Raw genomic sequence first — 230686 nt, 5'->3', positions numbered from 1 at the left:
CCGCCAGGGAGAGGCATATGCACCTTTCCAGGGCGACCCAAACCAATACAGTAAGAAATTCTATATAGAAAGCTATGGCTGTCAGATGAATTTCAGCGATAGTGAGATAGTAGCTTCTATATTAAATGAACAAGGCTTTGGCGCTACCCGCAATTTTGAGGAGGCCAATTTGGTGTTGCTCAATACCTGCTCCATCCGTGAAAAGGCTGAGCAAACAGTGCGTAACCGACTTCAAGCATTCCGCAAGGTGAAGGACCAAAACCCGGGCATGCTGATTGGCGTGCTGGGTTGTATGGCGGAGCGCCTGAAAGCAAAATTTCTTGAGGAAGAGAAACTGGTAGATATAGTAGTAGGTCCGGACGCCTACCGTAGCCTGCCCGGCCTGGTAGCTGAAGCAGAAGGCGGTCAGAAAACTGTGAATGTGCTGCTGAGCCGCGAGGAAACGTATGCGGATATATCGCCCGTTCGTCTTGACAGCAATGGCGTGACGGCTTTCGTGAGCATCATGCGTGGTTGCAACAATATGTGCTCTTTCTGCGTGGTACCATTTACCCGTGGTCGCGAGCGCAGCCGTGATGCGGTGAGCATCGTAGCTGAGTGCCGTGACTTGTTTGAACGCGGCTACCGTGAGGTGACATTGCTGGGTCAAAACGTGGACAGCTACCACTATGCTCCAGAGAACCTGGAAGATGCAGTGACCTTTGCCAAACTGATGGAAATGGTAGCACTCATCTCTCCTAAACTCAGGATCCGTTTCAGCACATCGCACCCGAAAGACATTACGGATGATGTGCTGCACACCATGGCCAAATACGATAACATCTGCAAATACATACACCTGCCTGTACAGAGTGGCAACACACGCGTACTGCAGCTGATGAACCGTACTTATACCCGCGAATGGTACCTGGCCAAGGTAAAACGCATTATGGAGATCATGCCTGATTGTGCGCTGAGCACCGATGTGATCAGCGGCTTCTGTACAGAAACAGAAGAAGAGCACCAGGATACTTTGAGCCTGATGGATCAGTGCGGTTTCGATATGGCATACATGTTCTCTTACAGCGAACGCCCCGGCACGCTGGCAGAGCGCCGCTATGAAGACGATGTGCCAGAAGAAGTGAAGAAAAGAAGATTGGAAGAGATCATTTCGCTGCAGAACAGCCATACGAAAAAGAACCATAATGCCGACATCGGCAAGTCGTTCGAAGTGTTGATAGAAGGTCAGAGCAAACGTAGCGAGCTCAACTGGAGTGGCCGCAACAGCCAAAACAAAGTGGTTGTATTCCCGAAAGGCGACTACAAACTGAATAAAGGTGACTATGTGAATGTGAAGATCACCTCGACAACGGGTGCTACCCTGCTGGGTGAAATAGTTTCTGTTAACTAATTAAAATTGTCGCCCGACAGGGGCAGGTTTTATGGATCTTCAGAGCATTAAGAATAGGTTTGGCATTATAGGTAATTCGCCTGCCCTCAACCATGCACTCAATACTGCTGCACAGGTAGCTTCTACGGACCTGTCGGTATTGATAGCCGGTGAAAGCGGTGTGGGTAAAGAGGCCTTTGCCAATATCATACACGCATTATCGTCGCGCAAGCACAATCCTTTTATAGCCGTTAACTGCGGTGCGATACCCGAAGGCACTATCGATAGTGAGCTGTTTGGTCACGAAAAAGGATCGTTTACCGGCGCGGTTGATAGTCGTAAAGGTTATTTCGAGACCGTTAATGGCGGTACCATTTTCCTGGATGAAATAGGCGAAATGCCTGTAGGCACGCAAGCCCGTTTGCTGCGCGTACTGGAAACCGGTGAGTTCATCCGCGTAGGTTCTTCGAAGGTTCAGAAAACAGACGTTCGTGTCATAGCGGCAACGAATAAAGACCTGTTGGAATACACGCAACAAGGCAAGTTCCGCGAGGATCTTTACTACCGTTTGAGCACTGTTCCTATTCGCGTACCTGCCCTTCGCGACAGGCCCGAAGATATTCCACTATTGTTCCGCAAATTCTCTACCGACTTTGCCGAACGCTACAAAACACAATCAGTACAACTCGATGCATCTGCGCAACAATTGCTTCTATCCTATCCATGGCCAGGTAATGTGCGCGAGCTGAAAAATATAGCGGAACAGATATCGGTATTGAGCACAGATAAAGTGATCTCTGTCGAAACACTGCAAAGATCGCTACCACAAAAGGATGGTGGCCGCAGCCTGGCCCTGATGGCACCTGCCGGTAGTCCTGTTGCAACAGGAAAGGATTTCGCGAGCAATACTGAACGTGATATTCTTTACAAGCTGTTCTTCGACTTGAAGAAGGACATGAACGACCTGAAGTCCATGTTCTTTGAACTGGCGCACCACCAGGGACATTTCCCTGCACAACCTGGCAATGATACCATGCTGCCTGCTTACACAGCAACCAATAGCGAACCGGTTCCCGTTGTAGCAGCCGCACCTTATAATCCCAATGCTCCTATCCTGCTTCAACCCAACGATCATGTCGATATTCATGAAGATGTAGAAGAATCACTGATGTTGGCCGACAGGGAGAAAGAATTCATCATGAAAGCCCTGAAAAAGCACCGTGGCCGCCGCCGCGATGCTGCCAACGAGCTGGGTATTTCAGAAAGGACACTGTACCGGAAGATCAAAGAATACGATATTAAAGAGTAATTGCGTTTCTATTTATTCAGCCTAATTTTACACGTTCATGAAACAGCGGTTTCTCTTAATACTTACTGTAGTTTTTGCTTTTGCGCTCTCTGGTTGCGGTGTATACAGTTTCACCGGCGCCAGCATACAGGGCAAAAGCATCAATATACATGTACTCGAGAATCGCGCCCGTAATATAGTTCCGAGTCTCAGTCCTGCACTTACGACCAAGATAAGAAGCAGGATACTTTCGCAAACCGGTCTCGCACCTGTTAAAACAGACGATGCCGACTACGATCTTTCGGGTACTATCACCGCGTATGAAGTAACTGTATCGGGCGTGCAGAACACCCAACAGGCTACACAAAACAGGCTGACGATAACAGTGAATATTGTGTTCAAGAACCGCCTTGATAAAAAGGCAGACTTTACACAATCATTCACCCGGTTCGACGACTTCTCAGCCACACAAACAGTACAACAAGCGGAAAGCAGGTTGATCGAGAACATCGGTAACCAGCTGGCCGACGATATTTTTAATAAAGCATTTGTAAACTGGTAAGGAGGCGTATGGCAACACCAAACATTTCACAAATAACCAAGATGCTGCGCGAACCGCAGTCGATAACGGATGCCGATGTGGAAGATATAGCCACACTGGTTCAAACATATCCTTATTTCACGCCGGGGCACTATTTCGAGGCCGCGCGTAAACAAAAGCACGAACCGTTCTCTCCCGGCATTATGAACAATATGCAGCTGTATATGGGCAACTGGCTGCAGTTCCATAGTTACCTGCAAAACGTGTCTGGAATAGTTGAGGAGATCGACGAGGTCGTAGTAGTTGAAAACGCAGCTCCCACCCCTAGCGCGGTTGTTCCGGAAGAGCCGGCGACATTGCAGGCAAAAGACGAACAGATAATAGCAGAAGAGAATCAAACAATGCAGGAAGAACCGCTGATACAACCGATATATACAGAAGATTATTTCCTGCACCAGGGTGTCGAAGTTTCGAACGATATACCCGATGCAGAAGAATTACATATACAATCAGAAAAAGAGGAAGACAAGTCGCTTATGGTGATGATGAGTTTTGCGGAATGGCTGACACATTTCAAGACAAAATCGCAAAAGGAAAAAGAAGAAGAGCAGGATCAAAAAGCGCTCAAAACAATGTGGCAGCAGGAGAAACTGGCAGCTGCACTAGGAGAAGAGAACGAAGAAATACCTGAGGATGTATTCGAAATGGCAGTTAATTCGATCACCCAGGAAGAGGGCCTGGTGAGCGAATCGCTGGCCGAAATACACGTCAAACAAGGCAAATATGACAAGGCGATAGATATGTATCGTAAACTAAGTTTGCGTAATCCGCAAAAAAATGCTTATTTTGCTCGCCGTATTGAAGAAATCTTAAAAGAAAAACAGTCATGATATCATTGATCACCATACTTATCCTGTTAGCTTGTGTGGTTTTAGCATTTTTTATCCTTGTTCAAAACCCTAAAGGTGGCGGTCTGTCTGGCACTTTTGGTAGCATTGGTACCCAGGTAATGGGCGTTAAGCAGTCTACCGACATTATGGAAAAAGGCACATGGACCACCATGGGTGTTATCGCAGGCCTTTGCGTTCTGCTGGTTATGTTCTTCGAAACTCCGAAGGAAATGCAACAACAGCGTCAGCAACAAAACAGCAGCGCTCCTGCACAGCAACAAGGTCAAGGCCAACAGCAAGGTGGTGCTCAGCAGCAACAGCCTGCCGGAAAATAATTTAGGCACAAACTTTTTGAATAGATACCTGCTCTACCTTTGAGCAGGTATTTTTATTTTACACTATGGCTTCGAAAAAAGGGAGATTTCGCTGGATAGGTTTGTTGATACTCGTATTGTTTGTAGTTGGTGCTATCGCACTCTGGGGTGTCTTTGGTCCTAACACCGGAGATATGAAAGGAGACTACCTCTACATCCACACAGGTTCTACTTATGCAGATGTACAGAAAGCATTGCAGGAAGGCGGCTTTGTGAGGAACATGACCAGCTTCGACCAGGTTGCAAAGCGCTCTGGCTATCCTGAAAAAGTGAAAGCAGGTAAATACAAGATCAACAAGGGCATGAGCAACTATAATATGGTTCGCCGCCTGCGTAATGGTGACCAGGAGCCCGTAAAGCTTGTTATCAATAAACTGCGCACCAAGCAAGATCTTATGCGCCTTGTTTCTAAAAACCTCGAAGCTGATTCACTGGAATTTCGTGCGTTACTTAATGACAACGGCTTTCTTTCGCAGTATGGTCTCGACAGCAACACGTCGATGGCTGCGGTGATACCAGACACCTACGAGTTCTGGTGGAACACAGACGCAAAGAAAACCTTTGCGAAGCTGGCCAAATACTACAAGCAATACTGGAACGATGAACGCAAACAAAAAGCAGCTGCGAAAAATCTTAAGCCGGAACAGGTGGTTACCCTTGCATCCATCGTTGAAGAAGAAACAAACAAGAACGATGAAAAAGGCAACATAGCCAGCGTTTACATGAACAGGATGAAGATCGGTATGCGCCTCCAGGCCGATCCAACCATAAAATTTGCGGTACAGGATTTCACTTTACGTCGCATAGGTGGTGTACACATGCAGAATCCTTCGCCGTACAATACATACAGGTATGCAGGTCTGCCTCCTGGTCCCATATGCACGCCATCTAAGAAAACACTGGAAGCAGTACTGAACGCACCTGATACCAAATACATCTACTTCTGCGCAAAAGAAGACTTCAGCGGCTACCACCGCTTTGCTGCCAGCTATGCAGAGCACCAGAAAAATGCAAGCTTGTACCAGAAGGCGCTTAATGCAAGGGGCATACACTAACTCTGGCACTATTTTAGAGGTTCTTATTTACAATGCACATCAAAGAACTAATACTGAAAACCAACTCCTTGCACCGCACGCATTTGTTCTATCACAAAACAATGGAGCTGGAGGTTGTCGATGAAACTGAAGAGTCTGTTTCCTTTAAGGCTGGCAAAACAATATTGACGTTTGAGGAGGTAGCAGATAGTAAACCATTCTATCATTTCGCCTTCAACATTGTCAACAATAAGTTCTCCGACAGCTTTGAGTGGATGAACAGCAAGCTGGATATCCTTATGGTTGATGGAATGCCCATTGCTGGCTACAACGATTGGAATGCCCAATCATTCTACTTCCTCGATAACAACGGCAACATCGTCGAGTTCATCACCCGCTTCGATCTTCCTTATCATTCAAATGCCGAGTTTTCTTCCGACTGCATAGTTGAAGTAAGTGAGATAGGCTTGGTGGTAGAAGACGTGCCGGAAATCGTAGTAAGGATAAAAGATGGTTACAATATCCCCCACTTTCGCAAAGGCCCCGTATTGCACGATTTCGTGGCCATGGGTGATGACTATGGGCTGTTGCTGGTGTGCGCCAATAAGCGCGGATGGGTGCCCACACATAAGCCTGCAAAGATGTTTCCCGTTACCGTAGTGCTGGAAGAGGGCAAACGTATTAGCATCTAAAACATACCGGCCATTCCGGTTAATACTCAGTACCTTTACGGCCAACCTTTTACATTCAAAAACATGAATTGGTTCGTACTGATATTGGCCGGTTTATTCGAAGTGGGTTTCACTACCTGCCTTAAGTTTTCCAACAACTTCAAGAACATGTACTGGGGTGTTGGCTTCTTTATCTGCATCACAGTTAGCTTTATCCTGCTCAATAAAGCCATTCAAACCATTCCTATAGGTACTGCCTATGCAGTATGGACCGGTATTGGCGCTGTAGGTACTGCCATTATCGGTATTATGTTCTTCAACGAATCAGCCGAATTCTGGAGGGTGTTATTCATCTTCACGCTGATCGCTTCCATTATTGGTCTGAAGCTGGTGAGCTAGTCTGCAGCGTATAGGCTTTTTCTACCTTTCGGTCTTTTGCGAAGAATACAGCGTAGTACACGACGATCGCGGAAAGCCCCAGTGCAAATAAAGCCGCCGCATAAGGTCGCGCTTCGTGGTCAGTAAATTCGCCTATCATCCAGGTACTGTTAGCAAGTATCCAGAAGCATACAGCGATGTTGTGAAACAGCTCGGAACGTACATCTCTGGACTTCCAGGTAATGTAAAAAGCCACTGTGACGGTAGGAATGATCATGAATACCCCACCGGGCTTAAACTCCAGCGACCAGCACAGGTCTTTGATCAGCCACAGAAATATATGCGCATTTTCTATCCAACGGTAGGCCGGGCTGATGTTGATCGGTTGCTGCTGTTCAGTATTCATGATGCAAAGATTGGGAATGAAACAGGTAAAATACAAGTGGAAACTCAATACATTAAGGCATTCTAAATGTATTTTCCCCTTTTACATTTTACATTGTCCCGGTTGCCTCGTACCTTTGCGGCACATTTTCAAAATTAACCCCATAAAATGAGTACAGTAAAAGTTGCCATTAATGGTTTTGGCCGCATCGGCCGCCTGGCTTTCCGCCAGATCTACAACATGCAAGGCATTGAAGTTGTAGCTATTAACGACCTTACAAAGCCTAACGTACTGGCGCACCTGCTGAAGTACGACAGCGCCCAGGGTCGTTTCGGTGTAGAAGTTACAAGCAGCGACGACGCTATCACAGTAAATGGCAAACAGATCAAAATATATGCACAAAAAGACCCTGCTCAAATTCCCTGGGGTCAGCACAACGTAGACGTTGTACTGGAGTGCACTGGTTTCTTCACAGATGCTGACAAAGCACAAGCACACATCACTGCAGGCGCTAAGCGTGTAGTTATCTCTGCTCCTGCTACAGGCGACCTGAAAACTGTAGTTTTCAACGTTAACCACAGCATCCTTGATGGTAGCGAAACCATCATCAGCTGCGCATCTTGCACTACAAACTGCCTGGCGCCGATGGCTAAAGCCCTGAACGACAACTTCGGTATCGTAACAGGTCTGATGACTACCATCCACGCCTACACTAACGATCAGAACACACTGGATGCTCCGCACCCGAAAGGCGACCTGCGCCGCGCCCGTGCTGCTGCTTCTAATATCGTTCCTAACTCTACGGGTGCTGCTAAGGCTATCGGCCTGGTACTGCCTGAACTGAAAGGTAAACTGGATGGCGGTGCACAACGCGTTCCAACCATCACAGGTTCTCTGACTGAACTGGTTACAGTTCTGAACAAGAAAACTTCTATCGAAGAAGTGAACGCTGCTATGAAAGCTGCTGCAAACGAAAGCTTTGGTTATACTGAAGACGAGATCGTTTCTACAGACATCATCGGTACTTCTTACGGTTCACTGTTCGACGCTACTCAGACTCGCGTTATCACACAAGGCGACCAACAACTGGTTAAAACAGTTAGCTGGTACGACAACGAAATGAGCTATGTATCTCAGCTCGTGCGCACTGTAAAATATTTTGCAGGTCTGATCTCTAAATAAGTTTTCAAATAATCTGGAAACGCTACCTTCGGGTGGCGTTTTCTGCTTTAAACACACTTCTATGAGCAAATTCAACAACTATAACTTCAGTGGCAAAAAAGCGCTGGTACGTGTCGATTTCAATGTTCCCATCAAAGATGGTAAGATAACCGACGATACACGTATTACTGCTGCACTGCCTACTATTAAGAAAATACTGGACGATGGCGGCAGCGTCATCCTGATGAGCCACTTTGGCCGTCCGCACAAGGACATGGCTAAGAAGCCAAACCTTACGCTGGCTGATTTTACCCTGAAACCAATTGTTGCGCACCTAGGCAACCTGCTGAACACGGATGTGCAATTTGCAGATGATGCTATAGGTGAAGATGCACAGCAAAAAGCTGCTGCCCTGAAGCCAGGACAAGTGCTGCTGCTCGAAAACCTGCGTTATTACAAAGAAGAAGAAAAAGGTGACAAAGACTTCGCTGAGAAGCTGTCTAAATATGGCGATGTATACGTGAACGATGCCTTCGGTACCGCTCACCGTGCACACGCTTCTACGGCTGTTATCGCACAGTTCTTCAATTCAGACAGCCGCATGTTCGGTCTGCTGATGGAAGGCGAAATAACTGCTGCGGAACAAGTATTGAACAACGCACAAAAACCATTCACTGCTATCATCGGTGGCGCCAAGGTTTCTGATAAGATCATGATCATCGAGAACCTGCTGGAAAGGGCTACTGATATCATCATCGGCGGTGGTATGGCGTACACCTTCTTCAAAGCAAAAGGCTGCAGCATCGGCACTTCTCTTTGCGAAGAAGACAGGCTAGACACTGCCAATGAGCTGCTGAAAAAGGCAGAAGCAAAAGGTGTGTGCATTCACCTGCCTTCAGACAGCATCATTGCTGATAAGTTTGCTGCTGATGCCAATACTTCTTCTGCACAAAACCACGATATTCCAGAAGGCTGGATGGGCCTGGATATAGGCCAGATGGCTTGCGATACTTTCTGTAAAGTGATCCGCGATTCTAAAACCATCCTTTGGAATGGCCCGATGGGTGTATTCGAAATGGATAAATTCCAGCACGGTACTAAATGTGTAGCAGATGCAGTTGCTGATGCTACTGAAAATGGTGCTTTCTCACTGGTAGGTGGTGGCGATAGCGTTGCAGCTGTAAACAAGTTCGGCTACAACCAGAAAGTAAGCTATGTATCTACAGGTGGTGGCGCTATGCTGGAATTCTTTGAAGGTAAAGAGCTGCCTGGTATAGCTGCGATCAAGAACTAATCATAACCTTTGAATAGATAAGAAGCCGGCTTTATGCCGGCTTTTTTGTTTGCGTCATTTTTACGTCATAACAATTGCAACTGTATACACTTACGGCATTGGTGGTGCTAAATTTATAGTAGATATAAAAACGCTCTCTATGAAGAACCTTACCTGCACTATTTTGATCGCATCCTCTCTGGTCGCAAATGCCCAAACTCCTTTTAACACCTCGCGGCAGATCGATGTCAACAATCTCAATGCACGTGTTTTAGTGCATGGCGATATGTGGTGGGATCCCGCACTGGCCGACCCCGGTGTTGAATTTCCCAAAGGCAGCGGGAAACACCTGGCGTTTGGCGGCGCTTTATGGATGAGCGGGCATGACAATGCCGCCCAACTCTATGTAAGTTCACAAACCCTTAGAACTGGATTTGATTACTGGCCTGGGCCGCTGGATGCCAACAGCACTTTATCTTATACAACCTCGGCCAACTGGGCCCGGATATGGAAGATAGACCGTGCTAAAATAGAGGATTTCTTAACCACACCTTCTCATTCTATACCAGGTACTCCTGTAGAAATTTTAGAATGGCCTGCAAAAAACAACCCGTATGCGAAGGGCGCCGACGGCGTGCCACTTACGATACCAGGCGACATGGCCCCATTCGTGGATGTTGACAAAAATGGCAGTTATGACCCGCTGATGGGCGACTACCCCGATATGAAGGGTGACGAGATGCTTTGGTGGGTCTTCAGCGACAATGGTCCTACGCATAACAACTCAGGACCTGCAAGCTTGCCGCTGAAGGTGGAGGTTCGTGCCTGCGCCTATGGATATAAGCGGAATACGCTGATGGATAATGTCATTTATTATGAATATTACGTCACGAATAAGTCGCAAACAGATTATAATGACTTCCGGGCGGGCTTATGGGCCGACCTCGATCTAGGTTATCATCTTGATGACTACATAGGTTTTGATTCTACGCGAAGACTGGGGTATGTGTACAATGCCGCCTCCACGGACGGTACCGGTGCACCCGGACACTATGGCGACACCATTCCTATGGCTGGTATCGTACTTGTTAAATCGCCTAATGATAAACCGGGCACGCTTGCACCGGCGGGTAGCTTTGCGCGACATATTACATTGGGTAGCACAAGCCCTATCGGCAACGATACTTTTCTTAGAGCATCACCAAGGTACCCATGGTGGAGCGGCGATCCTTCAGACAAAACGGCATGGTCGGAGTGTAGTATTAGTAACGCACCCGGCGACCGAAAATTTGTCTTGTCGGATAGCGACTATGTATTTACCAAAGGTTCAACAGCAGTGTATGCATTTGCACTGGTAGCCACTCCGCCTGTAATCAACAATGGCTGTCCTACTACAACCCTTACTTCCATCAAAGAAGTAGCCGACACTGCCCTTGCCAACTTTGCTTTCCCGGTAAAAGTAACAGAGGTAGTTACTCAAACAAATAGTTTGTTATACCCTAATCCGGCTACCAATACCCTATTTATCGATGCTGCCATCAACGCAGAGCATTTGATGGTCTACGACGCCACCGGCAGGAAGCATCAAGTGACTGTAAAAACAGGTGGAAAACAAACACAGATCGACGTCGCTCACTTACCGCCGGGGTTGTACAATATTGTGTACCAGGACAAGCACGTTTTGCATTTGGACAAATTCATAAAAGGATAGCTACCACAAAGCTTCGCCAAAACAAAAAGCCAGCCCGATATGTCGGGCTGGCTTTTTTAATGACTTGTTAGTACGTGCGGCTTTATGCCGGCTTTTTTATTTGTCGTGTACCTTCTTGTTGGCTTAATGTATAATCGGTCAACTCGCCATCAGGGTAGTTACCGTCGTTGGCCCATATCTCGATGCAGTCAATAAGACCTTCATTGACGTGTACTACAGCAGCACCGCCACTCGCTAATTCGCTTGACTTCAGATCCACCTCATTCAGCTCTATTGTCTCGTTGCCCAATCTATATGGCTCGATACCTTCATGGTGCGCAAATGATATGAATACGCCCATACCTGTGTAATCATGCTCGTCTTCTATCAAATACGGGATCTGCTTTCTTAGGGCCAGGCCATTGCTGTCTTCCTCAAGTACCAGGTCTAATATGTCGGTTATAAATTGGTTCGTGATCATGCCCAAAAATAGCGCTTCTTTCTGTGCTGCCAGCCATTTCCAGCCGATTTTTCTTTATCCACACTGGTGTAGTGGCCAAAAGTTATTGTTCAGCTATCACATCTATTCTACGTACGCCCTGGTTGTATATACCTTCTTTACAAAGATGTCTTTGTTTTTGCCTATAACGAACTCGCTGAGTCCCACATGAGTTTTATTCCTGGGGCTCCAGTCGTACGTATAGCCGAGGTGGGTAAAAGGATAACGTTTCATCACATCCGGGTTGCTGTACGAATTGTCGATATAAGGATTCAACCAGTCCATGTGGTCGGTGCGCTTTAGGTCCTCAGCCGACGCAGTAAAAGAACAAACACCATTGATTATTGACGGGTCAAAACAGGGACGAAACATATCCTCCGGCGACACCCATAATTCCAGGAAGTATGAATAGTTGGCCGTAGGTGGGAGGCCGAGCAACTGCTGCAGGCGCAGTTTCAGCCGCTGGTCGCTTAACCCGCCAAGTTCCATTGCCTTTAGTTGCGGCGCCAGGCTTATGAATACCGGGTAATTGCCGGTATTGTAACGGTAGTAGCCAACCTTGCTGTCAAAGTTCTTTGTATAATAGGTAGTGTCTGCTTTCCATGTAGCAGCCAGCACATATCGCTTGCCATCTATGGTATCCCAGGCCAGGTTGGTATTATTCGGCGTTACTGTAACCAGTCCGTTATATACACTGGACTGTACCGGATGCTGTGCCTTACTGAGTCCCTTGGTATAATAATACTTTTGTGAGCAACTGGAAATAACAAGTGCTATGGCGATCAGGACGTAAAAGTTCTTTTTCATAGAAATGGTTGTTGTTGTGAAAATAGAAAGATGAGCCGGTTACTGAAAGTTTTGAACTCCAATTGTTTGGTAACTCAAAAGTTGCCTATGTCGCGAACGTTATTGTACTTTGAACCCACGAAGGCTTTGCAGAAGTGCGCGACTGGCTGGAATTTTATGAGCAGTTTTGGAACCAGAAGCTCAAAAAACTTGGTGCGCTGCTAGACAAGAAATACAACAATAAAACAAGAATAAACTATGAAATCAGACTATTGGAACGTAGACGATCAGCAGGTGATCGAAAAAACAGGGAAGCCCCTCGCCCATTGGATGCAGGTGCTGGACAAGTTCAAAGCCGCTGACAAGAAATCGAACGACGTGGTAGCCCACCTGCAAAACGAACACGGCGTGCCGCGCTATTGGGCACGGACGCTTACAACGCGATATCTAAAAGAGAAACAGGGGTAATAAAGAAAGCCGGCTCATCGCCGGCTTTTTATATCTGTCAAGAAGTTAGACCTTTTTGAATATCACAATTGCATTGTGCCCACCAAAGCCAAAGGTGTTACTCATAGCAGCACGTATCTCTTTCTTCACGGCCTTGCCGGTAACAATATTCAGTGAAGCTGGCACCTGTTCGTCAATGTTGGTTGTATTGATGGTTGGCGGCACCAATCCTTCTGTAATCGCCTTCACAGAAATAATTCCTTCCACTGCGCCTGCGGCACCCAATAAGTGGCCGGTCATTGATTTAGTGGCGCTGATGAGCAGGTCCTTATTCTCACCAAATACTTGTTGTATCGCCTTCACCTCGCTGATATCGCCTACCGGTGTTGACGTAGCATGCGGGTTCAGGTAATCGATATCAGCTGGCTCCATGTCAGCATCCTGCAGTGCAAACCTCATAGCCTGCGATGCACCTAAACCTTCAGGGTGAGTTGCGGTCATGTGGTAAGCATCGGCCGTCATTGCTGCCCCGGCTACTTCTGCATATATCTTAGCTCCGCGAGCGATGGCATGTTCGTATTCTTCCAGAATCAGCGCGCCGGCACCTTCGCCCATCACAAAACCATCACGTTCCTTATCGAACGGGCGCGATGCAGCGGCAGGATCGTCGTTACGGGTCGACATGGCCTTCATAGACGAGAAACCACCTACTGATGCAGGTGTGATTGGCGCTTCGGAACCACCGGTTACTATGATCTTTGCCTTACCCATGCGTATGTAGTTCAGCGCATCCATGATAGCTGTATTTGAAGTGGCGCAGGCCGACACAGTAGTATAGTTGAGACCCATAAAACCATATTTCAGCGATATCATGCCCGATGCCATATTCACGATAAGCTTGGGAACAAAGAAGGGACTGAACCTGGGCTCGTGTCCCGAGGTTACATATTCTTCCACCTGCTCTTCGAAAGTGGTCATACCACCCTGCCCCGAACCCCAGATGACACCTACATCAAATGGCGACATCTTACTAAGATCAAAACCGGAATCTTCGATAGCTTGCTTGGCAGCAGCCAATGCGTATTGCGTAAACGGATCTGTACGCTTTATTTCGTTGCGATCCATATACAGCTCTGGCTGAAAACCTTCCACCTGGCAGGCAAATCTTGATTTGAATTTGCTTGGGTCAAACTTATGTATGGTTTTAGCGCCACTCTCGCCGGCAGCTATATTGTTCCAAAAGGTGTTAATGTCGTTACCCAAAGGCGCTATCACGCCCATACCGGTTACTACTACTCTTTTCATGTTCTATTTTTCAAATTGTATGATCACTTAAACAGATGCCAACACCTGCTTGTATATGGTTTCAAAGTGTTTTTTTCCAAGCACGCGCGAAAACAATAAGGATGCCAGCATATTCGACACCAGCATCGTTGCTTTTGTCGCCGGTTTTTCCTTAAACTCAAAGATCCCTTTTCGTTTTCCGTCTGCAAGACATTTGCTTACCCATGCCAGTATCAAATCCCCCATTTCTTTAAGTTTTAGTCGCATTTCCTCTGGCAGCTCGGTGGATGCCGCACTCAAAGCTCCCATTAGGCACACCGTGCCTCTTGCATTGCTTTCAAAATAGGTATTCAGAAATCGTTTTAATTGCTGATCCTCCGGCAGCTGCTCCCATTGCCGCGACGAAAACCCAATACGTTCTATGGCACGCTCCAGCACTGCCATCCCCAGGTCGGTTTTTGAAGGAAAATGATAATGTACCGCCGCATTCTTTATTTGCAACTCGTCGGCTATATCCTTATAACTGAATGCATGATACCCCTTAGTACGAATAAGGTATTCACCAAGATCCAATATTGCAAGGCGGGTATCCACGGCGCAAATATACTTACCTATTAGTAAGTAAGCAAATTTATCCGGATGTAGGTTCTTGATTGGTTTTGTGCTATTTTGGTTCTATGAAAACTATATGCCAGGTTATCACAACTATACTCCTTGCACTAAACGCTCCATATATCTGTGCACAGACTGCATTTGATCGACAATTAGAAGTTAGCCAGCACAGCAATTATTCTTACAAACAAATGTCCAATTTTTTCATCTTACTTGATTCTCTTGAAGTTGATCGATCTATTCGTTCAGACGGCACCGATATGCAACAACGATATCAAAAAGGTCACAACCAGCAGTCTGTTATTATTAAAAAACTAATCGGGTCAGCAAATGTCTATCAGCGCACTATTGGTTATCGCCTGGCTGGATTTTATTTTGACACCACTTTTGCAGATATACTTAGGAGCAAAATGTTCTCTGAAGACACGTTGCCGGCAGTCTGGGCATATTCTTCGCTAACACAACTTGACAAAAAAGCTACCGACGCCGCATTTTCCTGGCTTGTTAAATATGAAGATTTTGGTGATGCTGTTTCCATGGGTTGGTACTTGCTAATGGACACAAACAGCATTATTAGTACTGGATATAAACATTTAGAAGACGAGAATAACCGAGCTCAAATACTCTCGCTGCAAACGATAGCACTTTTTGACAAAACGATTAAGGCCGATTCTGTACTACGGGCGGCTGTACTCAACTGGGATGAAAGAATAAAGGGGTATGCGATAGCCGCGTTGGAATTCAACAATAAAGGCAACTATAAGTCGTTGCTACAGCCATATACAAATAATCAAGACTATTGTCCTACAATCAGAAGAGTACTTGAACGAAGTCCAACAAAACAAGACAACGAGTTTGCTAAACACGTTTGCAACTAGTCAGATCTTTTTCCCCGGCCTCTAATTTTGATTTTCGAAATCCACAACATAAGCCGAGTTCTCTTTTCTAAAGACCAAACCAACCTCTTTATTAATTGGGCCAACGTTGGCTACATTACCGTAGTCTGCCAGGTTTTTTGATAAGAAATAATATTCGACCAACGCCCCATTGTCAAACAGGCATAGTATATACACGTCATCCCTATACTCTATTTTTGAGTTCCTCAGTACGGTAAGGTCGGTCTGAGTTTGTGCTTCCAGTTCGTCAATACTGGTATGTGGAGCTATTATTGCGTATTGATAGAAGTTTTCGCCTACCAGTTCATCAATTCTTGTACTAAATGAATCAACATCCCTGCCTTTAACTACATCAATTGGACGATGCAAGCCGTCGACATTCGAACAGCTGATCAAAAAGAGGATCAATAAAGGATATATGGTTCGCATGTTTTTCATGTATTAGTTCTTACCAACCGACGCTGCGGTCTCATCCTCAGGAGCCTGCCAGAATTTATCAGGGTTATTCGTTTTATACCGTACAAAAGTTGTGTTGTTCTTTTCGTTAAAGGCGGTTGTTTTATCTGGTGATTGATCAAAATAGTCGAGTGGCAATAGTTCTACATAGGTCAATTGCTGCCCTCGTTTCTCTAAATTATTGCGGCTATCTACCGGGCATTCCAATCTGTATAGATTTTTGGTCATGTAGTAATCCAGGTAATGCGCCCGCGTTGCAGTGCTTTTATGATTCCAATTAGCATCGGGATTTACGATCAGCGTTTCACCATGTATCAACCGTTGTCTTACTTCCTGTATTCCCAGCAATTCTCCTTTCTCGTTCATTACATAGGCTTCGTTTGTAGGATCCATCCATATCCATTTCTTCAACTGTTTTGAATATACAGCGTTGATCACGTGGCAATCCTGGTCTATACCAAGACTGTCTTTGGGAAGACATGTTACCAGTCGCGATGGAAATCCCATGGCCAGGTAAAACTCGTTCAGGACCGTTGCCAGTCCCCGGCAGTTAAGTCCGCGCTCTTCTTTTTTACACACGGCCATCATATTCATCGCGTCGTACACAGAGGGGTTGCCATGTGTGCCATCGTGTGGAATATAGTTGTGCACCCAACGCATCAGGTTAATGATCTTAGATACTTCATTGGCTTTGCCTGCAATAGAATCTAAATTGAAAGTTTTCCTTAATGCTACCAGGTTGCTGTCATCTTTCGACTGGTAAGTGAACCTGGGAAACACCCGCTGGTCTGCCTGGTTGAACGCAGCTGCGTGGTTAAGGATGTATGAATAGTCGCCTATCGGCCGCACTTGCTGCATCAGGGCTGCATATCTTTGTTCACTCCTGATATTATCCAGGTCACTGTCTTTTTGCATGTGCTGATAATCGTATAACCCTGCATGTATAGACTTTTGCAGATTTGCAAGTGCTGCATCTTTATTATTGAGTAAGGAGTACGCACAACTGAGGTTGTAGTATACATTGGCATTATAACTCTCAAATTCCTTTTTAGTTTTTGCATCCAGTTTACGGTACCGCTTTTCATACCCTTGCAACAACCTTTCATAGGTGCTGACATCGCGGTTATTGTATGCAATTGTAAACAGGCTGTCTTGTACTTGCGAGTACTTCTCAAATGCCGCATCCTGTGCAAAGGCCCCGGCCATTAACAGTAGCCCGAAGGCAGTCATTATTATTGCCTTTTTCATGGGTATTTTTTAGCTCGATAACAATTTATAAAAATTTAGACTATTTATTTCAAAAAAATCGCTGATTAAACTTGCCGCTCTGACCTAAAACAAATTCACATCGCTGAAATACCATATCCTCATTTAAGTATTTTATTGTATATTTGTAATAGAAGTTCTTTGAGTCCGTTGGTGCATTGACGTAGGTTTCGCCTGTGTATGTTTTTGAAAAAAGCCTTAGAAAATACACAATTGTACACAAAGCGCGAATACGTCATGAAACGCAACACGATTTGGTCATGATCCCGGCACGGAAACATGGATGGTTACAATTGACTGAAAAACAATTAATTGAACTAAGCGAGACAAAAAACATTCCCCAAAACGACAACAAACGGCAACAAATTTTACCGTCTGGGGTTCTGGTCGTCGCAGTCTGTTGTAGAAACATTGTTTAGATATATTTCATATATTTATAGCTTAACGACCTATACAATGCGACTACCCTACGTCTTATTATTGCTCGTTGTGGCAATAACTGCCAAAGCGCAAAATCATGTTTCTAACTGCAGCTTCGAGCAGTACACAACCTGTCCCACTGCTATCTCCCAGCTAAACAACTGTGTATCGTGGCGACAATATACTACCGGCACATCCGACTATTTTCATGATTGCAACGCTTCTATGATACCTGTCGTGCTCCAGGGCTGGCAGAACCCGGCACATGGCGACGCTTTTATAGGGTTTTACCTGTTTAGCACGTTTGGCACGAGCATATATAAGGAGTATGCAGCCACCACAATAACCCCACTTACCATAGGTGGCGTTTATGAAGTATCCATGTCAGTATCGCTGGCCAATAACTCCGGATATGCCTGCAATGACCTTGGCGTGTGGTTTTACGATTCCGGCCCCACAACGGTTTCTACCGCTACCGCGCTGTCAGTTACTCCACAAGTATCCTACGCCAGCTACGGCGCCATAACCGATACGCAAAATTGGGTACGGGTAACAAAGACATTTGTTGCCGATTCTGCCTACGACAACATTGTGATCGGCGGCTTTAAAAGCTGGGCGCAACTGGGGGGGAATGATACAGTCAAAGTTGGTGCTTCGCAGCTCAGTTATTACTATATCGATTCAATTGTGATCAGGCTTACAGACACACTGAGCTTTATCTACAATGACACAACATTATGCGTGGGCGATAGCGTAAAAGTTCCATTCAGTGCAGCGTCGTCTTATTTTTCACCTACCAATGTTTTTAGCCTGCAACTGTCTGACGCAACAGGCGGCTTTGGCAGCCCAATAACAATCGCAACACTTGCTGGTAATAATCCAGGTACTTTAAAAGGCGTGGTACCAACAGGCCTTACGCCAGGCACAGGTTACAGGCTGAGGATCGTTTCTTCCTCGCCCGTAATGACAGTCGTCTCTACCAAGAACATTGCGATCGGTTTATCGCAGCCGGCCAAACCGGTTGCCGGGGGCAATAGTCCGGTGTGTGGTGGTAGCGCATTGTACCTGACGGCTACCACAACAACTTCGGCCGTCACCTGGCAATGGCAAGGCCCGGCAGGTTTCAGTTCTACCATGCAGAATCCCATTGTTGGCGCTTTTGCACCAGCCAATGCCGGTAGTTATGTTGTTACGGCACTCAACTACGGCTGCGAGGCTAAGGATACCGTAACGATCGCCTATCAGCCCGGCATAACGCCTATAACTGCCACTAACAATGGCCCTGTGTGCGTAGGTACTGGATTTAGTCTCAGTACTACTGCATCAACAACAGGTGCTACCTATTCGTGGTCAGGCCCGAACAGCTATACATCTACGCAGCAAAATCCATCCATATCCAGCTCAACGTTGGTCATGAGCGGCGATTATATAGTTACAGCCAGTTTAAATGGTTGTACAGTAAAGGATACAACGACGGTGCTTGTAAAACCCGTTCCAGTTGCTACAGCCAGCAACAACGGTCCTGTTTGCCAGGGCACAACACTAGACCTTGTTGGCAACTCAAACTTGACCGGATCGACGTTCTCCTGGATAGGACCATCATATTCAGCGAACACGCAATCACCTTCAATATTCAACGCAACACCAGCCAACCAGGGCACGTACACATTAACGGTGACAAAAGATGGATGTAACTCTCTGCCAGTAACTACACAGGCAGTCGTTAACCCGATAGCGCCGATCACTGCAACCAACAACGGTCCGGTTTGCGAAGGAGGTGGCTTTACCTTAAGCACAACTGCATCGACAGTCGGCGCCACTTATTCATGGAGTGGACCGAATGGCTATAACTCACCCATCCAGAACCCCTCGATCCCCAGCAGCACCTTGATAATGAGCGGCGACTATATTGTTACAGCAAGCCTGAATGGATGTACCACCGCCGACACGACAACAGTGTTGGTAAAACCTGTTCCTGTAGCGAGTGCATCCAACAGCACGCCCGTATGCGAAAATGGCACGCTCAACCTTACTGGCGGATCTTCCATTAGCGGGTCCGCATTCGCCTGGTCGGGGCCGCTGGGATATTCGTCCACCCTGCAATCGCCGACTATTTTCACCGCTACACCGGGCAACACTGGCAACTATACCTTGATAGCTACCAAAGACGGCTGCAATTCTTTACCAGCGGTTACAACGGTTATAGTGTACCCTATTCCAGCTACGCCAGTAGCCAATGCGAACAGTATCATGTGTGATGGCTCGCCGCTCAACCTGTCTACAGCCACAGTATCCAATGCCAGTTATTCATGGACCGGGCCGAATGGCTTTACATCGACCCTGCAAAACCCAAGCATCAACCCGGCCACTTTTGTACATGCAGGCTATTACGCAGTGCGCATATCTGTAAACGGCTGCCAGTCTGCTAAAGACTCGGTGTTGGTTACCGTGAACATCATACCTAAGATCGGTGCCTGGGCCAGTCCTAATGACACTATTTGCGAAGGAACGCTGACTACCTATGTGGCTATACACAGCAATGGCGGCGTAAACCCAACATTCCAATGGTATAAGAACTTCGCACCTATAGCCGGTGCCAATGGGTTAGTGTACAGCACCGCTACCCTGAAGACAGGTGACAAATTTTATTGTACCATGTACAGCGTTGGTGTGTGTACCGATCCGGTTACCGTAAGTACTGATACCATTTCGATGGTGGTGTTGCCTATAGTTACTCAACCTTCGGCAACCATTTCTTCAGTACCTGCTATACCCCAGCCTGATAGACTGGTTACCTTTACCGCGCATGTACAGAACGGCGGGCCTAATCCTAAATACCAATGGCAACTGAACGGTACAAACCAGCTAGGCGCTATCAACGCAACCTGGAGTGCCTATACGCTCAAGCCTTTCGATAAGGTGAATGTGCTCATTACTTCTGACGATCCTTGTGCGCTTACCAAGACAGCTTCTAGCGACACCATTACTCTTGGCTTTGCAACATCTGTAGGTAACATTGGTAATGCGGCAGCGTTTAACGTTTACCCGAACCCTAACGATGGCAATTTCAGGATAACTGCATATAACGTATCGGGACAGTCCGTAAAACTGGAACTACTCAATGCCGTAGGTCAGCTTGTTTATCAGGAAACGATAAGCGCGGTGAACAGGCAGATAGACCAGGCGGTTAGGCTTCAAAATATTGCCAGTGGTGTGTACCTGCTGAAGTTATATGATAATGGTTCCGTAAATACGATCAAATTGAATATCAGGTAATTCTTGATAAGGATAAAAACAAAACATTAAGTTTACCGGAATTCCCTTAATTGCACCTTAAATCTAAAACACCACGTACTATGGCTAAAATGAATCCTTACCTCAATTTTGACGGAACAGCAGAAGCAGCATTTACTTTCTACAAATCTGTGTTTGGCGGCGAATTTGTTGGTGTACACAAAATGAGCGAAGCTCCGGGCACTGAACAACTGCCTGAGAATGAGAGGAACCGCGTGATGCACATTGCGCTGCCTATTGATGCCAACACTACCCTGATGGCGTCTGATATCATCCCTTCAATGGGGCATAAGCTTGATGTAGGGAACAACGTGCATATCTCCCTGCACCCGTCAAGCCGCGAAGAAGCTGAGAGGCTGTTCAACGGCCTGTCTGCAGGTGGCAAAGTGGAAATGCCTCTGCAGGATACCTTTTGGGGCGCATACTATGGCAACTTCCAGGACAAGTTTGGCGTGAACTGGATGATTAACTATGACAGCAACGCAGCTAATAACTAATATTAAGAAAGCCGGCTATTGCCGGCTTTCTTATAAACTATATTTGTTGTTTTGTTGTATATTTGTATTTGTAAGTTCTTTGAAAGAAACGAACCAATCAGCCGGTCATACTTCCATGATCTTGTAATGCAGGTCAAGCATCTTGATACCAACAAACCAAAATTCGTGGTCAGTTCGCAGTACTCCGTATTTGTCCTCATACACATGTATGCTTTCCTTTAGAGGAATATATTTGACCTTTACGGCATCATTGCCATGCTTGCGTACCCGGTAGTAGCCTGCATCGCCTATCTTTTTGCCATGCGACAGTAGCTTGACAGATCCGTCTTCCTGGACAATTGTCTTAAGCAATACCGTTACATTGCCTTTAGGAAGCGGAAACACCACCCGAACATAGCGGTTGCCTTCGATGATACAGGTGGAATAGAAACCGGCATATACTACCCTGCCGGACAGTATCGACTTGCGTAACCAGCAGGCATAGTGCAGTTCGCCGGTCTTGGGATCTACAAGACGTAGCACCTCATTGCTCATACCTCTGCTGGTTTCCAACGGGTATAGTGGTATGTTCAGCTGATCCATTTTAGTGCTCAGGCTCCCGATCAGTATCCGGGCAAAGAAACTCATTGGAGCATACCACTGCGACCATACTTCGAGCTTATAGCGGGCTGTATGTTCGTAAAACTCAGCTATACGCGGATTGAGTAGGGACTTCAGGGGATCATCGTCGGAAATAGCAACCCTGAAATCGTTAAGCAGTCCTCCTTCTGGGGCGTTCTCTACGATCAATCCCATTGAAGAAGCAAAGCGTTCGTAATAGCCGCTACCAATGTGCAGCACTTCAGACATAGGCCCTTTGAGCCAGGGATATTTTTTGAAACTGCACACCTTTCCGGTGGTAACCAGCCATGCATTGATAAGCCATTGAAGCGAACTGCCTAACATAACATCAAGTTAGTCATTAAATACTATAAACTAATAATTATTGGCATGTTCGAAAGAAGGAATTGATAAAACTCATCTAAATTTAGAGGACGAAACCACTCATTATGAACGAATCAAAGGCACCGGTCGAAACAATGAACGACTATAAGGTACCGACACAAACCACTATAGGTCACGTACATCTGAAGGTTAGCAACCTTGATAAAGCCCTGGAATTTTACTGTGGGCTTCTTGGCTTTGAGCTGACCACTACTTATGGAGAGGACGCCGCTTTCATATCTGCTGGGGGCTATCATCATCACATAGGCCTTAACACCTGGTACAGTAAAGGAAAACCCGCTGCCAATCCACGATCGGTAGGATTATTCCATACAGCGATACTCTACCCTAGCCGTAAGGATCTGGCAGTTATTGTAAAGAGACTGATCGACCGTAACTATCCATTTACAGGAGCCAGCGATCATGGTGTATCTGAGGCTGTATACCTGGATGACCCGGATGGGAATGGCGTAGAACTGTACCGCGATCGGCCAAAAGAAGAATGGCCCATCAAAGAAGACGGATCATTAGATATGTATACTCAGCGCCTCGACCTGGCAGACCTGCTTTCAGAATTGGATAAGTAAGCTTCGGGTCAATAATCTAACTCAATCACAATAACCAATCATTAACAATAGCACCGTTTTTTAACGGTACTGCGGCATTGTGCGGCAACGTAGGTTTGTAAGACAATCGTTGGCAACCAGATGCAGGCTTACAAATACGATAAGGTACTGATAGTGGATGATACAGAACTAGACTGCTTTATAGCAGAAAAGGTGATGCGCATAACACAATTTGCCAAAAACACCATCTGCATCAATTCTGCCTGTGATGCGCTTAAATATCTTGACACCTTGTCAGAAAATCCTGATGCGATCCCCGAATTGATCTTCCTGGATGTGAACATGCCCGGCATGAACGGCTTTCAGTTTTTGAGTGAATACAAGAAATTGCCGGTGGGCATTAGGAAACGGTCCATTGTTATGCTCACATCATCCATTCTGGAAGATGATAAACAACATGCCCTGAGTAACGAATATGTCAAGTCGTTTATCAATAAGCCTCTGAGCATGGACGCGTTGAGGAACCTCTAGCCTCATTCCTTTGTGCCCCAAACTCTGAAAAACCGCGGCAGGCTGATAATTGTTGTGTCATCTTTGGTGAAGGTTTCTATCTCGTTTAGTATCCGCTGAATGGTCACTTCATTTGCCAGTCCTTGCGCCTTCACCGCATCTCTTATCTTGTCCATAGTTATGTACGCCATCCATTTGCCATTGCCTTTGCTAAAGACCGGCTGTATCACATCGAAGCCAATATTATCCAATCCAGCTTCTGCGAATAAAGATGGAAGCGCAGGACCTATGTTCGCATTCTGTCTACGCTGCAACGCTGCAGTAGTAAACAACGACACATAATCGTCAAACGCCTTGCATTCAGGAAAAGAGAAATGTCCGATGAAATGTATGTCTTCCACAATTATACGGCCACCGGACTTAACACTGGCAACCATATTCTTTAAAACTCCTAAAGGGTCAGTAAGATGAGATAAAAGGAAACGCGCATATGCCATGTTAAACTCGCTCGCGTACTTCATATCATACGCACTTAGCTCTTCATAGGATACGTTTGTTATACCTTGTTCGATAGCTTCCTTTCGATTGAGTTCTATGATGTCTTTATCAAAATCAATTCCTGTTACATGGCCGGTATCGCCAACAATGCCAGCAACCATAAGCGAGATATGACCGCCGCCACAGCCCACATCCAGAAAAGACATGCCATTTGAAAGACCTTGTTGCTGTAGTAAAGCTGTCTCGTAAGGGTACAGTACTTCAGAAAGTACTTCCAGGCGTTTTTTACCTTCTTCGCCCCCGGCAATTATATAATTTCCCGTTGTTTTCATAGAAAAGGAATTACAGAAAAGATACAACATCGAGACAAAACGGCCAATGCTATCGCCAATGGTGTCGATTAAAACTGCGAAAGTCGCTACCATAGCGACTTTCATACAAGTCCGACAAGAGAGGTTGTCGAACCAATTTGTGACTTATTTATTTGAGATACTTATCCTTTCTCTAGCACTAGCACCACCTTATTGAAATCTGCGGCGGCATTAATGACCTTCTTGAATATCTCTATATCGCTGACTGGGTAGTTTACCTGGCTGTAAAATTCTTTTACTGTGATACGCATTTTTTTACCATCCATTTTGTAATCGGAAATAAAAGCCATGGTTTGTTCTCCCGATATAGCCTTGTGCTCTACCATCATTTTGATGGTCTCGGGGTTTGATACTTTGTAACCATCCGGAATATTCAGCGTAATTGTGCGGTAGAGCGTATGAGGGAATGCCATGTCTATAGGCAGCTTACGTTCTTTCTCCTGGTACATCTCAACCTGACGCCCTATCACATCGCCTAATTTGAACAGGTATTTAGGGCCTGCTTTTTCCATTAGTTGAGGTGCTTCTGCCGTGGCGATCACATTGAGTGGTTTGTTATCGTAATAGTTGTTGAAGGCGGCGTTCTCCACCTTATAAGATTTGATGTACTCAGGCTTTGATGCCACACTTACGAGTGACTGGACCAGTTCTTTTTCCTTATCCTTTGGCACGTAGATAAAGCCTTCTCGTATACCGTTGGCACTGTAACCTTCATATACCATTTTTATATCAACCTGTGGTGTCATCTCTACACCAAACTTAATATCCGCTTCAATGTTGTGATTAGAAGCTTCAATCGGCATGAACGGAATTTTACGCACAGAGGCAATAGCGGAGGTCATACCACCAAGTGTAGTTGTTTTTAAAAACACGCCTTTATTGCCTGCAGCGGCTGTTGGTATAAACGGCATACGGTAGAATATTCCGTTTACGGAAAGGTATTTCTTCAACTTTGGGAAATAAACGATAGAAATATCCAGAGGGTTCCAATTCTCGAACTTATCATCCAATGGATTAAGAAAGCGGTTAGAGGTAAGTCCATATTCATGAGCGATATTGGCCACTTGCAAACAGGCCAGGAAGAATGCAGTAAAGCCAGACTCCGTGGTGAGCTTCTTATCTACTATCTTGTCAAACTTCAGGTACGATTCATCATTGATGTCGTCACTCATATTGATATTGCTCTTCATGGCGTCCTCTATCTTCCTTATTTTCTGCTCATCATCGTCCTGGTCTGAAACGCCTATGGACGTCAGGTATTTCCCTATCACCTTTTTATCCTTATCCGTGATCTGGTAGTAGTTGTTGTACAGCCTCTTAGCAAGATCATTCCATGTAAACAATTTGACGTCGGGATTTTCTTTATCCATATAGCTCATACGATAGGCTATATTCATCAGGAATGCTTCTCTGTTACTATATTGCTCTTCGTCAAGCGCAGGTATGTTGCTAGTCGTAGCATAGTAGAAATGCTTACCACCTATTATGCTGTCCTTTGTCGATGGGAATCCGTTATATCCCTTGGTCTCGAATCGCACTCCTTCCGGTACAACGAGCATGAACTCTGCCTTAACAGTTGGTATGCCAAACTGTAGTTGTTCACCACCAAATACGGCAAAATCTTTCTTTTCGCGGTACATCAGTTCCACTTCTGCATTTTTCTCCACTCCTTCCATAGCAAAGATGTAGGAGTCCTGCCCCTGCTCATTTTTGCTGCGTTTTATCTTATCCTGTTGTACTTCTTTCACTGTGCCATCTGCAAGAATAGTCCTTGCCTGTATGCGTTCTATTTCATTGTGACCAATGGGTATTTCGATCTTGTTAAAATTCTCGATCCCTTTATCGTCCAGCACTTTAATAATACGGTGCATAGTGCGGTACACGAAAGTATTGTTATTCTCCTGCCTGTACTCAATGTGCCTGCTGTCCAGAATGAATACTCCGGATTCATTCATTAGCTCATTAGGTATACGGTGCAATTTAGGACGGGCTTCCCAGGTTACAGGCAAGTTGTATTGTGCGCTGGCTGAAGCTGAGATAAGGCACTGCGTTGCAAGGCTTAATAGTAGTCTTTTCATAATGGTTTAATCTGCTTTGAGTATTATAGATTCCTTGTATTGTTTTCTTAATTCCTCGACCAGTTCATTGTTCTCTTCAAACTGTCCAGGCTCAAGATAAAGTGTGTTCATCACAAATTCTTTCATCAGTCTCACTTCTTTACCTGCATTCTCGTAGCTAATCCTGCACTTTAACAATCTATCCGATCCTTTTTCAAACGGGGGAGGCAGGTAGCTGACATGGTAGCCCTTGGGTATTTCGATGGTCACAATCTGCCTGGTAATATTCTTAAAGTTGTTTTCCTGTGGCGCTGTTCTTTCTTTTATGTCTATCCACTGATTTTCATAGCTGCGCTGTAGATTCAGGTTTATGTACCATTCTTTCCCCACCTGCTGGGCGTAGTCCTGTATATCAAAGGTTGAATATGCGCGCACTGTTTTATCAGGCAATGCTTTGAAGTCAAATTCTTTCTGGATATACTTGTTAGAACCACGGGTGGTTATTGCCTTTATCGCGTCTTCTTTTTCCTTGCTATTCCGGTACATCATCATTTGCTCCAGTCTCCACGCATCGTACCCTTTAATGTTAAGTGCTACAGATCCTGCCAATCCCTTTCCGGTAAGCGAAACACGGGTAGAATCAACCGTTAGGTTCTCCAAACTAGATATCACAGGAACCGTGATCACTTTATAATGGTCCCTATCTATGTGCACCAATGCATCTTTGCCCTGCAGATCATAAGGGGGAATACCAAAGGGTATATTAGCATCCGTGCCATCCATAAAAACAAACTGACCATCAAGTTCTACTGCGCATATCATGTGGTTATCTGCCACTGGAAGTGGGGTTTCCTGGTATTTATAAGGGAGTTTGCGCGTACCGATCCAGGTATAGTACGACCTTAACTGTGCTTCTTTGCACATGGTCACAAGCAATCCTGCCATGTCTTTGCAATCGCCATATTTCCTTTGGCAAACTACGTGTGCTTCCCGCGGTATAAAGCCGCCCATACCATCTTCGAAGGCTACATATTTTATATTGCGCTGCACCCATTGGTATATCTTCTTTGCCTTTTCCTTATCACTCGCAGCGTCTTTGGTTATCTCCGCGACAAGCTTTTTTAGATGCTCATCAGGCTTTGTGTTCACATCCTTGATGAAGGTGTAATAAAAGCTGTTCAAATCGTCTACCGTACCAAACACCTTCTTTGGACTTTCATTCCTGGTCGGTTTGTAGCTATCGATATACAAAAGCAGATGAGGCAGGTAATAAGAAGTGTTCGGCGCATCTTCATATATATTGAACTTACTAAGATTTTCAGCTATCCAGGTATAGGTAATCTTATTTCCGCTTTCCTCAACAGTTTGTTTTACCTGGTTCGTATTCTGTCCTCTCAACTGCCATTTAAGCTTTACATCTTTTGGTACCGTCACACTAAACTCCGATCTTATTATCGGAATATAGGTCTGGAAATAGTGCGAAGGCATAAAATGAAGATCCGCATGTTCTATTTCGTACCTCAAAACTGTCTTCGCCCCTTTTACAAGTCCGGGATACGATAAAATGGTCTCGTGATTGTCATCATAAAAAATGCCTTCTGATGTCGATTTTACTTCTTTAAAATCCTTTACCCTCAGCTTATCATAACCTTTTTTTGCTGGTATGAGTGAATACCCTTCAACATTCTTTAGCGTACCAAAGGCGCTGTGGTACACATTCGCATTATTATACAGACCCGGGGCGATATCGGTAAGCAACAAGATTTCCTTTTCCACCTCCATAAATCCTTTTATTCCCCCGTCTTCCACTTTCACCTGCAGGTGTTGCTTATGGCTAGTTACCACTGCGTTTTCACCCTTGTATTTCTGCGCCCAAATCAATTCTTGTTCCTGGCCGTTGGCATAATGAATTCCAACAAGCAACAACAGCGTTAATATCTTCCTCACATGCTTAGATTTTCCATAGTTAACAGTGCGCCATGTTCATAAGTGAGCTTATAGCTCCTGCCAGTTTTAGGGTCACTATACATCTGTGGCCCATGTTGCTCTCCCATCACAAAATTCGCGTGTATCAAAAGTTTTCCATTAGCCCCATATAATTTCTCTTCTCCGTTCAACACATCGTCCTTGTAGGTCGCTTCGTAAGATGGTTTCCCGTCCAGGTAGAAACATTTGAACGGACCATTCAGTTCCCTGCCAGAATAAGTCTTTTCATCGGCTACATTACCGTTGCTATAATAAGTTGTCATCTTGCCTTCATACATATTTTCCCGCATATTCAGCTCCATTGCCTTTTTACCATTTGGGTAATAAGATACGATCTTAGCGGTGCCGTTCTTCACCGGTACTAGCGGCTGGAGCTTGCCATCGTTGCTTTCATAGGTGTATCCTATGATACAGTGCTCCTTGAAGCTATGTACAAGAGCTATCTTCTTCCCCTCACCATAAAATATCTGATCTCCGTCCATATAGTCATAATCCATATTATACTCATGTCGCAATTCACCATGCAGGTATACTTTATCCTTACCGTGTTCATCCCCCTTCACATAGTCAGTCTCGCGTTCCAGCTTGCCGTCAAAACTATGGTGTGTCCATTTGCCGTCTTTCCTGCCATTACGGAAATGACCTTTACTGCTTTCCTGCCCGCCTGGGAAATAGCTGATCACAAAGCTGTCCCTTTCGCCATTCTTATAAAAGCCTGTTTCTTTCACTGTCTTATCCGGATAATAAGAAGTGTAAGCTCCTTCATATTGACCATTCTTCAACTGCGCCTCGAATGAAATATTACCGTTAGGGAAAATGAAATAGTACTTACCAGTTCCCATAGAGAACGACTGCTCGTGAACGATCTTTCCTGCATTGTTATACTGCTCCATACGCACGATCAGATCCCTATCGTAATAGTCCATGTATTTGATCTTTCCATTACCATCATAGTGCCTTGAGGGGCCGTTGACCTGGTTATTCAGATAGAAAGCTTCTCGCTCCAGTTTGCCGGCTACGTTGTAAAATCGCCAAATCCCTTCTTTCTTATCATTAATAAGCCATCCTTCTCCTTGTAGTTGGCCATTAATATAATATCCTTTATATGAGCCAGTGTGCTCTCCTTTTACATATTCGGATACCATATAGAGTTTACCATTCTTATAGTATTCTTTAGCGGTGCCATCTCGTATATCATCCTCAAAATTCACAACTTCACGAAGACTGCCGGTATTAAAATAGTACTTTGCTTGTCCATTTACCATTCCCTCTTTTAACGGCAAATCTGCTTTTAGATTACCATTGGCATAATACACCTTTAGTGATGACAGATTTTTTGACGCTTCTTTTATCTCTCTACCATCAGGGCCTTTAAACGTGTACCCTATAGGTACGTCATTTTTATAATCGATGATGTAGTATTCTCTTTCATCGCTAAGCCGAATGTCTTTGCCATTGCGTTTGCCGCCCTTGAAGGCAGTCTTCGAAATCACTTGCCCACGTTCATTATACGATATTTGTTCGCCATCACCCTCACCGCTTTTATAGTTCAGTTCCGATTCCTTTTTGCCATTCTCATAATATGTAGTATATAGCCCATCGCGATCGCCTTTTCGGTAAATCCCATGCTCTTTCAACCGGCCATTGTCATAATACTCCTTGTATTCTCCGGAGGTCTTTCCGTCCAGTATTTCCATCTCCTTTTCCAGGCTCCCGTTGCTGTAGAACCACTTGTACTTACCGTCCACCAGTGAACCGTTCTTTACTTTCAGCGTTGTCTGTTTTCGTCCGTCAAGATGGTATGCAATGACCTCGTTTTCCTTATCAGGCTGAATGATAGTAGTATTATCAAGTATACCATTGTACGTATACTCCTGTTCCTCGGTCAGCTCTCCGGAGTTGTTGTATTTACGCACCTCTGAGAGGAAACCGTTGTTGCGATATTCGTGGGCCTCTCCTTGTATCACACCGTTCTTATACGTTTCAGTAAGGCGCAATATTCCGTTGGAGTAGTAATAACGCCACAGACCTTCTTTATTGCCGTTATTGTTGAATTTTCCTTCTGCGACAAGGTGCGCATCATCGTAAAGTTTTGTATGCCCTTCCCTGAACGCAATATCACCTTTCTCCATAACTAAGTTGCCTACTATATAGGTACCACTATTTTGATTGTATGCGTACAACATGGGTGCCTTTTCACGTTTGTAATATTCGAGTGTGCGAGTCGATATCACATGGTCCCAGTAAGGGAATACCAACTTTTTCACTTCGGACATGTCCCGTTTTTGCTTCTTTGCATATTGTTCAACTACCTCTATGCCATAATTGGAAAACAGGAGTAACATGAACGGATCGAACATGCCCTTCTGGTAAACCTCCTGGAATAGCGGAACATAATATTGCATCGCAAAATTCGTCGATCTCTTATCATACGAGAGCTTTTCCATAATAGCATGCGCTACTTTTACTATATTCTCTTCTCCCATCACCGAAGTAATATTGTAGCCTTTGTTCAGCGCCAGTTTTGCGTGGATGATCTCGTCTATTTCGTTGTATAGCTCAATATCGTCTTTGCGCTGGTCGTAATAGTCTGATACTTCCTGGCTTTGCCGGGCTATAGCGCCCAACGATGTGATCGCGCCACTAGCCACCTTGGCATCATTAGTAAACAACAATGATGCTGCGCTGGCCATAAATGCCTCGGTTAGCCTGCCTTGCTGCAAATAGATATTCCCCAGCACCGCATGCGAGCGATAGTGGTAGGGGTTTATCATCAGCGCCTTCTCTAGTAGCTGTATCGCCTTATCAAAATCATGCTTTTGATAGTACACTACCGATTTTTCATAATACGCAAGATTATCGGTTGGATAGGCGCGGGCTAAACTATCGTAGAAATAAACGGCACTATCCGTTTTTCCCCGGTAGTCATACGCGTGCGCCACGAGGTACAGCAGTTGCCGTTTGTCTGAGTTCGTCAACTTCATGCCTTCAAACGCCACCTGTGTAGAGCGCTCAAAAGCGCTGTCAGCCAGGTAAGTAAGTACGGTTTCGTATTTAGCGGTCGAAAAATTAGTGTCTCCCTCAGGCACTTGTAAAAAGTAGGTAAGAGCCTCTTTGTACTTGTCTTCTTCGAATAACTCGATACCTTTATTAATAAGCAGTTTTGAATCCTTCAGGGAATTTTGAGCAACTGCATTTGAAGCAAAAAAGGATAGAGACGAAAGGATAAGGGACGTGAACCCAACAATAGTGAATCTTGGCATATAATAGGTTTGAAAATCTGTCGACTAAAAATAATAGAATTTTCCTTTTTTGCATACAGAAGTATAAGTTTTACACAGTTATGAAAGCAAGCCCAGTGGCAACTGGAACTATTATCGATAGCAGACAAGTGGAATGCCAATACCTATTTCAGCAGGGGCTTCGGCACACATTTATTTTTTTTGAACATTGCACAGGCTTTGGGGAATAATTAGCTTACTAAATGATCACTAAAACCGCTAATCAGATAGAAAATGGCAGGAAAGGCTGTCGAATCGCCTCCCTCCTGACCCTGACTTGATTCACTATATTGGACAAGACATTCCGTCAAAAATTGTTGCCGTTTGTTGTCGTTTTGTGGCATTTTTAGAAACAACATTGTTCTGCATGCGACATTTGCACAGCCAAATTTGGAGGGATAATAACTTGAAAAGATTCCGCATAAAATATTGCGTTTGCAGAAATGATAACCTTTGTTGCCGCTACCAGTTATGAGAAGAAATGTTACAGCCTGAGCGTTTTTACCAGACTAACCTATCCAGGTATTGGCCGTTTGGCCGTCAATTTGATCTTTCGCCATTGGGTGATAGAATTTACTATAGCAAATACACAAACATCATCAACATGTGCCCATGCGGTTTGTGTTTCGCAGTTTCCTGTCTAACCTTACAAAGGTACGATTTCTGATAATAATAACCAGCAATGTATGTGGGTTTTGGCCTGTTGCTAAAATGTAAATTTGATGTTTTATTGTAACAATAATTTTTGCTTGTCTTAACTCGTTTTAACACGTGTATTAAGCAAATATCCCTTCACTAGTCACCAGGTGATGGTTCGTTGATCAATTAAACCGCTTTACTAAATGTTTGGGTTGTTTTATATCCGGTGTTCCGCAACAAATGCAGATCAAACGCACTAGATATCACCCTGACAAACTGCATTCCTATGTCGGTTATAGTTACGTCATGTTCTGTGCACTTAACCAGACCGTCTTTTTGTAATAGGTTTAGCTGCGGAAAAGTAAACTCTTTGAGAGCTTCATAACATTGCTCGACAAAACTCGTTTTGCCCTTACAGGTGAGATCAAGTATATAGCGTCTGAAGACAATATCTTCCTCCGTCAGAAATATGCCCTTTTGCAATGGCAAGACATTTTCATCCAACAGACGGTAGTAGTCGTGAAGTGCCTTCGCATTTTGGCCAAAGGCTGTTCCGATATCGCTAATTGCCGAGACACCTAAACCGATCAGCATCGTTGTCTTTTGTGTGGTGTAACCCATGAAGTTGCGATGCAGGTGTCCGGATTTCCACGCTTGATGTAAATCATCTCCAGGTACGGAAAAATGATCCATGCCAATGTCACTATAACCGCCATCAAGAAAAAGCTTTTTACCTGCTAAATACAGCTGCAATTTATCTTCCGGGCCGGGTAGATCTTTCTCGTCAAATAATCTTTGTCCGCGACTTGTCCACGGCACATGCGCGTAACTATAGAAAGCCACCCTATCCGAGCGCAAACGGATACAATCAGCTATTGTTTTTCTTAAGCCATCCATGTGCTGCAGTGGCAAGCCATAGATAAGATCAAAATTTATCGACCGGTAGCCGAGCTCTCGCGCCCACGCAGTCACAGCGGCCACTTTTTCAAATGGTTGAATTCTGTTTATCACTCGCTGCACTTCGGGATCATTGTCCTGAACGCCAAAACTTACTCGCCGAAATCCGAGGTTGTATAAAGCCTGTAAATGTTCTTTTGTAGTATTATTGGGGTGTCCTTCGAAGCTAAATTCAGCGTCGTTTGCTTTGTGCGCTCCATGCAAGATGCCATTGATCAGCCTTTCCAGGTTTTTCGGCGAAAAGAAGGTCGGCGTACCGCCCCCCAGATGCAATTCCCGTATCAATGGTTTTTCGTCAACGAGATCGAGGTATAATCTCCATTCCTTTAGAACGGCGTCTATATAGTCTCCTTCCACCCCATGATTAGTGGTTATCTTTTTATTGCATCCGCAATACGTACAAAGCGATTCACAGAATGGCAGGTGTATATACACACTTATCCCGGCAGCATTATTATCCTGCTTAAACCGGCTTGTAAACTCATTTGCCCAGTCTTTCGCATCGATCTTGTCCTTCCAGTAAGGCACCGTTGGATAGCTGGTATATCTGGGAACAGGCACATTATACTTCTTCGCCAGTTGGAGGTCTTCCATACAACATTCATTAGCTGGTACGCAAATTACGCCGGGTACCATGCCTAATTACTGACCGCTGTCAGCGCCCCTCCTGACCGTGCCCATAATATGACATTGGTCATATTTCGTTTGCTGAACTTGGTCAATCTTGCAGATAAATAAAAGCATGTGAAAACGATCATCTATACCGCAACATGTCTCCTAATGGCCACATTGGTCTTTAGCTGTAAGAAATCGGACGAAAAGCGAGCCGGCACTTTGCGAATACAAATAAACCATAACGTAGATGGCAAACCCATGGTGTGGGATGAGCTTACCTATAGAAATGAAGCAGGCAATACTTACAGTATTGAGCGCCTCCAGTATTTTCTTAGCGACTTCAAATTTTATGGCAACAGACAATTGGTGGAGCATATCGACACGGTTATTTACGTTGATGCCCGCACAGCCGCTAAGGGGCCGATCATGTTTGAAGACTTTCCATTTAAATACATCGACTCAGTAAGTTTTCTGATCGGAGTGACTCCGAAATACAACGTCTCCGGCGGACTGTCATCCACGATGGAAAATGCGGTGATGGACTGGCCCCAAATGATGGGAGGAGGATATCACTTTCTAAAATTGGAAGGCCGCTGGAACGATGGCACTCAAACCCCTGGCTTTGCAATGCATCTCGGAAAACCTGGATACCAGGTTGCTGCTGGTTTTCATTGCGCGTATTTACTTAATGAACATACTCAAAATCCGTTGGCAATGACGATGAATATCAACGAATGGTTTCGCAGCCCACATCAATATGACTTCTCAAAGGATGGTGTATACAGTATGGGAAATGAAGCACTGATGTTAAAATTAAAGGAAAACGGAACTGACGTTTTCACGGTGAAATGATCAATAAAATATCTTTATGAAACAAGGAAATATTATAGCTGCAATACTCGGTGTGACGCTTGCCACTACTCTCATATCTTGCAAAAAGGAAAATGACCCTCCACCGCCTACCCCGCCGGTTGACACGGTAGTAAAAATGACCCCTTATGAACTACCGTACCCCGCATATTTTCCAAAGGCATACATTCCGGATGATAATAAACTTTACGAAGAGCGGATTCAACTGGGGCGCATGCTCTATTACGACCCGATCCTCTCCAGAGACGGAAGAGCTTGCGCCTCCTGCCACCTACAGGAGAAAGGGTTTACCGTTCCCGGTCTCTATGCCGGCATGATGCCGGTTCTCCCTCACGTCAATCTTGCCTGGAACACAAACTACATGTGGGATGGGTCGAAAAAAGGCACTGTGGAGGAACTTATGCTATTTGAAGTGAGCGAATTCTTCGGCACGGATTTGGACAAAATGAATGCAAGCACCAAATACCGTGACCTATTTAAGAAATACTACGGTGCAGACAATATCAGTTATAAGGAACTATCGTACGCTTTAGCTCAATTTATCAGAACCCTCGTTTCGAAGGATACCAAATTTGAAAGGTTCATGCAAGGAAGAGTAAACTTGTCGCAAGATGAATACATGGGGTACCGGATATTTACAACAGAGAAGGGAGACTGTTTTCATTGCCACGTCAATCCGATAATGACAGACAACCTTTTCCATAATACGGGCCTAGATAGCCCCTACTTAAAAACCATTGACAAAGGACTATTCAATGTAACTGGCAACGCAGCCGACATGGGAAAATTCCGAACAGCAAATCTTCGCAATGTCGCCCTCCGCGATCATTATATGCACGACGGACGTTTTACCACGCTTGAACAGGTTGTTGAGTTTTATAACTCCGGTGTTAAACGCGTTAGCACCGTGGATCCAATTATGACCAAACCAGGAAAGGAAAAAGGGCTTAATCTGACTGAAATGGAAAAGAAGCAGCTAGTTGCATTCCTAAAAACGCTGACGGATTCCACATTCATCACAGACCCCAAACTTGGCAAACCTGAATAACAGCCTTATCCGTTGTAAAAGGTACCAGAAGTTGGCGTTTCATACAGCTCGATGGAACTTAAGCCCGGAAGAATGGGCTTAAGTTTATTCCATAACCATACAGTAACTATCTCACAGGTAGGATTGTCCAGCCCGTCTACTTCATTCAACAGCTTATGATCAACCAGATCAATGATCGGCAAAACAGCTTTTTTCAGTTCGGCAAAATCTATGACCCAACCATTTGCAATATCCATCTCACCTTCTACCGACACCTTTAATCGATATGTATGACCGTGAAGCCCCCTACATTTATGCCCCTCTGGCAAATTGGGGAGGTAGTGTGCAGCGTCAAAGGTAAACTCTTTAAATACTAACATCATTATTATAGCTCTTTTATTCGTTATTTCTGGCCCACGCAAGCTTTAGCCTCTTGCCGCTTGTGCTCGAAGTATATTTTATTTGATCGATGCGAATGGTGTATAGGTCACCCTCGACACCAATCGCAAAAAAGTACTTTAAATAGTATCTGTGCTCTGCTGATGCCGAGCGAGGAATTACCAGGCCTTCAAATTGAATGCCTTTATTATTGAGAATGGAAGCTCCCGAAGATATTATTGTCCCCGACACACAGGGGTTCTGGCTGAGTATGTGGCAATGTCTTGCGTCGGCTTTAGACTTAAATATGAGCTGTATGCCATTACTATCAAAAGCATAAAAGCAACAAAAGGCATGCACTGAGCTGCCATCGCTGCAACAAATTGTCGCTACATTACTACTGCGAATGAAACCCAATATCTCGGCTTGCAAACCTGTTCGCTCCGCCATCGCTTTTACCCTTTACTTCGCTGCAGCTTTCTAGACTCTGCCTGCTCAAATAATACCTGTTCTTCTGCTGTCTTTAATTTCAGTTTTGGCACGGAAGCTGGTTTGGCATTCCCATCAAGCGCAACGAATGTAAAATACGCTTCACACACAGGATGTTTATCCCCGCTTATTACCTTCCTGGCCCATGCCTGGACACACACTTCCATTGAGGTACTAAAGGCGGCTACCAGCTTTGCGTTAATAGTGATAATATCGCCGACCCTGGCTGGACTTTTAAAAACAACTTTATCGAGAAGAGCAGTGACGGCTATGCGACCTGCATGAGTTTGTGCACACACTGCCGATGCGGTGTCCATCCATTGAACCAATCTTCCACCTTGCAACATTCCCATGGGGTTTGCATCGTTAGGATAGACAACTTCTGTCATCACTACCTCAGACTCGGTCGTTGATTTAGTTTTCTTCATTCGCATTTTGGAAGGAATTGGGAGACTAACACACTTCTGTAGCAACTGGCACCTCAATTATGCATAGCTCACCAAGAATATACTCAAGCTGCTGCCGCATTTTTTCCAGGTAGGTATCATCCCAGTTCACCATCTTATTTAGAAGGTTTTCGTAATAAGCTATACCGGCAAGCAGGTTCTGTTTAAACAATACTAATTGCTTCACCTGTTTTGAAGTACTGATTTTGTCAACTTGCTTTTTGAGGTAATCCACATACATTCGGAGCTCATTTACAAACATGTTTGGGCGAGGTTCGCCATTAAGCAAATTGTTTCTGCCGTATATATGACCAATCATTTGCTGCAATGAGAACACACCAGAGAAATATACCAGGTTCGGTCCCGGACATATCGTTACCGCAGTCAGGTTGTGAGATGGCGGCAGATCATTTTTGATCAATGCCGGCGCAACCAACCCTTCACACAAGCAGTCTTTTTCCAAAACTAAATCTATCTCGTGCTTAGCCTGTTCATCGCCCCTTTCGCTTAGCTCTTCCACCTTCAATTTCTGGTATAGTCTCGACGCAGTACAAATTGGCCGCTCTGTAAACTCGGTATTGGACGAAAGATATTTTTTGTAACAAGGGCTTCCAGGACGTCCTTGTTTAATTCTTTGTTTGCGTTGCGCTTCTGACGAGCTGGGTCTGAAGTTGTTAAATGGCACACCTAAAGGAGAAGCGTTGCTGAGAAAATAGTCTGACGGCCTAGCTGTTGCCAGCTGTTGTAATGTCTTGGTGTCGACACTGGTCGCCTCAGGGACCAACAAGAATGGACTTCCCCACCCCGTGCGATCAACGCCGTAATGATCCAACAAAAATTGATGTTCGAGACTTGTCCCAATTCCGCCCTGAACAGTAATGAGCTGCTCCGGCTGTGCGTGAAATCCACCATTGTTTGCCCTACACAGATCGAACAATTCAGCGGCCAGATTAATTCTGTTCTTTCTAAATTCCTCGAGTATAGGACCGAGCAAAAGTCCATCTGTAGGAAAAGCATGCCCGCCGCAATTGAGACCAGACTCAATGCGAAACTCCGAAACCCAGAGTCCTCTTTTGGCAAGTATCTTACCTTGCAGCAGTGCTGATCGGTAATCGCTTACCTTGATTACGATCCTCTTTTTCAACTCCCCGGTGCTATCCGGAAAGAAATCGGGAAACGATTCTATGTAATTATATAGCCGAGGATTGTAACCGGCTGAAAAAACAACAGATGACTGCAGGTTACTATGGGCAAAGCCTCGAAGAGCCGACATAGCGTCGGAATACTCGACGGGCAATGGGTCTCCTTTTTTATCATACCGCAGATTGTCCACTTTGGACATAATATTCACATCTATGCTTCCAGGCGTAACCAACGATCGCAAATGTTCCTGCATGGCGACCTTTGCCTTTCCTTCCGGAAGGGCACTCATTTTATCGTATGCAGCTCGCTGTTGGCTCCCTTGCGGCAATAGTTCGAAATATTTGACTATCTCGTTACCAATCTTAAACGGCATTTTTTTCAAAGCCGCTATTTGTTGTTGCACGATCTTCTGAAGCAAGTTGAGGTAGGCCGTTATCCGTTTTGCCCGGTAGTCATCCTGTTCCGGTGTAATAGGCACATACTCCTCACCAGCCTCGCCAGAATGAAATTTTCGCATTTGCTCAATTAGTTCATCTTCAACAATGGATACAACCGAAGCGATGCCCAAACGAGCCACTTTTACTGGAGTATCAATGCTATAACCTAGGCCCAAAACCGGAATGTGAAATGTATGCAACGCAGAATCTTTATGAATTGAGGGTAACTTTTCTTTTCGACACACTTTGCAACAGCCACTTTTAACTGCGCAATAGGGTGTAAAAGTATTTGCACACTCGAACCTGAAAAATGACTTTAGTCATAGGAATGGCAGATTCTTTTTTTTGACGAAATATGACCAAAGTCAGAACCCTGACAAATCTCATACAATAAACTGACGATGGTCATCAAGCCCCTGGTGAGGTTTTCGTCATTTTGTGTAGAATGTACTTAAAAAGAGAACCCTTGGACAGGACAAGAAACACGTTTTATGAGAGTTGTGCTACATGCAAAACGAGGCACAACTCAACATTTTGCTCTTTGGGAGCTGCGGAGCTGAACGAGTTTGATAATAATAAATCATGCATCGTTTTCAAAAAAGGGCAAACGATCTTCAGCGAGCACTCTTTTCCGAATGGCATATTCTGTATTAACGAGGGCAAAGTAAAGGTGGTTCATATAGGTAACGACGGCAAAGAACAGATTGTTCGCCTTCTTATAAATGGCAGCCTAATCGGGTATCGCGCATTGCTTAGCGAAACAAAATATACCGCAAGTGCAATAGCCATTGAAGAATCCAGGCTGTGTTTTATTCCCAAAAATGCTTTTCTAAAAGCAATAAAAACAGATGCTAATCTTTCCATGCAGCTAATAAAATTGTTGGCATCAGAATTGGGTCACGCAGAACAAACCATCACCGATATTGCACAAAAAACCGTGAGGGAGCGAATGGCAGAAGCTCTGTTGTTGCTTAAAGAAAAGTATGGTCTTGAACCCGATGGAGCTACTATTAATGTGACCCTCTCGCGCGATGATATCGCCAGCCTTGTGGGCACCGTAACAGAAACGGCTATCAGACTACTGGCCTACTACAAGCAAACCAAAGTAGTAGATCTTGTTGGAAAGAAAATAAAGATCCTTGACATGAACGCTCTTGTTAGGTCAGCAAATATTCAGTACTGATCTTTCCTTATTACTATTGGCATTTATTGGCAGAATAAATAGTCTTCCTGATTAATGTCATAGTTTCCAGTTGGAAGTGTTTAGAACTTCACATCAACAAAACACTTCAACAATGAAAAAGATATCGATAGTACTTATTGCAGCAATCACTTCAATTTTTGCAACAAGCTGCACCAGCGAATCAGAGAGACCAGCATCTAATACAACAACAAATACGTCCGAACCGGCTCAAACGGGCCAGTCGGGTGTGCAGGATGATATCTCACAAAAGAATGTTGTGCAGGTAGCTGTCGGAAGTAAAGACCACTCAACACTCGTGGCTGCCGTCCAGCAGGCCGAGCTAGTCGACGCACTTAGCAACGCCGGTCCATTTACAGTTTTCGCTCCAATTAACGCAGCGTTTGATAAGCTGCCCGCAGGTACCGTTGACGACCTGATGAAAGATGAGAACAAAGAGAAACTGGCCGATATACTACAGTATCATGTGTTCGTTGGTGTGCTTAAGGAAGACATGATACAGGATGGTCAAAGCCTAGGACAAGTGAATGGTGGTAATATTACCATCAGCAAATCCGGATCAGATATCCTAATCAACAAAACGGCAAAAGTGTTGGCCACAGTGCCGGCCTCAAACGGTATTGTATACGTGATAGATGGTGTATTGCTACCGCAGTAAGTTGTCTGAACAGCATGATCGGTTCCAGCTGCTGTGACCGACATCATTCAATAACCTGACAAAACTCATATTTTACCCTGGAGGCCGCTGATACCTTTACGGCATGATCCGATGGATTTGGCTATCATTGTTCGTTTGTTTCAGCGGCTATACCTTGTTAGTTTATCGCGAATGTGATAACACCCAGACGAGAGCGGATTCTGCAGCATTAGCCGGCATGCAAACATGGCAGGATAAAAATTGCCAGAGCTGCCACCAGCTTTATGGACTAGGAGGATATATGGGACCAGACCTCACGAATGTTGCGTCAGAGACAGGAAAGGGTGCAGAATACATGACGAGCTTTATCAAACATGGCAGCGGCAGAATGCCAAATTTCAACCTTTCCAACGCAGAAGTAGCCAATGTCATTGCATTTCTTCAATGGGTTGATAAATCCGGTCAGTCTAAGGTAAATCCATCTGCTGTGCACTGGACAGGAACATATAGCATACCCCAGAAATAATGAGCAAAAGCCTGCGATTATACTTCACTTTCTCTTTATCAATGCTCCTTTTAGCTTTGTTTTTCGGGGCGGTCGCGGCTTTTGCTTTCCTTTATCCTGAGTTTTTCAATAAGTACAGCCCATTTTACCAGTTAAGGCCTATGCATGTTTCGGCTGCACTTTTCTGGATCATCAGTGGTGCAACTGCTGGAATACTATTCTATAAACAGGCAGCATTCGGTACTATCGATAGAAAGCCAGTCGTTGAAAAGAGCTTTATTTACTTATGGATGAGTGCCGTGGTTGCGATTTTTGTATTCTACGGTTTTAAAAAATTTGGCGGAAGAGAATACTGGGAGTTCCCACCGCTTCTCGGCTTGCCTATTCTGGCCTCCTGGCTGTGCCTAATGTATAGCTACTATACGTCGTGGACAAAAGGAAAAAAGAATCCCCCGCTTTATGTCTGGATGTGGTCAACCGGTATCCTGTTCTTCCTGATCACTTTTGCTGAGCAAAATCTTTACCAACTATCCTGGTTCAGGCAATCATTTCTTAGAGAGATCACTGTACAATGGAAATCCAACGGATCAATGGTTGGCGCATGGAACCAAATGATATACGGCACTTCGCTTTATATAATGGTAAAGATGAGCGGTAGTGAGCAGATCGCACGCGGGCGAAAGACATTTTTCTTTTATTTTTTAGGGTTGGCTAATCTGATGTTTAACTGGGGACATCATATCTACAATGTGCCGGCAGCCTCATGGATACGCCATGTTTCTTACGCTATTAGCATGACCGAATGGTTGATTCTCATCAGTATTATACAAGGGTTCAAGGCAAAACTGTCAGAGCAAAGAAAATACAGGCACTTGTTAAGCTACAGGTTCCTTATAGCATCTGAATATTGGATTTTCCTCAATCTTTTGCTGGCCCTATTCATGTCGATACCTGCTGTAAATCGTTATACGCATGGCACGCATATCACAGTAGCCCATGCTATGGGTGCCACCATTGGGATCAACACAATGATACTCCTGGCCTCCTTTGGCTATATTATCAAAATTGACCGACTCAAAACTGTCAACAAAAAATACATTAGAATTGGGTTTACTGTAACACAGGTCAGTCTCCTGGTTTTCTGGTTGTCATTGATAGCCGCGGGGGTAACAAAAGGTTACCGGGATGTCGTATTGCACATTTCACCGTTCCAGGAATTGATGAACCCAGTTAATACCGTTTTGCATGTTTTCGCTATTGCCGGGATTGTATTGTTTGCAGGGATGACGGTAATCATATTCAACTATTTTAAAGCGCTTGCCCTGATGAGGCCAAACCAGGAAAAAACATTCTCAAAAAGTAATGGCCTTATTGGAGTGAACCCAATATCATATGACCCTAGTCAGGTAGAAAATGTTAAACATTTTGTCAGACCACTGCAATAAAAGACAATTTTGTCCTTATTTAACAAAGACTCCGTAACTTTGCTATATGGCACAGCAAGTAAAGCCTATAAAACGATCGAAAGAACTAGTACCGTTGTCGAAAGATCATCATGACGGTTTGCTGTTGTGTTGGAAAATAAGGCAGGGGCTTAAAAACAAGGTCGATACTGAAAGAATAGTGGCCTATGTGTTATGCTTCTACGAAAATGATCTCGCCACACACTTTGAGCAGGAAGAGGAACTCGTATTTAGCTTACTAGCCGCCGATGACCCAATGAAGCTCGAGGCGATAAAACAGCACAGAACTCTGAACGGCATCTACAAATCTTTAAAACATCAAGCCGGTAATACCGAGGAAAAGCTCCTCCTTAATCAATTTGAGCAGGAACTGAATGGTCATATCCGTTTCGAAGAGCGCGAACTTTTTCCATATATAGAAAAAATGAGTGACCCTGATCAGTTCAGAATAGCAGGCAAACAAATTGCAGACCTACACCAGGGGCACGAGTGTTTAGTGTGGAAAGATGAATTTTGGGCAACGAAAATTTGAATTATGTTTTCAAAAGCATGCGAATACGCGATTAGAGCAGTTGTCTACATAGCCGCTGAAACTGACGAAACCAGGAAAGTTGGTATACTTGAGATATGCGACCACATTGAAGCACCACAACATTTCACAGCAAAAATTTTGCAAACGTTAAGCCGCAAACACATCGTTAATTCACAGAAGGGAGTTAACGGCGGCTTCTTTCTAGATAAGCAACAAAAAAAGAAGTCACTGAAAGATATAGTAGAGGCAGTAGACGGCGACCAGGTATTTGTAGGGTGTGGACTTGGATTGAAGCAATGTTCAGAAACGAAGCCCTGCCCTATTCACAATCAGTTCAAAGACATCAGGAATCGACTAACTAAAATGATGGAGAATACGACGGTAGAAACATTAGCGAATCGACTGCTGAATGGAGAGAGTGTCTTGATCAATAAGAAATAAAAAATTTGCTATAATAAAAGACAAAATTGTCCTTAATTATGAAATCATTAGAAAAGTGGGCAAGCATTGCCATGGTAAACTTGGGAATAGTAGCTATGCTAGGGTTCATTATGCGTAGCAAACTTTTGTTTCCACTGCCTTTTATAGACTTCAAGCACACCTTGCATGCGCATTCTCACTTCGCATTTTCAGGATGGGTTTCTTTAGCCCTATTGGCGTTAATGACCTTCCAATTACTTCCAGCAAAGACCAGCGGCAAGCCGATTTACAAATGGCTACTTGCCGGTATATTTCTGAACGCTGCAGGCATGCTTGTTAGCTTTCTGTGTCAGGGCTATGGCGCATTCTCCATCGCCTTTTCCACCCTTTTCATTTTTGTTACTTACGGCTTTGCTTATGTGTTTATTAAAGACCTGAATAGATCGCCTGTCAACAAAGCGACACGTTTACTCAGTATTTCATCATTTATCTACCTGGCATTGTCTTCGGTAGGTCCCTTTACTTTAGCCTATTTGCTCGCAACCAAATCACCCAACGTAGTCTTATACAAAGATGCTATCTATACCTACTTGCACTTGCAATACAACGGCTTTTTCAGCCTGGCTGTATTCGCGCTCCTGATAAATAAACTTGGATTAAGCAACGGGAAGACATTTGCATTCGCCCGTCTGCTGACCTATTCGGTTATTCCCTCCATGTTTATGTCTTACTTATGGCATTATCCAAACTTCTGGATAAGCACCATAGCTATAATCGGTAGTCTTGCATTAGTTGCCTGCGCGATATCTTTTATATTGATAATACCCACCTTAAAACTACAAACAGCTACGTTTAACCCTATAGTGCGAAAGATCGGCTTGATCGCTATGTTGGCTTTCATTTTAAAGACGGTCTTACAATCACTAACTATTATCCCCTCGCTTGGACCGCTTGTATTCACAAACCGGCCAGTTATAATTGGCTTCTTACATCTCGTGCTATTGGGCTTTATCAGCCTGTACATACTGGCTCACTTCATTCAGGATGAGTTGCTGACGCTGCAAAAGTCAACTCATTTTGGCCTTTGGCTATTTGTGTCGGGAATATTCTTGAACGAGGTAGTGTTAATGGCACAGGGACTCGGTTTTATGCTAATGCTGAGCAGTGCCATCATGCAGTGGTTATTGTGGGTCGCTTCCATATGCCTGATGACCGGAGCGGTGGTACTGGCATTTAACAATATAAACAGGTTGCGTTTTCCCTTGCCAGCTTTTAAAACAACAACAAGAACTTTTTCTCAATCATAAATCAATAAAACAATACAACAATGAACAACGTTTTCATCGATGTTACGGTACTGGAACCAAGAATGAAACACCCTACCATTTTCGACGCATTCGACAACGTGGCCGAAGGGTACTCTGTAGTGATTCACAATGACCACGATCCCAAACCGCTCTACTATCAATTACTCGGCGAACGCGGGAACTGTTTTTCATGGACTTACCTGAGCAATGGCCCTGAAATATGGGAAGTAGAAATAAAGAAGAATGAAAAAAACGTGGAAACGATAGGAGAGATTGCCAGTAAAGACATGCGCAAAGCGGCGTTGCTGAAAAAGCTGGGAATAGATTTCTGTTGTGGCGGCAAACGTTCGCTTGAAGAAGCCTGCCTAGAAAAAGGACTGGATGTACATAGAGTGAAAGATGAGCTGCAAAATGCCGAACGTGTGACTCCTGCAGGACCACAGATGGACTTTAACTCATGGACACTGTCTTTCCTCGCTGACTACATCATTAACGTTCATCATACTTATGTAAAGGAGAATACCCGATTATTGGCAGATCTGTCAGAGAAAGTTGCAGGGCACCATGGCGCCGGCAATCCGATGTTGATCACACTACGCGACAAAACGCATGAACTGCTGAGAGAGCTGACAACACATTTGAAGAAAGAGGAACAAATATTATTCCCATACATCAAACAGCTGGAAACGCCAGGATTTAGAAAGGACCAGCAACAGGGGTTTGCAACTGTCAAAGATCCTATCTGGATGATGGAAAGCGATCACGACCTCGCCGGTAATCTATCGAAAGAGATACGCCAGCTTACCAATGATTATACAAGGCCAGCAAATTCCTGCAATAGTGTTGGACTGTTATTCCACAAACTGGAAGAATTTGAAAATGATCTTATCCAACACATACACCTGGAAAATAACATTCTCTTCCCGAAAGCTATTGAATTAGAAAACAAACTCTAGCAAATCAAGGACTCGAAACATTGGTTTCGAGTCCTTCTTAAACTTAAACAATATGGTCATCGACGCAAATACAAAGATCGCAGCGTTAATCAAGGCCAATCCAGCCGCAATTGACGCAATTGCCAGCATCAATGCACATTTCAAAAAGCTACAAAACCCAGTACTAAGGAAAATATTTGCATCGCGAGTAACAATAGCGGATGCAGCCAAAATTGGAAAGTGCGATATCGAAACGTTCTTTACGAAACTTAGGCCGCTGGGCTTTGCAATCGGTGAAAGTAAACCTATCAACAAAGACCGCGCCCCTATAGACACGACCGCGGATATTAGCTACGATATGCTGTTAGATGTAAGAGAGGATATTAGCAGTGGGAACGACCCGTTTAGAAAAATAATGCAGGCAATAGCGGAGCTACCAAAGGGCAAAGTATTGCTTCTGATCAACTCGTTCGAACCACGGCCCCTTATTGGCATACTAAAAGATCGGGGATACACATCCGAAGTCGTTGAAGTAGGAACTGATGAGGTTCACACATACCTTAAAAAGACAACTAACGAAGCGATTAGCACAGACGATCGCTTGACTGAAGAATCGCAGTTTGACGAAATAAAAGACAGGTTTAATAGTAGGTTACAATACATAGATGTGAGGCAGCTTCCTATGCCCCAACCCATGGTCACTATATTAAAGGCACTTGACTCGTTGGAGAGCAACACGGCATTATATGTCTACCATAAAAAGGTACCGCTATTTCTGCTGCCTGAATTGAAAGAAAGAAGTTATCAAAACGTCATAAAGCACACAAATGAAGGCGTGGAACTGATAATATACCGGCAAGATAACGCTGCATGAAACCACCGGACGAACATATACCGCCTAAAGCTGCAATTATACCCTACTACCTGGTTGCCGCATTCGCCTTTGTTTTGTTATCCGTTCTTTGCCTTATCGCAGGACGCGCCTTTACGGGTCACTATTTTCAGCCGCGCATACTTGCCATAACACACCTTGCGGTATTTGGCTGGGCAACTATGATCATTTTTGGCGCAAGCAATCAGCTGGCGCCTGTGATATGCGAACGAAGACTCTATAACGAAAAGCTTCCGGTACCAATTATTGCCCTTCTTACCTCCGGAGCAGCACTACTTGTTACTTCGTTTTGGAACTTCACGCTCAATACTCCTGCATATATTGGTGGTGCATTGATCCTCACTGCAGTTATCCTGCACGCATGGAACATTTACAAAACAGCCAGTGCTGGAAAAGAGAATATTGTACGCGATTTCATGCTAATAGCCCACTTATGGCTGGCGATCACTTGCACCATAGGGATCCTGCTATTGGTAAACCTCGGTCATCCATTTTTACCTGAGGAACATCTTTTTTATCTGAAAATCCACGCTTCGATTGGTATGGCGGGATGGTTTCTGCAATTGATCATCGGCGTCAGCTCTAAACTAATACCAATGTTCCTGCTAAGTCGTACAGAAGAAAAGAAGCTATTGAATATAAGCTACTATACTATTAATATCGGCCTGACGCTACTATTACTTGAAGGTTTGGTATTTAGGGCGTCATGGGGTCGCCTTCTATATTTCGTCCTCATACTGGCAGGAATTGTCGCCTATGGCCGGTATGTAAGGATATGCTACAAGACAGCTATGCGGAAACAGCTGGACAACGGAATGAAACAAACATTTATCGCGCTTACACTAATATCAGTTCCTTTTGTTTTGTTATTGATCGCACTAATAACAAACAATAACGTCAGTCCCAGCACAATAACAGCCTTTGGTTTCGCGTTCTTCGGCGGGTTCATCAGCACCATTATTATGGGCCAGACTTTTAAGACGCTGCCCTTCATTGTGTGGATGCATATTACTAAGCCAAACACCTTGCCGGAAGTTATGCCCAAAGATCTGTTTAACGAGAAATGGGTGAAAGGTCAGATGTTGGCATTTCTGCCGGGATATATATTATTTCTTGCTGGGATACTCCTAAGGCAAACTGTACCGATCTACTCGGGAGCTACGCTGATGATTTTGGCATCCGCGTGGTATTTTATACATGTAGTATTGATCATTAAAAAACTGGAAAATGGAACTAGACATAACAGATAGCGACTACCGTACTAAAGCAATTGTACTGGAAGCCTTGCACCAGGTATCAGACCCCGAGCTTGGTATAAACATCGTAGACCTGGGCCTGGTTTACGGTATAGATATAAATGAAGCGGAAAAGACAATAACTGTGAACATGACGCTATCAACACCATCGTGTCCGCTCGGCAATTTTATAACCAATCACGTGGCGGTAGCTGTAGAATCAAGTCTTCCAGACTACGATGCAACTGCCAAACTGGTATGGGAACCCAAGTGGAATGCGGATCGGATATCTGCACAAGGGAAAGCAGAGCTTGGATGGTAAACTGCTACAGGTCTTTCTTCTTAAAGACCTTAACGGATAAAAGCAGTGGCCATATCACCCAAAAAGCCATACAGGCAAAAGAAAATATACTGCCCGTAGCCGAGCCCAGAAACTTCTTAAACAGCGCCCCCGAATATCCCATCAATACTGCCACATCTAGCTGCAAAAGCATCAATACCCGGGCCAGATCAATGGGATTAAAGGCGATGACACCGATAACAGCCTTATCTATAGGGTAATCGCCAAATGAATAAATGAAGGCTATCAATAAGCCATCGAATAGAAGCGTAAAAAACAATGAGGTGCCGATTGCTACACCAATACCCTTGGTCTTATCGCGCCATTTTACAAAGATCAGTAGAGCCAGCGAAGTAAAAATAAGGGTGAGCAGTATCCCGGTCAATACAAGAATTAAAGACTCGGTGCCCGACACCAGGAACAACAGTGGCAGTCCGACACCTACCGCATAAGCCCCTGCCAAAGAGGTTGCCACACCGATATATTCCGCCAGCAACACGCTTTTTCTTTTTATCGGCTGTGAAAGCAAGAGCTCAGTAAACTCTATCGAGTTAAAAAAGTAAATAGTGGCAAAAAGTATCGTGATGATCGGTACAAAAAGCAAAGAAACATTCAAGAGGCTCAATAATCCTTTCGCTGGATTTGCATCCAACCCTAATACACTAATCGACAGTATCGCAAGCAAAATCGTATATACGATCACTATCCTATTCCGCAACAGGTCGAGCAACACATATTTTATGATGATCTTCATAATGTCTTTTTTAATGATGGCAATTGCGTCTTCATAACGTGGGCTACTACCCTGTTTAATTTCTCTTCACCAGTGCTTAACTGCAGCTCTTCTACACTCTTATAGAACATGAGCGTACCATCTTGCAAGTAAATAATGTGGCTGGCAATGCCTTCCAGGTCGCTTAAAACATGGGATGTGATAAGAATGAGCTTACCGGCGTTGCGCTCGCTGGTAATCTTTTCTTTAAGCAGCTCACTAGAAACTGGATCTAAACCTGCAGTAGGTTCATCAAGAATGTAAATATTGGGAGAAAACAGGAATGCAAGGCAGGCGCTTACCTTCTGCCGCGTACCGCCCGAAAGATTGCGCATGGTTTTATGCATTACCTTATCCAGCCCAAAACCTGATATCAGTTCCTCATCATAGATTTTGCGGTCGGCACGTATCTCCTTGATCATATTGATCACCTGTTCGATCGTCATATTATCAGGGTAACGACCTATTTGCGGCATGTACCCTATTTGCGAACGATAGGACCAATCCGTTTTAACAACGTGTCCGTTTATGCTGATAGATCCTTTTTCAGGTATAACAAGCCCCAGGATAGATTTGATCAGCGTTGTTTTTCCGGATCCATTGGGTCCCAACAATGATATTGCTTGGCCCTTGAGCAGGTCCAGATTAATATTATCCAGCGCCTTGAATTTGCCAAACGATTTTGTCAGCCCTTTTATTTCGATCATAATTTCCACCTTTTTAGTCTTGGTGCATCATCCCGCAATTGATCAGGAATGATACTGGGCATAACCTTTTCAACTTCATCCATAATATTAGTAAGAAAACTCCTGTACAGTATCATAGCTGTTGGTATCCGTTCTGTGATCACAGAATAAACACTGACGGGGTAATATGGGATATCTCCATTACCATCTTTATCAAGGTCGTAGCCGCCGTATTTATCCCAATAGTTACCCCTGAATGTATTCAGCATCATTGTACCATTGGTAGCTACATCGAAAGAATTACCAAAGAAATTATTTTTCTCGAAGGTGTTACCGTCACAGCTTGCTTGTATACGCATGGCCCACCCATTATCGCTAAAGGTATTATAGGCCACATGAATGCGACTACTACCTTCCATAAAAATACCTACCGTGTTCTTCGTGAATTTATTATACTCGATCCTGCTATCAGAAATATCCTTCAGCAGTATAGCATAGGAGGCATCACCCCAGTTAAGGTAAAAGGTGTTTTTATACATTGTGACACCTTTTGTATACATCACCGCAACTCCCGCCCCGTTATTTTCGAAAGTATTGTAGCTATAAACGTCATTGTGGGAAAACATGAAATGTAGACCGTACCTGATATTACCGAATGATCGGTTGTTAGTGATCAACGATTGGGTCACAAACTCGAAATAAATACCATCACGGTGACCAGTCAATACGTTATGACTAATAAGTAAATTGCTACTCTTCCAGGCATGAACACCGTTGCCGGATTGTAGTTCCTGTTTTGAACTTGCTTTAATAGTATTACCTACGACCTGGCAATGAGTACTGTTTTGCAGATAAACCCCATAGGTAGTATTGTATATGCGGCAACTACTGACGGTAACGTGTGAAACATTCTGGAGCTTTATTCCTGCCATGTCCGTCATGCTGCTCCTGCCGGTATTTTGTACCTGTAAGCCTTTGATGAGGACATTGTTCGCTACTACGATAAATACCTCATTCTTCTTTCCACCATCAAAAACAGGATATCCATCACCAATTATGGCAATCGATTTCCTGACAATAATGTTGTTCTGATTATAACTGCCACTACTGACATATACCGTATCGCCGTCGGCAGCACGATCCAACGTCTCTTGCATACTAGTCGCAGGAGTAACTCTTACAGATTTGGCGTACGTTAATCCGGGTAATAAAATAAATACGATGCATGCGATCCATCGTCGTGCTACTTCAACTCTTCCCATTTCATTGTATTAATTCCGAGGCTATCCTTCAGCCTCTGCGCATCAGCTATTGTTTTAAAAGCTGCATAGTTCCCGTTCATCGGGCTTGCAAAGAATTCATGCCGCAAGTACACTGCACTACCAGCATCTATAACCCCAGCGTCCTTCTTCAAAAAATCCTCTACGTACAAGAGATTGTCACCTTGTTTGTTCTGTTCTGATATGAATTGCTTCATGCAGGCAACGTCATCAAACTTAAACACGCGTCCCTTAGCATCAACCAATTCAGCCGCAAACCGATCATCCACAATGGTCATCTTGCAGTGTGCACACGCTTCTTTACCATAGTCAATAGGTTCGTATCCCCTGCTGCAAGATGAAAATGCAGCCAGGATCACAAACATCAGGATCGATAAGTTCAATTTCATCTCAATTGATTTTTAGTTCGTTTCCATTCGTAGAAGCAAACTCCAACAAGGATAACGCCTGCTACGATAAAAAACCACCCACCAAGGGCTGGCTGAGACAATGCTTCAAAATTCAGCATTTTTTTGTAGCCGATCAGGGGCGGCTGATAAGCCATACCTGGCACTTTAATGGGCGCAGTCGGATTGAGATTATGGCCATAATCATACTCCCACTTCCAAAAATCATACATTGAAACTCCGGCTATTGTCAGGAATATCATTGTCCAAACATAATATCCGACTTTCCGATTTAGCACTAACACCAACAGCCCGATACCGCAGAAAACCATTAAAGTGATGGGCAGATAAACAAACTCCTTAAAATCTTCTTTGTGAATGGTTTTCATACCGATGTAATGATTCAAGCCATTGATGACCTCAACATCGCCTTTTACATCGTTTATCCATATTTCCATATAGATACCTTCAGGATATTGCGGAGCTGCGAGATCGATGCGCCACATAGGCAGAAACCATAAAGCAACAACGCATCCTACCACCAAAAAGATACTGATCCTGCCTAAAACGCTTAACTTCTTCATACGATCAGAAAAAATAATGGCAGTACACTTCATAAGTATACTGCCATTGGTGAGAAAATTATCTTACTGCTGCTACTGCAGCGGCTGAATCAGTTTTACCTGTATGCCATTTCAAAGGCACACTGCTTCCTTTAGGAGACACACGCATGTAACCTTGCATTTCCTGGTGCAGTGCAGAACAGAAGTCGGTGCAATAGAACGGATAAACACCGGCTTTAGTTGGCACAAACTTCAGAGTATTAGTTTCACCCGGCATTATCAGCAATTCTGCGTTAGCAGCATGCTTGACGGCAAAACCGTGCGGTATGTCCCAATCTTGCTCCAGGTTCGTTACGTGGAAATACACTTCGTCACCAACCTGTATACCTTCTATGTTATCAGGCGTCAGGTGAGAGCGTATAGCTGTCATATAGACGTCCACACGGTTGCCGGCACGTACTACCTTTGTGGTTTTTTCGCCCATCGACACATATTGATGCTTGTTAACATTGATGTCGTAAATCTTAGCACTTTGCGCCTTGATCTTATCAGCTGCAATAGCCTGGGCGTAGTGTGGTTCACCTATTGTAGGATAGTCCAACAACAATTGCATTTTGTCTCCATCTATCGAATACAACTGTGCACTTTGCGTCAACTCGGGACCTGTAGGCAGATACCTGTCTTTGGTAATTTTGTTGTATGCTACTACATATTTACCATAGGGCTTTTTTGTATCGCCACCGGGCACCATCAGGTGACCGATAGAATAATACGTCGGCACCCTGTCCAACACCTTCAGATCCTTGATGTTCCATTTAACAATCTCAGAAGAAACAAAGAAAGAAGTATAAGCGTTGCCTTTACCATCAAACTCTGTGTGCAATGGTCCCAGACCTGGCTTCTGAACTTCACCATGAAGCGCAGCTTCGTATTTGATCACGGGAATGCCATAATAATCGCCTTCAAAAGCTTTGTCAGCGATGGCTTTAGTGATCTTTTGATAAGCAAACACCGGAATTAAAGCTGCAAGTTTACCGCTACCTATGATATACTCACCTGTCGGATCAACATCACAACCGTGTGGGGACTTTGGACATGGGATCAGGTAAACAAAATCTTTCAATTCGTTTGGATCGAGTGTAAGCACTTCTTTCTCCACTTCTGACGTAGCGGTATGATTTTCCTCGTTCAACGTATTGTGATAATATTCGGTAGCCATTTTCTTACCCTTGCCAGCCCTTGCATATTCCTGGGCTTTCTTCCAATTGATAGCAACGATATAGTCTTTATCCTTCTGCGAAGCATTCACCTCCAAAAGTGTATTAGCCTGCTCCGTATTATATGTTGAAAAGAAGAACCATCCATGTGAAGGTCCTTTACCAGCGCGACTCAAGTCGAGGTCCATACCAGGTAATACTACCTGGAAATCTATTTTCATCCTACCTGTTGTAGGATCAATAGCGATAAAGGACACAGTACTTTTAAAGTTTGCTTTAAAAGAGGCCTGCGTGAGCGCTGCTTCCTGATCGGCGATGGGAACGGAAAAACGTGTACCACCAACGATGTACTCTGAATTTTCGGTAATGAATGGCGAAGAGTGGTTACCGCCGCTATTAGGCAGTTCCAGCACTTCGACAGTCTTAAACGTCTTCAGGTCGATACGCGCCACACGTGGTGTATTATTTGCATTGGCAAACAACCAGCGTCCGTCGTGTTCACCATTAGTCTGAGAAAGCGCCAGGTGATGTTCATCATCCCAGGGAATAAAACCATGAGATGTTTGCAGCATTGGCTTAGTCTCCTCGTTAAAACCGTAGCCATTCTCGGGATTTTGTGAAAACACGGGAATCACTTTCAGCAAACGTCCTGAAGGAAGCCCGTATACTGATACCTGGCCGCTAAAGCCACCGGAAACGAAATTGTAAAACTCGTCATACTTACCAGGAGCAACGTATACTTTCGATGCGGCATCACCGCTCACCGCTGCCTCGGTCGTCTTCATTTTACAGCTCTGAAAGCCAACTATGGCTCCCAGAGACATTAATGTTAAAAGATACTTGGTCATATAATTCCTATTGTGTGTTAAGAAGGGGAAACATTTGTCATCTAGTTCTTGCCATCGTTCTTACGCATGAACTCTAACACAGCCCTTGCTTCATCATCTTTCAGGTTCTGGTTAGGCATACGAACCATACATACTTCAAGCATTGCCTGTGCTTTAGGATCTTTCTCTAACATTTCATCCACATTTGTCACGAAGTTCATGATCCATTCAGGAGTTCTTCTGTCAGTTACGCCCTTCCAACCGGGACCAACCAGCTTTTCTTCGTTGAGCTTATGGCAAGAACCGCATTTCACATCATATGTTCCTTGGCCGGCTTTTACCATGCCTTCGTCAAGTGGATGCGTCAATTCCACGTTTTGGAATTTACCTATACCCTTGTCGCTGGCAGTAGCGGCAGGTGCAGGAGACTCATCGACCGGCTGTTGTGGGGTTTCATCTTTTACTGATTTTTCTTCGGAACTACCTCCGCAACCATAGATAATAAAGCAGGCAGCGAAAGCAGCGACATAAAAATGTTTGAGGTTCATAAAACTGGATGTTTTTTGTGAAATGATATATTTTATTCACAACCCAAAAGTCCAGCTGAATTGAAGAATAAAATATGATTACAGTCATGGAAAAAGGATAAAAAGGTCTCTTTTTGATTTTATTGGCTGATTGTGGTCAGTTTCTCCCCTTCCTAACACAACGCAGAACAGCCGGTTCCTAAGTTAAATAAATATATTCGGTAATAGCACAACAAAAATGCCATGAATTACCAAAATAGCTGATTGCCAATTAGTAATAGCCGCCTATAAGTGCAAATACCGAACTTGTCATTAACAAATCTGGCATTTATCTCTTTAATCGTTGTTTTATTGCACTTTAAAGTCTATTTATTTTTCAAGGTTATATCTATGATGATCCAACTTCGTCGAAATAAATCAGTTAGACTTTTGGGCGTTTTGATGCTATATTACTTATCGCAATGCTTGAGTCAGAGGATGGTCATAGTATTTCCACCAGATGAACAACTGGAGTATCTGACCAAATTGTTTGAACAAATCAGGATAACTTAATGGGTGCCGGGAAATTGTTGCCGTTTGTTGCCATTTTGAGGCGCTTTTTTGGAACCATATTTTTTTGCCTTGCGACATTTGCCTGGCGAAAGCAGTGACAGCCAATGGCTTGGAATGATTCCCCACAAATACCGGTTTGCTTGAAATGATAACTTTGTTGCCCTGTAGGGTGATGAGGGAAAATATTACAAGCCCGGGGGCTTTGATGGAAGAAAGCGCTTGCCTGTATTGGTTTTGGCCGCCAAGCTGTTTCAATGTGTTTACATCCTCCCACCCTTGTAGGTTTTGTTGCAGCTTAAGGGTGCCGGGTAAAATGATGGGCGTATAGATATGACGTTTTGTCATTTTTGGGATAGGCTTTACTATAGCAAATATACGACAAAAGTTAAAATATTGTTTGCTTTTACGTCATTATATATAAAGAACGCAGTAACGGTAAGATTCAACCAATTTCAAAATGGTTCCTGCAGGATATCTTCAAAAGGCCAACAGAATATTATTTGTGCTTTTTTCTCTATTTTTACTGAATCATGCGATACTTGGCATCCTTTATGGCCATTTTAGTTATACTCCTCAGCTGCGTTCCATGTGCTGATGGTATTACGATTTCATCTTCAGTAGCTTCTACCCAAGGTGCTTCGCATGAACATCATGAGGATAGTGCTGATCTTTGCTCCCCTTTCTGTCAATGTGCCTGCTGTGCTTCATTTTCGCTGATGACTGAACCAGTAAGCATACCTGACATGGTAATTGCCAAGGAGCAACCAGTATATCAAGAGGCACTTGAATCCATTATTCGGAAAATGTCCATTCCGATCTGGCAACCTCCCCAGTTAGTTTAAGAATGTTGGCCTGTCAAAGGCATGTTAAGCCACTTATGCGTTGCTCCAACAACGCATAAATGGCTATTTACAACACTTTTGAACTACAAGAATGCTAGATCGAATAATTTACTTTTCAATAAAGAATAAGCTAGCTATTGGAATTTTTACTTTGATTCTAATAGCATGGGGGATCTATTCCCTAACCCGGCTGCCAGTTGATGCAGTACCCGATATTACAAACAACCAGGTTCAGATAATTACAACTGCCCCAACGCTGGCTAGCCAGGAGGTTGAGCAATTCGTTACTTATCCAATAGAACGCAGCATTGCCAATCTGCCTGATCTTGTGGAGATCCGGTCTATTTCGAGATTTGGGTTGTCAGTAGTAACGGTAGTTTTTCACGATAACGTCAATATCTATTTTGCGCGACAACTTATAAATGAGCGGCTCAAAAACGCTGAGGAAGAAATACCAGCAGGTATGGGATCTCCTGAACTGGCACCGGTAAGTACCGGATTGGGCGAAATATACCAGTATATAATTCATCCCAAAAAAGGGTCGGAGCACAAGTATTCCGCGATGGACTTGCGGACAATGCATGATTGGATCGTTGCCAGACAACTTTACGGAACTCCAGGCATAGCAGAAGTCAATTCATTTGGAGGCTATCTGAAACAATATGAGGTGGCCATAGATCCCAACCAGCTGAAAGCTATGAATGTGACAGTTGCAGAGCTTCTCGATGCACTGGAAAAAAATAATGCAAACACTGGCGGAGCCTATATAGACAAGAAACCGTACGCATACTTCATTCGCGGTATTGGTATTGCCACAAGCACGGAGGACATCGGAAATATCGTCATCAAAACAGTAAAGGGCATACCTGTCCTTGTTCGCCATGTTGCTACGCCCCGAATAGGCCATGCTATCAGATATGGAGCAATGACACGCAACGGTGAAGGCGAAGTGGTGGGTGGTATTGTAATGATGCTAAAGGGATACAACAGCGCGGAAGTGGTGGAGCGGGTAAAGCTGAAAATGGAAACTATAAAGAAGTCATTACCTCCTGATATCGAGATCGAGCCCTTCTTAGACCGGACAGATCTTGTTGATCGGGCAATAAAGACAGTTGAAACAAACTTAATTGAGGGCGCTCTGATAGTAATTTTTGTATTGGTGATCTTCCTTGGAAATCTGAGGGCTGGGCTTATCGTAGCATCCGCAATCCCTCTATCCCTATTGTTTGCATTGGGTATGATGCATGTCTTTGGAGTAAGCGCAAACCTGATGTCTTTGGGTGCGATAGACTTTGGTTTGATCGTAGATGGTGCGGTTATAATAGTTGAAGCTACGATGCATCACCTGGGATTGCGGAAGAGTGGAAAGGCACTTTCCCAAGGGGAAATGGATGAAGAAGTATTTCAATCGGCTTCTAAAATTCGTAGTAGCGCAGCGTTTGGAGAAATAATAATCCTTATCGTATACATCCCTATTCTCACACTTGTTGGTATTGAAGGAAAGATGTTTCGCCCGATGGCGCAAACGGTGGGATTTGCGATACTTGGAGCCTTGGTATTGTCAATTACCTATATCCCCATGATGTGTGCATTGGTGCTGCCAAAACAGTTGAGCAACAGGCGGACATTTTCAGACAAGATGATGGATTGGTTTCAACGTAGATATGAACCGATTCTTAACTGGGCTATTAATCAAAAGCGATTCATTGTGGCTGTAGCAGCTGCATTGTTAGTTTTCACCATCATTGCATTTTCACGCATGGGTGGCGAATTTCTGCCGCAGCTTCAGGAAGGTGATTATGCCTTTCACTGTATTCTACCACAAGGTGCTTCGCTTTCACAAAGCATAGAGACATCTCTACAGGCACAACGAATAATTAAGTCCTTTCCTGAGGTTAAAGCTGTTATAGGCAAGACAGGAAGTGCCGAAATCCCAACAGATCCAATGCCCCCGGAAGCATCTGATCTTATAATAGTCCTGAAGGAAAAAAAGGAGTGGACAACTACATATGACTACAACGACCTCGCTCAACGCATTTTGGAGAAACTGGAGGTGATTCCTGGTATATTCTTCGAAGCCAATCAGCCAATTCAAATGCGTTTTAATGAGTTGATGACTGGCGTTAGACAGGATGTGGCGATCAAGATTTTTGGGGAGGATATAGCAACCTTAGCTGATCTAGCACCAAAAATTGCAAGTATCGTGCAATCAGTGGAAGGGGCAACAGCACCTCAAATTGAACGAACTTCTGGCTTACCTCAAATTACTATTGAGTACAATCGAACACAAGTGGCGGCATATGGGTTGAACATAGCCGCCATAAATCGGGTTATTACCGCGGCATTTGCAGGAACCAAAACGGGAGTAATCTTTGAAAATGAAAGAAAATTTGACCTGGTTGTACGCCTTGATAGTGCTCATCGTACAGGAATAGAGGATGTTGCAAATCTTTACATCCCTATACCAGGCGGAAGTCAGGTGCCTTTAAGCCAGGTAGCAAAGGTTTCGTTCAAGGAAGGGCCGGCACAGATAAGCCGGGAAGATGCAAAAAGGCGCATCGTGATAGGGTTCAACGTAAAAGATCGTGATGTGCAGAGTGTTGTAAAAGACATACAAAAGAAGCTGGCTGATTTCAGACTACCAACCGGCTATTATTTGACTTATGGCGGAACATTTCAAAGCCTCGAAGAAGCTTCTGCACGCTTAAGTATCGCGGTGCCAATTGCCTTATTCCTAATTTTCGCCTTGCTCTATTTTACCTTTCAATCACTCCAGCAAGCAACATTGATCTTCACTGCAATACCGATGTCCGCTATTGGAGGTGTTTTTGCTTTGTTGTTACGAGGTATGCCTTTCTCTATTTCAGCTGGAGTGGGATTCATCGCACTTTTTGGCGTTGCTGTCCTTAATGGTATCGTTCTGATTGGAACTTTTAATCAATTAGCAAAAGATGGGGTTGCCGATGTAATTGAGCGTGTGCGAATTGGAACAAAAATCCGATTGCGTCCTGTTTTAATGACAGCAGCAGTTGCTTCGCTGGGTTTTTTACCAATGGCTTTATCAACAGGGGCTGGTGCGGAAGTTCAAAAACCACTTGCTACTGTTGTTATTGGAGGCCTGATAACCGCTACTGTCTTAACGCTTATCGTGTTGCCCTTACTCTATATCATGTTTACTACAGGCATCCGGCGCAGATCATCACCTGTTATGGTGGTAATGCTTACTCTATCCCCAATATTTGCAAGTAGCCAGACCGGAAGGACAGCGGCAGAACCGACACGAATTAGTTTCAATGATGCTTTTGAAATTGCACTGCAAAATAATCTACAGTTACGTAGCCGCGATATCGCAGTACAGCGTTCACGGGCATTAAGCGGAACATATTTCGATATTCCCAAGACAGGTGTGTTTTTTGAAAATGAAGATCTTCGTCCTTCAGATCATCAAGGAATATTAAAAATCGGCCTTTCCCAAAGTATAGATTGGCCAGGTGTGTATAAGGCCAAACGCAGTTTATTGCAGGAGCAGCTTCGAGCTGTTTCCTATACAAAGCAACTACAGGCATTGGAGATCAAGCGCGAACTTCAAACTGCATACTATACGCTTTGGTATCATCAAAACCGAAAGCAAGTATTGACAACCTTGGATAGCTTCTTTCATGAATCAGCTAAAATTGCTCAATTGCGTGCTCATGCTGGAGAAAGCCCAGGCCTTGACAGTATTTCTGCCAATGCAAGAAGCCAGGAGGTTCACTTACAGAAGAGGCTAATTGATAAAGATATTCAAAGCCAGCAAGCTATTTTAAACGCTATTCTGCATTCGGACATCTCCTATCTGGCCGATGAAATGCCATTGTCAAAAGTACCGTTTGATCTGGACATGCAGCCTACAGCCGATCACCCCGCTTTACTAAAACAACAGCAGGAAATTGCGATAGCAAATGCTGATGTTCGGGTAGCAAGGTCAGGGTTAATGCCGGATTTCTCAGGCCGCTTTTTCTCTCAAAGGTTATACGGTATGTTAAACCCCTATTCTGGTTTCTCGGTAACCGTTGGAGTGCCAATATTTGGCCTGAATGGGTATAGGAATAAAATCAGGGCTTCCCAACTGGAACGGGATTATCAGCAAACGCTTTATGATTATGAAAAGGTGTTATTACAAACACGGTTTTCTCAAAGCAGGTTACAGCTCCAGAAGCAATTGGAAAGAGTGGAATACTATGAAGCAACCGGATTACAGCAGGCTGAAAAGATCGTTACCGCGGCAAACCTCGCTTATCGCGGGGGAGAAATAAGTTTTGCCGAGCTTTCGCAATACCTAATGCAGGCTCTTGACATCCGTAGGAATTACCTGGATGCACTAAATGAGTACAACCAATCTATCATCCAACTTAATTATTATTTAAATCGCTAAGAATGAGATATATCATATACCTGTTTCCTGTGTTTCTGTTATTGCTGGCGTGCGGCGGCAAGAAGGAATCCACAACTACAATAGAAGAACATCACGAAGAAAGTACACTCGTTAGTTTAACCGAGGATCAATTAAAGGCAGCCAACATTACAATCGGGCAAGTTGAAATGAAGAATCTGACCAGCTCGATCAGTGTTAGTGGTACGCTAGAAGTACCAAGTCAAAATAAAGCATTCATTACATCACTAGTGGGCGGAGTGTTACGTTCAATAAACATACAACCCGGAAGCTACGTTAGAAAAGGACAGACTATTGGAACAATTGCTAATACAGAGGTTTCTAATATTCAACAAGAGCTGATTTCTATCAATGCACGGATTCAGTATTCAAATCAGGAGCTTGACCGCCAACGGGAACTTGTCAGAGGGAATGCCGCTCCGTACAAGAATGTGCAACGGATTGAATCTGAGCTTAAAGGACTTCGTGCGCAACGAAGTGCCTTACAACGGCAACTTTCTACTCTTGGGGTATCTACAGGAAGCATTTCTTCGACTCTGGCAATTAAGGCACCAATTAGCGGTACAATCTCTGAGATTACCTCCCAAATAGGATCTAATATCGATCCTAATGCTCCCATCGCAGAAATCATTAACAACTCGGAACTACACCTGGACTTATTTGTCTATGAAAAGGACTTGCCCAAAGTGGCACCTGGCCAAATAATACACTTTACGCTTACGAATAACCCTGGTCAGGAGTATGACGCGCGGATATATTCTATAGGCACGGCATTTGTGAATGAAACGCGTGCTGTGCCGGTGCATGCACACGTAATTAACGATAAAACCGGCCTTATAGAAGGAATGAGTGTAACCGCCCGTATAAGCCTGGGAGAAAGCGTCTATCCGGCTGTTCCTGATGCTGCTATCGTTACGAATGATGGCAAAGACTACATATTTATCGTATCTGGTAAGAAAGCCAGTGAAGAACAAGAAGCAGATCATAAGCATGAACCGGCTCCAGAGCATAGTCATGCAAGCGAAGCAATGGTTTTTGAACGGATTCAAGTAATCAGGGGTGCATCTGATGTGGGCTATACCGAAATTAAACCAGTTAGTACGTTGCCTCAACATACCAAAGTTGTTGTCCAGGGAGCATTTTTCCTTATGGCTAAAATGACTAACGCCGGGGAAGCACATGAGCACTAACGCCACACTACCTCTATGGAAAAAACTAGAATAGACTTAGAAATATTATTGCCTGAAGTGCCTGGCGAAAGGGATGAATGTGTAACAAAAATCATTCATGCCCTCCAAAGCAGACGAGGTATCGAGTTAGTTCATCTTGTACCTCAAAAGGACAATTCACATGCACAACTATGCTTTCATTACGATGCTAGCGTTATTTCCGTAACGGAAGTTGAGGATTTGGCCAAAGCGGCAGGAGCTGAGCTTACAGTACGCTATGGACACCTTCTTTTTAACGTGTCAGGTATTCGTCATCCTCGCCATGCCAGAATTATAGAACGCGAATTACGAGCTGTAACAGGCATAGTATCTGTTGCCGTCGCCGCCACTGGATTTATTCAATTGGAATATGAAAGAGCAAAAACTTCACAAGAAACGATTGAAAGAAGTATAAGGAAAGCTGGGCTGGACATCAAAAATGTTGAAGACTTTCATCAAACAGGTAAAGAGGATCATGCTGAACATGCCCACGGTGATCATGAACATGCGCATGAAGAACACGGGCATTCACATGGCGGCATTTTTGGTGAAAAGACAGAACTCATATTTGCGCTCATTTCCGGTGCGTTATTGGGAATAGGGTTTGGATTATCCTTTATCAATGGGTTGCCGGAATTTATTCCGATTGCTTTTTATATAGGTGCTTACTTCTTTGGCGGATATTTTACAACAAAAGAAGCCCTTACAGCAATAAGCAAGGGTGATTTTGAAATAGATTTCCTTATGCTGGTTGCGGCTATCGGCGCAGCCGTACTGGGCGAATGGGCGGAAGGTGCTTTGCTGCTATTCCTATTCAGTATGGGGCATGCACTCGAACATTACGCTATGGAAAAGGCCAGAAAGTCCATTGCAGCACTTGCCGATCTAGCCCCTAAGACAGCGCTACTAAAACAAGATGGAACATTAAAGGAAGTGGATATTGCCAATTTGAAACCCGGAGATATCATAGTTGTTAAGCCTAATTCAAAGATCTCTGCTGATGGTATCGTGATAAAAGGCAATAGCAGTGTCAATCAGGCACCTATCACCGGAGAAAGTATTCCTGTTGACAAAATACCAGTTGATAATCCAGACATAGACATTGCTACTGCAAATACTATAGACAAATCACACAAGGTTTTTGCCGGATCTATCAATGGCGCTGAAGCACTAGAGATAAAAGTTAGCAAAGTAGCATCCGATTCAACAATAGCAAGACTGGTAAAGCTTGTGAATGAAGCACAAACGCAGAAATCTCGTACACAAAACTTTACCGATAAACTAGAGAAATATTATGTGCCAGCTGTCCTAATATTGGTAGTGTTGCTCCTCGGTGCATTTTTAGTAGTAGATGAACCGTTTAGTGCCAGTTTTTATAGGGCAATGGCAGTTTTGGTTGCTGCCAGTCCATGTGCATTAGCCATTTCGACACCCAGTGCTGTTTTGAGTGGCGTTGCCAGGGCAGCAAGATGTGGTGTGCTCATAAAAGGTGGTAAGCCCTTGGAAGAATTAGGCACTTTAACTGCCATTGCTTTCGACAAAACAGGCACCCTTACGGAAGGTAAGCCAAAGCTTACCGGTGCATATCCGCTTAACGGATTTTCTGAAGGACAATTGTTGGAGATAGCGATTGCGGTGGAGAAATTGAGTGATCATCCATTAGCAGCTGCAATTGTTAAGGGTGCATCTGAAAAAGTCAGGAAAGAGATAAAACCAGCTGAAAAGGCTGAAGCGATTGTTGGCCGGGGAGTGAAGGCAGTCTATAATGGTTCTGTTGTGCATATAGGCAATAAGGATCTTTTCATTGAGAAGGGAAGCTCATTACCCGATGATGTTAGAAAACAAGCGGAGGATCTTGAACAAAAAGGGAATACCACGATGATTGTTGAGCTGGGGGATAAATTGATGGGTATACTCACTCTTATGGATACCCCAAGGCCAGATGCCAAGCCAACGCTTTCGCAACTCCAGACGTTAGGAGTGAAAAGAATGGTGATGCTAACCGGAGATAATCAAAAGGTAGCGGAAGCAATAGCGAAAGAAATAGGCATCACAGATGCAATGGGGAATTTGTTACCAGAACAAAAAGTGGCTGCTATCGATAAATTAAGGGTAAACGAAAAACAAGTTGCAATGGTAGGTGATGGGGTGAATGATGCCCCTGCGATGGCCAAAAGCACCGTGGGAATTGCAATGGGCGCTGCTGGTAGTGATGTGGCATTGGAAACTGCCGATATCGCCCTTATGGCAGACAAATTGAGCAACTTGCCTTTTGCTATAGGGTTAAGCAAGAAAGCCAGTAGAATTATCAAACAGAATCTAGTTGTCAGCCTGGGAATGGTTGCAATACTTATACCGTTGACAATTTTAGGGATTGCCCATATTGGGCCTGCTGTTATTGGGCATGAAGGCTCTACGTTGGTAGTTGTATTTAATGCCTTGCGTTTATTGGGATATAGAGCCCCGCAAGGCAATAAATAATGTGCAAAAGAGGTACATGCTATAACAGAAGTTTCTTTCCAAATGCGAGACAATCGCTATTCGAACATAATCATGTGTTTACCGTTGTAACAGATGACGAACCAACACCCCACTCTTACGAAGTTGCTGCATGGAAATTTGATAACATCGAAAACTTGCAGGCAGACATTCCGGCATTCTCTGTTTTCTCTTACCAAGGAAACGCTATATTAGCTATCCTCCAAAAGTTTAACCTGAGAGCAGACCTGTAGTTGTCAACTCTGTAACCAGCTCTGAAGATCTGCGTTCCCACTACCCGAACTTAGTGAATAAATAGATGTAAATGGTTTTGGACAGTCGCATCAACCAGGGTTGCAACAAAACAACAATTGCTGTTGAAAATAAAAACGAGGTGATAAAGCTATTGTCCTTATAAGTTATTCCCCAGATGCAGGCATACAAGACAAATCCGAAAAAGTAGACAACGACACTTAGCGCATAGTTTATACCGGGAGCATTATCGCTTACATTTATCTTTTGCCTGCAATCAGGACAATGATCAACTGTTTTGAGCGAGCCACCTAAAGGGAAAACGCCCTTGTTTAAATAAATATTCCCCCTTCTGCACTTTGGGCATTTACCATTCAAAATATCTGGCAGAATGAAGGAGTTGCGGTGCTGCATGTTTTTGAATAAAAATACGAACATAGAGCGATGCAAATGTGACATTTATCACATCACGAGTAATTTGATACCTCTGCCAATTTTCGGACGTTAGTTATCAATATCTTCCTTCCTATGGTATCTATTATCTTCTCTTGCTTGAACTCCGTGAGGAATCTCGCTACGTTCTCGCGGGTCGTTCCAGCCATATTAGCAATGTCATCCCTGGATATGCTTATCATAACAGGAGCTCCTGGTTTGACCCCTTGTTTATACTTTTCCCTCAAAACGATCAAGGCTATCGCTACCCTTTCTCTTACCGGCCTTTGAGCAAAGACTGATAAATTGTTTATATATACGGCAAACTCATGGCTAAGCGTCTTCAAAAGTTTTCTTGAAAATGCCGGGGAACGATCAAGTGTCGAAAGAAAATCTGCTACCGGGATAACATCGACAACACTGTCTTCCAGTGCAGCAGCTGCATCAGGATAAACTTCATCTGCCAAAGCGGCATGATACCCTATAAGTTCCCCGGCACTGGCAACATAAACAATGTGTTCCTTCCCGTCGTTATCTATCTTATACTTCTTTACCGTTCCGGTGTGGATATAAAAAATACTTGTGGGCTGAGCCCCTTCCCTGAAAACGATCTGACCTTTTTTATATTTCTCCTTTCTTGCATGAGCCATCAAATTGTCCCAGTCTTTATCGCTTAGATCCGCAAGTATCTTCTGAGAATTAAAGTCCCATCTGTCTATCGGAAAAATTCCTTTCAGGCTCATATGGATCAAAAGTAAAGAATATTAAAAAGCGCTGGAATTAAATCAAATGTGATAAAACGCAAAAACCGGTGGACAAGCTACTTGTAATTTTGCCGCCTATGCTACTTGATGAAGCCCAGCTGACTACCTGCTACTTTACAAAGGATTATGAATGGATCAGATTTGATGACTCCACAGCTTACGTCGGAGTTTGCGACTTCAAGCTCATCGGGATAACCGACATACAAAAAATTGAGTTGGTCATACCTGCCAGGGATGGCAAACAAGGTGACTTAGTTGCCAATATTATCTCTGAAGATTATAGCATTCCGGTACACATGCCGGTGGGCGGCCGGTTCATAGAGAGCAATCAAGCCCTTATTAGTTCACCAAATACTCTGCTACAGAGTGCCCAAACAAGCGGCTGGATAATCAAAATTCAGCCATTATTGCCGTACGCAGCCGCAGAATTACTGGATGAAAGTGAATACTCGAAGAAACAAACCCGAATGAAAACAAGCATTTGATCGCAGTTATGATCAAAATGAAATCCCTGGCTGAACATTTTCGAACTATCTCCAGATAAGAGTTATAATGCTACACCCCGACCGTAAAAAGTTTTAGTACAAAAGAATATGGTGAGAAGAAGACAAAACAATACGATCATCTATAAACGAAAGGTCATGCCGTCAAGGTTTCTGCAACCGGGTGCAACAAACAGCCTTCTTTCAGACCAATGGTTCAATGAACAGTACCCACCATCTATCGCCGCATTGACGGAACGGCACTGGACACCTTTGATAGTCGCCAAAAGAGCTGCCGAGTTTTTGGCGACAGGCAACCAGGTTCGCATTCTCGACATCGGCAGCGGCGTCGGCAAATTCTGCTTATCAGCCGCGCATTTTGCACCACACGCGTTGTTTTTCGGAATAGAACAAAGAAAGCGCCTGGTCCATTACGCTGACAAAGCAAGGGAATCTCTCGGACTCGAAAATGTGTCTTTTATTCACGGCAACTTCACACAAATAGACTTCAAAGATTACGACCATTTCTACTTCTACAACTCATTCTATGAAAACCTTGACGGCACCGATAAAATAGATGATAGCATAGAATACTCCGGCGAACTATTTAATTATTATAACCGTTACCTATACCGTCAATTAGACGCAAGGTCGCCAGGCACACGGTTGGTAACTTATCACAGCCTCGAAGACGAACTTCCCCCAAGTTATCACCTCGCAGATTGTATGATGAACGACCTGTTAAAGTTCTGGGTAAAAGCTTGATCAGATAGCCACGACGAATGGGAATAAAACGATAAAAGATATGAGTACGACCATCAGCGATAAATTGAGACAACGCTGCAACGACATTTGTGAATTGTGCAATACAGAAACTGCTGCATTAGCCTACGCGGTCAGCCCACGAAACAATGACGTAATAGAAAACGAGGTAGCACTTTGCAACACCTGCGCATCGGCAATTGACAATGAAAATATGGCGATGGATTGGCATTGCCTGGCTGGCAGTATTTGGAACACGGAACCAAGTGTTCAGGCATTAAGCTACAGGCTGCTCTACAAGCACAAAGCTGAAGAATGGGCAAGTGAAATCATGAGTTCCGTTGATTTGGATGAAACTGTGGTTCAATGGGGACTAAACGCTTTCGAGGTATCACCTGTACACAGAGATAGCAATGGCACCGAATTAAACAACGGGGATACCATCGTTCTTATACAAGGCCTGAATGTAAAGGGAGCAAATTTTATGGCGCCAAAGGGAGCGATCGTAAGAAAAATCAAGCTGGTACCTGATAACACCGACCAGATCGAAGGAAAAATAAACGAGCAAACCATTGTTATACTAACAAAGTACGTTCGAAAATCTTGATTGCATGTTCACTCCAAAACTGTTTAGCACTTTAAAAACTTACAACCAACAGCAGTTGGGTAGAGATGTGCTGGCAGGCCTGGTCGTTGCTATCGTAGCCTTGCCGCTGGCAATTGCATTCTCCATCGCATCCGGGGTTTCTCCCGAGAAAGGTTTATACACGGCAGTCATCGCAGGTTTTATCATTTCAGCATTTGGCGGCAGCAGGGTGCAAATAGGTGGCCCCACCGGTGCATTTATCGTGGTTGTTTATGGTATAGTGCAGGTACATGGCTTCAACGGCCTGGTGATCGCCACGTTTATGGCAGGCATCATGCTAATTATGATGGGCCTGGCGCGCCTTGGCTCTGTCATTAAATACCTTCCATATCCGTTGATTACGGGATTTACAAGCGGAATTGCCCTGATAATCTTCGCATCACAGGTAAAAGACTTTTTAGGACTGAAAATAAAAGCAGTCCCGGTAGAGTTCATTGACAAGTGGACAAGCTACGCAGAGAACGTTCATACGGTAAATCCATATTCACTACTCATTTCTATCACCACTGCTGCAATGATAATGCTCTCGCCAAGATTTTCGCGGAAAATACCGGGATCGCTGATAGCATTGGTTCTGACAACTATTGCCGTGCAGTGGTTGCAATTGCCCGTAGAAACCATTGGGAGTCGATTTGGAGCGATCCCTTCCCTGTTGCCGAAACCCTCCTTGCCTCATATCGATTATGCAACCATTAAACAGCTCATCCAACCTGCTTTCACGATAGCCTTACTTGGTGGCATTGAATCCCTACTCTCGGCAGTTGTAGCAGACGGCATGATAGGAGGAAATCATAAATCCAATATCGAATTAGTAGCCCAAGGTGCGGCCAACATAGGCTCCTCTATCTTTGGCGGCATCCCTGCGACCGGCGCTATCGCCCGCACGGCAACCAATGTAAAAAACGGAGGACGCACGCCCATCGCAGGCATGGTTCACGCCATCTCGCTCGCAATGATCATGTTGTTCGCCGGAAAATACGCTACACTCATACCTATGGCTACCCTTGCGGGAATATTGGTTGTAGTAGCTTACAACATGAGCGAATGGGAGAATTTTATTTCCTTTCTGAAAGGCCCCAAGAGTGACCGTCTTGTACTGCTGGTCACATTCGTGCTTACAGTACTTGTTGACCTCACAGTAGCCATTGAAATAGGAATGGTACTGGCAGCCTTTCTTTTCTTACGCCATATGATCAAGAGCAGCAACGTAACTGTCTTATCAAAAACGGAGGAAGATAAAGACCAAACCGACCTGGCGTCAATTCCCCGGGACGTGGAAGTGTTTGAGATCGCCGGTCCGTTATTCTTTGGCGCGGCCTACAAGTTCAAAGAAGCAATGAAACTTCTGGAGAAACCTGCCAGTGTATTGATCATACGGATGCGGCAAGTACCTAATATCGATGCAACAGGCTTAAAAATACTCAGCGACATTCATAAAGATGCTGTAAGGCATAAGACTAAGTTGATCTTGTCGGAGGTACACAGCGATGAGATCAGGAATGAACTGAAAGCTACCCGATTACTATTTGCGATCGGCAAAGCAAATGTCACTGGTACGTTTACCCAGGCGATTGAACGGAGTAAAGTAATAATGAACAAGTAAAACGCGGAGACGTGTAACATCTGGCTCACTGGTTAAGGAAAATCTGCGAAGACATCAACCGTTTACGTAGCCCACATAGGGGTTTGCTGTTTCAACAGCAAACCAATGCCAATAATTTTGGCACGGCAACAAGCCCTCATTCCTGGGGGCTTGCTTATTAACGGACAGCTCTGAAATGCTACTCATATAAGGCTCATAATCAGAGAATCCCAGGTTAATCCAAGTAAGGATTATCTTTCTGTAATCCTTGTCTAAGTGATCCGGATTGGATTCGAACCAATGACCCTCAGCTTAGAAGGCTGATGCTCTATCCAACTGAGCTACCGGACCGGGAGCGCAAAGCTAATTAAAATGTGGCAAATTCTACTTATCTCCAGTCTCTTTTGCCTTTACGGGCACAGGAGCTGGTGCGTTTCCGTCTTCGCGTGTCTCAATCGGTATCAGGTCTTCAACAAAGTTCCAGTAGCCGTTGTTCCATCTAAAGCCATCGTACTGGCCGCTTGGAACAAAAGTATATTTCCTGTTGGGGTCGTTTACATCCGAAACCAGCCTGTCAAAATAAATAGCGTTCATCTCGGGGTCCCAGTTCATCGAAGCCTGTACTGCTTTTTTGTATTCAATAATGAAGCGGTTGATCCTTTCGGTATTCCTATTTTTCGAACGAATATTGAATATCTGGGCGCCAAAAACGGGGCCAGTCGGTGTCATCGTCAGGGGATCTAACACTTTTTTATTACTGATGGAGCTCGATGCATTGAGACCAAATAAAGTATACACTTTTTCTCCGCCAATGTCATGTGGCATAATACGGTAATACAAGGCACCATACCATTTACCGCTTCTCAGTACGCTATCTTCAGCGCCTTTGCCTAATTCACCAGTGTAATCTACAAGCGGGAATAACCTCAGCTCATCGCCTGGCATTTGTATAGCGCCATAATACCGGCGCGTAACATCGGTAGGGGCTATTGCCCAGTTAAACATTTTGAAGGCCTTATCCTCAGGCGCGATAATGTTTATCTTTTCAGCCAGCCTGGCAAAGGGATAATCGTAAGACCCTTTTATCTTCAACGCTCTAACCAACTGTTTTACGAATTTTTCATTGTACACGCTCCTATCGTCGGGAATAAAAGCGGAGTACATTGAATCGGCGGTCGTTACCAATGAGTCTTCTATCAGTTCCAGTTGCTGTTTCAGATCCTGTGCTGCGGCTTTACCCTGACCCATGGCCAGCGACAAAACCAAAATCACGATCATTTTTTTGAACATGTACTGTGGCATTTTGTCAAACCTACTCATTTTCTGCCAAAGGTTATAAGCACAGAGTGTTAAACTATGATTTTAGGGTAAAACGACCTAATTTCGGCCTTTCAAATACAGCCTACATGCAGCTTATTCAGCAGATAGCTTTTATCATACTCGCGGGCGTTTCCATTTTCTTATTTGCAAAAAAGGTCGGCGAGATCCGTCGCAACATATTGCTGGGACGGGATGAGGACTTGAACGACAACCCCGGCCAACGATGGAAGAACATGACGCTTTTGGCACTTGGACAGCAAAAAATGTTCAAAAAGCCGCTACCAGCTTTTTTGCACCTTGCGGTTTATGCAGGCTTCATTATCATCAATATCGAAATTCTTGAAATATTACTGGATGGTGTACTTGGGCATCATAGACTGTTTGCCGCACCCCTAGGCTCTTTGTATGCCGTACTAATAGGTTTTTTTGAAATACTTGCTGTATTGGTGCTTGTATCATGTCTTATTTTCCTCGGTAGGAGAAACATCACAAAGGTGCGTCGCCTTAATCTGAAGGAGCTGAATGGATGGCCTCGCAATGATGCTAATATCATCCTTATTACTGAGGTGATATTGATGAGTCTATTCCTGACCATGAACACAGCCGACCTTGTACTGCAAAGCCGTGGCGCCGAACATTATACTATTACCTCACAGTTCTGGATCACGAGCAATTTCACAGGCATGTTTGAGAACTTGTCGAATGAAACATTGATCGGTATAGAGCGCACAGGTTGGTGGTTGCACATTATAGGCGTGCTGATCTTCATGAACTACCTGCCATATTCAAAACACTTCCACATTATCCTGGCTTTCCCAAATGCATACTACATGCGCCTGAAACCACAGGGTGAGATGAAGAACATGAAGGAGATACAGAATGAAGTGTTGTATATGATGCAACCAGAACTGGCTCCTGCTGCTCCAACCGATGGCTCTCAGCCCGTACAGCAGCGTTTTGGCGCTAAGGATATAATGGACTTGAGCTGGAAAAACCTATTGGATGCTTACTCGTGCACAGAGTGTGGTCGCTGTACTGCAGCCTGTCCTGCTAACCTAACAGGCAAAGCACTTTCGCCACGCAAAATAATGATGGATACTCGCGACAGGCTGGAAGAAGTGGGTGAAAATATTAACAAGAATAAGACGTTCCAGGACGATGGCAAATCACTTGTGCATGATTATATCACAGTTGAAGAACTGAGAGCATGTACTACCTGCCAGGCATGTGTTGAAGCATGTCCTGTGGGTATAGAGCCGCTTGATATCATTCAACAACTTCGCCGCTATCTGGTGATGGAAGAAAGTAACAGTCCGCAGGAATGGAACCTCATGTTCGGTAACGTAGAGAACAACATGGCTCCCTGGAAGTTTAGCCCCGACGAACGCGACAAATGGGCAGAAGAATTGAACGCACAAGCTTAATCAACTTTTAGAATTCAAAAACATGCATATAAAATCGATGGCCGAGTATATGGCTAACGGCGAAACTCCCGAAGTATTGTTTTGGGTTGGATGCGCGGGCAGCTTTGACCAAAGGGCGCAAAGGATAACAAAAGCTTTTGCCCAGATACTCGACAAGGTGGGTGTAAAATTTGCTATCCTTGGTAAGGAAGAAATGTGTACCGGCGACCCTGCTCGTCGTGCAGGCAACGAGTTTCTTTTCCAGATGATGGCTTACAACAATATCCAGACATTGAATGGATATGAAGTAAAGAAAATAGTTACAGCTTGCCCGCATTGCTTTAACATTATCAAGAACGAATACCCCCCTCTAGGTGGAAACTACGAAGTTATTCACCACACTACTTTCCTTCAGCAGTTAATAAATGATGGACGGGTAAAGTTGAAAGGCGGTGGCGAATTCAAAGGCAAAAAGATCACCTACCATGACAGCTGCTACCTGGGTAGGGGCAATGGCATATATGAAGCGCCCCGTGAAGTACTGGCAGCGCTGGATGTGGAGCTGATAGAAATGAAGCGTTGCCGTACTAATGGCCTTTGCTGCGGCGCCGGTGGCGCACAGATGTTCAAGGAGGAAGAGGCCGGTAATACCCGTGTCAACTTCGATCGCTCTTCAGAGGCTATTGAAACAGGTGCTAACATAATAGCAGCTAACTGTCCTTTCTGCACTACTATGCTGACAGATGGTGTAAAAAACAAAGAGAAGGAAGACAGCGTTGCCGTTCTGGACATAGCTGAAATGGTAGCCCGCTCACTGGCAGACTAATTATGAAAGCATTACCTCAAAGCAGTGAAGCACGATGGAGTGACGACCTTGTAAATGAAATGTCCTACATCAGGCAACACCTGAAATACAGACCCAAAGCCAAAAGGTTGCTGCCCGCAGTGTTTAGCGGTATTTTTCTTATCCTGCTTTTGATCACCATTGCGGCCTCTGTTTACGACAGAGCTGGACGCGGTGAACGCCCGGCAACATTGAGTATCCTGATGGCGATTGCGGTTGTAACCAATTTTTCGGCAAGCATCATTCGATACCTGCAATCACTAAAATTCATTAGTGTTCCTACCGACTATCACATAGCGGAAAACAGGGTGCTGGTACAAGAGTTCCTGAAACTCCACCACCTTGCATTTTCCCAGCATCCAGACATACCGGAAGTATTTCAGATACTTAGCCGCAATATCAGCGCTGGTGAAGAAGACCGCGAAATATTACTATTTATTGCAGACGACAAACGCATATTACTAAACAGCCACTTCACTTCGGTTTGGAGCTTTTTTGCGAGGAAACGTCACCATAACGAGATGGCTAGAATGCTTAACGAATATATTAACAATCTTGACCATTCTACAGGCCTGATGCATCAAACTTTCTGACGTAACTTTGCATCTATGCAGATAGCGGAATTAGTGAATATCATACCGGCCGATTTTTCAGACAACGCACGGGTTTGGATATACCAAAGCAACAGGCCTTTTTCCGAAAAAGAGGAGAATGAGATAAACGAACAGCTTTACCAATTTTACACTCAATGGAATTCACATGGGGATCCTGTGAAAGGCTGGGCAAAACTGCTGTTCAAACAGTTCATAGTTATGATGGCCGACGAAACCGACGTAAGCGTTAGTGGCTGTAGCACCGATTCATCTGTACGTATCATCAAAAGCATAGAGCGCCAGTATAGTGTAAACCTGTTTGACAGGATGACCCTCACCTTCCTCGTAAAAGACAAGGCCGAGATGCTTCCGTTTGGGCAGGTGCAGTATGCTATCGACAAAGGGTTTCTCACCAGGGATACGTTATTCTTTAATAACATCGCCGCAACCAGGAAAGAGTTGTTGAACGGATGGTTGATACCGTTGGGCGAAAGCTGGCTGGCTAGCCGCGTTTCTTTGCCTGTTACTACATAAAACGCCTCCCAATAGCTATCTTTATCGGAATGAAGAGATTGGTTCTGGCCGGGCTGTTATGCCTATTTTTTCAACACAACGCGTTCGCACAGGTAACTGATACCAACAGGTTGCAGGAAGTGGTTATTTCAGGCATTGAGGCCACTACCTCCAGGCAATCATGCCTAAATATTGTTCCCCTTTCCCGAACAGAACTGGAATTCACCTCTCCTAATAACCTTTCTGACGCATTGTCGACGGTACCCGGTATCAACCAGATGCGCACAGGCATTGCCATCAGCAAACCAGTTATTCGTGGCCTGTATGGCAACCGCGTTTTGGTGTTGCTTTCCGGTTTGCGGTTCGACAATCAGCAATTCCAGGACGAACATGGACTTGGACTTTCGCAAATAGGTATAGACCGGGTAGAGGTCATCAAAGGCCCGGCATCTATTTTATATGGTACCGATGCTGTTGGCGGCATTATCAATATCATTGAAGAAACACCCGATCTGCAAGGCAAATTTCTCGATGTCAACACCAGGATGTATTCTAATACGCTCGGCACTTTAACCAATGTCGGCTATTCTTCCCTGAAAAACAATAAATGGTGGCGTATTAGGGCTGGTATCGAAACACATGCAGACTATTTAGACGGCAAGGGTGATCGTGTGCTGAACTCACGTAACAATGGCTATTATCTTAAAGCGGGCTATGGTTTCAAGAAAGGATCGTGGGAGCAAAACAATGCTTACAACTTTTCCTATAGCCAGATGGGCTTTATCATGGAAGGGCTACCCCAGTTTTTTGATGAAGACAACCGGGGCGCGCGCGCTATGAGCGGTCCTCACCACAATGTCCTACTCAACGTATTCAGTTCGCAAAACACATTTGATTTAAAGAGTTCGAAACTTAAAATAAATGCAGGCATACAGAGCAACCGCCGAAAAGAGGATGAAGGTGGCGGAGAAATAAGTCTTGATATGCATTTGCTATCATTGCTGGAAAACGCGCGATGGGAAAAACCAGTTAGCAACAACCTGCAATTCGTAGTCAACCAGCAACTGACGTACGAAAACAATACCAATTACGGGAAACGCATTCTAATACCAGATGCACAGATGGCCGAGAATAATCTCGGTGCATTTCTTCATTATAACTTAAACAAAGTAGTTATCGAAGCTGGCGCCGGGTATAATTACAAGCGCATTCAGACATTCAAAACAGGTATCCTTAACGTGGGTAATGATAATACACCGGATACTTCTTTAGGACCTATAAGTAATAACCGGGGTTCATTCAATATGATCGCCGGACTTAGTTACAGCCCTGCCCGATGGTTGCTTGTAAAAAGCAATATCGCGACGGGTAACCGCGCACCAAACCTGGCCGAATTATCGTCGAATGGATTGCACGAAGGCACCTACAGGGCCGAAATTGGCAATCCAGTGCTGGACATGGAACAAAACATAAACGGAGATCTGGAGATAGAACTGACCGGCAAAAAGCTCTTTGTTTCCGCTTCGGGATTTTATAACCACTTTGCCAACTACATCTACCTCACACTATCAGAAGAGCCAGACTGGTATGGATTTCCGCGATACCGTTACATACAGCAGGATGCAACATTATATGGAGGCGAAATGATCGCTACAGTAACACCGCTAAACAACCTTAACATCAAAGAAACCTTCTCCGCGGTGAAAGGAGAGTTCACAACCGGAGGCAATCTTCCATTTATCCCGGCATTTAGGTCAGTGTCATCAGTTAACTATAGCAGATCTGATAACACCGGACGCCAATTATTTTTTGTTGAGCCAGAGCTGGAATATGTTTTTCCTCAAAATGATCCCGCACAATTTGAGACAACGACTGTTGATTATGCCCTGGTGAACATCCATGCAGGCACGACCGCGCGAATAAAAGGTAACAACGTTCGCCTACAGGCCTCCTGTAAAAATCTGCTTGATAAAGCTTACACGGATCACTTGTCCCGAATAAAATACTATGGGTTATACAACCAGGGCATTAATTTCATAATTTCAGCCAGCCTTCAGCTCAAGGTGAAGTAACGGTGCTTTCTTTTCTAAAATATTGCCCACAAATCATCCTGTATGTACTGATTGGTGCATGGTTCCTGCATTTTATACAACCACTGCATTACTCAATGCAAGTACAGAGCATTAAAACCGAACAAAGAGAAGCTATCAGGAATAGGGTCAGAGATAACGACCGTTTTTTACAACTTTCTTTAGGCACACAAAAGTTCGAGCGCCTTTTTGATAAAAACGAAAACGAAATATGCCTCAATGGAACGATGTACGATCTTGTATCATATACAACAGATGTAGATACGGTAAGATGCATTGTGATACAAGATGAAGATGAATCTGAACTTCACAGGCAGTTCAGTAGGAACATTGAGACCAAACCACAAAGAACACCTAAGCCGATAGTTTTTTTCTGGCCATATGCCTCACATAATATAGCAACACTACCCGTAATACCTTTTTATAGGCCCCTTACACCCAAAACACCGGAAACAAACGACAGGCCGTCTTGCGGCTATAAACGATTTATTAGTCAGCCTCCGGAAACAATATGGGCCTAAATACAATCCAACCAACACAATAAATCACACTCAAATTTTATAAAAAATGAAGAAAATATTTACTGCAGCTGCCATCGCATTGCTTTCAATCGGATCACTGTCACTCACTTCTTGCGATAAAGACGAAGATGAAGGTCTTTTGCCAAAGATCGAATTTAAAACTACACAAGGCTATACATCGTCTGACGCCACCGTTGCCAGGAAAACGGCTGTAAAAATTGGCATAAACGCGGAAAAAACCGAAGACAAAGACGTGCTCACGAAGTTCACGATCACACGCTCGAGGAATAATGGCGCAGAATCTACCGTATACACACAAAATCTCACAGGTGTCGATGGCGATAAATTCAGCTATGACTACAATATCACAACTGAGGATGCTGCTGCTGTAGACAAGTATACATTTGCCGTGGTAAACCGCGACGGACTTATCAACAAAGTGAGTCTTACTTTGACTGTACAATAACCAGCTCAGGTATAAAGAAAGGTCCGGCAGTTGCCGGACCTTTTCATTTTCTGACAATTCTTACTCACGCCATAGCAACCGAAATACACATTGCACAAAATTTAATGTTTTTCAACGCGAATTGCGAATATTTTTGCACCAAAGACCGGACGACAGAACAATGAGCGAACAGAACGGACATGCCGAGCAAAACTCGGTATTTATTAACCAGATGTATGAAAGCTGGTTCCTGGATTATGCAAGCTATGTTATACTGGAACGAGCTGTTCCAGCGATAGAAGATGGCCTAAAACCCGTGCAGCGACGCATATTGCACGCTATGCGGGAAATGGACGATGGCCGATACAATAAAATCGCCAACGTGATCGGGCAAACCATGCAGTACCACCCGCATGGTGACGCTTCTATTGGCGATGCTATCATCAACATTGGGCAGAAAGACCTACTGATCGACACACAGGGTAACTGGGGCGACGTGCGAACTGGTGATAGTGCTGCTGCTGCTCGTTACATAGAGGGCCGCCTTTCGAAATTTGCATTGGATGTTGCATTCAACCCTAAAACCACGGAATGGCAATTGAGCTACGACGGCCGCAAAAATGAGCCGGTAACTCTTCCCCTCAAGTTTCCGCTGCTGTTGGCACAAGGTGCCGACGGTATTGCCGTGGGTTTATCGACGAAAATATTGCCCCATAACTTTTGCGAACTCCTGGAATGCTCAATAAAGCACCTTAAAGGGCGCAAATTTGAGTTGTACCCTGATTTTGCTACGGGCGCTATGATGGACGTAAGCAACTACAATGATGGTATGCGGGGCGGCCGTGTGCGCGTGCGTACACGCATTGAAGAGGTAGACAAAAAGACGCTGGCTATACGAGACGTGCCTTATAGCACCACGACTAGCCAGCTTGTTGATAGCATCCTGAAGGCTAACGACAGTGGAAAAATCAAGATCAAATCGGTAACCGACAATACTGCTAAAGATGTAGAACTGATCATACAGTTGGCCCCGGGTGTTTCCACTGACCAGACGATTGATGCATTGTATGCCTTCACTGATTGCGAGATATCTCTATCTCCCAACGCATGCGTCATAATTGAGGAAAAACCTCATTTCATAGGTGTATCTGACCTACTCAAACTCTCTGTAACGCATACAAAGAGCCTGCTGCTGAAAGAGCTGCAGATAAAACTTGGCGAGCTGGAAGATGACTGGCATTATTCGTCGCTGGAAAAGATATTTATCGAGAAACGTATCTATCGCGATATAGAAGAGCAGACAACCTGGGAGGGCGTACTGAATGCCATAGACGCTGGGTTGAAACCTTACAAGAAGAAATTCAGGAGAGAGATAACACAAGAGGATATCGTAAAACTAACTGAAATACGCATCAAGCGTATTTCAAAATTCGACAGCTTTAAAGCTGATGAGCACATTAAGGGTGTTGAGGCCAGTATAGAAGACGTGAAACTCAATATCGAGAACCTCAACGATTACGCAATAGCCTACTACGAAAACCTTTTGAAAAAGTATGGCAAAGGACGCGAACGCAAAACCGAGATCCGTCCGTTTGAAACAATACAGGCGCATACTGTGGCTATTGCAAATACTAAGCTATATGTAAACTACAAAGAAGGGTTCATAGGCACCAGCTTAAAGAAGGACGAATTTGCTTTTGATTGCTCTGACCTTGACAATATCATCGTTTTCCGCAAGGATGGCAAAATGATGGTGACCAAAGTGGCAGAGAAAGTGTTTGTAGGCAAGGATATTATTCACCTGGCGGTGTTTGTGAAAAATGATGAACGCACCACCTACAACATGATCTATGTGGATGGCAAGACTGGCATTGCTTACGGTAAGCGCTTCAATGTAACCGGCATTACCCGCGATAAAGAGTACGACCTGACCAAAGGCAATCCCAATAGCAAATTGTTGTACTTCACAGCGAACCCTAATGGCGAGGCTGAGGTGGTAACCATCACTCTTTCGCCAGGAAGCAAAGCGCGCGTAAAAGTTCTTGATTTCTACTTTGAAGAGTTGGAAATAAAAGGCCGTAGCGCACAGGGTAACCAGGTGACGAAGTATCCAGTAAAGAGCGTCAAATTCAAGGAGAAAGGCCGCTCTACCCTGTCAGGTCAAAAAATCTGGTATGACAATACAGTCGGCAGGCTCAACAAAGACGGCAATGGTATTTTCCTGGGCAGTTTTGAAGATAGCGATCGCATTATTGCCTTCTATAAGGACGGTTCATACGAACTTACTGATTTTGAATTGACTAACCGATACGATACAGACGCGATACTACTCATCGAAAAGTTCGTACCCGAAAAAATAGTCAGCGCAATTTATTATGACAGTAAATCTGATCAGTATAACGCTAAGCGCTTCAAGATCGAATCTCAGTCACTGAAAAACAAATACTTGTTCATCAGAGAAGGCGATGGAAATTTCCTGGAGCTGGTGACAACCCACCCGCAACCCATTGTAGTGCTAAGAAGTGGTAAGAAGAAGTCTGAGCTTATTGAAGAAGAAGTAGCACTGGAAGAGGTTGTAGACGTAACCGGCTGGAAGGCTGTAGGCACGCGAATTGCAGGCAATGACCTAAAAGAAGCATCATTAGTATCTGAAACTGAAGAAGAAGGTAATGAAGCAAAAGCACCAACTTTGTTTTAAAATGTTCATTTTTGGAAAAATTATTACCTTCACAAATAACTGATTTGAAAGATCGCTGAGTAATGAAAAAGATAGAATTGGAAATTGTTGCGCTCTCCCATAGTATCACCCAGACCCATTCTTATGCAGTCGTGCTCGGCGAGGTAAATGGGCTTCGCAGATTACCTATTGTAATTGGTGGGTTTGAGGCGCAGGCTATAGCCGTAGCTTTGGAGCGCATGCAGCCAAGTAGACCACTGACTCACGATCTTTTTGCCAACTTCATGTCAACGTTCGGTATCGACCTGACCGAAGTGCTTATCTACAAACTTGAGGAAGGTATTTTCTTTGCAAAACTCATTTGCCAAAACGGTAGCGAAACAATAGAAATCGACTCCAGAACATCTGACGCACTTGCACTGGCGGTTCGCGCAAGCTGTCGTATATACACTTACGAGAATATATTAGAAGCAGCCGGTCTATATCTTGACCAAACTGACGACCCATCATCCTCTGAAACAAAGGCCGCAGCTGGCACAGGAACTGGCAGTAAGGTGGAAGGCGGCGATAAAGATCTTAAAAATATGAGCCTTGAGGACCTAAACAAGCTTCTGCAGCAGGTCTTAGACCAGGAAGATTATGTTCGGGCCATTAACATCAGGGACGAGATCAACGCCCGTAAATCGAAATAATTTCCGTAAATTGCGGACTGTCTATTTGTTAAATACAATCTAATTATTTTTAATGAAAAAATTGTTAGTTGCTGCTTCCTTAGTGGTTGCAGCTGTAGGAAATGCTAATGCCCAACAGTGCGCGCACACAGATTTACTGAACAACAAACTTGCCAACGACCCAACCTTCCTGCCCAAGTACGAACAATTTAAAAAAGATGTAAATGAGCAAGTTGCGGCTTACGATCAGGTGATCGCTAATACAGCTCAAAAGACCACAGCCACACCGATGATACCGGTGGTCTTTCATGTGGTTCTTACCCAGGCGGAAATAAATCAGGTCGGTGGCGTTGAAGGTCTTTACAAAAGAGCAACGCTTCAATTAGATGCATTAAACAGGGATTTTAACGGACAGAACCCTGATAGCACAAAAATGCATACTGCCTTCAAATCTCGGTTTGGCCACGCCAATGTATATTTTACTTTGCCTCACCGCAAACCAGATGGAAAAGGAACCTTGGGCGTAGAGGTGAAAGTAGCGCCTGTAGGTTTTGGCGGCTATGGAAAGCAAACTGACAGCATGAAAGATGTTGTTGCTGGTGGCCTTGACCCCTGGGACCCTGAAAAATATCTTAATGTCTGGATAGTAAATATTAACTATCCTGGTTTGATGGGCTGGGGATATAGCCCAAATTACGCTTCGTTGTTGGGCATCGCTCAATTCCAGGGCATCGTGATCGACTATCAGGTTTTTGGACAGAAGAAATCACCTAGTGTAGGTGCGTATGTGACAGGCGCAGACAGTGGTCGCACCCTTGTACACGAAATGGGTCACTTCTTTAATCTGTGGCACATCTGGGGCAATACCAATGTTGGTTCTGGTCAGTGCGGAGATGATGATGAGGTGGGTGATACGCCAGAACAAAGTGATGCTAATCAAAACTGCAGTTTCCCGACTGTCATCGCAAATTGTGTTAACTCTCCCCAAACTGGTGGAGAAATGTATATGAATTACATGGACTATACGGGCGACAAGTGCACAGTAATGTTCACTAAGGGACAAGTGACACGCATGCTTGCGCAAATTGCGCCTGGTGGTCCGTCTGTGGGTCTTACACAGCATCCTGAAGTACTCCAATGGCCAACGGGGGTAGACGACATCGCACAAACTACTACCGTTGAGATCTTCCCTAATCCCACAAATGGTCTGGCTACAATTAGCTTTTCAAACACGCAGACGCTAAAAAGCATTCACGTCATAAATATGATGGGACAGTCTATAAAGCAAATCAATTCAGAAAACGGCAAAACTATTTATACCTTTGACCTGTCAGGTTTACCAGCCGGTGTGTACTCTGTACAAAGCCAGTTTGAAGAAGGAACAGTGACGAGTAAAATAGTATTGCAATAATGATCCCGCAGCTTAGCATAGAAGAAGTAGCAAAACAATATTCTGATAAACAACTGCTAGCGATAGCAGACAAAGTTAAAAACCAGCAACGCCTTACCGAAGAGGAAGGCGTTTTGCTTTTTGAGAAAGGAGAATTGGGTTTTGTAGGTGCGCTTGCAGCACACATCTCCAGGCGTTTGCACGGAGATAAGGTATACTTCAACCGGAACTTCCATATTGAGCCTACCAATGTGTGTGTCTTTACCTGCAATTTCTGCTCTTACTCACGTCTATACAAGCATCGTGATGAAGGTTGGGAAATGGGTATCGAACAAATGCTCGACATAGTTCGCAAGTACGACGGACAAGCTGTAACGGAAGTGCATATTGTTGGTGGCGTACATCCAAAAATGAACCTTGAGTTCTTTTGTGAACTGCTGACCAAAATAAAGGCTCACAGGCCAGATCTGCATCTTAAAGGTTTTACTGCGGTCGAATTAGACTACATGTTCCGTAAAGCGAAGCTGAGCATAGAAGAGGGGATGCAGCGTCTTAAAGACGCAGGTCTGCAGTCATTACCGGGCGGCGGTGCAGAAATATTCCATCCCGAAATACGTGAACAAATTTGCGCAGATAAGGTAGACGGTGAAGGTTGGTTGAAAATACATGAAACCGCTCATAACTTAGGTATGCACAGTAATGCTACAATGCTTTACGGCCATGTAGAAAGCTATGCACACCGCGTCGACCATATGAGCAGGTTAAGGGCACTCCAGGACAAAACCGGTGGTTTCAATTGCTTTATACCACTGAAGTTCCGGAATAAAGACAATGATATGTCTCACATTCCTGAAGTATCCGTAATTGAGGATATGCGTTTGTATGCCATTGCGCGGATTTTCATGGATAATTTCCGAAATCTTAAAGCCTATTGGCCAATGCTTGGACGTCAATCTGCGCAGCTCACGCTAGCCTTTGGCGTGAACGATCTGGATGGCACCATTGACGATACAACGAAGATCTACTCGATGGCAGGCTCGGAAGAACAGACTCCAGCCATGAGTACAGAGCAGCTTTGTGATCTTATTGCCGCCGTGGGCAAAACGCCGGTAGAGCGGGATACTCTGTACAATGAGATAAAAATCTACGAGAACACAACAGCTTAAACCGCTGTTATTTGCTGAAGTCTGCTACGAAACAGGTAGATGATCGCTGCCAGTGCGCATGCGATACAGCTCCAGTATACATAGCGAAATTCCGTGTCGGTCTGCGAGATGAAGAATTGCGGTAAAATATACAGCAATGCTGAAGTGAGCAAAACAATATAAGGAGTTTGTAGTTTCCGATTGTGTATAGCCGAAGTTCGAGTCAATAATACTATACAAAGTAGCAGCCAGAACCACGGCTTCATGTAAAACATTATGCCTTGTGCCAAAACCGGGTAAACAAATACATACCAAAGAAAATTTCTCTTCAATTCAAACCCGTATGGATTTTCATGTATCCAAAAGAAGGCTGAATAGTATTTTTCGGGACCTGTTTTGATCTTTAAAAAATAGAGAAAAGATTCAAACCTGTGTGAGAGGTATGCTCCCGGATGTTTCTTTACGGCCGCCCCCCAGGCTTTTTGCAGTTCTGCCGCGTAAGTGGAGTCAGGATAGTTCCATTTCATCTTACTATCCTTATTCCAGAAAATATTATCGTAGGTGGCTGCCCGATAATGTTGACGCAGATAGCTTGTATCAAAGCTTGATTCGCTATAAGAAAGTTGGGGATAGACATTATCACCTGTCCTAACGAATATCCCGGCAAGGTCGTGTAAGAACAATTTATTTTGAGGGTGGTTATTTTCTACAATTATGATCTTCTCCAGTACCTTATTCCCAATAGTTCCGACAAGACATAACAGCATAAATGCCGTTATCGAAAAGACCTTTTTAGCCCGACCGAATACAACCCACGCCCAAAAAAAGTAAAGAGGTATAGCACCGGGCAATGCATTAATACGTACGAATGTGCCGTATGACAACAAAATAAACGTGATACATGCACCTGCTACAGGCAGGTGCTTACCAGTAATATATGCCCTGAATAAGACAGCAAAGCTAAACAACCAGGTCAAGGCCATTTGACTATCTTTTACAACACATCCGGCAAAGTTTTGTACAAAAGGCGCCAAGGAAAAGACGAATATCGCGATTCTCCAAGCACGGTGCTGCACAGTTTTCATAAGCAAATACCCGCTTCCCCATAGCAAGGCCAGTTGCATGAATAACAGTAAAAATGGCCCTTCGTATATGTTATTCAAAAGCTGCCATAATAACGTAAAGGCTGGTGGATGCCAGTTTTTATAGGGTCGTGTTAGTGTCTGCTGGTATTGATCTAGAGAATCTGAAGTAAGAAAGCCCGGATAGTAGGCAACTAGATTGAGCAGAAATGATATGCTGCAAACAACAGCTGGATTTAGTCGTTTTTTAACAGAAGACACTGTATTTGATAATGCACTGCTCATCTATTTACAGTTGAAATAACGCAACCCTGGTTATTCCTCCAGGAAGTTCAGGTCCTTTCCAAATGTTTCTTCGGTCAGCAAGGCTGCTACCACACTTATAACCATCACGATAACACCCGTTATGGCTCCCGCATTTACAAAACCAAAAGACGGTTGCAAAGATGTAAACAAGTGAACTATTAATGGCAATGCTCCGCGCACCATGTTGGGCACGGTAGTCGCCGCCGTTGCCCGCAGGTTGGTACCAAAATGTTCTGCGGCCATTGTTACGAATATTGCCCAGAAACCAGTACCGAACCCTAGCAAAGCACAAATAAAATACATCCGGCTGGCTGAACCTCCGTCCTGCGTAAAGAAAAGTAATATGCCCAAAGCCGTGATGGCGTAAAAAATATACAGAGCTTTCTTTCTACTACGCAATGCCTGGCTGAGCAAACCGATAAGAATATCACCTATTGATATCGCCGCATATGCATACATGATACCCAAGCCTGGTTTCACCTCTTCATTAATATTGAACAGCTTACCAAACTCTTTCGAGAACGTAACAAGAATGCCAATAACATACCATGTTGGAAGACCCACCAGGATACTTAAAGCGTATTTTTTAAACCGACGTCCATTGGAAAAGAACATTAGGAAGTTACCTTTTGAGATCGCTTTATCCTCTATGCTCTTATACATACCGGATTCAAATACGCTGATGCGCAACATCAGCAATGCAAGTCCCAAACCACCGCCTATGTAGTAACAAACCCGCCAATCAAAATTTTGCGCAATGAAATATGCCGCGACCGCGCCTGTTAAGCCCACACCTGCCACCATAGATGTAGCGATTCCCCTTTTTTCCTTTGGTATCAGCTCGCTAACCAATGTGATGCCGGCACCGAGCTCACCAGCCAAGCCTATGCCCGCTACAAAACGACACCATCCATACTGATCTACAGTTTGAACAAAACCATTGGCAATATTAGCAAGTGAATACAGCAGTATAGAACCGAACAGCACACTAAGCCTTCCTTTTTTATCACCCATCACGCCCCAAAGTATTCCACCTATCAGCAGGCCATACATCTGGTTGTTGATGATCTCAAGGCCATCGGTGGTGATCTGGGCATCTGCCAATCCCAAATCCTTCAGACTTTTGATACGTACGATGCTAAATAGAAGCAGATCGTATATATCAACAAAATATCCCAGTGCAGCTACCAGCACCGGGATACTAAATAAAGATACTTGCCTGTTTTGGTCCATTATTTTTTATCAGAAGGTGTGAAGACTTCCTCTACTACATCCTCACCTACTTCCTGAACAGGAGACTTTTTCTTCCCAAAGAACATTTTGAAAAGAACTGGAGCAGTTGTTACTACTATCAGCCCTATTACAATCTTCTCGAAATTATGCTTTACCCATTCGAACTCGCCAAGAAAATAACCGGCGAGCGTCATACTAGCTACCCAGGCAATACTACCTACAACGTTGTAAAAGAAGAATTTTTTCCTGTCCATTTTCACTACTCCTGCAACGATAGGCGCAAACGTACGCACGATCGGCAGGAATCGGGCAAGGACAATAGCACCACCACCTTTTCTATCATAGAACTCTTTTGCTTGCAACACGTGCTTACGTTTAAAAAGAAGCGTATCGCGCTTTTCAAACAGCAACGGACCTGTCTTTCGGCCAAACCAATACCCAACAGAGTTCCCAAAGATACCCGCAGTTGTGATCAAAGTTATCCAGTAAAGCAGGTTCATGGCTCCGCTGTCGAACGGGTTATGAGAGTTGGCAATCATTAACCCGGTAACAAATAGCAGCGAGTCGCCAGGCAGGAAAAAACCCACAAACAAACCGGTCTCAGCAAAAATGATCAGGGCAACAAGGTATAACCCCCCATATGCCATTACCAGCGCCGCCAGTTTTTCGGCGTTCATCAACTCCTTAAAAAACTCTATGAAATCGTGCATGATCCGTCAACAAACTAATGAGTGGCGAAAATAATTAAATAAAGCTTAAAAAAGCACGGTAGAAGTGCCTAAGTATGTGGATGTTCTAACGATTTTTCCATTTTGCTAACAACCACCGTAGCCACACTATTACCTACAACATTTGTAGCGCTGCGGCCCATATCCAGGAGAGGGTCGATACCTAACAACAGTGCAAGGCCGGCTTCGGGAATATTGAAAGTAGCAAGAGTACCGGCAATAACTACTAGTGAAGCTCTAGGAACGCCAGCTATTCCCTTGCTGGTAAGCATCAAGACCATGAGCATACTCATTTGCGTACCAAAATCAAGATGTATGCCGTATGACTGCGCAATAAATAGCGAAGCAAAGGTCATATACATCATAGAACCATCCAGGTTGAACGAATAACCTAACGGCAACACAAAACTTACGATCTTGTCCTTACAGCCAAAACGTTCCAGTTCGAGCATGGTCTTGGGGAACGCGGCCTCGCTGCTGCTGGTACTAAACGCAAGCATGATAGGCTCTTTAATACGCTGCATAAGCGTGAATATGCGTCCCCTGATAAACAAAGAACCGGCCAATAAAAGCACCAGCCATAATAACAACAACCCGAGATAGAACTCACCAATGAAAATGGAATATGTGGTTAAAATACCCAGACCCTGCTTAGCAATTATAGCTGTCATGGCTCCAAATACAGCCAGCGGTGCACAATTCATCACATAGCCAGTTACCTTTAATATGACGTGCGCTATTGCATCTAAGGCTTTAATTACAATTTGTCCTTTGTCACCAATTGCCGCAGTAGCCACGCCAAAGAACAGAGAGAACACTACGATCTGCAGTATTTCATTCTTAGCCATGGCATCTATGGCACTGGATGGGAAAACATGGTAGAGAAAATCTTTCAGCGTAAGTGCAGTTTTCTTGATGCCTGTATCTGCAGTCACATCTGGCAATGGCAACTTCATCGCAACACCTGGCTGGAAAAGGTTAACCAGCATAAGGCCCAACAATAAGCTGATAAATGACGCCCCGAAGAACCATAAGAGCGTTTTACCTCCAATGCGTCCCACTGACTGTATATCGCCTAACTTGGCTACACCCACTACAAGTGTAGAAAACACCAGTGGTGCCACGATCATTTTTATCAGGCGTATAAAAATATCAGCAAGCAAAGAGAATGGCTCAAGTTTCTTGTCACGCGACTCAAGAGCCGCGCTCTTTGCCGAGGATGCTTCTTTCTTTTGAGCAGCCAGTGCGATATAAGCAGGGTTTGTAGTGTCCGCCACGCCCTTCATCTGTGCTTGTAATTTGCTAACCAGTATTTCGTTAGCCGCAATGATCTTGTTCTCTTCTTTCACATAACTGCCGTTCAACCAAAAACCTAAACCTATACCAGCAAAAAGAGCGATAATAATATATAGAGTAAGGCGGTTGCCTTTTTTTGCGGTCATTTCAGCCATGCGTGCGTATTATAGGTGCAAGATAATACTTCTGGAATAAGACACTTAGTATACAAGCCTTTCAGCAATACTTGAGTTGCCTTGCAGCCCACCCGTATGTATGCATAAAATGCTGGCGTCGGGAGGAAAAACGCCTGCTTTCATTTGAGCTTGCACACCATACATCATTTTTGCTGTGTAGACCATATCCAATGGGATGTGGTTTATTGAATAGAACTCATTCATAAAAGAAATAAGTCCGTCAGTGCGTTTTCCAAACCCACCAAAATGCCATTCATCAAAAAGTAGCCAGTTAGCATTTGAAGGAACGTGTTTGGAAATTTCATCAGTCAGGTAAGTGCCTCCTTTCATAGGCACATAGCCAAAGACCTCTACTTCTGTAGATAGTGCTTTTCTAATACCTTCCAGCGTGGTACCAGTACCTACAGACACACATACATGAGTATAGCCCGATGGGATAAAACCCGCTATTTCCGCAGCTCCTTCCCTGCCCCAGTCATTGGCGCCACCTTCAGGAACAACAAATACTTTTTCATATTTCTCTGTCAATTGTTTCAGCCAGGTCTCGTCATCTTTCCGATCATACTCGTCCTGCGAAACAAATTCGATCAGCATGTCGAATCCTTGGCAGGCTACAAGCGTCGGTGTCAATTGTTCGTACACTCCACGAACGACTCCTACACTTTTTAACCCAAATTCTTTTGCGGCAGCGGCTGTAGCAACAAGGTGATTAGAATATCCCCCTCCGAATGTCAGTATTGTCTCGCAGCCCTGTTGAATAGCATGAGTAATATTGCGTTTGAGCTTAAACCACTTGTTACCGGACACTATTGGGTGCACTTCGTCCAATCGCAACATGGCTACTTCCTGTACATAAGGAAAGAACCATTCGGGTTGTAAAACTTGTATGCGCGGATCAGGAATTATATCCATACTCCCTCAGGTAGTTTTCATTATCTCTCCACTTGGGGCGTACTTTCACAAAGAGTTCCAGGTGCACCTTCTTTTGCAAGAACTCTTCAATCGCCTCCCGCGATTTGATGCCGAGGTTCTTTATAAGGCTCCCGCCTTTACCTATTAGAATAACCTTTTGCGTTTCACGGGCTACAATGATCTCTGCCTTGATCACATTAATATGCGGTTTCTCTTCAAACGACTGGATGATAACAGCAGTGTGATAAGGTATCTCCTCGTGATACATATTGAAGATCTGCTGCCGAATCAGTTCACTTACAAAAAAGCGAACTGGCCTGTCCGACACACTATCTTCAGGATAGTAAGGTGGCGCTTCAGGCAGCGACTTGAGTATTAACGGAACAACTTTGTCAATATTTGTTTTTGATTTAGCAGATACCGGCAATACATCCCAGTTAGGAAATTTTTCTTTAAAGGCTTTTACCCGCACTTCTACCTGCTGCTTATCTTTAATAGTATCTATTTTATTAAGCAGCAGAATAACGGGCACTTTGAGTTTCAATGTCTGCACGATGGCCTCAAAATCAGCCAATGGTTCATTGATGTCATGCATTAATATCGCCACGTCTGCATCTTCCAGCGCACTTTTTACATGGCGCATCATTTTTTCATGCAGCTTGTATTTGGGCTCGATGATACCAGGCGTATCCGAAAAAACGATCTGGTAATTGTCTTCCGTCATGATACCCAGTATGCGGTGACGTGTGGTTTGCACCTTGTGTGAGGTGATCACGAGGTTTTCACCCAGCAATGCATTGAGCAATGTAGATTTTCCTGCATTGGGTGCACCGAATATATTAACGAAACCCGATTGATATTGTTCAGACATAAACTGCGGTAAAAATAGATGGAATAACTTCTTTAAAGAAATAAAAACAGAAACGCTTGTTTATTCAAAACCTGCCCCTTATCTTTGCACCCTCATCGCGAGGTAGAGCAGCGGTAGCTCGTCGGGCTCATAACCCGAAGGTCACAGGTTCGATCCCTGTCCTCGCTACGAAAAGGGCTTCTGAATTCAGAAGCCCTTTTGTTTTACATGCTTCTCGCGTTTGCTTTTTCCCGTTTTCCTGCCTAGTATTAGCTTGATTTTTAAGCACAGTGAACCTTCGTTTAAAATATATCCATAGGTATGCCGGCTACGTTCTGATTATCGTAGCACTGCTTGCATCATACTCCATCGGGACATGGGACACCGACCTTGGTGACTACGCAAAGCAAATCAACCAGCTATCAAACACAGGCTCCCTTATTTCGGCCGGACAGCTCAACAATAGATATCCGCCAATTACCAGTCTCATCTATTTTACAGCATTTAAATTACTCGGTTTCGCCGGAAAGGGAGCAGCCATATTGCTGCTTCATACACTTTTGACCCTACTAATTCAGCGGGGCTTTGAGCTTCTTCTGAAACATTTTGAATACAATGCGTCTACCATTTTGAAGAAACTCGCGACCACCATCGTGATCTTCAACCCCTATATTCTTTCTTTTATTGTTAGAGGTGTAAATAGTGAACTGATCTTCATTTGTTGCTCGCTGTATGCCGTATGGTTTGCGCTAAAAAAAGGCAACAGCAATACCAACCTATTAATAACGGGTTTGCTTGCCGGACTTGTCATTCTCACCCGCATGCAGGGATTGGCATTAGCGATATCATTGTTGATCTTGTTAACTCGTAGAAAACTGCTACCCGCAACCGTATTTGCGCTAGCGGTCGTGCTTACCATAACACCCTGGCAATATTTCAACAGCAAGTATGGCAGCGGTTTTATTGCATCGGGCGGATTACCTAGCTTCCGGGATGGATTGAGTTTTAACAATAAGAAATACCGTCAGCCGATAGAACTGCCAGACAATGTCAAGGTCTTATCGGACTCTTTCTACTACATCTACTATACTTTAAAAGAAGGTGAGCATATTGCGCCGGCACGGGACGAAGTAAGTTTTGTAAAACACTATCTCGCAGATGAACCAAAGACGGCAGTAGAACTTTTCTGGCTGAAACTGCGTCGCAGCTTCTACGGCACAGATTCACAAAACCCGAAAGTTGAGATGTTGAATAAGCTGTTGATCGGAATAACTCTATTGTTTTTTCTAATATCATCGGGCAGTCTTGTGCGACAAAACAACCAGCGATACAACACGCTGTTATTATTCATATTTACCTATTCAGTGTTGACTGTGGGCATGTCGGTAATGGTGCTTTCTATCCTGCGTTATCAGGCACCTCTACTATCGTTCTGGCTTTTGGTGTGCTTTATTGCGGCCCAAAAACTGCTGGAGCGTCGACACCAACGCTCCATTCTACACAAAAAGCATGTGCCTGTGCCGAAGGCTCTTGACCACCCATAGTGACCAATTAGGCGTATTTTTACCACTAAACGTTATTATGAACCGCATAGACAGGCTGTTTGGCATTCTTACCATACTGCAATCCAAAAAATATGTGCCTGCTGAGAACATTGCGGAGCGATTTAATATTAGCGTTCGTACCGTATATCGCGACATTAAGGCGCTTTGTGAACAGGGGATCCCGGTGAGCTTTGAGCAAAACAGGGGATATTTTATTGTGCAGGGTTATTTTCTTCCGCCCGTCTCTTTCAGTTCTGAAGAAGCTAATGCGCTCTTGTTGATGGAACGGATGGCGGCGGGGTTTGCAGATAAGTCCATACAAACGCACTATTCAAGCGCTCTCAGCAAAGTAAAGGCCGTACTTCGCGGGAAAGAAAAAGAAAAACTGGAATTCCTGAACAATAACATCAAATTCCAGATGCACGAAAAAATGCGCCCCGACTTTGAATACTTGTCATTGCTTCAGGAGGCGATCACATCGCAAACCGTTGTTACCCTCGATTATAAGAATAACAACCAGGAGGTCAGTCAACGGAACATTGAACCGCTTGGGCTTGTTTATTACGCATTCAGCTGGCACCTCATAGGTTGGTGTCACCTACGCACCGACTATAGAGACTTTAAAGTACAGCGCATTCTGAATCTCAATAGCACCACCCTTCCCTTCTCCAAAGCAGACCATATAACCCTGGACGAGTACATGAAACAGCTTCCGGTAAATTACTAGCAAAATATTTCTTCAACAGTTTTCAGACTGCCATAGGGTTGACAGTGGGCCATGGTTTCTTTGCTTCATAAAAGAAACGAACTATGTCAACCATCCAAACTTTCCTGAAAGAATTTACCCAGGAAGCCGAAACCACGCGCAAAATGCTTTCCATCGTGCCCAACGACAAATACGACTGGAAACCACATGCTAAGAGCATGACCATTCGCAGCCTCGCAACCCATATTGCAGAACTACCATCATGGATCACCATGACTGTAACAACTGACGGGCTGGACTTTGCCGAAAACCCATATTCGCCTGTATCCATCAACAGTACCAACGAACTGATGCAATACTTCGAAAAAGAATGGCAAGGCGGCAAAGAGCATCTCGAAAAAACCAACGAGGACATTTTGAAAAAAACATGGGTACTTCGTAATGGCGACCAGGTTTATAGCTCCAGCTCCAAGGCAGAGGTCATTCGCATGACGTATTGCCAGATCGTCCATCACAGGGCACAACTGGGCGTTTATCTCCGCTTATTAGACATTCCTATTCCAGGCAGCTACGGACCAAGTGCAGATGAAATGGGTCTTTAAAGTCGGCTGGCAGTTGCTGCATTGCGCAACATTTCCTCTTGAGATCATAATCAAGATCATATTCAATGAGCTTAAATGTTGCCTTTAGAGTGGCGACATAGGAACGGTGCACATGTTAATGTGCACCCTCCTTTGTTCTGCACCTAACATGCTTTAGCTTTAAAGCATGTTAGCCATTTCCCCAACCCGCTCAGGGTTGATTACTCTTGTCGTGTTCTTCATTTCTTACGTGCCGCTTTGTGCACAGGAAATGTCAGAATCAGGCAAAGCTGATGAATCTCTATTGTTTCGGGATAAGGCCATAACTGAGAATTGGCTAAGAAAGAAGAATATACCTGCTGTAGGCATAGGACACATTGAAGACGGGAAGATCAAAGAAATCACCTTCTATGGCCAAAGGTCGCATGGGCAGGATTATCCATCCAATACCATCTTCAATGTAGCATCGCTCACTAAGCCAATCACTACGATGGTTGTGCTAAAGTTGATAGACGCCGGAAAATGGAGGCTCGACGAACCTATCTATAAATACTGGACGGATCCTGATATAGCCAGTGACCAACGAAGCAAAAAACTAACCACGCGCCACATTCTCACGCACAAAACAGGTTTTCCTAACTGGCGCTACAAAAATGCTGACGGCAAATTGGCGTTTGAATTTGAGCCGGGCACCAAGTATCAATATTCGGGTGAAGGCTTTGAATACTTGAGAAAAGCATTGGAAAAAAAGTTCAAAAAGTCGCTTGATCAGCTGGCCGCTGAGCTGATCTTTAAGCCATTGGGCATGCATGACACGCATCTTTACTGGGATGAAACGGTAGATGAGTCGCGATTTGCAGAATGGTATAAAGCCGACGGCAGCAAATACGAAACATACAAGAACAAATCCGCCAATGCAGCCGACGACCTATTAACAACAGTAGAAGATTACAGTAAGTTCTTAATTTATGTAATGAATGGCGCAGGCATTAATAAAGATCTGTTCGCGGAAATGCAGTCCACCCAGACTATTAAAAAGCCACGTCAACACTTTGGCCTGGGTTGGATGATCGATGAAGGAGTGAATGGCGATGAAGATGCCATTACCCATGGCGGCGATGACAAAGGCGTACACACCGTTGTCTTTATATTGCCCCAATCAAAAAAAGGCCTGGTCATTTTCACTAATTGCGATCAGGGAACGGAGACTTATATACCAGCGGTCAAATACTACCTGGGTGCCGCAGGGCAACAAATCATAGATATTGAGACCAAATAGAACTCGAAATATGCTAAGCAGGCTGATCAAATATTTCATACTTGTACTTGCAGGCATTGTCATATCACTTTACTTCGTAAGCAGGTCTCGCACTTTCCAGTTCTTTGGAAATATTATTAGCTCTGTGCAAACCGACAAAAAAATTGTGGCGCTCACCTTTGATGATGGTCCGACGAAATACACAGCAGAAGTTCTAGGCATACTGTCTCAATACAATATCAAGGCCACCTTCTTTCTTACTGGTAGTGAAATGACGCAACATCCGGAGCTTGTAAAACAGATTACCATGGCGGGCCACAGCATTGGTAATCATTCGTATTCTCATCAGAGGATGTTGCTTAAAAGCAGCTCTTTTCTTGAGGAGGAAGTCCGGTCAACGGACAGTATTATTCACGCCCTGGGATATACCAGGCCCATCTACTTCCGTCCGCCTTATTGCAAAAAACTGTTTTACCTGCCTTACTATTTAAGCAAGACTGGTCGCACTACTGTAACCTGGAATATCGAACCTGATTCGAAGCCGGATATTGCAAACAACCCGCGCCTGATCGAAGAATACGTGATGACCCGCATCAAACCCGGCGCTATCATATTACTTCATGCTATGTATGAAAACAGGACCTCAGCCAGGGAAGCACTTCCAGGTATTATTCGGGGCTTAAAACACCGAGGATATTCGTTTGTCACAATCGACGAGTTGCTAGTCAATAAACAATAGCGTTGGGTGTGAAAAAACTGTTAAATCGACATTGCGTTTGCAATCTTTAGGCTATAAACATATTTTTGCGGCACTCCCAAGGGCATAACTGATGAGATATTTGACGACTGTATGCACATGTGCATCTCTTACGGCCTTTTTAATGCTTGCCAGCTGCACAGGTAGCAAGCAAGCTGGCTATAGCTGGCACCGCAAGCCACAATTCATAGATAGCATTTCGCTCGGCGGTAACTATAATAGTACCGTAAATACTACCGTAGCCAAAAACAATTATAAATACGACAGGTGGTCAAACACTTACGGAAACAAAGGCAACAACTTTACTCCTAAAAAATATGACCCCTCTGTTACGAATGTTTTGCAGGTAAAATACTCAGATCTGCTAAGTGTAGTTCCGCAGGCTATTACCAATTTTCCTTTATATAGCTTTATTGATGAATGGTATGGTGTTCGTTACCGCTTAGGAGGCAATGACAAAAGCGGCATCGATTGCTCTGCGTTCGTACAGAAGCTCTATGAAAACGTATTTGGTATGAATCTATTACGTACGGCATTTGAGCAGTTCAACTCCTGCACGATGGCCTACGAAGCTTGCGAGCTGAAAGAAGGAGACCTGGTATTCTTTTACACCACGACATATACCCGCCGCAAAGGGCATGTTCGCGCAACAGGACGACGTATCTCACACGTAGGAGTATACCTGGCTAACGACAAGTTTGTTCATGCTTCTACTACTCAGGGCGTCACCATTAGCAGCCTGAAAGAAAGCTATTGGGCACATAAATTTGCCGGTGGCGGACAGATACCTAAAGGTTAGTTTTCATAAATATACTATGGCAACAGCCCCAATCTTGGGGGCTGTTTACTTTCAAATATGGGCACAAAAAAATCAGTGACGCTATCTCCCGAGCTGAATGCCCAGATTTAAGTGAAGATCAACAACAGCGCCCGGGCCACTCAGGTAAAATATCTCACGATCAAATAACCTGTCCATAGAAGCGTCCATAGAAGAAGAACCGTCGCCATCTACACCTTTAAGACCAAACGAAAACTCTAGGAAGAACACTCCATAATTCATACGATAGCCGCCACCTGCTCCTGCTCCGAGGTAAGTCCCGCCAATCGCTATCTCTTTTGTCGCTGCTTGCGGCTCCCAAAATGGCGCGTATGTTTCATTTACGTCGGTATTGCCGGCAAGTACCTTACAGTATAGAAAAAAATTTGAATTGTTGCCTTTTTCATTGATAAAATACCTGCGCCCTCTACCCCAAATTGATTCCCGGGAAATATCCCCCAGTAACGAGTGTAGAAACCCAGTACTGCTACACCAGATGCCGTAATCCCTTCCAGTTTTAAGCCTCCTTTGGTCATAGCGCCTAGCGGAGAGGTCAAATGCAATGAAAATCTTGGCGTTTCACCAATGGTGCTACTGTAACGATCGAATGAAAGCGCATTGTTCGGGGCAAGCGCAAAGATGATCGCAGTCATAATAAAAACGACAAGGGATCTTTTATTTTGCATAAAACAGAAATTTATGTGTTCCAGGAAAGACTTTCACAAAAATCTCCAGAGAAAAGGTCTTATCATAATTGACCAATGGGCCGTACTTTGGGCATTGAACAATTTCTGCTAAAAAGCAGTATACATATAATCATTTCACTATATTCACTAGTGGTTTTTACTAAGCCATTCTCTGATTTAGTAAAAACTGAAAATCTTTTGCGTGTGGAAAATCAAGATCTCATAAAAAAAACGGGTACTGACAGCACAACTGTTCAGCAACTTTTCTTTCAGCATATCAAGTCTAACCTGCCGGCACATATGTCTCTTGCAGAAGAAATAGCGACAATACTGGATATCAGCAACGATAGTGCTTACAGGCGCATAAGAGGAGAAAAGCCCATCACGATCGATGAGATGCAAAAGCTTTCCAGCCATTACCACCTGTCGGTAGACCAGATCCTGAACATTAACTCAAATAGCATCGTTTTTACTGGAAACAATATTACTCCGGGCAATTTCGACTTTGAATTATACCTCCGGAGTATGCTGGAGAGCTTTAAAATGATAGCAGCTACCGGACAAAAGAAGATGTACTACGAGGCCAAAGACATGCCTATATTCTATCATTTCCAGTTCAACGAGCTTGCTTCGTTTAAATACTTCTTCTGGATGAAGACAGTACTGTCTGATCCCAGGTACGCAAAAGTGCAGTATGAAGACAATGAACTAGGAGATGTATTATTGAAATGGGGTAAAGAGATCATCAAAACATACAATAGCATTCCATCTGTAGAGATCTGGACAGAAGAGAGTGTTAATGCTACACTTCACCAGTTGGAGTATTATACCTATACGGGCGTTTTCACGAAGAAGGAAAATATAGAGTTGCTGTACTCTCAGTTTGAAAAAGTAATAGATCATATAAAAGAACAAGCTGAAGCCGGAGAAAAATACCTCATAGGAGAAAAGCCTGCCGGGCGCAACAATTACCAGCTATACTTCAACGAGGTCTTCCTTGGTCATAACTGTATCCTTGTAGAAACTGACGGGATACTTACAACTTTTGTGAACCATGGTACACTAAACTACATAACCACGCGCGACAAAAACTTCTGTGAATACTCGAAGGCGTCTATCGAGAATACCATACGAAAATCGTTATTGATAAGCCAGGTGAGTGAAAAGGAACGTAACCGCTTCTTTAACATCGTAAAGGATAAGATCAGCAAGTCTAAAGAAAAGACGCTAGGTGCATAAACATCAGTTTAAGCCAGTCGATTAACTATCTAATATTTGCACATTTGAACAAAAATATTTGTACAAATGTGCAAATATTTCTAGTTTTAAGGCCAGATATAAGCTCTAATGGGTCTACTGGCGGCAAAACGGGATATAGTGCAGCAGCTGCAAAAAGAGGTACTCTCTTTACAGCAATCTAAAAAGCCGGTGGTCGACAAACCTTTGAATATTGGCCTGGGTGAATTATTGAGTGCCTTCCCAAATAAAACATTTCCTACCGGCACAGTACACGAGTTTATCAGCCCTAACATTGAATATGCAGCTGCTACAAATGGCTTTATATGCGGATTGCTCGACCAATTGATGTTGCAGAAAGGGCCGTGCTTGTGGATCAGTACACGCCGTACGATCTACCCACCAGCTCTAAAGCTCTTTGGAATAGATCCTGAACGGATCATCTTCATCGACCTGGAAAGGCCCAAACAAGTATTGTGGGCTATAGAAGAGGGATTGAAATGCGAGGATATCTCTGTTGTGATAGGCGAATTAAGCGAGCTTGGATTTACAGAATCAAGACGGCTGCAACTAGCCGTAGAAAGCAGTAATGTCACTGGCTTTATTCATCGCTACCAACCACGAAGCGAAAATACAGTAGCCTGCACTACGCGCTGGATGATCAAACCTGTATCAAGCATAACAGGAGATATGCCTGGCGTGGGGTTTCCACGTTGGGAGGTACAACTGGTTAAAGTCAGGAACGGCAAGCCCGGCTCCTGGCAGTTTGAATGGAGAGGTGGCCAATTTCACTCTATCGCTCCGCAGAGATTCTCCATCATTAAAAACCAAAGACTTAAAACCGGTTAATATGGCAAAGCGATATGTTGCCATATGGTTTCGTCATTTAGTGACGGACTGGATGATCCGCCGACGGCCGGAGTTAAAGGGAGTGCCCTTTGTACTTGCCGCTCCCGAACGCGGGAGAATGGTAGTCAGGTCGGCAAGCGCAGAAGCACAGGCCAAAGGCATTTACCCCAACATGGTAGTTGCCGACTGTAAAGCTATCCTACCCTCTTTGCAAGTGCTGGATGATATACCTGGACAGGATGATAAACTGCTGAATGCACTGACAGAATGGTGCATACGTTACACTCCTATCGTTGCACTTGACCTGCCCGATGGACTGATACTTGATGCAAGTGGTTGCTCACATTTATGGGGTGGCGAACAGGCTTACTTAAAAGACATGATCAACCGGCTCAGCGGCTTTGGTTACCATGTGCGAGCTGCAATGGCTGATACTGCAGGCACTGCCTGGGCTATTTCACGGTTTGGGCAGATAACACCTATCATCAAATCCGACCGACAGCTGGATGCTTTGTTACCATTACCACCTGCAGCTTTGCGCTTAGAACCCGTTATTCTTGAACGGCTAAATAAACTAGGGCTGCACACAATAGGCAGCTTTATCAGGATGCCACGCACAGCCTTGCGTCGCCGCTTTGGGCAAATCTTATTACAGAAGCTAGATCAGGCATTAGGACAGGAAATGGAATCTATTCTGCCGGTCAGACCTATAGAGCCTTACCAGGAACGTCTGCCTTGCCTCGAGCCTATTCGTACAGCAACAGGAATTGAGATAGCATTGCAGCAATTGGTGGAAAAGTTATGTGAGCGTTTGGAGAAAGAAGACAAGGGACTAAGGCGTTGTGTATTCAAGGGCTACCGTATTGATGGCAACATTCAGCAGATCGATATTGGCACTAATCGTCCTTCAAGAAATGTAAAACACCTATCCAAACTATTTGAGAATAAGATAGTACAGATAGAACCCGATTTGGGCATTGAACTATTTATACTGGAAGCGCCTATTGTTGAAGACCTCACCAGCGCACAGGATGCGCTATGGAATAGCACCACAGCCAGCGACAACCGGGCTGTAGCAGAATTGCTGGACAGGATAGCCGGAAAAACAGGCATGGATACCATTCGCCGGTATCTACCTAACGAAAGCTACTGGCCCGAACGGGCTGCAAAGCTAGCCACATCCTTGCAGGAAAAACCAACAACCGAATGGCGTATTGATATGCCCCGCCCCGTCAACCTTCTGCCCAAGCCTGAACTTATTGATGTCACCGTACAGATGCCTGACTATCCACCAATGTTATTCAAGTACAAAGGCAAACTGCACAACATAAGTAAAGCCGATGGTCCTGAACGGATAGAACAGGAATGGTGGCTGCGCAATGGACATTATCGTGATTACTACTGCGTAGAAGATAACGATGGCGCCCGCTATTGGCTATTTAGACTTGGACCTTACACTGGCAACGAACCCAAATGGTTTCTTCATGGATTTTTTGCATAGAAAATGTGAAGGATGGAATACACAGAGTTACAGGTAACAACCAATTTTAGCTTTCTAAGAGGCGCTTCGCACCCCGAAGAAATGATAGAGCAGGCAATAGCTCTGGGCTATAAAAAAATTGCTATCACCGATCATAATACACTGGCAGGTATTGTACGTGCTCATGCTGCAGCAAAGGGTAAAGACATCCAGATCATTCCTGCATGTCGATTGAATTTGCTGGATGGATACAGTATGCTAGTCTATCCTACTAACAAAGATGCTTATTCGCGACTTTCCGGGTTACTGTCTATAGGCAATCTACGTACCGAAAAAGGTGATTGCCACCTGTACAAGGCAGATGTTTATGCCCATGCAAAGGACATGAAACTCATTGTGATTCCGCCGGCATCTCTCAATGAGCAATTTGAGTTTGAACCTCTATTCAAAGCAACTCTTAAAGAATACCGAAGACATTTCGGGAATGCTCTATACCTCGGAACTGTTCGTACTTACCAGGCAAATGACAACAAAAGACTCTACCGCATCGCTCAACTAGCAGAGGAATTAGACATCCCAATGGTTGCTACTAACGATGTGTATTACCATAACCTGGAGCGTAGAGAATTGCAGGACGTATTGACCTGCATCCGTGAGAAGTGTACGATCTATAATGCAGGATTTCGTTTACATCAAAATGCCGAACGATATCTAAAACCTATCAAGGAAATGCATCGTGTTTTCAGGGAATACCCTGATGCAATAGAACGGACGCAGGAAATTGCAAACGCCTGTCAATTCTCCCTTAGCGAACTAAAGTATGTATACCCGGAAGAACTCACAACAGAAGGTCGTACACCACAAGAAGAACTAGTACACTTGACATGGGAAGGAGCTAATGAAAGGTTTGAAAATAACATTCCTGAAAAGATCAGGAAAACCCTCGAAATGGAGCTGGATTTCATAGAACGTAAGAACTACGCTTCTTATTTTTTGACAGTTCATGATTTTGTAAGCTTTGCAAGAGAAGAAAAAATCCTTTGCCAGGGACGTGGCTCAGCTGCTAACTCAGTGGTTTGTTATTGCCTGGGCATTACCTCTGTCGACCCTTCCAAATTCAATGTATTATTCGCTCGCTTCATGTCAGATGCAAGGGATGAACCACCGGATATAGATGTAGACTTTGAGCACGAACGCAGAGAGGAAGTAATGCAATATATTTATGGCAAGTATGGCCGTGACCGGGCAGGTATAGTCGCTACTGTAACTACCGTACATTCAAAAGGAGCCATACGTGATGTAGCCAAAGCAATGGGCATGTCTGTAGACGCTATTAACCGCTTGTCCAGTTCGTTATGGGAATTTACAGATGAATGGTTTGACGGCAAACGCATCACTGCCGAAGGCTTTGATGCCAATGATCCGCATTTATTTAAAGTATTAGACCTAACCTATCAATATGTCGGCTTCCCGCGACAGTTGGGACAACACACCGGTGGATTTGTTATTACACAAGGTAAACTATCTGATCTCTGCCCTATCCTCAATGCACGTATGGAGAATCGTACCTGCATTGAATGGAACAAAGATGACATCGAAGCCTTAGGCTTTCTGAAAGTAGACGTATTGGCATTAGGCATGCTTACGTGTTTGAGTAAAGCATTCGATCTTGTAAAACAACACTACAATAAAGACCTGACATTAGCCGGCATAAACAAAGGAGAAGACGATCCTAAAGTCTATGAAATGATCAGCCAAGCTGATACTATCGGTGTATTCCAGATAGAAAGCCGGGCACAGATGTCTATGCTGCCACGATTAAAACCTAAAGAGTTTTATGATCTCGTAATTGAAGTAGCCATAGTAAGACCCGGCCCCATACAAGGGGATATGGTGCATCCATATTTAAGGCGGCGTAATGGTGAAGAGGATATTGATTACCCTCCACGACTAGAAGGAATTTTATCTCGAACAAAAGGCGTTCCATTATTCCAGGAGCAAGCTATGGAAATAGCCATAGTTGCTGCTGGTTTTACTCCAACAGAAGCCGATGAGCTGCGTCGCAGCATGGCAACATTTAAAGCTAAGGGCAAGGTAAGTTACTTCGAACAGAAGTTAATAAGCGGCATGTTAGCCAACGGCTACGAAGAAGAATTTGCAAGACGCGTCTTTAAGCAGCTGGAAGGCTTTGGTAGTTATGGATTTCCTGAAAGCCACGCTGCGAGCTTTGCTCTACTTGTATATGCCTCGTCCTGGATCAAGTGTTATTACCCTGATGTATTTGCCACAGCCTTGCTTAATAGCATGCCTATGGGTTTCTACCAGCCTGCACAGATCATTTACGATGCTCAAAAGCATGGCGTCACAGTATTACCGGTCGATGTTAATGAATCATATTGGGATAATACACTTGATGAAAACACTGGCAAACACTATCCTATTCGTCTTGGTTTCCGTCAGGTGACCGGTTTAAACAAAGAAGATATGCAGGTACTTATCGCTGCTCGTGAAAAACCTTTTACAACGATTCAATCCCTTCGTGATGCAGGCGTATCGCAAGCTGCTTTAGAAAAACTGGCAGATGCCGATGCTTTCAGATCGCTCGGAATAGAGCGGCGTCAGGCACTATGGGATGTATCTGCCTTGAATGATCGGCCGACCGGTATGTTTGAAGGGCAACCTATCGAAAATGCTGCAGAGAAAGATATCGCCCTGCCCAAAATGAGCTTGCCTGAACATGTGCTTCAAGATTACAGCGCTACTTCCTTAACGTTAAGAGCACACCCTGTAAGCTTTGCAAGAGATAAACTTATTATGCTGAATGTACGTTCCAGCAAAGACCTTAACACTTACAAAGATGGTGACCCTATAAAAGTTTCAGGCCTGGTACTTGTGCGGCAAAGGCCGGGCACAGCCAGCGGCATTGTATTCATCACGCTTGAAGATGAGACCGGGGTTGTTAATCTCGTTGTATTTAAACATATATTCGATAAATACCGCAAAGAGATCGTTAGAGCCAAACTGCTAATGGCTGAAGGCAAACTGCAACGCGAAGGCCAGGTAACCCATGTTATCGTCAGTCGTTGTCATGACGTCTCTAATTTTCTTACTGTTTCTAAAGCAGAAGACGAGTCTGCATTATCAACCCTGTCAAGAGCAGATGAAGACGGCACCGAATATGACACCAAAGATCAAAGACTAAAAAAGCAACGTACAGAGCAGTTGGATATATTTCATGGAGGTAGGAATTTCAGGTAGTAAGCAGCTATGCAGTTTCTTACAGTTTTCAATACCTTTATCTTCTATGAACATAACAAGAAAGGTTATCCATAAGCTAACGGGACTGAGACAATTTCAACCGGGCACAATTCAACACATGATAGCCGAGTATTGCCGGAGAAATAAAAACATTAGTTTCGTGCAGGTAGGAGCCAACGACGGTATTACATGGGATAACTACTATTATTTCATTAAAAGATATAACTGGAAAGGAATTGTAATCGAACCGCAGTCTGTAGCATTCGAAAAACTGAAAGCGACCTATGCAGATAACCCTAACATTGACTTATTGAACATCGCCATTGACGATAAAGAGGGCGAAAAACCGCTGTATAAATACAATTTCAGTAACTCCCGTTGGGCTTCAGGTCTTGCCAGCTTCGACAAAGAACGGCTTATAAACAATTTCGACACTCCTTACATTCAGGACAACATTCGGAAAGAAGGGTTAACAGTTGATCCAAACAACTATCTAACCCATGAGAACGTAAAATGTCTCAGTTTCAACAGCATTATCACAAAAGACTACGACTTCATTATTACCGATGTTGAAGGCTTTGACATACACATTCTGCAATCTTTCCCATTAGAAAGAGTTAAACCCAACAACATCATATTTGAATTGCCAAACGGCGTAGACCATACTCTTTTGAATTTTCTGCAAAAGCTAAAAGGCTATGGCTACAGGTTCATTATAGATAGTAATGATTGTCCGGCCTTTCGTTATTAACGACATTGGATATTTATAAATATATAAAAAAATTTATGCGCAGTTGGTTGCTCATGCAACCCATCAATTCCACTACTTTTGCTGATTCTACTGATTTTTCGTGACTGAAATTCATGTCTCCGAACAAACCAACTACGGGGAAACTATTGCAGACCCTATGCACCGGTACTTTATTATCAATAAGCCGGGCAATATGCTGTCCCAATTCATTGGCACGGACATGGTAGGGCTGCACGACCTCAACTACCCGTTTCCGGCAGGCACACACGCCATCGGCAGGCTCGATAAAGAGTCAGAAGGCTTATTGTTGCTAACTACAAATAAGAAAGTAACCCGGTTGCTATTTCAGAGCGAAAAACCGCATAAGCGCACCTACCTCGTAAAAGTACGGTACGCGGTAAGCCAGGATAGCTTAACAGCTTTGCGGAATGGCATCTCCATAACCATTAAAGGGGGCGTTAATTATACCACAACACCTTGCGAAGTGGATATTGTCCCCACACCGGAAGGACTATTTGCCAACCCTTACGAACCTCAGGATTATGTCCCGTACACCTGGCTTCGTATCACGCTCACCGAAGGTAAATACCACCAGATACGTAAAATGGTACATGCCGTAAAACACCGTTGCAAAAGGCTCATACGCATATCTATCGAGCAACTTGAACTAGCACAATTACAACCCGGCGAAGTAAAGGAGATCAACGAGCAAGACTTTTTTGCACTATTGGATATCTAGCATTGTTCTTTATCGGATTAGACAATATCACTATATAGCATTACTGACTAACGGTTGTGATGGGATACTATTGTAAAGTAAAAAAGCCTTTCAAGGCTTTTGACCTGAAAGGCTTTTGGGACTGTGTAGCGAAGACGGGAGTTGAACCCGTGACCTCAGGGTTATGAATCCTGCGCTCTAACCATCTGAGCTACCTCGCCATTTTGGGATTGCAAAGTTAGAGAAAAAACTCTTTAAATACCAACACCTGTCAACCTATTTTTTAGTCCGTCTTTCAAAACCGCGATTTTACGGATGTTATAATCAAAACATGCCATACCGGTTTTGGCATGTGCTACCTGTTTGCCGGTTGTTGTAGAGATATGATACAGCAGATTAAATGACATGGGCATCAGTTCATCGGTATAAATGCTGACATTCAACGTGTCACCATAAAAAGCCTCACCTTTATAAGCGATCATTACATCAGCCATTATCAGGCTATTGCCGCCGGCATCGAGCTCAGTATACCCCCAGCTGTGCAGCATTTGCACACGCGCTTCATGCATTATAGACAGCACAGCATCGTTTCCGAGGTGGTTGCCGTAGTTTATGTCACCGATGCGTACAGGTATAGGTGTAGTAAACAATGGTTTTTCGTCAGGAAACTTTATTTTTACACGGCTCATATAAACGTTGGCAATTGTGCTATGAAAATAATATGTATTGGTAGAAACTATGCTGAGCATGCAAAGGAACTAAATAATGATGTACCGACCGAACCGGTCATCTTCATGAAACCTAAAAATGCGCTTCTGCTTCCCGATAAACCTTTATACTATCCTGAATTTACGGATGATCTCCAGTACGAATGCGAACTGGTTGTTAAGATCAGCAAGAATGGCAAATACATCCAGGAGAAATTTGCTCGCAAGTATTATAGCGAAATAACGGTGGGTCTTGACTTTACCGCGCGCGACTTGCAGCAAAAACAAAAAAGCAAAGGTCTTCCCTGGGAGATAGCTAAATCTTTCGATGGCTCGGCAGCCCTTGGAGAATGGCGACCAATAACACCTGAAATGAACCTTGACAATCTCCACTTCGAGCTGAAGCTGAATGACGAAACCGTACAAAACGGCCATACCAAAGACATGATCTTCAACATCAACAAGATCATCGAGTATGTTTCAGGTTTTTTTACGCTAAACATTGGCGATGTCATATTTACAGGAACTCCCGCAGGCGTTGGCTCTCTAAACGTATACGACAAGCTGGAAGGCTACCTGGAAAACGAGAAGCTTCTCGACGTAAAAATTCGCTAATAAAATAGCAGAACCTTGCGCATTTACGATCCCAAACACTGGTTCGACATACTGTTCCAGTTTCACAAGCATGACACAGCCAGGAAACTGGGCAAGCTCATATGTATTATAACACTCTATGCTGCTGGAGTAGCCTACCTCGAACTGAACTTTCTGAATCTTTCGGAAAAGAGCTATCTAAAGAATTTGCATCAGATGCATAACCTGCTCGGGTTTGCGTTGTCGCTCTTGTTGGTGTTTCGTACAAATACAGCTTATGATCGCTGGTGGGAAGGACGCAAGCTCTGGGGTTCACTGGTAAATAATAGCCGCAATCTCGCGATTAAATTGCATGCGCTTCTTCCAGAAACAGACATCGAAACACGTGCTTACTTCAAGCGCGTGATACCTATGTACGCCTCGGTACTGCGCGAACATTTGCAATCTGAATTCACGCGCTATGCGCTTGATGAGAAGGAGCATCCTGAACTAAAACACATGGAGGATGGCAAACACGCTCCTAACCAGGTAGCAAAAATGCTGCAAAACAAGGCTGTTGGACTACAAAAACAGGGTATACTAACTGGTGAACAACTGTTATTTATTAATCCTGAACTTACCAGCTTTACAGACATTTGTGGCGCTTGCGAACGCATTAAGAATACCCCCATACCCTACTCCTACAGCGCCTTCATCAAGAAGTTCATTTTTGTGTATGTCATGACGCTGCCTTTTGGATACGTGCTGTCACTTGGATACCTGATGATACCAGTCGTTGCACTTGTATTCTATGTATTAGCGAGTCTCGAAGTGATTGCCGAAGAGATCGAAGATCCATTTGGCAGCGACACCAATGATCTGCCCATGCAAAAGATGTCGGAAAACATAAAAAAGCACGTAGCTGAAATACTATAGCTTTCTGCAAGCAGCCAAAACGCCTGCAAAAACCTGTTCAAATCCCTATCTTCGCTTCTTAACTGTTCCATGATGAAGAAAATTGTATTCGTTGCCGCTGGCCTGTCGCTCGCCACTTTGGCACAGGCACAGCAAAACATGCTGGGCTGTATGGACGCATCTTTGCGTGTACAGGCCGAGCAAGTAAAACGCGATTTGAAACCGCAAGGCTTTGTATCTATACGCGACATGATGATCACCATGAAGTCGAAAGAAGCCGTGGGTGTTCCGGTAGTACTGACACAGGGCAAATTGCACCAGCTGGTTTTTATTGGCTCGAAAGAAGCCAGCAACATGCATTTTGAGCTTTACGACAAAGCAAAATTCAGGATCGATGAACGCAAGTTTGATAACCCCTCAGAAAGCAACCTGCTTATTTACAGCATAGTACCTGAAACTACTGACACTTTTATGGTTGCGCTCACACAAAATTTAAAGACTAAAAGTGCATGTGGCAGTTTTACGATCCTGCGCCAGGACGAAAAACCCCAGGCAGCGCCAACTACAAAACCGGGCAAAGCCAAACCTGCTGCGTCCAAACCAAAAAAGAATTAACCACATCTGGCAATGGATGTAAAAATAGAAGCGAGCTGGAAAGATGCGCTGCAAAAAGAATTTTCGCAGCCTTACTTCGAAAAGATCGTTAGTTTTCTGAAAGACGCAAAGCAGTCTGGCAAAGTCATTTACCCGGCTGGAAGTAATATTTTCAACGCTTTCAATACCACGCCGTTTGAAGATGTGAGAGTTGTGATCTTAGGACAAGACCCCTATCACAATCCGGGGCAGGCACACGGACTCAGCTTCTCTGTACCCAAAAACGTGGCACCGCCACCATCGCTGGTTAATATCTTTAAAGAAATGTCCAGCGATCTCGGCATCGATATACCAGCACACGGCAATCTTGAAAAATGGGCCCGGCAAGGTGTACTATTACTTAATGCAGCGCTCACTGTCGAGGCCAACTCACCGATGTCGCACAGCAAAATAGGCTGGCACGAATTCACAAACGACGTGATCAGAACCATCTCTGATAAAAAAGATCATGTTGTATTTATCCTCTGGGGCTCGTTTGCCAAAAGCAAACAGGAACTCATAGACCGAAACAAACACCTGATACTTACCGCTCCACACCCGTCTCCATTATCAGCATACAATGGCTTTTTTGGCAGTGGCCATTTTAGCAAGACTAACCAATGGCTACAGAGCAAAGGCCTGAAACCGATCGACTGGTCGCTGGATAATAACTGATGAAACAGGTAAAGAATATTTTAGGGCACATCTACTTCGTATACGCATTGCTGCTGTTCGTTTGCACAATGTTGATAGTTGTTATTCCTATCTGGCTTACGACGCTGCTGCCCGAGCCTCAGCGAGCCAGGGTAATGCATCCAATTTTCAAAGCCTGGATGGCAGTATTCATGCCACTCGTATTTTGTCCCGTACGACGGAAAGGAAAACAATACTTCAAGAAAGGTGAACATTATGTTGTGGTCATTAACCACAACTCCCTTGCCGACATACCAGTATCGTCGCCCTGGATACCTGGCCCAAATAAAACACTGGCAAAATCCGAAATGGCGCGCATACCCATATTCGGTGTTATTTACAAAGCGGGCTCAATACTTGTCGACAGAAAGAATAGAAATAGTCGCGCCGAGAGCTTCAGCAAAATGAACGAAATGCTAGACAAGGGCGTTCATCTCTGCTTGTATCCCGAAGGCACCCGCAACAAGACGGACGAGCCGTTGCAACCATTCTTTGACGGAGCATTTATCAGTGCGATCAAAGCTCAGCGTCCCGTGGTACCCGGACTGATATTCAATACCGGCAAAGTATTACCACATAATAAATCGCTCTGGGCATGGCCGCGTCCAATACATATTCATTTCCTCGAACCCATACCCACGGCAGGCCTTACCCTAAATGATACTGCTGAATTCAAGCAAAGAATTTATAACTTAATGCTTGAATACTACACTGCTAATCGCGAAAGGCTCTCATGAACTACAATCTCATAGGCAGCGGAAACACCGCCTGGTTTTTCGCAAATAAGCTTTCGGCCGCCGGGCATAAATGCCTGGGCGTTTACAGCCGGAATAAACAGACCGCAACTGAACTAGCCAACGAGATCCAGGCAACAGTCTACGATAGCCTAAATGACATAAATGATAGTGCCGATGTCTGTATTATTGCTATTTCAGACCACGCGATCGCCGATATAGCGTCTAGCCTCTCGTTCAGAGAGACAGTACTGCTGCACACAGCGGGCTCTGTCGATATCTCAGCTTTAGGGAATGCTGCTATCCACCAAGGCGTTATTTGGCCCATCTATTCTATACTTAAGCACAAGCTCCCAGAACACCGGAATATACCAACAGTATTTGAGGCATCTTCCGATAAGGCTAAGGAAATCATATCAGGAATCTGCCAAACCTTCACCAACATTCTCAACGAAGCAACCGCTGAACAACGCCGCTGGCTCCATCTGTCCGCTGTGTTGAGCAACAATTTCACTAATCACCTCATGACCGTCGCAGAATCCGTCTGCAAGGCACAAGGCATACCTTTTTCTATGCTTGTGCCTATACTGCAACAAACGTTTGAACGCGTACAGTCGGCATCTCCTTACGATGTACAGACGGGTCCGGCCCGGCGTCACGATGATATTACTATCCGCAAACATATGGACATGCTGCAGGCTCATTCCGACTGGCAAACCATTTACCAGGCGGTTACGAGTTCTATAGAGAACATGTACAAATAAGGACCGATAGAATAACTATATCTGCCTATTAATGAAGGCATATTCCCCATGAATTGCCGCATTGGCTCTTTAGTGCTATTTTTGCGCTCTCAACTCGAGTTTAAGCATTCATGTACACTATCAAATTCAATTTCGAGCAAAAGGGTTTAGAGCCTGTAACGCTGGAAAACATTGCCGCCGACCAAAGTATATTGGAAGTGGCATTAGACAACAATATTGAACTGCACCACAATTGTGGCATGGTTTGCGCCTGCAGCACCTGCCATATCTATGTAGAAAAAGGTGAAGAACATATTCCTGAGATAACTGATAAGGAGGAAGATTTCATTGACCGGGCAAGAAATCCAAGACTAAACTCACGATTGGGTTGCCAGTGTATTCTGGAACCGGGCGGGAGTGGAACTCTCGAGATAACAGTGCCTGACCAATCCTTGCTGCACGGCGACTAGGCAAATACCTAAATCATCTTTACTTAATCTACTCAATTAACGAGATCAATGGCACATTACGAACCGCCAATAACCTGGAAAGACCACGAGGATATAGCCCTGAAGCTATATGAGAAATTTGGCGACGACTTTACTGAAAGCAAAATATACCGTGTCCGCTTTACCGAACTTATTGAATGGGTGCTTGAGCTTTCTGGATTTGAGGGCAAGCGCGAAGAATGCAACGAAGGCCACCTGGAAATGATACAGGCTGCCTGGGTTTACGAATGGCGTGACAACCAAAAATAATGAACAACATCCTCGAGCTTTTTAAGCCTATACGCGTATTTGTGTTCGATGTGGACGGTGTTCTTACCGACGGGTCGTTGCTGGCTACTGAAGAAGGACATCTGCTCCGCCGTATGAACATTAAGGACGGATTTGCTATACAGCTGGCCATCAAAAAAGGCTATAAAGTATGGATCATTTCCGGCGCAAGGTCAGAAGGCGTGCGTGCAAGGCTCAATAAGCTCGGGGTTACTGATGTTCATATTGGAATAGAGACAAAAAAAGAACTGCTTCTCGAAATAGCAGAGGAATCTAAAACATCCTTCGATCACGTTCTGTATATGGGTGACGACATACCTGATTATGCCGCCATGCAAGTATGCGGACTACCCTGCTGCCCCAACGATGCTGTTTCTGAGATTCGTGAAGTATCTAAGTACATTTCTCCCAAAACAGGTGGCGAGGGTTGCGTACGTGACGTGATTGAAAAGGTACTCAAGCTAAACGGTGACTGGGAACTTCCATCCTAAAAGTACTTCTCGTATATCAATCCATAGTTCAGTAATAGGTTTTCTTTTTCGGTTCGGTTAAACTTGTTATAGGTCAGGCTTGTCCTCAGGCTAAAACCCCATCCTAATCTAAAGTCTAGGGCCGCGCTGCTGCGAATGATATAGTCGTTCCCATCCTTTAGTGAGTGCTGAAGAAAACTGCCGCCATCAAACGAGATCATATTCCTGTACTTAAACCTAAACCATAAGCGAAAGGAATTTCTGACCGTATTATACATTTCAACGGTAGTGTCAGAAAGCTGCAGGTCTGAATACTCATACAGCAGTCCGTCACTCACATTCAAATACAGGCTATCGCGGTTGATAATGCTATAGGCCACACCTCCACCTGCCTGGTACTGACTATTTATCTTGAGTGAGTAGCTCGCTGTATAGTTAGCCAATGCCCAATAGTAGAAATTCTTGCTGCGATGGGGGTACCAGTTCATATCAGCCCATCCATTGAAATCATTATTGCTTAGGATGTTATTTTGCTCACCATACACCCAGGCAGCACCTGTATTCATGCCCACCCGCTTTTTACGAAGACCAAATCGCGCTGAGTTATTCAGTAGATAGTTCTCTGTCTCGTCGGTCCTATTGACACTACCAGTGGCCAATAGTTTTAGGTAATGCTGCGTAGTATCTGTGTACTGTGCGTTTGCCGCAACAGCCAAAAGAATAAATAATATAAACGCAACTCCTGTTTTCATGAGTGATCAGGTCTTCAAATTTACTTCCTGCGAAAGAAAACAAAGCCATTTTTCTCGCCTATCTGTTGCAGCTGAGGCATAGCCCGATACCGATCAGCATCCATTATTTTACAGATAAAATAGGTCGGTTTGTCAACTGGTCCCGTCAGCAACCATTCTTCGTTATAAGAATTTTCATTGATCGGCGGTTGTTTCTTTGTATAGAATAAATGTGCGTAACTCTTATACCCGAGTACTTTTACATACACATCCTTGCCCTGGAAGCTCTTAAAGTATTCGATGGCGGCACGTTGAGAAATAGCCTCGATCTTTGGGGTAAAATGCAGCACCGTTACTTGTATTATTACAATCTGAACGACGGCAAGCACCACCATTCCGATCCTGAAATTCCGGCGCATCATCATCACCGACACCCAGATACCAACCAGGTAAAGTATTCCCCATATGCATTCTACATAGCTCCAGGGTACATTAGCCTGCAGGTTACCTACTGCAAAAGGATCATCTATCAAGGGGATAAGCTTCGCCTTATTAATACCAACAATAGGCAGAGATGCGATTGCAATACCGAGGATGCTTCCTATAGTAAGTAACAATGCTTGCACACCTTTGCTGATATCAATACGTTCATTGCTGAGACGATATAGCTGTAACGCAGCCAGGTATGTCAAGGGGAAGTAACATAGCGAAGAGTAGTGCACGATCTTGGTCTTTACTATCGAGAACAGGATAAGCACGACCCAAAACAATATCCACATCCAGCGGGTAAAGTCACGAGCAGGTTCAGAAGTAGTCGATCGCTTGCGACTGAATTGGAATAAGAACATCGACGCTGGGAAACAGCCTATGAATAGTATGATAAAATGATAGAAGAATGGTCCGCCATGGCCGGCATCTTCTGTTTGAAACAAGCGTACCTGGTAGGTAATAAACTCGCTCACAAACCACCAACCGTGATTAATGGCTTCTATGCCAAACCATAACGAAGTTGTAACAAATGCCGACAACGCAATAAGAAGCAGGTAACCGATCTTATAACCCCAAAGGCCTTTATTGACTACAACATAAACACCAAAAGCCAGCAGGGCTATGAGAATCGCCACTGGCCCCTTTGTAAGAACCGCAAGCCCCAGGAACAATCCGGCAAGTATAGCATGCAGGCTCTTCCTGTTTTCATACCGCAACAGGTACACCTGGAAAAAGGCCAGGAATATCAACAGGTTGAACAACGGATCAATGATACCCGACTTGAAATAAAAATGCGGCAACCAGGTAGCAGCATAGATCACGGTCCACCAGGTAGCCAGTCTGTCGCCAATCACCCGCTTACCGGCATAATAGAGAGTAACTAAAGTGACCACCCCTATAAATGCATTCGGGAAGCGTGCAGCATATTCGTTAACGCCAAACAGTTTCATTGCCAGCACCTGCATCCATATGAACAAGGGCGGCTTTTCCCAAAACGGCTGAAAGTCTATCTGCATACGCAGATAGTCATGCGACACGATCATTTCACGGGCACACTCGGCAAAATTGATCTCATCCCAATCGAACAGGTGCACATGACCCAGGAATGGGAAAAATAGCAGTGACCCTGCTATTATAATGATGAGATAACGAAATGAAACTGGCATTAGTGAATACCGTAGTCTTGTTTAAAAAAGCGTCCCTGGTTTCGGTTCATCAAGGTGACCACACACACCACAAACACCGTTGCAATGATGCTACCTACATATACATCAATGAAAAAGTGTGCTGCAAGATACATTCTTGAATACCCCACGGCTATTGCCATGAAAAAGAAAACCAATCCCCAGTGCCGGTATTTCTCAGGCAATAGTATTGCGAGGAATGAAAACAGGCAAAATGCAGCTGTTGTGTGCCCGGAGGGAAAGCTTCGCTCCATGTACCGGGGCCAGTCCGGCGATATGTGTATCCACGGCGCCTCTTTATAATAGTTAAGCGGCCGGGGCGCATTTACACCACTCTTCACTGCCTGTGTCATTATGTTTGGCAAGACATTGCTAAAAAGTGCCGTGATGAAAAACCACAAGTTGCGAAATGAGGTACGGCCGAGTAGTATCAAGAGAACTACCAGAACAAACGGGCCTTCTCCCATGTTGGTAATATAAGTCATGAGCACATCGCCCCACTCCGAATGCCGGCCGTTAGCGAACTCAAACAGCACGCGCCTGTCGAAAAATATGAGTGACAACCCGCCTACCACTACCCAAATGAGGAATGGAATAAGAAAATACGGGTTGTAAGAAGTATAGGGCTTTTCTGTCGAAAAGGTTAAGCGGCTTTTCTTGACCATAGTCCGGAAATTCTGTTCCACGCCCGAACGTACCATTCCTTACTAAAGATCTGGGAATCGTTCCTGGCCTGGCGAATGAGAATAAATGCAATAGGGAGTAGCATAACTGTTGCCATCCACATACCGATGCCCGGTTCAACCGCACCTGTTTTAGCAAGCTTCTCACCGGTTATCGACATAATATGGAATACAACGAAGAAAGCAACGGCAATAACAAGCGGCATACCTAAACCACCTTTACGGATGATGGCCCCTAACGGAGCACCGATCAAAAACAACAACACGCAGGCAAACGACAAGGTAAATTTCCTATGCCACTCCACATTAAACTTCAGGTAATTGTCGTTTTGTATTTTATAGTCGACCGCGGTAATACCGATAAGACTTTGCGAATTGCGTACCTGGCTGGCGGCTAGCTGCGTCACCCTGTAACGCAAGGTATCATTGACCACGTTCAAAAAGCTTGAATCGTATTTATGCACCGGTTTTGATGGCATCTTAGCCAAAAGGGTTTTCCTGTCGTCGCCTTTGGATAGTATGGTTATATATGGGCCCAGGTACACGTTCACATTGTCATGAAGACGTTTCTGATGGCGCTTCATGCTGTCAATGCGTTCTGTCAGCTGCGCCACATCCATCATCTGGTAGGCGTCTTTGAACAAGTCCTCGTTAGTACGGTTTAGTTTGAACGACGATAGATCAAAAACCTTGTCCCAGTTTTTGAAGTACATGCGTATCTGCTTATTGGCCTGGCTGTTTCCTGTACCGGCACTTTCATCGTAACGCCAGCCGTCTTTCAGCCTGAAGATCATGTATTGCTTATCGGGCGATGGTATCATTTCGCCCTGCTTGGCCAATACGACCTTTTCATTGCCCATACCCGAGGTGTGATCGTAGATAACCACATTACGGATCGTCTTGCCATCGTTATCCTTCTCACCTACCCTGATAGCATAGTCTTTGATGTCAGAATTGAACTGGCCTGCACGTATATTCAGTGCCGGTTTTGAGTTCCTTAGATCGTATAGAAGCGATAGCGCCTTAAGATTGGCAAACGGGATAACGTTATTGTTGAACAAGAAGCCAAGAGCACTGATAAAGACGATGAACAGCAATAGCGGCCTCATAAAACGCAGCAACGAGATGCCTGCCGATTTGATAGCTACGAGCTCGAAGTTCTCGCCCATGTTACCAAAGGTCATGATAGACGCCAGCAGGATGCCAAGAGGCAGCGCCAGGGGCACCATGGTAGTAGACATATAGAACAGCAGCTGCACGATAAGCCAGGTTCCAAGCCCCTTCCCGATCAATTCGTCCATATACAGCCAGAAAAACTGCATGACCAGTACGAACAGCGTAATGAAGAAGGTAACGATAAATGGACCTATAAAGCTGCGTAGGATGAGTATGTCCAGTTTTTTTATCAAGAGGCAAGTATCTGTTCCGGTGGTGCAAACCTACATAAAACAAGCGCGATTTACCTCTACCCGGGTAGTATTAACCAGAATTTATAAAAAACTAAAGCTTGCGGGTAGCAAGCTTTAGGTATCATAACAGGCTCTTAGCTGCCTATGCGGTGTTTCAGGTCGCTCACCTGCGAGTTCCAAAGTCGCTCCTGGTCTTTCAGGTCGGCTTTGTCTGCAAAATCTGTGATCCTTAAAATGGTCTCGTTCGTTATCGGACTTTGGTCTATGCTGAATTCGAAAAATTCATCATCACCATAGTAGTCCCAGCGATAGCGAATGAACGAATTTTCTGCCTGCTCCAGCACTTCTGCCGTATCTACCGCGCCATTCCAGCTAAAATAGAATGTCTGATCACGTTGGTCGACTTTATCGGCGAACCATTCCTGCAGACCAACGGGCGTTGATAAGAACTCATATAATATGGAAGGTGAACACCTAACCGGAAACTCCAGGGAGTACATTGTCTTTTTCTTCATCGTAGAGAGGTTCGCTTGAATTAACTTCGGGTGCAATAATAAAAAAAGGATCGAACATTCAAAATTTTTCGTTAACTTTCATATCAGTTAGCATAGTCGGAATTTTAATATTTGGGGAAAAATCGCTGTTAACAATTCCTTAAATTTTTTTGGGTTGAATTGAGTCCGCCCTTAGATTTGCCATAGAAATGTCACTCAACATTCATTATCAACGTTTACAGCCTGAATTGTCTAACCATTTAATGCTTTGCCTATGTCCATGCGTCAGCTAAAAATCACGAAATCGATTACCAATCGTGAAAGCCAGTCTCTCGAGAAGTATCTGCAGGAGATCGGTAAAGTAGATCTGATCACTCCGGAAGAAGAGGTACAACTCGCTATCCGTATCAAGCAAGGCGACCAGTACGCCCTTGAAAAACTCACTAAGGCCAACCTCCGTTTCGTGGTATCGGTGGCCAAGCAGTACCAAAACCAGGGTCTTTCCCTGAGCGATCTGATCAATGAGGGCAACCTGGGTCTTATCAAAGCCGCACAGCGCTTTGATGAAACACGTGGTTTTAAGTTCATCTCGTATGCCGTATGGTGGATCCGCCAATCTATCCTCCAGGCATTGGCCGAACAATCTCGTATCGTTCGTCTGCCACTGAACAAAGTAGGCCTGTCTAACAAGATCAGCAAAGCTTACTCTCAGCTCGAACAGGAGTATGAGCGCGAGCCATCGACCGAAGAACTGGCAGAACTGCTGGATATCGGTACCGAAGAAGTGGAAACTACACTGGGTGTAGCTGCCCGCCACGTATCGGTAGATGCTCCTTTCGTTGACAGTGAAGACAACACCCTGCTGGACGTTCTGGAGAACCCTAACTCTGAATCTGCAGACTCTGAACTGGAACACTACGACTCTCTGCGTTGCGAGATCGAGCGTTCGCTGAGCACCCTGACCGACCGTCAGCGCGATGTGATCAAGCTGTATTTCGGTATCAGTGTTGAGCACCCAATGAGCCTGGAAGACATCGGCGAAAAATTCTCGCTTACCCGCGAGCGTGTACGCCAGATCAAAGACAAAGCCATCACTAAGCTGCGTACGGCTAGCCGCTGCCAGCTGCTGAAATCTTACCTCGGTAACTAATTTCATCATACCACATTTGTTTATAGAGCGCCCGGTTTTACCGGGCGTTTTTTTATTTACCCCTAAATCCCCTAAAGGGGACTTGGAAAATTACTCGCGGCCTTCCCCTTTAGGGGATAGGGGTCAACGGGACGGTCCGGAAAACCTTATCCGTACCAATGGTTTTGCCGGATCTCGTTTGGCATATTGTGTGTTTTCAGCGTGATAGAACCAGCCTGTCTCCTGCTCTATTTGGTTGCGTAGTTCGGGCGGGGCGTTGCGGTGGGCGGCAAAGCGATCCAGCTGTTTCTTTTGCTGCCAGGTGGTGCTGCATTGGTGTTTGATGTAGTAGTCGAATTCGTCTTGCAGGAGCTCTTGTAGGGGTTTGTAGCCTTGTTTGAGGAGGGCGAGGTGGGTTGGTGGTGGGTGCAATGACACCTGAGCCGGTAATGTTTGTGATTGTTCATCGGTCGATTGAACTGATTGCATAGGCTCAGGGGATTCTTCGCTGCGCTCAGAATGACAGCTTTTATTATCAGAATGACAGCTTTGATGGGAATCACAAGGCATTTTTGTTTCCGTTTGTTGCCGAAATGGGGAGGATTTTCGGATAAGGTTATTGTTTAGCGGGTGAAATTCCCAGCCTGCCTCGCGTTCGGCTTCGAAGCGGTGACGATGGTGGAGGAAACGCAGGCCGCACATCTTTTGTACTGACTGCAGCTCGTGCAGCTTTTCTTTATTCTTTGTTGCCAGGTAGTCTTCGCGCAGGTCGTCTATTACTTTGCCCTGGGGCTGGTAACCTGTTTCGTCCACTGCCCTTCTTTCGAAATCGCTTATAGCTTGTTGTTCTTCGCGCTCCAGCTGCGGCGTCATCCGTTGCTGGCGTTCTTCGTCTTTGCGGGCCTGCCTGCGCTGCTGAAGATCCAGATACCGGTCCATATGTATATCGAGCGGCCACCATTTGCTGGTGCCGTCGGCAGTGTCAAAATACGCGTCTATAGTGTTGCCGTGCAGGGCGGTGTATTCATCCATGGGCAAGCCGCCTATCATTACCTGGAACTTTACCGGCCCTTTGGGCTCCGCTTCTATCTCCTCTTTCTTTTGTCTCGCACGAGGTTGTGGCCTACCCCAGCCCTCCATGCGGATGCAGGCATTGGCGGCTGCTATCTTTTGCGATACTGTAGGCCTGGCCATCTGGCGTTCAAAGCCATCTCGGGTGCGGTATATCTTTTCGGTCAGCTCACTGCCGTCAATAACATTGGCAAATAGTTCGCGCAGCTGGTATTTGGCAAGGTGTTTGCGCTTTTTCTGCTCCAATACCTGTTCTTCCGCCTTTTGGTCTAATTGCTGGTCTTTTTCTCGCACGGCTTGTGCAATGGCAGGATTATCGCGCATCAGGCGGTTGACGGCGCTTTTAATAGATGATTCTTTGGCTTTGGGATAAGCTTTGCGGTAGGCGGCCATCTTGTCGCCAGTAACTAGGTACTCGCGCAGAAAGGTTTTCTGGTTGGCATTCATGGTTGATAGGTTGACATTTCTTCGACCTCCATTCAGAAGGAAGAAACGGGTTTATAATAACACAAATATACGAAATTAATGTTTAATTGAAAAACATTAATTCTGAAAGCGGGAGCTTTGATTGCGAACCCTGGCTGAAGGAATTTCATATTACTTGCGGGATCAAGTATATTTATTTATCTTAATGACAAAATCCCTACTATGACTAAAATCTCCAGGTGTTGCAAAAGCGACACGATCAAAAGAATTATCATGCTGCTTCTATGTTGGAGCACCTTCACTGCTGATGCTGCTACCTATGTCAGCGGCCTGATCGCAACCAACACAACATGGACGAAAGCTAACAGTCCCTACATTGTAAACGGCAGCCTGGCTGTTGATTCAACAGTTACGCTTACCATAGAACCCGGCGTGACGGTGCGCGTAGACAGCGCCTGCCTTTTTTATGTTGATGGACGCCTGATAGCCGAAGGCACCGTTACAGACAGTATCCTGTTTCTGCCCAACAACACTGCGAACCAGACTAAATATGCATGGGCAGGTATTAAATTCAGGATAAAAGGCAAAAATGACACGAGCAGCATAAAGTATTGCCGGTTTGAACGCGGTTACAATGCCATCATGAATGAAGGCACCAATCTTTACGTCTATAATTCTGTATTCAGGAACAATACCACCGCCATTAATTTGTGGCCATCACCTCCGGTCAACTACCATGCAACAATCAGCAAGTGCCTGCTAACCCAAAATGAAAACGGAGTAATAAATGGCATGACCTCTAATGTGCCCACTGTATTTACCGAAAATGAACTATCCTATAACAATGTTGGTTATTCCTCGCAAGGCGGCCTGGCCCAAGCGCTCATAGCCAATAATAGCTTTAATTACAATGCTGGTGGTGTCAATTTACAGGGCGGCACAATACCGGGCATGACGGGAAATACCTTCAAAGGAAACACAGGTGCGGGAGTATATATTGTTGCACTGAGTTTGAGCTCACCAATTTCAGGCAATCTTTTTATCTATAACGATAGAGCGCTTGTTATAAACAACCTCGATACCGGCTCTATTACCAACAATACCCTGGCATATAACAACATAGGTATTGAGCACAGTCAAAACGCCTTTAACTTTCCCAACCCCTCAGGCATAGTGATCGACAGCAATTGCTTCACCAACAATGTATCTTTCAATTATAAGGAGAGCAGTCCAATTGATTTCCAGGTAAAAAATAATTGGTGGGGTACCGCAAGCACCCAGGGTATAGATTCAACAATTGAAGATTTCTACGACAATCTCTCTTCGGGAAAGATCGGCTACACGCCATTTCTTACCGCGTCTGACGGTTGTATGGCAGTGAGTCCGCCCCCACAAGGAATACCCGCTACCCCTATGGTTGCCGGTATCCAAATATATCCCAGCCCAAATAACGGTACGTTCACATTGCAGATAGATAACAGTAATTTCAAAAAGGCAGCTGTGCAGGTGTACGATATGATGGGCAGAGAATGTTATAAGGCTTCGATCACGGCTCCTAAATCGCAGATCACACTCAACCAGGCAAAAGGGACCTACATACTGAAGCTGCGACTTGATCAAACTGTAGTAACAAAGCAGCTTATAGTGGAATAGTATTCAACTTTATCGATAACGATCAACAAAAAGCCTCGCAATTGCGAGGCTTTTATTAACTGTGGTGTCAGGTGTTTCCACCTGACATCACAGTTAATCAAGAGTTTGCACGATATGAACAAGGCCATCTGCATATTGACGTTCCTTTTAGCATGCACTCAGTTGGCAAAAGGACAAGAAATTCCAATTGCAGACAATTACTCAATTGTTGACACGGTTGCCGGCGACCTGGACAATGACTCGATCAGAGAGTTAGTTGTCGCGTATAACATGGGACCTAATAGTGACCTAGAACCTGTGCCAAGAGAACTGATCATCTACAAACTCAGAAACAACAAATGGGTTGAATGGAAAAAGTCGCTGGAAGCTCTGTATGGTAGCCTGGATGGTGGCATGTCGGGAGACCCCTTTGAGGATATGGAAATTAAGAATGGGCTTTTACTCATTAGCCAAAACGGCGGAAGCAGTTGGAAATGGGGATTTACCGACAAATATCGTTTTCAGAATGGCGAGTTTTATTTGGTAGGATATACAAGTTATGACGGCAAGCCATGCGAACACTGGAGAGAGGTAGATTTCAACTTATCGACAGGTAAAATGATCGTTACAAAAGAATATGAAGAATGTGAAACAGAACAAAAAGTCTACAAACGTGAGAATGAGACTTTTTTTGAAAAAGGGCTTAAGATCACTTTAGAGCACAGACAAGAAAAAAAGATCAACATAACCACGCCTAAATACAAGCACGAGATCAACATCGCAATTGGAAAAGAATAAGGACAGTTAAAGAATATTAAGCCGCAGTTTCACTATAAACTTGCAGGGCCAGCCGCGCACTTCTATATTTGAAGGGCATAATATTCAATATAAACCTGCGAATGAAAAGTCTAAAAAATTGGCGAGGACTATTTTTGGGAATCCTCTACGGCCTGACAGCGAGAGCAATTTTTGCAATCGAAGATCTAAATAGCGATACACCGCTGCTTCGCACAAATGGCTTAATGACTTTGTCGTTCATGTTTATTGTTCCCTTTGTTGTAGGCCTCATCACAGCCTATTACCATGATGAGATCAAAAACCCATTGAAGATCATCAGGATAAGCATGCCTCTTTTTTCCATCATTGGTCTTGTTGGAATTTCCGTTTTTACCGGACAGGAAGGTATGATCTGCGCGCTAATGGCTTTACCCATCTTTCTCATTATGGCGCTTTTGGGGGGCCTTATCGGGGTATTGATATTTAAAAGACGACACGACAAGCTCTATGTGTCATTGTTTGTGCTCCTTCCATTTCTCATAGCTCCGATAGAAAGTCAACTTGGACTTACTGAAAAAATCTTTTTTGAACATTCCAGCATCGTGATCGATGCGACAGATAAGGCGGTTTGGGAGAATATTACGAGGGTAAAAGAGATTGGGGAAAACGAGAACAATCCCTCCCTGTTTCAGTTTATGGGCTTTCCACGACCTATTGAAGCAGAACTCGATACTATTGCTGTTGGCGGAATTAGAAAAGCCATATTTGCAAGAGGATTGTTTTTTACCGAAACAGTTACGCAAATGTCCCCTTTAAAAATACTGGCATTTGACATCAAGGCTGACCCAAAGTCAATTCCACCAAAAGCGTTGGACCAACATGTTATGGTTGGCGGAAAATATTTTGACGTGCTGGAGGGGAAATATGAAATAGAAAAACTAAGTGAAAGAAATGTCAGGTTGCATTTAACCTCGCGATTCAAGTTATCGACCAGCTTTAATTTTTATAGCGGGCTTTGGAGTAAATTGATCATGAGAGACATCCAGGAAAATATCCTCGATATTATTAAACGGAGAAGTGAGGTCGGCATTCCAACCGAGATATAGAGTTTTAATTGTGGTGTCAAGTGTTTCCACCAGACACCGCAATTATCATTACTAAACTTTTCCTTCTTTTATCCTCTTCTTCCAGTACCCCCAGCTTTTTGTCAGTGCCTGTTGCTGCCCCTCCGGCAGTCTGCAGGTGCCGTCGTATAAACCTTTTACCTGGCGCTGGCGGTAGGCCTCGTACAGGCTAACGGCGCAGGCCACAGACACGTTCAGCGATCTGATCATACCCACCTGCGGGATGATGAAGTTTCCATCGCAGTGCTTCAGGCATTCTGCTGAAACGCCCTTGCGTTCGTTGCCAAACACCAGCGCAACCGGTTCTGCCAGGTCCAGTTCATATAAGCTATGCGCTTGCTCACCCAGATGGGTGGCGAATATCTTTTTGTATTTCTTGCGCAGCGCTTCAACGCAGGCTTCCACATTATCAAACTGGTGTACGGTTATCCAGTCTGCAGCGCTGGCCGAGCTTCGCGGGCCAAATTCTGTATGAGGGCCGATGATGGTATTCAGCACGTACAATTCCTGTACACCTACCGCATCGCAGGTGCGCATGATGGCCGATATGTTATGACGGTCCTCTATGTTCTCTAAAACAACTGTCAGGTCGGGCTGCCTGTTGTTGATCACGCTGGTGATCCTGTTCTCGCGTTCTGGTGTCATCAACACAAAAATATAAAAGACGTGGTACTATCCCTTAGTCCTTCGCAATTCTGTAGCGATCTTAAGTATGTCATCGGCTATTTTGTTGAACGATAGTTCAGAGTTGAAATGCTGCATTAGTTTCTGCGACAGTTCCTGCTTGTTCACGGTTTGCAATGACGAAAGAGTCTTAGCCAGCCCGGCTGCATTGCCGGCTTCAAAGTTAAAGGCATACTTTCCGTAACCTGTTATGGCACCAAACGACGGTATCCTGGTAACAACGGGGATGCAGCCACAAGCCATTGCTTCAATCAAAGCATACCCGGAGCCTTCGTGGTGGCTGCCGGAAATGAAGAAGTCAGCGGCCGAATACCAGGTAGCCAATTCTGAATGAGGCACTTTGCCGATCAAGCGAACTGCGTCCTTCAGTGTTTTACTGGCAGCAAGCCTTTCTTTGATCTGTCCAAGCAATTCTTCGGTTTGGTAGATCATATACAGCTTCGCCCCCGGTTGCTGCGACAGGAATTGCTCAAAGCCTTCCAGCACAGTCAACGGGTCTTTGCCGGCATTCAACCTGCCAACTGATAAAAAATTGAACTGGCCACTCATGTCGAGCTTCTTCTTACTTTCTTCTTTGTCCCGAGGCCTTAGTTGCGTCGAACACTCCAATACTTCGTACACCTTGCTGATGTTTGAAATAACGCCGGCACGCACCCATTGTTCCGCATTGCCTTTCGCTGTGAACAGGTATCCATCTATTGCTTTATCAGCCAGCCTTTGAAAAAACCATTTCAGGTTGCTGACGAAAGGAGACTCACCATGGTGCTGAACGAGTATAACAACCTGCGGACCAAGTGCTCGTCGCAGTAACCATGTTTGCACTGGAAATATCAATCCCTGTACTAAAACAACATCAGGATTAAATTGCTTTAACTGTTTGTGGGCCTTTACAGGAATGTGAAAGAAACTGCTACCGCCGGGGAAGCCGGTAAACTTTACGCCATGCCTGTTGATCTCTTCTTTAGGAATTCCGTGTTGTATTACCTGTATATCTGCATGTTGCTTCAGGCTATTGAGATACACGAGCGAAAGGTCGATGGTCTTCAATACCGCCGACAGGTTGTCGAATGCTTTGTGCTGGAAATAGCTGACGTCGGCGAATTTTAGCATACAGATGGTGCTAAAATAAGTCGAATCAGGAAGACATGCTATCGTCTTGTTTTATGGGCAGCAAAATATTGAACTGCGTACCTTGGTCTATCTTGCTGGTAGCGTTTATATGCCCTTTGTGCTTTTCAACTATCTTTTTGCAAATGGCCAGGCCTATACCGGTACCTTCAAATTCGGTTTTGGTGTGCAGGCGCTGGAAGATGGTGAAGATCTTATCGGCATACTGTTGATCGAAACCTATACCGTTGTCGGTAATCGTTATCCGGCCATATTCCCCCGGCTTCAGCACCTCGCCCGAAGACAATTCGCTCACGGCGGAGTATTGAATAGTGATGACAGGAGTAACGCCAGGCTTGTTAAACTTAAGCGCGTTGCTGATAATATTCTGGAACAACTGGCGCATCTGGCCGGGCACGGCATCTATTATCGGCAGCTTGCTCACCTTTATTTCTGCACTCTTTTCCTGTATGGCCAACTCCAGGTCCTGCAGTATCTCGTTCACAATAACATTCAGGTCTACTTTCTGGAATAGCGAGTTAACTGACAAGCGCGAAAAAGCAAGCAGGTCGTTGATCAGCCTCGTCATCCGGGCCGATGAACTGATGATCCTGTCAACATAGTCATTCCCCCCGTCGAGTGTTTCGCTGTATCTATCCTTCAGCATATTGCTGAAAATATGGATCTTCCTGAGTGGCTCTTTAAGATCGTGTGAAGCTACGGATGCAAACTGCTGCAGGTCGTGGTTGCTCAGCTCTAGTGCGTCGTTGATCCTGCGCAATTCCTTAGTGCGCTCCTCCACCTTCTGCTCCAATATCTCCGTCGCCATCTTTTGTTCATTGATGTCGGTGGTAGTACCCACCCACATCTTGAGCGAGCCGTCGGCGTTGCGCATGGCCTGTGCCCTAAGCAGGTGCCAGCAATACTGGCCATCGGCGTCTTTTATCTTTATCTCCAGTTCAAACCCACTAGCACCTTCCCTGATCGCATTCTTCCAGGTAGTCTTTAAGTTCTTAAGATGGTTGCCGTGCACAAAGTCCATCCAGCCCCACTCTCTTCCAGCCTGCACGGGCAGCCCAGTATAGGTGCTAAAATGCTGATTGAGGAACGATATCTTGCCCGTAGGACCCGCAGTCCAAACTATGAGCGGCATGGCCTCGGCAAGGAATTTTCGCTGGTTAATATTCTCCAGCACTTCTTCCTGCGCTTTTTTCAGGCTTGTTACATCCATCATCGAGTGCAGCATGCGGTATGGCGTACCATACTCATCCTGCAAAACATAGCCCCTGTCGAGAATGTAAGAATATTCACCATTGGCAGTCTGGAAACGGTACTCATCGCTCCACTGCTTGCCGTTCGTGTTGATAACATGGTCGATGCCCTTTATCACTCGCTGGCGGTCGTCGGGGTGTATCTTATTGACCCAGTAGCTGCGTTTTACATCCTTCTTTTCGGCCGTGTAGCCAAACATACCGTAAAAGCTGTCGCTTAGCCACACCTGATTGTTGATCAGGTCCCAATCAATGATCGCATCGTTCGTGGCTTTTGACACCAGCCTGAAACGCTCTTCGCTTGCCGAAAGTTCTTTGGTCCTCTCGGCCACTTTCTTTTCGAGCGACATGTTGAGCTTTTTCAGGTCTTCTTTTGCCTTGATCAGCTCATTGTAGTTTGCCTTGATCTTATCTTCTGCATCCTTCTTGCTGGTAACATCATTGAATGTCACAACAACGCCGTCCATCATTTTCACGATCACAGCATCAAACCACTGAGCACCGGTGCCGTTTTTGTGAAAGTATTCGAAGTACATCGGCTGGTTGTTACCCACAACGGTGGCGCATCGGGCCTGCAATCCGTTCTTAGCTACATCGGGTATCGTTTCTCTCAGCGTGCGGCCAATAAGGTCGCTGCTTTTTTTCTTAAATAACTTCTCTGTTGAATCGTTTACAGCGATCCACACGAAGTCTGATATCTGTCCTTCTTCGTCGCGCACCGCCCTGAAAGCCATAATACCATTCTGACTGGCATTGAATACGCTGTTCAGGATATTATTGAGCTCTCTTATCGAAGTAATATCAACAAATGTCAGTATGACACCATCGCTCGTCTTGTTCTGGCGCACGTATGGGTATATACGCATCAGGCTGTATTTACCATTCTTCAGCAACAACTCGCGCTCCAAAACAGTATTGTTTTTCATTACCGACTGTATGTCGGCCGACAGGTCACTATCGTGAATATTGGTAGAGATATTACTAAAAGGCCTTCCGATATCGAGGTCCAGAACATTGATCAGCTTAACAACTGCGGGATTAAACTTCCGTATCCGCAGTTGTTTGTCAAGAAATATCTGCCCTATGTCCGTACTGCGGAAGTAATTGTTCAGATCGTCATTCAGCTCTATCAGCTCGTTTATCTTCAGCTGATGTTCGGTATTGAGCGTGTGCAGCTCTTCGTTCAGCGACTGCAACTCCTCGTTAGAACTTTGCAGTTCTTCGTTCGACGATAACAACTCCTCGTTGCTCGACTGCAGTTCTTCGTTAGTAGTTTCCAGTTCTTCAATCGCTGCCTGCAAGTGTTGTTTGGTATCTTTCAGCTCCGATTTCAACTCCGCGATATAATCCTGCTGCACCTTATCCAATTCAGACACATCGATACCGGGCTTTATTTTGACCGCATCGTCTTCATTTTCTCCCAGTATCACTAGTGTGTACGGAAATGATTCGACCTGCGAAGGCCGTATAATGATGCTAACAGAGCGCACCTTATTGTCACTCTTTACGAGCGCCTTCCTGATGCTCACCTTTTTATTTTCTTTCCACGCCTTCCGGATAGCCATCCCTAGTGTCGTAGAAAGATCCTGCGGCACCATACGCAACAGGTTAAGGTTTAAGGTCTGCTCGGGCAGCGAAAGATATTTCTTAAAATCCCCTACAGCTTCTTTAACCTCGTAGTTCTTGTCAATGTACAGCGCGATATATCCGAGATCGTCGGTGATGATCTCTTTAAGGTCGTCTGTCAGTCCTTTTTGCGCCGACCGCGCCGTGTGCCCGTCAGCACTAAGACCATCTTTCCGAAACGCAGCTTTCTGTAATGAAAAATGGTTGCCTCCATGACCAGTGGTAGCAGCACCGTCGCTCACTCTTTGAGTCCTTACGCCGGCTTTTTTATAGACTTTCCATTTGCGGTCAATCTCTGCCAGGTTCTCATTAGACATCGATACCGTTTCGCTGGAGCCGAGAAACAAATAGCCATCGGGATTGAGCGAAAAGTTGAGTGTTGAGATTATCTTCTTTTGCAGTACCGGGTTCATGTATATCAACATGTTCCGGCAACTGGCCAGGTCGTTCTTTATGAAGGGGGGATCTTTAATAATGTTGTGCTTTGCAAATACGATCTGTTTGCGCAGCTCAGGAACTATCTGGTATTTCCTTGAGTGCTTGATAAAGTATTTATCCAGCAGATCACGTGGTACATCTTTCGCTATAGATGCGGGATACTCTCCTTTTGAAGCAATATTGATCGCATTACCATCGATATCTGTTGCAAAGAACTTAGGTGTCAGGTATTTTTTGCTTCTAAGCAGGTGTTCATTCACCAGCATGGCTATGGAATAAGCCTCTTCGCCAGTACTGCACGCAGCTATCCATACCTTGACCGTATCTCCGTCTTCCTTCTCAGCTATGATCTGTGGAATAACCTTTTCATCCAGTACATCAAAAGCAGCAGCATCTCTGAAAAACCGTGTAACGCCTATCAGGAAATCCTTGCAAAGCGTTTTACATTCTTCAGGGTTTTGCCCCAGGTAATTTATATACTCGTTGATGTTCTTATAACCGTGATGTGCCATGCGCCTGGATACACGGCGCAGTATTGTAGGCAGTTTATAGTTGTGAAAATCACAACCGGTTTGCTTCACCACCAGTTTGAAAACCTGTTCCAGCAGGTCCAGGTCTACCTGGCCCTTTGCAAAAATATTTGGTGGTACTTCCTGTGCGTGGTTATTGATTTCCAACGGCATCTGGCCGGGAGCCAGAACAAAGTCAGCCAGTTCGGACGCTATTGCGCTCCTTGGCATGCCGTCGAATTTCGCAGTCTCAGGTTCCTGAACAACGACAAGGCCTCCTGCTTCTTTGATTGCGGCAATCCCCTTAGTACCATCGGTACCCGTACCTGAAAGAATCACGGCCACAGCATTCTCTCCGCAGTCTTCTGCAAGGCTGTAAAGAAAAGTATCAATTGCAGTGTTGGGCCCTTTGTCGTCGCTACTTTTTTCAGTGAGCTGCAGCCGACCAGCGGCAATGCTCATGGTCTTTTTCGGCGGTATCACATAGATGCAGTTCTTCTCAACAGGCACATTATCCTTTGCCTCAAACACCTGCATGCGTGTATGCTTGGATACCAGTTCTACCAGTAAGCTCTTATAATCGGGCGATAAATGTTGAATGATAATGTAGGAAACATTGGCACCGGGCCTGGCATTATCGAAAAAATCGTGAATAGCTTCTAACCCTCCGGCAGAAGCACCGATGGCTACAATGAAATGATCCTGTTTTTGCAGGCTTTCACTCTCTCCGTTTACAACGCTGTTATCTTGTGTCTCAGTTATTTCCTTTTTCACGCGATTAACTTTCACGATAATGCAGACAGTTTCCTTAGCGAAAATTCAACCAGAACATTTCTAAAACTCTCTGCAACGGCAATTTCTTCTTTGCTCCAGGGCAGACTTGTGTTCTTTACCGTTTCCTGCCAGATGCCAAACGAATTTCGCGGATGGTAGTTTTTCCGGTCTGGCTCAAACTGAATGGCCTCATTCGGATTACCTCCCCAATCAACTACCTGTATCACTTCTGGCTTGAAACCCAGTATATAAGTTCCCCTGTTGGGATTGATGGGCAAAACAATCATGCCACTGGCTATCCCAGTTATTTGAGAACCAGCATCATATACTTCTGAAAGATTCGTTGCATGGAATACATTGTTAATATCTAAGCCCTGCAGCCACATTACGAGCTCATCGAGTGATTGTTTGGATGGAACTGTTCCTTTTGTAGTTAAACTTTTACCATCAATAATGGCCACATTCTCAGTTTGCAACAGATCAGCTATTGTGCTATCTCCATTCAACAAGCCTTTTACATAGTCATCCTGGTTATATATCTGCTCTACCAGTCGTGTCTGAACTCCCTTCAGGTAATTCGTGTAATTGAGTTCGTCCTCATTTTCCAGCATCGATATCTTCTGCGATACTACGCCCGATAGCAATTCAAATACCGAACACACTTCGTAATTGAGGAATTTTGGGGTCTTATGGTGGCAGGAGATCAGCCCCCAAAGCTGGTTGTCTTTGACGATGCGGATAGACATTGAAGCGACAACGCCCATATTTTTCAAGTACTCAAGGTGCACTGCCGCAACGCTCCGAAGATTACAATCGGCCAGGTCGGTGAACGCTTCTGTAACGGGGTTGATCACCGGTACCAGCTTTACGGGTGTAAAATCCCTGTTGGGTATCTGCCGATAGACATTCCTGTAATAAAGTTCCCTTGCCTGCTTAGGAATATCTGAAGCCGGGAAGCGTAACCCCATATAGGCATCCATTCCCTCTTCCTTTACTTCGGCGACTACAGTGCCGTTCCATTGTTCATCAAACCGGTAGATCATCACCTTATCGAAACCCGATACTTTCTTGAACTCTTCGACTGTGGTTTTACAAACCGCTTCAATTGTATCCGAATCGTTGATCGCAGCCATTGCGTGTTTCAAACGCTGGTAGATGGAGAGGAAGCTGGAACTACTATTGTCACCGATCTTCTCCAGCTCAATAACAATCACATCGTCTTTAGCGTGTATAATGCCCAGAAAGTCTCCGGTATTATTAAAGCTAAATGTCAGTGGCAGCTTCTCATTAGTAGCGGCTGCAAGCAATTGTTGCAGCTTACTGCATTGTTCATCCGTAATAAATTCAGAAAAGGGCTGCTCCAAAATATCGTCCACCTTTAGACCCAGCATTTCTTCTACATTCTGGCTTAGCTGCACTACATGGAGTGTACTCCTTTGCAAAACGATCAGCACACCATACGGCTGCACTTGGTTAATGAAATTGAGAGGCAAGCTGCCGCAGAATGTAGAGTCGAAGTTTTTTTGCATCGGTTTTAGTTTATCTCAGCCCAGCTCCTGAATTTTTTGAACGTGTTATCAGCAGCTGCCAATATCTCGTGGTGCGTTTCCGCATCACTGAACCGGTCGTTTATTATTTGCTTAAATGCACTCCATTTTTTCTCAGTGTCATCACCGTATCCACCAAAGAAATCAAAACCTTTGCTGCCGTCAGCATCGAGGTTTTTCATTAGTATGCCTTTGATAATTTTGCCACCGAGTGTTGATCCTTCCATTACGTACAGTGCACCAATGGCCTGGCGGGAATTGCCTATAAGCGGAAGATCATCGCATAACTTCAATGCGTTTTGCGAACCGCAAAGATAGTGAATATCCGACAGCAATGCAGACGTTTTTCTTCTTTCCTCATAGTCAGGAAGTAACGTATGATCAACGTGCTTGCTTACCAGCTCTTCGAGCGGTTTGAAGTATCCATAAAACAATTGCAGCACGTTTCTATACGCATCTTTGTCTGTTGCTTGTTTTATTCGGGGGATGATCAACTTCTCTAATTCCTGGTGCGAACCAGATGTATAGGCCTTAAGTTTATCAAGTAACATCGTACCGGGTTTAACGTGTCAAGATAGACGCCAAATGCAAGACTGTTGCTATATACCTAATGATTTACTTGATTGATATAAATAACTTGTTGATAGTGATGCGAAAGAAAAAAAACTGCAGTAATTGACCACACAAAAAGGACACAACACGTTTTTACAATTGATTATCAATAACTTGAGGCAAAAGACCATTTAAACCGCGACATTTAATTACAATTTAAGTTGCCTGCAAAATAGTTTGCCTCAACTTTGCCGCGCATTAATATTAAGTTTATAGCCACATTCTCGCTTCGCCTGCATGAAGATATCTCGCCTGATATTTATTAGCTTCCTGTTTATCCTGTTGTTGTTCTCTATTACTACCTACATCAACTACAGGCAGGCTAGCGCGGTTAAGGAAAACGCGGAATACATTTCGGTTTCGGGACAAACGATGAGGAATACGACCCGTTTCCAAAGGAATATCCTGAACATGGTGAGTGGTCTCAGGGGATACCTGCTTACGGGCGAGAAGTATTTCATCCAGACGTATGACTCGGCCGCCATTGAGAATGAGACCATTCTGAAAGAACTATTCGTCATGGTGCCTGATAGCTCGCAAAAGCACAGGCTCAACGAGATCATAGCCTTGAACAACATCTGGATGGACAACTATGCCGCGCCGCTGCGACAGGCAAAGATGTTATCGATCATCAACGATACCAACCTGCACGCCTTCCAGAAGATGTACCGGGAAAAGCTCGTCACAGGCCAGGAGAAAGAGATACAGGCCAAGCTTACTGCAAAATTCAAAGAGTTCAGCAACTACGAATACGCATCACGCGACTACAGGAAGGAACAACTGGCGAGATCTGTACAAACTACCGGACAGATATCACTTTATCTCACCGTTATATCCGTTTTGGTTAGCCTTATAATCGTAACGTTCCTGGCCCACCGCATTTCGTCTCGTATTGTCAACATGAGCAATCTTGCCAACGATATTTCGGCCGGCAACTATTTGGTACACATACCTGACGATGGTAAAGACGAATTGAGTGCACTCTCAAAAGTGCTCAACAATATGGCCAGTAAGCTATCTGAAACTATCTCAACGCTTAAGCGGAAGAACCAGGAACTGGACCAGTTTGCGCATATTGTTTCGCATGATCTCAAAGGACCATTACGCGGTATAGATAATGTAGTATCGTGGATAGAAGAGGATCATAAACAAGAACTATCACCGAAGATGAATGAGTACCTGCACCTGATAAAGGAACGGATAGTTCGCGGAGAAACACTTATCGCGGGTATTCTCTCTTATGCGCGCGTAGGCAAGGAAGTAAAACAGACCGAAGAGGTAAACGTCAATACACTTGTGAACGAGGTAATTGAGAACGTAGCGCATAAAAAAGGCTTGAGATTCATCATTCAGCCCGGCATGCCTACATTGCAAACAGAAAAGATACCTTTGTTCCAGGTGTTCTCAAACCTGATATTGAATGCTGTCAAGTATCACGATAAGGATACAGGTGCAATAAAGGTTTATTACCAGGACAGAGGTTACAAATATGAGTTCTTTGTAGAAGACGACGGACCAGGCATCTCCCGGGTGTATCACGATAAGATCTTTCAAATTTTCCAGACACTGAATGACAACGGACATTTTGAAAGTTCAGGCGTGGGGCTTGCTATCGTTAAAAAAATACTGGACGCAAAGAATGAGTCGATAAAGATCGCATCGGAACCGGGTAAAGGTTCTGTTTTCTCATTTACGTGGTCAAAATAAAATTGTTATGGATAAAATAGTCAACATACTGATCGTTGAGGATGACCAATTGGATGTAATAGACATACACCGCTCGCTGAATAAGATGGGCATCTACTACCAGCTTCATACCGCAAAGAATGGAGAAGAAGCTATTAAACTCCTCCAGGAAATGGGTAGCGACACACCACCAAAACTCCCGGATTTTGTACTGATCGACATCAATATGCCCCGCATGAATGGCATCGAGCTGCTGACCGTCATAAGGCAAACACCGGAGTGGAAGCATCTGAAATGTTTTATCATCACCACCTCGGACGAGCGAAGCGACCATGATGTCGCCAAGAAGCTAGGCGTATCGGGCTACATCACTAAACCATTGAAACTTAGCAATCCATCGTCGATGGACGCCTTCAACCTGATGATAGACCTGCTGAATACCAAAGCATAAAAAGACAGTTCGCCATTTTTAAGCCGCAAAGTTTAATCACTTTGCGGCTTTATTGCATATAAAATATCCTAACTTTATATACAATCACCAAAGTTCTTTCTCATCAAAATCCACTCGTATGAAACAGTATGTTTACTCATTACTGCTGGTCTTGCCATTGGCGGCAAGTGCGCAGCCCGTTCTACAAGTAGTTCAGGATTTCAAAGTCGGAACAAGCGCTAAATACAAAAAATGCGCGCCTGTTGCGCCCGGTGCCAATGGTGCCGGTATTACATGGAACTTCACCTCTCTTACCGCCCTGGGAGGCATGGACACGCTCAATGTTTCTTATCTCGCCGCAGGAAGCACCTATGCTGGAGCCAACGTGCTGGAGAAAACTTCTGACAGTGTCTCTCATTACATGAACATTTCCGGCAACACCAATCAAACAGTTGCTTATGCAGATTCATCGGTTGCCGGGATGAATATTACCAACGTATACAGCAACACGGCGCTTGCTATGCAGCGCCCACTAAGCTATGGACTCAATGTCACCGATACCTTTGCAGGCAACTTGCTGTTCTCAGGCTACACGCTACCTACATCAGGTTTCAACACCAGGAATATTGACGTTACGGGGTATGGTATATTATATGTACCAGGGGCCACCTACAATGATGTGCTAAAGGTGCGTGTTGAACATAAACAAACAAGCTCTATTGCAACGCCCGGACCTATATTGGTAAATCTTACCATCGTTTCCTACATGTGGTTCGATGCCATGCATAAATCTCCGCTGCTGCGCATTGATTCAATGTTAGTGAATGGCAGCCCTGCTCCACCCGTTCCCAACATGGCACGCAACAGCACTTCGTATTTGCTGAGCGAAACCTACCCGCAAAATATAGACAACGTATATGGAAGCAATATCAGCTTCAATGCCTACATCAAGGGTACATCGCTGACACTCGAAGCCAACCTTTCTCAAAACAAGACCTATAATATAGCGGTAACTAATCTCGCTGGTCAAACTGTGTTTAACGCTGAGTTTATGCCAACCTCGCCGCTCAATCAATTTGATACAGGCCATGACCTGCCACCGGCCATGTATTTGATAACCGTACAGGAAAAAGGCAACATGCTGAGCGCAGGCACCATTAAGATCATTAAATAAACTCTGCAATAGTTTTCAAAAAAGAGGCAAGGCAGCTTGCCTCTTTTTTTTATTCCGGCATAGGGGTATAAAGTTCTGGCTGCGTTTATCTGCAAAAGACACAAACAGAAACACGCATCTATATGAAAAAACAGATCTACACAGCAGCAGCATCTCTTTTCACTTTGTCTGCTATGGCACAGCCAACGCTTAATAAGGTTGAAGACTACACGGCCGGGACTAAAATAAAGGCATTGAATTGCCAAGCTATTGCGGCAGGCACTGCAGGCGCCAATCAAACCTGGAACTTTTCAGCTTTGACAGGCACAGATACTACTACATTCACTTACCTGGCCAATCCTGCATCAAGCCCATTTCCGGCTGCAAACCTTGTAGAAAAAAGCTCTGATAGCACCTACAGGTTCTTTAATAAAACTGCCGCGGCAACTTATACAGTTGGAATAACAGACTCATCATCCACTAGCGATAATGCTATGATATCCTATTCAAACACAGCCCTGGCCATGCAAAGGCCATTAACATATAACGCCACAGCCAGTGACTCCTTTGCTCATACTATTACAAACGGCATGTTTACGATCTACGGCAAGGGCGAAGTGCAAATGAAAGTGGATGGCTACGGCACACTGGTACTGCCCAATGGCACTTATAACAATGTGCTCAGAGTACGAATGGAGACAAACCAAAAGGACAGCATTGGTATACCGGGAAATCTGACTTTTATCACCCAGTTGGTGAGCTATGCCTGGTACGACAACGCCCACAAAGCGCCGTTATTACGTATCGATTCCAACGACGTTTCGGGCAGTGCTGATGTAGCTGTAAGCTATCTTTTGAAAGAAGATTATCCAGTTGGCATCGCCTCTATCAGCGCTAAAAACATCGAATTCTATGCATTCTTTAACGGCAACATGCTCGATGTCAATGGCGCGTTCGAAAGCGGCAAACCGTACGATCTGAATGTGCTTGACCTCGCAGGTCGTTCTATCCATGCAGAAACATTTATTGCCTCGGGTGCCGAAAAACACTTAACACTGCAAAACGATGCACCTGCGGGTATTTACATTATATCAGTGAGGCAAAGTGATGGTTCGGCCGGGGGATTCATCAAAGTCGCCAAAGACCATTAATCCAATTAAAGCTATATTGCGAGCCGGCCTGAGTGCCGGCTTTTTTATGTGGCTACAACACCCGGTAATACTCGAAAACGAGGTAGTAAAACTCTTGCCGCTGGAGAGCAGCCATTTCGATGGACTGCTGCAGGCTGCACGGGATCCACGGATATGGAAATACCTCAGCTTCAATGGCCTCGACAGCGATGCCTTTCGGAATGAACTGCGAAGTGCCGTGCTCCGGAAAACAATGGGGGAAGAGTACCCGTTCACCGTATTCGACAACACTACCGGGAAGATCATTGGCAGCACACGGTTTTACAACATGTATCCCGCACATCGCAAACTAGAGATAGGCTGGACCTGGTACGCGCCCGAATATTGGGGAAGCGGGCATAATGTGGCGTGCAAATCACTGCTGCTAACTCATGCTTTCGAAGCACTTAGCTGCGTACGTGTTCAATTCCAGGTACATGAGCAGAACGTGCGCAGTCGTGCCGCTGTAGAACGCCTGGGCGCGAAATTTGAAGGAATACTTAGGAATGAACGTATACGCGACAACGGCAGCATCCGCAACACTGCTGTATACAGCATCATCAACACCGAATGGGAACAAGTAAAGCGCCTGCTGCATGATCGAATAAAATCCCCTAAGTCATGAAAACCTACATTCTTACTGCACTCTTTCTCTTCGCGAACATTGCCTATGCACAAGATAGCCAGCTACAAATAGACCTCGACAATGCCGATTACTTCAGTCTAAGAGACCAGCTTGCAAAACGCAATGCTACTCTTGATGCTGCAACAAGGCTTTACTATTCGGCATTTGTTGATAACGCCTTCAACCGCAACGACCTGGCAATTGCCCGCGTCGATTCATTTTTGCAACTGCACCAGGGAACATGGACGGACAATCAAACCGTTTTGATGGAGCAGATGCTAATGGATTCTTACGTAAAGACCTACCAGTATGGACGGGCAGCCAATATCGGGAACAATCTGCTCACCAAGATCCACAACGACAGCCGGCCTGCGTTGCTCAATTCCCGGAACATCTGGGGGTCGCTGAAAGATGTGCCACCTCAAACCGTTTTTTATGGTGAAAGCTTTACCCTGCCCTTTAAGCGCAACCAGGTAAACCTGTGGGAGATACCAGTGAAGGTTAACAATAGCGATGAAGAGGAGTTTATTTTCGATACGGGCGCTAATATTTCTACCATTTCAGAAACCTATGCTCAGAAACTCAGGCTTCGTCCCCTCGATACCCGTATTGATGTGATAGGTGGACAAGGCCAGAAGATAACGTCCGGACTTGCTGTTGCGGACTCGTTGCAAATAGGCAGTGCACTTATTAGGAACGTCGTCTTTATTGTGATGCCCGATGACAAACTCTACTTCCCGCAAATACGTTTTACCATAAAGGGCATTATCGGCTTCCCGGTGATCAGCGCACTTAAAGAGATCCGCATTTCCCGCGAAGGCACTATCTCCGTATCCCGTACGCCCGACAATACCCGGGTGCAAAACATGGCATTGAACCAACTCACACCGTTGGTACAGACAAAAAACGACAAAAACGAAACACTGATCCTGAAATTTGATACAGGCGCGGCGCAAACAGACCTGTACAGCAACTATTTTGCTAAGTACAAAGACCGCATTACCACCTACGGCCGCAGCGACCGTCGCAAGCTGGTGAGTGCCGGTGGCGGCAGGTATATGCCGGTTTTCGTGCTCGACAGGTTCAGGCTGCACGTGGGCGACGACATAGTGAACCTTAAAGACATTGCCGTTTATACCTACCCTGAAGACATCTCCCGCTCCGGATCGGTGTATGGCAATATGGGACAAGACGTTATCAGCCAGTTCGATGAGATGGCTATTAACTTCGAGCACATGTACGTGGACTTTAAATAACAGGTATTTGAGGTTACTAAACCTTAGCGGCCAGAGCCTGTTTCGCGGTTCACCATCCGCATCAGCAACAGGAAAAGGAAGATGTATACAATGATATTGAACGTTGTATGGTGATCGATAAGACTGAATTCAAACGCATCTTTAGCAGTAATAACGGCCAACCCCACTATGCGTAGAATATTGAGGATAATGATGGCAAGGGTGCCTATTGCAATGTAAATGATCTTCTTAGCCAGCGACTGCGGATAGGCCGCGACAAAGGCCCAGCAAAAAGAAACCAGCCCAAAGCCCATGCACACATAAGCCACCTTTATCTTAACAACCCCCGGTATTTGCAAACTGGCCGCATCGTACAGATTCTGGTAGCCAAAGAATGTCAGCAGATTGGATGAAGCCTGTATCAGTTCTGTTCTTAAAAAATCGGCATAGCGAAGGTGTTCTGCCACCCATTCGCTATACAAGCCACCGGGAATAGAAAGGGCGATAATGCCAAAGTTCAGGCCATACAGCAGCCCGAATATTACCGCAAACTTCAGCAGAAAAAACGCAATACGGTCCTTAAGCAGCTTTTGTGCCAAAGCCCGCGGGGGCATTGAGGATAATATCTTTAGGGTTTTATACATTCTGCTCGTTTAACTCGTTGAACCACCGCTTACAAAAGGAAATTTGACGGGAGCAGCGCATTTTCATAACTGGCAATAGCCCGGCGCCATTCTGGGCTTTGCCTGTTATGTCTATGCCGGGGAAAGGAACGATACCCATATCCCCGCCCGAAGGCTTACAATGATGCTGCGTTTGCAGCCCATTCCGTGCTCGGCCATTTTACTGGCAGAGGGTGATAAGGTCCCGTCAAATTTTCCGGTAAACTCGGTAAGTGATGGTTGTAAGAGACGTAACATGTTTTCGTGGTGGTTAAGGCCAAGGGGCTAATGTAGAGCGGTTGACTTCCTGCATTTGCGGGTAGCACGCTCTGCAATTCGAAGGTACGTTGGCGTACAGGGGGTCTCCAAACATTTGGGCCTGTCTTCGGGCAACATTCATAAAACCGTTTGCCAATTAAAGATTGTTGGCCTTCCTTCCACAGTTTTTGAATTAACTACCGATTGCAAAGGGGTTAGTAATCAGCCACGTGCCATATCCGCAAATTTTATTCATCAGTTTCTAACCCCGGTTTGTAGAAATTGAAATGACTAGACAAACATTTTAGTATAGGGACTAAATGCCGGGAGTCGGTTTGACGCGTTACAGCACCGTTTCAGACACCAATTTTTACAAATATTGGCAACGGCCCGACCTTAAACGGGCCTCTTTGCTCACTATTAAGGGGAACAGCAGAAGTTAAACCAGCTACAGGCATCCTTTTATTGCCGCGGCATAAACGACCTGCATACGTGTGGGCCACTAAAACATCTACACCATGAAATTTAGATCAACGCTCGTCATGATCGCAGCTGCGACTATGTGGGGTCATGCCATTTACGCCCAAACACGTACCGAAAAAGACCTCCTGGGCGAAAAACAAATTCCTGCAGATGCCTATTACGGAGTACAGACAGCCAGAGCCCTGGAGAACTTCCAGGTGAGCGGCGTTACTACGAAGTTCTATCCCGACTATGTGAGGGCTTATGCCATGGTGAAAATGGCAGCCGCACGCGCCAATGCCGAGGTGGGCCGCATGAGCAAGGAAAAGCTTATGGCCATTGAGAAAGCCTGTATGGCTGTTATGGCAGGTGAATACCACGACCAGTTCCTGGTAGACCTCTACCAGGGTGGCGCGGGTACTTCCGCCAACATGAATGCCAATGAGGTACTTGCCAATATCGCCCTGGAACTCAGCGGCAAAAAGAAAGGAGACTACCATTCTATAGAACCTCACGACGACCTGAACATGGGCCAGTCTACCAACGACGTGTACCCTACCACCCTCCACGTGGCCATGCTGCTGCACAATGACAAAGTGGTGCAACAGGCAAAGGAACTTTCCGCTGCTTTCCACAAAAAAGGTGAACAATTCAAGAACCTGCTGAAGATGGGTCGCACGGAAGGACAGGATGCTGTGCCTATGACACTGGGCCAGGAATTCCACGGCTTTGGCAACCAACTGGACGGCGCCATTGACGCATTGATAAAATCAGAAGCCTATTTATATGAAGAGAATATGGGTGCGACTGCTATCGGTACCGGTATCACTGCATCACCGGGCTATGCAGAAAAAGTAGCGGTACACCTGGCCAAGATCACAGGCAAACCTATGGTGCTCAGCCATGACCTGATCGCTGCAACCTCCAGCATGCAGGCATTTGTGATGTACAGTGCTGCGCTGAAGAACCTGGCAATCACACTATCCAAGATATCCAGCGACCTCATATTCCTCGCTACTGGCCCGCGTGCGGGTATCTTCGAGATCAACCTGCCAGCGTTGCAACCGGGTTCTTCTATCATGCCAGGCAAGGTGAATCCTGTAATGCCAGAACTGATGAACGAGGTATGCTTCAAAGCTATAGGCAATGATGTGACTGTAGCATTTGCCTCGCAGGACGGTCTGTTACAATTGAATGCTTATGAACCAGTGGTGGCAGTAGCCATCTTTGAATCACAGGGCTTGTTCTTCAAAACAATGCCTTTGTTCCGTAAGCAATGTATCGAGGGTATCACCGCAAACGAAAAAACGCTGAAACATTATATGGAACGTAGCGTAGGTACAGTTACTGCGCTAAACCCCATACTGGGTTATGATAAAACCACTGAGCTAGCCAAAGAAGCCCTGCAAACAGACAAGGGCATCATTGAACTCGTGAAAGAAAAGCACCTGCTGAACGACCAGCAAATGAAGGATTTTATGGATCCTGCTAAAATGACCGCTCCAACCGACATTAAAAAATAACATTCAATACCATCAACATGAGAAAACTAAAGCTCTGCTTCGTAGCCTTTATAGCAGCTACCCTGCCGCTGACAATGGCCGAAGCACAACGAAAAGCAAACCTGCCTGATGTGGTCTTACTGGCTACAGGCGGAACCATTGCCGGTACTGCTGCCAGCAGTACACAAGCCGGCTACAGCTCAGGACAGCTGGGTGTAGATGCCATGCTCAACGCCGTACCCGATGCCAAGAAGATCGCGAACGTTACAGGTGAGCAGATCTCCAATGTGGGCTCGCAAGACATGACGTTTGACATCATGATGAAAGTAGCCAAACGTGTCAACGAACTAACCCGCGACGGCGGAGCGGAGGGCATTGTTATCACCCATGGTACCGACGTGATAGAAGAAACAGCTTACTTCCTGAACCTGGTGGTAAAAACAGAACGACCAGTTGTACTGGTGGGTTCTATGCGCCCGAGTACTGCGATGAGTGCCGACGGACCACTGAACCTGTATAATGGTATAGCAGTAGCTGCCGACCCTGATGCAGTAGGCCATGGGGTAATGGTGGTGATGAATGACGAGATACATTCAGCACAGAGCATTATTAAGACCAGCACCACGGCCGTCGAAACTTTCCAGTCACCACTGCGCGGCCTGATAGGCGCCACTAACTATGGCGACAATCGTTTCTACCGTACGCCTCATAAAAGGTGGGGACCAAACAGCGAGTTCTCGGTAGATGGCGTTAGCAAAATACCACGGGTTGACATCATATATGTTGATGCCGACATGGCGCCCGACCTTATCGATTGTTCTGTTGAGAAAGGTGCCAAAGGCATAGTACTGGCCGGTGTGGGTAATGGTAACATGTCTAAAGCTGCCCTTGAAGCCAGCAAACGCGCGGTAAAAAAAGGCGTGGTGGTAGTGCGCAGTACACGCGTGGCCACAGGTGATGTAAGCCGCGACGTGGAAGTAGACGATGACGATATTGGCACCATTGCCTCTTACGAACTCAACCCGCAAAAATCGAGAATACTGCTGGGGCTGGCTTTGTTACAACAACGTAGCGCAAAGGACATTCAGCGCATATTTAAAGAATACTAGCAGGTACGACCAAATACCCGGAATACTGGCCTGGAAGCGTAAGCAGAAAGGTCAGTATTTCATTCCCATCGAAAATCCTCAGCATGTTTTATCGCCTCGTTATCTGCATTTCTTGTTTGATCGCACTCGTGGCGACGGGCCACGTATTGGCGCAAGACAGCACAACCGTGGTGCACCACGACTCTACGCTGGTCAACAAAATGGAAGCTGGCGATGAACAAGATGTGGTAGAACCCAGGAGGCAGCTGGTGCGCTTTAATGAATACCAGGGTAGGTATTTTTCTATCAGGGTTGGCGGCGGTTTTCTCGAGGATATTGCTGATTATGTCCAGGACGCTAATAGCAAGCAACAATTCGACCTCGGCTATAATACTAAACTGCGCGACTGGCGCTTCACGTTCAAAGGCCGGCTGGGCAAAGGCAAGGGCAATCATGACGTTACCTATTCTGTGGGTATTATGTACGATGCCCCCACAAAGACCTGGTTATTCCGCGAAACAGGGTTGATGATAGAAGTACCGGAGCTATGGGGTAACTTCTTTATCGGGCGTACCAAGGAGGGTTTCTCGCTAAACAAGGTAATGGTGGGTTATGCAGGCTGGACCATGGAACGTGCTACCATGAGCGACGCGACGGTTCCTATCCTCGGCGATGGTATCAAATGGCTGGGGCATCTAAAGGGGCCTAATATTCTGTGGAACCTCGGTTACTTCAACGATAAGTTCAATAAAGATCAGGCTTTTTCAAGCTATCACCAGCAAGGCGTGGCCAGGATCATGTGGTTGCCTATATTGTCTGAAGAAACGAAAACTGTCTTTCATACAGGCATCAACCTTCGATATGGGCAACCAGATGAAGACACACTGCAGCTAAGATCAAGACCTGAGGCATGGATCGCGCCTTATTTTGTTGACACCAAAAAAATGCACGCATTCAACACGTTCATGTACGGATACGAGATCTACTATCGTAAAGGCCCCTGGTTGTTCGGTTCCGAATATTGGTTTGAAAGCGTCAATGCTCCTGAGAAAGGCAATCCCGTTTTTCATGGAGGCGATATCGTGGCCACCTGGTTGATCACCGGAGAAACCCGCGAATACAACACCGTTGGTGGCTTCTTTAAAGGCATACTGCCAGACAGACCACTTTTCGGGGGTGGTTTCGGGGCCATCGAAGCTGTGTTACGCCTGTCTTATATCGACCTGGATGACGCTAAAATTAACGGCGGCAAATTCTGGCGCATCACGCCTATGATCAACTGGCATGCTACCGACAACGTGCGGTTTGAATTTGCTTATGGCTTTGGCCAGCTTGACCGTTTCAATCTCATTGGCAATACCCATTTCTTCCAGGGACGGGTGCAGTTGCAGCTATAGCCGCAACTGCAATCCAACAACCCTAAAACTTATCCGGAAATTGCATTGCGATACCGTTGGTAAGCATATCGGCCATTTGCAATATCTCATCGTGCACTTTATCATAGGCCCTTACATCGGCTGAGTAGTCTTTCTTAATTCGCGCAACGGCTTCGTCCGTTGTCAGCTTCAGGTGGTCACGCATCATTGCCTTCATGTCATTTAGCGGCCAGTTAGGATTTGCCCCACTCAGGAAGGCAGAAATTTCATCGGCATTAGCAGTCCACCTCTTATTTGCATCATTTAGCTTGGCATCGTTCCCTGCCTTGGCAGCAAGTACTACGTCGGCGGAGATGGTGATGTGATCGTGCAATAATGCAGTCAGCTTATTGCCGGCTTCATTTCCATAAAACGGTTTCACTGCATTCCCAATATCATCCTGGTTTTGTAACAGTCGCTTCAATGCTTCGTCTTTGCCGGGCAGATCATCTACCAGGCAGCAGATTACGTTTCTTGTCCACGTTATATGGTCCTCCCACAGTTTCCGCATAGCCGTTCGCAACTCACCGGCTTTAGAATGTTTGCCGGCATTGCCCATAGACATGTGGTGCATGGTACCCGATTTCTTATCCTGGGCATATAAATTGCCAGCGACAAAAAATGCAATAGCAATGATTACAAGTGTTTTTGTTTTCATGTAGCAATATTTTGAGATGATATAGTGGCTACATATTAAAAACTATACCAATAGACTATTAAAAAAACAGAATTTTGATATTTTCATGCAAACTTTGACTATGGACTTCAATGAAATTGTTGAAGCTATGAGCCTGCATTACGACAACGACGTGGACTACCAGAATATCGCCATAGACAATGGCGACGGCTCATTCAGGCTGGATTACCGAGTGACTTTCGAGCTGCTAAATGACATTCCGGATGATCCTATCGCCCCATTCTTTCCTGTCGCTTCATTGGAAGAAGCCAAAGCCGTTTTCCGTGCAGTGGAGCCGAAGATGCGCAAAGAAGAAATTGACGGCTTCTTCGACCAGGTGCTGATAACGCTACCTGTAGTCCTGAATATGCCTTTATACTTCACCATGTATAAGATACCGAGGAGCGCGTGACCGGGAATGGCACACTTCAAACAACGAACATCACCTACTTTTCAAAAATAATTGTATCCGCTTTCGCCCCCAGGTTAAGGAGCATGCCCTGCATATCTTTCACAAACTGTGAAGGTCCACAGATATAAAAATGCTGGCTAAAATTTCTTATTGTATCAATCAGGTAGTCTTCGCTGATACGTAAATCGTGAAAACCTATTACGCCCTCTCTCGTCAGCACTATATGCAGATCTTTCGCTAATATCTCATTCAGCTCCTCCAAAAGAATAATATCATCCACCGTCATGTTGGAGAAGATAAGAGAATTGCCTGCCAGCTTATCGTCTTCTTTCAACTGCCGGAGTATAGCGAGGAAAGGTGTGATGCCCGCCCCTGCCGCAATAAACACGCCGGGTTCTTTGTAACTAATTACACCAAATGCATGGTGTATGATCAGTTCATCTCCCTTTTGTAGTTTCTCTATTTGCGCAGTTACGCCGTGATGCTCACGGTATATTTTGATGGTGAATTCCAGCTCCGGCCATGCGTTCAGCGATGTAAATGAAAATGGCCTGACATCATGTTTACATTCCGGCTTATTGATCGCCACCCACGTAGCCTGGCCGGGAATAAAGCTGTAGCCTTCGGGTTTCTCCACCTTGATACGTTTCACATTATGCGTCAGGTACTCTGTGCTTAGTATCTTAACTATGTGCTCTTCCATAAATGCTTTATTCGATCAGTTGCGCCGTCTAAAGTATGACTTTTTCATTGGTCGTCTTTAGTTTGATTATTGCAACTTCCGGAAGGTTACAATCGCTGGCAGATTTTTTTACCCGATCCATGTAATTATTTCAGACAGACTTTGCGATCACGATCATAGTTGTCGACATCTTTGCAAGAACCGTTGTTTCGGTTTCATCAAAGACCTCCCCTTCGCAAAACATCAGTGTCTTTCCCGCATGGATCACTTTTCCTACAGCAACAATTTTGTTTGCTTTTGCAGCCTTGATGAAATTGACCTTGAACTCCACAGTCAGGACCTCTTTGCCTTCGGGGATCTTTGTCCAGGCAGCATAACCACAGGCACTGTCCAGTATGCTGGTGATGGCACCACCATGAAAGTAGCCGTCCTGCTGTGTTACCCCGGCCGAAAATTCACAAGCCACCTTAACCTCGCCGTCCTGAACACTCGCCAGGTGGGCATTCAGGGAGTGCATTAAACCCTGCTTGTCAAAACTCTCCTTGATTTGTTCGTATAGTCCCATACCGTTTAAGCACTATTTAATGTGTTAGTTAAAGAGTTTTTTAAGATGGGCATCAAAGCGCTACGCATACCTCTTTTTCTTTTGTATGTCCAGCCATTATTTGTTCTCGCAGAGTAGCAGCTGTACTGGCATTAATTTGATACATTTATAGACGATTGTCTTTAGTCATGAGTGAAGCAAATATCAAACCAGCAAATGGGCCGTCAGAAGAAATTAGCAACCAGCACGATACAGCACTGTTGGATAGACTTGGTGTTGAGCTCCACAGTGAACTAGAACCAACGATCCTATATAAAAAAATTGTTGACGCAGCCGTTGCCATAATGGGCTCACAGTTTGCCACTATGCAATTACTCTACCCCGAACCTGGCAGCTTTGGCAAACTGCGCATAGTTGCAGCACACGGATTTACACCCGAGGCAGAGGAATACTGGGAATGGGTGTACCACTATACAGACAGCTCTTGCGGCGAGGTATTAAGAACACGCAGGCGCGTGATCGTACCCGATTACCGTACCGCGGAGTTCATGCAGAATTCACCAACGCTGTCTGTATTCATTGATGGCGGCGTATACGCTGCGCAAAGCACACCTGTATATTCAGAAGCTGGAAAACTTCTCGGTATGGTGTCTACACACTGGGCTTATCCGCACACACCGTCGCAACACCAGCTGGATATGCTCGACATACTGGTAAGCCAGGCAGCGGGGCTCATTGAGCGCACAACGACGCGCTAGTTAATGATCTCGCCTGTAGAATTGGCCAGCTTTTCCTTCCATTTTGCTATCTGCTCAGGTGTTTGTCTCACCCAATCCGTTGCTTCGCCCACGACCTTTAATGGCGCAAGGGTACGATAAGAACGTGTTGGATTACCGGGGAATTTCTTGTCGGTAACGTTAGGGTCGTTTTCAAAAATGCCGGTTGGTTCTACAATGTACACACGTTCACTCCCCTCGCCTTTTGCTAAAGCAGCAGCAAGACCCGCACCATTAACGAGGGCTGTGAAGTAGATATGATTCATCAGGAACTCCGCTTTATAGTTCGACTCGCGACCGGGCGTCAGCAGATCACCAACCTGCAGGTCAGCTCTCGTGCCATGATAGAAGGGGCCGTTGTCAGAAGGATTATCTCTGAATGAAATGGCCAATTCCTGGTTCTTTTTTGCATTGTCAACGTCGCCGAGTGCTCCATAACACCGGGCAATATTCGCATACAGCGCAGGGAAAGCTGCCTTAACGGCGTCGTCATTTAACTTTAATGCCAGCTGCAAAGCCGTCTCGTACCATTTCAATTTGTCTGCAACGTTGCTTTGCACCCGGGCTACATAATAAGCAGCAAGAAATTTTTCGAAATCATTAGTTGCTTCGTTCCATGCCTGCAGGAAGATCCTGCCTGCTTCTTCTAGGTTGCCATTTTCTTCCATGCCCATGCCTTGCAGGCAGAGTTGAACGATCGGGTTGGCGGGATTGAATTCCATGTTGATGTTTTTGTGTGGTTTATTATTGAAGCGCAATTTACTTCGTATTCGCGGGGAAGAAAAGAATCTTTATATCGGCTTAGGTTACCATATTTTCCACCACGGTTTCTTGTTATCGTATCTGTGATAACTTCCACCCTCCAGAATTTTCGCGTCAAGATCATAGGAAAACTCAACCCACTCGTCCGCATCATTCGTTGGATCGAATGACAGTCCCACCACTTTATTGCCTTCAACTCTCAGATCTTCTAAACCATCCCACGAAATTCGTTCAGTATACCAATGAGTTCCATCCGATTCAACAATGGTCAAATTCGTTGGATCGTGCAAGATGACCCGATCATTGCTTGCCTTCAAAATATTGGAATACCCTGCCCCAAAAACATCAATAGGAGTCCTATCATTCGGATTCATGAAATAACAACTCCCACAAGCAACTATTAATAGATTGGGGGTATCTTTAAGCTCAATTACCGCCTTTAAATCCGTCCAACCGGGTTGAAAATTTGCCACCCAATCTGTCCCGTCAGATTTATAGAACCGCACTACAAAACCCTCAGAATAAAATGGATCGCCATCTGCAGTTATCGGAACATACAGTGGACCATAAGTCGGCAGTGATTGCAGTATTTCATATCGTTTGGCTGACATAATTGACGGGAAATTATGACTAAATCCCCATTGGATCCTCGCCGAACCTCCTGAATATGGACCCGGCGCCATCACCTTCATGACAACAACTACTCTCCTCCCCAAAAACGAATTGGCGCGATACCAACAGATACCGCGCCAACTATCTGAATGCTTTTGTTACTATTTCTTTGTGGTCGCTTTATCACCGCCCGGCAAAGTGACGTTCAGGGTCAGCATGCACCAGCCTGTAGGATAAATTGCCAGTTGCTGCGCATTATTCTGCGCCGCAGAGATCACCGAACCAGCGGGAATAGACGTGGTGTTAGGATTGATCTCCACGTCGCTTGCAAGCTGGAAGTTTAACCACGTAGTCGCTAAACTACCCGGATCAGGGTGCGGCATACAGTCGCCCAGGCCCGGCATTGAATCTGTCCTCATATAAACAACTAAAGTACCGGTACCAGAACCATCCCCGGCATCGTAGAAACCGGTATATGCCTGGCCTAAGCAGTCTGCGTCAGCAGCTGCCAGGGAAAGGGAAAAACTGGATGCATTGCCGGCGCAATTGTTGAAGCTGACGCAGGCACTGTTCCCCCGTATAGCCCCGTAGGTTATGATCTTCACCTTTCCCGGCTCGGATTCGTTGGATGCAAAGACCATCGGCATTCCTTGTTTTATGGATATAGTGTCCGCAGCACCCAACTTCCTGCTTAACGGCCTGCCAAAATTAAAACCAGCTCCATAACTAACGACGCCGTTCATGCCATATCTTTTGAAGCTGTCGTAAACCGGCACACCAGCTCCGGTATCCAGTAACGCTTTATCCGTAGTGATCACGAGGCTGCCGCCTACTATCTGCAATGTATCACAGATAGTCGAACCCGAACCTGTACCTGTAACATTGCAAATACCTGCTCCTGCATTACATTGCGCGGCAGCTCCTTGTTTAATGCCGTACTGCACGGTCATAGGCAGCACAGGGCCCGCGCCGGGAGCACTGGCCGCCCTGTGTACCATTCCCAGCACGTCGAAAGGTTTGGGTTTGGGTGCTGCTGTCACGGTATCCGTGTTGGTTTCCTCGCCGGTTTTGGTATCCGTACCCGTGCATGCAGCCAGGAAGCTGAACATCAGGATAACGCCTGCATTTCTTACCAGTTGGTGGTTCATTTTCAATTGTTTTAAGTGTAAAAGGAGTATATGTGTGAAGAGATAGAACTTAACTGGCATAATACTACTCTTTTATTTGTATAAATTTTATAATTTGTATTTTTATTTACATGCATATAAGGGCGATGTGTTCGGTTGTAGTTTTTCTGCTACTCTCTATGGGCTGCGGTACTACGGTTCTTGCCCAATCGCCCGGCCTGCAGAAAACAACTGATTCCCTGCAAAAGATCCTTTCAGCTGCCCCCGAAGACACCGGGAAAGTAATGATGCTGACAAGATTATCCGCTATGGACGGAACCGGGGATTGCAAAGCAAAACTCGGATACGGAGAAAGGGCGCTAACGCTCGCCCAGAAGCTGGACTGGGGAACGGGTATTTACAATAGCTTGTACAAAATAGCTGATGTGTACAGGTATTGTTTAAAGGACTATTCCGCTGCCATGAATACCTACCAGCAGCTGGAACAAATAGCCATCGATAAAAATGACAAGAAGGGCCTGATAGGCGTATATACCGACAAAGCGACTACCTATCAGTTGGAAGGAAACTATGCAGCAGCCATCGGTTATTGTGACAAGATCATACAACTCAAACCTCGCAAGGACGAGATACTGGGCACACTGGGAAATAAAGGACAATTTTACGCCGAACTTGGTAATTACCCGAAAGCGCTGGACGCTTATGAACAATCACTAAAAATACTCAACGACACCATCCTGGCAGATAAACTCATTCCTGCATCATACCGCATGATGCAAATGATGCTGCTTTTGAACGTTGGCGATATCTACGTCCAAATGAAGGATTATGATAAAGCGTTGACGAACTACAATAAAGCGTTAAGCGGTAACAGTATTTTAAAAGACAAAGACATCTCTGTAGTTGCCAACAATGGTATAGGCAACTGGTATATCCTGAACAACAGAAGCGCTGAGAGTATTCCATATTTCCTTGCCGCACTGACCGATGCAAAAAACAACATTTTTGAAGAGGAGGTATTGAATAACCTCGCCACTGCCTATTTCGAACAAAAGGACATCGAAAAAGCCCTCGCCTACGCCACCCGGGCGCGCGAAACAGCAACGAATCATGACAATGAACCTAAACAGGTGTGGGCCTATACCACGCTGGGCAAAATAGAGAACTACAGGAAACAGTACAGTAATGCATCCGGTTACCTGTTGCAGGCCATAGCAGTGGCCCAAAGAAACGGGGCCCGGAACGATGAAAAAAATGCCTGGGAGGTACTCAGCGAAACCTATAGCGGGATGCGGCAGCCGCAAAAAGCATTTGAAGCGTATAAACAGTTCATAGGCCTGCGCGATAGCATATACAATGCCGATAAAGCCAAAGAGCTTACCAGGCTCAGCATGCAGGGCGATTTTGACCGCAGGCAGGCGGCAGACAGCATCAGGCAGGCCGATGAGGACAAGATTGCGGCGTTCCGCTTGCAAAGACAGCGCATGATGAGCTATAGCGGGTTTGCAGCTGTGGCAGTACTGCTGGCACTGGCATTCCTCATCTACCGCAACTATAGCAGCGCAAAAAGATCGAACGCCATCATCAGCGCGGCAAATGAAACGATCAAAGAGGAAAAGCAGGTCTCCGAAAACCTGCTGCTGAATATTTTGCCCCAACACGTGGCGGAAGAGCTAAAAGCAAAGGGCGGCGTAGATGCAAAAAGGTTCGACGACGTCACCATTCTTTTCACCGATTTTGTAAACTTCACTACCACCGCCGAGAAGCTGACACCGGAAGAACTGGTGGCCGAACTCCATTATTGCTTTAAGGCATTCGATACCATCATAGGCAAATACGGTATAGAAAAAATAAAGACAATAGGCGATGCATACATGGCCGCATCGGGCCTGCCTTCGCCCAATGATCACCATGCCACCGATATCATCAATGCTGCTATCGAGATCAGGGATTTTATGGCAGCGCGTAAAGCCACCATGGGCGACAGCGGCTTCGGCATACGCATAGGTATCAATTCCGGCAGCGTGGTGGCAGGTATTGTGGGCATCAAAAAATTCTCATACGATATCTGGGGCGATGCTGTAAATATCGCCGCGCGCATGGAACAAAAAAGCGAACCGGGCAGGATAAACATTTCCGAAACCACTTACGCCCTGGTAAAGGATAACTTCTCCTGCAGTTTCCGGGGAGAAATAGACGCTAAGAACAAGGGGCTGATGAACATGTATTTCGCTGAAAAGACTGTGCCCGTAGCAAATTCGCAAGTCACTGTCACTTCTCCATCCTAACACTATTATGTTGGCGCCAGAATGCGATTACGGCGAGCTGGGGCGGGTTGTTTATTTTCCCTAATTTCGCGCTCCAGGTAAAATGATCTAATGAAAAAGTGCCGCCCAATCCCCGCCATTGCTCTTATTGGTATGCTGACCTTCGCATCCTGCACAAGGCCTGCGCTCACCTGCCACTGTACCATTAGCGACCACGGAAGTGTAACCACTACAAAAACCGAATACAAAAAATCGAGAACTAAAGTGGAGCAGAAATGTGAAGAGGAAAAGAAATTCCATCAAGAGCAGTATCTCGACCAGCCCGGTGTTAGTGTTGAGTGTAAGGTAGATTAAAATAGTTGTCGCCTTCATATGTTGGCGCGAGAATGCAGCATTGAAAAGTGGGCGGCGTTCTCGAGCCTGTATCATGACACATGCGTTCCGCGACACGAGTACGCTACTGCGATGCTTTTCGGCATACTCGCGCCAACGGGGGACAACACCCAACCAAAGGGGGAGCATTTTCTAGCGCAACAATTCTCTTACAAAAGTAACGACTGTAATTATGGAGATGCAAATTAGCGGGATCAATACTGCAATAATCCACCATTTAACTCCCTGACTGGCAAAAAGTTTTACTAACACTACAATTTGCGTAACTATGGGAAGTACAAAAATGAATAGCGTAGCCAATATCAATAAAACATTTGAATACAAAATTGCTTTTGCCGACTTTCCATAAGCCCTGGGCCGGAATGGTATCGTTAAGTAACTTGGGTATTCCAACGGGCTGGCGTTGTTATCGTTCAAACTATCATCGCTAAAAGAAATCGACGCGTACAGTCTGATTATTGAATCTCTTATGTCCGATTCCTGAATCGATAGCCCCAAAATCTGCACCAGCATCCATGTTATAATACATGACAAGGCCATTGTCAATAACGTAAGAGAAAATTCGATATCGAATCCCTCAATTGATATCTTACTAGCCGGAGTCACCTCTCCCAGAAAAATGAGCAGTAAAAACAGGCAAATAAAAAAGTTCCATTTTATACTTAAGTGGAGTGCCTGACCAACGCTTTGTAATGATTGATGCAGTTTGTCAATATAGTTTAGTGTTATGCTCTCGCTCATTGTTTATAATTAGTTGATTAGCGAAGTTCCTGCTGATTCTTTCCCCTACCTGGTTCTGGCACAGGCCGCGGCACAATAGCCTTAATGTCGCCGGGTGCTTATTCACGAGACCGGCGAGAAAATAAATATAGCACTTTCGGTTATATTTAAAAAGCAGCCCAAACAAAGACAACAATCCAACATTCAATACGCTGGCGCGAGTGTTCCGCAGGATCACTCGTGTCCAAATAATTCAGCCGGTCTCTGACCGGCATTCAAAGAGCAGCGGCAGGATGATATTATTCTGCACCTATCGAAGTGCGAAGTCAATAATTGACAGCTATTCATTACAAATTGAACGCAGCTGTCGTCCATTTGAGCAGTTGTATTTCAAATGCCGGTCAGAGACCGGCAGGACTTTTCAGACACGGGTCGTCCTGCGGAAGACCCGCGCCAGTTGGTTACCGGCGAGTCCTTTGCGATAAGCTCACCCTAGGACACAATGAATCTAACCGCCATCGTTGTGTGTTCTTCACCAACGATGTTGTGTAATGTGAGTGCTCACCTATATCGTTGTTGGTGAAGAACACCAACAACGGCTGGAGCATTATCAGGGTATATCGTTAAACAAGATCAACGCGGTTAATTTCCCTTTTACAAAATACATGGTAACCTGGTGGCCAAAACTGTTCATTGCAAGTGGTTTGCCTTTCAGATCGATTTTCTCAGTATACAATTCATCGCCTATGAACTCCCACTCCAACTTTTCAATTCCATCTACTATGGATTGCTTATCAGGACTTCCATACACATTAACCGCTTGTTGCCTTGTGGTCCCCAGCTTGAACCCCTTATTTGTCACGAAATAGGAGGATTTGATAGGAATAGCCTGGTTTACAAAACCTTTGAAGTCCGTTATTTTTTGCTGTTCATTTGCTAGTTCACCCCCTTCTGTATTGAGACCTATTTGCTTCATCAAGTCTGCTGGAAACTGATTGCTATAAAAATGGAAAGTTTCAAATCGATGATAATCAGTAGCCAGCTCGAAAACGAGTGTCTGATTTATAGAGTCGTTTCTAAACCAGGCCTTATCAAACGAAAATAGTTTCCCGCTTTGCATTTTATGAGAAGAATTATTGCTGCTAGTGTCTCGCAGCATTTCAATGGTCACTGGATAATCGTCGACATTGAACCTCTTGATAGTGTCAGGAATTTTGTCGGTGGGCTGATCTATCCGTACATTGGTGCTGGGTGCACTGTCAACTGCTTTTTTCTCTATTTCTATCTCCTTGCTAGCAGAAGATCTGTTACCACTATTACAACCGAATAGTCCGGCCAGGATGACAGGTACAAGAGTTCGTGCAGTTAACATATAATTTCTAAAGATAGCAACTCATTTCCGTCCTCGTCAAGTGTCAATAATAGAGACTCGGTGCCTTCCCCCTGACGCAAAAGCTCTATCGTATGAGGGTAACATTCCCCTTTGTAATGAAGGGCTGCCCATTTATTAGAGTTGCGCTAAGCACATAACCAAAAACTTCCGGTTCGAGTGCTTGCCCCTTAACCCTGCCATCCCAACCCTTCTTAATATCTGTTGTTTCAAAAACCATTTGTCCCCATCGATTAAATATTTTCAGGTGCAGTTCTTGAACATTCTTTGAACTATTAATGTATAGGATGTCATTTATATTATCACCATTAGGGCTAAACGCAGATGGCACTCCGATTAGAGACTCTATAAAATCAAAGTTTATGGTATCCCGAGTAAAACAACCATCAATTGTTGCCGTGACAATATAAATACCACTGTCTGCGATAGTAGGACTGACAATAATTGGATACTGTTCCTTTGAAACAAAAGCGTTCGGCCCCGTCCATTCGTAACTTCTCCCCGGGGAAGCATCCGCGGTTAATTGTACACCACTATAGTCTGGCAGGTCTTTTATTCCAGCAACGACGGAGGAGACAAAATCAATCCGAATGCTGTCATCGTATACCCAAACTGTATGTTCTGGCGAGGTAGAGACAATCCTCACTTTGTAGCCACCGCCTGTTTGCAAAATACTAGGCAGAGTACCATCTATCACACCAGATTCTCTATTTGCGCTTCCGATAGTAACCGCATTCGCGAAGTCACCGAATGGGTCCGACAATTGCAAAAGGAATATATTGTCGGACGAAAAATCTCCCCCCTCCCTTACAACGTATGGCACCGATATTGACGAGCCGACGCACAATTTCCTTTCGTTGAATTTTGGCACTTTTCGCACAACAACTGAATCAACATAGTAGTAAGCTATTTCGGTACCTCCATATCGCTCAGCTACCAAAATAGAATCAGATGGTTTAAAGCCGCCAATTACAATGTTTGTATACGCTGAATCAGGTATAAACATGGAATTGAGTCTGATCCAATCTACAGTATTCATTATCACACCGCTAGAAGAATAAGATATTTGCGGCTTAACCTTCACCAAGTCATATGTAGGTATAAAATGGGTGCCTTTGTCAAAAAAAAACACACCAATGTTGTTAGAGCCAAATTGGGAGCCTTCACTGAGAGAAACAGACAACGACACTTGGTACATTTCACCAATAACTAATGGCTGAATACTGGTAGTAATATACTCCCTATAATCGGACCATAGAGGACTAGGGATCTTTGAATAGGTAGCAAATCCGGCATATGCTTGTCCGTCATGAGGGGACTGTGTTCCCGCGACGTTTCCAGGTACTCCTGCAATTCCACTCGACGCACAACCATGAAAATAGTCCGGACTGCCTCCTGTATAAGATTCCCACCCCAGACATTTCGCCAAATCACCGGCTTTTGACGGGCAGTCAGTATGCTCTTCAAAACTTGCATTAGAAACAAGATTTTGCGCTCCGGCTTTAATAAACCCAGACGTCAATAAGATAATGACGAACTGCAGTCGAATAATTACGCCAATAGTCCGGGCAGCAATTCGTTGTAGACACACGAATACCCTACTCAACAGCAAAAAAGGAAAAATCATTGCTAGATATTTGGCCATAGGATAGTAAATCCAAATATAATATGCGGACATTGAAACAAAAAGCAATACTTATAGCAAACAGAAATATGACAGTAGCATGTCGCTTCCATTGTGGTTACACCTCTCAACTGGCACAAAACCTCCAACCATCGACGACTCCGACTTCTTCGACCGAAAAACGCATTCGTAGATGTCTTTCTTAAGTTTCTTCTTTTAGTGTCTTACTTAAGTGACTTATTTAAGGTGCTGTGGTCTTGTTGCGGTCAATGAACAAAAGTTCGGCTCAATTTCAAATTTCCCGTCGATAGTGAGCTGTGTATATGCTTTCTATTTGCTGCCATTGAGGCTAGTCTTTGCTTTAGCCAGGGCATCTGCTTTCGCCTGTTTTAACTGGGCTTCTTTTGTTTTCTTCTTTGCCTGCTCATTAACTAATGCCAGCGCTTCCAGGCTAGTCTTGTCAAAGCCAAAGTATATACCCCGGGTGTGGTTGGAGAATGTCTTGAGGTACCAATTCAGTTCAAGATGTCTGATCACCTTGTCCATATGATACCTGGCAGCGTACTTCTGCTCAATTTCGGGCAACTCTTTCGGTAGGGTCTTCACTGAGGCATACCCGCACATACGCGCGTGGATATGAGCTTTGTTGGTTTTGCAGTAAGGTTTGGTCTGCAATATTGATCTAAACGCTGCAAACCCCAAAAAGCAGGCTATCTCAAATTCAGTCTTCTCATTCTTGTAGTCAAACAGAATTTGAGACGAAATACTGGTCATGGGTGTGCCATTGTGTTCATCATACAGCTCCTCGCCAGCTTCATAAGCAATTTCATAATCACCGAAAATGATCTCTAACTCGCCGGCGGCAGCTTCCATCATCTCTTCGTCTGTACCGGATTCCATTTCTGTTGTTAGTTCATAAGCTGCATAAAGTAACGCGTTGTTGCAGCACTTCTTTATATCGCGAAAGGCGTCTTTGAAAATAGCGATGGGAAAGGTAAAATAGATAGTACCTGTTGACATGTGATAGAGTTTTAGTTATTCAAATTTACTAAAAACAGATTGTCAAATTCATCAAAATGAAGTATATTTGTAGTAGTAAATTAAACCCTGACTAAAAGCCTAATCCCCCCACCCTTCACATAACCAAAAACCACCATGAAACTCTATCCAACAGCCAGCAACAACGATCTCCATTTCCCCAAACAGCATTATAACCCCGAAACCCGCTCCTGTAGAAGCATACAAGGCGAAATGACGCACATTCCAACTAGTTGTTGCTGCTGAAATCCTCCCCAAAACGACAACAAACGGCAACATTTTTAGGCATATTCCCGCTGGTAACTGCCGGCTAAAAAACTTAGTTTTGCCGCCAAATGAGCGATAACAACAGATACAACCAGCGTGGCGTTTCGGCCCAGAAAGAAGATGTGCACAAAGCCATATCTAAACTGGACATGGGGCTGTACCCCAACGCCTTCTGTAAAATATACCCCGACTACTGGGGCGGCGATGAGGCTTATTGCAACCTGATGCACGCCGATGGCGCCGGTACCAAGTCTATCCTGGCCTATATGTACTGGAAAGAAACGGGCGACCTGAGCGTATGGAAAGGCATCGCCATAGACGCCATCGTGATGAACATTGACGACATGCTGTGCGTAGGTGCTACAGGTCCGTTCACTTATTCATCTACCATTGGCCGCAACAAGCACCTGATACCGGGCGATGTGATCTCTGAGCTCATCAACGGCACGCAGTCTTATTTCGACACCCTGCAGCAGCACGGCATCGAAGTACGCCTGATGGGTGGCGAAACCGCCGATGTGGGAGACGTGGTACGCACCGTAATAGTAGACGGTACCATGGCTGCCCGCATGCGCCGCGACAAGCTGGTAACCACCGAAAAGCTGACCGAAGGTGATGTAGTAGTATCGCTGGCCAGCTACGGACAAGCTACTTACGAAGACGAATACAACAGCGGTATGGGCAGCAACGGCCTCACCAGCGCCCGCCACGAGTTGCTGAAGAAGGAATACGCTACCAAATATCCTGAAAGTGTAGACCCGAACCTGCCTTCGGATGTGGTATATAATGGTAACTACGGCCTGCTGGATGCTACCGAAACACCGCTGAACGTAGGTAAGATGATACTGTCTCCTACCCGCACCTATGCGCCTGTGGTGCTGAAAGTGCTGCAACAGCATTTCGATAAGATACACGGCATCATCCACTGCAGTGGTGGCGGCCAGAGCAAGGTGCTGCACTACCTGCCAAGGCCTATGCGCGTGGTAAAGAACAACCTGCTGCCAGTTCCGCCGCTGTTCAAAATGATACAGAAATCGGCAGGCACCGACTGGAAAGAAATGTACCAGGTATTCAACATGGGCCAGCGCCTCGAGATATACACCGATAAAGAAACGGCGGCAAGCATTGTAGAGATAGCCCGCAGCTTCAATATCGACGCGCAGATCTCCGGTCATGTAGAAGCTTCGGACGTAAAAGAAGTGGTTGTGGAAAGCGAATACGGGAAATTCACGTATGGCAAATAATTCCCGATTATAAAAACGTAATTTCAATAACTGGCATAATACGTGCTGATATAATGTTAAAACTCACAACTCTATGATTAAAGCTTGTTCTTTAAGTCTTTTAGCCCTATTGATGGCCGGCTCTGTACTGGCCCAGGACCAGATACAAAAACGCAACGGTACTATAGTAGAAGGTAAAGTAGTTGAGATAGGCACGAAGACCATCTCGTACAAAAAGCTCTCAAACCCTGATGGGCCCAGCTATGTGATCGACAAGGCAGACGTTACGAAGATCACCTACGAAAATGGCACGACCGAAACGATCAATACGCGTCGCCCCGGCCCACCAATGCCACCACGCCCAGGCAGGCACACCGATGATGAAGTGGTTGAGAAGCCAGTAAACCCGTGTCATTACGGCAACAATATCATCGCCGTATCGCCCATGCAGCTTACTGACGAAGGTGCCGGTTTTGGCATCAGTTACGAGCGTGTACTGGACAAAGAGAACAATTACATCAGCTTCTACCTGCCAGTGGCTATAGCCGTAAAAAGGCTGGATGGCAGCATTCCTGAAAGCGATCCTACTTACTACTTTATGCCGGGTATCAAATTCTACCCTACAGGTGGTAAAGGAATGGTAAGGTATGGCCTAGCAGCTAACCTGGTATACGCGTTTGGCCGCCAAACGTATGAGACCTTCAACAATGGTTTCAGCCAGTTTGTTACCGACGACTTCTACAAGCTCGGCATGATCGTGAACAACTCACTGAACGTTAACCCGACCGATCACCTGCACTTCGGTCTTGAGTTCGGCCTCGGCTTCCCTTATGTCGATGAAAGCGACAACGGCTTCAACAATGACGGCCCGCTGGTGCAGTTCGGCTTCAAGGTCGGCTACAGGTTTTAAGAAATAGAAAAAGGCCCTTGCAATCGCAAGGGCCTTTTAAATTATATACTATGGATCCTACACTAGTTCTTCTTCAGGGGGTTAGCCAGCATATTGAAAGTGGTCTTCAGTTCCACCTTAGTGTTCGAATCAGGAACACCAATAAAGTGACCACCAAACCTGATGTACATGCTATCTTTCAGGAAGTACTGTTTCAGGTTCACAGAGTCTACATCAAGATCCAGTTGCTGTGTTCCCTTTGGTATACCATACTTATACGCTATCAGTTTTTCTTCCAGTCCCTCGGCAGACACAAACATCCGCACAGTGTCCATAAAGTCGAAGTTTGCTCCTGTAGGCTGCAGTATGCTAGCCAGCAGTTTGGTCATTTTAGCATGCTTTACCAGGTCAGGGGTGCTTCCGCTTTCACCAACGTATTGCTTCGAATTTGTTGCCATAGCCATTGTTGGTGCATAACCGGTAAAACCACCCTCAGGCAGTGTATCGATATCAGGCAAACCCGGAACCTCCGGCATTTCAACCGTTTCGGTATAAGTAAAGTCCCTGGAAATGTCTCCGAGATGTTCCAGTTTTTCACAGCTCATCAGTCCGCTAGCAGCCAATGCAAGTACCAAATAATACTTTTTCATAAATATAAATTCGTCGCAAAGTTACTACTGATCAGCTACATGACAAAGGTGAAAACACCTTATTTTACTGGTTATTCCGACTTCTGCAGCGGGTTGGCCACCATGTTATACACGGTACTCAGCTCGATCTTGCTTTCGGTAGAAGGAACTGCGTTAAAGAACCCGCCGAAACGAACATACATGGTGTCCTGCAGGAAGTATTCCTTCATGTTTATAGTAGGTTCTACGTCCAGGTCCAGTTTCTGCAAGCCTTTGGGCACACCGTATTTATGCGCTACCAATTGTTCCTCTAGCCCGGGAGCCGAAGCATATACCCGTATGGTATCCAGGAAATCGAAGTTTTTATCAGCCGGCTGTACGATAGTTACCCCTAATTGCTTCAGCGTCACTGTTTTTACCAGGTTAATTGCACTGCCGCTTTCGCTGATGTACTTCTCTGAGTTGGTTGCAAAAGCCATGGGCGGTAAATATGCGCTCATACCACCGTTAGGTAAAGGCCCCAGGCTGTCTGGCAATCCCTCTACTTTGGGCACATCAATGGTTTCCTTGTACGTAAAATCCTTGGAAATATTAGCAAAATTGGTCAGGTTTGGGAGTTTCTCGCAACTCATTAGGCCCATGGCTGCTACAGCCAAAATCACATAAGTCTTCTTCACGTTCTCTCTCTCGTTTTTTGTAATATATTATAAACCATAAAGTTACGATTTTTATCCCATACAACCAAAACCATGAATTATCTGTAATTTTGCCCCTCCCAAATGAAAACCGTAGCATTTCATACACTGGGCTGCAAGCTCAACTACTCCGAAACATCGACACTTAGCCGCATGCTGGAAACAGATGGCTTTGTTAAGAAGGACTTCGAGGAGGAGGCTGACGTGTATGTGATCAACACCTGCTCGGTGACCGAGAATGCTGATAAAGAATGCCGCCAGATAGTGCGCCGTATACAACGCCGTGCACCAGAGGCCATGGTCGTGATAACCGGCTGTTACGCGCAGCTGAAGCCGAAGGAAATAGCTGAGATCGAGGGCGTTGACCTGGTGTTGGGTGCAGCTGAGAAGTTCAATCTTGCCCGCCACCTGCAAGACCTTACCAAAGGCAACCAGGATAAAGTGCACGCCTGTGAGATAGAAGAAGTAAGCGGCTTTCATAGTTCCTACTCTATCAACGACCGTACACGTACCTTCCTGAAAGTGCAGGACGGTTGTGATTATAACTGCAGCTTCTGCACCATACCGTTAGCACGCGGGCATAGCCGTAGCGATAGCATTACCGGCGTACTTGCTAATGTGCAGGAACTTGCCCGCACCGGCACCAAAGAGATCGTACTTACAGGTATCAACCTCGGCGATTTCGGTAAGGGCACAGACGGTGGCAAAAAGCGTGAAGAAAGCTTCTATGAACTGGTACAGGCGCTGGACGAAGTAGACGGCATTGAACGCTTCCGCATCTCATCAATAGAGCCCAACCTGCTTACTGATGAGGTCATCGAATTCGTAGCCCAGTCGAAGAAGTTCATGCCGCATTTCCATATCCCTTTGCAAAGCGGTAGCAACACCATACTTGGTGCGATGCGTCGTCGATACAGGAGAGAACTTTATGCAGACCGAGTAGCAAAGATCAAGACCCTGATGCCGCATTGCTGCATTGGTGTAGATGTGATCGTTGGTTTCCCCGGCGAAGGCGAAACTGAATTCAAAGAAACATTTGACTTCCTTCATGATATCGATGTTTCTTACCTGCACGTCTTCACTTACTCAGAGCGCGCTAATACACTTGCCATCGACATGAAGCCAGTAGTACCTGTGCACATCCGCCAGGAACGTAATAAAGTGTTGCGCAACCTTTCTTATCAGAAGATGCAATACTTCTCATCACTACACACCGGCCAAACACGCAAAGTGTTGTTTGAAAGCGCTGAGAAGAATGGCATGATGGATGGCTACACTGATAACTACATCAAAGTGCAAACTCATTTTAGAAACGAATGGGTGAACCAGCTTATTGACTGGAAACTTTAGTTCACTTATATTTGCTCTCCCAACCGATTCTGTAGCTCAGTTGGTAGAGCAGCTGACTCTTAATCAGCGGGTCTAGGGTTCGAGTCCCTACAGGATCACTAAAAGTAAAATGCCCCGATATGTCGGGGCATTTTACTTTTATTCCTGTACCGCCTGCGGTACCTTTTCCGTGACCGCTGCAGGCAATGTTATTACAAATGTAGCGCCTTCGTTTATGGCACTCTGTGCACTTATGCTACCGTTGTATTGATCTATGATCTTCTTGCATATAGAAAGGCCAATGCCTGTGCCTTCATATTCATCGAAGCTATGCAGGCGCTTGAAGACAGTGAATATTTGCTCTGCATACTGCTGATCGAAACCGATGCCGTTGTCTTTTACAATTATGCGATGATAGTCCTGGTCCATTACTGCATTAGGCACGTCATTCAAGTACATACCTTTTACTTTCTCTGAGTAGATATTGATCTCAGGCGGTACGTCTTCCTTGCTAAACTTCAGTGCATTGATAACAAGATTCTGGAACAACTGCCTGAATTGGCCGGGTATAATGTACAGTGTAGGCAGCTCACCGATATGGAACACCGCTTGTTTCTGTTCGATCTGTATCTCAAGATCTGATAATACCCCATCGAGCAATGCATTCAAAGGGGTTTCCTGGTAGGAGTCATTATTGTTGGTAGCCGACCTTGAGAAAGCGAGCAAGTTCTTAATGAGTAACTGCATCCTGTTCGACGCCTTCATCATTCTTTCCAAAAGGCCCTGCCCTTCATCGCCCAACGGGTCTCTGAACTTTGCAACCAGGCGATCGCCGAAAATGATGATCTTCCTGAGTGGCTCTTGCAGATCGTGAGAAGCCACATAGGCAAAACGTTCCAGCTCTTCGTTGGTAACTTTAAGCTGGTTGATGTTTTCCATCAATTGCTTGTTCAGCCTGTTTACCTTTTCTTCAGAATTGATCCTTTCAAGTATCTCGCGCTCCAGGTTCTTATTTGCGGCAATGAGCTTTTGCTCCTGTGCCATCAGCTGGTGGTTCTTGTTATAGAGCTCAACATACACCGACACCTTTGCGCGAAGCAGGTCAGGATTGATCGGCTTATAGATATAATCCACACCACCCATCTGGTAGCCCTTGAACATGTTCTCTTCTCCATGGTCGTTGGCCGTAATGAATATAATGGGTATGTGCTTCAGCTTGTCGCGCTCATAGATAAGAGTTGCCGTCTCGAAACCATTAAGGTCCGGCATTTGCACGTCCATCAGTATCAGCGTGAAGTCATGCTCTTTTAACAATATCTTAAGTGCTGCCCTACCCGAGTTCGCCTTGGTAATGATATAATCTTCCTTATCTAAAATAGTCTCGATCGAGAAGAGGTTGTCTTCCCGATCATCGACTACGAGGATCTTATTTACCGGCTTAGGTACAGCAGCAATTTCTTCTTCAAAAAATTCCATTCAACCTACTATTTATAAAGCCAAACTCTCATTAACGATAACAGCTGGTCTATCTTAACTGGTTTAGTGATATAGTCAGAAGCTCCAGCCTCTATACATTTTTCCCTGTCGCCTTTCATCGCTTTTGCGGTCACCGCGATGATTGGCAGGTTTGTGTTCTTATGCTCGCGCCTGATCTTACCTGTTGTTTCATATCCATCCATTTCAGGCATCATGATATCCATCAGCACCATATCAATATTGTTGTTCTCATTCAGGATATTGATCGCCTCCTGGCCGCTTTCGGCAGTTATTGTATTAATATTATACTTTTCAAAAGCCGTTGTCAGGGCAAACAGGTTACGAACGTCATCATCTACAACCAGGATATTCTTACCCGACAGTACATCTTCACGCAACCTCAGGCTCTCGATCATTTTGCGTTTTTCAGGCTGCAGGTCTTTGTGATTGAGATGCAGGTGCATCACCGTCTCTTCAAGTAAGAGTTCAAGTGAATTGACGCTCTTTAACAGCACCCTATTGGCAAACTGCTTCAATTGCGTCCGCTCACGACTCGTAAAGTCCTTGGCCGAATAGATAATGATCGGGGTCATCTGCATTTTCTTAGCACCATGAATCTCCATAACAAAATCAAACCCGCTCACATCCGGCAGCATATAGTCCACGATCACGCAGTCATATACGTTCTCTTTGATCAGTGCCAAACCTTCCTTGCCGGTTGAGGCAATTGTGATATCTACTAATCCATCATTATCAAGCACTTTAGCTATCTGTGATGAATCGAGTTCATTATCCTCAATGATCAGCAACTTTTTCGGCGTACGCGCGTTGAATTCAACAATATCATCAAACAGTACAGATAACGCCTCATTTTTCAACGGTTTAAGATGGAAACTTCTTGCACCACGCTTCATAGCCAGCAACCTATTCTCTTCACCCGATATCAGGTGAACAGGGATATGCCTGAAGTTCATGTCATTCTTGAAGAGGTCAAGTATCTTCCAGCCACTCGCATCCGGAAGTTTCACATCAAGTGTCACAGCAATTGGGTTGTATTTGTTTACTAATTCAAACACTTCACCAAAGCTTGAAGCGATCACCACCTTCAGATCTTTCTCATGGGCCTTATCGATCATGATCTTCGCAAAACGAATATCATCTTCTACCACCAGCACGATCTTATCAGAACTTACGATGTTATTGCGGTCATCGCCTTTTTCATTGATCAGCTCATTCACACCATCCAGGTCGCGCTCCGGAAGTTTCACTGTAGGTACTGTTTGTATCGACAGCTTTTCATCGTTTTGCGCCAGCTCGTATTCGCTGATGGCGAGCGTGCTTTGTTTTTCTTTCTTAACCAGGTTCGGATTGTATTCCATTGGCAGGAAGAGGGTGAATATACTGCCCGCTCCTACTTCACTATCCAGTTCAATTGAACCTCCTAACAGGTCGGCAAGACCGCGGCTGATCGATAGCCCCAGACCGGTACCACCATACTTACGGCTGGTAGAACCTTCTGCCTGCTGGAAGGCTTCGAAGATGATGTTTTGCTTGTCCTTAGAGATACCAATACCTGAGTCCCTGATCTCGAATGCCACAACTTGCTTGGCATTGTCGAGACTTGGGTTACCCGGTTTCCAATTCTTATTTGCTTTATAGATCCTGAACTTAACCTCGCCTTTTTCCGTGAATTTGAAGGCATTAGATAGCAGATTCTTAAGTATCTGGTTAAGACGTTGCACGTCGGTCTCAATGATATCCGGCAGATCGTTGTCGATGTCAATACCGAATTTGAGGCTCTTACTTTCAGATACGTGCTTGAACGTTGTTTCCACAAACGATGTGATCTCGTTAAAGCGAACATTGATGAAGTCGGCGGAGATATAACCCGATTCGATCTTCGAAAGATCGAGGATATCGTTGATCAATTGTATCAGGTCATCACCACAACTGTGGATAGTCTTCGCGTAACGTATCTGTTTTTCGGTCAGGTTACCTTCATTATTCTCAAACAGCTGTTGCGCGAGGATCAGCAGCGAGTTCAGTGGCGTACGCAACTCGTGCGACATGTTGGCAAGGAACTCTGATTTATATTTAGATGTAAGTGTCAGCTGTTCAGCCTTCTCTTCCAACGATTTACGCGCTTCTTCCACCTCCTTGTTCTTCGCTTCCACCTCTTCTTTTTGTTTAACCAGGAGGTGCGCTTTATCCTGCAGCTCTTCGTTCGTACGACGTAGCTCTTCAGCCAGAGATTGTGATTGTTCAAGCAGGTGCTCTGTACGCGAGTTGGTCTCGATCGTATTCAATACGATACCGATACTTTCTGTCAGCTGACTTAAGAAGTCTAAGTGCGTTTCACTAAAGGTATCGAACGATGCCAGCTCAATTACCGCTTTAATATCTTTCTCGAACAATACCGGCAGTACGATCAGGTTAAGCGGCGTTGCCTGTCCCAAACCTGATTTTATCTTGATATAGTTCTTTGGAACGTTCGTTAGCATGATACGCTCTTTCGTCATTGCCACCTGTCCTACCAGTCCTTCGCCCAAAGCAAACTCTTTCGACATGGATATTTCCTGGTTGAAGGCATAACCTGCAAACAGTTTGAGCTTCCTGTTTTCCAGTTCTTCGTCCTGCTCCAGTATGTAGAACATACCATGTTGCGCGTTCACCACCTGCGCCAGCTCCGAGAGGATACGGCGTGTTACCGTATTCAGGTCTTTCTGACCTTGCAGCATCTGGGTGAACTTGGCGAGGTTCGATTTCAGCCAGTCTTGCTCCTGGTTCCTTAGTGTTGTCTCTTTCAGGTTGGCGATCATCTGGTTGATCGTATCCTTCAGTTCTTCCACCTCACCTTTCGCTTCCACGCGGATCATCCGGGTAAGGTCACCCTTTGTTACCGCCGAGGCAACTTCGGATATCGCACGCACCTGTGTCGTCAGGTTTTCCGCCAGCTGGTTCACGTTCTCTGTGAGGTTCTTCCAGATACCAGATGCACCCGGCACGTTCGCCTGTCCACCCAGCCTACCTTCAACACCCACCTCGCGGGCCACGGTAGTTACCTGGTCGGCAAATACCGCCAGCGTATCGATCATTTCGTTGATCGTATCAGTCAGCTGCGCCACCTCACCACGTGAGTTGATCGACAGTTTTTGTTTCAGGTTACCGGTTGCTACCGAGGTCACAACCTTCGCGATACCACGTACCTGGTTCGTCAGGTTCGAGGCCATCATGTTCACCGAGTCGGTAAGATCTTTCCAGGTACCGGCCACACCTTTCACCTCGGCCTGGCCACCCAGCTTACCTTCCGTACCCACCTCACGCGCCACACGCGTTACCTCGAAGGCGAAGGAGTTCAGCTGATCCACCATCGTATTGATCGTGTTCTTCAGATCGAATATCTCACCTTTTACGTCGATGGTTACTTTCTTAGAAAGGTCACCTGATGCCACAGCCTTCGTCACCTCGGCAATGTTACGTACCTGCGATGTCAGGTTACCCGTCATCTGGTTCACCGAATCGGTAAGGTCTTTCCAGATACCAGCCACACCCGGTACGAAGGCCTGTCCACCCAGCTTACCATCGGTACCCACCTCGCGGGCCACACGCGTTACCTCCGAGGCGAAGGCGCGGAGCTGATCCACCATCGTATTCAGCGTTTCTTTAAGTTGCAGGATCTCACCACGCACATCCACCGTGATCTTACGCGACATGTCACCATTCGCCACCGCGATAGCCACGTCGGCAATGTTACGTACCTGGTCGGTCAGGTTACCGGCCATCTGGTTCACCGAGTCCGTAAGATCTTTCCATGTACCACCTACACCCGGTACGTGTGCCTGGCCGCCCAGCTTACCTTCGGTACCCACCTCGCGGGCCACACGCGTTACCTCAGAGGCAAAGGCGCGGAGCTGTTCCACCATCGTGTTGATCGTGTTCTTCAGCTCAAGTATCTCACCTTTTACATCCACCTCGATCTTGCGCGACAGGTCACCGTTCGCAACCGCCGTTGTTACTTCGGCGATGTTACGTACCTGTGCCGTCAGGTTCGAGGCCATTTTATTTACAGAATCTGTTAAGTCTTTCCATGTACCACCAACACCCGGTACGTCGGCCTGTCCACCCAGCTTACCTTCAGAACCCACCTCACGGGCCACACGCGTTACCTCCGAACCGAATGAGTTCAGCTGATCCACCATCGTGTTGATCGTGTTCTTCAGCTCGAGGATCTCTCCCTTAACGTCCACCGTGATCTTACGCGAAAGGTCACCTTTCGCCACCGCGGTCGTCACCTCGGCAATGTTACGCACCTGGGCTGTCAGGTTCGAGGCCATCTGGTTCACCGAGTCGGTTAGATCTTTCCATGTACCACCAACACCCTGCACCTTCGCCTGTCCACCCAGCTTACCTTCCGTACCCACCTCGAGGGCCACACGGGTTACCTCGGATGCGAACGAGTTCAGCTGATCCACCATCGTGTTGATCGTATTCTTCAACTCGAGGATCTCGCCTTCTACGTTTACGGTAATTTTTTTCGAAAGGTCACCATTCGCCACCGCTGTCGTTACCTCGGCAATGTTACGCACCTGGCCGGTAAGGTTCGAGGCCATCTGGTTCACCGAGTCGGTTAATCCTTTCCATACACCACCTACACCCTTCACTTTCGCCTGGCCACCCAGCTTACCTTCCGTACCCACCTCTAGCGCCACGCGGGTCACCTCGGATGCGAACGAGTTCAGCTGGTCCACCATCGTATTGATCGTATTCTTCAGTTCAAGGATCTCACCCTGAACGTCCACCGTAATTTTCTTAGAAAGGTCACCATTCGCCACCGCGGTCGTTACATCGGCGATGTTACGTACCTGTGATGTCAGGTTCGACGCCATCTGGTTCACTGAATCGGTCAGGTCTTTCCACATACCACCGGCACCACGTACCGTCGCCTGTCCACCCAGCTTACCTTCCGAACCCACCTCACGGGCCACACGCGTTACCTCCGAACCAAATGAGTTCAGCTGATCCACCATCGTGTTGATCGTGTTCTTCAGCTCGGCGATCTCACCTTGTACATCCACCGTGATCTTCTTGGATAGATCACCATTGGCCACGGCCGTTGTTACCTCGGCAATGTTACGCACCTGGTTCGTCAGGTTTGAGGCCATCATGTTCACCGAGTCGGTCAGGTCTTTCCATACACCACCTACACCTTCCACCGTTGCCTGTCCACCGAGCTTACCTTCAGAACCCACCTCACGGGCCACACGCGTTACCTCCGAACCGAATGAGTTCAGCTGATCCACCATCGTGTTGATCGTATTTTTCAGTTCAGCGATCTCACCCTGAACGTCCACCGTAATTTTCTTAGAAAGGTCACCATTTGCCACCGCGGTCGTTACATCAGCAATGTTACGCACCTGGGCCGTCAGGTTCGAGGCCATCTGGTTTACCGAGTCTGTAAGATCTTTCCATACACCACCCACACCTTTTACTTTCGCCTGGCCACCCAACTTACCTTCAGAACCCACCTCACGCGCCACACGCGTTACCTCGGCAGAGAACGAGTTCAGCTGATCCACCATCGTATTGATCGTGTTCTTCAGCTCGAGGATCTCTCCCTTTACGTCCACCGTAATTTTGCGCGACAAGTCACCTTTCGCCACCGCTGTCGTTACCTCAGCGATGTTACGCACCTGGCCTGTCAGGTTCGAGGCCATCTGGTTCACCGAGTCGGTTAGATCTTTCCATGTACCTGCAACACCTTTTACTTGTGCTTGTCCACCCAGCTTACCTTCTGTGCCCACCTCGAGGGCCACACGCGTTACCTCTGACGAGAATGAGTTGAGCTGATCCACCATCGTGTTGATCGTATTCTTCAGCTCAAGGATCTCTCCTTTTACGTCCACCGTGATCTTCTTCGACAGGTCACCTTTCGCCACCGCGGTCGTCACATCGGCGATGTTACGCACCTGGGCCGTCAGGTTCGAGGCCATCTGGTTCACCGAGTCGGTAAGGTCTTTCCATACACCACCTACACCTTTTACTTTCGCCTGTCCACCTAGCTTACCTTCTGTACCCACTTCGAGGGCCACGCGGGTCACCTCCATCGAGAACAGGTTCAGCTGCTTCACCATGTCGTTCACCTCTTTGGCAATACGCGCAAACTCACCCTGTAACAGGTGATCACCTATTTGCGTAGGCATCTGTTGCGACAGGTTACCTTTCGCCACCGAGCTGATCACACCTGCGATCTCAATAGTCGGGTGAACAAGATCAGAAATAAGTGTATTGAGAGAATCTACACCGGTACTCCAGTTGCCCTTGGCAAATGGCAGCTCGATGCGGTGATTCAGTTTACCCTGCTTGCCGATCGTGTTACTGGCACGGGTAAACTCCTGGGTCATCTTTTCGTTAAGAGAAATTATGTCGTTGAGTGTATCGCAGATCTTACCACTGATACCCACCTGGTCGATGGGCATGCGGACATCGAAATTACCGTTTCGAACCTCTGTGAGTACTTTCAGAAGTTCCTTATACAAGTTGTCTGACGGTCGACTGTCATAACCCGATTCATACCCCGCACCATTCAGTTCTTCGTGTTTGCCGTTCATGGCCTTTTCACCGAGTTTACCGTTCAAGACCTTCCCTTTGGTCTTGGGTTTGGGTACACCTTTAGTGGGCCCGGATGAGGTTGGGGTTTTTGATTTTCCCCGTTTTGGGGAATTCTTCTTTGGCAGCGTCACGACTTCCTCTGCTACCGGACGTGCCGCTTTTCGGGTGGTTTTCGTTGTGCTTTTGCGCTGTGTACTCATGTTCAGGCAAATGGTTTTGCTTGTTAACTATGTGTTATTACAGAAAATCATCACACATTTTTGAGCTGCGCCTGAGCATTAAAACTCATAATCGGCGCTTCAAAAAACTGTAATTCCCCGTAAACGATTGTAATCGAAATAATTAAACACTAAAGAATCGTTCCAACAGAAAAAATAAAATAAGAAAAGCATTATTTAAAATCTATTGAACAGCAACCGGCTAATCAAATGGCATTTTTCAAACATAAGAAACCAAGTACGAATTTTATTTGAATTGGTTCGTTCAGCGGCAGTAGCTGAAATCAGAACATGGAAAACAGCATAAAACCACCTATAGAATTTTCGGGCGACGCTCAACTATTACTATACACCCGTTACGGTGATCCGAGAGATATTGGATGGGACCATAAATGGATCAACGAGTGGCATGTTCAGCAGCTTTTCCCTTGGTTCCCGGAATCCCATATACGCATCCACAAGCATTTCGCTCCTTTGCTTGAAAAGGCTTTCAAAGAGTTGGAGGAAGCGAACCTGCATACAGAGATCAAGAAACTCGACAGCGCTTATGAGATACGACTGATGAAAGGCAGCGAGGCTGTACTATCTGTACATAGCTGGGGCGCAGCCATTGATCTCAACGCTCACGAAAACCCTTACGGAAGTGCCGGCAACTGGAGCGAAGCCTTCATTGAGATCATGAGTAAAGCTTCTGTTTTTTGCGGACAACAATGGCCCGTTCGAAAAGATCCGATGCACTTTTCTATGGTTAATGGCTAAATACCTGTAACTTTTTCACCAGTTAAACGTTACACTGGTATGTCGCTACAAGGAAAGACCATTTTTATCACCGGTGCCAGCAGGGGTATTGGTAAGGCTATTGCATTGAGACTGGCCCGCGAAGGCGCTAACATTATTATAGCTGCAAAGTCAGTAGAGGATGATCCGAGACTGGGTGGTACTATACAACAAACAGCCGATGAAGTGACAGCTGCAGGCGGCAAGGCACTGGCAGTACAATGCGACATCAGGGATGAAGAGCAGATATTACAGGCTATCCAAAAAGGCACAGCTCTTTTTGGTGGCCTGGATGCGCTGATCAATAACGCCTCTGCTATCAATCTATCTAATACACAAACATTAGAGGCGAAGCGCTTCGACCTGATGCATGATATCAATGTGCGCGGTACATTCCTTGTGACCAAGCACTGCATACCTTTCTTAAAGAAGGGCAATAACCCGCACATCATTACACTTTCGCCGCCAGTGGACCTCGATCCGAAATGGTTCGGCATGCACCTGGCATATACCCTGGCCAAGTACAACATGAGCATGATGACACTTGGCTGGGCGCAGGAACTGAAGAAGGATGGCATTGCGGCTAATTCACTCTGGCCGGCGACGACGATCGCAACAGCAGCTGTCAAAAACCTGCTTGGTGGCGACTTCCTGGTACAGCGCAGCCGCAAGCCGGATATAGTTGCAGAAGCCATTTACCATATCCTTCAAACACCTTCAAAGGAATTTACCGGCAACCTGTTGCTGGACGAACAAGTACTAACCGAAGCTGGTATTACCAACTTCGATGAGTATGCGATCAACCCCGGTGGGCCGCTGCAAAAAGACCTTTTCCTTAACTAACAACACATACTGTGAACACCATTCTTTCTATCAACCAGCTCGCCAAGAGTTACGGACAGATACAGGCGTTGAAAGGCGTATCGTTCGATGTACCTGAAGGCAGCGTATTTGGCATACTTGGCCCCAATGGCAGCGGTAAGACCACCCTGCTGGGCATCGTCCTTGATGTACTCAATGCCGATGCCGGCAATTACAATTGGTTTGGCGGAATGCCCAACGATGTAGCAAGGCGTCAGCTAGGATCACTGCTGGAAACACCCAACTTCTACCACTACCTATCAGCAATGGATAATCTGAAGATCGCGGCCGCCATCAAGCAGCGTGGTGACGACGACAGGCTGCGAGTACTGGAACAGGTAGGCCTGCTGCAACGTAAGGACAGCGCATTCCAGACATTCTCACTTGGTATGAAGCAACGTCTTGCCATTGCGTCATGTTTGCTGGGCCATCCTAAAGTGTTGGTGCTTGATGAACCTACCAACGGCCTGGACCCGGCGGGCATCGCCGAGATACGTGAGCTTATCCTGAAACTGAACCGTGAGGGTTTCACCATCATCATGGCCAGCCACCTGCTGGATGAAGTGGAGAAGGTTTGCACCCATGTAGCTATCCTCAAAAAAGGCGAGCTGCTTATAAATGGCCCGGTGAATGAAGTGCTGCGCAGTGAGGACCAAATAGAAGTGGCTGCTGACAACCTGCAAACGCTACAGGATGCCCTGCGTACGATGCCGGGCATTACACAAATGCGCCCTGTTGCAGGAGGACTACTCCTATCATGTGAGAAGACCGTTGACCCGACGCACGTTAACCAACACTGCATCAGCAAAGGCATTGTACTCTCTCACCTGGTGCTCAAAAAGAAGAGCCTCGAAACCAAATTCATCGAACTCACAAACCAATAAATCATGAGATCCTTACTTGCTATAGAATGGCTCAAATACAAGAGCTATCGCACTTTCTGGATACTTACAGGCTTCTTCATCGTGCTGCTGCCGCTGTGGAACTATGGTATCGCTAACAGCCTCTTTAACATAAACGGCAGCGGCAACTCCGGCATCAATGTGCTCAACCAGGTATACTCCTTCAGCTACGTTTGGGAGAACGTAGGCTTCTGGGCCAGCATCTTCGTGATGTTCATCTCTGTGCTCATGATCATCCTGACCACCAATGAATACCAGTACCGCACCAACCGACAGAACGTGATAGATGGCTGGAGCCGCATGGACTTCTACCATGCAAAATGGCAGGTGGCCCTTGCGCTGGCTGTGCTTACCACTTTGTACGTATTCATCGTGGGCGTAGGCTTTGCGTTACGAACCGATACAATGAGCAACTTCCCCGGCCATATAGAAAAGTTGTTTTACGTCTTTATTCTCTCGCTCAACTATTATGGTTTCTCGCTACTGCTATCACTATTCTTCAAACGCAGCGGCATCACCATCGGCATGTTCTTCCTGTATTGCATGATCATTGAAAGCCTGCTGAGCCGGGTGATCAACTGGAAGTTGGACACGAAGATCGGTAACTACATGCCCCTGCAAGCCAGCGACGAACTGCTGCCTTTCCCTATCCTCGACCTGTTCAAATCGATAGCCCGACTGCAGGAAGCACCTTCTGCTTTGCCTTATGTCATTGCCTCGGCTGCATGGATAGCTATCTATTATTTTGCAGGCCGTCAGAAATTACTAAAGAGCGATTGGTAAATTTGCCTCATGGCAACAGACAGACCAGTCATTTTAGTAACGAACGACGACGGAATAGCAGCACCCGGCATTTTCAACCTTGTAGAAGCTGTCAAAGAACTTGGAGACGTGGTAGTAGTAGCACCCGACAGTCCGCAATCGGGCATGGGACACGCCATCACTATAGGCCACCCTCTACGGCTGTACAAAGCCGATATATTTGGCGACATACCTGCCTGGCAGTGCAGTGGTACACCGGTAGACTGCGTAAAGCTTGCCCGTGATAAGATACTGCACCGTAAACCTGATATATGCGTAAGTGGCATTAACCACGGAGCCAACTACTCTATTAACGTCATCTATTCCGGCACCATGTCCGCTGCTATGGAGGCGGCCATTGAGGGAATCCCCTCTATCGGTTTTTCGCTTCTTGACTTCAATTACGACGCTGACTTTACCGTTGCCCGCAACGTAGCTACCACCATTACCCGCAGGGTGCTGGAGCAGAAGATGCCTGCCCATACGCTGCTCAATGTCAACATCCCCATCGTTCAGCCGCATGAGTTTAAGGGCATGAAAGTTTGCCGCCAGGCCTATGCCAAATGGAAAGAAGAGTTTGACCACCGCGTTGACCCACGGGGTAAGGACTATTATTGGATGACAGGTAAGTTCGTGAATATGGATGAGGGACATGATACGGATGTTGAAGCCCTGGCAAAGAATTATGCGTCCATCGTTCCGGTAAAGTTTGACCTGACCGACATGCAGATGAAGGCCATGCTGGAAGAACAGTGGAAGGACATGTCCTAGCGATTTTTGTTGCCGTTTGTTGCCGAATTGAGGCGTTTTTTAAAAGTGGCAACGAGTCCGCTTCGCTCAGTTGTTGCTGAATTGGGATGTTTTTAAAAACTGGCAACAAGTCTGCTTAAACATCAACTTAAAGCCATTCCGGTTATCAGACCTGACGTTCAATACAAAAATACGCTATTTATTACAAATATCCAAAAGCACCATTAGTCCCTGTAAGTCGTTATCCAGTGCCAGGACAGCGCCGAAAGAATGAAAAGAGCTACGCCAAACAATATCACTGGCTGCTTTATGAATAGGAAGATGTAGAACACCGTTATGCCAAGGATATTGCTGGTAACAGCAGGATAGTTCCTTAACAGGGTCTCTAGTTTTAATTTATACATGGCCCATTGCACGCCGAGGCACATGACCAGCACCAACCCGTAAAACAGGAAGGTTCCCGGATCGATCGGATCGGGATCGGCGAAGTATTCCCATAAGCTAATTAATGCGAACATGATCATACTCCCCAAAAAGGTACGGTACAACAATCTGTTGAGACTGGGGATATCTTGCGTGTTGTTTTCTGCAACCATAAAGAGCGCATTTTGTTATTAACGGATCTTCAAGCATTTAAATTGTGTCAATTGTCGGGCCAAAATTAAATTACACAAAAATCCATGTGAATAAATAACATTAAATCAAATTATACTTTGACTTTATTTTGTCATTGATAAGGGATAACTATTTTCTTCACTCGAAATCAACTCACACATGAAATGCTTTCCTACCTGGAAACGCATACCTGTAATCACAGGTATCGTCCTATTATTTCTTAGCGCCTGCTGCAAACCAGAACTCATCGGAAACGTACCTAATACGCTACGTCCGCAAGAGACCAATAACTGGTGCTGGGCAGCTACTACCCAAATGCTGGCACAACACCTGGGTGTGTCCATTACCCAATGTTCACTGGCCAACCAGCGATTTACCAGAACCGACTGCTGCAATCCACAGAACGATGGAGCCACTTGTCCGAAAACCAACAACTGTAACATGCCCGGCTGGATCATGCTGGATGCCGCAGGATGCAAATCGGACGAAAGCGGCACAGCACTAAGCTGGGAGAACCTGCGTAAGCAGATCTTCTGCAGCAAGAAACCAATGGCATGGACTTATGGCACCGAGGGTGTTGTAGGGCACGTGGTGATCGTGAAGGGTTACCTCACCCTGGGTGGTACCAATTATGTTGTATTGAACGACCCCTGGTCGCCCTGCATGGGACAGGAACGCATCATCACTTACGCGGAGTACACAGATCCTGCCGGTACATCTACCCACTGGAACACCTGGTACAACATAGCCAAGAAATAAACTAAAACCATTAAAACAACCAAACATGAAACTCACACAATCGATATTAGCCGTAATTTTCATGGTAGCAGCGACCAGCTGCGGCGATATGAAAGGCGGAGACAATAACAACGGAGGCGACGAGAAGCCTAAAACCTACGGCACAGCTGCAGAAGCTGCTGAGGCAGGCAAGGCAGACATGCTAAAAGCCATGGAAAATGGTGTAAACTTTGGAGTAGACCGCGCAAAATTGGAAAGCTCCAAACCGGGCCAACCAATAATGAAGCAAGCGGTAGATTTCAATGCGCTACTGCAAGCTGATAGCTCAACCAACCTGGAAAGAATGACAACCGGTGAAGCTGTGACAGCTGTACCTTTCATCATTGGCCCCGAGGTTGTAAGCATCATGACGCTACGCAACGAGGGCAACCAATTTGCCGTAGGCACACTGGGAGACGCGCAACTGTCGACCGAGCTCAACACTGTTTCACAAGCCACAGGCGGTGCAGCACAGGGCAAGGTCACTATATACGAGATACCTAACCTGAACGCTACGGTATATGCTGTAGGCGACTCTGCCGGAATCTTATACTATACGTCATACAACAATTTGTCGCCAAGACAACCGTTGCGTGCACCAGAGCTGATGCGTATGCTGCAAGCTGAAGCGCAAAATTTCCAAAAGCAATTTGGCGACGAGATTAAAAAGGGCAAGCTCGTCAGGTAACTCAAACTCAACAATTTACTAACCCCCTTATCGATAAAAAAGCCGCGTACTCCGCGGCTTTTTTACATGGTTTTAACCGGCTACTAAAAGCCATGTTAATTGCGGTGATATTTATTGTTAACGGGTAGTAATCGGACTGATTTTTTTGGCTTGCTGATCGGATATGATTGTTGAGAACTAAAAGATGAGTTTATGAAAACGATAGTGTTTGTGTTGGCTATATTCGGGGTGCTTTTCACCGCATCGTGCGCTAACGAAAGAGGAACTACAATGGCCGATCCCGAGAAAACAGGATACCCTGCAAGGCCTCTCAATAGTGCACAGCCTATAATGCACGATGATTATAAAACGAATTTTAACAAAGAGAAGTGAGGATGAAAGTGTGAACAAGTAAAATCTTGAGTTATGAAAAAGTTTATATTAGCCATCTTGGCTGTAGGAACAATAGCAGCCAGCTCGTGTTCGCGAACTACATACAGTGATATGTATTATGATCCATATAGGGGTACCGAAGATCCAACGATACACGGCGGTAAGGAGAACCTGGAAAATGCGGACCATATAGTTCCTCCTGAAAGCCGGAACAGTAATGATCCGTACCGCAATATGCCTATTATAGCAGATACGCTTACAGCGCCACCTGTTGAATAGATAACGTTAAAAACAAGGTATATGAAAAAGATACTGTTAGCAGCGGTGTTGCTGGGTACTATACTTGTGCAATCGTGCTCCGTGGGCCGCGAATCATACAAGACTGGGCGCGACCCTCACTTTCATGGAGGATATCGCGACGTACAATATAAGAACAACTACGGTTTTCCTGGAAGGTAGTATAATGACAGCGACAGGATGTGTTACATAGTAAAGTTGACAACCTAAAACGGAACTATGAGGAAGATAGTATTCATACTTGCTTTGCTAAGCACTATGACCTGGGCATCATGCTCCAGCACAAAAGACACTTATAACTACGACGAACCGGCGAATTATAACAACACTATGGGTCGGGATCCGTTTTTCCACGGTGGCTACCGGGAAGCCGACCCGGCGGGTAACTGGCGGAATTAGAGAGTGGCTAATTAGAAGAACAGAAAGGGCCTGCTATCGTGCAGGCTTTTCTTATTATATGTTACGATACCTTAACAGTATCAAGCTGAGCTGTTAAAGAAATTAAGGAATACTGGCACAACGATTGAACTATATGTGCTTTCTAACTTAAAACCGAAAGCATATGAAAAAGTGGACAATGGCACTGGGTGCAGGACTATTGCTTTTTACTACCGCAACTGTAAACGCGAAACCTGATAACGCCAACAAACAACACCAGAAAGCGTGGATACAGCAACACAAAATGAACAAACAGCAGGAAAAGTTCCAAAAAGAGCAGTATAAAGCTTATCGGAAGCAGCAAAAAGAGTACGAAAAACAGCAAAGAATGGCGAATGGCACCTATGGTGATGATGACTATGGATACCGTAACAATCCGCAAAACAGTGGGAAACGTAATTATCCGGAAAATGTTGGTAAACGTCAACAGCCACAGCCGCAGCAAAATACCGGCTGGAACCTGGGAGATATCTTAGGTGGTCTGGGGATCTAATTATTTATGGGAAATAAAGGCATAATACCTCATAGCCGGCGCATGCAATGCATTGCGCCGGCTTTTTAATATTGTAGCTATCCGCTGACCGGAAAGCGCATACACCTCCGGTGGCAGACGCCTTACCGAAGCATCAATTACACTATCCGAAAGTCTTGCCTGTAACTCCCGTATACTCTCATCCCAGTCGCGGGCTGAAAGGTCACTCAACCAAGTACGATCGAATTTGCGCGCTTTATAATTAAGCTGTTTCAGGTTGCCGGGAGATTCACGAAAGCCTTTTAGAAAAGGAGCAAACAATTTGGCCACACCGGCAAATAGTCCCTCGCTGTAAAAGAACGCCTGGTCATGGTCAACCGGCACAGGATACACCCACCTCTTTCCTGCTGAATCTTTAATACCAAAACGGTATTGGTTCTTGTGGCGGTCCCAATCAGCAACAAGCATATCCAGCAACCGGACCTTCAGCAATTCTTTTTGCATGAGCGCATATACTCTGCCCGTGTCTTTTCGCATTCGTATAACTAACTCTTCCAGGTCGTCCGACTTTCGGTTATGTGTAGGACTGCGCTCTTCAAAAAAACACACTTTGTTAGCTACAACATTGCGGTACTCCCCAAAGGCAGGATCATCTCTTACAAAAACAAGTTTGGGATGAGGCGTAGGTACTCCCACAGCATCAGACAGGGCACTCACTACGAGTGCTGCATAAGGGTGCGCTGCAGAGATCATATCCTGGGTCATCGCCTTGACCGGCGAACTACGCATCCATTTAGGGAACAGGTTCGACACATCTTTATCTACGGTGCGCAATACCCATTTATAACCATTACTGTCCTCCAGCCGAAGGCTCTTGGTCTGCATGCCACCGCCCATCTTTATTATCTTAAGACCACCCTGCTCTTTCTTAATATTGAATACAGGCATTTTTACCGGTGTAGCCCACTCGGCCCGGTAGTTCTTACCCTTTACGATCCTCTGAAAGCGGCTTTTGCTTTTGTATTGCTTACCCGCGGCAACCAATACGAACTCCTGGGCAACAACCGTTTGCACCAACAATAAGATAAAGGCTGTTATGAACAATACATTGGCGTATCGCATTGCTGTTCACTTAAAAAGAAATATGCCAGCAGATGCGTTCGTAGCTAATAGCCGGTTATCTCTTAGGGTATTTCCTATAAGGGGTGATATTATTGAATATCAGGGCAATGCCGAGGAGGATCAGCACGCCTGTCAATACGGGACTGACGATATATAGAAAGCCCAGCGCTTTGATCTTTTCGCTGCCAATATTGGCGATAAGCGCTGTAGCGCCGCCGGGAGGATGTAGTGTTTTAGTGATCTGCATAGCAACTATAGAAAGCGACACTGCCAACGCTGAAGCCAGCCAAACCTCCTGAGGGATAAGGTAGTGAACAATGACTCCAATGCAGGCACTGATGAGGTGGCCGCCCACCAGGTTGCGTGGTTGTGCCAACGGGCTATTGATAACACCATATATAAGCACGGCAGATGCGCCAAAAGACCCGATCAGGAATAATGTGTCGTGCGCTGTGAAATATTTGCTGCTTAACAAACCGATCAGCGCAATACCAATGAAAGAACCAATAAAAGTGAGTACATGCTCTTTCCAGTCAACAAGGGTTTCTTTATACACAATGTAGCGCACCTTGCGATAGCTACGTCTGATAGTCTTTACGGGCATTGGGGCAAAAAATCACGCGAAGGTAGGGTATTCAAAAAAGAAAGCCGCTTTAGAGGCGGCTTCACCATAATAGGATCAGAAAAATCTACTTTTCTTCGGCTTTATAAAACTTAGTCAATTCTGCTTCAAGCGTCGACATGCATTCTTTTACAACAGGGTTAAGTGTGCTGACCATCTTTTCTTCGCTCCAGCTGTTCATTTCTTCAAATTCTCTCTCGGTGAAAGCATTTATTACTTTGTCAGCGCTACACTCGCAATACTTTTTCATATACACATAGGTCTCATCGCCAGGCTTGGTTTCAGTGCTTTTAATACATTCCTCGAAGAAAATTGAACTTAGCTCTTTCTTTTTAGCCTTGTCTGTCACCTGTGCCGAAGCGGCCTCAGAAGCAAATATGCACAAAGCGATAACAATGAATATCCTTGTCATTCAATAGATTATTTGTAGAGACCTAATATAATACATTTTTATCATCAAGTAAAAAGCCGCCCTTAGAGGCGGCTTCAAATATTATTTAGCGGAGAATTACATTTTCCATTGCTTGCTGGCAAGGCGGTCTGACACCACCAGCTCTTTGCTTCCCGGTGTGTATTTATAGAAACCTTCACCGCTTTTAGCGCCGAGGTAGCCTGCCTGCACCATGTTGATAAGCAGAGATGCCGGAGCATACTTCTGGTTGCCGAAGCCTGTGTACAGAACGTTCAGAATAGCGAGGCATGTATCCAGGCCAATAAAGTCGGCCAGTTGCAGCGGCCCCATTGGGTGCGCCATACCCAGTTTCATGATGGTATCGATCTCTTCAACACCAGCTACACCTTCCTGCAGCGACAGGATGGCTTCGTTGATCATAGGCATCAGGATACGGTTAGCGATAAAGCCTGGATAGTCATTCACAACGCATGGTACTTTGCCCAGTTGTTTCGATAAGTCGTAGATCAGCTCCGTCACCTTTGCATCAGTAGCATATCCATTGATGATCTCTACCAATTTCATTACCGGTACAGGGTTCATAAAGTGCATACCGATGACCTTGGTTGGGCGTCTGGTATACGATGCTATGCGGGTAATAGAAATAGAAGAAGTATTGGTAGCGAGGATAGCATTTTCCGGAGCCAGCTTATCCAGGTCCTGGAAGATCTTCATCTTCAGGTCGATGTTTTCCGTAGCTGCTTCAATGATCAGGTCAGCATCTTTTACTGCTGTTGCCAGGTCTGTATAAGTAGCGATACGACCCAGTGCCGCGGCTTTATCAGCTTCTGTAAGCGAGCCTTTGGTTACCTGGCGGTCCATATTCTTACCGATGGTACCAATGGCCCTATCTAAAGCCGCCTGGTTGATGTCCATCATGTGCACATTGTAGCCGCCTTGAGCGAATACGTGGCAGATACCATTTCCCATTGTTCCCGAGCCGATAACGGTAACGGTTTTGATTTGTTGTAACATGTTATGCGTGTTTTCTGCCGGCAGCGTTGCGGGCGATTGTTTTTCCTGGATCATTAATATTGCTATTTCCTAAAAACGGGGCTAAAGTAGCATTTTCCTGCTAATCATTCTTGCGATTGCCGCTATACATGGGTATATTTCGTAAACACATCCTTAATAGTGGATAAATGACAGGGAATTGTGGATTATAAAAAATGAGCAAATGAAAGGAGTGCATTGTTTTAACAAAGCCCAAATCATTTTTAAAGTAATTTACGGAGTCAGATACCTATGAATATACAGAGAGCCACACCGGTAAATGAACTGCTGGCTAAACTCATTTTCCTGATATTACCTTCCGCGCTCATCAGCTATTTCCTGCTGTGGAATGCTAACCAGTATTTTTCCATACTTCGCGACCAGGCAGTGCAGCAAACCATCTACCTGCTGGTAGGTATGGCGGGCGCAGCAATATTCTACGCCTTTAGATTCCGCTTTTTGCCAACGTTCCTGTTGCTGATGCTGGGACTGTATACCGTATACAAGGGCCTTGACAAATACGCAACCGGTGAATTTGACGCATTTTTTATCTCGATCCAGTTCCTTGTTTTTGCAATACTATTCACGGCAGGCTGGTTGATCGGCTGGGGTTTTATCAGGCTTAGATACTGGTCGATCCTGATCGCAGCTACTATGTTATCCGCTTGTATACTGCTGATAGCAAAATCGAATACAGACAGCGTCTACGGGCTGTTGCAGGCATTTGCACCCGCGCTTATCTACGCAGTGTACATCATCTTTACCTCCGAGCAGATATATAGCTATAAAGACAAGTCTCAAAAGTTCTGGTGGTTCCTGACAAGACGTTTGGTGTTCTTCGGGATACTGGCAGCACTGTTGCTGGGTGGCGTGGTGTATATGATGCGTGGCGAGATAAAGGAAACCGTGGCCAACTATGGCGGTGGCGGCAAGCAGGGCGAGAACAGCATGCTGAAGCAGAACAAGGACGGCACTTTCGACCTGAATGACTACTCAAGGTTAAGGAGCAATCTTGGCCGGAATAACGAACTGCTCTTTGCGGCGCACATCGACAACTTCTTCCCGGAAACACAGATACCCAATCCGCTTTACCTGACCGCATTCTACTACACCAAGTTCGATACGTTGACGGAGACTTTTGAGCGCGACTCGACCATACCATACAACGACCTGTTTGAACCTGACCCGTCGAAGCTACCGTTGTTCTTTACCAAGACGGATTCAAGCGTGATCAAAAACAGCCTGGCAACCAAATTGAGGCGCTCGGTAGATATTGAAGTATACAGCAAAAAGCTCTCACCCAGCACCTACCTGGCGCCCAACGTGGGCTATTTCATTCAGCCGATCACAGTAGAAAAAGACTTCAGGGATGAGTTCAAAACGGCATTCCGCGCCAAGGGTTACGTGTCTGAATTGAACAGCGCTTACTTTATTTACAACTCGCCCGATACGCAGATCAGGAAATTCCAGCAACAGCGTTTTGATGTGTTAAGAACGGCAGGCGGTTATGAAGGCATGGACAGGAAGTTCATGAACTATTATACCCACATGCCGCCCGATGCGAAATTTAAAAGGATAGGCGACCTGGCGCAGCAGATCACCGGCAAGTCGGATAAGACGATAGATAAGATATTGGCGATAAGAGATTACTTCCTGTCGAAAGACTCGAGTGGAAAGCCGCTATTTCAATACACTGATAACCCCGGCGTGCCGGACATTCCCAATGCGTCGAAGCTGATGTACTTCTTGTTCGATAACAGGAAAGGCTATTGTGCATATTATGCGGGTGCCACGCTGTTCATGTTGCGCTCGCTGGGTATTCCTTCACGCATTACCGTGGGCTTCCTGACCGTAGACCGCGCCGATAAGAATAAAGGCTGGTATTGGTACTATGCCGACCAGGCGCATGCCTGGGTGCAGGTATACTTCCCGGGCTATGGCTGGCTCGATTTCGACACCACTGTTGGCAACACTGATGCCCAGGAAAGTCCGCAGCCGGATGGAACACCGCCAATGCAACCACCGCGTGCATGGCTGGCGATAGATGGAATAGTAGAAAACGTTGACACCTTGAAGAAGGTCATGTCAATGACAACAAAGCACTTCATCTTCCACGATAAAGAGTATGACCTGCAACAGCCCACAAAGGTGGAGATGGACGTAAAAGTAGCCACCATACGCAGAGATAGCGTAGACGTGCCATTGGCCAATGTGCGAAAAGGCGATGAGGCGACCGCAGTATCCTATGCAGAAGCATTTAAGAACATGAAGCCGCAACCAGGCGAATATGCCGGCAGTGTATTGGCGCGTTTCCCAAGCCCCGCACCCATAGACGAGATCTTCCTAAAAAGGAAAGACGTAGCCAAACCAGAAGAAAAACCGAAGGCAACACAGCAGGAACAACCCGTGTCAGCTAAAAAGGTGCTGCTGACCACGTTGTTGGTATTGGCAGGACTCATCCTGTTAATACTACTTACGCCTTACCTCATATTCACATTCTTCAAATGGAGGTATAATACCTCGAAGGCCGAAGGCGACAAAGCATACTGGGCATACCGGACTGCTGGATTCTACCTGCACCAGCTAGGTATCTACCGCGGCACACGCACACCGATGCAATACGCCCGCGACGTAATTGACCCGCAGTTGGGCACTGCGTTTGTACCCTTCATGAACATATACCTGAAGAAGAAATATGCAAAACAACCGTTGACCGCGTCTGAACAACAGCACGTAGCCAACTTCCTGTCGCCATTCCTGGGCCAGGTGCGCAAACGTATACCGTTCAGCAAACGACTCAAAGGCTTTTTGAACCCATCGCGCAGCATCACCTTCTTTGTAAAACCGGATGACGATAAGCAAAACGAGGAGTGATAACTAATTTATTGTTCGACTTTAATTTTTATAGCTTTGCCAGACAATAAAACGAACGACTTGCCGGACGAAAGATCAAATAATAAAGGGCAAAACAGGCCTCCACAGAAGAAGACCGGGAAGAAAACCGGTCAGAAAAAATCTGTCCGTATCCTGTGGCGTACGTTCTGGATAGGATTGATAGCGTTCAATATGCTCATCATCCTGATCAACCTGGGTGCGCTTGGCTACATGCCTTCTATGAAGGAGCTGGAAAACCCAAGCAGCGCGCTGGCATCAGACGTCTATGCAACGGATGGTACACTTATCAGCCGGTATTATATACAAGACCGTTCTACCAGCAAATACGAAGATATCTCACCGAATATTTACAATGCCCTGCTGGCAACTGAAGATGCCCGCTTTTATGACCACTCAGGCATAGACCCGGTGGCGACAGCGGCAATACCTTTTTACGTGCTGACGGGTAAAAAACGCGGTTCATCTACTATCACGCAACAGCTGGCTAAAAACCTCTTCCCGCGCGAAAACCAGAATGTCATCACACTGCCATTTATTAAGCTAAAAGAATGGGTGATGGCTGTGAAACTGGAACGTAACCTGACTAAGAACGAAGTAATAACGCTGTACCTGAATACAGTGCCTTTTGGCGATAACGTATACGGTATCAGGAATGCATCGCTCACCTTCTATAATAAGATGCCGGATTCTGTGACCGTAGATGAAGCAGCGGTACTTATAGGCATGCTGAAAGGTAATACGCTGTACAACCCTCGTCGCAACCCTGAGCGTTCGAAAGAAAGAAGGAATGTGGTGATCAACCAGATGGCCGACCAGAAATTCATTACCGAAGCTGAAGCTGCAGAACTGGTGAAGAAACCCATCCAGCTGAACTACCACAAGATGGACTATCACACAGGTATGGCTCCATACTTTGCACAGGTGGTAGAGCAGGAAGTAAAAAAGATGCTGGAAGGTCTAAAAAAATCGGACGGTACTGAATACAATATATATAAGGACGGTCTTAAGATCTACACTACGCTGGATGTGACCATGCAGCGCTATGCGGAGCAGGCTGTATCAGAGCACATGAGCGAGATCCAGAAGCTATTCTCCTCACAACGCAGCTATCGCGATGGCACGATCTGGAAGGCCAACCAGAAATACCTCGTTGAGTCAATAAAATCGTCTGACCGCTACCAGGTGCTGAAGGATAAGGACATGACTCATGACGAGATCATGAAGGAGCTGAACAAACCGGTAAAGATGACCGTGTTTGCCTGGAACAAGAAACGTTCGAAGGATACCACGATGAGTCCTATCGACTCGATCAAGTACATGAAAATGTTCCTGCAGACTGGCTTTATGGCCATGGACCCATACAGCGGCGAGATCAAGGCATGGGTGGGAGGTATCAACCATAAATACTTCCAGTACGATCACGTAAACATTAATACAAAAAGGCAGGTAGGTTCTACCATCAAACCACTGCTCTATTGCCTTGCAGTTGATAATGGCTTCTCTCCATGCGGTATTGTATCTACCATGCCACAGGATTTCCCTGAGAAGAAACATTATGATGCAGGTGGATCTGAATATGGTCAACTGCCAATGGGCAGAGCCCTTGCAATGTCAGTCAACAATGCGGCATTATACCTGATCAAACAGGTAGGCGTGAATGCATTTGTCGACTTTATGCGCAAGTGTGGTATCACCAGTCCTGTCGATAAGTATCCATCTGTTGCGCTGGGAGCGCCTGATATCTCTTTGTATGAAATGATGGGGGCCTATACCATGTTCCCAACAGGTGGTATTCATGTTACTCCAATGTTCATCACCAAGATCGAAGACAAGAACGGTGTGCTGGTGAAAAACTTTGTGCCGGAACAGAAAGAACTGATCAACGCGAACACTGCCTATAAGATGGTGAAGCTGATGCAGGGTGTAACAGGACCGGGCGGTACTGCCGTTCGCCTACGCTACCGTTATGGCTTCGATGGTGAGATTGCTGGTAAAACAGGTACTACCAACAAACAAGCCGATGCCTGGTTCCTTGGATATACTCCGCAGATCATGGCTGGTGCATGGGTAGGTTGCGATGATCGCTACCTGCGCTTTGGTAGCCAGGCGCTCGGTCAGGGTGCTGCGGCGGCGCTGCCAATATGGGCGCTGTTCATGAAACGCGTGTATGCCGACAAGTCGCTGAACATTGTTAAAGATGCTAAGTTCATTGCACCCGAGGGTTTCGATGACTGCAATGCCTACGATCCAACCAGCGTTGACAGAAGCTCTACTTACGACCAAAGCGGCTACTACGAAGAATATACAACAGACTCAGGACAGACAAGACGAGTTCCGATGCAGCAAACCCAGCCGGGACAACCTCCGCGTCCGGGTCAGCCGAACCAACAGCCTGCACAACCAGCGGAACCGGTAGAACAAATCCCTAACACTGAGTGGGACTAAAACTTGCGTTATTTTTGACGGCGAATGAGTATTAAGGGCAAGATCATTAACGATCCGGTTTATGGATTTATCAAATTCCCGGAACCGGAGTTATTGCAGATAATCGGCCATCCATGGTTTCAGCGACTGCGTAATGTAAAGCAGATGGGTACAGCACACATGGTGTACCCTGGCGCCACACATACCCGCCTGCACCACTCGCTGGGCGCCTGTCACCTGATGGGAACAGCGCTGGATGTGCTGAAAGCAAAAGGCGAAGCGATCTCCAACGACGAATATTTGGCTGCGCGGATAGCTATTCTACTGCATGATGTAGGCCACGGGCCATTCTCACATGCACTGGAACACTCGCTTGTAGATGGCATCAAGCATGAAGGTATTTCGCACCTGATCATGCAACAGCTGGATCGTGAGTACAAAGGACTCCTCAACGACTCCATTAGCATATTCGACCACTCCTACCCTAAGAAATACCTGCACCAATTGGTATCAAGCCAGCTGGATGTAGACAGGATGGACTATCTGAACCGCGACAGTTTCTACACGGGGGTGTCGGAAGGTGTTATCGGGTATGACCGGATATTGCAGATGCTAACCGTACGCAATGGCGATCTGATGGTAGAAGAAAAAGGTGTCCACTCGGTCGAAAAGTTCATTATCGCCCGCAGGCTGATGTACTGGCAGGTTTACCTGCACAAGACGGTGATGGCCTCGGAGCTGCTGCTCATTAACATCCTGAACCGGGCAAAGGAACTTGCCAGGCAGGGCCAGGAACTATTTGGGACACCAGCGCTGCGTTATTTCCTGTACAACCAGTTCACAGCAGCCGACTTCGAATCGACACCGGAACACCTGGAATGGTTCTGCCAGCTGGACGACAGCGACATATTATCATCGGTTAAGGTATGGCAATCACATAATGATAAAGTCCTATCCATCCTTTGCCAAATGCTAACGGAGCGTAAACTGTTCAAGGTAGTCTTAAGCTCCGCCCCGCTAGACCACCTGCTGGAGGAAAAACGGCACACAGCTAAAAAGCTACTCAATCTTAAAGACGATGAGATTCAATACTTTGTGTCCACCGGCACGGCTTCGGGAAGCACTTACAATGTGAATGACGAACGAATACAGATAGCCATGAAAAATGGCACATCTCTTGATATATCAGAGATTGATAATCCGGTGGTGAACAATACACTTGCAAGCCCCATCCATAAAAACTACATTTGCTTCGTCCAACCGGAATCAGAACCAAATATTTAAAGGAAAAGCACAACCCTTTAAAAGAAACCGCAATATTAGATCATGCAATTTACCGCACAACAGGTTGCCGCCATCATAAACGGACAGATAGAAGGCGACCCGCAGAAAAAAGTTAGCCGGGTAGGAAAAATAGAAGAAGGAGAAGAAGGCGTACTGAGCTTTATTGCCAATCCAAAATACGAAGATTACCTATATAGCACCAAGGCATCGATACTGATCGTAAATGAATCGCTGCAGGTATCTGAACCGGTTGCGCCTACCCTGATACGTGTAAAAGATGCCTATATGGCGTTTACGCACCTGTTGGAAAAATACCATGAAATGACCGGCAGCGCCGGCAAGAACGGTATTGAGCAACCCAGCTTTATTTCACCGACTGCCAAACTTGGAAAGAACGTATATATAGGTGCCTTTGCTTACATCGGTGAGAATGCCATCATTGCAGACGGCGTCAAGATCTATCCAAACAGCTACATAGGCGATAATGTTATCATTGGTAAGGACAGTGTACTGTATTCCGGGGTGAAAGTGTATAATGATTGCCACCTGGGCAACCGCGTAACCATCCACTCCGGAACAATAGTTGGAGGCGATGGGTTTGGTTTTGCGCCCCAAAAAGATGGCACCTATAAAAAGGTTCCACAAATAGGTAATGTTATTATAGAAGATGATGTGGAGATCGGTGCTAATACTACAATCGACAGGGCTACCATGGGTTCTACAGTTATCCGCAAGGGTGTGAAGCTGGACAACCTGATACAGATAGCCCACAACGTAGAAATTGGCGAAAACACTGTGATAGCAGCACAAACCGGCGTTTCGGGCAGCACCAAAATTGGTCGCAACTGTATCATTGGTGGCCAGGTTGGCATGGTTGGCCACATACAGATAGCCGACGGTACACGCATCAACGCACAGAGCGGTTTATCCAAATCTGTGACCATAAATAACACAGCCCTGACAGGGTCACCGGCCTTTGAGTACAAAAGTTCTCTGAAAAGTCAGGCAATTTTTAGAAATTTGCCGGAATTACAGCAACGCCTCCTGAAGCTGGAAGAAACGGTGGAGGAATTATCAGCATTGTTGAGTCAAAACATTTCAGTAAAAAAGTGAGTGTAGATACGTTAACCAAATCAGGAGCAAAAAAATCGGGCATTTTGCAGGAAACATTAAATGGAGAGAATCAACATACGTTGAAAGGGTCTGTTACCCTGCGCGGTGTTGGCCTACATACGGGCGAAGAAGTGAACATGACGCTGAAACCGGCTAACCCTGGTTTTGGCATCCGTTTTCAACGTGTAGACCTTCCTGAGAAGCCTATTATTAAAGCAGATGTAGACTACGTTGTAGACACATCTCGCGGTACTACGCTGGAATATAATGGCGCACGTGTGAGCACTGTGGAGCATACCCTGGCTGCTATGGTGGGCATGGGTATCGATAATATCCTGATCGAACTGGATGGTGCTGAAGTGCCCATTCTGGATGGCAGCGCCAAACAGATCATCGAAGCTATAGAAAGTGTAGGTGTACAGGAGCAGGATGCAAAACGTATCGTCTATACTATTGACACTAATATCCACTACTACGATCCGGTTAAGAATGTAGACATGCTGGCAGTTCCATCTAGCGACTACCAGATAACTACTCTTATTGATTTCAACTCACCGGTACTGGGCACACAGCACGCAACGCTGAAGCATATAATGGAATTCAAGGATGAAATAGGTCCTTGTCGTACATTCTGCTTCCTGCACGAGCTGGAATACCTGCTGGACAATAACCTGATCAAAGGCGGTGACCTGAGCAACGCCATTGTGGTGGTTGATAAAGTAGTAGAACAAGACGAACTAAACAGGCTTGCTAAAGTCTTCAATAAACAAAAAATAGAAGTAAAGCAGGAAGGCATTCTGAATAATGTACAACTGCACTTCACCAATGAGCCTGCAAGGCATAAACTATTGGATGTTGTGGGCGATCTGGCACTTGTAGGCCATCCAATAAAGGCGCATATCATCGCGAGCAGGCCTGGTCATGCGTCAAACGTTGAGTTCGCTAAAAAGATCAAGCAATACATCAAAAAGAACAAGCATCTTTCTGATATACCGCACTACGATCCGAACCAGCAAGCTATTTACGATATCACGCATATCGAAAAGTCGCTGCCGCACAAGTTCCCGTTCTTGCTGGTAGATAAGATCATCGAGCTGAGCGATAACCATGTAGTAGGTATCAAGAACGTCACCTTCAATGAACACTTCTTCCAGGGCCACTTCCCGGGCAACCCTGTAATGCCGGGCGTACTGCAGATAGAGGCGTTGGCACAAACAGGTGGTATCCTGGCGCTGAACAACTATAGCGATCCTGAGAACTATGACACCTATTTCATCAAAATAGACAAAGTACGTTTCAAGCAAAAAGTAATGCCGGGTGACACCCTGATACTGAAACTTGAATTACTGAATCCTATCCGCCGTGGTATCTGCGAAATGAGGGGAACCGTGTATGTGGGCAATAAACTTGTGACCGAAGCAGAACTGGTTGCGCAAATCGTTCGAAAAGACAAAAAATGATCCATCCTCTTACATACATACACCCCGACGCTAAAATAGGCCCTAATGTAAAGATCGATCCGTTCACGACTATTCATAAGAACGTGGAGATCGGCGAAGGGTCATGGATCGGGTCGAATGTAACGATCATGGAAGGTGCACGCATCGGTAAGAACTGTCGCATTTTTCCGAGCTCGGTGATCTCAGCTATTCCTCAAGACCTGAAGTATAAAGGCGAGGAAACGCTGACCATAATTGGAGATAACACTACCATCCGCGAATGCGTTACCATTAACCGCGGTACGGTAGACAGGAATAAGACCCAGATAGGCAACAACTGCCTGATCATGGCTTATTCGCATATAGCGCACGATTGCGAAATAGGCAATCATTGCATATTCTCTAACAACACTACACTTGCAGGCCATATCACTGTTGGCGATAACGTGGTACTTGCAGGTCTGACCGCTGTACAACAATTTGTACGCATAGGTTCACATGCTTTTGTAACCGGAGGTTCACTTGTACGTAAAGACGTGCCTCCCTACGTAAAAGCAGCACGCGAACCATTGTCGTATGTAGGTGTAAACTCTGTCGGCCTGAAACGTCGTGGCTACTCCATAGATAAGATCAACCACATCCTCGATATCTACCGCATACTCTTCGTTCGCGGTTACAATATCTCCAAAGCGCTGGCCATTATTGAAACCGAAACACCGGTATCTGACGAGCGCGATGAGATCATTGCATTCATCCGTGAAACTGGTCGCGGTATCATGAAGGGCTATTCCCGCAGGCTCAATGAAGATCTCGCTTGAACACATAAGCAAACGTTTTCAACGGCACTGGATCTTTAAAGAGGTCAGCCACGAATTTGCGGCTCCCGGCGCTTATGCGATACTTGGCCCCAACGGAAGCGGTAAGTCTACCCTGTTGCGCATTATAGCAGGTATGCAGGCAGCGTCCAAAGGCAAAATACAGCATCTTAACAACGGCAAAGTACTGGAGCAGAATAAGCTGTTCGAATATGTCAGCTTTTGCGCGCCCGGAATGGATATTGTTGAAGAACTTACCCTGACCGAGTTTCTTGACTTTCATTTCAGCTTTAAGAAAGCGCTGAATAATCTATCAGTTAAAGAGATCATTGAGATCACCGGGTTAAAACAAGCTGCCGATAAGCCAATTGGTGATTACTCGTCCGGCATGAAGCAGCGTGTAAAACTGGCACAAGCTATTTTCGCCGATACTCCACTCCTGCTGTTAGATGAGCCCTGCTCTAACCTGGATCAACAAGGTGTTGATCAATACCGCAGCTGGATAGAAACCTATGCGCAAAACCGCCTGGTTATTGTGGCTTCGAACGATGTTAGGGAGTACTATTTCTGTAAGGAACACATCAGTATAGAGGACTACAAATAGACCGGGCGATCTTTAATTTTTTCGGCATGTGGCTTTGCTCTACTTTTACAGCACCACATGAAACGTGTCCTCGACCTATATAAAAACGCATATTCCGGCCTTTCTCCATCTACCTGGCTTCTTTGTATTGTAATGCTGGTGAACCGTAGCGGCACTATGGTTTTTCCATTTATGTCGCTGTACTTGACGCAAAGCCTGGGCTTTACCATTGGCGATGCGGGCTGGGTAATCGCTATCTGGGGGGTAGGATCGATATGCGGAGGTTTCATTGGCGGCAAGCTTACAGATAAGATCGGGTTCTATTATATACAGATGTTTACGCTGCTGGGCGGTGGGTTGATGTTCTTGCTGCTGGGGCAGATGCATAGCTATTCAGCTATTTGCATTACCACGTTCCTGCTAAGTATCGTCAACGAGTCTTTTCGTCCGGCCAATGCTGCAGCTATTGCACATTATAGCAAAGAGGAGAACCGAACGAGGTCTTATTCTCTGAACAGGCTTTCAATAAACCTGGGTTGGGCCGTAGGTGGAGCACTGGGTGGCTTTATAGCAGGTAAGAGCTATGAGCTGCTGTTCTGGATAGACGGCTTTACCAATATTGGGGCGGCACTGCTACTGTGGTTTTTCCTCGCACCGTCCAAGAATAAGGCTTCGGCCCATGCACCAACGGTAAAGTTGGCAGATGTCCAATCTGCCTATAAGGATAAGGCTTACCTGACTTTTATAGTCCTTACAATGCTGTACGCTTACTGCTTCTTCCAGCTGTTCAGTACCATGCCAGTATTCTATAAGAAGGAACTGCACCTGCCTGAGAGCTACATTGGCATCGTAATGGCAGCGAATGGTATACTCATTGCGCTGTTTGAGATGGTGCTGGTACACAACCTGGAGGGTAAGCGCAGCAACCTGCATTACATAACCCGTGGGACTATGCTGCTGTCGGCTTCATTCCTGGTCTTCAATATTCTGCCCGGTGCTGAACTGCTAGCCATATCATCGATGCTGCTATGTACTATGGGCGAGATATTCTCCATGCCCTTTATGAATTCGTATTGGATCAGCCGTGCGTCGAACCACAATCGTGGACAGTACGCGGGGTTATACACCATCGCATGGGCAACGGCTCAAGTGTTAGGACCTGCAACCGGCGCACAAATAGCAGAACATGCGGGCTTCAACGCCTTGTGGTGGATCATTGGCGCGATCGGTATCGGCACAGCACTGGGCTTCAAATGGCTGCAAATGCGTAGTGTAACAACGCCTATGGTTAGCACAGAAATGAAAGGCTAATTGTATTGTCTTGCGCCAAACAGCAGACTACCAATGCGCACCATGGTGCTACCCTCTTCCATCGCGATTTTATAATCACTACTCATGCCAATGGAGCAGGTATTAAATTGCGGCTGGTTGATGAAATACACGTCCTTCAAGTGATTGAAAGTATTGTGCAGTCGTTTGTATTCCAATCGTACGACAGATTCATCTTCGGTATTAGTTGCCATCCCCATCAGTCCGCAGACACGGATGCTTGAGAGCTGGTCTTTCTGCGCGGTGTAGTATTCAAGTAATTCTATAAGCTCTTTCTCATCCAAACCGAATTTGGTTTCCTCTTCGGCGACATGCATTTGAAGCAGGACATCAATTACGCGATCGTTCTTAGCTGCCTGCTTATTGATCTCAAGTAAGAGTTTAAAGCTATCAACAGCATGAATGAGATGAACAAAAGGGGCAATGTATTTTACCTTATTCGACTGCAGGTGGCCTATATAATGCCATTGAACATCAGCAGGTAATTGCGGTTGTTTTTCCACCAGTTCCTGCACATAATTCTCACCAAAGTCGCGCTGACCGAGGTTATACAAATCTTGTATATCAGATACCGGTTTGGTCTTAGAAACTGCAACCAGTGTAATGTTCTTCTCCTTTAGTTCGGCTGTTATCTCTTTCCAGACAGCTTCGTTTACCATAGCCTAGTATTGTTCCTGGTCGTTAGGAAAGTCTTTGCTCTTTATATCGCTAATGTAATTAGCTGTAGCTGACTTGATATCGTCGTACAAATTCAAATAGCGGCGCAGGAAACGGGGTGAAAAGTCCTTGGTGATGCCCAGCATATCGTGCATTACCAGCACCTGTCCGTCTACATGTTTGCCAGCGCCTATACCTATCACAGGTATCTTCAGCTCTTCAGCTACGCGCTTACCTAAGGTCGCGGGTATTTTCTCAAGAACAATGGCGAAACAACCGGCTTCCTGTAACAAGCGTGCGTTCTCTACCAGTTTCTCAGCTTCGGCTTCTTCTTTAGCACGTACCGTATAAGTACCGAACTTATAAATAGACTGCGGTGTCAGACCCAGGTGGCCCATAACGGGTACACCTGCGCTCACAATACGTTTGATAGATTCTACTACTTCCTCACCGCCTTCTAACTTAATGGCATGTGCACCTGACTCCTTCATAATACGAATAGAAGAATTCAGCGCTTCCTTGCTATTGCCCTGGTAACTACCAAAAGGCATGTCGACAATAATGAGACTGCGGCCCGCACCACGCACCACGCTTTGCGCATGGTAGATCATCTGGTCGAGCGTAATAGGAAGTGTGGTCTCGTGACCGGCCATTACGTTAGAGGCTGAGTCACCTACCAGCAGCACATCGATACCTGCGTCATCAAATATCCGCGCCATAGAAAAGTCGTATGCAGTAAGCATGCTGATCTTCTCGCCACGTTGCTTCATACCCTGAAGCGTGTTAGTGGTTACGCGTTTTATTTCGCCATGTGTAGACATAGAAAACTATAAGGATGTAAATGTAGCTATTACTTAATAAAGACTTTGGCCGCCATGAGCAGAGCTTCGTTAAAGGCCTGCATGTCAAGGCTTAAAGGGATGTTGTTTCGTTCAGCCCAGTTCACGATGTTCTCGGTAGCAATATTACCTACCAGTTCATCGTCTGCCATCGGGCAACCACCAATACCTTTCATTGCGCTGTCAAACCGAAGACAATTGTTATCGTAAGCTGTTTGAATCTTCTCTTCCCACGTACGTGCGGTAGAATGAAAATGCGCACCTATATTGACGTCGCTGAATTCAGGCACCAAGTGTTTGAAGATATATTCTATCGTATCGGGCTTTGCCACACCTACAGTATCCGCCATCGCGATGGTTTTGATACCTAGCTGCGCCAGTTGGCCAACCCATTTGATGGCCACTTCAGCACTATAATCATCGCCATAAGGATTACCGAATCCCATGGATATATACACCACCAGTTCCTTGCCATTCTTTACACAAAGGTTTTGTATCTCTTCTACCTGGGTTAAAGATTCAGCAATGGTTTTGTTGGTGTTCCGAAGTTGGAAGGTTTCAGAGATAGAGAATGGAAATCCCAGATATGTTATCTCATCATAAACAGCTGCTTCCTCAGCGCCGCGGGTATTAGCGATGATGGCAAGTAATTTAGTCTTATCATTCAGCTTTAGCTGTGGAAGTACCTCTTTGGTATCCGCCATTTGCGGTATGGCTTTGGGTGATACAAAAGAGCCAAAGTCGAGCACGTCGAAACCAACGCGCAGCAATGCATTGAGATAAGCGACCTTTTGTTCGGTTGGAATGAACTGTTTCCAGCCTTGCATTGCGTCGCGGGGACATTCAACCAGTGTTATGCTTTTTTGCATAGTATCGGTATAAGTTACAAAGATAGAAAGCCTTTAGCGCTTTCACTATTTACGCAGGCTATACGCATATTACCCTATCGAATAAGGGACAGGAATTCCTCCAGCCCTTCCCTCTTACGTCCATCCAGGCGATAGTGGATATTCTCCGTATAGTATTTATGCAAGTCGTAATATGGGAACGGTATTTCGGCCACTATGTCGTCAATATGCGCCAATCCTACAGCATTTGCCTCGTTAAACCGGTCTATAAAATCCTGCGGCAACTCCTTATTAGCTACCCAGGCAGCAAATACGAATGGTAATCCTGTATATTCTTTCCACCCGGTGGCGAGATCGTAGATGTATTCAAAATTGGTCAGCTGCTTCAGTGCCCTGTCACCAATGATGACACCAGCTGTGGTTCCGTTGATATAGTCGATGTAATTCTCCGTTGCCGGTTTGAACTCTACCTGCCTTTTCCAATACTTTTCTAACAGTAGCTGGGCCAACCTCACCGAGGTACGTGATTGATAGTCGAGATACACTGTTTGTATCTCTTCCATCGGCACCTGGCTGAATATTGCTACCGAGGCTACGTTGCCATCTGCTGCTATACCGTAGTCGCATATGATGTGTGCATTCGTGATCTGGGGTATTACCGCTACCGGAAGCAAGGCCACATCAACGTCGCCATCCTGCAGGCTCTTTGCTATTTTGGCGGGATAGTCAGACACCAACTCAATATCATCCATCACCGAACTCCGCTCTATACCATACAACAAAGGCTTTGTATTCAAATAACTTACTGCTGCAACTTTTATTTTGGCGCCCAACGCTATATTTTTGGCGGCTAAGATACGCCAGTTCATACTATTCATGTCGACACAACTGATAATTTATACTGATGGGGCTGCACGCGGCAACCCGGGTCCGGGGGGATATGGCGTAGTACTGAACTGGGCAGGCAAGATCAAAGAACTGTCGCAAGGTTTTAGACTGACCACCAACAACCGCATGGAGCTAATGGCCGTTGTTGAAGGGTTGAAAGCTTTATCAAGAGATGGGCTTGACATTGTCATATACAGTGATTCGAGTTACGTGGTCAATTCGGTAGAAAAAGGCTGGGTATTCGACTGGGTAAAGAAAGGCTTTAAGGATAAAAAGAATCCGGACCTTTGGAAGGAGTTTCTCCTATACTACAAACGCCACCGCATCAAATTCGTATGGGTAAAAGGCCATGCCGACAATCCATGGAACAACCGTTGTGACCAACTTGCCACTGCCGCGGCCGACAGTCGTCACTGGCTGGTAGATGAAGGCTATGAACGTGAAAAGAACGGCGGTATGCTTTAGGCTGTGTCTTTCCCGTGTTTTGAATCCACCAATACATTATCAACCGTCCACACTAGTGGCTTTTCTAAACCATGATGGCGATGTGGACATTCAGGCACTGCACATAGTTTGCACTGATAAGGCATGCAGGCGTCTATATGAATGAATACCTCCACCCTGTTGCCGAATGTTGTCTGTATCAGTTCTTCTACTGCATGTATCTCACGCTCGGCATCTGTCACCTGGTGGTACCAGGGCAGCGTCATGTGTGCATCAATGTGCATCACATCACCATACAGTATAACACGCAGATTGTGCAGATCTATCCATTGGGCTTTGCGGTTTTCCTGCATTACTTTAACTACTTGCTGCAGCAAGGCTGAGTCAGCTTCATCCATAATACCCGCCATCGACCTGCGCATAAGTCTATAACCGGTCACCAATATCATAATAGCAAAGCCCACCGCTACAGCACTATCCAACCATTGCCAGCCGGTAAACAGGAGGAGTGCAAGACCGATCACTATACCTAATGTAGAATAAGCATCGGTACGCAAATGATTACCCGCTGCCTCTACGGTCAAAGACCGGTTCTGTTTTCCAACAGACACAGCATATGTGCCCACCAGGAAGTTTACCACACCTGTAGCAGCCGTCAGGTAGATACCAATGTCCAGCTTTTGAAGAGGTTTGGGATGTATCATCTGCCCGATGGCCTGGTAGATGATCATAAGCCCGGCAATGAAGATGAGCGAGCCTTCAACAGCCGCCGATACAAACTCTATCTTGCCATGTCCGTAGGGATGATCCATATCCCGCGGTTTAGCGGCCAGTGTGACGCTGTAGAGGCCAATAAAACCGGCAATGACATTCACTGTACTTTCCAGCGCATCTGTAAGAATAGTTACTGAATTGGTAAGGTACCAGGCCAGCAGTTTAGCCAGGAAAAGCACTACCGAAAGAATGGCTATATATCGCTGCAGGCGTATCGTCACGGGATAAAGGTAGAATGTAAAATGAAGAGGGAAAAATAACAGTTGTCATTAGGGCAGTCTAAAACATTTCATAGATTAACCCAGCAGCACAAATTTGTTGCCGTTTGTTGCCGAATTGAGGTCATTTTAAAGGTGGCAACAAGTCCGCTCAGCTCAGCTGTTGTCGATTGGGAAATATTTCAAAATTTTCCTTTCTCTCTTCACTCTTACCAATCCACTCCAACAGCTTCTTCTAACCATACAAATATACAACTTTTCTGCAAATTTCTCAAAATGCCTTTACCATCCATGAAAAACAAATACACGCTCCCGTGAAGAAGCGTGTATTATAAAAAAAGACTAAAATGAATGAACTTGTCAATGCAAGTGAAGTGCAACCGTACCGTCAGGCTTTATAAAGGAACTAGCTACCCTGTCGGCTTCGGTAGATAATCCCTGTTTTTTAAGCCACTGGTAAGTAGCGCGTACTAAAGTATAGGTTCCTCGTAAACCATCATAAGGCTTACCATGAGTAGAAAATAACCCTCGCCTGTTCAGATAACCGGCAAGTTGGTCCACAGTTCTTTTTGAACCGTGCTTAGAAAGAGAATTTGCAAGGTCCCGTACGTACTGCTTGCTAGCTGCTGCTTTGTCTACACTCATGTTCGAAAAAATTTTGTTACCCCTAATTTAACTTGAAATTCATTAAGAAAAAACTAAATATCACCTTAAAATTTGAAAACATAGAAAACAGCTTGATATTTAATGAGATAGAGCTCAGCAATAAGTTTGGCACACCTCTTGAGCGTGGATAACCCCGGCTTTATCCACATAACCGCCTGAAGGCCAATTTTAATTTCCTTTAAGAAGTTCGAGCTTTTATTATTTTTGACCCCGCTTAAAAAACACAATTAACCAAACTACACATGGCTAAGATCAAAGTTGCAAATCCGGTTGTTGAACTGGATGGTGATGAGATGACACGTATCATCTGGAAATTCATTAAAGACAAACTGATCCTTCCTTATATAGAAGTCGACATTAAATATTACGATCTGGGTGTTGAGTACCGCGATCAAACCAACGACCAGGTGACTGTTGACGCTGCTAACGCGATCAAAGAATATGGTGTAGGTATCAAATGCGCCACCATCACTCCTGATGAAGCTCGTGTAAAAGAGTTCAACCTGAAACAAATGTGGAAGAGCCCTAACGGGACTATCCGTAACATTCTTGACGGTACAGTATTCCGTGAGCCGATCGTTATCAACAATATTCCACGCCTGGTTACCAACTGGGATGCGCCTATCATCGTAGGCCGCCACGCTTTCGGCGACCAGTACCGTGCTACCGATTTCGTAACAAAAGGAAAAGGTAAGCTCACCATCAAATTTGAAGGCGAGAACGGCGAAGTGATCGAGCATGAAGTGTACAACTTCAAAGGCGACGGCGTAGCTCTGGCTATGTACAACACAGACGAGTCTATCCGTGGTTTTGCCCGTGCCTGCTTCAACATGGCGCTGCAAAAGAAATGGCCTCTGTACCTGTCGAGCAAGAACACCATTCTGAAGAAATACGATGGCCGTTTCAAAGACATCTTTGAGGAGGTTTATCAAAACGAATTCAAAGCTGATTTCGATAAAAACAACCTGGTGTACGAACACCGCCTGATAGATGACATGGTAGCGAGCGCGCTGAAATGGAACGGCAACTTCGTATGGGCTTGTAAGAACTACGATGGCGACGTACAAAGCGATACAGTAGCACAAGGTTTCGGTTCACTGGGCCTGATGACCTCTGTACTGATCACCCCTGATGGTAAAACCATGGAAGCCGAAGCAGCACACGGTACCGTTACCCGCCACTACCGCGAGCACCAAAAAGGTCGTCCTACATCTACTAACCCGATCGCGTCTATCTTCGCTTGGACACGCGGCCTGGCCTTCCGCGGTAAGCTGGATGGCAACCAGGAACTGATCGACTTCTGCCAGGCACTGGAAGACGTTTGTATCGAAACAGTGGAAAGCGGCAAGATGACCAAAGACCTTGCAGTTTGCGTGCACGGCAATAAAGTGGAGCATGGTAGAGACTACCTGTACACCGAAGAATTCCTGGATGCACTGGATGAAAATCTGAAGAAAAAACTGAATAAATAGTAATAAAGGCCGGATCGCTCCGGCCTTTATTTTTATTACTAAAAAGAGCTAAGATTGTCGGTCTATTACTCTATAGACAATGTACCTGATGCAGAATAGCGTTCATATCTGAACAAAAACCTATTTTCGCACCCTGATTACCCCAAACAGCCTTTAACCTATGGGATTATTTGATAAGTTATTTAAACGCAATAAAGAGCAGCAGGAGCAAAAAGAAGCCCTTGACGAAGGACTGAAAAAGACGAAAGAAGGCTTCTTTTCGAAGATCACGAAAGCCATTGCGGGTAAAGACACTGTAGACGAAGAAGTACTGGACCAACTGGAAGAAGCATTAGTGAGTGCGGACGTTGGAATCGATACTACTATCGCCATTATTAAGAACATTGAAGACCGTGTAGCAAAGGACAAATACCTGGGCACCTCACAACTCAACCGCATACTGCAGGAAGAGATCATGGCGATCCTTACCGAAAGTCCGTCGAGCGAGTTTGAAAGATTTGATATACCTGCTGGCAAAAAGCCGTATGTGGTACTGGTGGTCGGCGTGAACGGTGTTGGTAAAACAACGACCATTGGTAAGCTGGCGCATAATTATAAGAAGAACGGCAAATCTGTATTACTTGGCGCGGCCGATACCTTCAGAGCTGCAGCTGTTGACCAGCTGACGATATGGAGCGATCGCGTAGGCGTGCCCATAGTAAAGAAAGACATGGGCAGCGACCCAAGCTCAGTAGCATACGATGCGGTGGAAAGTGCAATAGCCAGGAATAGCGATGTAGTGATCATAGACACGGCGGGCCGTCTGCACAACAAGAGCCACCTGATGGAGGAGCTGAGTAAGATACGTCGTGTAATAGCTAAGAAGATACCCGATGCTCCACATGAAGTAATTCTTGTACTGGATGGTAGCACAGGTCAAAATGCTCTTGAGCAAGCCAAACATTTTACTGCAGCTACTGATGTAACAGCACTGGCCATAACTAAACTTGACGGCACGGCCAAAGGCGGCGTTGTACTGGCTATAGCCAACCAGTTCAAAATACCTGTTAAGTATATAGGCGTAGGTGAAAGAATGGAAGACCTGCAGATCTTCAACAAAGCTGAATTCGTGGACAGCCTCTTCAACCTGGAAGAAGCCAACTAAATTTGCGGTCGTTCTTGTTTTTGCTTTTTAAATATTGTATCCCTGAAAAGGTAGATACATCCAATTGCAAAAGCGTACACATTCCAGTAATTGTACCTGAAGTCGAGGTCTAATTGATATACCGGCAGCATTCCAAGCATAAATGCAATAGCAGATAGTTGTGTAAGGGCCATGATCTTGTGCAGGTAAAATTTTCCACGGGAATACCTGACCATAAAAACCACCATCAGCACACTGTTTGCCAGGAGCCATAACCACGGGTCATACAGCCTGATCTTATCCAGCTTATTCCACATTCCCAATAATTTTTTGGTGACGTAGGTGTGACTATCGTCGATAGGTATGTAGTTATTCTTAACAACATATACCGGGGTATTCCAGTACTCTTGCGATTCGTACCGTCTTTTCAATTTCAGATAGTACAGGAACCCTTTGAACCTGTTTTTGAGATAAAGGCCGGGATGGGCTTTAACCGCTGTTTTCCATGCAACCCCGACACAATCATTGATCTCACGGGTGGGTTCAGGTAGCATCAGCACATTGTCGGCAGGCCAGTAAATATGATCTATCGTTGCCGGAGAATACATACTATCGATCTTTTGCTGGTTGTACCCAGCAAATGAAGTAACACACTGCGGCATGTAGTTTTGGCCACTGTTTTTTGAAATACCAATGACATCGAGAAGTCTCAGCTTGTACTCCGGGAATGCGCGCTCGGTCTTGAGCACATTATACGTGGCAAAATAGTAGGCTGCCGGTAGGGTCAACGTCAGCACTGAGGCGACGGCCAGCTTACGAACTCTTGACTGATGCTTTGCAAAATACCATTCCACCCAAACGTATAATAACGGAAGTATCGCAGGTATTGCGTTTGGTCTGATAAAAAAACCATAAGTAATGAGCAAGAACACTAAAATACTTCCGGACTTTTTTTGCTTGATGGAGCCGTTGGCCATAATAACCGCAGCCGTACCCCACGCAAGCGCTATGTGGGTATCTTTCATCAAGTACTGAGCTGTAAAAACCAGGACCAGAGAACTGACCAGGCCAGCGAGGATAGTCAGTTTATTAGTGACATTTTTCAGGAGGCAATAGAAGAAAAGAAAATACCACAACATTTGGAAAATGTACATACTGAAAAACCTATCTGTCAGGTTTAGTAAGTGATGCCATATATAGGCAACCCATGGCGAATGCCAGTCGTTATACTTGTTGTTCTGCGCTTCAAAGTACTGGTTCCAGGTATCTACATTATAAGATCCAGGAAAGAAGTTTCCCAACATCCATATAAATAAGAAAAGTAACGCATACCGCAGAAAAGGTTTATCAGAAGACATAAAAATGAAACTGGACCAAAAATACTATTTCGGCCATATTTGTATGAATTAAAGCAGAAATCGCGCTAAGATACCAGCGGTTTTCTGAACTGGATATTTATTCCTTACTTTTCGGGCATGAAAAGCCACGTAGTGCTCATCGTCATGACTGCCGCAATTGCGGCTGGTACGGCGCTTCACGCCTACAAAACCAGGCAGCCAGACGAATTGGATAAGATAGGTAAATCACTAGCCGAAGCGCAAAACCTTTTGCCACAAGGCAGCCGTATTTCATTCAAAGGCGAACCCTCGAAATCAGAATTGCTGTCATGGGCGAGGTATGCGATAGTTCCGGCTTACCTGGACCCAAACGCCAGATACGATACGATGCTCATCATACGATACAAAGCCAACAACGGCGACAGCGCCCTTTCGAATATTGAAAGTTCACGCAAACCGTTCTGGCAATACACCGATTCTATTTACCACTATTCACTCAGCATAGCCCATTAATGCAACAGAGCAGCAGGTATATCATTTCCATTGGTGCTGGTATTGGTTGCATCAGCATTATTTATTTCCTGATGCTGATAGTTCATATGCCTTTCATTGTGACTGCGCTGGCTACTGCCGCTGCATTGTTTTTTCTTTGCCGGTGGATATGTGCTACTCCATTTACTGAACAAGAGCATTTCAGCAAAATGAGCACCTATGTGCTGATAGCCGGAGCATTCATCTTCGTCAACGAAGCGCTGGACATAGCACAAAAGCACGGTGTATGGGATGCCTGGGCCATTTGGAACCTGAATGCGAAGTACCTGGCTAATCCTGACCACTGGCAGAACATGCTACTCAATACAAAGTTCTCGCACCCGGACTATCCCCTTGCGCTGCCGGCGACTGTAGCTTTCTTTAGTAGATTATTAGGACAGTTCAATCATTTGGTTCCATTCGCGGTGGCCCTACTCATCACGCTGTGCATACCGATGCTCGTTTTCACTGAGCTGCGTAAGAACAGTCTGCTGGTAGCTGGCATAACGCTGCTGCTGTTCGTTACAAATGAGTTTTACCTGATGCAGGGCACCTATCAGTTGGCTGATACGTTGCTCGCCTTCTACTTTCTATGTTCGCTGGTGTGCATCAACCATCACCAGGAGGACAAAAGAATGCTGGTATTGACCGGCGCGTTTCTGGGCCTGTCTATCTGGACAAAGAATGAAGGTGTTATACTTGCAGGGATCTTTATACTGTTTCACTGGCGGGAGCTGCTGGGCCGGTACAGGATCAAATACACGTTGACAGGAATAGCAGTGCCAATTATCACATGGGCTGTATTTAAAGGCCTGTATGCCCCACCCAACGACCTGGTACAACAGCACAACAGCAAAGTATACGGCTACCTGGTCGACCCCAAACGCTACCAGATCGTCTGGAATTATTTTGCGGACAACCTCAAACATTTCACGGTGCTGAAATGGGCAGTGGTGATCTACCTGGCTTTCTGCGCCTGGCGACGCACCGCTCCCGATAAACAAGTACTAATGATCCTGGCCTGCATGGGCGTATACCTGATGGTATATGTAGTAACCACTAATGATCTTGAATGGCATCTATTCACCTCGCAGAGCAGGCTGATGCACCAGCTAATGCCAGCATTGATGTACCTGCTAGCGCGTAAGCTGGCCGGCAGTAATAGGGCCACTACAAACTTTCGAGCAAGATTCTTTTCAGCTCAGCAGCACCCTCAGTCGCCGGTTTCTCGATGGGAATAATGTTCCGGTACCTGCTGACAGGTGGAATGTTCTTGTCCAGCACGTACTTGTTTACTTCAGGCTTCACATAATCAACCAACCCCGCTGCGGGATATACAGCCAGTGATGTGCCTACCAGCACGAAGACATCAGCCTCGTGCATAATGGGAATGGCATTGTCTATCATTGGCACCGGCTCTTCGAACCAAACAATATGTGGTCGTAGCTGCGCTCCATCGTCGGCAAGGTCACCTAGTTTGATATCTTCACGGATAGGATAAACGAGCGCTTCATTCCGTTCACTGCGCATCTTGAATATCTCGCCATGCAGGTGCAGCACTTTGGTAGAACCAGCGCGTTCGTGCAAGTCGTCAATATTCTGAGTAACTATGTGTACGTCGAAATGCTCTTCCAGCTCGGCCAATACCCTATGTGCAGCATTGGGTTGTGCATCCCGCACATTAGCGCGACGCATGTTGTAGAAGTCGAGCACCAGCTGCGGATCACGACGCCATGCACGTGGTGTGGCTACGTCCTCAATATTATACCCCTCCCAGAGACCATCACTGTCCCTGAAAGTTCTGAGCCCGCTTTCGGCACTAACACCAGCACCTGATAATACAACAAGCTTCTTTTTTGATCCCATAGCTTAAGCCCCGTAAGTCATTACTAAATAACCTGTCTGCAATGCAAACAGCAGTAGAATATTCACCCGCCTGCATAATGCCCGAGCAATAGGCAAGGCCAGAAACGGCAAAACCCAAACAAACCAGTTACCCTCCAGTTGCGGAATCAGGTACACCGTTAAAATGATGGTATAAATAGCCGGAGGTGCAAACAACAAAATGTTCTTCCGGATAAAGGAACGCTCAGACCACATTATAGCAGCAAACAGTAGTGCAGCTATAATTTCAATAGCAACCAAATTGCCGACATAATTATTAATGGAGGTGAACTTGAAAAAGAAAAAGCCCTCTTCCACCATAAAAGGAATTTCCAGGAACAATCGCTCTGCAATATTGCTCCACCATATCATCGTGTGCGTTTTAGCATACTCCAAATAGGACAATTCTAAAACTACCTGTGGATGACTTTTTTTAAACTCAGCAACTTCCTCAAAAGCAAGTGCCCATTTATTCTCTTTGTGATGTACCTGCTTGTATGCCTCGAAAAAGACATTGAACTCCCGCCATGTGGGCGTTACCTGGAATCTTTGAGTACCAACGTAACTATGCCATTTGTCTTCAAGCATTAGTTGATTATACCGTTGGTATCCTGGTATATGGTAAACAGAAAAGCAAACGGTGAATATCAACGTAAATAAGACAGCCTTTACGAAACGAGGTGTTGCTGCCTGTGTCGCCCGATTTCGAAAGAGTAACACCGCCGCGATCCCTGGCAAGGCAAATAGGGCCACAGGCTTAATTATCGCGGCACAAAAGACCAATATGGCTGCTATGGCCGGAGCCGACCTGCGCTGTGAAAACAATGCACGAAAGCCAAGCAGCAAAAAGAACATACAGCCCATGTCAGGTAACGCTTTCCATATCCATAAACTGCCGAATGCCGCAAACGTCGTCAGCGTAAAATACCTGGCAGTATAATGCATATCCCTGAACAGGGAAAGGCAAACCGACAACGCATAAGCTGATAGGAAGAAAAAGACCACCGACAATATCCGCGCGCCCATCAAATAACCAACAGCTAGCAACTTTGAGATGAGATATATCAAAGAGGTGAATAAGAACGACGTTCCCTGCTGAAGCGACCAATAAGCTCCGTTCCTGGCTAGAAATACTACCTCATTGACATAAGGCGGTTCATCTCCATAAGCAGGCTCCGAAAAAGGGAAAGCATAATGCCTCATTATGGCTACAAACACCACAATGGCCCAGGCAATGAACTTTACATATTTCTCCGTTGAGAGCTGCTGTAGCAGCCCCAACAACTTATGCTTCATTTCACTAAGATATAGCTAAACCAAGCCAGATTACAGCTTCACATCGAGCATTTTCTTCTCTTTCAGATGCATCAGCATGTCAGCTGTCATCTTGTCGAGATCGAATTCATGCTTCCAACCCCAATCCTGGCGGGCAGCTGTATCATCTATGCTTTGCGGCCAGCCGTCGGCAATTGCCTGGCGGAAGTCGGGTGCATAGTCGATGGTAAAATCAGGAATGTGTTTTTGGATAGCTGCTGCTATCTCTTTAGGTGAGAAGCTCATGGCCGACAGGTTGTAAGCCATGCGCGATTTCATTTGTTCTACCGGTGCTTCCATCAGTTCTATGGTGCCGCGGATCGCGTCATCCATATACATCATGGGCAGGTAAGTATTCTCAGACAGGAAGCAGGTATACTTTCCGTCTTCAAGTGCTTTGTGATAAATATCTACTGCATAATCAGTTGTGCCGCCGCCGGGTTCAGATTTCCAGCTGATGAGACCCGGGTAGCGGATGCTACGCACGTCCAATCCCCAGCGCTGGTTGTAGTACTGGCACCACAATTCGCCGGCATATTTGCTCACACCATAAACAGTCCTTGGTTCAACAACCGTCTTCTGTGGGGTCTCGCTTCTTGGGGTAGTTGGACCAAAAACAGCTATCGAGCTAGGCCAGTATATCTTGGTCAGTTTCTCCTGCACACCCAGGTCAAGCACTTGCAGCAGGCTGCGCATGTTGATGTCCCAGGCCATCTTAGGGTTTTTCTCCCCTGTTGCCGACAGCAGGGCTGCCAGCAGGTATATTTGGGTGATTCCTTCTTTCTTTACCAGGTCGAGCGTGGCATTAGCATCCATCGCATCGAGTGTATAATAGGGTCCGGCACCATCCAAAAGCGGGTGTGCCTCACGTATATCTGTAGCTATAACATTATTGGTTCCATAAAGCTTCCTCAGGGCCATTGCCAGCTCTACACCAATCTGCCCACCGGCACCCATTATCAGGATCTTTTCTTGCTTCATTGCTTAAAGTCGTGCTTTAACTAAGGTTTTGAAATAGCTACAATATACAGCTTTAAATCAATCACTTAAAGTGATTCTTCAGCTTAAATATTCTCTTCTATCAGTTTGATGAAATCATCAAACAGGTAACGTGAATCGTGCGGACCAGGAGTGCTCTCGGGGTGGTATTGTACCGAGAAAGCAGGTTTGCCTTTTACGCGGATACCCTCGATAGAACCGTCGTTCAGGTTAACGTGAGTGATCTCGATATGGTCGGCATTCTTAGCAGCTTCAGGGTCTACACCAAAACCGTGGTTCTGGGTGGTGATCTCCGATCTGCCAGTTATCAGGTTTTTCACCGGGTGGTTAAGACCGCGGTGACCGTGGTGCATTTTAAAGGTCGGGATGTCGTTAGCGCGGGCCAGCAGCTGGTGACCCAGGCAGATACCGAACATTGGCTTGCCGGATGCCAGGATGTCTTTAACGGTTTTCACCGCATAATCCATCGAAGCCGGATCGCCGGGACCGTTTGATACGAAGATGCCGTGTGGCTTGAACTCTTCAAGCGTTGTATAAGGTGTTTTAGCCGGGAATACCTTGAGGTATGCACCGCGCTGTGCCATGCATTCGAGGATGTGTTTCTTCACACCGTAGTCAAGTACGGCAATGCGGAGTTTCGCATCAGGGTTACCGTAGTTATATGGTTCTTTAGTAGAGATCTCTGAGCTCAGCTCCAGGCCGGCCATATCGGGAACCTTTGAAAGTTCTCCTTTAAGTCCTTCCAGGTCAGACACCTCAGTGCTGATGATGCAGTTCATCGCCCCTTTCTCGCGGATGTGCTGCACCAGCGAGCGGGTATCTACATCATATATAGCTACAATGTTATTCTTCTGCAGGTATTCTTCCAGCCCGTCGTCGGCCGTCATGCGGCTGTAACGGTGAGATATGTTCTTGCAGATCAAGCCTTTGATCTTTACGGAATCACTTTCTACGTCCTCTTTCTTCACCCCGTAATTGCCCACGTAGGCGTTGTTCATGATCAGCACCTGGCCTGTGTACGAAGGGTCTGTAAATACCTCCTGGTAACCAGTCATACCGGTATTAAAACATATCTCTCCTCCACTGGTTCCTTGTGCTCCAAATGATTTTCCTTTGAACAGCGTACCGTCTTCCAACAGCAGCCAGGCGGGACTATTAACAGGTTGCGTAGCAGGCATAAAAAAACAAAATTGTGCAAAGGTAATGAAATTGCACGAGGTAAAGGGTAAAAATCTTAAGGGTTTTTCCACATGAACCAAGCCCTTAGATAGTACTAGTTGTGACCGTCAAATTTGGAAACAGGGACACACATTATACTTTCATTCATTTATTGATAACTTTTGTTGCCGCTTTTGTCACGATTTCCCTGGTATTGTTGCCTAGCGGCGCTGGTTCGGAAATACTTTGCAAGCCTGGAGCGGTTTGAATTGAATAACCTGTTTTCATAGGTCCCAATTTTTGTTGCCGGTTGTTGCTTTTGTCGCCTGTTTGGATTGAAGCGGAAATAAAGACAACAAGCCTTGTGCAAGACACTCCGCGAATTACATTTCCCCTTCAACTCTCCGCGATATCTACAATCCGTACTCAATCAATCGGCAGAAATACAGTACAAATATACGACAAAACATACAACAATTAATATCTTATCACCTTCACGCAAAAGGGTGAAAAAGGAGGGATGCGGTAGAACGCGTGTGGAATTACCTTATATTAGCTCCGCTAAATTCAAGACCATGTACTTTACTACAAGCGATATACAAGCCCGCCGCAAAAAACTGGAGGCAAGATGGAACGAACAACTGGCAGGTGATGAAGCCGTGCTGGTGTATTCTGGAGAACCTATTCAGAAACCAGGCGGATTGGATCAAACCTACCCATTTCTAACGCACCCGGCATACTTCTGGCTGACGGGTCGCCGCCGCGAGAGCGAAGTGGTACTATACAATAAGAACACCGGCTGGGTAGAATTCCAGAAAGAGATAGGCCCTGACGAAGCTGTATGGGAAGGCGATCGTCACGATCTGCTGGTAAATGATAGGGGCCAGTCAAGGAGTGAACTGGATAGCTTCCTTGCTAACAATAAATTCTCGAACGTTTATAAACTGGGCCAGGCTTTGGCGCCTGTAGAAGGCAAGGCATTTGAGCTGCGCACATCACTAGACAGGGAACGCAGGAAAAAGGATGCTGCTGAAGTAAGATTATTCCAGCAGCTGGCCGAAATAGCTAAGCATGGCTATGAGAAAATAGCACAAGTGATCCGTCCGGGCGTAACTGAACGCGAGATCCAGGTGGCCTACGAAGGCGAGATACTCACCCGTGGTGCGCACGGTGTACCGTATGAAACAATTGTAGGTGCAGGTACTAACTCGGCTATCCTGCATGCCATACCAACACACAGAAAAGTAAACGAAGGAGAATACGTACTTATAGACGCCGGTGCCGAGATATATGATTACTGCGTGGACATTACACGTATGTACCACTCAACCAACAATCCAACCCAACAGCATAAAGACCTTTACCAGCTGGTATTGAAGGCGCACGCCGAATGCATCGCTATGTCGAAACGGGGTGTGATGTGGCGTGACGTGCATTTGCATGCTGCACGGGTAACAACTGAAGGTCTGTTGGGTCTTGGTCTACTGAAAGGCAACCTTGATACGCTGCTGGAGAAAGAAGTGAGTTCAGTATTCTTCCCGCACGGCGTGGGTCACCTGGTAGGTCTGCGCGTGCGCGATGCGGGCCAGGAAGAAAACATCAACCCGAAAATGTATGCAGGCGCAAGACTGCGCGTAGATATAGAATTGGAAGCAGGTCATTTCATCACGGTAGAACCTGGCTGCTATTTTATCTCCGCACTGCTCGATAGCGAGAACGTGCGCAGCAAGTTTGCCAACGAGATCAACTGGGATGAAGTGAACAAATGGAAGCATATTGGCGGTGTGCGTATAGAGGATGACATCCTCATAACCGCTAATGGCAATGATAACTTGACTATAGGAGTTGAAAAGACAGACGTGTATAACTAATGTTCGCATGCGGGCCTTTAAAAAGAAAACGGGTGACTAAGTCACCCGTTTTCTTTTATAGCTTGAAATGCGGATTGTAAATGATCCCGAACGGGTTGCCCCATGGATCTCTCACGGCAGCTACCACAATCCCCTCGCCTACATCCATCGGTTCTTCAAAAGAGGTTGCGCCCGCGTCCACCAGCTTTTTGTACATAGCGTGCACGTCTTCAACGCCCCAATAGGTGGTTGTGCTGTCGCCATAAACTGGGGCAATCTCTGCCGGTTGCAAGCCCAGTTCATAGCCTGCAACGTTGAAGCCGACATAAAAAGGTTGATCAAAATAAGGTTCGATACCCAGTATGCCGGTGTACCATGCTTTAGCTTTGGCAAGGTCTGTTACTTTTATAACCTACGGTCCTCAGACCGAGAAATGGTGTGCTCATCAGAAGATAGTTTGAGCGCCAAATCTACAGAATGACATACATCATTTCAGAAATAAGATAGACTGCTTAGGTCTAGCACAGGTCGTAGCGATAATACACCGGGTTGGGATTCTCGTTTTCGCAATACGCAGGTATTTCTTTGAAACCGAACTTGTCGTAAATAGAAATTGCAGCGGGCATTTCTTTATTGGTGTCCAGCAGCATCGAAGAATATCCATAATCTTTGGCGACATCGATGGCTACGCGGCAAAGTTCTATCCCAATACCCAATTTGCGAAACTCTGGCTTTACATACATCCGTTTCATTTCGCAGCTTTCTGCATCGTAGCGTTTGACACCGATGCAACCTGCAGGCTGGCCTGCGTAGAGAGCCAGGAAGAACGCACCTTCAGGCTTGACATACCGTCCTCCCGGGAAATCAAGCATTTCATATGCAAACCGCTGCTTTCCGGCAATAAGTGCAAGGTCGATGTACATGTGATCGCCATACTCAAGGATAACAGACCTCAGCTGGTCTAGCTCAGTTTTCGTTAGTGATTCGATAGGTTTGATCGTAAGCATAGAATTAAAGACACAGAAAAACTACAAAATGGATGGGAAACCATCAATAGAAACGGTACTGTATCTGCCAATAAAACTAAGAGAGCCGGCAGACGGCCGGCTCTCTTTCTTCTCTCTCCCATCGGTGGGTATCTTTAATAATCGCTAAATGTAGATGGCAGCATCTGCTCAAATGCAGGGCAACGGGTTTCATAATACCTGGTCTTAGGCCACACTCCCCTTACAAACACAGAAAGCTCCATACCGCCAGCACCCTCACTGGCTGGCCGCAGACCTGATGTATTTATATCGTACGACGCTACGAAATAATACCTGTCATAATCCACTTTCAGTGTTGGGATGATCGCGTCCCCTGTGCGAACAAAAAGTCCTGCATACGCCACAAAAGGCTTGCCGGTATATCGGAAAACACTTTTCCAGTTGACTAAAGCGCCAAACATCGTTTCCTGGTATGGCAGCTGGCGTACGTAATTTAAATGTCCTGTCAGCCCGTATTCATCATTTATAGCCCACGAGAAACCCATGTTGGCCGTCCATTTGGTATTGAGACGAACGAGCTTATCGGAACCGTTGAAGGTATGTTTGGGTTTGGTAATGTGATAACCAGCCACACCTACATAATAAATAAGCGAGTTATTGGGGCCCGTAGTACTATTGAAGCTTAATCCACTACCAAGATCGTAGTTGCGAATAACGGTGCTGCTCACATTCTCGCCGCTGGAGCTTCCCGGTATGTAGGCAGTACCAGAATACTGGCTGGCATAGGTGGCGCGTGTCAAATCGACAGAACGTTGTATATAGCCAGCGGTAAAGCCTACCGAGAGGTAAGAGTTATGGTCATCTTCAATGGCTTTGTTGAAGTTGATAGCAGGATATATCTGGGTGCTTTTGAAATTGATACTCCCGGCTTTGTCGTAACTCGCCGCCACTCCATAGCTCAGGTAGTCACCCACGTCGCGGTTGACCAGTATACGGCTTTCGGCCGTAGCCATTACGGTTGTGAACGGCACGGAGATATTACTCCACTGTTGCCTGTAGTTGACACCAGCTTTATAATCTCCGCTAAAAATGCCCGTGAGTGCGGGATTGCGAAGAATAGATGTTTCGTAAAACTGTGAAAAGTGAATATCCTGGGCTAAAGCCTTTACACCACTCAGCGATAACACTGCCACAACAATATATTTTTTCATTTTCGACTGTTTTTGGGTCAAATTATTTTTTATCGAACAACTGATACGTCACCTTTAATAAATATGGTCTCGCCGTTGCCACACTTCGTCTCCATGTAGTAGATGAAAGCATCCGGCTGTACATCCATTTGCTTGTGACGGCCATCCCAGCCAAAAGCAGGATCGTTGGTCGGGATGTTGTACGCCTGGAATACCAGCTCGCCCCAACGGCTATATATCATGAATTTGTCCACCTTGTTCACACCCACTGCTATCGGCCAGAAGCGATCGTTCTGTCCATCATTGTTTGGCGTGAACGTATTAGGCATGTAGAACAATCCTTCGTCGCAACCTACGTGAATGTTGATCGAGTCTTTCACTTCGCAGACGCTGGAAATAGCTGTCGCTACATAGGTAATAGATTTTGAAAGGGTAGCCACAGGATCATGACAGAAATAGCAATCCAGGCCGACTTCAGGCTCCCACTTGATCCTGTTCGTATTGGTCGTTTTCGCCTCCAGGCGTATAGTCGCCCCAGGCATACCGCGGGTATCAGCGCCAAGATCGATCGTTGGACGTTCATGGAGCACTACAGCCTGCGTCAAGGTGTCTTTAAAACATTCGTTCTCTGTGATCACCACCGTGTACACTGTAGGCGTGTCGGTATATGATCTTGGATTAGATAACGTACTGTCCGAAACTGATGTTGATGGATACCAGTTGTAGGCAACACCACCATGGGCACTAAGTCTTACAGAGTCACCTATACATACGTCAACAATAGGCGAACCAACCGATACCTCGGCATGTTGTATTACTCCCACATTTATGAACGTAGTGTCTGTACACTGGTTGCTATCAGTTCCCACTACCCGATATTGGGTTGTAATAATCGGGTTGGCCACTGGCGACTGGCATGAAGTACAAGACAATCCAAGCCCCGGTGACCACCAGTACTTTTTAGCACCATTGGCAGTAATAGTAGTTGTATCACCCAAACACACCGTTGCATCCGGGCCAGTTGTTACAACAGGCGACACGAACTCTCCTATAGAAATGCTGTCCGATATCTGGCAACCATTGCTGTCTGTCACCGTAACATATTGCATGCCTGCAGAAAGCTTAGTGGCTTTAAATGTTGTTTGTACCGGGTTAGTATGCCATTGAACGGTATATGGGTATATACCGCCATTGGGGTAAACCGTCGCCCAACCACTGTTATCGCCAGAACATGTCATCTTATCTGCTGTCATTTTCGTCCACAGTGCCCTTGGTTGTTTGATCGTATCAGTGATAGCAGTAACTATACAACCATGTGCATCTATCACAGCCACCTGGTAAGCGCCCGCTGCGAGATTTTTCGCAGTATCTGTAGTTTGGATCGGTGTTACGTTCCAGTTGTAAGCATACGGAGGTGTACCGCCCGCAGGATACACCACGGCAAATGCAGTAGTACCATTATAACAGAGCTCGTCTATTTTTGATGTAGTAGCCGTAAGCAGTGGTGGTTCGTTGATAACAACCGATGCTGAGTCCTGGCAATTATTAGCATCTTTCAGCTGCACCTTATAGGTACCGATGATCAGGTTGGAAGCCTTAGGTGTTGTCTGCACAGGACTAGTATTCCAGCTGTAGGAATATGGCGTTGTGCCGCCGGTCAGGGTCACTGTAGCAGTACCATTGCTACCGCCGAAGCAGCTCACATCGGTTTTCACCATAGTATGTGCCAGTTGCGTAGGCTGCGTGATGGTAACGCTGACAACCGTGGTACAACTTAAATAGTCTGACACGGTTGCTTGGTAGGTACCCGCTGCCAGGTTAAAGGCGGTATCGTTTATCTGTACGGGTGTTGTATTCCACGAATAGATATATGGTGCAGTACCACCCGCTCCTACAACGATCGCATAGGCATCAGTGAGGCCGAAGCAGCTCACGTTTTTGGCTGTAGCCGTTGCTGTAAGCTGGGTAGGCTGGGTTATTATAGCCGTAGCGGTGGTTACGCAATTGTTTGCATCAGCAACGGTAACTATATAAGTACCCGCTGCCAGGCCTGTCGCCATGGTTGTAGTCTGAACTGGTGTTGAATTCCAGCTATAGGTATAAGGCGTTGCGCCACCTGTTGCTGTAACTGTTGCAACACCATTTGTTCCACCAAAACAGCTTACGTCTGATTTTGCAGTGGATACAACCAGCGCAGGGGGTTGCGTTATGGTTACGGTGTCCTTGGCTTTACAGCCCTTAGCATCCGTCACCGTGATTGAATAACCACCTGCTACCAGACCAGTGGCGATCGCCGTGGTCTTTACCGGTGTTGTACTCCAGCTGTAGCTATAAGGTGTAGTACCGCCGCCAGCAATAACTGCAGCTGTACCATTGTTGCCGCCGAAGCAGCTCACGTTATTATGCGTTGCAGATGCAGTGAGCAATGGTGGCTGCGTAACCGTAATAGTTGCGGTCGCGGCGCAACCCTGCGCATCAGTAACAGTAGCAGTATAAACACCGGCTATTAAACCAGTGGCGGTTGTTGTTGTTTGAACCGGTGTGGTATTCCAGCTATAAGTATACGGAACTGTACCACCGCCTGCTGTCACAGTTGCGGTACCATCGCTACCAGTAAAACAGCTCACGTCTGTTTTGGAAACAGAAGCAGTCAGCTGAGTTGGCTGAGTAATTATGGCAGTAGCAGTTGCTACGCAATTGTTGGCATCGGTAACAGTAATAGTATATGTACCGGCTGGCAAGCCTGTAGCGCCGGCCGAAGTTTGTACAGGGCTTGAACTCCAGCTATATGAATAAGGCGTGGTGCCACCTGTAGCTGTTGCCGTGGCCGTTCCATTTGTGCCATTGAAACAGCTTACATTGGTCTTCACTGTAGTCACACTTAACACGGCAGGTTCAGTTACAGTAACTGTTGCTGTATCAGTACAGCCTTTGGCATCGGTAACTGTTGCTGTATATTTACCCGCAGCCAGGTTAGTGGCCAACGCGGTCGTTTTTACAGGAGTGGTATTCCAGCTGTAGCTATAAGGAGTAGTACCACCGGTAGTGGCCACCAGTGCGGTACCATTAGTTCCTCCATGACAGCTTACATTAGTATTGGTAGCGGTGGCTACCAGCAACTGCGGCTCTGTGATGGTTACACTTACTGAAGTAATACAACCTTGTGCATCTGTAACCGTCGCGGTATAGTTACCTGCAATCAGACCATTAGCGGTTGCTGTAGACTGAACAGGAGTTGTGTTCCAGCTATAGTTATAAGGTGCTGTACCACCGGCCGCGGTGACAGTAGCCACACCGTTATTGCCCTGGTAACAGCTAACATCAGTTTTCGCGATCGCAGCAGTCAGCGGCGTTGGCTCGGTAACAGTAGCAGTTGTGGTCGCTACGCAATTTTGTGAGTCGGTAACGGTTAATGTATAAGTGCCTGCACCAAGATTTGAAGCAGTGGTCGTAGTCTGCACTGGCGTGGTGTTCCAGCTATATACGTAAGGAGTAGTACCACCTGTCACGGTCACTGTAGCCGAACCATTGGTAAAGCCATTACAACTTGCATTGGTTTTAGTAGCAGTCGCCACCAGCAAATTAGGCTGAGTAACTGTCACAGTTGCTGTGCTGATACAGCCTTTAGCATCAGTTACGGTAGCCGTATAAGTGCCGGCAGTAAGTCCGGATACATTCGCAGTTGTTTTTACAGGCGTGCTGTTCCAGCTATAGTTGTACGGAAGTGTACCGCCACTGGCAACTACTGACGCTGTACCATTGTTGCCGCCAAAGCAGCTTACATTTGTGCTGGAAGCCATTGCAGGCAGCGGTGCCGGCTGTGTAATAACGATCGTATCTATCTTCTTACAGCCGTGAGCATCGGTTATGGTCGATACATATGTACCTGCTACAAGCGTATAGATGATCTGTGTAGTCTTTACGGGAGTTGTGTTCCAGCTGTAGCTGTACGGTGTGCTACCACCGTTCACAAATATCACAGCGGCTCCATCGCTACCACCGTTACAGCTCACATCCACCTGCGTGCTCGCAGTTACAAGCGCGGTAGGCTCTCCTACTGTAATAGACTTAGTAGTTACGCAACCATGATCGTCGGTAACAGTCACTGTATAGGTGCCGGCAGTAAGGCCTGTCGCGTTTGCGGTATTCTGCACAGGAGTAGTATTCCATGCGTAGCTATAAGGAGCTGTACCACCGGTTGCCACAGCATTGGTCGAACCTGTGTTTCCTGCAAAGCAGAGAACATCAGATTTGGTTGTCGCCACGGTCAGCACTGCTGGCTGAGTTACTGTTGCAGAAGCAGTGATCGTACATCCGTTGCTGTCTGTCACGAGAACAGTATAAGTTCCTGCTGGCACAGAGTTGAGATCTTTTGTTGTCCAGGAAGAATTACCATTCCACAGGTAAGTGTACGGTGTTTCTCCCCCACCCACTGTCAGCGTAACCGTACCATCAGATAAACCATTACAAGAAACATTAGTATTGGTCGCAGAAGCGGTAAGAGCCGTTGGTTGAGTAATAGTAACTGTGTCTTTGTCAACACAACCTTTACTATCAGTTACTGTCACTATGAAATTACCAGCCGGTAGGTTTGTAGCAGTTGAGGCTGACTGGCCAGGAGTACTATTCCAGCTATAGCTATATGGCGTTGTACCACCTGTCACTGTTGCTGTAGCAGAGGCATTGCTGCCACCATAACAGCTCACATTTGTATTGGTAGCAGATACGTTCAACACTGCTGGTTCCGAAACTGTGGTAGTTGCAGTAGTCGAACATCCGAGGGCATCGGTAACCGTTGCCGTATATGTTCCTGCGATCAAACCAGTTGCGGTTGCTGTTGTCTGTACCGGTGTTGTGTTCCAGCTATAAGTATATGGCGTAGTACCACCAGCACCTGTTACCGTTGCGGTACCATTGCTGCCGCTATTACAGCTTACAATTGTATTAGTAGCCGATGCCGTCAACAAGGTTGGTTGGCTTACTGTTATTGTTGCAGTGGCGGTACATCCCATATTGTCTGTAACCGTTGCTGTATAAGTACCAGCTGTCAAGCCTGTAGCAATTGCAGTATTTTGAACAGGCGTTGTATTCCAGTTATAAGAATATGGAGGCGTACCACCCGATCCGGTTACAGTTGTAGTACCATTGCTACCACTAAAGCAGCTCACGTCTGTTTTCACAGCGCTGGCAGCAAGTGGCGTTGGTTGTGTTACAGTAACCGTTGCAGTGGTGATACAACCCAGGGCATCCGTAACGGTTGCTACGTAAGTGCCAGCAGCGGCCAGGTTAGTGGCGGTTGCAGTGGTTTGAACCGGAGTAGTGTTCCAGCTGTAAGTGTATGGAGCAGTACCACCCGATGGTGTCACAGTAGCCGTACCATTACTACCACCGCTACAGCTAACATTCGTGTTAGTTGCAGATGCTGTCAGCAAAGTCGGTTGTATTACCGTAGTGGTTACTGTCGTAGTACAACCCAGAGCGTCCGTTACAGTTGCTGTATACGTACCTGCAGCCAGGTTGCTGGCGATGGCAGTGGTTTTTATTGGCGTTGTATTCCAGCTGTACGTATAGGGAGTTGTACCGCCAGAAGCTGTAACAGCAGCAGAACCGTTAGTTCCGTTAAAGCAGCTTACGTCTGTCTTCGTAGCACTAGCAGCAAGCTGTGTAGGCTCTGTAACCGTAGCCGATGCTGTCGTGACACAGCCTTTCGCGTCGGTCACTGTGGCAGTGTAGGTACCGGCAGGCAAGTTTGTTGCCAGTGCTGTAGCTTGAACTGGTGTTGTATTCCAACTATAAGTATACGGTGTAGTACCACCTGCCGGCGTAACCGTGGCAGTGCCGTTGCTGCCATTGAAGCAGCTCACATTTGTTTTAGATGCAGTTGCAGTAAGCACAGTTGGCTGTGTAACAGTTGCAATAGTGGTCGCAACGCAATTTTGCGAGTCGGTAACTGTGATCGTATAGGTCCCCGCAGCCAGGCCTGTGGCCGTAGCGGTTGTTTGCGTTGGTGTAGTACTCCAGCTATACGTGTAAGGAGTTGTGCCGCCCGTTGGTGTCGCAGTTGCCGTACCATTTGATCCGCCATTACAGCTTACATTGGTATTGGTGGCCGATACACTGAGCACTGCGGGTTGTGTAATAGTAACACTCGTTGTCGTAATACATCCCAGGTTATCGGTTACAGTAACAGTATAGCTACCGGCAGCCAGACCCGTCACTGCGGCTGTTGTTTTTATCGGAGTAGTATTCCAGCTATAGGTATATGGTGTTGTGCCGCCTGCAGCAGTCACCGTAGCTGTACCATTTGTACCCGCGTAACAGCTTACGTTGGTTTTAGTAGCAGTAGCCGTCAGTTGTGTAGGCTGAGTCACAGTAGCGCTGGCTGTAGTCGTACAACCTTTCGAGTCTGTAACTGTTGCCGTATAAGTACCCGCAGGCAGATTAGTAGCGGTAGCTGTGGTTTGTGCCGGTGTAGTATTCCAGCTATAAGTATATGGTGCGGTGCCTCCGGTAGGAGCAACGGTTGCCGTACCATTACTTCCGTTATAGCAGCTTACATCTGTTTTGCTTGTTGTGGCAGTGAGCTGCGTAGGCTGCGTAACTGTTGCGCTGGCTGTTTTTATGCAACCTTTAAAATCGGTGACGGTGATCGTATAGTTACCAGCAGGCAAATTGACTGCTACCGCCGTTGTTTGTACAGGCGTACTATTCCAGCTGTATGAGTACGGTGTAGTACCACCACCAGCTGTTGCTATTATCGCGCCATCGCTACCGCCGTTACAGCTCACATTTGTATTAACAACCGAAACCGTCAGTGATGTTGGCTGTGTGATCGTCGCATTCGCGGTTGTGATACAACCTTTAGCATCAGTCACAGTAGCTGTGTATGTACCAGCAGCAAGAGAAGTTGCTGTCGCGTTTGTCTGAGTTGGAGTTGTATTCCAGCTATAAGTATACGGAGCAGTACCGCCAGTTGGCGTAACCGTTGCCGTACCATTTGTTCCGGCATTACAGCTTACGCTGGTATTGGTTGTTGCTGCAGTCAATACCGTTGGCTGTGTAATGGTTGCAGTGGTTGTAGCAACGCAATTCTTAGCATCAGTAATGGTAACAGTATATACGCCTGCTGTCAGGTTATTGGCAGTAGTAGTTGTTTGAACAGGCGTACTGTTCCAGCTATATGTGTATGGTGTGGTTCCGCCAGCTACCGTAGCAGTGGCTGTGCCATTAGATCCGCCATTACAGCTCACATTGGTGTTAGTAGCCGAAACGGTGAGTACGGCAGGCTGCGTCACTGTAGCCGATGCGGTAGTTATACAACCTTTAGCATCGGTAACAGTAGCCGTATAGGTACCTGCAGGCAGGTTCGTTGCAATCGCAGTTGTTTGAGCGGGGGTTGTATTCCAACTGTAAGTATAAGCCGTAGTACCACCAGCCGGAGTTACGGTTGCAGTACCATTGCTGCCGCCATTACAGTTTACATTGGTATTGGTAGCCGTTGCAGTTAATGTCGACGGTTGTGTTACCGTAGCATTGGCTGTTGTTGTACAGCCCTTAGCATCAGTAATGGTAACAGTATATGTACCAGCAGCCAGACTAGTTGCCGTTATTGTCGTTTGAGCAGGTGTTGTGTTCCAGCTATAGCTATATGGCGTAGTGCCGCCCACGGGGACAGCCGTAGCAGTACCATTCGATCCGCCATTACAGTTTACGTTGGTGTTAGTTGCAGATGCAGTTAACACCAGTGGCTGTGTAATAGTGGTATTCACGGTCTTGATACATCCCAGGGCATCTGTTACTGTAGCTGTATAGGTACCTGCAGGCAGGTTGGTTGCTGTCGCCGTCGTCTGTACCGGGCTGCTGTTCCAGCTATAGGTATATGGAGCAGTACCGCCTGTTGGTACTACTGTAGCCGTACCATTGCTGCCGCCATTACAATTTACACTGGTATTAGTCGCTGTTGCATTCAGCACCGTTGGTTGGGTAACAGTGGCAGTTGTGGTGGCCACGCAGTTTTTCGCATCGGTGATCGTAACAGTATAAGTACCGGCAGGCAAATTATTAGCCGTAGACGTAGTTTGTACCGGAGCACTGTTCCAGTTATAAGCATAAGGTGTAGTACCACCGCCAACTGTTGCTGTAGCGGTACCATTATTGCCACCGAAGCAGCTCACATTGGTATTTGTTGCTGATACAGTCAGCACAGCAGGTTGTGTCACCGTTGCTGAAGCGGTCGTAGTACAACCCTTGGCATCGGTAACGGTAGCCGTGTACGTACCAGCAGACAGGCTGGTAGCGATAGCTGCAGTTTGAGCAGGTGTAGTATTCCAGCTGTAGGTATAAGGTGTAGTGCCTCCTGCTGGTGTAACTGTTGCTGTGCCATTGGCGCCGCCATTACAGTTTACATTAGTATTGGTTGCTGTTGCAGATAATACGGTAGGCTGCGTGATCGTTGCAGTGGTTGTAGCAACGCAACTTTTCGAGTCGGTAACTGTAACGGTGTATGTGCCAGCAGCAAGACCGGTTGCAGTAGCAGTAGTCTGCGCAGGCGCAGTACTCCAACTATAAGAGTAAGGCGTAGTACCTCCAGCCGGAGTTGCGGTTGCTGTACCATTAGCGCCGCCGTTACAGCTTACATTGGTATTAGTAGCAGATACAGTTAAAACTGCAGGTTGTGTTATTGTTGCATTAGCCGTAGAAATACAACCCTTGGCATCGGTCACTGTTGCAGTGTAGGTACCCGCAGTAAGACCAGTTGCCGTTGCAGAAATTTGCGTAGGTGTAGTATTCCAGCTATAAGTATATGGTGACGTGCCACCTGCCGGAGTTACTGTTGCCGTACCATTGCTACCACCATTACAACTTACATTGGTATTGGTTGCAGAAGCAGTCAACAATGTTGGCTGAGTAACCGTAGCGTTGGCTGTGGTGATACATCCCAGTGCATCTGTTACCGTCGCGGTATATGTACCCGCCGCCAATGCCGTTGCAGTAGCGGTTGTTTGTACAGGTGTGGTATTCCAACTGTATGTATATGGCGATGTGCCACCTACAGGAGTAACAGTTGCAGTACCATTGGCACCGCTATAGCAACTTACATCTGTTTTGGCAGTAGTCGCAGTAAGCTGTGTTGGTTGAGTAATGGTTGCATTCACTGTTGTCACGCAACCATTGAAGTCCGTAACAGTAGCCGTATAAGAGCCGGCAGTCAGGCCAGTTATAGTAGCGGTTGTTTTTACCGGTGTTGTGTTCCAGCTATAAGTGTATGGCGCGGTACCTCCAGTAGGAGTAGCCGTTGCCGTACCATTGCTACCGTTAAAGCAGCTTACATCTGTTTTGCTTGCGCTGGCAGTGAGCTGAGCAGGTTGGGTAATTGTTGCTGTACCTGTTTTAGTACAACCTTTAAAATCGGTAACTGTGACTGTGTAAGTGCCAGCTGGCAGGTTAATAGCTACCGCTGAAGTTTGTACCGGTGTACTGTTCCAGCTATATGAATAAGGTGTAGTACCGCCGCCCGCTGTTACTATTGCGGCACCGTTGCTGCCACCGTAACAGCTCACATTTGTATTTACAACCGAAGCAGTCAATTGCGTTGGCTGCCCGATGGTAACGCTAGCTGTTGTAGTACAGTTGTTGGCATCTGTTACAGTAACAGTATAATTGCCAGCAGGTAGACCTGTAGCAGTTGCTGTGGTTTGTACAGGACTACTGTTCCAGCTATATGTATACGGAGCAGTACCGCCTGCAGCTGTAACTGTTGCTGTACCATTGCTTCCTCCAAAACAACTTGCATCTGTCTTTACCGCACTAGCGCTTAACACAGTGGGTTGCGAAATCGTTACTGAAGCTGTCTTAACACAACCGTTAGAATCGGTAGCCGTTATGGTATATGAACCTGCAGCAAGATTTGTTGCTGTAGCCGTTGTCTTAACCGGAGTGGTGTTCCAACTGTAGACATAAGGCGTATTACCTCCGGATCCAACAACCGTGGCTGTACCTGTACTGGTACCATAACATAATACATCCGTTTTCGAGGCATTTATTACAAACAGAGTTGCCGGCTCGGTAATGATCACCGAATCTTTGTTCTTACAGCCATTGTTATCTTCTACTGTGATCACGTATTTGCCGACTGGCAGACCCGTAGCTGTAGTAGTTGTTTGAACAGGCGTTGAACTCCAGGAATATGTGTAGTTACCAGACTTGCCTGCTACAACCGTAGCGGTACCATCGCTTCCACCTTTACACTTTACATTTGTTTGACTTGTCGTCAACTGCATGTTAGGTGGTTGTGCCACAGGAGCAGAGTCTACTGCAGTACAACCATTGGCATCTGTAACAACAACAGTATACCAGCCTGGCAGCAGGCCATTGATATTCGCATTCGTTTTTACCGGGGTTGTATTCCACGCATAGGTGTAAGGTGGTGTACCTCCGTTGGCGGTAACACCGGCAACACCATTACCATTATTATTACAGTTGTTGTTAGAACTGTTCATATTAGTGGTAATCTTCGTAGGCTGTGTAATGATCACCGAATCCAGACGAGTACAGCTGTTGGCATCAGTTATCGTAACCTTGTAAGTACCGGGAACAAGGCCGGTAATGCTTTGCGTTGTTTTAACGGGCGTGGTATTCCATGAATAGGTATACGGCGATGTACCTCCGCTTGGGTTAGCTGTGGCAGTACCATTGCTGCCACCAAAGCAGCTGATGTTTGTTTTGCTAACGTTGCCCGCTAAAGCCAGGGGCTGGGTAATTGTTACACTGTCTACTATCGAATAACTGTTGGCATCTGTAACAGTGACTTTATAGATACCGGCAGTCAAACCAGTTATTGTAGTAGTTGTTTTTACCGGAGTTGTATTCCAGCTATAAGTATACGGAGGAACGCCTCCGCTTGCAGTTGCCGTAGCGGAGCCATTGTTACCATTATAACAGCTAACATTCGTTTGCGTAAAAGAAACAACTAGTGGCGGCGGTTGAGTAACCGTAACCGCTGCTGATTTAACGCAATTCAAAGAATCGGTAATGGTCACAGTGTATGTTCCCGCAGCGAGACCGGTTATGGCGGCCGTTGTTTTTACAGGGGTTGTATTCCAGCTGTAGGTAAACGGCAAAATACCATTTCCCGCAGTAGCTGTGGCACCACCATTAACAGCACCATAGTAGGTTGCATTTTGCGGAGTGGTAGTCACTGTAGGATTGCTGGATCTTATCGAAACAGTGTCTTTCCAGGTGCAATTGTCTGCGTTGGTTCCCGTTACAACGTATTTTGTATTTACCGGAAGCGTGACAACAGGATTTGCACACGTAGTGCAACTAAGTCCTGCTGCAGGTGCCCAACTATAAGTGATAGGGCCAGGCGCTACAGAATTTGTGGTGTTGAGTTGTAATGTAGTTCCGTTGCAAATCGTTGTGTCGCTGTTATTGATCGTTGCAACAACTTTAGATACAGTAACCGTTGTATAGATAGTATCAGGACATCCGAAGCCTGCAAACGGAGTTACGATCAATGCGTACTGTCTTGATGTTGGCGGAGTAGGTATTGTGCCTGTCTGATTCGTATCTATTATTGTAGTGAGTGCAGAATCGCGCCATTCGTATTTCTGAAAACCATAAGGACCTGTGATATTGAAAGTAGAATTGGAGTTACAGACTGTTGTGCTGGTTGCGAACAGACCGCAAGTCAGATCAACATAACCATAACCAAAGTGGCCGCCATTATCGCAATCTCCACTGGCAAAGTCTACGGCAATAGTTTTACCACCATAATCAGACAAGTCAATGCTGGACGTCGTCCAGCCTTTATACCATACGTCCTTCCCAACACTTGATAGAGTAAACCCCGGCAAGCTAGCTGTGGCAACATAAGAGAACTGGCTGCATGGAAGGATGGCGTTATTTGAAGTTGAATCGTAAGCTCTTACTTCAAAACGAGGTTGTTCCGCCGCGGTGTGGTTTGGATTCTCAAACACAACTGCGTAACGGAATATGATGCTGTAATTATTGACATTGTTAGGTACATGCACATAGTATCGCGCACGTTCTGCCTGAGACCCTGTATTTGAGTTACCGAGTTTCAATGAATAAACACCGCTGCTCGGTGCTACAACAGTAAAGCCACCATATGGATCAACAGCACTGCCGCTGGTCAATACGTGCCTGTTGGCAAGTGCGCCTGTAAGGTTATTGGCTACAATAGGACAGCAAGTGCCTGTAAACAATTGCCAGTTTGTGAAATTCCCATTTTCAAACCCAATGTTTGGCGGGCACGACACTGTTTGTGCATGCACATTAGATAGAAAGGCCAATAACACTACCGCCAAAAGTGTAAATTTCTCTCTCATAGTGGCTTGTTTTTAGCGAGAGAGGCGGTGTTACCGGGTCATTGGACACCTAATTGCTTTCTTTCATAGAAAGCACAACTCCCTCAGGATTAAAAACTTATCCCTTTATATTATTTTATTTATAAAATAAATCCCTTAGAAAACCGATTCCTTATATAAAATATACTATATATAATGACGCAACTTTATCCCCTATCAAAGCCATGATCTATTAGATCAGCCTAGTTGCTCCGTAAAAATTCTAAATGAAATTGCGCTTCTAGCGCTGTTGATGTGCTGGCATGCCTTAATTGGCGGCAAGGCTTGCCAGGTAAAAATGTTCTGTTGCATGTGAGTCTCTCTTATATATGAAGTACGCAAAGTTACGTACCTGATGGTGAAACTAACAAGTTCATTCTAAATATGCAATATTATGTAACAATTAATTACCCATTATTGCTCCATTAGATCATGACAACTACATATAAAAACATAGTAGAATCTGCGCCAGTATTAGATTTTCGTGATTATGTAAGTTGTCAAAAAATCAATATTAATTCTACATTAAAAAATGATTAAAGACGGATTTTTTGCACAAAATGGACCCAATTTGTGGATAAAAAATGCCGGACACTGGGTACCCGGCAATAATATCATCACTCAAAAGGCTACTAACTTTTGAGATACTCTTCTCTTTGGCGAGCTTCCATGATCACGGCTTTTAGGTGTTCAAGCATTAGCTCTTTGGCGCCCGCAGGCCAATAAGATAATTCCTCCCTTAGCTTCGCTGCCTCTTGTTCCTCTATCTCATAGTAACTATCCAATACTGGTTTATAATATTCCCACAACCACCCTCCTACTTCCTGGGCAAGGGTAACCAGGTATTTCAGCTCCTCAAACCTGACTGCCTTGCCTTGCAGCTCTTTCCACGCCCAAACGAACTGACCATCCGCTGTCCTGTTAGTGCTCACGGTTGCCAGGTCTCTACCCAGTGAAAGTCTCTGATAATAACCCTCCAGCTCATTGGTCACCGGCTCAAGGGCAGTAAGCATTTGGCCCAACTTGCGATCACTGGTGTCTTGTTTAAGCCTCCTTATTTCATCGACAACCTGGCAGAGCTTAAGCGCAGAGAACTGCGACACCAGGCCTCCAAATACTTCTGTATCTGCATTTTTCTGCAGCATGTCTGCATATTGCATGTAAGTACCTACCGCTTGTCCTATAAGGACATGCAGGTTATAGATCGTCTCGGAGGTTTGCTTAGTCATTGATAATTATATTCGAATACACCTGGATTCTGCAAAGATACACCCAATGAAAAAGGGTTTCAAACCATGTGGCATGAAACCCTTATTTCTCAATGTATTATATAAGGATATTACCTGTTGGCAACACCTGCAGGTTTCTTTTCTTCGTACTCAACATGGATCCTGCCTTCGCTCAGCTTGAATGCAGTAGTCAGGTCGCCTTCGAGGGTCAATGTACCATCGGCCGCTGTTACAACAGTGAGCTTTTGCCTGCTAAAGCCACCCTTTGTTGGTACCAGGTAAACTTTGAGCTTCTGAACATCAGCACCATTCAGGCCGAGGGGTAAGCTGAAAGTCAAAGAGTAATCAGCGCGATGCCCTTTAGGGATCCAAACAATATGCCTTGCGCCAGGTAGATCAAAGAATGCATCGTAGCTGCCCAGGTACACTTTAAAATCTCCTTCAAAATGCCTTTGCACCACTGTTTCAGCTTCGTCAACTGCAGGTATCTGAAGTGGGTAAACTTTGATGCCGTCTACGGTCACGTTTACGATAGCCCTGTTTTTATCAGCCCTTTTGAATGTCAGCGCCTTAACTGCCTGGAATTTTACTTTACCCGGCACGTCTGAGGTCTGTTTCAGGTTTGATGTTGGCGCAACGTCAATTGCTGTTACTGCGCCCGGTGTCATGTGGTTGGCCAGATACAGAGTAGCGACAACTTCGTTCTCAGTATTTGATGTGAGTTGCAGGTACGGGATGCTGGTTTTGCTTGCCCAACAAGCAGGCAGCATAGACAGCGCTTTGATTGCTGTTTCGTTTACAGTATAGGTTTGTGACAGCGTAAAGAATTCATCCTTAGTTATTTCATGAGGAATGTCAGCTTTAACACGGTTCTTGATCTCCCTCACTTTGGTCCTGTTGGCTTCATACTCTGCGGTTGCGTAAGCCGGGATGGTAATACCACCGTTTTGCGCAGTCCTCTCATCAACTTGCTGTTGCGAGGTAGATGAATAGATAAAGTCTAAAGCATCCAGGTATTTTGAATTAGTAGTAACGTTCAGCTGGGTCAGGATCTTTGTCAGGTATTCGTCGCATTCCTGTGCGCGAACTACATTGCCCGATAAGCAGAGCAATGAAAGGAGCATGTAACTTACATACTTTGTAAAACTTGCTGTTTGGCGATTCATCTCTTATGTTTAAAAGTTAGCGAATTGTGTGTGTGGCCGACAAGGTACAAAGCCGCCCAAACATTTCATAATTATCCAATCATTAAGGCCTGACCATAAGCCTTGGCCGGGGCATTTTGTTGCCGGTTGTTGCCGAATTGGGGTCTTTTTCAAAGGTGGCAACGAGCTCACTTCGCTCAGTTGTTGCCGAATTGGGGTCTTTTAAAATGTCTGAACCGGAATTTGTAGAATTTTTGAAATTACTGGAATTCCGGCCATTGGTGACTTCAATGAATTCTGGTTCAGACAATTTGTGTGCCTTCACAGGCAATAGTTTTTAATAGCAAATATACAAAATAATGCACTAATAGAAAAACCATTACAAGTGAAGACCTGCATTTCTGCAGCTGAAGCGGCAATTTCCATCACGGATAAAGAGCTGGGTCTCACTCCGTGTGAAGAAACTCTGTTGGTAAGAAAATTGTATTGTAGTTCTTATAATATCCACCAAGATGGCCTCCGCAACAGAATTGAAAAAGCACGTCATTTCTAAGAATGCCGATGGCTTTTTTTCAGATGTTCATAAAATATTCCTGTTCATTATAAAGTTTTTTCGGGAAGCAGTTGCCCCACCCTACGAGTTTCGTGAACTGGTAAACCAGTGTTACCAGGTGGGTTATAAGTCGCTCTTTATCATTTCTGTAACTTCTTTTATCACAGGTATAGTCTTTACAGCCCACTCGCGGCCTGAACTGGAAGATTTCGGGGCGGCATCGTGGTTGCCATCCATATCGGGCGTGGCTATCATGAAGGCGCTGGCGCCTTTGATAACTGCGTTGATATGCGCGGGGAAATCAGGCTCACACATCGGCGCAGAATTGGGTTCGATGAAAGTGACGGAACAAATAGATGCAATGGAGGTTTCGGCGGTCAACCCATTTAAGTTCCTGGTAGTGACGCGTGTGCTGGCAACAACTTTCATGATACCACTCTTAATGCTCTACAGTTCATTGATAGGATTGATCGGCTCTTATACAGATGTATTCACTGAAGACCAGTCCAGCTTTCCCGTTTTCATCCATAATGCTTTTGCAAGGATCGGCTATGCCGAGGCCATCTCTTCGATCTTGCGATCTGTTGTTTTTGGTTTTACCATCGGTATTGTTGGTTGCTATAAGGGTCTTACAACTACAAACGGCACTGAAGGCGTAGGGAAAGCAGCAAACTCAGCCGTAGTCACGTCTATGTTGTTGATATTCCTCGAGGAAATGGTAATAGTTAAGCTGTTTGTTCCACTATATGTACAACGCTAAATGAAGACACAGGTCAATCTAGACGATGAACAAAAAGAGATAATACTATCTATCAGGGACTTGCATAAGTCGTTTGATGATAGTGTGGTGCTGAATGGAATAGGACTTGAATTGCACAAAGGCGAAAACGCAGTGATAATGGGTCGTTCAGGGGTTGGAAAATCAGTTTTGATCAAGATCATAGCAGGACTTTTGAAGGCAGACCGGGGCATGATAAAAGTATTTGGTAGGGAACTACAGCAACTCAACGATAAAGAACTGGCTGAAATGCGGTTGAAGATGGGCTTTTTATTTCAACATGGCGCTCTTTATGACAGCCTTACCGTACGGGAAAATATTGAATTCCCCCTGGTAAGGAATGTCCCGCATCTGCACCAGCGACAGGTAGATGAACGTGTGAATGACGCCCTGGAGGCAGTTGGGCTGCCTGACACGGCAGACCGATATCCGGCTGAGCTATCGGGCGGCGAAGCAAAAAGGATAGCCATAGCACGCATGCTGATACTGAAACCGGAAATAGTTCTGTATGATGAGCCTACAAGCGAATTAGATCCACTGACCTGTATTGAGATCATCAACCTGATCAATGAAGTGAAGAAGCGCTACGGAGCAAGTTCTATTATCATTACTCACGACATGACCTGCGCCAAACAGACAGGAGACAAGATATTGATGTTGATAGACGGCCGGTTTGAACGACAGGGAAAGTTCGACGAGGTTTTTGATACGGACAATGAAGTGATCAGGGGCTTTTATAACTACAATTTTATACAGTAACCACCATGAGAGCGGCCAATCGCAGACAGTCTGTAATTCTCGGAATATTTATTTCGCTTGGCTTTGTCATACTATTCGCCGGTGCTTTTGTATTGAACGGACAAAAAAACACCTTTGAGAAAACCATTACCGTCAGCGCGGTCTTTGCCGATGTAAAGGGATTACTTAAAGGAAGCAATATCTGGTTGTCGGGAATCAAGATAGGAACGGTAAAACGCATTGAGTTTACAGGCTATGGACTGGCAAAAGTAGAGATGAGAATAGATGAAGACTCCAGAAGATACATAAGCAAAGACGCCAGGGCAAAGATCAGTACCGACGGGGTGATCGGCAACCCCATCGTTGTTATTTATGGCGGCACGCCCAACACACCGACAGTGGTTGATAAAGACACTTTACAAACTGAGACGGGTTTGAGCAGGGGCCAAATGATGAATACCCTGGAGGAGAGCAACCAAAACCTGTCCGTTATTACAAGCGATTTCAAAACGATCAGCAGGCGGCTGGTTGCCGGGGAAGGCACGGCAGGCAAATTATTGACCGAAGACAACATAGCGAGGCAACTGGAGGCCACCTCAGCCAACCTGCAAAATGCATCCGTGATCATCCAACGCCTGAGTTCAAACCTGGCAGATTATAGTACCCGGTTACACAACAAAGGAACGATGGCTAATGAGCTGGTAACAGACACATTTCTATACCACAACTTAAAGACAGCAGCAACAGACATCAGGGAAGCATCGCTCACTGCCAGGGAGACGACCGACAATCTCAACAAAATGAGCCACGACCTGAAAGACAGTAACAATGTGGCCTCAGTGTTGCTCTACGACCAGGGGGCTGCCAACAAGATCAGGGCGGCGATCAATAACATACAATGCGGCACCAAAAAGTTTGATGAAGACATGGAAGCTCTCCAGAGCAATTTTCTGTTCAGAAAATTTTTTAAAAAAAGAGCCCAGCAGCAGAAAAATAAACCGGTTGACAGTACCTGTCAGTGTTGTGGAAGCACAAGTGTGAGATGATAATACCTGACATTACAAGAAAGGTTTAATTTTCTATTGGAGTAAAGTCTGTTAACCAATCGATAACGATCGAAACGTCCTCATATTTCTCGGTGTATGATTCCAATGTTTCTCGGTAAGCGAGCAATTTATTAAGCGCATAAATTCGTTCTTCCTCAGGGATATTTTCAATCTTCTTAAAAACTTCTACGGCTGAAGCGATACAACGATCTGTCGACGGCTTAAGAATAATTATGTCAATAAACAATTGTAGATCTTCGGAACACTCATAAAAGCTGCAGCAATAGACCAGAAATGCAACATTCTTAGTATGTATACAAGCTTTCACTTTCCGAATTAAATATGAGTACATCTCTTCATCCTCTAGATCGATCATAATCCTGGCGATGATCTCACGCATTCCCGCGTATTCAGTCTTCTCAAAAACAGTCCTAAGAATCGTACGCTCATCAACCGTCAAATCCTGATTATCGACTTTTTTCAGATATTCAAACAATTCAGTTGATTCAGCTTCGTTTCGAGGTACTATTGCTTTATTCATAGTAATAAATTCCCGCCGTTGTTGGTGTTTTCCACCAACAACGATGTGGGCTTACGTTAATGCTTATTTTGTCAATTGTAAAATACTCCCCATTCTACGTTTACCAGTTGGCTACTCTTATTATTGGCTATTCGAGATACCCTGCGGAGCATCCTGAACAATGGCCTCATGTGAAAGGGCGGGCTGCATTTGATCTTTAGGTCTGTCCAATAATGTTTTCAACCCCTTTTTCGTGGTTCTTCCCAGCCAATCTTCAACTCTATAAAGTCTGAAAGAAACAAGCACCACTACAGCAAAAACAATTGGCACTCCCCACAATGGAAGCGGCGTTAAACTTGCTAAACATTGAACCATCAATCCCTGGATAAGGTAGATGGTATAAGACGTATCCCCTATTCGGACTACCAGTTTATTAGTACCAGCCTTAATTCGGCTCTCCTGGGCGAGTATCACGGTAAAAAACAACGCCGCAATGATGCCCCATGAAAACCGCGGCAGTATGAGCGAATGCGCATAGTTTACAAAATCCCTGGGATAGCCCGTGGGGATCGTATATGCATCGCTGTTAAAAAGAGTAACAGCAAGCATCAACACGGCTAACCAAAGAACGATCTTGCTTTGAAGGTATTTGACCCAGTGCCTTTCCGTAATAAATGCCAGGTAGCCCAAAGCAAATGTCAGGTTAACCGAGGCGCCAATAAATTTGATCGTGTTTATGTTTGAATTCAGGGAGCGACAGACCAAAATAACCGAAACAAATAATACAAGATTGAACCAGTGGCGAACAGTACGAGTGAGAAGTAAACACCCGGCGATAAAGGCATAAAAGAATACTTCATGATTGAGTGTCCAGCCTATGAGCATTACGGGTTCCTTTGGATAAAACACCAGGGACAGCCACAGGTTCATGTAGCTAAACCAGGCGCCCGCAGCAATGAAGGTTCCGGCATAGATCAACGTCATCAGCCAGTAATAGGGAACAACCCTGCTAAACCTATTGATAGCAAAATTTGCAGCCCTTTTGTGGGGCGGCAATCTATCGATAGAGCTAGCGATTATATAACCGGAAATAACAAAGAAAAGGTCTACCCCAAAGTTCCCGCCTATCCAAAAGGGCGGGTTAGGCACGAATATCATGATGTGTAGCAACAGCACTAGCAGACAAGCTATAGCTCGTAATAACTGAATGGAAACGATCCTGTTCATTGATGAGTCAAATATAATATTTAATCCCTTCTTTAATCGTGTCCATATACCATCAAGTTGCCGCGGTTGTTGAGTTTCGCACCTGCAAGGATATGGCTAACATCAAAAAAGAAGCTTTGACAGCATAGCAATAAGCATAAAACATTTAGTAATTTGTAATTCTAAAATCATTCAGCTATGCGTATCGCTGCCTGCTTACTTGCACTCACGGTTATTGGCACTGGCTTGCACGCCCAGCCCCAAAAACTGCACAGGAAACCTGTTACTACCAATACGCAAAACACGCAGACCACCAGGACGGAAAACCTTCAACCGTTGAAGCGGAAAACCACCCGGCTCACCAGACTGAGTGACGCGGGCTATACGATGACCAATGAGGAACTAAAGCAGATATCAGAAACATACCATCTTTATAAGCGTGCAAAAGATGCTTCTGTAATGGTTACCATCGCAGGCAGTTCGTACGCTGCTATTGCAAAGACGCAGGGCGCCACCGCCGAGGGCGTGCAAAAAGCGCTGAATGTACTGGGCTTTTACCAGGTAAAACCGGGGCTTGCAGCGTCGAGACAAGCCGAAATGCTGGCCGCTAAAATGCGTGGTGCCAGTTTCCTTCGCGCCAAGGTATTACGGCCGGTGATGTATGTTGCTGCCGCTGTAGCGGTATACGAAGTGTACCAGGGTATAAACTCCGGTACGAATCCCAAAGGCGGAGCGATCATAAATGGAGAGCGATCATCGAAACATTAGATGGATCGAAGAAGTGTCAGGTGGTAATACCTTACAAAACGAGGAGGGATAAAAGTGAGCACTATCTTGTTATCTCTTGATACAGCATTTGCCTTAATGTATCTAACCTATTGTTTAAAGAAAGAAGCTCTCCATCTTTTTGTAAAATCAAATCATTAAACGAACCCATACCCGTATATATGTTTTGAATTTCTCTTTTAATCTCTATTGCATTTCCTGCTTTAATCTCTTCAACAAAATACCTAAATGTTTTCTCCCAATTTGGTTCGTATCCATTGTGGCATAATTGCATTATGTCTTCACATAAACTAAGTAATTTCATTCATTTACTTTTTCCGCCTTCGTTGGTGTTATTCACCAGCAACGATGTGGGCTGACACTAAGAAGATCTTATCAATGTAAGATACTCCCCCATTCTATGTTTACCTATACCGTATAGATAAAGCGTAGCGCACAGGAGTTCTATATCCCAACGTTATTCCTGAATATCTTAATGGCAATTGCCAGCAGTATCACACCAAAAAATTTCCGCACTACCAGTATGCCCGACTGCCCCAATAGTCTTTCGATAAGTG

The 230686-nt window shown here is 45.5% G+C and carries 211 protein-coding genes and 4 tRNA genes (2 of these 215 running past the window's edge); 123 read left to right on the top strand and 92 right to left on the bottom strand.

The window, feature by feature from the left end; all coding sequences use genetic code 11:
* The 8 genes from miaB to P2W83_RS13710 form a co-directional block, all read left to right on the top strand.
* Nucleotides 1-1390: the 3' portion of a tRNA (N6-isopentenyl adenosine(37)-C2)-methylthiotransferase MiaB gene (gene miaB / locus P2W83_RS13745; protein ID WP_276134321.1), read on the top strand. Its footprint begins 35 nt before the window's first position; the window shows 1390 of its 1425 coding nt (coding positions 36-1425); its start codon lies off the left edge, out of view; it ends in the stop codon at nt 1388-1390.
* Between the two features lie 31 nt (nt 1391-1421).
* Nucleotides 1422-2678, top strand: a complete 1257-nt coding sequence (locus P2W83_RS13740; protein ID WP_276134320.1) for a sigma-54 interaction domain-containing protein — start codon at nt 1422-1424, stop codon at nt 2676-2678.
* A 37-nt stretch (nt 2679-2715) separates the two neighbouring features.
* Nucleotides 2716-3219 (top strand): LptE family protein, encoded by a 504-nt coding sequence (locus P2W83_RS13735; RefSeq protein ID WP_276134319.1) that lies wholly within the window; start codon nt 2716-2718, stop codon nt 3217-3219.
* 8 nt (nt 3220-3227) lie between these two features.
* Entirely contained in the window at nt 3228-4088 is an 861-nt protein-coding gene (locus P2W83_RS13730; protein ID WP_276134318.1) for a hypothetical protein, read from the top strand.
* Entirely contained in the window at nt 4085-4423 is a 339-nt protein-coding gene (gene secG, locus P2W83_RS13725; protein ID WP_276134317.1) for a preprotein translocase subunit SecG, read from the top strand. Before P2W83_RS13730 ends, secG begins: the two co-directional genes overlap by 4 nt.
* 65 nt (nt 4424-4488) lie before the next feature.
* Nucleotides 4489-5517, top strand: a complete 1029-nt coding sequence (mltG, locus tag P2W83_RS13720) for an endolytic transglycosylase MltG (RefSeq protein ID WP_276134316.1) — start codon at nt 4489-4491, stop codon at nt 5515-5517.
* Nucleotides 5518-5549: 32 nt separating this feature from the next.
* Nucleotides 5550-6188: a VOC family protein gene (locus tag P2W83_RS13715; RefSeq protein ID WP_276134315.1), complete on the top strand. Its 639-nt coding sequence runs from the start codon at nt 5550-5552 to the stop codon at nt 6186-6188.
* A gap of 63 nt (nt 6189-6251) precedes the next feature.
* Complete coding sequence (locus P2W83_RS13710) at nt 6252-6566, top strand: DMT family transporter (RefSeq protein ID WP_276134314.1); 315 nt, start codon at nt 6252-6254, stop codon at nt 6564-6566.
* On the opposite strand, the gene P2W83_RS13705 is transcribed toward P2W83_RS13710, so the two are convergent.
* Nucleotides 6541-6951, bottom strand: a complete 411-nt coding sequence (locus P2W83_RS13705; RefSeq protein ID WP_276134313.1) for a hypothetical protein — start codon at nt 6949-6951, stop codon at nt 6541-6543. The genes P2W83_RS13710 and P2W83_RS13705 overlap by 26 nt on opposite strands.
* A 147-nt stretch (nt 6952-7098) precedes the next feature.
* On the opposite strand from P2W83_RS13705, the gene gap reads away from it, so the two are divergent.
* From gap to P2W83_RS13690, 3 genes are all read left to right on the top strand, one after another.
* The gene (gene gap / locus P2W83_RS13700) at nt 7099-8112 is read left to right on the top strand and encodes a type I glyceraldehyde-3-phosphate dehydrogenase (protein WP_276134312.1); all 1014 of its coding nucleotides are present in this window, start codon (nt 7099-7101) and stop codon (nt 8110-8112) included.
* A gap of 61 nt (nt 8113-8173) precedes the next feature.
* The gene (locus P2W83_RS13695) at nt 8174-9385 is read left to right on the top strand and encodes a phosphoglycerate kinase (RefSeq protein ID WP_276134311.1); all 1212 of its coding nucleotides are present in this window, start codon (nt 8174-8176) and stop codon (nt 9383-9385) included.
* A gap of 139 nt (nt 9386-9524) precedes the next feature.
* Nucleotides 9525-11075 carry a T9SS type A sorting domain-containing protein gene (locus P2W83_RS13690; protein ID WP_276134310.1) on the top strand — a complete coding sequence of 517 codons (1551 nt, stop codon included), beginning with the start codon at nt 9525-9527 and terminating at the stop codon, nt 11073-11075.
* Between the two features lie 82 nt (nt 11076-11157).
* Here the strand turns inward: P2W83_RS13690 and P2W83_RS13685 are convergent, their stop codons facing one another.
* Both P2W83_RS13685 and P2W83_RS13680 read right to left on the bottom strand, forming a co-directional pair.
* Nucleotides 11158-11535 (bottom strand): hypothetical protein, encoded by a 378-nt coding sequence (locus P2W83_RS13685; protein ID WP_276134309.1) that lies wholly within the window; start codon nt 11533-11535, stop codon nt 11158-11160.
* Between the two features lie 102 nt (nt 11536-11637).
* Nucleotides 11638-12360, bottom strand: a complete 723-nt coding sequence (locus P2W83_RS13680; RefSeq protein ID WP_276134308.1) for a hypothetical protein — start codon at nt 12358-12360, stop codon at nt 11638-11640.
* Nucleotides 12361-12597: 237 nt separating this feature from the next.
* Here P2W83_RS13680 and P2W83_RS13675 point away from each other — a divergent pair, with 237 nt between their 5' ends.
* Entirely contained in the window at nt 12598-12807 is a 210-nt protein-coding gene (locus tag P2W83_RS13675; protein WP_276134307.1) for a DUF4287 domain-containing protein, read from the top strand.
* A gap of 45 nt (nt 12808-12852) precedes the next feature.
* Here the strand turns inward: P2W83_RS13675 and fabF are convergent, their stop codons facing one another.
* Together fabF and P2W83_RS13665 are read right to left on the bottom strand one after the other, a co-directional pair.
* Nucleotides 12853-14091 carry a beta-ketoacyl-ACP synthase II gene (gene fabF / locus P2W83_RS13670; protein WP_276134306.1) on the bottom strand — a complete coding sequence of 413 codons (1239 nt, stop codon included), beginning with the start codon at nt 14089-14091 and terminating at the stop codon, nt 12853-12855.
* Between the two features lie 27 nt (nt 14092-14118).
* On the bottom strand, nt 14119-14664 hold the full coding sequence (locus P2W83_RS13665; protein ID WP_276134305.1) for a TetR/AcrR family transcriptional regulator: 546 nt from the start codon (nt 14662-14664) through the stop codon (nt 14119-14121).
* 83 nt (nt 14665-14747) lie between these two features.
* On the opposite strand from P2W83_RS13665, the gene P2W83_RS13660 reads away from it, so the two are divergent.
* Nucleotides 14748-15560 carry a hypothetical protein gene (locus P2W83_RS13660; RefSeq protein WP_276134304.1) on the top strand — a complete coding sequence of 271 codons (813 nt, stop codon included), beginning with the start codon at nt 14748-14750 and terminating at the stop codon, nt 15558-15560.
* Between the two features lie 21 nt (nt 15561-15581).
* On the opposite strand, the gene P2W83_RS13655 is transcribed toward P2W83_RS13660, so the two are convergent.
* Nucleotides 15582-16007 carry a hypothetical protein gene (locus P2W83_RS13655; RefSeq protein ID WP_276134303.1) on the bottom strand — a complete coding sequence of 142 codons (426 nt, stop codon included), beginning with the start codon at nt 16005-16007 and terminating at the stop codon, nt 15582-15584.
* A 12-nt stretch (nt 16008-16019) separates the two neighbouring features.
* Entirely contained in the window at nt 16020-17282 is a 1263-nt protein-coding gene (locus P2W83_RS13650; RefSeq protein WP_276134302.1) for a transglutaminase-like domain-containing protein, read from the bottom strand.
* 474 nt (nt 17283-17756) lie between these two features.
* On the opposite strand from P2W83_RS13650, the gene P2W83_RS13645 reads away from it, so the two are divergent.
* Both P2W83_RS13645 and P2W83_RS13640 read left to right on the top strand, forming a co-directional pair.
* On the top strand, nt 17757-20996 hold the full coding sequence (locus P2W83_RS13645; RefSeq protein WP_276134301.1) for a T9SS type A sorting domain-containing protein: 3240 nt from the start codon (nt 17757-17759) through the stop codon (nt 20994-20996).
* 80 nt (nt 20997-21076) lie between these two features.
* Nucleotides 21077-21511 carry a VOC family protein gene (locus P2W83_RS13640; protein WP_276134300.1) on the top strand — a complete coding sequence of 145 codons (435 nt, stop codon included), beginning with the start codon at nt 21077-21079 and terminating at the stop codon, nt 21509-21511.
* A 105-nt stretch (nt 21512-21616) separates the two neighbouring features.
* Here the strand turns inward: P2W83_RS13640 and P2W83_RS13635 are convergent, their stop codons facing one another.
* A complete protein-coding gene (locus P2W83_RS13635; protein ID WP_276134299.1) occupies nt 21617-22456 on the bottom strand; it encodes a hypothetical protein in 840 nt (279 codons plus the stop codon).
* A gap of 104 nt (nt 22457-22560) precedes the next feature.
* Here P2W83_RS13635 and P2W83_RS13630 point away from each other — a divergent pair, with 104 nt between their 5' ends.
* Nucleotides 22561-23082 (top strand): VOC family protein, encoded by a 522-nt coding sequence (locus P2W83_RS13630; protein ID WP_276134298.1) that lies wholly within the window; start codon nt 22561-22563, stop codon nt 23080-23082.
* A gap of 120 nt (nt 23083-23202) precedes the next feature.
* Nucleotides 23203-23592, top strand: a complete 390-nt coding sequence (locus P2W83_RS13625; protein ID WP_276134297.1) for a response regulator — start codon at nt 23203-23205, stop codon at nt 23590-23592.
* Nucleotides 23593-23594: 2 nt separating this feature from the next.
* On the opposite strand, the gene P2W83_RS13620 is transcribed toward P2W83_RS13625, so the two are convergent.
* The 5 genes from P2W83_RS13620 to hemN all read right to left on the bottom strand — a co-directional run bounded on the left by P2W83_RS13620 (nt 23595) and on the right by hemN (nt 33954).
* On the bottom strand, nt 23595-24401 hold the full coding sequence (locus P2W83_RS13620; RefSeq protein WP_276134296.1) for a class I SAM-dependent methyltransferase: 807 nt from the start codon (nt 24399-24401) through the stop codon (nt 23595-23597).
* A gap of 161 nt (nt 24402-24562) precedes the next feature.
* Nucleotides 24563-26518, bottom strand: coding sequence for a DUF3857 domain-containing protein (locus P2W83_RS13615; protein WP_276134295.1), 1956 nt, complete (start codon nt 26516-26518; stop codon nt 24563-24565).
* A gap of 6 nt (nt 26519-26524) precedes the next feature.
* On the bottom strand, nt 26525-28444 hold the full coding sequence (locus P2W83_RS13610) for a DUF3857 domain-containing protein (protein WP_276134294.1): 1920 nt from the start codon (nt 28442-28444) through the stop codon (nt 26525-26527).
* Nucleotides 28441-31746, bottom strand: a complete 3306-nt coding sequence (locus P2W83_RS13605; protein ID WP_276134293.1) for a tetratricopeptide repeat protein — start codon at nt 31744-31746, stop codon at nt 28441-28443. Before P2W83_RS13605 ends, P2W83_RS13610 begins: the two co-directional genes overlap by 4 nt.
* An 843-nt stretch (nt 31747-32589) precedes the next feature.
* Entirely contained in the window at nt 32590-33954 is a 1365-nt protein-coding gene (hemN, locus tag P2W83_RS13600; RefSeq protein ID WP_276134292.1) for an oxygen-independent coproporphyrinogen III oxidase, read from the bottom strand.
* Between the two features lie 150 nt (nt 33955-34104).
* Between hemN and P2W83_RS13595 the strand changes: the two genes are divergently transcribed.
* Together P2W83_RS13595 and P2W83_RS13590 are read left to right on the top strand one after the other, a co-directional pair.
* On the top strand, nt 34105-34827 hold the full coding sequence (locus tag P2W83_RS13595) for an MbnP family protein (RefSeq protein ID WP_276134291.1): 723 nt from the start codon (nt 34105-34107) through the stop codon (nt 34825-34827).
* Nucleotides 34828-34843: 16 nt separating this feature from the next.
* A complete protein-coding gene (locus tag P2W83_RS13590; protein WP_276134290.1) occupies nt 34844-35893 on the top strand; it encodes a cytochrome-c peroxidase in 1050 nt (349 codons plus the stop codon).
* 5 nt (nt 35894-35898) lie between these two features.
* Here P2W83_RS13590 and queD read toward each other — a convergent pair whose 3' ends face one another.
* From queD to P2W83_RS13575, 3 genes are all read right to left on the bottom strand, one after another.
* Nucleotides 35899-36255 (bottom strand): 6-carboxytetrahydropterin synthase QueD, encoded by a 357-nt coding sequence (gene queD / locus P2W83_RS13585; protein WP_276134289.1) that lies wholly within the window; start codon nt 36253-36255, stop codon nt 35899-35901.
* A gap of 450 nt (nt 36256-36705) precedes the next feature.
* Nucleotides 36706-37167, bottom strand: a complete 462-nt coding sequence (locus P2W83_RS13580; RefSeq protein ID WP_276134288.1) for an acyl-CoA thioesterase — start codon at nt 37165-37167, stop codon at nt 36706-36708.
* A 25-nt stretch (nt 37168-37192) separates the two neighbouring features.
* Complete coding sequence (locus tag P2W83_RS13575; RefSeq protein ID WP_276134287.1) at nt 37193-38845, bottom strand: hypothetical protein; 1653 nt, start codon at nt 38843-38845, stop codon at nt 37193-37195.
* A 461-nt stretch (nt 38846-39306) separates the two neighbouring features.
* On the opposite strand from P2W83_RS13575, the gene P2W83_RS13570 reads away from it, so the two are divergent.
* The 11 genes from P2W83_RS13570 to P2W83_RS13520 all read left to right on the top strand — a co-directional run bounded on the left by P2W83_RS13570 (nt 39307) and on the right by P2W83_RS13520 (nt 48214).
* Nucleotides 39307-39948 (top strand): Crp/Fnr family transcriptional regulator, encoded by a 642-nt coding sequence (locus P2W83_RS13570; protein ID WP_276134286.1) that lies wholly within the window; start codon nt 39307-39309, stop codon nt 39946-39948.
* Between the two features lie 112 nt (nt 39949-40060).
* A complete protein-coding gene (locus P2W83_RS13565) occupies nt 40061-40624 on the top strand; it encodes a fasciclin domain-containing protein (protein ID WP_276134285.1) in 564 nt (187 codons plus the stop codon).
* A 103-nt stretch (nt 40625-40727) separates the two neighbouring features.
* Complete coding sequence (locus P2W83_RS13560) at nt 40728-41129, top strand: c-type cytochrome (protein WP_276134284.1); 402 nt, start codon at nt 40728-40730, stop codon at nt 41127-41129.
* A complete protein-coding gene (locus P2W83_RS13555) occupies nt 41129-42553 on the top strand; it encodes a cbb3-type cytochrome c oxidase subunit I (protein ID WP_276134283.1) in 1425 nt (474 codons plus the stop codon). Before P2W83_RS13560 ends, P2W83_RS13555 begins: the two co-directional genes overlap by 1 nt.
* Before the next feature lie 46 nt (nt 42554-42599).
* On the top strand, nt 42600-43103 hold the full coding sequence (locus tag P2W83_RS13550) for a hemerythrin domain-containing protein (protein ID WP_276134282.1): 504 nt from the start codon (nt 42600-42602) through the stop codon (nt 43101-43103).
* Nucleotides 43104-43106: 3 nt separating this feature from the next.
* Nucleotides 43107-43544, top strand: coding sequence for an RrF2 family transcriptional regulator (locus tag P2W83_RS13545; protein ID WP_276134281.1), 438 nt, complete (start codon nt 43107-43109; stop codon nt 43542-43544).
* A gap of 38 nt (nt 43545-43582) precedes the next feature.
* Nucleotides 43583-44830 carry a hypothetical protein gene (locus P2W83_RS13540; protein WP_276134280.1) on the top strand — a complete coding sequence of 416 codons (1248 nt, stop codon included), beginning with the start codon at nt 43583-43585 and terminating at the stop codon, nt 44828-44830.
* Between the two features lie 20 nt (nt 44831-44850).
* Nucleotides 44851-45786 (top strand): iron-sulfur cluster repair di-iron protein, encoded by a 936-nt coding sequence (gene ric, locus P2W83_RS13535; protein WP_276134279.1) that lies wholly within the window; start codon nt 44851-44853, stop codon nt 45784-45786.
* A 52-nt stretch (nt 45787-45838) separates the two neighbouring features.
* Nucleotides 45839-46639 (top strand): DUF2249 domain-containing protein, encoded by an 801-nt coding sequence (locus P2W83_RS13530; RefSeq protein WP_276134278.1) that lies wholly within the window; start codon nt 45839-45841, stop codon nt 46637-46639.
* Nucleotides 46636-47907 (top strand): hypothetical protein, encoded by a 1272-nt coding sequence (locus tag P2W83_RS13525; protein WP_276134277.1) that lies wholly within the window; start codon nt 46636-46638, stop codon nt 47905-47907. The genes P2W83_RS13530 and P2W83_RS13525 overlap by 4 nt, the downstream gene beginning before the upstream one ends.
* Nucleotides 47885-48214, top strand: a complete 330-nt coding sequence (locus P2W83_RS13520) for a metal-sulfur cluster assembly factor (RefSeq protein WP_276134276.1) — start codon at nt 47885-47887, stop codon at nt 48212-48214. The genes P2W83_RS13525 and P2W83_RS13520 overlap by 23 nt, the downstream gene beginning before the upstream one ends.
* Nucleotides 48215-48218: 4 nt before the next feature.
* Here the strand turns inward: P2W83_RS13520 and P2W83_RS13515 are convergent, their stop codons facing one another.
* From P2W83_RS13515 to P2W83_RS13480, 8 genes are all read right to left on the bottom strand, one after another.
* Nucleotides 48219-48986 carry an ABC transporter permease gene (locus P2W83_RS13515; RefSeq protein ID WP_276134275.1) on the bottom strand — a complete coding sequence of 256 codons (768 nt, stop codon included), beginning with the start codon at nt 48984-48986 and terminating at the stop codon, nt 48219-48221.
* Nucleotides 48983-49711: an ABC transporter ATP-binding protein gene (locus P2W83_RS13510; protein ID WP_276134274.1), complete on the bottom strand. Its 729-nt coding sequence runs from the start codon at nt 49709-49711 to the stop codon at nt 48983-48985. Before P2W83_RS13510 ends, P2W83_RS13515 begins: the two co-directional genes overlap by 4 nt.
* Complete coding sequence (gene nosD / locus P2W83_RS13505; RefSeq protein ID WP_276134273.1) at nt 49708-50952, bottom strand: nitrous oxide reductase family maturation protein NosD; 1245 nt, start codon at nt 50950-50952, stop codon at nt 49708-49710. Before nosD ends, P2W83_RS13510 begins: the two co-directional genes overlap by 4 nt.
* Nucleotides 50934-51359 (bottom strand): nitrous oxide reductase accessory protein NosL, encoded by a 426-nt coding sequence (locus tag P2W83_RS13500; protein WP_276134272.1) that lies wholly within the window; start codon nt 51357-51359, stop codon nt 50934-50936. Before P2W83_RS13500 ends, nosD begins: the two co-directional genes overlap by 19 nt.
* Entirely contained in the window at nt 51356-51940 is a 585-nt protein-coding gene (locus P2W83_RS13495; RefSeq protein WP_276134271.1) for a hypothetical protein, read from the bottom strand. The genes P2W83_RS13500 and P2W83_RS13495 overlap by 4 nt, the downstream gene beginning before the upstream one ends.
* 58 nt (nt 51941-51998) lie before the next feature.
* Nucleotides 51999-53984 (bottom strand): Sec-dependent nitrous-oxide reductase, encoded by a 1986-nt coding sequence (nosZ, locus tag P2W83_RS13490; protein ID WP_276134270.1) that lies wholly within the window; start codon nt 53982-53984, stop codon nt 51999-52001.
* Between the two features lie 41 nt (nt 53985-54025).
* Nucleotides 54026-54511, bottom strand: coding sequence for a c-type cytochrome (locus tag P2W83_RS13485; protein WP_276134269.1), 486 nt, complete (start codon nt 54509-54511; stop codon nt 54026-54028).
* A gap of 432 nt (nt 54512-54943) precedes the next feature.
* Nucleotides 54944-55297 carry a hypothetical protein gene (locus P2W83_RS13480; RefSeq protein WP_276134268.1) on the bottom strand — a complete coding sequence of 118 codons (354 nt, stop codon included), beginning with the start codon at nt 55295-55297 and terminating at the stop codon, nt 54944-54946.
* 275 nt (nt 55298-55572) lie between these two features.
* Between P2W83_RS13480 and P2W83_RS18695 the strand changes: the two genes are divergently transcribed.
* The 5 genes from P2W83_RS18695 (at nt 55573) to P2W83_RS13460 (ending at nt 64256) form a co-directional block, all read left to right on the top strand.
* The gene (locus tag P2W83_RS18695) at nt 55573-55884 is read left to right on the top strand and encodes a DUF6660 family protein (protein ID WP_420831802.1); all 312 of its coding nucleotides are present in this window, start codon (nt 55573-55575) and stop codon (nt 55882-55884) included.
* Nucleotides 55885-55975: 91 nt separating this feature from the next.
* A complete protein-coding gene (locus tag P2W83_RS13475; RefSeq protein WP_276134267.1) occupies nt 55976-60298 on the top strand; it encodes a CusA/CzcA family heavy metal efflux RND transporter in 4323 nt (1440 codons plus the stop codon).
* Nucleotides 60299-60300: 2 nt separating this feature from the next.
* The gene (locus P2W83_RS13470; protein WP_276134266.1) at nt 60301-61506 is read left to right on the top strand and encodes an efflux RND transporter periplasmic adaptor subunit; all 1206 of its coding nucleotides are present in this window, start codon (nt 60301-60303) and stop codon (nt 61504-61506) included.
* A gap of 15 nt (nt 61507-61521) precedes the next feature.
* Entirely contained in the window at nt 61522-64005 is a 2484-nt protein-coding gene (locus tag P2W83_RS13465) for a heavy metal translocating P-type ATPase (protein ID WP_276134265.1), read from the top strand.
* A 74-nt stretch (nt 64006-64079) separates the two neighbouring features.
* On the top strand, nt 64080-64256 hold the full coding sequence (locus tag P2W83_RS13460; RefSeq protein WP_276134264.1) for a hypothetical protein: 177 nt from the start codon (nt 64080-64082) through the stop codon (nt 64254-64256).
* Nucleotides 64257-64296: 40 nt separating this feature from the next.
* On the opposite strand, the gene P2W83_RS13455 is transcribed toward P2W83_RS13460, so the two are convergent.
* Both P2W83_RS13455 and P2W83_RS13450 read right to left on the bottom strand, forming a co-directional pair.
* Nucleotides 64297-64668: a DUF983 domain-containing protein gene (locus P2W83_RS13455; protein ID WP_276134263.1), complete on the bottom strand. Its 372-nt coding sequence runs from the start codon at nt 64666-64668 to the stop codon at nt 64297-64299.
* 53 nt (nt 64669-64721) lie between these two features.
* Nucleotides 64722-65429 carry a Crp/Fnr family transcriptional regulator gene (locus P2W83_RS13450; RefSeq protein ID WP_276134262.1) on the bottom strand — a complete coding sequence of 236 codons (708 nt, stop codon included), beginning with the start codon at nt 65427-65429 and terminating at the stop codon, nt 64722-64724.
* A gap of 98 nt (nt 65430-65527) precedes the next feature.
* On the opposite strand from P2W83_RS13450, the gene P2W83_RS13445 reads away from it, so the two are divergent.
* From P2W83_RS13445 to P2W83_RS13430, 4 genes are all read left to right on the top strand, one after another.
* Nucleotides 65528-65935 carry a glycine cleavage system protein H gene (locus P2W83_RS13445; protein WP_276134261.1) on the top strand — a complete coding sequence of 136 codons (408 nt, stop codon included), beginning with the start codon at nt 65528-65530 and terminating at the stop codon, nt 65933-65935.
* 156 nt (nt 65936-66091) lie between these two features.
* On the top strand, nt 66092-66697 hold the full coding sequence (locus P2W83_RS13440; protein WP_276134260.1) for a methyltransferase domain-containing protein: 606 nt from the start codon (nt 66092-66094) through the stop codon (nt 66695-66697).
* A 40-nt stretch (nt 66698-66737) separates the two neighbouring features.
* Nucleotides 66738-67301: an alkylphosphonate utilization protein gene (locus tag P2W83_RS13435; protein ID WP_276134259.1), complete on the top strand. Its 564-nt coding sequence runs from the start codon at nt 66738-66740 to the stop codon at nt 67299-67301.
* Between the two features lie 4 nt (nt 67302-67305).
* A complete protein-coding gene (locus P2W83_RS13430) occupies nt 67306-68943 on the top strand; it encodes a SulP family inorganic anion transporter (RefSeq protein WP_276134258.1) in 1638 nt (545 codons plus the stop codon).
* A 256-nt stretch (nt 68944-69199) separates the two neighbouring features.
* On the opposite strand, the gene P2W83_RS13425 is transcribed toward P2W83_RS13430, so the two are convergent.
* A tRNA-Arg gene (locus P2W83_RS13425) sits at nt 69200-69273 on the bottom strand.
* Nucleotides 69274-69306: 33 nt separating this feature from the next.
* Nucleotides 69307-70242 carry a hypothetical protein gene (locus tag P2W83_RS13420; protein WP_276134257.1) on the bottom strand — a complete coding sequence of 312 codons (936 nt, stop codon included), beginning with the start codon at nt 70240-70242 and terminating at the stop codon, nt 69307-69309.
* Nucleotides 70243-70328: 86 nt separating this feature from the next.
* Here P2W83_RS13420 and P2W83_RS13415 point away from each other — a divergent pair, with 86 nt between their 5' ends.
* The 11 genes from P2W83_RS13415 to mqnE all read left to right on the top strand — a co-directional run bounded on the left by P2W83_RS13415 (nt 70329) and on the right by mqnE (nt 82555).
* The gene (locus P2W83_RS13415; RefSeq protein WP_276134256.1) at nt 70329-71666 is read left to right on the top strand and encodes a 4Fe-4S dicluster domain-containing protein; all 1338 of its coding nucleotides are present in this window, start codon (nt 70329-70331) and stop codon (nt 71664-71666) included.
* 22 nt (nt 71667-71688) lie between these two features.
* Nucleotides 71689-72471, top strand: coding sequence for a (Fe-S)-binding protein (locus P2W83_RS13410; protein WP_276134255.1), 783 nt, complete (start codon nt 71689-71691; stop codon nt 72469-72471).
* Nucleotides 72472-72473: 2 nt separating this feature from the next.
* Nucleotides 72474-73082, top strand: coding sequence for a hypothetical protein (locus tag P2W83_RS13405; protein ID WP_276134254.1), 609 nt, complete (start codon nt 72474-72476; stop codon nt 73080-73082).
* 15 nt (nt 73083-73097) lie between these two features.
* Nucleotides 73098-73616 (top strand): hypothetical protein, encoded by a 519-nt coding sequence (locus P2W83_RS13400; RefSeq protein ID WP_276134253.1) that lies wholly within the window; start codon nt 73098-73100, stop codon nt 73614-73616.
* 29 nt (nt 73617-73645) lie between these two features.
* The gene (locus tag P2W83_RS13395) at nt 73646-75667 is read left to right on the top strand and encodes a TonB-dependent receptor plug domain-containing protein (protein ID WP_276134252.1); all 2022 of its coding nucleotides are present in this window, start codon (nt 73646-73648) and stop codon (nt 75665-75667) included.
* A 95-nt stretch (nt 75668-75762) separates the two neighbouring features.
* Nucleotides 75763-76206, top strand: coding sequence for a hypothetical protein (locus P2W83_RS13390; protein WP_276134251.1), 444 nt, complete (start codon nt 75763-75765; stop codon nt 76204-76206).
* Nucleotides 76207-76252: 46 nt separating this feature from the next.
* A complete protein-coding gene (locus tag P2W83_RS13385) occupies nt 76253-76672 on the top strand; it encodes a hypothetical protein (RefSeq protein ID WP_276134250.1) in 420 nt (139 codons plus the stop codon).
* A gap of 160 nt (nt 76673-76832) precedes the next feature.
* Nucleotides 76833-79349: a DNA gyrase/topoisomerase IV subunit A gene (locus P2W83_RS13380; protein WP_276134249.1), complete on the top strand. Its 2517-nt coding sequence runs from the start codon at nt 76833-76835 to the stop codon at nt 79347-79349.
* A gap of 62 nt (nt 79350-79411) precedes the next feature.
* The gene (locus tag P2W83_RS13375; protein ID WP_420831801.1) at nt 79412-80020 is read left to right on the top strand and encodes a bifunctional nuclease domain-containing protein; all 609 of its coding nucleotides are present in this window, start codon (nt 79412-79414) and stop codon (nt 80018-80020) included.
* 52 nt (nt 80021-80072) lie between these two features.
* Nucleotides 80073-81410 carry a zinc-dependent metalloprotease gene (locus tag P2W83_RS13370; protein WP_276134247.1) on the top strand — a complete coding sequence of 446 codons (1338 nt, stop codon included), beginning with the start codon at nt 80073-80075 and terminating at the stop codon, nt 81408-81410.
* Nucleotides 81410-82555 carry an aminofutalosine synthase MqnE gene (gene mqnE, locus P2W83_RS13365; RefSeq protein ID WP_276134246.1) on the top strand — a complete coding sequence of 382 codons (1146 nt, stop codon included), beginning with the start codon at nt 81410-81412 and terminating at the stop codon, nt 82553-82555. The genes P2W83_RS13370 and mqnE overlap by 1 nt, the downstream gene beginning before the upstream one ends.
* Here the strand turns inward: mqnE and P2W83_RS13360 are convergent.
* From P2W83_RS13360 to era, 6 genes are all read right to left on the bottom strand, one after another.
* Nucleotides 82552-83517: a hypothetical protein gene (locus tag P2W83_RS13360; protein ID WP_276134245.1), complete on the bottom strand. Its 966-nt coding sequence runs from the start codon at nt 83515-83517 to the stop codon at nt 82552-82554. The genes mqnE and P2W83_RS13360 overlap by 4 nt on opposite strands.
* A 414-nt stretch (nt 83518-83931) precedes the next feature.
* Nucleotides 83932-85155: an MFS transporter gene (locus P2W83_RS13355; protein ID WP_276134244.1), complete on the bottom strand. Its 1224-nt coding sequence runs from the start codon at nt 85153-85155 to the stop codon at nt 83932-83934.
* The gene (locus P2W83_RS13350; RefSeq protein ID WP_276134243.1) at nt 85155-85865 is read right to left on the bottom strand and encodes a DedA family protein; all 711 of its coding nucleotides are present in this window, start codon (nt 85863-85865) and stop codon (nt 85155-85157) included. The genes P2W83_RS13355 and P2W83_RS13350 overlap by 1 nt, the downstream gene beginning before the upstream one ends.
* Nucleotides 85866-85933: 68 nt before the next feature.
* Nucleotides 85934-87334 carry a dicarboxylate/amino acid:cation symporter gene (locus P2W83_RS13345; RefSeq protein WP_276134242.1) on the bottom strand — a complete coding sequence of 467 codons (1401 nt, stop codon included), beginning with the start codon at nt 87332-87334 and terminating at the stop codon, nt 85934-85936.
* Between the two features lie 45 nt (nt 87335-87379).
* Nucleotides 87380-88267 carry a 1-aminocyclopropane-1-carboxylate deaminase/D-cysteine desulfhydrase gene (locus P2W83_RS13340; RefSeq protein ID WP_276134241.1) on the bottom strand — a complete coding sequence of 296 codons (888 nt, stop codon included), beginning with the start codon at nt 88265-88267 and terminating at the stop codon, nt 87380-87382.
* Nucleotides 88251-89138, bottom strand: a complete 888-nt coding sequence (era, locus tag P2W83_RS13335) for a GTPase Era (protein ID WP_276134240.1) — start codon at nt 89136-89138, stop codon at nt 88251-88253. Before era ends, P2W83_RS13340 begins: the two co-directional genes overlap by 17 nt.
* 96 nt (nt 89139-89234) lie before the next feature.
* Between era and P2W83_RS13330 the strand changes: the two genes are divergently transcribed.
* The 7 genes from P2W83_RS13330 to P2W83_RS13300 all read left to right on the top strand — a co-directional run bounded on the left by P2W83_RS13330 (nt 89235) and on the right by P2W83_RS13300 (nt 94762).
* Nucleotides 89235-89306 (top strand) — tRNA-Met (locus tag P2W83_RS13330).
* 101 nt (nt 89307-89407) lie between these two features.
* Nucleotides 89408-90661 carry a hypothetical protein gene (locus P2W83_RS13325; RefSeq protein ID WP_276134239.1) on the top strand — a complete coding sequence of 418 codons (1254 nt, stop codon included), beginning with the start codon at nt 89408-89410 and terminating at the stop codon, nt 90659-90661.
* A gap of 37 nt (nt 90662-90698) precedes the next feature.
* Complete coding sequence (locus tag P2W83_RS13320) at nt 90699-91388, top strand: helix-turn-helix transcriptional regulator (RefSeq protein WP_276134238.1); 690 nt, start codon at nt 90699-90701, stop codon at nt 91386-91388.
* A gap of 83 nt (nt 91389-91471) precedes the next feature.
* Nucleotides 91472-91969, top strand: a complete 498-nt coding sequence (locus P2W83_RS13315) for a DinB family protein (protein ID WP_276134237.1) — start codon at nt 91472-91474, stop codon at nt 91967-91969.
* A gap of 166 nt (nt 91970-92135) precedes the next feature.
* Nucleotides 92136-93227 carry a serine hydrolase domain-containing protein gene (locus P2W83_RS13310; RefSeq protein WP_276134236.1) on the top strand — a complete coding sequence of 364 codons (1092 nt, stop codon included), beginning with the start codon at nt 92136-92138 and terminating at the stop codon, nt 93225-93227.
* Nucleotides 93228-93237: 10 nt separating this feature from the next.
* Complete coding sequence (locus P2W83_RS13305; protein ID WP_276134235.1) at nt 93238-93945, top strand: polysaccharide deacetylase family protein; 708 nt, start codon at nt 93238-93240, stop codon at nt 93943-93945.
* A gap of 91 nt (nt 93946-94036) precedes the next feature.
* Nucleotides 94037-94762: an NlpC/P60 family protein gene (locus P2W83_RS13300; RefSeq protein ID WP_276134234.1), complete on the top strand. Its 726-nt coding sequence runs from the start codon at nt 94037-94039 to the stop codon at nt 94760-94762.
* Between the two features lie 81 nt (nt 94763-94843).
* On the opposite strand, the gene P2W83_RS13295 is transcribed toward P2W83_RS13300, so the two are convergent.
* Together P2W83_RS13295 and P2W83_RS13290 are read right to left on the bottom strand one after the other, a co-directional pair.
* A complete protein-coding gene (locus P2W83_RS13295; protein ID WP_276134233.1) occupies nt 94844-95023 on the bottom strand; it encodes a hypothetical protein in 180 nt (59 codons plus the stop codon).
* A 98-nt stretch (nt 95024-95121) separates the two neighbouring features.
* Complete coding sequence (locus P2W83_RS13290; RefSeq protein WP_276134232.1) at nt 95122-95466, bottom strand: hypothetical protein; 345 nt, start codon at nt 95464-95466, stop codon at nt 95122-95124.
* 204 nt (nt 95467-95670) lie between these two features.
* On the opposite strand from P2W83_RS13290, the gene P2W83_RS13285 reads away from it, so the two are divergent.
* The 6 genes from P2W83_RS13285 (at nt 95671) to P2W83_RS13260 (ending at nt 103779) form a co-directional block, all read left to right on the top strand.
* Entirely contained in the window at nt 95671-96705 is a 1035-nt protein-coding gene (locus tag P2W83_RS13285; protein ID WP_276134231.1) for a helix-turn-helix domain-containing protein, read from the top strand.
* Between the two features lie 108 nt (nt 96706-96813).
* Entirely contained in the window at nt 96814-97551 is a 738-nt protein-coding gene (locus tag P2W83_RS13280; RefSeq protein ID WP_276134230.1) for an ImuA family protein, read from the top strand.
* Between the two features lies 1 nt (nt 97552).
* Nucleotides 97553-99052, top strand: a complete 1500-nt coding sequence (locus P2W83_RS13275) for a Y-family DNA polymerase (protein ID WP_276134229.1) — start codon at nt 97553-97555, stop codon at nt 99050-99052.
* A gap of 12 nt (nt 99053-99064) precedes the next feature.
* On the top strand, nt 99065-102289 hold the full coding sequence (locus tag P2W83_RS13270; protein ID WP_276134228.1) for an error-prone DNA polymerase: 3225 nt from the start codon (nt 99065-99067) through the stop codon (nt 102287-102289).
* A 46-nt stretch (nt 102290-102335) separates the two neighbouring features.
* Nucleotides 102336-103040 (top strand): FkbM family methyltransferase, encoded by a 705-nt coding sequence (locus P2W83_RS13265; RefSeq protein WP_276134227.1) that lies wholly within the window; start codon nt 102336-102338, stop codon nt 103038-103040.
* A 157-nt stretch (nt 103041-103197) separates the two neighbouring features.
* Nucleotides 103198-103779 (top strand): pseudouridine synthase, encoded by a 582-nt coding sequence (locus P2W83_RS13260; RefSeq protein WP_276134226.1) that lies wholly within the window; start codon nt 103198-103200, stop codon nt 103777-103779.
* Nucleotides 103780-103905: 126 nt separating this feature from the next.
* On the opposite strand, the gene P2W83_RS13255 is transcribed toward P2W83_RS13260, so the two are convergent.
* Nucleotides 103906-103979: transfer RNA gene (locus P2W83_RS13255), tRNA-Met, on the bottom strand.
* A 33-nt stretch (nt 103980-104012) separates the two neighbouring features.
* A complete protein-coding gene (locus P2W83_RS13250) occupies nt 104013-104447 on the bottom strand; it encodes an acyl-CoA thioesterase (protein WP_276134225.1) in 435 nt (144 codons plus the stop codon).
* A 21-nt stretch (nt 104448-104468) separates the two neighbouring features.
* On the opposite strand from P2W83_RS13250, the gene P2W83_RS13245 reads away from it, so the two are divergent.
* The 9 genes from P2W83_RS13245 to P2W83_RS13205 all read left to right on the top strand — a co-directional run bounded on the left by P2W83_RS13245 (nt 104469) and on the right by P2W83_RS13205 (nt 110023).
* Nucleotides 104469-105080 (top strand): fumarylacetoacetate hydrolase family protein, encoded by a 612-nt coding sequence (locus tag P2W83_RS13245; RefSeq protein WP_276134224.1) that lies wholly within the window; start codon nt 104469-104471, stop codon nt 105078-105080.
* Between the two features lie 15 nt (nt 105081-105095).
* On the top strand, nt 105096-105974 hold the full coding sequence (locus tag P2W83_RS13240) for a bestrophin family protein (RefSeq protein ID WP_276134223.1): 879 nt from the start codon (nt 105096-105098) through the stop codon (nt 105972-105974).
* Between the two features lie 69 nt (nt 105975-106043).
* Nucleotides 106044-106568: a hypothetical protein gene (locus tag P2W83_RS13235; protein ID WP_276134222.1), complete on the top strand. Its 525-nt coding sequence runs from the start codon at nt 106044-106046 to the stop codon at nt 106566-106568.
* Nucleotides 106569-106580: 12 nt separating this feature from the next.
* A complete protein-coding gene (ung, locus tag P2W83_RS13230) occupies nt 106581-107261 on the top strand; it encodes a uracil-DNA glycosylase (protein ID WP_276134221.1) in 681 nt (226 codons plus the stop codon).
* Nucleotides 107261-108016, top strand: a complete 756-nt coding sequence (locus P2W83_RS13225; protein ID WP_276134220.1) for a lysophospholipid acyltransferase family protein — start codon at nt 107261-107263, stop codon at nt 108014-108016. The genes ung and P2W83_RS13225 overlap by 1 nt, the downstream gene beginning before the upstream one ends.
* The gene (locus P2W83_RS13220; RefSeq protein ID WP_276134219.1) at nt 108013-108777 is read left to right on the top strand and encodes a Rossmann-like and DUF2520 domain-containing protein; all 765 of its coding nucleotides are present in this window, start codon (nt 108013-108015) and stop codon (nt 108775-108777) included. Before P2W83_RS13225 ends, P2W83_RS13220 begins: the two co-directional genes overlap by 4 nt.
* A gap of 110 nt (nt 108778-108887) precedes the next feature.
* Nucleotides 108888-109226: a 2Fe-2S iron-sulfur cluster-binding protein gene (locus P2W83_RS13215; RefSeq protein WP_276134218.1), complete on the top strand. Its 339-nt coding sequence runs from the start codon at nt 108888-108890 to the stop codon at nt 109224-109226.
* Nucleotides 109227-109274: 48 nt separating this feature from the next.
* Nucleotides 109275-109514 (top strand): Fe-S cluster assembly protein IscX, encoded by a 240-nt coding sequence (iscX, locus tag P2W83_RS13210; RefSeq protein ID WP_276134217.1) that lies wholly within the window; start codon nt 109275-109277, stop codon nt 109512-109514.
* Entirely contained in the window at nt 109514-110023 is a 510-nt protein-coding gene (locus P2W83_RS13205; RefSeq protein WP_276134216.1) for a KdsC family phosphatase, read from the top strand. Before iscX ends, P2W83_RS13205 begins: the two co-directional genes overlap by 1 nt.
* Here the strand turns inward: P2W83_RS13205 and P2W83_RS13200 are convergent.
* The 5 genes from P2W83_RS13200 to P2W83_RS13180 all read right to left on the bottom strand — a co-directional run bounded on the left by P2W83_RS13200 (nt 110020) and on the right by P2W83_RS13180 (nt 115013).
* A complete protein-coding gene (locus P2W83_RS13200; RefSeq protein WP_276134215.1) occupies nt 110020-110754 on the bottom strand; it encodes a DUF481 domain-containing protein in 735 nt (244 codons plus the stop codon). The genes P2W83_RS13205 and P2W83_RS13200 overlap by 4 nt on opposite strands.
* A 20-nt stretch (nt 110755-110774) precedes the next feature.
* Nucleotides 110775-112388, bottom strand: a complete 1614-nt coding sequence (locus P2W83_RS13195; RefSeq protein ID WP_276134214.1) for an ArnT family glycosyltransferase — start codon at nt 112386-112388, stop codon at nt 110775-110777.
* Complete coding sequence (locus tag P2W83_RS13190) at nt 112388-113071, bottom strand: phosphatase PAP2 family protein (protein ID WP_276134213.1); 684 nt, start codon at nt 113069-113071, stop codon at nt 112388-112390. The genes P2W83_RS13195 and P2W83_RS13190 overlap by 1 nt, the downstream gene beginning before the upstream one ends.
* On the bottom strand, nt 113050-114498 hold the full coding sequence (locus P2W83_RS13185) for an LptF/LptG family permease (protein WP_276134212.1): 1449 nt from the start codon (nt 114496-114498) through the stop codon (nt 113050-113052). The genes P2W83_RS13190 and P2W83_RS13185 overlap by 22 nt, the downstream gene beginning before the upstream one ends.
* Before the next feature lie 134 nt (nt 114499-114632).
* Complete coding sequence (locus tag P2W83_RS13180; RefSeq protein ID WP_276134211.1) at nt 114633-115013, bottom strand: START-like domain-containing protein; 381 nt, start codon at nt 115011-115013, stop codon at nt 114633-114635.
* 259 nt (nt 115014-115272) lie between these two features.
* Between P2W83_RS13180 and P2W83_RS13175 the strand changes: the two genes are divergently transcribed.
* Nucleotides 115273-116142, top strand: coding sequence for a sigma-70 family RNA polymerase sigma factor (locus tag P2W83_RS13175; protein ID WP_276134210.1), 870 nt, complete (start codon nt 115273-115275; stop codon nt 116140-116142).
* A 123-nt stretch (nt 116143-116265) separates the two neighbouring features.
* Here the strand turns inward: P2W83_RS13175 and P2W83_RS13170 are convergent, their stop codons facing one another.
* The gene (locus tag P2W83_RS13170; protein ID WP_276134209.1) at nt 116266-117639 is read right to left on the bottom strand and encodes a terminase small subunit; all 1374 of its coding nucleotides are present in this window, start codon (nt 117637-117639) and stop codon (nt 116266-116268) included.
* A gap of 252 nt (nt 117640-117891) precedes the next feature.
* Between P2W83_RS13170 and P2W83_RS13165 the strand changes: the two genes are divergently transcribed.
* From P2W83_RS13165 to P2W83_RS13155, 3 genes are all read left to right on the top strand, one after another.
* Nucleotides 117892-119271, top strand: a complete 1380-nt coding sequence (locus tag P2W83_RS13165) for a NosD domain-containing protein (RefSeq protein ID WP_276134208.1) — start codon at nt 117892-117894, stop codon at nt 119269-119271.
* A 114-nt stretch (nt 119272-119385) separates the two neighbouring features.
* A complete protein-coding gene (locus P2W83_RS13160) occupies nt 119386-120048 on the top strand; it encodes a hypothetical protein (RefSeq protein ID WP_276134207.1) in 663 nt (220 codons plus the stop codon).
* A 101-nt stretch (nt 120049-120149) separates the two neighbouring features.
* Nucleotides 120150-121133, top strand: a complete 984-nt coding sequence (locus tag P2W83_RS13155) for a hypothetical protein (RefSeq protein ID WP_276134206.1) — start codon at nt 120150-120152, stop codon at nt 121131-121133.
* 51 nt (nt 121134-121184) lie between these two features.
* Here P2W83_RS13155 and P2W83_RS13150 read toward each other — a convergent pair whose 3' ends face one another.
* The 5 genes from P2W83_RS13150 to P2W83_RS13130 are packed head-to-tail and all read right to left on the bottom strand — an operon-like array spanning nt 121185 to nt 129658.
* A complete protein-coding gene (locus P2W83_RS13150; protein ID WP_276134205.1) occupies nt 121185-121796 on the bottom strand; it encodes a TrmH family RNA methyltransferase in 612 nt (203 codons plus the stop codon).
* 27 nt (nt 121797-121823) lie between these two features.
* Nucleotides 121824-122945 (bottom strand): glycosyltransferase family 4 protein, encoded by a 1122-nt coding sequence (locus P2W83_RS13145; protein ID WP_276134204.1) that lies wholly within the window; start codon nt 122943-122945, stop codon nt 121824-121826.
* 25 nt (nt 122946-122970) lie between these two features.
* On the bottom strand, nt 122971-127575 hold the full coding sequence (locus tag P2W83_RS13140) for a chemotaxis protein CheB (protein WP_276134203.1): 4605 nt from the start codon (nt 127573-127575) through the stop codon (nt 122971-122973).
* Nucleotides 127572-129089 (bottom strand): GAF domain-containing protein, encoded by a 1518-nt coding sequence (locus P2W83_RS13135; RefSeq protein ID WP_276134202.1) that lies wholly within the window; start codon nt 129087-129089, stop codon nt 127572-127574. The genes P2W83_RS13140 and P2W83_RS13135 overlap by 4 nt, the downstream gene beginning before the upstream one ends.
* Before the next feature lie 5 nt (nt 129090-129094).
* Nucleotides 129095-129658, bottom strand: coding sequence for a biliverdin-producing heme oxygenase (locus P2W83_RS13130; RefSeq protein WP_276134201.1), 564 nt, complete (start codon nt 129656-129658; stop codon nt 129095-129097).
* A gap of 298 nt (nt 129659-129956) precedes the next feature.
* Here P2W83_RS13130 and P2W83_RS13125 point away from each other — a divergent pair, with 298 nt between their 5' ends.
* The 6 genes from P2W83_RS13125 (at nt 129957) to P2W83_RS13100 (ending at nt 136038) form a co-directional block, all read left to right on the top strand.
* Entirely contained in the window at nt 129957-131426 is a 1470-nt protein-coding gene (locus P2W83_RS13125) for a sensor histidine kinase (protein WP_276134200.1), read from the top strand.
* A 7-nt stretch (nt 131427-131433) separates the two neighbouring features.
* Nucleotides 131434-131856, top strand: a complete 423-nt coding sequence (locus P2W83_RS13120) for a response regulator (protein ID WP_276134199.1) — start codon at nt 131434-131436, stop codon at nt 131854-131856.
* Nucleotides 131857-131974: 118 nt separating this feature from the next.
* The gene (locus P2W83_RS13115) at nt 131975-133009 is read left to right on the top strand and encodes a hypothetical protein (protein ID WP_276134198.1); all 1035 of its coding nucleotides are present in this window, start codon (nt 131975-131977) and stop codon (nt 133007-133009) included.
* Between the two features lie 122 nt (nt 133010-133131).
* Nucleotides 133132-134139, top strand: a complete 1008-nt coding sequence (locus P2W83_RS13110; protein WP_276134197.1) for a hypothetical protein — start codon at nt 133132-133134, stop codon at nt 134137-134139.
* A 46-nt stretch (nt 134140-134185) separates the two neighbouring features.
* Nucleotides 134186-134782, top strand: a complete 597-nt coding sequence (locus P2W83_RS13105; RefSeq protein WP_276134196.1) for a GNAT family N-acetyltransferase — start codon at nt 134186-134188, stop codon at nt 134780-134782.
* On the top strand, nt 134779-136038 hold the full coding sequence (locus P2W83_RS13100; protein ID WP_276134195.1) for a retropepsin-like aspartic protease: 1260 nt from the start codon (nt 134779-134781) through the stop codon (nt 136036-136038). Before P2W83_RS13105 ends, P2W83_RS13100 begins: the two co-directional genes overlap by 4 nt.
* Nucleotides 136039-136061: 23 nt before the next feature.
* On the opposite strand, the gene P2W83_RS13095 is transcribed toward P2W83_RS13100, so the two are convergent.
* A complete protein-coding gene (locus P2W83_RS13095) occupies nt 136062-136661 on the bottom strand; it encodes an exosortase/archaeosortase family protein (RefSeq protein ID WP_276134194.1) in 600 nt (199 codons plus the stop codon).
* 111 nt (nt 136662-136772) lie between these two features.
* Complete coding sequence (locus P2W83_RS13090; RefSeq protein ID WP_276134193.1) at nt 136773-136937, bottom strand: hypothetical protein; 165 nt, start codon at nt 136935-136937, stop codon at nt 136773-136775.
* Between the two features lie 518 nt (nt 136938-137455).
* Between P2W83_RS13090 and P2W83_RS13085 the strand changes: the two genes are divergently transcribed.
* The 3 genes from P2W83_RS13085 to P2W83_RS13075 all read left to right on the top strand — a co-directional run bounded on the left by P2W83_RS13085 (nt 137456) and on the right by P2W83_RS13075 (nt 141386).
* Complete coding sequence (locus P2W83_RS13085) at nt 137456-138922, top strand: aspartate ammonia-lyase (protein WP_276134192.1); 1467 nt, start codon at nt 137456-137458, stop codon at nt 138920-138922.
* Between the two features lie 17 nt (nt 138923-138939).
* Nucleotides 138940-140010, top strand: coding sequence for a type II asparaginase (locus P2W83_RS13080; RefSeq protein ID WP_276134191.1), 1071 nt, complete (start codon nt 138940-138942; stop codon nt 140008-140010).
* A gap of 83 nt (nt 140011-140093) precedes the next feature.
* Nucleotides 140094-141386 (top strand): OprO/OprP family phosphate-selective porin, encoded by a 1293-nt coding sequence (locus tag P2W83_RS13075; RefSeq protein ID WP_276134190.1) that lies wholly within the window; start codon nt 140094-140096, stop codon nt 141384-141386.
* A 22-nt stretch (nt 141387-141408) separates the two neighbouring features.
* Here the strand turns inward: P2W83_RS13075 and P2W83_RS13070 are convergent, their stop codons facing one another.
* Complete coding sequence (locus P2W83_RS13070; RefSeq protein ID WP_276134189.1) at nt 141409-142062, bottom strand: hypothetical protein; 654 nt, start codon at nt 142060-142062, stop codon at nt 141409-141411.
* 100 nt (nt 142063-142162) lie between these two features.
* Between P2W83_RS13070 and P2W83_RS13065 the strand changes: the two genes are divergently transcribed.
* Nucleotides 142163-142492 carry a hypothetical protein gene (locus tag P2W83_RS13065; RefSeq protein ID WP_276134188.1) on the top strand — a complete coding sequence of 110 codons (330 nt, stop codon included), beginning with the start codon at nt 142163-142165 and terminating at the stop codon, nt 142490-142492.
* Nucleotides 142493-142526: 34 nt separating this feature from the next.
* Here the strand turns inward: P2W83_RS13065 and P2W83_RS13060 are convergent, their stop codons facing one another.
* The gene (locus P2W83_RS13060; protein ID WP_276134187.1) at nt 142527-143195 is read right to left on the bottom strand and encodes a ferredoxin reductase domain-containing protein; all 669 of its coding nucleotides are present in this window, start codon (nt 143193-143195) and stop codon (nt 142527-142529) included.
* A 130-nt stretch (nt 143196-143325) separates the two neighbouring features.
* Nucleotides 143326-143739 (bottom strand): PaaI family thioesterase, encoded by a 414-nt coding sequence (locus P2W83_RS13055; protein WP_276134186.1) that lies wholly within the window; start codon nt 143737-143739, stop codon nt 143326-143328.
* 167 nt (nt 143740-143906) lie between these two features.
* On the opposite strand from P2W83_RS13055, the gene P2W83_RS13050 reads away from it, so the two are divergent.
* Entirely contained in the window at nt 143907-144476 is a 570-nt protein-coding gene (locus P2W83_RS13050; protein ID WP_276134185.1) for a GAF domain-containing protein, read from the top strand.
* On the opposite strand, the gene arr is transcribed toward P2W83_RS13050, so the two are convergent.
* The 3 genes from arr to P2W83_RS13035 form a co-directional block, all read right to left on the bottom strand.
* On the bottom strand, nt 144473-144886 hold the full coding sequence (arr, locus tag P2W83_RS18690) for an NAD(+)--rifampin ADP-ribosyltransferase (protein WP_420831809.1): 414 nt from the start codon (nt 144884-144886) through the stop codon (nt 144473-144475). The two genes, P2W83_RS13050 and arr, sit on opposite strands and share 4 nt — an antisense overlap.
* Before the next feature lie 414 nt (nt 144887-145300).
* Complete coding sequence (locus P2W83_RS13040) at nt 145301-145867, bottom strand: hypothetical protein (RefSeq protein ID WP_276134183.1); 567 nt, start codon at nt 145865-145867, stop codon at nt 145301-145303.
* Between the two features lie 162 nt (nt 145868-146029).
* Nucleotides 146030-147016 carry a hypothetical protein gene (locus tag P2W83_RS13035; RefSeq protein WP_276134182.1) on the bottom strand — a complete coding sequence of 329 codons (987 nt, stop codon included), beginning with the start codon at nt 147014-147016 and terminating at the stop codon, nt 146030-146032.
* A 110-nt stretch (nt 147017-147126) separates the two neighbouring features.
* Here P2W83_RS13035 and P2W83_RS13030 point away from each other — a divergent pair, with 110 nt between their 5' ends.
* A complete protein-coding gene (locus P2W83_RS13030; protein ID WP_276134181.1) occupies nt 147127-149283 on the top strand; it encodes an adenylate/guanylate cyclase domain-containing protein in 2157 nt (718 codons plus the stop codon).
* 90 nt (nt 149284-149373) lie between these two features.
* Nucleotides 149374-149616, top strand: coding sequence for a hypothetical protein (locus tag P2W83_RS13025; protein WP_276134180.1), 243 nt, complete (start codon nt 149374-149376; stop codon nt 149614-149616).
* 171 nt (nt 149617-149787) lie between these two features.
* Here the strand turns inward: P2W83_RS13025 and P2W83_RS13020 are convergent, their stop codons facing one another.
* The 4 genes from P2W83_RS13020 to P2W83_RS13005 form a co-directional block, all read right to left on the bottom strand.
* Nucleotides 149788-150396, bottom strand: a complete 609-nt coding sequence (locus tag P2W83_RS13020; RefSeq protein WP_276134179.1) for a hypothetical protein — start codon at nt 150394-150396, stop codon at nt 149788-149790.
* 589 nt (nt 150397-150985) lie between these two features.
* Nucleotides 150986-151747: a hypothetical protein gene (locus P2W83_RS13015; protein WP_276134178.1), complete on the bottom strand. Its 762-nt coding sequence runs from the start codon at nt 151745-151747 to the stop codon at nt 150986-150988.
* Nucleotides 151748-151832: 85 nt separating this feature from the next.
* On the bottom strand, nt 151833-153410 hold the full coding sequence (locus P2W83_RS13010; protein ID WP_276134177.1) for a T9SS type B sorting domain-containing protein: 1578 nt from the start codon (nt 153408-153410) through the stop codon (nt 151833-151835).
* Nucleotides 153411-153719: 309 nt separating this feature from the next.
* Nucleotides 153720-154409, bottom strand: a complete 690-nt coding sequence (locus P2W83_RS13005) for a hypothetical protein (protein WP_276134176.1) — start codon at nt 154407-154409, stop codon at nt 153720-153722.
* Nucleotides 154410-154762: 353 nt separating this feature from the next.
* Here P2W83_RS13005 and P2W83_RS13000 point away from each other — a divergent pair, with 353 nt between their 5' ends.
* Together P2W83_RS13000 and P2W83_RS12995 are read left to right on the top strand one after the other, a co-directional pair.
* Nucleotides 154763-155938, top strand: coding sequence for an AIR synthase related protein (locus P2W83_RS13000; RefSeq protein WP_276134175.1), 1176 nt, complete (start codon nt 154763-154765; stop codon nt 155936-155938).
* A 73-nt stretch (nt 155939-156011) separates the two neighbouring features.
* Nucleotides 156012-156827 (top strand): hypothetical protein, encoded by an 816-nt coding sequence (locus P2W83_RS12995; RefSeq protein ID WP_276134174.1) that lies wholly within the window; start codon nt 156012-156014, stop codon nt 156825-156827.
* 62 nt (nt 156828-156889) lie between these two features.
* On the opposite strand, the gene P2W83_RS12990 is transcribed toward P2W83_RS12995, so the two are convergent.
* Together P2W83_RS12990 and P2W83_RS12985 are read right to left on the bottom strand one after the other, a co-directional pair.
* On the bottom strand, nt 156890-157456 hold the full coding sequence (locus P2W83_RS12990) for a hypothetical protein (RefSeq protein ID WP_276134173.1): 567 nt from the start codon (nt 157454-157456) through the stop codon (nt 156890-156892).
* A 71-nt stretch (nt 157457-157527) separates the two neighbouring features.
* The gene (locus tag P2W83_RS12985; protein WP_276134172.1) at nt 157528-158112 is read right to left on the bottom strand and encodes a hypothetical protein; all 585 of its coding nucleotides are present in this window, start codon (nt 158110-158112) and stop codon (nt 157528-157530) included.
* A gap of 102 nt (nt 158113-158214) precedes the next feature.
* Here P2W83_RS12985 and mtaB point away from each other — a divergent pair, with 102 nt between their 5' ends.
* Complete coding sequence (mtaB, locus tag P2W83_RS12980; protein ID WP_276134171.1) at nt 158215-159480, top strand: tRNA (N(6)-L-threonylcarbamoyladenosine(37)-C(2))-methylthiotransferase MtaB; 1266 nt, start codon at nt 158215-158217, stop codon at nt 159478-159480.
* 25 nt (nt 159481-159505) lie between these two features.
* Nucleotides 159506-159578: transfer RNA gene (locus P2W83_RS12975), tRNA-Lys, on the top strand.
* A gap of 40 nt (nt 159579-159618) precedes the next feature.
* On the opposite strand, the gene P2W83_RS12970 is transcribed toward P2W83_RS12975, so the two are convergent.
* On the bottom strand, nt 159619-160935 hold the full coding sequence (locus tag P2W83_RS12970) for a sensor histidine kinase (RefSeq protein ID WP_276134170.1): 1317 nt from the start codon (nt 160933-160935) through the stop codon (nt 159619-159621).
* An 8-nt stretch (nt 160936-160943) separates the two neighbouring features.
* Nucleotides 160944-167744, bottom strand: a complete 6801-nt coding sequence (locus P2W83_RS12965; RefSeq protein ID WP_276134169.1) for a HAMP domain-containing protein — start codon at nt 167742-167744, stop codon at nt 160944-160946.
* Between the two features lie 309 nt (nt 167745-168053).
* Here P2W83_RS12965 and P2W83_RS12960 point away from each other — a divergent pair, with 309 nt between their 5' ends.
* Genes P2W83_RS12960 through surE form a run of 5 tightly spaced genes read left to right on the top strand, consistent with a single transcriptional unit; the run spans nt 168054 to nt 171874 of the window.
* Nucleotides 168054-168521 (top strand): M15 family metallopeptidase, encoded by a 468-nt coding sequence (locus P2W83_RS12960; protein ID WP_276134168.1) that lies wholly within the window; start codon nt 168054-168056, stop codon nt 168519-168521.
* 39 nt (nt 168522-168560) lie between these two features.
* Nucleotides 168561-169382, top strand: coding sequence for an SDR family oxidoreductase (locus P2W83_RS12955; protein WP_276134167.1), 822 nt, complete (start codon nt 168561-168563; stop codon nt 169380-169382).
* Between the two features lie 11 nt (nt 169383-169393).
* Nucleotides 169394-170284, top strand: coding sequence for an ABC transporter ATP-binding protein (locus tag P2W83_RS12950; protein WP_276134166.1), 891 nt, complete (start codon nt 169394-169396; stop codon nt 170282-170284).
* A 3-nt stretch (nt 170285-170287) separates the two neighbouring features.
* Nucleotides 170288-171085, top strand: coding sequence for an ABC transporter permease (locus tag P2W83_RS12945; RefSeq protein WP_276134165.1), 798 nt, complete (start codon nt 170288-170290; stop codon nt 171083-171085).
* A 9-nt stretch (nt 171086-171094) separates the two neighbouring features.
* Nucleotides 171095-171874 carry a 5'/3'-nucleotidase SurE gene (gene surE, locus P2W83_RS12940; RefSeq protein WP_276134164.1) on the top strand — a complete coding sequence of 260 codons (780 nt, stop codon included), beginning with the start codon at nt 171095-171097 and terminating at the stop codon, nt 171872-171874.
* Nucleotides 171875-172077: 203 nt separating this feature from the next.
* Here surE and P2W83_RS12935 read toward each other — a convergent pair whose 3' ends face one another.
* On the bottom strand, nt 172078-172449 hold the full coding sequence (locus P2W83_RS12935) for a hypothetical protein (RefSeq protein ID WP_276134163.1): 372 nt from the start codon (nt 172447-172449) through the stop codon (nt 172078-172080).
* 178 nt (nt 172450-172627) lie between these two features.
* Here P2W83_RS12935 and P2W83_RS12930 point away from each other — a divergent pair, with 178 nt between their 5' ends.
* From P2W83_RS12930 to P2W83_RS12900, 7 genes are all read left to right on the top strand, one after another.
* Nucleotides 172628-173227 (top strand): C39 family peptidase, encoded by a 600-nt coding sequence (locus tag P2W83_RS12930; protein WP_276134162.1) that lies wholly within the window; start codon nt 172628-172630, stop codon nt 173225-173227.
* A gap of 25 nt (nt 173228-173252) precedes the next feature.
* Nucleotides 173253-173933, top strand: coding sequence for a hypothetical protein (locus tag P2W83_RS12925; RefSeq protein ID WP_276134161.1), 681 nt, complete (start codon nt 173253-173255; stop codon nt 173931-173933).
* Between the two features lie 192 nt (nt 173934-174125).
* Nucleotides 174126-174305 (top strand): hypothetical protein, encoded by a 180-nt coding sequence (locus tag P2W83_RS12920; protein WP_276134160.1) that lies wholly within the window; start codon nt 174126-174128, stop codon nt 174303-174305.
* A 33-nt stretch (nt 174306-174338) separates the two neighbouring features.
* Nucleotides 174339-174584, top strand: coding sequence for a hypothetical protein (locus P2W83_RS12915; RefSeq protein WP_276134159.1), 246 nt, complete (start codon nt 174339-174341; stop codon nt 174582-174584).
* Between the two features lie 21 nt (nt 174585-174605).
* On the top strand, nt 174606-174764 hold the full coding sequence (locus tag P2W83_RS12910) for a hypothetical protein (RefSeq protein WP_276134158.1): 159 nt from the start codon (nt 174606-174608) through the stop codon (nt 174762-174764).
* A 57-nt stretch (nt 174765-174821) separates the two neighbouring features.
* Nucleotides 174822-175001, top strand: coding sequence for a hypothetical protein (locus P2W83_RS12905; protein ID WP_276134157.1), 180 nt, complete (start codon nt 174822-174824; stop codon nt 174999-175001).
* 163 nt (nt 175002-175164) lie between these two features.
* Complete coding sequence (locus tag P2W83_RS12900) at nt 175165-175533, top strand: hypothetical protein (protein WP_276134156.1); 369 nt, start codon at nt 175165-175167, stop codon at nt 175531-175533.
* Here the strand turns inward: P2W83_RS12900 and P2W83_RS12895 are convergent, their stop codons facing one another.
* The 4 genes from P2W83_RS12895 to P2W83_RS12880 form a co-directional block, all read right to left on the bottom strand.
* A complete protein-coding gene (locus P2W83_RS12895) occupies nt 175534-176634 on the bottom strand; it encodes a hypothetical protein (protein ID WP_276134155.1) in 1101 nt (366 codons plus the stop codon).
* 55 nt (nt 176635-176689) lie between these two features.
* Nucleotides 176690-177238, bottom strand: a complete 549-nt coding sequence (locus tag P2W83_RS12890) for an HPP family protein (protein WP_276134154.1) — start codon at nt 177236-177238, stop codon at nt 176690-176692.
* 85 nt (nt 177239-177323) lie between these two features.
* On the bottom strand, nt 177324-177668 hold the full coding sequence (locus P2W83_RS12885; RefSeq protein ID WP_276134153.1) for a hypothetical protein: 345 nt from the start codon (nt 177666-177668) through the stop codon (nt 177324-177326).
* Nucleotides 177669-177764: 96 nt separating this feature from the next.
* Entirely contained in the window at nt 177765-178682 is a 918-nt protein-coding gene (locus tag P2W83_RS12880; RefSeq protein WP_276134152.1) for a 3-hydroxybutyryl-CoA dehydrogenase, read from the bottom strand.
* A 270-nt stretch (nt 178683-178952) separates the two neighbouring features.
* Here P2W83_RS12880 and P2W83_RS12875 point away from each other — a divergent pair, with 270 nt between their 5' ends.
* From P2W83_RS12875 to P2W83_RS12840, 8 genes are read left to right on the top strand one after another with little or no spacing between them, the layout of a single operon-like run.
* Nucleotides 178953-181574, top strand: coding sequence for a transglutaminase domain-containing protein (locus P2W83_RS12875; RefSeq protein WP_276134151.1), 2622 nt, complete (start codon nt 178953-178955; stop codon nt 181572-181574).
* Between the two features lie 36 nt (nt 181575-181610).
* Complete coding sequence (locus tag P2W83_RS12870) at nt 181611-184040, top strand: transglycosylase domain-containing protein (RefSeq protein ID WP_276134150.1); 2430 nt, start codon at nt 181611-181613, stop codon at nt 184038-184040.
* A gap of 24 nt (nt 184041-184064) precedes the next feature.
* A complete protein-coding gene (locus P2W83_RS12865; RefSeq protein WP_276134149.1) occupies nt 184065-185303 on the top strand; it encodes an HD domain-containing protein in 1239 nt (412 codons plus the stop codon).
* A 42-nt stretch (nt 185304-185345) separates the two neighbouring features.
* The gene (lpxD, locus tag P2W83_RS12860; protein ID WP_276134148.1) at nt 185346-186416 is read left to right on the top strand and encodes a UDP-3-O-(3-hydroxymyristoyl)glucosamine N-acyltransferase; all 1071 of its coding nucleotides are present in this window, start codon (nt 185346-185348) and stop codon (nt 186414-186416) included.
* Between the two features lie 44 nt (nt 186417-186460).
* Nucleotides 186461-187876 (top strand): bifunctional UDP-3-O-[3-hydroxymyristoyl] N-acetylglucosamine deacetylase/3-hydroxyacyl-ACP dehydratase, encoded by a 1416-nt coding sequence (locus P2W83_RS12855; RefSeq protein ID WP_276134147.1) that lies wholly within the window; start codon nt 186461-186463, stop codon nt 187874-187876.
* Complete coding sequence (gene lpxA / locus P2W83_RS12850; RefSeq protein ID WP_276134146.1) at nt 187873-188673, top strand: acyl-ACP--UDP-N-acetylglucosamine O-acyltransferase; 801 nt, start codon at nt 187873-187875, stop codon at nt 188671-188673. The genes P2W83_RS12855 and lpxA overlap by 4 nt, the downstream gene beginning before the upstream one ends.
* Entirely contained in the window at nt 188657-189274 is a 618-nt protein-coding gene (locus P2W83_RS12845; protein ID WP_276134145.1) for an ABC transporter ATP-binding protein, read from the top strand. The genes lpxA and P2W83_RS12845 overlap by 17 nt, the downstream gene beginning before the upstream one ends.
* 57 nt (nt 189275-189331) lie before the next feature.
* Complete coding sequence (locus P2W83_RS12840) at nt 189332-190564, top strand: MDR family MFS transporter (RefSeq protein WP_276134144.1); 1233 nt, start codon at nt 189332-189334, stop codon at nt 190562-190564.
* On the opposite strand, the gene P2W83_RS12835 is transcribed toward P2W83_RS12840, so the two are convergent.
* The 4 genes from P2W83_RS12835 to P2W83_RS12820 form a co-directional block, all read right to left on the bottom strand.
* The gene (locus P2W83_RS12835) at nt 190561-191241 is read right to left on the bottom strand and encodes a YggS family pyridoxal phosphate-dependent enzyme (RefSeq protein WP_276134143.1); all 681 of its coding nucleotides are present in this window, start codon (nt 191239-191241) and stop codon (nt 190561-190563) included. The two genes, P2W83_RS12840 and P2W83_RS12835, sit on opposite strands and share 4 nt — an antisense overlap.
* 3 nt (nt 191242-191244) lie before the next feature.
* On the bottom strand, nt 191245-192060 hold the full coding sequence (gene panB, locus P2W83_RS12830) for a 3-methyl-2-oxobutanoate hydroxymethyltransferase (protein WP_276134142.1): 816 nt from the start codon (nt 192058-192060) through the stop codon (nt 191245-191247).
* Nucleotides 192061-192089: 29 nt separating this feature from the next.
* A complete protein-coding gene (locus P2W83_RS12825; protein ID WP_276134141.1) occupies nt 192090-192947 on the bottom strand; it encodes a hydroxymethylglutaryl-CoA lyase in 858 nt (285 codons plus the stop codon).
* Nucleotides 192948-193021: 74 nt separating this feature from the next.
* Nucleotides 193022-193759, bottom strand: coding sequence for a menaquinone biosynthetic enzyme MqnA/MqnD family protein (locus P2W83_RS12820; RefSeq protein ID WP_276134140.1), 738 nt, complete (start codon nt 193757-193759; stop codon nt 193022-193024).
* Between the two features lie 10 nt (nt 193760-193769).
* Between P2W83_RS12820 and rnhA the strand changes: the two genes are divergently transcribed.
* Entirely contained in the window at nt 193770-194279 is a 510-nt protein-coding gene (gene rnhA / locus P2W83_RS12815) for a ribonuclease HI (RefSeq protein WP_276134139.1), read from the top strand.
* Here rnhA and P2W83_RS12810 read toward each other — a convergent pair.
* Both P2W83_RS12810 and P2W83_RS12805 read right to left on the bottom strand, forming a co-directional pair.
* Nucleotides 194276-195253 carry a cation diffusion facilitator family transporter gene (locus P2W83_RS12810; protein WP_276134138.1) on the bottom strand — a complete coding sequence of 326 codons (978 nt, stop codon included), beginning with the start codon at nt 195251-195253 and terminating at the stop codon, nt 194276-194278. The two genes, rnhA and P2W83_RS12810, sit on opposite strands and share 4 nt — an antisense overlap.
* Nucleotides 195254-195610: 357 nt before the next feature.
* Nucleotides 195611-195895 carry a hypothetical protein gene (locus P2W83_RS12805; RefSeq protein WP_276134137.1) on the bottom strand — a complete coding sequence of 95 codons (285 nt, stop codon included), beginning with the start codon at nt 195893-195895 and terminating at the stop codon, nt 195611-195613.
* 263 nt (nt 195896-196158) lie between these two features.
* On the opposite strand from P2W83_RS12805, the gene P2W83_RS12800 reads away from it, so the two are divergent.
* On the top strand, nt 196159-197388 hold the full coding sequence (locus P2W83_RS12800; RefSeq protein ID WP_276134136.1) for an NADP-dependent isocitrate dehydrogenase: 1230 nt from the start codon (nt 196159-196161) through the stop codon (nt 197386-197388).
* Between the two features lie 160 nt (nt 197389-197548).
* On the top strand, nt 197549-198532 hold the full coding sequence (gene ftsY / locus P2W83_RS12795; protein ID WP_276134135.1) for a signal recognition particle-docking protein FtsY: 984 nt from the start codon (nt 197549-197551) through the stop codon (nt 198530-198532).
* Here the strand turns inward: ftsY and P2W83_RS12790 are convergent.
* Entirely contained in the window at nt 198529-199815 is a 1287-nt protein-coding gene (locus tag P2W83_RS12790) for a hypothetical protein (protein WP_276134134.1), read from the bottom strand. The genes ftsY and P2W83_RS12790 overlap by 4 nt on opposite strands.
* A gap of 171 nt (nt 199816-199986) precedes the next feature.
* On the opposite strand from P2W83_RS12790, the gene P2W83_RS12785 reads away from it, so the two are divergent.
* A complete protein-coding gene (locus P2W83_RS12785; protein WP_276134133.1) occupies nt 199987-200361 on the top strand; it encodes a hypothetical protein in 375 nt (124 codons plus the stop codon).
* On the top strand, nt 200361-201620 hold the full coding sequence (locus tag P2W83_RS12780; RefSeq protein WP_276134132.1) for a dolichyl-phosphate-mannose--protein mannosyltransferase: 1260 nt from the start codon (nt 200361-200363) through the stop codon (nt 201618-201620). Before P2W83_RS12785 ends, P2W83_RS12780 begins: the two co-directional genes overlap by 1 nt.
* Here the strand turns inward: P2W83_RS12780 and P2W83_RS12775 are convergent.
* The 5 genes from P2W83_RS12775 to P2W83_RS12755 form a co-directional block, all read right to left on the bottom strand.
* Nucleotides 201550-202245, bottom strand: coding sequence for an SIR2 family NAD-dependent protein deacylase (locus P2W83_RS12775; RefSeq protein ID WP_276134131.1), 696 nt, complete (start codon nt 202243-202245; stop codon nt 201550-201552). The two genes, P2W83_RS12780 and P2W83_RS12775, sit on opposite strands and share 71 nt — an antisense overlap.
* A gap of 3 nt (nt 202246-202248) precedes the next feature.
* Nucleotides 202249-203559 carry a hypothetical protein gene (locus P2W83_RS12770; RefSeq protein WP_276134130.1) on the bottom strand — a complete coding sequence of 437 codons (1311 nt, stop codon included), beginning with the start codon at nt 203557-203559 and terminating at the stop codon, nt 202249-202251.
* Nucleotides 203560-203589: 30 nt separating this feature from the next.
* Entirely contained in the window at nt 203590-204558 is a 969-nt protein-coding gene (locus P2W83_RS12765; RefSeq protein WP_276134129.1) for an NAD-dependent epimerase/dehydratase family protein, read from the bottom strand.
* A gap of 83 nt (nt 204559-204641) precedes the next feature.
* Nucleotides 204642-205754: a glutamine-hydrolyzing carbamoyl-phosphate synthase small subunit gene (carA, locus tag P2W83_RS12760; protein WP_276134128.1), complete on the bottom strand. Its 1113-nt coding sequence runs from the start codon at nt 205752-205754 to the stop codon at nt 204642-204644.
* Nucleotides 205755-205899: 145 nt separating this feature from the next.
* Nucleotides 205900-206022: a hypothetical protein gene (locus tag P2W83_RS12755; protein WP_276134127.1), complete on the bottom strand. Its 123-nt coding sequence runs from the start codon at nt 206020-206022 to the stop codon at nt 205900-205902.
* 287 nt (nt 206023-206309) lie between these two features.
* On the opposite strand from P2W83_RS12755, the gene P2W83_RS12750 reads away from it, so the two are divergent.
* On the top strand, nt 206310-207605 hold the full coding sequence (locus tag P2W83_RS12750; protein WP_276134126.1) for an aminopeptidase P N-terminal domain-containing protein: 1296 nt from the start codon (nt 206310-206312) through the stop codon (nt 207603-207605).
* A 55-nt stretch (nt 207606-207660) separates the two neighbouring features.
* Here P2W83_RS12750 and P2W83_RS12745 read toward each other — a convergent pair whose 3' ends face one another.
* From P2W83_RS12745 to P2W83_RS12720, 6 genes are all read right to left on the bottom strand, one after another.
* On the bottom strand, nt 207661-207939 hold the full coding sequence (locus P2W83_RS12745; protein ID WP_276134815.1) for a VOC family protein: 279 nt from the start codon (nt 207937-207939) through the stop codon (nt 207661-207663).
* 163 nt (nt 207940-208102) lie between these two features.
* On the bottom strand, nt 208103-208591 hold the full coding sequence (locus P2W83_RS12740) for a GNAT family N-acetyltransferase (RefSeq protein ID WP_276134125.1): 489 nt from the start codon (nt 208589-208591) through the stop codon (nt 208103-208105).
* Between the two features lie 134 nt (nt 208592-208725).
* Nucleotides 208726-209781 carry a PorP/SprF family type IX secretion system membrane protein gene (locus P2W83_RS12735; protein WP_276134124.1) on the bottom strand — a complete coding sequence of 352 codons (1056 nt, stop codon included), beginning with the start codon at nt 209779-209781 and terminating at the stop codon, nt 208726-208728.
* 29 nt (nt 209782-209810) lie between these two features.
* Nucleotides 209811-222110: a T9SS type B sorting domain-containing protein gene (locus P2W83_RS12730; RefSeq protein ID WP_276134123.1), complete on the bottom strand. Its 12300-nt coding sequence runs from the start codon at nt 222108-222110 to the stop codon at nt 209811-209813.
* Nucleotides 222111-222760: 650 nt separating this feature from the next.
* Nucleotides 222761-223357: a hypothetical protein gene (locus tag P2W83_RS12725; protein WP_276134122.1), complete on the bottom strand. Its 597-nt coding sequence runs from the start codon at nt 223355-223357 to the stop codon at nt 222761-222763.
* Between the two features lie 110 nt (nt 223358-223467).
* On the bottom strand, nt 223468-224523 hold the full coding sequence (locus P2W83_RS12720) for a hypothetical protein (RefSeq protein ID WP_276134121.1): 1056 nt from the start codon (nt 224521-224523) through the stop codon (nt 223468-223470).
* Between the two features lie 491 nt (nt 224524-225014).
* Between P2W83_RS12720 and P2W83_RS12715 the strand changes: the two genes are divergently transcribed.
* From P2W83_RS12715 to P2W83_RS12705, 3 genes are read left to right on the top strand one after another with little or no spacing between them, the layout of a single operon-like run.
* Nucleotides 225015-225815, top strand: coding sequence for an MlaE family ABC transporter permease (locus P2W83_RS12715; RefSeq protein WP_276134120.1), 801 nt, complete (start codon nt 225015-225017; stop codon nt 225813-225815).
* Nucleotides 225816-226592 (top strand): ABC transporter ATP-binding protein, encoded by a 777-nt coding sequence (locus P2W83_RS12710; protein WP_276134119.1) that lies wholly within the window; start codon nt 225816-225818, stop codon nt 226590-226592. It begins immediately after the preceding gene.
* Nucleotides 226593-226597: 5 nt separating this feature from the next.
* Complete coding sequence (locus P2W83_RS12705) at nt 226598-227617, top strand: MlaD family protein (RefSeq protein WP_276134118.1); 1020 nt, start codon at nt 226598-226600, stop codon at nt 227615-227617.
* Between the two features lie 25 nt (nt 227618-227642).
* On the opposite strand, the gene P2W83_RS12700 is transcribed toward P2W83_RS12705, so the two are convergent.
* Both P2W83_RS12700 and P2W83_RS12695 read right to left on the bottom strand, forming a co-directional pair.
* Complete coding sequence (locus P2W83_RS12700) at nt 227643-228158, bottom strand: hypothetical protein (RefSeq protein WP_276134117.1); 516 nt, start codon at nt 228156-228158, stop codon at nt 227643-227645.
* Between the two features lie 120 nt (nt 228159-228278).
* Nucleotides 228279-229364 (bottom strand): acyltransferase family protein, encoded by a 1086-nt coding sequence (locus P2W83_RS12695; RefSeq protein WP_276134116.1) that lies wholly within the window; start codon nt 229362-229364, stop codon nt 228279-228281.
* Between the two features lie 177 nt (nt 229365-229541).
* On the opposite strand from P2W83_RS12695, the gene P2W83_RS12690 reads away from it, so the two are divergent.
* Nucleotides 229542-230111 (top strand): hypothetical protein, encoded by a 570-nt coding sequence (locus P2W83_RS12690; RefSeq protein WP_276134115.1) that lies wholly within the window; start codon nt 229542-229544, stop codon nt 230109-230111.
* Nucleotides 230112-230172: 61 nt separating this feature from the next.
* Here P2W83_RS12690 and P2W83_RS12685 read toward each other — a convergent pair whose 3' ends face one another.
* Both P2W83_RS12685 and P2W83_RS12680 read right to left on the bottom strand, forming a co-directional pair.
* Nucleotides 230173-230433: a DUF6966 domain-containing protein gene (locus P2W83_RS12685; RefSeq protein ID WP_276134114.1), complete on the bottom strand. Its 261-nt coding sequence runs from the start codon at nt 230431-230433 to the stop codon at nt 230173-230175.
* A 140-nt stretch (nt 230434-230573) separates the two neighbouring features.
* On the bottom strand, nt 230574-230686 hold the final stretch of the coding sequence (locus P2W83_RS12680) for a MarC family protein (protein WP_276134113.1). The gene runs 466 nt beyond the window's last position; only the last 113 of its 579 coding nucleotides appear in the window; its start codon lies off the right edge, out of view; the stop codon is at nt 230574-230576.

Origin of the sequence: Polluticoccus soli, from assembly GCF_029269745.1 — a bacterium.
Classification (GTDB): Bacteria; Bacteroidota; Bacteroidia; order Chitinophagales; family Chitinophagaceae; genus Polluticoccus; species Polluticoccus soli.
The sequence above is the reverse complement of the archived record's forward strand: the minus strand, read 5'-3'. Positions and strand labels throughout refer to the sequence as shown.

Coding starts and splice junctions, on each gene's coding strand:
- P2W83_RS13345 (WP_276134242.1), bottom strand. CDS start 87,334: ATGGCTGAAATGACCGCAAAAAAAGGCAACCGCCTTACTCTATATATT.
- P2W83_RS13710 (WP_276134314.1), top strand. CDS start 6,252: ATGAATTGGTTCGTACTGATATTGGCCGGTTTATTCGAAGTGGGTTTC.
- P2W83_RS13620 (WP_276134296.1), bottom strand. CDS start 24,401: ATGAAAACAACGGGAAATTATATAATTGCCGGGGGCGAAGAAGGTAAA.
- P2W83_RS13395 (WP_276134252.1), top strand. CDS start 73,646: ATGAAGAGATTGGTTCTGGCCGGGCTGTTATGCCTATTTTTTCAACAC.
- P2W83_RS13135 (WP_276134202.1), bottom strand. CDS start 129,089: ATGCAAAAAAACTTCGACTCTACATTCTGCGGCAGCTTGCCTCTCAAT.
- P2W83_RS12925 (WP_276134161.1), top strand. CDS start 173,253: ATGAAACTCACACAATCGATATTAGCCGTAATTTTCATGGTAGCAGCG.
- P2W83_RS12930 (WP_276134162.1), top strand. CDS start 172,628: ATGAAATGCTTTCCTACCTGGAAACGCATACCTGTAATCACAGGTATC.
- P2W83_RS13275 (WP_276134229.1), top strand. CDS start 97,553: ATGGCAAAGCGATATGTTGCCATATGGTTTCGTCATTTAGTGACGGAC.
- P2W83_RS13050 (WP_276134185.1), top strand. CDS start 143,907: ATGAGTGAAGCAAATATCAAACCAGCAAATGGGCCGTCAGAAGAAATT.
- P2W83_RS13545 (WP_276134281.1), top strand. CDS start 43,107: ATGTTTTCAAAAGCATGCGAATACGCGATTAGAGCAGTTGTCTACATA.
- P2W83_RS12880 (WP_276134152.1), bottom strand. CDS start 178,682: ATGTTACAACAAATCAAAACCGTTACCGTTATCGGCTCGGGAACAATG.
- P2W83_RS13110 (WP_276134197.1), top strand. CDS start 133,132: ATGAAAAAACAGATCTACACAGCAGCAGCATCTCTTTTCACTTTGTCT.
- P2W83_RS12700 (WP_276134117.1), bottom strand. CDS start 228,158: ATGAATAAAGCAATAGTACCTCGAAACGAAGCTGAATCAACTGAATTG.
- P2W83_RS13380 (WP_276134249.1), top strand. CDS start 76,833: ATGAGCGAACAGAACGGACATGCCGAGCAAAACTCGGTATTTATTAAC.
- mqnE (WP_276134246.1), top strand. CDS start 81,410: ATGATCCCGCAGCTTAGCATAGAAGAAGTAGCAAAACAATATTCTGAT.
- P2W83_RS13025 (WP_276134180.1), top strand. CDS start 149,374: ATGAAAAAGTGCCGCCCAATCCCCGCCATTGCTCTTATTGGTATGCTG.
- P2W83_RS13520 (WP_276134276.1), top strand. CDS start 47,885: ATGGAACTAGACATAACAGATAGCGACTACCGTACTAAAGCAATTGTA.
- P2W83_RS12740 (WP_276134125.1), bottom strand. CDS start 208,591: ATGCTTACGATCAAACCTATCGAATCACTAACGAAAACTGAGCTAGAC.
- P2W83_RS13735 (WP_276134319.1), top strand. CDS start 2,716: ATGAAACAGCGGTTTCTCTTAATACTTACTGTAGTTTTTGCTTTTGCG.
- P2W83_RS13000 (WP_276134175.1), top strand. CDS start 154,763: ATGAGCGATAACAACAGATACAACCAGCGTGGCGTTTCGGCCCAGAAA.
- P2W83_RS13270 (WP_276134228.1), top strand. CDS start 99,065: ATGGAATACACAGAGTTACAGGTAACAACCAATTTTAGCTTTCTAAGA.
- P2W83_RS13055 (WP_276134186.1), bottom strand. CDS start 143,739: ATGGGACTATACGAACAAATCAAGGAGAGTTTTGACAAGCAGGGTTTA.
- P2W83_RS13020 (WP_276134179.1), bottom strand. CDS start 150,396: ATGAGCGAGAGCATAACACTAAACTATATTGACAAACTGCATCAATCA.
- P2W83_RS13375 (WP_420831801.1), top strand. CDS start 79,412: ATGAAAAAGATAGAATTGGAAATTGTTGCGCTCTCCCATAGTATCACC.
- P2W83_RS13205 (WP_276134216.1), top strand. CDS start 109,514: ATGAACAACATCCTCGAGCTTTTTAAGCCTATACGCGTATTTGTGTTC.
- P2W83_RS12960 (WP_276134168.1), top strand. CDS start 168,054: ATGGAAAACAGCATAAAACCACCTATAGAATTTTCGGGCGACGCTCAA.
- P2W83_RS13645 (WP_276134301.1), top strand. CDS start 17,757: ATGCGACTACCCTACGTCTTATTATTGCTCGTTGTGGCAATAACTGCC.
- P2W83_RS12715 (WP_276134120.1), top strand. CDS start 225,015: ATGGCCTCCGCAACAGAATTGAAAAAGCACGTCATTTCTAAGAATGCC.
- P2W83_RS13120 (WP_276134199.1), top strand. CDS start 131,434: ATGGATAAAATAGTCAACATACTGATCGTTGAGGATGACCAATTGGAT.
- panB (WP_276134142.1), bottom strand. CDS start 192,060: ATGTCTACACATGGCGAAATAAAACGCGTAACCACTAACACGCTTCAG.
- P2W83_RS13390 (WP_276134251.1), top strand. CDS start 75,763: ATGCAAGTACAGAGCATTAAAACCGAACAAAGAGAAGCTATCAGGAAT.
- P2W83_RS13175 (WP_276134210.1), top strand. CDS start 115,273: ATGCGTCAGCTAAAAATCACGAAATCGATTACCAATCGTGAAAGCCAG.
- P2W83_RS13080 (WP_276134191.1), top strand. CDS start 138,940: ATGAGAAAACTAAAGCTCTGCTTCGTAGCCTTTATAGCAGCTACCCTG.
- P2W83_RS13095 (WP_276134194.1), bottom strand. CDS start 136,661: ATGTATAAAACCCTAAAGATATTATCCTCAATGCCCCCGCGGGCTTTG.
- P2W83_RS12865 (WP_276134149.1), top strand. CDS start 184,065: ATGAGTATTAAGGGCAAGATCATTAACGATCCGGTTTATGGATTTATC.
- P2W83_RS13065 (WP_276134188.1), top strand. CDS start 142,163: ATGGACTTCAATGAAATTGTTGAAGCTATGAGCCTGCATTACGACAAC.
- P2W83_RS13320 (WP_276134238.1), top strand. CDS start 90,699: ATGAACCGCATAGACAGGCTGTTTGGCATTCTTACCATACTGCAATCC.
- mltG (WP_276134316.1), top strand. CDS start 4,489: ATGGCTTCGAAAAAAGGGAGATTTCGCTGGATAGGTTTGTTGATACTC.
- P2W83_RS13170 (WP_276134209.1), bottom strand. CDS start 117,639: ATGAATGCCAACCAGAAAACCTTTCTGCGCGAGTACCTAGTTACTGGC.
- P2W83_RS13495 (WP_276134271.1), bottom strand. CDS start 51,940: ATGAAGAAGTTAAGCGTTTTAGGCAGGATCAGTATCTTTTTGGTGGTA.
- P2W83_RS13150 (WP_276134205.1), bottom strand. CDS start 121,796: ATGACACCAGAACGCGAGAACAGGATCACCAGCGTGATCAACAACAGG.
- P2W83_RS13340 (WP_276134241.1), bottom strand. CDS start 88,267: ATGGATATAATTCCTGATCCGCGCATACAAGTTTTACAACCCGAATGG.
- P2W83_RS13280 (WP_276134230.1), top strand. CDS start 96,814: ATGGGTCTACTGGCGGCAAAACGGGATATAGTGCAGCAGCTGCAAAAA.
- P2W83_RS13475 (WP_276134267.1), top strand. CDS start 55,976: ATGCTAGATCGAATAATTTACTTTTCAATAAAGAATAAGCTAGCTATT.
- P2W83_RS13215 (WP_276134218.1), top strand. CDS start 108,888: ATGTACACTATCAAATTCAATTTCGAGCAAAAGGGTTTAGAGCCTGTA.
- P2W83_RS12710 (WP_276134119.1), top strand. CDS start 225,816: ATGAAGACACAGGTCAATCTAGACGATGAACAAAAAGAGATAATACTA.
- P2W83_RS12775 (WP_276134131.1), bottom strand. CDS start 202,245: ATGGGATCAAAAAAGAAGCTTGTTGTATTATCAGGTGCTGGTGTTAGT.
- P2W83_RS12990 (WP_276134173.1), bottom strand. CDS start 157,456: ATGAAAAAGTATTATTTGGTACTTGCATTGGCTGCTAGCGGACTGATG.
- P2W83_RS12900 (WP_276134156.1), top strand. CDS start 175,165: ATGAAAAAGTGGACAATGGCACTGGGTGCAGGACTATTGCTTTTTACT.
- P2W83_RS13385 (WP_276134250.1), top strand. CDS start 76,253: ATGAAGAAAATATTTACTGCAGCTGCCATCGCATTGCTTTCAATCGGA.
- P2W83_RS12890 (WP_276134154.1), bottom strand. CDS start 177,238: ATGCCCGTAAAGACTATCAGACGTAGCTATCGCAAGGTGCGCTACATT.
- P2W83_RS13615 (WP_276134295.1), bottom strand. CDS start 26,518: ATGAAAAGACTACTATTAAGCCTTGCAACGCAGTGCCTTATCTCAGCT.
- P2W83_RS13165 (WP_276134208.1), top strand. CDS start 117,892: ATGCTGCTTCTATGTTGGAGCACCTTCACTGCTGATGCTGCTACCTAT.
- P2W83_RS13485 (WP_276134269.1), bottom strand. CDS start 54,511: ATGAACCTCAAACATTTTTATGTCGCTGCTTTCGCTGCCTGCTTTATT.
- P2W83_RS13350 (WP_276134243.1), bottom strand. CDS start 85,865: ATGCACGATTTCATAGAGTTTTTTAAGGAGTTGATGAACGCCGAAAAA.
- P2W83_RS13555 (WP_276134283.1), top strand. CDS start 41,129: ATGAGCAAAAGCCTGCGATTATACTTCACTTTCTCTTTATCAATGCTC.
- P2W83_RS12965 (WP_276134169.1), bottom strand. CDS start 167,744: ATGAGTACACAGCGCAAAAGCACAACGAAAACCACCCGAAAAGCGGCA.
- P2W83_RS12770 (WP_276134130.1), bottom strand. CDS start 203,559: ATGAAGCATAAGTTGTTGGGGCTGCTACAGCAGCTCTCAACGGAGAAA.
- P2W83_RS13455 (WP_276134263.1), bottom strand. CDS start 64,668: ATGCAGCACCGCAACTCCTTCATTCTGCCAGATATTTTGAATGGTAAA.
- P2W83_RS13370 (WP_276134247.1), top strand. CDS start 80,073: ATGAAAAAATTGTTAGTTGCTGCTTCCTTAGTGGTTGCAGCTGTAGGA.
- P2W83_RS13305 (WP_276134235.1), top strand. CDS start 93,238: ATGCTAAGCAGGCTGATCAAATATTTCATACTTGTACTTGCAGGCATT.
- P2W83_RS13705 (WP_276134313.1), bottom strand. CDS start 6,951: ATGAATACTGAACAGCAGCAACCGATCAACATCAGCCCGGCCTACCGT.
- P2W83_RS13130 (WP_276134201.1), bottom strand. CDS start 129,658: ATGTTACTTGATAAACTTAAGGCCTATACATCTGGTTCGCACCAGGAA.
- mtaB (WP_276134171.1), top strand. CDS start 158,215: ATGAAAACCGTAGCATTTCATACACTGGGCTGCAAGCTCAACTACTCC.
- P2W83_RS13695 (WP_276134311.1), top strand. CDS start 8,174: ATGAGCAAATTCAACAACTATAACTTCAGTGGCAAAAAAGCGCTGGTA.
- P2W83_RS12755 (WP_276134127.1), bottom strand. CDS start 206,022: ATGAAAACAGGTTATTCAATTCAAACCGCTCCAGGCTTGCAAAGTATT.
- P2W83_RS13550 (WP_276134282.1), top strand. CDS start 42,600: ATGGCACAGCAAGTAAAGCCTATAAAACGATCGAAAGAACTAGTACCG.
- P2W83_RS13540 (WP_276134280.1), top strand. CDS start 43,583: ATGAAATCATTAGAAAAGTGGGCAAGCATTGCCATGGTAAACTTGGGA.
- P2W83_RS13580 (WP_276134288.1), bottom strand. CDS start 37,167: ATGAAGAAAACTAAATCAACGACCGAGTCTGAGGTAGTGATGACAGAA.
- P2W83_RS13440 (WP_276134260.1), top strand. CDS start 66,092: ATGCCGTCAAGGTTTCTGCAACCGGGTGCAACAAACAGCCTTCTTTCA.
- P2W83_RS12935 (WP_276134163.1), bottom strand. CDS start 172,449: ATGGTTGCAGAAAACAACACGCAAGATATCCCCAGTCTCAACAGATTG.
- P2W83_RS13680 (WP_276134308.1), bottom strand. CDS start 12,360: ATGAAAAAGAACTTTTACGTCCTGATCGCCATAGCACTTGTTATTTCC.
- P2W83_RS13125 (WP_276134200.1), top strand. CDS start 129,957: ATGAAGATATCTCGCCTGATATTTATTAGCTTCCTGTTTATCCTGTTG.
- P2W83_RS13300 (WP_276134234.1), top strand. CDS start 94,037: ATGAGATATTTGACGACTGTATGCACATGTGCATCTCTTACGGCCTTT.
- P2W83_RS13265 (WP_276134227.1), top strand. CDS start 102,336: ATGAACATAACAAGAAAGGTTATCCATAAGCTAACGGGACTGAGACAA.
- P2W83_RS13400 (WP_276134253.1), top strand. CDS start 73,098: ATGCAGATAGCGGAATTAGTGAATATCATACCGGCCGATTTTTCAGAC.
- P2W83_RS13225 (WP_276134220.1), top strand. CDS start 107,261: ATGAAACAGGTAAAGAATATTTTAGGGCACATCTACTTCGTATACGCA.
- fabF (WP_276134306.1), bottom strand. CDS start 14,091: ATGAAAAGAGTAGTAGTAACCGGTATGGGCGTGATAGCGCCTTTGGGT.
- P2W83_RS13435 (WP_276134259.1), top strand. CDS start 66,738: ATGAGTACGACCATCAGCGATAAATTGAGACAACGCTGCAACGACATT.
- lpxA (WP_276134146.1), top strand. CDS start 187,873: ATGATCCATCCTCTTACATACATACACCCCGACGCTAAAATAGGCCCT.
- P2W83_RS13430 (WP_276134258.1), top strand. CDS start 67,306: ATGTTCACTCCAAAACTGTTTAGCACTTTAAAAACTTACAACCAACAG.
- P2W83_RS13355 (WP_276134244.1), bottom strand. CDS start 85,155: ATGGACCAAAACAGGCAAGTATCTTTATTTAGTATCCCGGTGCTGGTA.
- P2W83_RS12995 (WP_276134174.1), top strand. CDS start 156,012: ATGATTAAAGCTTGTTCTTTAAGTCTTTTAGCCCTATTGATGGCCGGC.
- P2W83_RS13650 (WP_276134302.1), bottom strand. CDS start 17,282: ATGAAAAAGGCAATAATAATGACTGCCTTCGGGCTACTGTTAATGGCC.
- P2W83_RS13510 (WP_276134274.1), bottom strand. CDS start 49,711: ATGATCGAAATAAAAGGGCTGACAAAATCGTTTGGCAAATTCAAGGCG.
- P2W83_RS12805 (WP_276134137.1), bottom strand. CDS start 195,895: ATGAGTGTAGACAAAGCAGCAGCTAGCAAGCAGTACGTACGGGACCTT.
- gap (WP_276134312.1), top strand. CDS start 7,099: ATGAGTACAGTAAAAGTTGCCATTAATGGTTTTGGCCGCATCGGCCGC.
- P2W83_RS13690 (WP_276134310.1), top strand. CDS start 9,525: ATGAAGAACCTTACCTGCACTATTTTGATCGCATCCTCTCTGGTCGCA.
- ftsY (WP_276134135.1), top strand. CDS start 197,549: ATGGGATTATTTGATAAGTTATTTAAACGCAATAAAGAGCAGCAGGAG.
- P2W83_RS13730 (WP_276134318.1), top strand. CDS start 3,228: ATGGCAACACCAAACATTTCACAAATAACCAAGATGCTGCGCGAACCG.
- P2W83_RS13560 (WP_276134284.1), top strand. CDS start 40,728: ATGATCCGATGGATTTGGCTATCATTGTTCGTTTGTTTCAGCGGCTAT.
- P2W83_RS13160 (WP_276134207.1), top strand. CDS start 119,386: ATGAACAAGGCCATCTGCATATTGACGTTCCTTTTAGCATGCACTCAG.
- P2W83_RS13030 (WP_276134181.1), top strand. CDS start 147,127: ATGCATATAAGGGCGATGTGTTCGGTTGTAGTTTTTCTGCTACTCTCT.
- era (WP_276134240.1), bottom strand. CDS start 89,138: ATGTCTGAACAATATCAATCGGGTTTCGTTAATATATTCGGTGCACCC.
- P2W83_RS12705 (WP_276134118.1), top strand. CDS start 226,598: ATGAGAGCGGCCAATCGCAGACAGTCTGTAATTCTCGGAATATTTATT.
- P2W83_RS13060 (WP_276134187.1), bottom strand. CDS start 143,195: ATGGAAGAGCACATAGTTAAGATACTAAGCACAGAGTACCTGACGCAT.
- queD (WP_276134289.1), bottom strand. CDS start 36,255: ATGATGTTAGTATTTAAAGAGTTTACCTTTGACGCTGCACACTACCTC.
- P2W83_RS12895 (WP_276134155.1), bottom strand. CDS start 176,634: ATGCGATACGCCAATGTATTGTTCATAACAGCCTTTATCTTATTGTTG.
- P2W83_RS13105 (WP_276134196.1), top strand. CDS start 134,186: ATGTGGCTACAACACCCGGTAATACTCGAAAACGAGGTAGTAAAACTC.
- P2W83_RS12690 (WP_276134115.1), top strand. CDS start 229,542: ATGCGTATCGCTGCCTGCTTACTTGCACTCACGGTTATTGGCACTGGC.
- P2W83_RS13685 (WP_276134309.1), bottom strand. CDS start 11,535: ATGATCACGAACCAATTTATAACCGACATATTAGACCTGGTACTTGAG.
- P2W83_RS13200 (WP_276134215.1), bottom strand. CDS start 110,754: ATGAAAACAGGAGTTGCGTTTATATTATTTATTCTTTTGGCTGTTGCG.
- P2W83_RS12725 (WP_276134122.1), bottom strand. CDS start 223,357: ATGACTAAGCAAACCTCCGAGACGATCTATAACCTGCATGTCCTTATA.
- P2W83_RS13315 (WP_276134237.1), top strand. CDS start 91,472: ATGTCAACCATCCAAACTTTCCTGAAAGAATTTACCCAGGAAGCCGAA.
- P2W83_RS13655 (WP_276134303.1), bottom strand. CDS start 16,007: ATGCGAACCATATATCCTTTATTGATCCTCTTTTTGATCAGCTGTTCG.
- P2W83_RS12720 (WP_276134121.1), bottom strand. CDS start 224,523: ATGAATCGCCAAACAGCAAGTTTTACAAAGTATGTAAGTTACATGCTC.
- P2W83_RS12750 (WP_276134126.1), top strand. CDS start 206,310: ATGTACTTTACTACAAGCGATATACAAGCCCGCCGCAAAAAACTGGAG.
- P2W83_RS13075 (WP_276134190.1), top strand. CDS start 140,094: ATGTTTTATCGCCTCGTTATCTGCATTTCTTGTTTGATCGCACTCGTG.
- P2W83_RS12730 (WP_276134123.1), bottom strand. CDS start 222,110: ATGAGAGAGAAATTTACACTTTTGGCGGTAGTGTTATTGGCCTTTCTA.
- P2W83_RS13115 (WP_276134198.1), top strand. CDS start 131,975: ATGAAACAGTATGTTTACTCATTACTGCTGGTCTTGCCATTGGCGGCA.
- P2W83_RS12845 (WP_276134145.1), top strand. CDS start 188,657: ATGAAGATCTCGCTTGAACACATAAGCAAACGTTTTCAACGGCACTGG.
- P2W83_RS13085 (WP_276134192.1), top strand. CDS start 137,456: ATGAAATTTAGATCAACGCTCGTCATGATCGCAGCTGCGACTATGTGG.
- P2W83_RS12785 (WP_276134133.1), top strand. CDS start 199,987: ATGAAAAGCCACGTAGTGCTCATCGTCATGACTGCCGCAATTGCGGCT.
- P2W83_RS13015 (WP_276134178.1), bottom strand. CDS start 151,747: ATGTTAACTGCACGAACTCTTGTACCTGTCATCCTGGCCGGACTATTC.
- P2W83_RS13575 (WP_276134287.1), bottom strand. CDS start 38,845: ATGCGAAAATTTCATTCTGGCGAGGCTGGTGAGGAGTATGTGCCTATT.
- P2W83_RS13410 (WP_276134255.1), top strand. CDS start 71,689: ATGCATATAAAATCGATGGCCGAGTATATGGCTAACGGCGAAACTCCC.
- P2W83_RS13405 (WP_276134254.1), top strand. CDS start 72,474: ATGAAAGCATTACCTCAAAGCAGTGAAGCACGATGGAGTGACGACCTT.
- P2W83_RS13145 (WP_276134204.1), bottom strand. CDS start 122,945: ATGCTAAAATTCGCCGACGTCAGCTATTTCCAGCACAAAGCATTCGAC.
- P2W83_RS12685 (WP_276134114.1), bottom strand. CDS start 230,433: ATGAAATTACTTAGTTTATGTGAAGACATAATGCAATTATGCCACAAT.
- P2W83_RS13470 (WP_276134266.1), top strand. CDS start 60,301: ATGAGATATATCATATACCTGTTTCCTGTGTTTCTGTTATTGCTGGCG.
- P2W83_RS13530 (WP_276134278.1), top strand. CDS start 45,839: ATGGTCATCGACGCAAATACAAAGATCGCAGCGTTAATCAAGGCCAAT.
- P2W83_RS13590 (WP_276134290.1), top strand. CDS start 34,844: ATGAAACAAGGAAATATTATAGCTGCAATACTCGGTGTGACGCTTGCC.
- P2W83_RS12910 (WP_276134158.1), top strand. CDS start 174,606: ATGAAAAAGATACTGTTAGCAGCGGTGTTGCTGGGTACTATACTTGTG.
- P2W83_RS13040 (WP_276134183.1), bottom strand. CDS start 145,867: ATGTCAGCCAAACGATATGAAATACTGCAATCACTGCCGACTTATGGT.
- P2W83_RS12920 (WP_276134160.1), top strand. CDS start 174,126: ATGAAAACGATAGTGTTTGTGTTGGCTATATTCGGGGTGCTTTTCACC.
- P2W83_RS13220 (WP_276134219.1), top strand. CDS start 108,013: ATGAACTACAATCTCATAGGCAGCGGAAACACCGCCTGGTTTTTCGCA.
- P2W83_RS13290 (WP_276134232.1), bottom strand. CDS start 95,466: ATGCAAAATAAAAGATCCCTTGTCGTTTTTATTATGACTGCGATCATC.
- P2W83_RS12835 (WP_276134143.1), bottom strand. CDS start 191,241: ATGGTAAACGAAGCTGTCTGGAAAGAGATAACAGCCGAACTAAAGGAG.
- P2W83_RS13245 (WP_276134224.1), top strand. CDS start 104,469: ATGAAAATAATATGTATTGGTAGAAACTATGCTGAGCATGCAAAGGAA.
- P2W83_RS13090 (WP_276134193.1), bottom strand. CDS start 136,937: ATGTTACGTCTCTTACAACCATCACTTACCGAGTTTACCGGAAAATTT.
- P2W83_RS12840 (WP_276134144.1), top strand. CDS start 189,332: ATGAAACGTGTCCTCGACCTATATAAAAACGCATATTCCGGCCTTTCT.
- nosD (WP_276134273.1), bottom strand. CDS start 50,952: ATGGGAAGAGTTGAAGTAGCACGACGATGGATCGCATGCATCGTATTT.
- lpxD (WP_276134148.1), top strand. CDS start 185,346: ATGCAATTTACCGCACAACAGGTTGCCGCCATCATAAACGGACAGATA.
- P2W83_RS13360 (WP_276134245.1), bottom strand. CDS start 83,517: ATGGCCTTGACCTGGTTGTTTAGCTTTGCTGTCTTATTCAGGGCATAT.
- P2W83_RS12790 (WP_276134134.1), bottom strand. CDS start 199,815: ATGTTGGGAAACTTCTTTCCTGGATCTTATAATGTAGATACCTGGAAC.
- P2W83_RS13640 (WP_276134300.1), top strand. CDS start 21,077: ATGGCTAAAATGAATCCTTACCTCAATTTTGACGGAACAGCAGAAGCA.
- P2W83_RS12915 (WP_276134159.1), top strand. CDS start 174,339: ATGAAAAAGTTTATATTAGCCATCTTGGCTGTAGGAACAATAGCAGCC.
- P2W83_RS12945 (WP_276134165.1), top strand. CDS start 170,288: ATGAGATCCTTACTTGCTATAGAATGGCTCAAATACAAGAGCTATCGC.
- ung (WP_276134221.1), top strand. CDS start 106,581: ATGGATGTAAAAATAGAAGCGAGCTGGAAAGATGCGCTGCAAAAAGAA.
- carA (WP_276134128.1), bottom strand. CDS start 205,754: ATGCCTGCTACGCAACCTGTTAATAGTCCCGCCTGGCTGCTGTTGGAA.
- P2W83_RS13005 (WP_276134176.1), bottom strand. CDS start 154,409: ATGTCAACAGGTACTATCTATTTTACCTTTCCCATCGCTATTTTCAAA.
- P2W83_RS13155 (WP_276134206.1), top strand. CDS start 120,150: ATGAAAAGTCTAAAAAATTGGCGAGGACTATTTTTGGGAATCCTCTAC.
- P2W83_RS12735 (WP_276134124.1), bottom strand. CDS start 209,781: ATGAAAAAATATATTGTTGTGGCAGTGTTATCGCTGAGTGGTGTAAAG.
- P2W83_RS13565 (WP_276134285.1), top strand. CDS start 40,061: ATGAAAAAGATATCGATAGTACTTATTGCAGCAATCACTTCAATTTTT.
- P2W83_RS13190 (WP_276134213.1), bottom strand. CDS start 113,071: ATGGTCAAGAAAAGCCGCTTAACCTTTTCGACAGAAAAGCCCTATACT.
- P2W83_RS13235 (WP_276134222.1), top strand. CDS start 106,044: ATGATGAAGAAAATTGTATTCGTTGCCGCTGGCCTGTCGCTCGCCACT.
- secG (WP_276134317.1), top strand. CDS start 4,085: ATGATATCATTGATCACCATACTTATCCTGTTAGCTTGTGTGGTTTTA.
- P2W83_RS12970 (WP_276134170.1), bottom strand. CDS start 160,935: ATGGAATTTTTTGAAGAAGAAATTGCTGCTGTACCTAAGCCGGTAAAT.
- P2W83_RS13310 (WP_276134236.1), top strand. CDS start 92,136: ATGTTAGCCATTTCCCCAACCCGCTCAGGGTTGATTACTCTTGTCGTG.
- hemN (WP_276134292.1), bottom strand. CDS start 33,954: ATGGAAGACCTCCAACTGGCGAAGAAGTATAATGTGCCTGTTCCCAGA.
- iscX (WP_276134217.1), top strand. CDS start 109,275: ATGGCACATTACGAACCGCCAATAACCTGGAAAGACCACGAGGATATA.
- P2W83_RS13605 (WP_276134293.1), bottom strand. CDS start 31,746: ATGCCAAGATTCACTATTGTTGGGTTCACGTCCCTTATCCTTTCGTCT.
- P2W83_RS12695 (WP_276134116.1), bottom strand. CDS start 229,364: ATGAACAGGATCGTTTCCATTCAGTTATTACGAGCTATAGCTTGTCTG.
- P2W83_RS12905 (WP_276134157.1), top strand. CDS start 174,822: ATGAGGAAGATAGTATTCATACTTGCTTTGCTAAGCACTATGACCTGG.
- P2W83_RS13445 (WP_276134261.1), top strand. CDS start 65,528: ATGCTACTTGATGAAGCCCAGCTGACTACCTGCTACTTTACAAAGGAT.
- P2W83_RS13100 (WP_276134195.1), top strand. CDS start 134,779: ATGAAAACCTACATTCTTACTGCACTCTTTCTCTTCGCGAACATTGCC.
- P2W83_RS12765 (WP_276134129.1), bottom strand. CDS start 204,558: ATGAAGCAAGAAAAGATCCTGATAATGGGTGCCGGTGGGCAGATTGGT.
- nosZ (WP_276134270.1), bottom strand. CDS start 53,984: ATGACCAAGTATCTTTTAACATTAATGTCTCTGGGAGCCATAGTTGGC.
- P2W83_RS13070 (WP_276134189.1), bottom strand. CDS start 142,062: ATGAAAACAAAAACACTTGTAATCATTGCTATTGCATTTTTTGTCGCT.
- P2W83_RS12875 (WP_276134151.1), top strand. CDS start 178,953: ATGAATATACAGAGAGCCACACCGGTAAATGAACTGCTGGCTAAACTC.
- P2W83_RS13035 (WP_276134182.1), bottom strand. CDS start 147,016: ATGAACCACCAACTGGTAAGAAATGCAGGCGTTATCCTGATGTTCAGC.
- P2W83_RS13525 (WP_276134277.1), top strand. CDS start 46,636: ATGAAACCACCGGACGAACATATACCGCCTAAAGCTGCAATTATACCC.
- ric (WP_276134279.1), top strand. CDS start 44,851: ATGAACAACGTTTTCATCGATGTTACGGTACTGGAACCAAGAATGAAA.
- P2W83_RS12780 (WP_276134132.1), top strand. CDS start 200,361: ATGCAACAGAGCAGCAGGTATATCATTTCCATTGGTGCTGGTATTGGT.
- P2W83_RS13715 (WP_276134315.1), top strand. CDS start 5,550: ATGCACATCAAAGAACTAATACTGAAAACCAACTCCTTGCACCGCACG.
- P2W83_RS13415 (WP_276134256.1), top strand. CDS start 70,329: ATGCAGCTTATTCAGCAGATAGCTTTTATCATACTCGCGGGCGTTTCC.
- P2W83_RS13625 (WP_276134297.1), top strand. CDS start 23,203: ATGCAGGCTTACAAATACGATAAGGTACTGATAGTGGATGATACAGAA.
- P2W83_RS12800 (WP_276134136.1), top strand. CDS start 196,159: ATGGCTAAGATCAAAGTTGCAAATCCGGTTGTTGAACTGGATGGTGAT.
- P2W83_RS13010 (WP_276134177.1), bottom strand. CDS start 153,410: ATGGCCAAATATCTAGCAATGATTTTTCCTTTTTTGCTGTTGAGTAGG.
- P2W83_RS13195 (WP_276134214.1), bottom strand. CDS start 112,388: ATGCCAGTTTCATTTCGTTATCTCATCATTATAATAGCAGGGTCACTG.
- P2W83_RS13250 (WP_276134225.1), bottom strand. CDS start 104,447: ATGAGCCGTGTAAAAATAAAGTTTCCTGACGAAAAACCATTGTTTACT.
- surE (WP_276134164.1), top strand. CDS start 171,095: ATGGCAACAGACAGACCAGTCATTTTAGTAACGAACGACGACGGAATA.
- P2W83_RS13450 (WP_276134262.1), bottom strand. CDS start 65,429: ATGAGCCTGAAAGGAATTTTTCCGATAGACAGATGGGACTTTAATTCT.
- P2W83_RS13465 (WP_276134265.1), top strand. CDS start 61,522: ATGGAAAAAACTAGAATAGACTTAGAAATATTATTGCCTGAAGTGCCT.
- P2W83_RS12825 (WP_276134141.1), bottom strand. CDS start 192,947: ATGCAAAAAAGCATAACACTGGTTGAATGTCCCCGCGACGCAATGCAA.
- P2W83_RS12885 (WP_276134153.1), bottom strand. CDS start 177,668: ATGACAAGGATATTCATTGTTATCGCTTTGTGCATATTTGCTTCTGAG.
- P2W83_RS13295 (WP_276134233.1), bottom strand. CDS start 95,023: ATGAATTATGGAGTGTTCTTCCTAGAGTTTTCGTTTGGTCTTAAAGGT.
- P2W83_RS18695 (WP_420831802.1), top strand. CDS start 55,573: ATGCGATACTTGGCATCCTTTATGGCCATTTTAGTTATACTCCTCAGC.
- P2W83_RS13740 (WP_276134320.1), top strand. CDS start 1,422: ATGGATCTTCAGAGCATTAAGAATAGGTTTGGCATTATAGGTAATTCG.
- P2W83_RS13630 (WP_276134298.1), top strand. CDS start 22,561: ATGAACGAATCAAAGGCACCGGTCGAAACAATGAACGACTATAAGGTA.
- P2W83_RS13515 (WP_276134275.1), bottom strand. CDS start 48,986: ATGAAGATCATCATAAAATATGTGTTGCTCGACCTGTTGCGGAATAGG.
- P2W83_RS12955 (WP_276134167.1), top strand. CDS start 168,561: ATGTCGCTACAAGGAAAGACCATTTTTATCACCGGTGCCAGCAGGGGT.
- P2W83_RS13660 (WP_276134304.1), top strand. CDS start 14,748: ATGAAAACTATATGCCAGGTTATCACAACTATACTCCTTGCACTAAAC.
- P2W83_RS13500 (WP_276134272.1), bottom strand. CDS start 51,359: ATGAAATTGAACTTATCGATCCTGATGTTTGTGATCCTGGCTGCATTT.
- P2W83_RS13260 (WP_276134226.1), top strand. CDS start 103,198: ATGCACCGGTACTTTATTATCAATAAGCCGGGCAATATGCTGTCCCAA.
- P2W83_RS13180 (WP_276134211.1), bottom strand. CDS start 115,013: ATGAAGAAAAAGACAATGTACTCCCTGGAGTTTCCGGTTAGGTGTTCA.
- P2W83_RS13420 (WP_276134257.1), bottom strand. CDS start 70,242: ATGAGTAGGTTTGACAAAATGCCACAGTACATGTTCAAAAAAATGATC.
- P2W83_RS13675 (WP_276134307.1), top strand. CDS start 12,598: ATGAAATCAGACTATTGGAACGTAGACGATCAGCAGGTGATCGAAAAA.
- P2W83_RS13635 (WP_276134299.1), bottom strand. CDS start 22,456: ATGTTAGGCAGTTCGCTTCAATGGCTTATCAATGCATGGCTGGTTACC.